This is a genomic window from Kosakonia sp. S42 (genome assembly GCF_016624785.1).
Lineage (GTDB): Bacteria > Pseudomonadota > Gammaproteobacteria > Enterobacterales > Enterobacteriaceae > Kosakonia > Kosakonia cowanii.
The window spans coordinates 115344-346029 of sequence record NZ_JACVTW010000002.1; the positions used below are offsets into that span (position 1 = coordinate 115344).

The window sequence follows — 230686 nt, forward strand, 5'->3', positions numbered from 1 at the left end:
GTATCAAAGGGTTTTAATTCACGCAGATGGGGAAAGTTGACGTGAAGCAGCTCAGTTTGGTGGTTCATGGTTTTCTCCTTAACGACGCACGCCGGACGCCGCCGCGCGTTCCAGCACCATCTGCGCATGGTTAATAATGGGGGCGTCGATCATTTTGCCGTTCAGGGAGACGACGCCAAGGCCGTTACGCTCCCCCTCCTCTGCCGCTTCAATCACAACTTTGGCGTGATCGACCTCCTGCTGCGTCGGCGCATAGGCGTTATGCAGCAGGTCAATCTGGCGCGGGTTAATCAGCGATTTGCCGTTAAAGCCCATCTTGCGCACCAGCTCCACTTCGCGCAGGAACCCGGCTTCATCATTGACGTCTGACCACACCACGTCGAAAGCGTCGATACCGGCAGCGCGGGCAGCGTGCAGCACCGCACAGCGGGCATAGAAGAGCTCGGTGCCGTCGCCGCGCTCGGTCTGCATATCCATCACGTAATCGAAGGCCGCCAGCGCAATGCCGATCAGCCGCTGCGAGCTGCGGGCAATTGCCACAGCGTTAATCACGCCAATCGCCGACTCAATCGCCGCCATCACGCGGGTTGATCCCACTTCCCGCCCGCAGGCAAGCTCAATGCGCTCCAGGTGGCGCTCAAGTTCGTAGATATCCTCCGGGCTGTCGGTTTTCGGCAGACGAACCACATCAACACCGGCGCGCACCACCGCTTCGAGATCCGGCAGGCCAAACGGGGTATTCAGCGGGTTGATGCGTACCACGGTTTCAATATCCTGATACATCGGATGTTGCAGAGCATGAAAGACCAGCAGGCGCGCGGTATCTTTCTCGCGCAGCGCCACCGCATCTTCGAGGTCAAACATGATTGAATCGGGGCGGTAGATAAAGGCGGTGGAGAGCATGGCGGCGTTAGCGCCCGGCAGAAACAGCATGCTTCGACGAAGTTTTTTCACAGCAGTGTCCCCCACGCGATCTCCTTCTCTTCTGCGGCGCGCAACACGGCGCTTTGCAGACGGGCGCGGATCACGCAATCCAGCGCGCCTTTATCTTCAATAATGATTAAGCCCTGGCGGATCTCCATCGCGCGCAGTGTCTCATTCACCACGCGGCGGATCTGATCGCCAAACTGCTTGATCACTTCACTGCGCACCACCACCTCCAGTTCACCGTCGGTAGGGGCAATTTTCACCATCAGGTCGCTGGATTCGAGGGTTCCCGCCAGCGCCTCCCGTACAATTTTCATAGTTATCAGTCCTGATTTTTAAGCGACTTCCACGCTGTAATGGGCTTCAAGATGCGCGAAAGTGGTATCTGGTACGATTTCCCGAATGCGGGAAAACTGGTGTGTTTTTAATAAACGGCGCACTTCGGACGCCGAAATTGCCGTGCCTGCGGCTTTAATACGCGGGATCTCCACCACCTCAACCGCGCCCGCCAGCATCTGGTGCATGGTGTTGTTGTACTGGCGGGTCACCGCGCAAAAGGGTTCGCTGCCGATAAAGCGGTGGGTAATGCCGAGCGCCGGGGCGATGTGGTTGCGAAAGATCAGCAGGTCGATTTCGCTCCACGCCTGCTGCACTTTGCCGGTCTCTTTCAGGAAGTAGGCCGGAAAGGTGGCGCGGGAGATGATGTACTGCGAGCCCTCATGCACCGTGACATTCGCCAGGTGCGCTACGCCCGCTTTCACCATCTTCAGCCGCGCGGCGAAGGGGAAAAACGAGGCATCTTCACGCACCACAAACAGATGCAGGGCATCGCAGGCTTTTGCCGCCTGCTCTACCAGATGGCGGTGGCCAAGGGTAAAGGGGTTGGCGTTCATGACGATGGCGCCAATGCGCTTACCCGCCAGCCGCTTTGCCCGCAGCGAGCGGCAGTAGCGCTCAATGCCCGACGGCGTGTTCTCCATCAGCACCGCGTTATTGCCGCTCTGCACGATGGGCCAGAAACCGCTGTGCTGAAAGCGCTCCCGGTTGCAGGGGCGCGTGCAGAGAAAGAGGTGGAAGTGGCCGCGCGCCAGCGCCAGGTTCTCCACTTCCGCCAGCAGCCGGGCGCTGAGGTTTTCGCCGCGAAGCTGCGCATCAACCGCCACGCATTTGATGACGTTCGCGGCAAGGCCTGCACACCCCACCAGTTGCTCTCCCGACCAGGCTTCAACGAAGGTCGTGATGTCGCTGTCCATGCCTAATCCGCTGTCGGCTAATAGCGAGCGGATGCGCTCAAGCCTTGGCGTGTTACCGTTGACTTCCGCAATGCGGAAGTCGATGGAGGGTCGTGTGTGCATCTGTTGGCCTTCGTCCTTAGTGCGCTGCTGCCAGCGCCTGCTCCGGCGCTTCCACGATCACATTGCTGAGATGCCCGATCTTCTCGATCTCTACTTCGATGCGATCGCCCGCCTTCATAAACAGCGGTGGCGTGCGTTTTTTCCCGACGCCGCCCGGTGAGCCGGTGATGATCACATCGCCCGGCGTCAGGCTGGTGAAGGTGCTGATGTATTCAATAAGCTCAGCGACTTTGTGGATCATGCTGGCGGTGGTGTCATCCTGCACCATGCGGCCATTGAGCCAGGTGCGGATGGCGAGCGTGTGCGGGTCGGGGATCTCATCGGCGGTGGTCATCCACGGGCCAAATGCCCCGGTCTGCCGCCAGTTTTTGCCGGCGGTAAACCAGCTGTGCTGCCAGTCTCGCGCCGAGCCATCCATATAGCAGCTGTAACCCGCCACATGGCTTAAGGCCGTTTCGCGGGCGATATTCTCCCCGCCTTTACCGATAATCACCGCCAGTTCGCCTTCGTAATCGAACTCGCTGGAGTGGCGCGGTTTCACCACCGGCGCGTTATGGCCGGTTTGCGAATCGGCGAAGCGGACAAACAGCGTCGGCGCCGGGTTGTGCTGGTCGAACTCTTTGCGTTTTTCGGCGTAGTTCATCCCGACACAGAGGATTTTCCCGGGGTTATCAATCACCGGCAGAAAGGCGATCTCATCAAAACGCAGATCGGCGGCTTCTTCGCTGTAGCGCGCGGCCTGCGCCAGCCCATCGTCGGCGGCGAGCAGCGCTTTTAAATCGGCGTAGCGGTCGCCCAGGCGCTGGCCGAGGTTGACGACGCCTTCCGCGCTGACGATGCCGTAGCTGCGGATACCCTGGTGAACAAAGCTTGCGAGTTTCATATCAGTTCCTGTAATTCCTGAATCAGACGAGGAAGTTGCCGAGCACCAGCAGCGAGATGGAGACGTTAATTGCCCCACCAATGCGGGTAGCGATCTGTGCGAACGGCATCAGGCTCATACGGTTACCTGCGGTAAGAATGGCGACGTCGCCGGTGCCGCCCTGCCCGCTCTGGCAGCAGGAGACGATGGCAACGTCAATCGGGTGCATGCCGATCTTTTTACCGACGAAGAAGCCGGTCGCGACCAGCGCGGAGACGGTGCTGACAATCACCAGCAGGTTATTGATGGTGAAAGCGTGAACCAGCTCTTCCCACGGCGTAATGGCCACGCCAACGGCGAAGAGGATCGGGTAGGTGACTGAGGTCTGGAAGAATTTGTAGACCACCTGCGAGCCTTCCAGCAGACGCGGCGAGACGCCGTGAGCGAGCTTAATCAGCACCGCGACAAACAGCATGCCGACCGGCGCAGGCAGGCCAATCAGTTTGTGGCCGAGCATACCGATCATATAGAGCAGCACCGCCAGCAGCGCGCCTGCGGCAATCGTCGTGACATCGGTTTTACCCGAGAAGGCCGGAGTGGCAGAGGCTGGTTCGTCGCCGTTACTGCGGTTCGGCATCAGTTGGCCTTCGCCAGTGAGGTGCGGGAAGCGTTTACCAAGCTGGTTCAGGCAGCCGGAGATAATGATCGCCGTCAGCCCGCCGAGCATCACCATCGGCAGCACGCGACCCAGCGCAACGCCCTGATCCATATGCAGCAGCGTGGCGTAACCAATTGACAGCGGGATCGCGCCTTCGCCCACGCCGCCCGCCATGATCGGCAGAATGATAAAGAAGAAGATCTGGAACGGCTCCATGCCGAGCGCCATGCCAACGCCCATGCCGACCAGCATGCCGACGATTTCACCGCACAGCATCGGGAAGAAGATACGCAAAAAGCCCTGAATCAGCGTGGTGCGATTCATGCTCATAATGCTGCCAACAATAATGCAGCAGATGTAGAGATAGAGAATGTTGGTCGATTTGTAGAACTTGGTGGTGGACTCAACCACCACATCCGGCAGCAGGCCGTAATAGACCATCGCCGAGGGGATAAAGGTGGCGCAAATCGCCGCCGCGCCCAGCTTGCCTACAATCGGCAGCCGCTTGCCAAACTCGCCGCAGGCGAAGCCAAAAAAGGCCAGCGTGGCGACCATCACCACGATATCGCTCGGCAGTTTACCGCCAAGGCAGTCGACGGCAATTAATGCCCCTGCCAAAAGAAAGAGCGGCAGGGGAATAATCCCGACTTTCCAGCTATCCATAATGTGCCACCACTTATCTTTCAGTGATGTTTTATCAAGCGTTCGCGACTTTCCGGGTACAGAGAATGAATCGTCAGTTGTGCTCATAATTAAGCCCCTTCGTTATTTTGTGCTTACAGCGTAGTGGGCTAAATACACACTTTATGTGAGGGCAGGCATATTAAAACCAGAGTTTTTAAGGCACCTATGGTTTTTATGGTTTCTTCTATTTTGCGTGAGCCGGCTCTTATTTATTGCCGTGGTTTTTATGGTTTTTTTAAAAGGAAATACATGTTCATAACAAACCGTAACAGGAGGTTGTAACAGCTTGTTTTTCCACAGCAACACGCGCTGTGTAAGGGATCACAAGTTTCCCGCAAACTGCTCGCCCGCGCAGGGAAAAGTGTTACATTGAGCCTTTCCTTATTGCTGCGCGTGTCGTTATGAAAGTCTCCTTTCAAATCAAGCTGTTTATCTCGCTGGTGCTTTTCTTCTCCGGCCTGTTCGTCCTGCTGGGCGTTTATTATTACAAGGACGTCGGACGCCAGCTCTATCAGGAGATGAGCGCCCGCGCGAAAATACAGGCGGAAGAGATTGCGATTATTCCGAATCTACGGCGCTCTGTCGCCGACAAGAATATTCCAGCTATTAATCAGTTTATGCAAAAGGTGGTTTCCCACAGCGATGCCAGCTTTATTGTGATTGGTGATAATAAAGGCCTGCACCTATTTCACTCCGTGCATGCAGATGTGGTGGGAAAAACGCTGGTCGGCGGCGATAACGCGGAAGTATTACAGGGCAAAAGCACCACTACTATTCGCAAAGGCGGGCTGGGGATTTCGCTACGCAGTAAAGCGCCAATTTTTGATGATAATGGCCGGGTGGTCGGCATTGTCTCGGTTGGGTATCTGACCAGTTATCTGGATGCCATCACCCTCGGCAAAGTGATTAATATCTTTATCGCCGCCGTACTGCTGCTCGTCGCGCTGTTTGTCTTCTCCTGGTTTTTTACCCGCAGCATTAAAAAGCAGATCTTCTCCCTTGAGCCGCGCGAGATTGGCCTGCTGGTGCGCCAGCAGAAAGCGATGATGGAGTCGATCTACGAAGGGGTGATTGCGATTGATCGCGAGTCGCGCATTGAGGTGATCAACCAGGCGGCGCGTAAGCTGCTGGGGTTGAGCCAGCCGACCCGTGCTCTGCGAGGCCATGCGATTAGCGATGTCATTGCGCCGGTGCCCTTTTTTGCCGCCGAGACGATGCTGGAGAGCGACACCCATGATGAGATTTGCCGTTTCAACCACCTGACGGTGATCGCCAGCCGGGTGCGTATTATGCTTGAAGATAGCTTACAAGGGTGGGTGATCACCTTTCGCGATCGCAATGAGATCGATAGCCTGAGCGCACAGTTAAGCCAGGTAAAGCGCTATGCTGACAACCTGCGCATTATGCGCCACGAGCAGCTTAACCGCATGACCACCCTTTCCGGGCTGCTGCATATGGAGCGTTATGACGAGGCGGTGAACTATATTCAGGCCCAGTCGGAACACGCTCAGGAGCTGCTGGACTTTATCTCCTCGCGCTTTACCTCGCCGACCATTTGCGGTCTGCTGCTGGGCAAAGCGGCGCGCGCGCGGGAGAAAGGCGTGGAGCTGAACTTCGACCCATTAAGCCGCATGGATCGCCCCTGTCGTGGGCTGGCAGAAGCGGAGCTGATCTCCATCATCGGCAACCTGCTGGATAACGCTATTGAAGCAACCCAGCGCGCCACCCTGCCGCACGATCCGGTTGATGTGCTGATCCTGCTTAACGAGCGGGAGCTGATCATTGAAGTGGCGGATTGCGGGATTGGGATCGATCCGGCGATTGCCGATCGCATTTTTGAACGCGGGGTGACCACCAAACGCCGCGGCGATCACGGCATTGGCCTCTATCTGATCGCCAGCTATGTCACTCAGGCGGGCGGCGCGATCGAGGTGTCGGCTAATGCGCCCCGCGGCACCATTTTTTCTCTGTTTATTCCTGAAACGGGCAGCGCTCCGCGCCCCGTTGCCACCCTGGATGAGATGTATGCAACATGAACCGATAGACGTGCTGATCGTCGAAGATGAAGAGACGCTGGCGCAGCTCAACGCTGAGCTGGTGAGTAAACATCCGCGCCTGCGGCTGGTGGGGATGGCGTCATCGCTGGCGGAAGCGAAAACACTCCTTAGCCAGCGACAGCCGCAGCTCATCCTGCTGGATAACTACCTGCCGGATGGCAAAGGCATCACGCTGATTAGCGACCCCGAGATTATCAACGCCAACTGTTCGGTGATCTTTATTACCGCCGCCAGCGATATGGACACCTGTAGCCAGGCGATCCGCAACGGTGCTTTCGACTACATTCTCAAACCGGTGTCGTGGAAGCGCTTGAGCCAGTCGCTGGAGCGCTTTGTGCAGTTCACCGAGCAGCAGCGGGTGTGGAAGATTGTCGACCAGCAGAACGTCGACACCCTCTATCAGCTACAGTCGAAAAATTACCGCCAGGATAACGGCAGCAAAGGGATTGAAGAGAGCACGCTGGCGCTGGTGCAGAAGCTGTTCGCCGACGACGAGGCGCGCTGTTTTTCCGTTGATGAGGTGGTAAGCGAAACGGGGCTGAGCAAAACCACCACCCGCCGCTACCTTGAACACTGTGTCGAAGCGGGCTTTCTGGCGGTGGAGATGCAGTATGGCAAGATTGGTCATCCGCGACGCATTTACCGCCGCGCGGCCGCCTGAGACGCATCCCAGACGGCGCGGTAATTACTTAAGCACGTATCCATAGAGGCGCTTGATGCCATCGGCATCGGTTTCCGAGTAGACGCCCTGAAGCTCCGGCGAAAAGCCGGGCAGCAGGTTAACCCCCTCCTCCAGCGCGAGGAAGTAGCGCTGCACCGCTCCACCCCACACTTCACCCGGCACCACGCAGAGCACGCCCGGCGGATAGGGCAGCGCGCCCTCTGCCGCAATGCGCCCTTCCGCCTCGCTGATGCGCACCAGCTCGACGTTGCCGCGAATAAATTCACTATTGGCATCCTGCGGATTCATCGCCACCGCCGGGAAGCTCTCTTTGCGGAACATCGCTTTTTGCAGATCTTTAACGTCAAAGCTGACGTAGAGATCGTGCATCTCCTGGCACAGCTCGCGCAGGGTGTAATCGCGATAGCGCACCGGGTACTTGTTAAAGATGGTCGGCAGCACGTCAGCCAGCGGAGTGTCATCTTCAATATGCTGCTCAAACTGGGCGATCATCGCCACCAGCTGCGCCATCTTCTCCGCGCTTTCGGCAGGCGTCAGCAGGAAGAGGATCGAGTTGAGATCGCACTTCTCCGGCACAATGCCGTTTTCACGCAGGTAGTGCGCCAGAATGGTCGCCGGAATGCCGAAATCGGTGTATTCACCCGTTTCCGCATCGATGCCCGGCGTGGTGAGCAGCAGTTTGCAGGGATCGACAAAATATTGATCCTGCGCGTAGCCCTCAAAGCCGTGCCACTTGTCGCCCGGTTCAAAGCTGAAGAAGCGGCGCTTGCGGGCGATAAGCTCGGTGGGATGATCCTGCCACGGGCGACCGCCGATCACCGGCGGCACAAATGGCTGGATCATTTTGCAGTTGGCGATGATCGCTTTGCGCGCCTCAATGCCCAGCTCAACGCACTCCGCCCACAGCCTGCGCCCGCTCTCGCCCTGGTGAATTTTGGCGTTGATATCCAGCGCGGCAAACAGTGGATAAAACGGGCTGGTCGAGGCGTGCAGCATAAAGGCGTTATTCAAACGCTTGTGCGGGCAAAAGCGCGCCTGGCCGCGCAGGTGGTTATCTTTTTTGTGGATCTGCGAGGTTTGCGAGAAGCCCGCCTGCTGTTTATGCACCGACTGGGTGACAAAGATCCCCGGATCGTTTTCATTCAGATCGAGCAGCAGCGGCGAGCAGTCAGCCATCATCGGGATAAACTGCTCGTAACCGACCCACGCCGAATCAAACAGGATGTAGTCGCACAGGTGGCCGATCTTATCGATCACCTGGCGGGCGTTGTAGATCGTGCCGTCGTAGGTGCCAAGCTGGATCACCGCCAGGCGGAACGGACGCGGCTGTCTGGCCTTATCAGGCGCGACATCGCTGATTAAGGTGCGCAGGTAGGCTTCATCAAAACAGTGATCGTCAATGCCGCCAATAAAGCCAAACGGGTTGCGCGCCGCTTCCAGATAGACCGGCGTCGCCCCGGCCTGAATCAGCGCGCCGTGGTGGTTGGATTTATGGTTGTTGCGATCGAAAAGCACCAGATCGCCGCGCGTCAGCAGCGCATTGGTCACCACTTTATTAGCGGCGGAGGTGCCGTTAAGCACAAAGTAGGTTTTGTCGGCGTTAAACACTTTGGCGGCAAACTTCTGCGCGTGCTTGGCGGAGCCTTCGTGGATCAGCAAATCACCGAGCTTGACGTCGGCGTTGCACATATCGGCGCGAAAGACGTTCTCACCGAAAAAGTCATAAAACTGGCGGCCTGCCGGGTGCTTTTTGAAAAATGCGCCGTGCTGGTGGCCGGGACAGGCGAAGGTGCTGTTCTTCATCTCAACATATTGACGCAGCGTATCGAAGAACGGCGGCAGCAGCGTCGCTTCATAATCACAGGCGGCGGCTTCCAGCTCCAGCCACTCCTGTTCGCGTCCGCTAATTACCGCCGTCACGCCTTCGGGCGCGGTAACCGGTTCGCCGGAGAAGAGAAAGACCGGCAGATTAAAACCAGTGCGTTTGAGCAGCGCGAGAATGCCGCTGCGGCTCTCCGCTACCGTCATGACGACTGCCGCCACATCCGTAAAATCGGTACTCTCAAGGGAGATCACCTCGCGGTGGGTTGAGAGGGTGGAGAGCAGCTCGCGGCTGACGGCAATTTTCAGTGAGTTCATAAGCACGAATACCCGTTTCAGGGGAGTAAAAAGCCCCGGACGAAGCGGTGGCTTCGCCCAACGAAAATGTCTGGCTGGGATCAGCTCCGGACGCCAGACATCAGTAAAAGCAGAAAACCGCTGATCTTACTGTTGTCCTGCGGTGAGCGTGCGCTACCCTCACCGCATGGTGAGAAAGAGTGACGATAAGCGGGGGCGAGTGGCCCTGGCACGGGCGTGAAACGCAGTGTCAACGGCTGAAATGTACAGCATCAGGCGGCCCCGTCAGATGGATGAAAATTCGCGCAATCATGTCATTTTTACCCCGCAGGCGCAACCTGGGTGGCACTTCGCCGCGCATAAAAATGCTATGGTATGCGCCTTCTTATTCATTTTTATGGCACTTCAGGAGTGTGAACGTGCTGACAGGTCCTTTTATTAACGCGGCTGCCGTGCTGATCGGCGGCACGCTCGGTGCACTGATGAGCCACCGTTTACCGGAGCGCGTGCGCTCATCAATGCCCTCCATTTTTGGCCTTGCTTCGCTTGGCATCGGCATTTTACTGGTGGTCAAATGCGTCAACCTGCCGGTGATGGTGCTGGCGACGCTGCTCGGCACACTGATTGGCGAGCTCTGTTATGTTGAGCGCGGCATCGGCGGCGGCGTTAATGCCCTGCGCAAGCTGGCGCAGAAGCGCAACGCGGTCGAGTCAGCCTCCAGCGCCCATGAGTCGTTTATTCAGAGCCTGGTGGCGATCATTATTCTCTTTTGCGCCAGCGGGACCGGAATTTTTGGCGCAATGCGCGAAGGGATGACCGGCGATCCCAGCATCCTGATCGCCAAAGCGTTTCTCGATTTCTTTACCGCGCTGATCTTCGCCACTTCCCTCGGTATCGCCGTGGCGATCATCTCGGTTCCGATGCTGATTATTCAGCTGACGCTCGCCACCTGCGCGAGGCTTATTCTGCCGCTCACCACCCCGGCGATGATGGGCGATTTTACCGCCGTCGGTGGAATTCTGCTGCTGGCGACCGGGCTGCGCATCTGCGGGATAAAGATGTTTGCCGTGGCGAATATGCTGCCGGCGCTGGTGCTGGCAATGCCGCTATCCGCCCTCTGGACGGCCTTTTTTGCCTGAGTGCGCGTGCAATGGGCAGAAAGTGGTGATAGATTGTGCACTCTGTGACGAAATGAAGAAATTTCGTTGACGGAGCGCAGTGAATCAGGTTTAATGCGCCCCGTTGCCCGGATAGCTCAGTCGGTAGAGCAGGGGATTGAAAATCCCCGTGTCCTTGGTTCGATTCCGAGTCCGGGCACCACTATTCTTTTTTTATGCTTCCTTATGAATTTTTATATTATTTAAATTCAATAGGTTGGCGTAAAAAGTCTTTCCGATACGTATTGATTTATCCCTTCGTATCTGGAAAATTTGGGGTCAGATTGCGGGTCATTCAGTTCGACAACTGGAGTGACCCTCACATGTTAACTGACAGCAAAATCCGCTCAGCAAAACCTCTCACAAAATCATACAAACTCACCGACTCGCAAGGCCTGTACCTGGTGGTATCGACCAGCGGCGCTAAGCTATGGTATTTCCGCTATCGCCTCGATGGTAAAGAAAGCCGTCTGGCCTTTGGCCCCTATCCCCAGACTACGCTGGCGGAAGCCCGCGAAAAGCGCGATGCAGCGCGCAAGCTGCTGGCGTCTGGTATCAGCCCTTTTCAACTTCGCAAGACGCATAACACCGCCGTTGATGAATCCCGTACATTCCAGCATGCAGCGACGGCATGGCACACCAGCAGTCTTAAGCTCTGGTCGGAAGCTCATGCCGAGAAAATTCTCACCTGTCTGAAACGCTACGTTTTCCCCACTATCGGCGCGATGGATATCGCTCAGGTTGAAACCCGCCATCTGGCGCAGTTGGTTAAGGCCATTGACGATAAAGGCGTGCATGACGTCGCCGGACGGGTACGCCAACATCTGACCAAAATCATGCGCCACGCCGTACAGCAGGGTACGATTAAATATAATCCGGCTTACGATTTGGAGGGTGTCGTGACCCCGGTGGTGACCCAACATCACCCCGCCCTGCCGCTGAAACGCCTGCCAGAACTGCTGGAGAAGATGAGTAATTACAAAGGCAGGGAACTGACTCGTCTGGCGCTGGAGCTGAATCTGCATGTTTTCCTACGCTCCAGCGAGCTACGGCTTGCCCGCTGGGATGAGTTCAACCTGAAAGCGCATATCTGGACCGTACCAGCCCAGCGTGAGGCCGTAAAAGGCGTAAGGTTCTCAGAGCGTGGCGCAAAAATGAAAGATGAACATCTGGTGCCACTGTCACGCCAGGCGGTCGCCCTGCTACAACAGATTAAGCTACTTACCGGAGACTCAGTATTCGTTTTCCCAAGTTTTCGCTCTCTGGATAAGCCAATGAGCGAAAACACTATCAACAAGGCGCTGCGCGTGATTGGCTATGACACCAAGACAGAAGTTTGCGGCCACGGATTCAGGACAATGGCCTGTAGCGCCCTGAATGAGTCCGGATGCTGGTCAAAAGATGCCATTGAGCGGCAGATGAGTCACAAAGAACGCAACGGCGTGCGGGCTGCTTACGTGCATAAAGCCGAGCATCTGGAAGCAAGAATCGAAATGATGCAATGGTGGTCGGATTACCTCGATGTGTGCCGAGATACATATGAACCTCCCTATGTATGGAGCAAACAGGGAAAGCTCATAGGTTGCTGCAAAGGATAATTGAAATTGAGGAATAATTGAGAAGAATTTCATCTTTAATAAACCTCATGTAATTCTGATTACGAGGGCTAAAACAGACCATTATCACAACAAGAGTAGATAATACAAATGAAAAACAAATTCATGTTAATAATGTAAAAAAATGCCAAGATGATTCATACAGTCGATTAACTTTCCGGGGTGAGAAAAATCACCCCTGAAATTTATTATGAGTGATGACATCTTTAGCTGCGAGCGGTAAAAAAAGTTAATTCTTTATGATTAGCTGGAGGCTATATGGCAAATAACGTTGTTATTGTATCAGCAGCAAGAACTGCCATAGGTTCCTTTGGAGGAAGCCTATCGCATTATCCAGCAATAGATTTAGGAGCAGAAGTTATAAAAGGATTGATTAAAAAAATCAAGATACAGAGTGAAGTCATTCAGGAAGTTGTTATGGGAAATGTTCTCACCGCCGGATTAGGACAAAATCCTGCTCGGCAAGCAGCATTAAAAGCAGGATTGCCGATCGAAACATGTGCTTATACTGTCAATGAAGTTTGTGGCTCAGGATTAAAAGCAATAGCTCTTGCATCTGATGATATCAGATGTGGTAACGCTGAAATTGTCATAGCTGGTGGGCAAGAAAACATGGATATGGCAGCCCGAATTTTATCCGATTCTCGAACAGGCAAAAGGTTAGGCGACTTAAAGCTTATCGATACTCTAATCAATGATGGATTGAGCGATGCATTTAGTAAATGCCATATGGGTATTACAGCAGAAAACATAGCTAGACATTACAATATTACAAGAGAGGAGCAAGATGAATTCTCATACCTTTCACAACTAAAATGTAAAAAGGCAGTTGATGCAGGAAAATTTTTGGAAGAAATAATCCCTTTGGAGCTGGAAAGTAAAAATATAGTATTTGGTAAAGATGAATTTCCAAAACCAGATACAACAATAGAAAAACTTCATTCATTAAAACCAGCTTTTGAAAAAACGGGTACGGTTACAGCCGGGAATTCAACAGGCATAAACAACGGAGCATCAGCAGTTGTTCTTATGGCTGAAAGTAAAGCGAAAGAATTAATGATCAGCCCTATGGCACGAGTTGTAGCATGGGCAGAAGTTGGAGTTGAACCAAGCATGATGGGAACAGGTCCAATAGAAGCATCATTAAAAGTGCTTAGAAAAGCAAATCTTAAAGTTTCTGATCTTGATTTGATAGAAGTCAACGAAGCGTTTGCCGCTCAAACCATCTGTGTTAATAGACAAATAGGTTGGGACACCAAGAGAGTAAACGTCAATGGCGGCGCGATAGCTTTAGGGCATCCTATTGGTGCCTCAGGAGCCAGAATATTGACAACATTAATTCATGAAATGATAAGAAGAAGTTCCCGTTATGGTTTAGCAACATTATGCATTGGTGGTGGCATGGGTATAGCGATGATCGTCGAAAACACCAATAGCTGAATTTTATATTTTCAGGGGGTTGTATGAAAACAAGATTAGCACTTGTTACAGGAGGAACCAGAGGTATTGGATTTTCAATAGTTAAAATGTTACATGATGAAGGGTTAAAGGTTATTGCCATATCTAAAAATGATATAGCAGGAAAAGAATGGCTTCATGACTCAATCGAAAAAGGATTAACAAATCTAGATTATTATTCGTGTGATGTCACAAGCCCAAGCTCTTGTAAAAAGGTCATTTCATCCATCATCGATGAATATGGCGTAATTGACATTCTAATCAATAATGCTGGAATTACAAGAGATAAAACATTTAGAAAAATGACACTCGATGATTGGCAATTAGTAATAAATACGAACCTGATGAGTTTGTTTAATATAACTCAACCAATAATAAACGGGATGATCGAAAAAAAATATGGCAGGATAGTTAATATCTCATCAGTTAATGCAGAAAAGGGGCAATTTGGACAAACAAATTATTGTGCTGCGAAAGCGGGAGTCATTGGATTCACAAAAGCCTTAGCGTTAGAATTGGCAAGTATGGGAATCACTGTAAATGTTATATCGCCTGGCTATACTGAAACAGATATGGTTATTGGAAAAGTTCCTGTTGATTTCTTAAAAGAATTAATAAATAAAATACCAATAAAAAGGCTTATTAAGCCAGGAGAAATTGCTGAGGTTGTACGTTTCTTAATAAGAGAAGACTCCAGCTATATAACAGGAACCAACTTTCAAATTAATGGAGGTTATTACATGTAGGTGAATTTAGTAAAAAAGGGGAAAAATAATGAGCTGTGGTATTAAAAGTATAGGGCTTTATCTTCCACCACGAGTAGTAACGGCTTCTCAAATGTCAGTTAAAACAGGAATTCCCGAAAGTATTTTGATAAATAAATATGGGATTAGTAAAAAGAGAGAGGCTCGCAAACATGAAACAAGTTACTACATGGGGGTAAAAGCGGCTGAAAATGCATTAAATAAAACCTTAGTAAAAGCAAAAGATCTTGATGTAATTATATGGGTTGGTAGTCAAAATAACGAAAAAATCATGTGGATTACGGCAATTAGTATTGCAAAAGATATTGGTGCCGATAACGCATGGGCTTTCGATATAAACGCCTTGTGTGGTTCTATGCTAGTGGGAATCACTATTGCACAATCACTGTTAGATACGCATCCTGAATATAATAATGTATTACTTGTCGGAGGTTGTAGAGATGTTGATTATTTAGATGAAAGTGATGCAAATACACACTTCTTGCTAGATTTAAGTTCAGGGGCAGCATCAGTTTTAATAAGTAAAGATAACAAAGAAAACAATATATTAGGCGCTAGTTACAAGTGTGATGGTTCACTGTCGAATGTATGTTATGCGATAAAAGATTCTGGTATTATTAATGGAAAAGTGAATGAAAGAATCAAATTCACAATGACAGAGCCGGATATATTTAAATCGGCACTCAAAGAATCATCACTAAATAATTTCGAGATGGTAATAAAGGAAGCATTAAAAAAATCAAACTTACAATTAAATGATATAGATTACCTAGCTATTCTTCATGTGAAAAAATCGGCTCATGACGAAATTTTAAATAGAATACAAGTAGATAGTTCCAAGTCATTATATTTGGCAAACTATGGTCACATGGAGCAATTTGATCCCATTTTATCATTATGCTTAGCAAAATCCCGGGGAATAATCAGAAGCGGTAGCAAAGTAGTTATGGTTAGTGCTGGTTTAGGGTTTATCTGGGGAGCAATAGTTATTGATTATAAGTAATTAATATCAATGTCGAGGTTACTATGAATAAAATTATGACGGCTAACGATGCAGTAGCACGGGGTGCATTTGAATCTGGAATAAAAGTTGCTACTGGCTATCCAGGAACACCATCTACTTCAATCATTGATAATATTCAACAAGATTACCAAAATATTTATTGTGAATGGTCGGTGAATGAAAAGGTTGCACTTGAGGTCGCTATGGGAGCCTCATTCTCAGGAGCAAGAAGTTTGGTAGTCATGAAAACGGTTGGCCTAAACGTTGCTCATGATGCTTTAATATCTGCTGCTCAGTCACAAATCAATGGCGGGCTGGTAATTGTTGTAGCCGATGACGTAGGCAGAATCACTGATGATTATAATGATTGCCGTTATTATGGGAAAAGTGCAGGAGTTCCCATCCTTGAACCAAGCGACAGTTCAGATGCTTTGAAACTAACAAAATTCGCATTTAAATTGAGCGAATTATATAGCCTTCCTGTACTGATCAGACTGACTACTGTTACGTGTAAAACTAGCTCTATAGTTGACTTTGATGAAAAATATAAATACTCAGAAGTCAGAAATCTTAAATATAAAAAGAGTTGTTACGCTGTGTTGACAACAACAACTATGATTGGTATGAAAAATAACTCCAATCCCAAAGTAACGAATTTTAATAATGATTTTATCGGTTCAATGGATAGATTAAAAGATCGGCTATCTGAGAATAGTAATATCAATCCCATTGAATTGAATGACAAGAAAATTGGTTTTATTACCTCCGGATCCTCATATTTTTATCTAAAAGAAATTTTACCACAAGCGTCGATTTTGAAGTTAGGAGCTGTTCACCCACTTCCACTAGGGCTTATTAAAAAAATATCTAATCATGTTGATAAATTATATGTTATTGAGGATGGCCAGGCAATTATTGAAAGTGAGATTAAGTCAATGGGAATAAAGATAGAAAATGATCTCAATTTAAATAAATTCCCGAATTTTACTTTTTTCACACCCGAAATAATAAAAAGTATATTTCTCCCAGGTGCAGAAATTATGCAGCCATTAGAGGGAGTTCCGTTTAGATTGCCAATGAATTGTGCAGGTTGCTCACATCTATTTGTATATCATATACTTAAGAAATATCGCTTTAAGGCAACGACAGATGTGACTTGTGGTGGATTAGGGATTTTTCCCCATATCAATGCCTTTACTAATGCTAAACATATGGGCAGTTCTATAGGGATAGCCCATGGTTACAACTGTGCAAGTAATAATCAAGAAAAATATATTGCAGTCATAGGTGATGGAGGATTTTGGGCAACCGGTATAAATGGCCTAATCAATCTCACATTTAATAAGGGAAATACTAAAGTAATCATAGTCGATAATCAGTGCATAGCGATGACTGGTGGTCAAAATGTACCATCTACCGAATCCGATCGAACATTCTCACTCAGTATAAAAGATACATGCGAATCTTTGGGTATTAGCGACGTTATAGAGGTAGACCCTTATCAAATTGAAGATTTTGAGCAAAAAGTTGTCTCGGCTATTAATAGAGATGGTAATGGGGTAATTATCGTCAAAAAAGAATGCTTAGTTAAATATAAGCCTTCTAAAACTGGTATCTGCGTGATTAATCAAGATTCTTGTCTGAAATGCAAAGCATGCCTACAGATTAGTTGCCCTGCCCTTGAAATATTAGAAGATAATCAGGGGGAAAAAATCCATATAGATGAAGATTTATGCATCGGGTGCAAACTATGCCTCTCAAATTGCCGAAATGGAGCAATCAATTATGAAACAGTTCAGTAAACTAAATATTATCTTTTGCGGCGTAGGTGGACAAGGTATCATTTCATTAGCGAAAATGGCGCAGAAGTTACTTCTTCAAGATGAATATACGATAAAATGCTTTGATGTCATGGGATTAGGACAAAGAGGAGGAAGTGTTTCATCACATCTCCGTGTATCTAAAGACAAAATCATGTCACCGCTAATTCCAGTTGGAGAAGTCGATTATTTAGTTGGTCTGGAACAAACTGAAACACTGAGAAACTTACATTATTTATCTCCTAAAGGATATGTGATTGCTTGTGATTATAAATTAACATCTCCTAGCGTAAACTCTGGTTTGGAAAAAGACCTGAGTCTGCAATTTAAAGATATATTTGAAGAAAAAAACATCAAAGAGATAATTTTACCAATGAGCTATTTCAAATCTGAAAAACTCAGCCATGTCAATTTGAATTTTTCCCTGCTATCTATTTTACTAAGCATGCTGGAATATAACCTAGAAGATGCACGCTCTGTTTTAAAATCAATATTACCTGTGAACAGAGTGCAAGAAAATCTTTTTGCCTTTGAAAAAGGTATTACATACTTGAATAATAAAAACTTGCTTTAGAAATATATCCGGAGTTGATTATGGATTCCTATAAATCACAGATTTCACCAATAAGTGCGTTTCAAATAAAAACGTTGATTTTTTCTATTCCCTTTTTAATGGGGTTGGGAGTCGACCTATACGTCCCATCACTACCTGCTATTAGTAATGCATTTAATACACAGGAATCCACGGTCCAACTGTCTATTGCAACATATATGTTTGGTTATGGTATTGGGCAGTTTTTTTTAGGTATTATTTCAGATTCATTAGGAAGACGATTAATTTTGAAATATTGTAGTATAACTTTTTTGCTATCAAGTTTGTTCTGCATAGCTTTAGTTCCTTCAATTTACTGGCTAAATCTCTGGAGATTCATTCAGGGTTTAAGTATTGCAGGGCTTGCAGTTGTTGCACGAGCCATGATAGTAGATGTTTTCTCTGGCAGTGATTTGTTTAAATTCACTAATTATTTTGGACTAAGCTGGTCACTTGGTCCGATTATTGGACCAAATATTGGCGGTTACTTACAAAATTATTTTGACTGGAAAGCTAATTTTGTTTTTTTTGCTATCTATGGGATGTTTTTAGCTCTTATATCTTTTGTGAATTTACCAGAAACCAACAAAAACCTTAAACCATTAAATAAATCATTCAATGTGCATAACATTAAAAAAGTAACTTTGGATATTCCTTTCTTAATCTACTGCTTTATTGGTGGGATAGGTTATGGCGTTATAGTTTTATTCAATGTGGTTGGCCCATTTTTATTGCAACAAAAATATTTCATGACTCCAATTCAGTATGGACATTATGCTTTGGCTCTTGGTTTTGCGTATTTTTCTGGCTCTTTAACAAATAAAAAACTAGTGAATAAAATAAAAAGCATTAACATTCTTAATATCGGTCTTATTTTTTGTTCAGCATTAAGTATTTTATTTTTTATTCTTACGAGTTACATAGACAGTACATTTCACCTAATTATTTTAGGTCTTTTCTTTATTTTCTTTTTTATTGGATTTATTGTTCCAAATACACTTGCTAATTCGATGAAACTGTTCCCCTCAAGAGCTGGGACAGCCAGCTCTGTATTTGGCACACTCACGGGCGTGATAGTATCAGTTATCTCTTCCTTCGGTTCTCTTACCGTCTCATTAGCCCCAAATTCCCTTTTTCTTAACTATATTTTTTATTTTATAGTTTCCTTTTGTTTATGTTTACTCATACAGTTCAATGTTTTTACCACAAGTGGAGATAACGATGAATAGAGATATTTTTCAACTATCCTTATATGGTGTAACTTTTGTTGGCCTTTTGGATGGTATTATGGAGTTATCACGAATAAAAGAACATGGTAATTTTGGCATTGGAGCCGTAGAGGGATTAGAAGGCGAATTAACTTTCGTTGAAGGTGAATTTTACCATGCAGACCAAAACGGTAATACTCATAAGGCATATCTGTACTCAAAAAGCCCCAAAATGACGGTCACTGAATTTATCGCCGAAGATAATATTACGATAGAAAAAAGAGTAAATTTTTCCGATCTTAAAAAGGAATTGATGAAGGGTTTTCTATGTTCAAATTATTTTTATGCCCTCAAGATTAAAGCTAATTTTGATTGGATCAAGTTGATGTCTTATCCAAAACAAATAAAACCATACCCTTCTATTGATAAAATAGCCAGAAATAAGAAAATTGATACTATTTATAAAACCGAAGGATACATGATTGGTTTCTACACTCCCGTATCACTTGAAGACCTATGTGGTCCAAGTTGGCACTTCCACTTCCTTGATATAGAAAGAAATTTAGGGGGGCATATTATTGATTGTTCTCTTTCGAATATTTCCGTCCAATACCAATATAAAAACTGCTTAAATATTCAATTACCTGACAATCAAGAATTTCACAAGTGTAATTTACATGGAGTTAAAGAGCAGTTAGAAAAAATCGTTTCTTCATTTAACGACTGAAATTTAATTTACGGAGGAGTCATGTTGAATCACGATAAAACTGATGTATATACGCAAGTGTCAACCAGCCAAATACTATGCAGTGGACTATTGGAAACTAACTTTACTGTTAAAGACTTAAAAAATTATGGTGATTTTGGTTTTGGCGCAACGGCTGGCATGCAAGAAAACATAATGATTTTGAATGGAGAAATAATTTCACCTACAGATAAAGCTATCGAACACCATGTTGCCATTTGTTTTCTATCTTATTTTATTTCTGACAGTGAATTAACATTAGAACATTCTATGGATATTAATGAGTTGAGAAAGGAGATCCAATCTTTTTTGATTTCAGAAAATATTGTTAATCTTGTAAAGATAAACGGGCATTTTGATTTTATACAGACATCATCTTTTCCTAAATTTAAAAAACCATATCCTATAATAACAGAGGAAATAGTTAACAACTCTACAAACAAGATCTTTTACGATACTTCAGGTACACTCTTAGCATTTTGGTTACCAGATTATTGCAAATGCATCAATGCTGGCGCTGGCGGGCTTCATATACATTACATAAGTGATGATCGAAACATTTGTGGGCATGTTTTAGACTGCCATATCACATCAGGGAAAGTAAAGTTGTCATCTAAACATACAATTTCATTAAAATTACCTGATTGTTCTGATTTCCATCAGTTAAATATTTGTGAAAACTCTATTGATAAGAGGATAGAAGCATGGGCAAAAGAAGGGGTTGGTGGACGAGAAGGTTCAAACACGTCTGGTTTTGATATATAAAAGCGCTATAAGGTAATAACTTGATGTTGCTAAACGTAAACGTATGCATATTGCTTGCCGTACATTAGCCACATGATTTAATTATGTTTTCTGTGCGGCATTTTTTGGTTGTTGCTTTTAAATTGGTTAATGGTATAAATGTAGGGAGGGTATGTTGAGCAATGTCAGGTATATTATGAATTATATACGTTTAAAAGATGTTTCTGTCCACAAAGAATTTCCTGATGATAAGCCCAGGATACAACTTTCAGATATAGAAACTCAGAACATACTTTCAAAAAACCATCATCTTATTCAGGGTACGAAATCATTCCTTAATCATGTTCTGGATAATATTTTAGTTAATGAGAAATTTATTATTCTAAGTGATGAGCACGGCACCATTATTAATGCTATTGGTGATACGCTCATAATGCAGCATTTTTTTGAATCAGGTTTTAAGCTTGGGACAAAAATGACTACTGATTCAGTTGGTGAAAATGCGCTTGCAGTTTCTCTAGAAAAAAAAAGCATAAACATATTCAGGCCCGAACAGCATCAAATAGGTTTTTTGCAACAATGGACTGAGATTGGAACACCCATCATCGTTTGTGATAAGGTAGTAGCTGCTATTTCTATTAACATTCATTTTGAAGATGACGTATCCCACTGTAATCTGGTCGTGGATTTAATTTCAAGATATATTTCAGCATTATTAGAAAAAGAAAGTTTATCTAAATACAAAACAGATAAAAACAGATTCTTCGGGTATTTAATATTAAATAATGAATTTAGATTAACCCCGAAGGAGATACAAGTCCTATACGAAATTTTCCGTGGCGAAAAAATCTCATCTCTTCATGAAAAATTGTTTGTCTCGACAAACACAATCAAAACTCATTTGAAAAACATTTACAGCAAACTTAATGTCAATGGCCACAAAGAATGCATAACATTAATTGATAATGTTATTATGAATAAACTAAAGAATTCATAACGGCATTAGTAATGCGCCCTGTACTTTTTTCCATAATTATATTAACTTGATGTTTTGGCTTACCTATAAATCAAAACGCCACATGCTCCACCTATTAACCCCCATTCCCCGCTAACGTCCCAAGACAATAATAGCAAATAACATTACTTTTCTTTTTATTAGCTCACTGACATCACCTCAATTTATTTGACTTATCCATCAAGGCATCAAACCTCATAAAACAGTAATGTGTTTCCATCCTGGTGCCGCCAATTTTAATTTAAGGTTCATATTGCATTCGAACACAACTCTTTTTAGTTAAATAAAAGGGGCAGTGCCATGTCAGACGTCTTAAGTATTGTAAGAGCAAAAAATAACGCACAAGAATGGGTAACAATACAGGAAGCAGTAGAAATAGTCACCCAAAAGTCCAATGTTAAAATGAGATATTGTGACATTTTAAGAAATGCTTTATATGGAAACATACTTATATCAATTTACTTTCAATCCCCAGTAATACTACGGAAGGTAAACACATCTAACTACAAAATAAAATTAACTCCTGGAGAGAGTTCATTTTATTATAAACTGTGTCATCTGGATAGTGTAAGATTCTTAAATGATACAAACCTTATTGTTAGTACTGAAGATATCTATTTCACTTCTAATCAAAGAGTAATAGACACGCCATTGATTGGATACGAATATGTGTTTGTGGAACGCTTACTCGCACAATTATTGAAATTACCTTTACCTAAATTAGATACAAGTGAGAATAATTATGGTATTTCGGTCTGTTTAGATGGCAATTTATATCAAATATTTGAAAAAACCACATGGGAAGAAAGAATTAAAAAACAAATAAATCACCTTCCAAAGAGTATCGCCCCAATCATTACCGAACAAGTTTTATACAACAAACCGATTAAAGACAACGGGAATATTTTATTCCCATTGTATCATTTGCCAAAAAATACTTGTTTTGTCATACGAAATGAACAGCTAGATAAATTATTATGCATTATTACAAAAAACAAATCATCAGTAACACCTTCATCACGTATATCAACCCCTTTATCCCGGCTATTTTGGCTTGCATGCAAACATAATGAATCTATTACCCCCTTGATTAATAAACCTTATAAACTCCTTTCTATCTTTGAGCAATGGGCATTATCAGATGGTATTACAGATCATCTAAGCGCTGAGACACTAAAAAGCGCACTACAACGCGGGTCACCTTCTGAGACATCCTCATCCCATTAATATCATCCTAAACCGCCAAAACAGTAACCCCTTAGTAAGGGTATCTGCATCCTTATTAAGGGGTTACATGCTTTTCCGTAGGATTTCCTTGTGCTTTTTTGTCTTCTCCGGGCATACCCCATATCTGCACTGGAGGAAATCATGACATCGCATCAGCTATTACGTCTGAAACAGGTTGAACAGAAAACAGGCCTGAAACGCTCGCAAATCTACCTCTATATGAAAGAAGGCATCTTTCCCCATTCAATCAAGATTGGTCCGGCCAGCGTGGCCTGGCTCGAATCTGAAATTGACGAATGGATCAACCTTAAATTAGCCAACCGCCTAATGCGTTGAAGGGAGATACAGAATCATGATCCCGTCATTAAATTTCGCCGTCTTAACCGATGCCCTGCACGCACTGAAAGAGGGAAACCTTCGCCACTGTGAAGCGCTGGGATTCACTTTCGACGAAATGAATACTCTTAATCAGCTATCGATTGATGAGCTGTTTATTGTCAGCCGGTCGTCAGCGCCGTTTGTCTCAATCAGCGTTCACCATGATGTTTTGCGCCATCTGATGGCGCTGGCTCGTCAGGAGGTCCGGCTCCAGCAGTTGATTAACCAGGCGATCCGACTGGGTGGTTCGATCGCATTGCTCAACCAGTATTTTGGTCTCACCTCCAACGAAACCTGTCTTCGCCGTCGGTTGCTGGGTGTCAGTGTGCCGTATGGCCGGACACCTGAACCGGATGAAAAGACGGATGCAGCTATCTGGCAGCAATGGCAACAATACCGGGTGGATAATCTTGAATCCTCTGACGCGCTGGCCGCCATGATGCAGATGACGGAAAAGCTGTTGCCGGACGCCGAAGGTCTGTCTCTCACCACCGTCTGGAAGCGCATCACACTCTGCGAAAAGGAAGCCGCCAACAGGAGGGCATCACATGCCGGATGAGATCGACCGCGATCAGGAGTTCAATGAACAACGACTGGAAGAGATGATTGAACAGAGCCGTTTCAAACCAGGAACAACACCATCATTATTCCACTGCCGTTTATGCGGTAAACCTATTCCTGAAAAACGACGGCAAGCACTACCGGGCGTAACAACCTGTACGGAATGTCAGGATAAACTTGAACGTCGCAGGTATTAAATGTGAGCAAAAGACATATGGGGAATAAATCCCCATATGTCTTTATCTGTACCATTAAATAAAAATAAAGCCTCATGATTTATTTTACTTTCCTTTTTCGTCCTCCCGCCTTTTTATTTATCCATCGAATTAACTCTTTCATTTTTGTTTTGATTTTATTGTTCATGGGTTGCTCCAGATCCCCCATGCTGAACACGCCATTACAGAATGGTTGCCCTGATGGACGTTAATTCGTCCGGGCCGGGTATTGCTCTTTAATAATACGGAACGGGCTGTCACAAAACCACAATTCAGGGTGCCGCTGAATGTTCTCGCTGACCCGTTAAAACCGGAATGCAGGATCGGGATGTGACCGAAAAATATTATTTTCCACCGTTTTTATTAAAAGGGGACATCATGAGAAAACCCGTTTATTACGCCTATGTTACCCAGGAAAGTCAGCCGGACTCGCAGGGCGAGAAAAATACCTGGTGGACAAAAGTCGGCGTGGCCTTTGCCCACCACGGTAAAGCCGGTCTGAATATTGTCCTGACGCCCGGTATTGCGGTTTCCGGTAAACTGGTCCTGCTTGAGCCACGTGAGGATAACAATCCGCCACAGAGTGCGGAACCCGGCGAAACCGCGCTTTAACTCTTCTTTATTACTCTTTACTCCACAGCGTGCAGGGTCCGCTGACTTGCACGCTGCCCGCAATCCCGAGGCCATCATGCTTTCCACCACTGCCTTTCTGGCGGCGGCCATGCAGTGTGCCGCCAGCATTCATCCGTCCACCGCGCTCGACGTGGCACGGGTGGAATCCAGTTTTAACCCTTATGCCATCGCCGAGATAGTCCCCAGGGCCAGAAGAGCCTCCGGTGACAATCCTGTTATCTCCCATCTGCCCGCCAGCCGGGCAGAAGCAGAGCGCATTATCCGTCGCCTTGCCGTACAGGACCGGCGTTACTCCGTCGGGCTGATGCAAATAACCAGCACCAATTTTCGTCACTACGGTGTGACGGCCACTGACCTGCTTGATCCCTGCACCAACCTGTCTGTTTTTGAACGCATCCTCAGCGATTGCTACCGGCGTGGCGGCACCCTGAAAAGGGCCCTGAGCTGCTATTACTCCGGCAATTTCCATACCGGACAACAGCCGGAAGCGGCTTTTTCCGGGACCAGCTATGTGCAGCGGATGGGTTACGTTTCGGCGTCTCCCCGTTATGCCGTACCCGGTACCCGAGAGGACACATCTCCCCCCGAAGCAGCCCTGAAAGCCATCCCTGCTGATAAGTCATCCCGTCCCCGCGTGATCTGGCCGGGGACCGTCGTTCGAGGCGTCCCCGCGAAACTCCGTCAGGACAACATCGCCATCGCACCGATCTCCGCGCCGTCAGTGCGCCGGAGTCTCTCCCAGTTAACCCGTGAGGAGGAAGAATAATGACACGTTTCCGCAAGCTAAAGGCGGCGGCCAGCCTCGTTTCTGCCAGTGTGTTGACGGCTTTTTCTGCCATCCCGGCGTTTGCCGACGGGTTTCAGCGCGCAAATACCGTGATGGAGAAAGTCTCCACCGGCCTGCATGGTCTGGCGGCCATCACCATCACGGTGGCCGTGATCTGGGTGGGTTACAAGACGCTCTGGAAAGGCGAAAGCCTGTCGCAGTGCGCCTACATCATCATCGGCGGGATCCTGATTGGCGGGGGCAGTGAGATCGGCGCGCTGCTGATGAGCTGAGAGGTCACCTATGGCAAAGCTGCTCAAGGCAATGAAACGCCCGGCGGCACTGTGGGGGGTGCCGATGGTGCCCCTGCTGGGTGTCTCTGGCGTCACCATCATCGTCGCTGTCTGGACTTCCGTCGCTTTCCTTGCCCTGCTCCCGGTTGAGTTTCTGGTGATGAAGTCGCTTACCCGGAATGAACCCATGCGGTTCAGCCTGATTGCCGTCTGGCTCAGGGCAAGAGGAAAACCGGCAGCAAACCGTCTGTTTGGCGCAACCGCCTTTATGCCCGTTGAGCATGAGGCCGTTGATATCACGGAGTTTCTCAACGCCATGAAACTGAATCAGTGTGCCACGCTCAGAAAGTACATTCCGTATTCATCGCATATTCATCAGCATGTTGTCCGCTCACCAGACAGTGACCTCTACTGCACCTGGGAACTGACGGGCACCCCGTTTGACTGCGAGTCAGAAGACACGCTCAGTACCGACCGGAACCAGTTGCACGGGCTCATCCGTTCATTCGAAGGAATGCCGGTCACCTTTTATATCCACAACGTGCGGGAGCCGTTCACGGACTCGCTGCACAAGGCGTCCGGCAACCCTTACGCCGATGAAATCAGCCGTCTCTATTATGCCTCGCTGGCGGCGGATCCGTTTCGCCGCAACCGCCTGTTCCTGACCGTCTGCTACCGTCCGTTTGTCAGTCTGGAAAAGGCCGGACGCAGGCGCATGAAAGACGGTCAGAAACTGAAAGAACTTGACGGTGCGCTGCGGGAAATGCTGGAAATCAAAGGTTTGCTCGATACCGCACTGTCACGCTACGCGGCACGTCCTCTCGGCACCTTCACCGAAGGCAACGCGGTATTCTCCTCCCAGTTAGCCTTCTATGAGTACCTGTTGACGCACCAGTGGCGCAGGGTGCGCGTCACCCGTGCCGCCGCGTATTCGGTGATGGGGTCGGCGGCGCTGTTCTTTTCGGCGGAGTCCGGGCAGATAAATCACGCCAGCGGCACGCACTATTTCCGGGGGCTGGAAGTGAAGGAGTTCCCGGAGGAGACGGCGACAGGGATGATGGACTCGCTGCTCTATGCCCCCTGCGATTACGTGATCACGCAGTCTTACACCTGCATGTCACGCGAGGAAGCCCGGAAGGCCATCAAACGCACCCGCCGTCTGTTAATGAGTTCGGATGATGATGCGGTATCCCAGCGGCTGGATCTGGATGTGGCGCTTGACCTGCTGACATCGGGGAAAATCGCCTGTGGCAAACACCATTTTTCCCTCATGGTGTTTTCCCGCACGCTGGACAGTCTGGTGGCCGATACCAGTGAAATCAGCAATGCCCTGAACAATCTCGGCATGACACCGGTTCCCGCTGAACTTTCGCTTTCAGCCGCATTTATGGCGCAACTGCCCGGCAACTATCATCTGCGGCCACGCCTGGGCGAACTGAGCAGCCTGAACTTTGTGGAGCTGGCCGCGCTGCATAATTTCTCCCCCGGCAAGCGCGATAACGCGCCCTGGGGAGATGCAATGGCCTTGCTGCGCACCCCGTCAGGGGATGGCTACTACCTGAACCTGCATAACACGCTCGCCGACAAGGACGAGTTCAACGAGAAGAACCCGGCCAGCACCTGCATTCTCGGCACCAACGGTTCGGGGAAAACCATGCTGATGACGTTCCTTGAAAACATGCAACAGAAATATGGCCGCGCGGACAGTTTTTCGCCCGATGCGAAAACGAAGCGGCTGACAACCGTTTATCTGGACAAGGACCGGGGCGCGGAAATGAATATCCGGGCACTGGGCGGCCGTTACTTCCGTATCACGCATGGCGATCCCACGGGGTGGAACCCGTTTTCCCTGTCGCCCACGAAACGCAATATCAGTTTCATCAGTCAGTTGATGAAACTGCTGTGCACGCGTAACGGCGCGACCATCACGCCCCGTGATGAGCGTCGCCTGAACGACGCCGTTAACGCCGTGATGAGCAACGAGCCGCAATACCGTGTCTGCGGTATTACGCGCCTGCTGGAGAATCTTCCTGAACCTGCCACTAAAGAAGCCCAGGAGAACGGTCTGAGCATTCGCCTGTCGCAGTGGGCGCAGGGCGGCGAGTTCGGCTGGGTATTTGATAACGCCTCAGACACCTTCGATATCAGCCAGTGCGATAACTTTGGCATTGACGGCACGGAGTTTCTGGATGACGCGAACGTCTGTGCGCCGATCTCCTTTTACCTGCTGTACCGTATCACCAGCCTGCTTGACGGACGTCGACTGGTCATCTTTATGGACGAGTTCTGGAAATGGCTTCGGGACCCGGTCTTTAAAGATTTCGCCTATAACCGACTGAAAACCATCCGTAAACTGAACGGGATGCTGGTTGTGGGCACCCAGTCACCGGCGGAGATCATCAGGGATGAAATTGCGCCCGCCGTGATTGAGCAGTGCGGCACGCAGATCCTGGCAGCCAACCCCAGCGCCGACCGGGCCCACTATGTTAACGGGATGAAGTTTGAGCCGGAAGTGTTTGATGTGGTGAAAAATCTGGATCCGCAGGCCCGCCAGTATGTGGTGGTGAAAAATCAGTTCAGGCGCGGCGACACAAAACGTTTTGCCGCCCGCGTGACGCTCGACCTCTCCGGTATCGGCAGGTACACGCGGGTCATGAGCGGCAGCGCCGACAACCTCGAAATCTTCGACTCAATTTTCCAGGAGGGGATGCCGCCGCATGAATGGCTGGCTCCTTACCTGTCTCAGGCACTCTGATAACCCGAAGGAGACCCACAATGAAAAGGCGTTTTCATGTCCTGATTTTCGCCTGCATGATGACCAGTTCGCTGGCACATGCAGGTATTCCCGTTCTGGTGGATGCTGACCCGTTGCGTGAAGCCGAATGGCTGAAAGAAACGCAGCGCTGGATGCAGACTGCGCAGCATTATCAGAGCCAGATCCAGGCGTATAGAGATCAGCTGGCGACGGCCACCGGTGTCCGTGATATTGCTGACTTTGTTGATCAGGCAAAAAGCCTGAAATCCGACCTTGAGAAACTGCGCAAACCAGGGCAGGCACTCAATGATCTGCTTCTGTCCGGCGGTTCTTCCGGACAGTTCGACGCCCTGTACGAAAAGTATAAAATTTTCGACACCTGCAACACAGAACAATCCGAAAGTTACGCCAGAGTCTGTAAGCAACAGGTCATCAATAAGGCGATTCAGTTTGAGCAGACTGACGAGATCCAGGGGCAGGTCAGCCAGACGCTGGGGGAAATTAACAGCCTCTCGAACCGTATCGCACTTTCTAAAGATTCAAAGGAGTCTCAGGACCTTGCCAACAGTATTCAGCTAAAATCAGTGATGCTGAACACGCTCACTGATCAGTGGGAAATGAGCGTGAAGGCGGCAGAAAAGCGCGAAAAAGTGCTGGAGGACGAGCGTGTTAAACAGTGGAATCAGCAACAGTTAACTGCGCCAACCCCTGATTTAAACGGCTAAAGGAGTCTCACATGCGTTTATTAACCCTTTCTTTCTTTTCCTTATTATTCGTCGTCATTAGTGGTTGCAAAGAAGAAGCCAAAACGACCCAGTGGTACAGGGATCATCCCGATGAGCTAAAAGCGGTGTATGAGAAATGCCAGAAGACCGGCGATGCCTCAGAGAACTGTAAAAACGCCAATGAAGCCCATTATCAGATTCAGCAGTTAAATGCGCCCACTCCCGATCTGAATTCATAGTGAGGTTAATATGTCCGGTGGTGTATTTATCGGTGTTGAAAAACACCTGATAGGAGGAGTCACCGACGCCACAAAGGGACTGATGATGTCATACTCCTCCATGATGATAGGGCTGGCGGCAACGTCAGCCACCCTCTATATCCTGTGGCGTGGTTACCAGACCCTGGCGGGTAAGCTGTCCACGCCGATGGAGGACGTCATGTGGGACATCATGAGGATGGCAATCATCCTGTCCTTTGTGGCAAATGTCAGCGGTTATCTTGACGGTGTTATTGATGCCATCAATGGTTTAAAGGAGGGATTTTCCGGCAGCGATAATATCTGGCAATTACTGGATAGCTTATGGGATAAAGCGAAGGTATTAGGCAAAACGTTACACGATATGGATAACTCAACCTATATAAAAGATGAGGGTATGACCGCTCAATTTTATGTCTGGCTCGGGATATTCGTATTAATGATCGTGACAGCCTTTGTTTCAATGATCGCGGAAGTGATGGTTTTACTGCTGAGTATTACCGCCCCTGTGTTTATCTTTTGTCTGCTGTATGGTTTTTTACGTCCCATGTTTAATAACTGGCTGCAAAATGTTTTCGGTGCAATATTAACGGTTCTGTTTTCTGCGTTGTCGCTACGCATTGTCGTTAATTATTTAAACTCGCGGTTAGCTATTGCAACACAGATATCTGCACAATCCAACATTGTGGAATTAGGCGCACAGGTCTGTCTGGCCGGTATCTGCGCGGCAATACTGGTTTATCTCTCCGCAAAACTGGCCGGCGCGCTGGCCGGGGCCAGTGCAACCGTATCCATGCAGGGGCTGGCGGCTGTGGGTATTGGCGCGGCGGCGTTTGGTGCCGGGAAACTGGCAGCAGGAGCCGGGAAGCAGACAACCCGCGCCATTCAGGACAATATTCAGGGCTGGAGAGATGGCAGCGCGGGTAAACCCGGCAGCGGTCCAGGATACAGCGCGGCGAAAGCGCGTCAATACGCGATTGAGCAGATGATTGCCCGCAACGAAGCCCGGCGACTGGCGCAGTCAGGAGAAGCCGCCGTTCAGAAATTCCATCGTTAAACCTGTCATCCCTGGTCGAAATATCCCCGTTAACCCTCCGGTGAAAACATAACCCTGTTTTCATTCCACTGATCTCACTGAGGAAACATCCCATGAAACGCTTGATTGCGCTGGCTTTGCTGTGCGCGCTTTCCGGCTGCGCGCAGTCTCCCCGTCCTCCTGCCTTTGGCGGTCAGGGCGTCCCCGTGAACACCCATCAGATTATGGCGGAGTTAAACAGTCATGAGTGAACAGACCCTCGTTGCGGATTCCCGCACCTTTGAGCAGCAGATGATTGAACGGGACAAACGCGCCACAAAAGCCGGGTTTGTGGTGGGCGGCGCAGGCCTGCTCACCGCCGTACTGGCGCTCATCGCCATGGTGCTGATACTGCCCCTGAAACAGACGGTCGTGGAACTGTACACCGTGGATAATCATACCGGGCGGGTGGAGCACGTCACCCGTGCGTCAAAAACCCACCTGACGGCGGAAGTCGCTTATCAGAAGGCGATGACCGCCAGCTACGTCAGACTGCGTGAGCGGTATGTCTACCCCTCCCTCCAGGACGATTACGCCACGGTACAGATTTACAACAGCCCGCAGGTCAACGATGACTATCTGGCGCTGTATGCCGGTAAAAACGCCCCGGACAAGGTGTACCAGAACGGGGCGCACACCGTGCGGATCGACATCCTGTCAAACCAGCTCACCGGGGGCACTGACCCCGATAACGTCGCCACCCTCCGTTACAAAAAGACTGTCCGCCGCCTCGCGGACAACAGCACCCACACCGAATACTGGGATGTCCGTCTGACGTTCCACTCTGACCCCGGCAGGGAGATGAACGATACCGAACGGGAGGTTAACCCGTTCGGCTTTACCGTGACCAGCTGGCAGGCAGACCGTGAAATCCGGGGAGGTGAATAATGAAAAGTCTCATCCTTTTAGCTCTGGGGCTGATGTGCGGCACGGCATGGAGTGCTGCCATCCCGCAGGCGAGCCGCTACGATGCCCGTGTTCAGCAGGTGGTTTATAACCCGCTGAACGTCACCGTCGTCAGTACACGACCCGGTTTCATGACCACGCTGGTGTTTGACAGCGACGAGGCGGTTATCAGCGCCAGACCCGGTTTTGAGGAGGCGTGGGAAGCCACGCCGGACGCCAACCGGGTCAATATCCGCCCGGTGGCGCTCGTTCAGGGCGCGCCCGGCGCTGACGGCAATACCACACAGGTGGTCATCCCGCCCAACAGCCGGGACTGGCACACCAACATGCTGGTCGTCACCACCCGGCGGCTGTACAACGTCGAGCTGAACGTCATTGATGATAAATCACCGCAGCAGCCCGCCTTTCAGGTGAGTTACCGCTATCCGGGCGAAGCACAGGAGAAGGCCCGCCGTGAGGCAACGGCCAGCGCGCTGGAGCGTGAGCAAAAACAGCAGCAGACCGATATTCAGCAGGCCCTGAATGCCGCGCAGACGCCGCGCAACTGGGACTACCTCAGCTATCCGGAGCGCGACAGCGCCCGGATTGTCCCCGATTTTGCGTATGACGATGGTCGCTTTACGTTCGTGGGTTTCTCTCCGGCCAAATCCATTCCCTCCGTGACGAAAGCGCTGAACGGCCAGGAGCATGTGGTTAACAGCAGTATCCGCAGGAAAGGCAACTTCACCGTCCTGGTGATTCAGGAGGTCACGCCCCGTCTGGTCCTGCGTTCCGGTCACGCCGTGGTCGGCCTGGAAAACCGTGGTTTCGGCAGAGTCCAGGCCGCTGATGGCGCCACCGTCTCCCCGCAGGTTGAGCGGGTGGAAAAACCTGCAACCCACTGACAACTGAGGAACCATGCAGATGAACGACGAACACGCGCATCCTGAACCTGATGAGTCCCGGCCCTCTCCGGCGCAGACGGATGACGATATTGCCGCGCTGGAGCGAGAGGCCCGTGCCAGGCGGGAAGCAGAGCTTCTCACCGCACAGGACGATGCAGAGAACGATCCGGTACAACCCGCTATCAACAAACTGAAAAAGCGCAGGCGCGGGAAAGCCACCACGTTTCTGGCGCTCGCCGCCGTTGCGCTGATTGCGCTGGCGTGGGCGGGCAACTGGGTATACCGCAATCTGCTCTGGCAACCCGGTGAGGAAAAGCGGCAGGATGCCGCGCCACAGCCGAACCGCAGCGATTACCGGCAGCGTACCGATCTGGGGACGCACGATACCGGCCCCGGAGCGCCGGAACCGTCGGACAACGGCCCGCGCAATACGGCAGTCACCGGGCCGGAGACGCCGCCGGAACTGGATAAAGCCCGTTTTCTGGTTCGTCGGGACAGCTCTGCCGCTGCGACCCGAAACCCGGTACGGACCCGGCAGCAGGAAATGACGCAGGTATCCTCTGCCGGGCAGTCGTCAGGGACGCCATCCCCTGGCACCGGTCAGCAGCCAGACACCACGCCGTCACAGCCGGAACACTCCCCGTCAGAGGTACGGCGTATTCCTTACAACCCGGATCTGTACGTGCCGGAAAATACCGCCATTCCCTGTTCGCTGGATTACCGTTTTGTCTCGGACCGGGCGGGGAAAATCCGCTGCACAGTCGCCAGCGATATCTGGAGCGCCAGCGGCAACACGAGGCTGATTGAAAAAGGGACCACCGCCACGGGCGTTTACCAGACAGGTGCGGAAACCGGGATGACGCACGGCCAGGGACGCGCCTTCCTCATCATCACCAAACTGCGTACCCGCCAGCCCCCTTATCTTGATATTCCTCTGGTTGATACCCGCGCTGCCGGGGAACTGGGCGAGGCCGGTGTTGATGGCTGGATCGACTCACATTTCAGCGAGCGATTCGGGGGCGCATTACTGGTCGGTATGATCCCCGATGTTGCGGCATGGGCTTCCGACAGCGCGGGTCAGAAAGATCGTAATACCGACTACACCGAAAACAGCCGCCAGGCGATGGCAGATATGGCACGAACCACGCTGGAAAACAGCATCAATATCCCGCCAACCGTGCACAAAAATCAGGGTGAGATCATCAACCTGATCACCGGACAGGATATTGATTTTTCCGGCATCTATACGCTGAGGATGAAAAATGACCGCTAAAAATATCTCCCTGGACCGCTATAAGCAGCGTTTTTTTGGTGATTTTCTGGCGCTTCCCGGCCTGACGGAGATCGCCGTCAATCGTCCTGGCGAACTTTTCACCAAAATTAACGGTGTCTGGGCACAGCACGCCGTTCCGCTGGATTATGAGGGCTGCTACAACTTTGCCAGATGCCTGGCGAAGCATCACGGCGACAATATCGAAGATATCAAGCCGGGGCTGTCCGCCACGCTGGAATCCGGCGAACGCTGTCAGGTCATCGTGCCCCCGGCCTGCGAGCGCGAAACGGTGTCCATCACGCTGCGTAAACCCTCACAGGTCCAGATCCCGCATCAGGACTATATCGACGCCGGGTTTTATAACCGGGTGACGGGCACGGAAAAAACGCAGACGCACGATGAGGAATTACTGGCCTTATATGACGTAAAAGACATTCCGCGCTTTATGGAGAAATGTGTGGAATACGGTAAAACCATTGCGGTGGCCGGGGAAACCAGTACCGGGAAAACCACCTATATGAAGATGCTGATGGGTTATATCCCCCTTCATCTGCGTATTACGACCATTGAAGATAACCCGGAAATCACCTTCTTTATGCATAAAAACTACGTCCACCTTTTTTATCCGTCGGAATCGGCAGATGAAAAAGGGTCAATTGTGACGCCCGCCAGCCTGCTGCGCTGGAATTACCGCATGAATCCCGACCGCATACTATTAACCGAAGTACGCGGCGGTGAGGCCTGGGATTTTCTCAAGATAACCGGTTCCGGCCATGAAGGCAGTATGACCTCTGTTCATGCCGGTTCGGCAATGGAAGCGGTAGACGGGTTTATTACCCGCTGTTATGAAAACCCGCAATGCGCCCGACTCCCTTATACCTTTATGTTACGCAAGGTACTGGACAGTCTGGACGTTATCGTCAGCATTGATTTAGACGGTAATGTGCGCCGGATGAATGATATTTATTTCCGGCCACTGCACCGCAGCGCTTTTTTTGAGGAGATGAAAGCATGATGAAGGTTATCACTATGCTGCTCTTTTCGCTGGTACTTTCCGGCTGTTCTTCACCCCCGCCACCGGTTCCTGTTGAATGGGAGAAAGCGGGTCAGTCAGTCAATACCGGTTTACCGCAGTGGCGTGACAATCCGGTTATTATTCCTTCTCCGGTGGTTAACGATAAATGGTTATTATCCCTTCACGCACGGAATTATAACGAAACACGCTGGACGCTCGCCGTATTTTACGCAGTCGCCCACTCTGCGCGTATTATTGTTGCTGCACCATCAGGCTCAGAATTCTTTACTGCAAAAAACTGGCTACGCCGATATGGCGCTAAAGGCGTTATTGCATATCAGCCTGTCTCTGGCTGCCTGACATGCAGCGACACTCGCATTTATTTTTCGCATTAAATCCTCCCCTCACATCCTGAAATTAATCTTAGGGTAAGATATCCATCATGAAATATTCCATTATTGCGGCGGCAGTGCTGTGCATTGCTGCCGGGACGCCTGTTTATTCTTTCGCGGCTGACCCGTGCGAAGTGGTGCTGTGTATGTACGGGAAAGCAACCGGAAACAGTGGAGGGAGCGAATGCCATTCTGCTGAACGGGCCTTTTTTAATATCGTCAAAAAGAACCGGCACGGATTTTTACCCAATCATACGCTCAATGCCAGAAAAGCTTTTCTGGGGGAATGCACCAGCGCTGATCCGGAAGCGGTGAATAAAATCCTGTCCAGATTTGGCAGAGTCAGAGGGTAATAAAACCCCGGCCATTATTTTAATAAACTCCCTGCATGGAGAAATAAAAGTGGATAAAGAAGACCTGTTTATTGCCAACATCCATTCAACGTATCAGGACAGAATATCGGTCATGTGTATCTATGATTCTCTGTCGAAAGAAGCCCATCAGGGATGTGGACTTTATTATGAGATATATGAAAGCCGGTTTATCGGTTTATTACGGCATCATCTTTCACTGCTTAATGAGCCGGACGCAGGGAAGCTCAGACAATATGCCGAAAGTCAGGGAACGAAGACCGATGATGAGGCATACCGTGCAGCATTAAACGCTGAACGGGAATGCCGGGCTGACATAGCCCGCGAACAGATGTGAATCACAGACACTGATAATATATCGAACGACGCCACAGACTGACAGACGGCGGGGTTCAGGCGTGCTTATTTCTGGCTTCAATTTCGGAGAAATTGTTAAGCCGTAAAATAAGCATGTGGCGCGCGGACAGAAAATTCAATTTCGCAGAAATTGTTAATTCTCAGCTACCGCGCCCACCTGCGAACATTCGCCCAAAGCGAATTGAGCAGGCCGGGGGGAGCCGAATAAATTTCGCCGCCCCGGCGAGCGAAAAGCTGTCGCCCACGACAGCGGTTTATTTGGGGGGCTTGCCCCGCACACCGTCAAGCCAGGTCATATTTCCCGCCCCAGCGGGGAATATGACCGTTCAGGCGCGACCAACCCCTTTAAAGCAGCGTTCCCGTTTTTTGGAGCTTGCGAGAAAAAACAGGCGAAACGCGCGTCTTAAAGGGGTTGGTCGCGCGTAGCGGGCGACGGTGTGCCGCCTTTGACCCTGGGGGCTTTGACGCAGCGTTCAGCGAAGACATTGCCCCCATGTTTCCGGCTGTCAGGGCGTCCAGCCAGGACAAAGGAAACACGCCGTTGCCCGTCATTCGGGCGTTTCAGGGACTGACGACCACCGGTCGGCAGACTTCTGAAAGCGAGGATAACGGGCATGAGCGCCGGAGGCGTTCAGTACTTTTCGTCCTTTTATGGGCGTCACCGCCGGGCGTCGCGCAGGGACGTGGGGTATCACGTCCATCGGTGACGCCCATGTGGTGCGCCCGTCACACCGAAATCAGACCGGAGATCACTGCAATGGGAACTCATCTGATGCAAAGGCTGAATGCTTTTTCGGATGCCTTTTCTGTTTTTCTGCTCTGGCTGCAACACAACCCGGTCATATTATCCCTGTTTGCCGGGCTGACGCTGCCCTTTATTTTTCATCTGCCACGTGAGGAAAGAAAAAATGCGCCCTTCTGGTTAAAATCGGTGGCGTGCGTGTCCCTCTTCTTTTTTATCTCCGGAACGCTGTCACCGCTGACCATTCAGGGGCTGAGTTTTTTCTTTACGGTGCTCGATAATCACATTCTGCTCAGATTATCACTCTGGATACTGACGGTCGGATTTACGCTGGCCGGTCTGGCCTTTCATATTACCGCCCGAAGAGTACTGGCCGGAGAAATTGACAGTCTGAAACACCGGATGATTAAAAAAAGCAAACTGGAAAGAAATGTCAGAACGGATGTTCGTGAAGTCAGGGACATGTTGCCTGACAGCATTGCGTATAACCCGCAGGATTATATTGACCTGAATAAAGGTATTTTCATCGGGCTGGATAAAGACAATCAGCCGCAATATATCACTGCCGACGAATTTCAGACTCAGCACGCCGACCTTATCGGCACCACCGGCTCCGGTAAAGGCGTCAGCGCCTGCGTCCTACTTTATCAGGCAATACTGTCAGGCGAAGGGGTATTTGTCGAAGATCCGAAAAATGATGAATGGGCCCCGCATGTCCTGCGGGAAGCCTGTCAGAAAGCGAATAAACAGTTTGTCCTCATTAACCTGAATGACCTTCATTTCCAGCTTGATTTACTGGCTGATATTTCTCATGAACAACTGGAAGAGCTGTTTAATGCCGGTTTCAGCCTGGGTAAAAAAGGCGAAGGCGCTGACTTTTATCGTATAGCCGATCGCCGTGCCGCCAGAAACACGGCGGCGATTTATGAAAAGGGGATGACGTTACGCAACTTATTTAACACTGACTTTGTGAAATCTCTCAGTGAAGATGTACCGGCTTTTTATGGTGAGCTGGAGGAAATCGCTTTAGTGAATTCCATTAACGCCCGCAACGGATTTTCATTAAAGACAATATTTGATGAGGGAGGCTGCTGTTACATCATCGGCTCGATGCGTAATCAGAAAATCATCTCGGCGCAACGCATGATTTTGACCCGGCTTATTCAGATAGCCGAAACGCGGGACCGGATCAAAGGGAAGCCCCGACCCGTTGCTATTTTTCTGGATGAACTTAAATATCATCTTTCCCGCCCGGTGCTTGAGGGACTTGGCGCGGCAAGGGATAAAGGTGTGCATATCATCATGGCCCACCAGTCGGTAAAAGATTTATATGACTGTCCGGCGGATCTTGAGGGTGATGCCGTTGCCGGTTCGGTGATTGAGAACTGCAAATTTATGCTGGTTTATCGTCTTCGTGATCCGGACACCGCCGACTGGGTGGCAAGGATGACCGGCTCTATTCTGGTTGATGATGAAATGAGAAAAGTGAAAACGGATATTTCCCTGACGGAGAAAATGGAAACTGACCGGATGATCCGCCAGGCCGAACGTTATTATATCGACAGCAATATGCTGCTTAATCTTCCCAAATTTGTTGGTTTTGTATTTACCCAGAATGATCTGGCGAAGGCGACAAAGCTTTTTCATATACCGGCGAAAAAGAAATATATCGACCTGCTGTCATTTGAGAATAACCCTCCGCTGCATGTCAAAACCGAAAATCAGGTTAACAAACCTTCCATTAATCTGTGAGGCTGCCCGTGCTTATTCATAACGTTGCTGAAAGAAATGAAGCTGCAAACCGGAGAATGCTGGCACTGCTGAATTTTCTTAAGGAAGAAACCTTCTCTGATTTCCATACCTTAAAAAAAGTGGTCGGCTATAAAGGAAGACATAACCATGCCATATATAACCTGCTGAATAAAGCGGTGACACTGGGATTTCTGAGCAAACATGAATATCCGGTACTGACCGGGAAAAAGGCATTGTGGGGAATAACCATGCAGGGGCTGGCAAGGGTGGTTAACGCGGATGACCCGGTTTTTCCCGCTTATTTTGAGCCGGGAAAACTCAGACACCGGACGCTGGAGCATCGTCTGTTAAACCAGCGGGTCAGGCTGGCCCTGGAGGAAAAAGGCGGTACAGGCTGGCTAAACGGCGACCGGGGGGCGTTTATGGCGCGGTATCCGGGTGTCCGGCACCGACCGGACGGCATCATTACCCTGAGCAGCGGTGCCATCGTGGCAGTGGAAACCGAGCGTTCGCTGAAAACCCGCGCCCGCTACATCAACATTATTAACAGTCATCTGGCGGCCAGCGACACCGGACGCTGGCACTACGCCATGTACGTCATGCCGGACGATAAGACCCGCGTGTCCCTTAGCAGACTGTTTGACAGTATCAGGACGGTAATAAGGAACAATGTTCCCGTTCCGTTTGATGGGAAAAACCGGGAAATGTTTCTGTTCCGCACGATCGCCGAACTGGAACAGGCATCCACCAATAGCGACTAAAACGCCAGCCCCTATTATGGATGTATACAGGATAATGAACGCCCCAAAATGGCCTGGAAGTTAGCACACAATTAAATCTTACAGCCCGCTCTGAACGAGTAGCGGAACTGGCACCGGTTTCAGACTATATATTAACGACATAACTGGCAAAGCGTTTTAACTTTACTTGTTCTGGTAAAGATCCCAACGATTGCCGTAAAGGTCTTCAAATACTACCACTGTACCGTACTCCTCTTCGCGAGGTTCCTCAGAGAATTCAACACCTTTTAATTTCATGGCGTTGTAGTCACGCCAGAAGTCATCAGTTTGGAGAAAAAGGAAAACCCTACCACCGCATTGATTACCGATAAAACTTTCCTGCCTTTCATTTGACGCACGTGCCAGAAGAAGATTGCAATCGCTTTCCACGTTAGGTGTTACGACGACCCAACGTTTCCCCGGTTGTGGTGTATCCTCTACGAGGGTAAAGCCCAGCTTTTCCGTGTAATACTCAATTGCCCGATCATAGTCATCAACTACTATGGCCACATATCCCATGCATCGCTTCTGTGTTCTCATTTCTGCTCCGTTAGGTTATTAGGAATAACTGCCAAAAAAACTTATTTTTAACACAAACGTTCCTCATTTTCCGTCTGGATTACTCGTAAGTATTGCCGTCCGCTTTTAGCACAGAACTACCCTGTTAGATTAAGCTCCGTGCTGTAATAATGTCAGCTCAAGTTTGAGCTAATACACCCTTTCTTAACCTGCCCCCCTTCAACCTGAGTCTATTGTAGGTCCTCCTGCGGGACTCACTGATTCCTGCTTAAACACGCAGCGCCCCAATAACATAATATTCATCCCGATCTAAGCTGCGCCAGTAGCGTAATTACTGGGGTTAACATTCCTTTTGCGGGGTCTGCGGGCTCTTTGCCGCCCGCCCCCGCAGCCTGCGAATTTTCCGGACACCCGATGCCCGGAAAATTCGCAGGTAAATTGCCCCCCCTGTCACTCTGCCAGCCCCGGTATCAGGTTAAAGCCGCATTCCTTTGCGGCGTCTTATTCCTCTGTTCAGACCTTCTCCATCAGATAACGATGCGCTTTTGATGCTGCGCTGGCGGCTTTGAAAATATAGCGCTTGTCGTTTTTCAGTGCTTTCAGCCAGGAAGCAATATAACTTTCGTGCTGAACCTCTCCGACAATCCCCAGATCCACCATCAGAAATGCGCTTCCCAGCTCGGCGATCAACTCCTCGAACGCGTAACCCTCACTGCCAAATTTCCCTTTCATTTCACGGTTAAGACGTGTTTTACCACCGCTCCAGTGCACCAGCTCATGCAGGCCGGTGGCGTAGAAATTAGCGGCATCAGAAAAAAGGTGACGCTCCGGCAGCCAGACCTCATCGTTTGAGGGGCTGAAAAAGGCGTTTTGTCCTTTCTCAATGATATTTGCGCCGCTCTTCCGGAACAGATTTTCAGCCTGCGGCAAAGGGTCAAAGGTTGCTTCCGGACTGACTGTTTCCGTTGTCAGAGGCAAACCGTCAATTTGCTGAACGTTAAACACGGTGAAGGTTTTCAGCATCGGGATATGCTCAGTGTCTCCGGCGTCGTTTTCCTTCTCCAGCGTAGTGTAGAAAATGGCAGTCGTACCGTGCTCACCTTTACGAACTTGTCCACCTGCCGCCTGTGCCTGTTTGTAAGTCATCCAGCGGGAATCACTGAACCCCTGTTCTGATGCACTGCACCACAGCAACATGATATTCATCCCGCTGTAAACCGCTCCGGTGGCGTAGTTGGAAGGTAATCCGGACATACCCGTTACACGCTGCCACGGACACGCCCAGGGCTTAACGCCTGCTTCCAGTGCGGCAATGATGCTGTCGGTGACGGTCTGATAAATGTCGGTTTTGGTTCTGGAAAATTTCGTTTTTGAGGAGCCTGACGGGTCCAGCGGGGATATGCTGGTCGCCGCTGCGGTGTTAGGGGCGCTGGTCTGGGTATGCAGGGAAATAGTCATGGTTTTTTCTCCGTCAGTGGTGTGATTTTCGTCTTCGTATCGCCTGACGGTTCGCTTTCCCGGCGTCGTTCCGGCCCGCAAGGGCGCAGCATGCGTGCACTTCACCCTTGCGGGACGGGTTGTGCCTGGAAACGATTAACCGGAAGCTGATACAGGGAACGGAAAACACGTGGGAGAAAAAATCTGTTCCTGCATAGCTGGACGTAGCGCCCCTTGCTCCGCAGCGGTGAAATGGGGTTGGGGTTACGGTTTGGACTAACGGAATTATGTAGTCGATGATAATATGTCTGTCAGCCGGACGAGTCATTTCTGCTAACCAGGGTGGTTTTGTTCTGTAAGGTCTCGTTCCGGCATTTCCTTTCTAGTTGATGGCTGAATTAAAATCTCGTTCAGCAAATCAATAATACATACAGCCTTACTTTTCCTGTCTGTGTTAGTCTGCTCATAGACTGAGGGGCTCCATAGCCCTGCTCTCATATACCCCGCAGCAGTAAAATTAGATTCAGATAATTGATGATTAAGGCAGAGAGTACAGTGAATTTAACTCTTTTGTTCCGATGCGCGGGCGCTTCCAGTTTACTGAATGCACCATAACTAACACTCATTTGATGAGCGCATGCCAGACAGAACCCCGCCGTGACTGGCGGGGCGCAGTAAGTGTTCGTCAGGCGGTCGGTTTGTTACGCGACCAGATTAGCTGATACTTGTTATCTTCTTCTTCGATCAGACGGGCGTAAACAGTTGCAGGGATCGTCAAGCGTCACCGACAGATAAGGCCGTTCGGCCTGACTGATTTTCTGCCAGACCACGCCGATGGTCTGAATGCGGAAGTCGGCGGCATGCTCGCTGTTGCTGTCATTGGGGACAAATTTGACCTTGACGTTGAGGGTCAGAGTGCGGACGGTGCCGATGAAGCAGTTGTTTTGTGCAATGAAGGTGCCGATGTTAGACATGATGTTGCACCTTCCGGATTTTCAAGGTCGCACCCATCGCATCCTTGTTGTGATCCGACCGGCAGGGGCCAGGCTGGCCGTACTGCCAGCAGCCGCAACATCGTGAAGGACTAGAAGAGGCAAAAAATTTGCTGCACGAGGAAGGCGCCTGCGCCAATTATGCTACGGTGAACCGCTAAAGAATTGTTGCCAGAATCACTGCAGGCGACGAATTAAGGTTACAACACCATAAATCCGCGCCTATATACAACCCACATTACAAAAAATCTACTTTTGTCAGGTGGGTTGTATTTCCTTTATCCTGAAAAGTTATCTTCATCACAAGGTGTTTATATCAAAGGCTTTTTAACTTCCACACCAGATGAAGCTTCAACAAACTGTATCATTTGATGGAGTACGTTCCAGATCTCTTCCTGCCGTGCTGAAAGAATGGTCCATCCCAGGATCTCACCTTTTTGAAGAGTGTCTCCCGGTTTCTTCATAAATTCAAAAGACTGAATATAACTGGTCAGATTTTTTGGTATCGCATTGGATATCCCATTTAGCACTGTGCCACTTTGTTCCGCTTTAAAGAAAAACGAAACTGCTTTTCGGCCCTGGAAAACCGACTCTGCTTTTGGTTCAGTGCGTTGAGCAATATCGATAAGATGTTCAAACATGTTATTTCCGGTTGCGAGCTCATACAGTATCGGAATTGTACGACCTCCGAGTCTTCCGTTGACTTCTACTATTGCAGGGCCAGAATTAGTATAAATCATTTCGATATGAAAAATACCGTTATCGAGTCCAATTTTATGCAGTGCTGACATCGCCAGTTCAAAACATGCCTGCTCCTCCGTATCATTAAGAGAAGAAGGCATAACACTACCCAACTCAATGACATTATCACTGATACAACGAATTCTGCTTGTTACCATAAATGGATAATAATCATTACCTTTGCGTCCAATCTCTACAGAAATCAGAGGTCCTGTAAGATATTTCTCTACCAGAAAACCACGGTTAAAAAAATCGGTATAGGATGTGGGTAATTCGCTGATTTCTTCCTCAATATCATTAATAAGGGAATTAATCTGTGTACGTTCCTTAATAATATATGCCAGGCGGCTTGAAGCTGATGTAACTGGTTTGACAATTACCGGCAATTCAACCGTCGCCAGAACAGAAGGAAGTTCATGATAATCATTTTCATGGATCACCCAAGGTGCATTTTTATCTGTTCCTTCAAGAATTTGGCGTGACATTAATTTATTTTTAGTAGCCTTAACAGCTTCCACACTGCTGAATGGAACTTTGATATGCTCGGCTGCACAGGCGGCAGCTTCTAATGAAAAATCGTCGATACAAATAAGTGCATCAACCGGTTGACTGGCATTTAAAACATCAACAGCATCTTTGACAATTTCTGGTGTATGTGTATTAGGCAGTTCAATAACATTATGAAGACGTCGCAGAACATCGTCTGTTCTGGGGGAGTCCCAGTCCCGGATGTAAGCGAGATTACGAAAGTAGCTGACTTTGTATTTATCTTTCAGCAATTTATCTAATAACTCAATACCACTGAATTCAGAGCTATTGATAACTACGATATGTTTCATACTTAACCCCAATAATAAAATAAAAGTACTTGGTGATGATAGACATTTGAAATTGTGAGGAAGGTATTTTTTAAAAATACCGCATCACATTCCTTGACACCAGGCGTGCGAGTGGTTAAGTCCACGATATTTTTACCACACCCTGATAAAATATATAGACACTGAAACTCATCAGTGTCAGAACTGAAAGATATCGGATAACAATTTTTACCGAATGGCCATTCGTTTCATTCTTTAATAAATTTCCTGAACAAATCCAGAAGACTGATGCGGTTAACAGTACTATGGTAAAACGTATCATTGCTTCATAGTATGAATATATATCATCAGTGATTTTTACAGGAAAAATTATCGTTGCAAAAATGAAAGCCTTTGGATTAAGAAAAGTAGTACAAAATATTGTTTTTGAATCAATGCTTAACTTTATTGCATTTTCTGTACGTCCAGAAAACCATAGTTTTAGCGAAAGAACAAAAAGATACAACGAACATATAAATCGAGAAACAACATCCATCCATGCATTGGTGCTAAAAAAAAATCCTGCAGCAACAGACCACAAAGTAATGCTCATGATATAACCAGACCATTCTGATAATACCAAAGACGGTGCTTTTTTGAAACCATTGTTATACCCGGAATTAAAAATCAATATATTTGTAGGCCCGGGTATAAATAATAACGAAGCACAGGATAAGAAAAATACGCTATGCATATTTCCTCCAGTCTTTTAATGCCACTGTCACCAGAAAAAAACCAATTACTGCGGCAAAGGCGATGACCATAAATATTGCTCCTGAACTGACATGCTTAACAAACCACCCTGTTGCAGCCGGATTTATTGCAGCTCCCATACCGGTTAGCATTTGTAATGAAAAGAGACTAGCTTTGCTCGTATTTGTCTTTAGAGAATCAAGCATCAGATACAGGACCGGATTAAGAAGGATCTCTCCCAGAGAAAAGAATATCATTCCTGCGATCCACTGAGTGAAATGCCCCCCAGCCCCAGCGAAGAGCATCACGCCAATAATTACGCCACAACTACCAATAAAAGAACTTAAACAAATATTATCTTTAGACACTCTTGAACCTAAAGGAATCTGGAATATAATAACAAAAAGTGCGTTTGTCACCATCAGCAACATAATAATTTTGTAGGTCGTTTCCCGGTCAAATATAACAGTAAGTACTTGTGTTATACTTGATGAGAATCTACCATAACAAAACGAGTAAATAAAACCAGCAAGAATAATAAGACATAAAGTGTTAATTGAGTGATTCCGATTACCTCTGACTACCGCAGCGCACTGAATATCCTCTTTTTTTTCCTTGTCCTCAATTAAACCCACTTTGTATAAAGTGAAAAACAAAGCGATCAAAATCCCTATTACTCCGGAGATCCAGAACGCCATTCGGCCATCAAGATTAGAGAAAAAACTTCCCAGTAGAGGTCCAATGACCCATCCAACATTTGTCATTGTATAATTTACCGAAAACAATCTTGATTTGTGACTTTCCTGAGCACCTGATATCGCCAGTTTAAGAACCACACTGTATAAAGAATATGCGACATTTAGCAATGCATAAAATAATATTATTAACACTGGATTCTGAAATTCAGACGTGGCGACATTGCTGGTACTGAATAACAGCATAGCCAGGATAATACTCCTTTTGTAGTTCAGAGCCTTAATCACCTTTCCACAGAGAGATGAACAAAACAACCCCAACATAATACCAGCTGTAATAATATAACCGGTTTCATCGATTCCCAACCCTCTTTGCAGATGCAAAAAGACAACAAGAAAAGGTAAGGTTATCCCCCTGGCTACAGTCAGTATTAACGACGTGAAAAACAAACAGCAGTATGGATGATTCAAACTACTGCTTCCGATAATATAGGTTAGATTTTTTTTCATTTTCTTAAGGTTCAGATATCACCAGTTTTAATGCTCAACGGGGGACGTTTCGATAACAATTTCCTTGATTCTGACTCTTTCAGGAGAGTTAACAAGCCAGATCATCAATGAGGAAATATCCTCAGGTTGAAGTATAGAATCACTGGCTCTCTGGCATCCACCGTCAATAGCCATCGAAGTGTTAATCCATCCCGGACATAATACTGTAAAACGAATTTTATTAAGCGCGGGTTCAGACGATAAGGCTGCCATATAGAGCTGTAAACCTGCTTTTGACGCACCATAAATGCCTTTATCCGCGAAGCCTATTTTCCCCGCTCTTGAGGACAGGCAAATCACCAGCGGTGCATCCGCTCTCAAAAGAAATGGCAACAAGTCATTTATGACAAAAACAGGCCCAAGGAGATTACTGTTCATCACATCATGTATTTCTTGTTCTGTTGCCCCTGTGGTTTTATTACAGGTGATCCCTGCGGCAAGTATCAGCAAATCCAAATGGCCAAACTCCGCTATTCTGTCACGGATATGCCTGACATCATCAGTAACCTGAATGTCAGCACAGATAGTATGAATCTTGTTTTCGTACTGCTCCATCCTGGCGGCAAGCGCCCCCAATTTGTGACGATCACGACCTACCACAATGACCCGGAATCCTTTCTCAAGCAAGTCATCAACACTTTTCTGCCCGACCCCCCCCGTCGCACCGATAACCAGTGCGACGCGGTCTGCGGAAGTATTCTGGGTATCAGTCGTTCTGGTGAAGAACGGCATTAACTCCTCCCCATACACTGCTGTCAGTTGTCAGCACTTCAACACTACCAGTCACGCTGTTACGTCGGAAAAGAAGATTGTTTTTGCCTGACAAATTGCGAGCATAATCGACGGAACCGTCCGGCAGCGTCACTTTCGTCCCTGACGTCACATATAACCCGGCCTCCACAATGCAGGAATCTCCCAGAGAGATCCCTATCCCTGCATTAGCCCCCAGTAATGAGCCTTTACCTATCTGGTTTTTCTGTTTACCGCCACCGGACAGGATTCCCATAATTGATGCACCTGCCCCGACATCACTTCCATCACCGACGGTTACCCCCGGGGTGATCCTTCCCTCAACCATGCATTGTCCTAATGTACCTGCATTAAAGTTGATAAATCCTTCATGCATAACAGTCGTTCCCTGAGAAATGTAGGCTCCCAGACGAACGCGGTCAGCATCAGCTATACGCACGCCTGAAGGAATAATGTAGTCAACCATCCTTGGAAATTTATCAACGCTGAATACGGTAAGTTGATGATAATCATCCGCAATAAGGTGACGTAAACGTTGTACATATTCCGGGAATACCGGGCCTGCACTCGTCCAGGCTACATTTGGAAGGTGCTGAAAAATCCCTTCCAGATTTATTTCATTCGGTTTGTATTCACGGGATGAAAGAAGATGTAAACGGAGATAAGCATCTTCTGTTGACATGATATCCTTTGATAGGTCTGTCTCAATTTCAAAGGATTCGCAATGGATAATTTTGTATTTAACGGCGAGACAGGAACGTTTATTTATGTCTCCGGTTGGATAATAAGCATCAATTGTCTTACCACTACTGATATCAACGTACCGATTACCCGTTCTCTTGATGATATACGTAATCATTTCTTTGCCTCTGATGTCGTTCTGATAACAGTTCCTTTTTGTATATCAAAGTGATTACCGTTACCAGCAATCATTTTGTTAACCAGAACTGAAACATCGCCCCCTGTTTTATCGGAATTCACCTGATTATAGCGAGAGTTTACATCAATAAATCGCATTACAAATGCTCGACGAGATAACTGAGGCCCCGGCAAAAATCGATTGCTTTTATGGAATACGTCTTTATCGAATGCAATCGCATCCCCGGGAGCAAGGCGGTAACGAACCGACTCACTGTCGAATAAGTTTCGTGCAAACCCTGAAATATAAAGAGACTCACTGAACAGGTGTGGGATCTTTTCCTGAATAAATGGATAAAGCTCTTTGAATTTTTTCTGTTCCTCAGTTCTGAATCTCGGTCCAAGAACGGTTTTAAATATTGCAGGGATTATATATTTCCCCTCAGTAAGAGATTTAGTTACTTTTGATTGTAGTTTATAAAACTCATGACCAGAGAATGCTTGCGTGGAAAGCAGACTCATCCCTCCATCCTGTTTTTCTGGATCAACATCATCAAGAGCTATCCATATAGAGAAAGCTCTGTCTTCCGGGTAGATATATTTGAAACTGGTCACACCAATATGCCAGTCGAAACCAACAGAGTTGCTGTCCGTTTCAAAAATTATCCCATCAGTAAACACACAGTCCTGGTAACCAAGTTTTTTAACAAGTTCAGAAAATTTTTCTGTGCGTATAAATGACAGGATCTTTTCATCTTCTATCGCGACATTATATGTATTTCTTTTGAAAGAATCGAAGGCACTATTGCTTTTCGTCTGATTATTAATATCACGAAGATACTCGACCATTTCTTTTGAGATTAACTCTCTAACATCAGCAAACCCATGCTGAATATAATAATCAGCATCAACACTAGTATTGTTTCCGAATGATGACTCTGTTGTGAAATCGTTATTTTTCATAATTAACTCCATGCATGTTAGTTCGAAAGGATCCCGACCAGGTCGGATTTATTTAAATTGAGAGAGTTCAGATAGTTATGATAATAATCAAGGCCATCTGTCTTCACCTTAAGTGTCTTTAGCATTTGAGTAATCTGGTTGACATAATCCCGAGTACTCATAAAGTCTTCACCAGATATTTCAGCAAACCAACTCATCGTTAATAACCCAGGATAATCCTCCTGAATCATACGACCGGTTTTAAGGGAATTGAGTGACTTTTCTGATAATGAACGATAAATACTTTTTGTGCTCTTTGCCATTTCGAGGAAAGTAGGTTGCTGAGGAAGCCCATATTGTTCAGTCAACATAGTGGTAAAAAGCCGCGTCTCAGCCCCATAAGAACGAGCGAGCGCAACTCGCTCATGATCAAGTGCATCAATCAGACTGGCATTTTCCTCATGAACACCATCGCTATAATGAAGGTATTGAGTTCCAGAAGCCGTCTTTGTGAGATTTGTCTTATCCAGAGCAACAGCAAGATGAATAATGTAACCCAGTGGATCAAACTGCAAATCCAGGGGTCTTACTCGTTCAAACTGATGTTGATTATCAGGTACAGATGGTCCGGAGAACAACTGGTTGACACAATCCATAGCTTCATCAGGTTTTTCACTAAGTGTAGCGACTCGAGTGACATTTTTCCTTTTGAACTCGATGATATTATCAATGCACCTGGTACCGTAGAAACTGTCTTCTACCATCAGTAAATGCAATTTATTCAACCGCGAGCTTTTACGCCATTTATCCATGAGGCAAAGTTGTCCGCCCTGACCTGCGCGAACAAACGTTATAATCGCCCGCGGATTTATTGGACAAGCCTCCAGATATTCAATCAGCACCTTACGTAATAATGGAATATCCGGTACCGTAACAATAACTGCAACGGCACTTTGCATCAGATATCTGATGTCGTGGTTTATCGCATGGACATTCTGAGAAGGAAATATTGTTTCATTAACTTCCCCTGTCATGATGTTCTCACATCTGAATGTTCTTTTTCCTGAGTTTTTCAGAAACAGGTGATTTCCGTAGTGTATCAATACCAGATGGGGGTCAAGGTTTGTTTCATTTCTTCTCAGGAACATATCTACGGCAAGTGTGGAACCCACATGGCCGCCACCAATAATAATTACGTTTTCCATCATACAGACCTGTATATAATATTGTCTTAGTTTCGAATGGATATCATGGTGTTGCCAGAAAATGAATCAACGACATTCTGTGACACGACATAGGAACGTAATAAAAGACGCTGAACATTGTCTGATGTGAAAACATCACGACCATGAACAGCATAGTTATTAGGAATGATTAATGCTTCTCCTTTTTGAATACTGTGTCCATTTTCGCGTCCTGCACGAAGCGCCAGTGCAGCCAGTTTCTCCAGCAGTTTTTCAGCCTGTTTGTACAAGGATTCACTGAGGACTGGTGCTGGTTTTATGTTAGAGAAGTTAAGTTTTATTTTTATTCTTCCATTTAATTCCATTTCTATGACCTTCATTTTCCTTATTTCTTCATTGGGCCACAATAATTTACCACCAGCACGCATTTCAAATATTTCACTTTGTAGAATAGATAATTCTTCTTTTGTAAAATATTCCACCAACTGTGCAGAAGTGGCCAGAAGGGTTTTAGGTATGTCGCCATTCGCTATATGAGGTACCAATACCAGATACTCGGGTCTGCACCAGTCTGATGCAAAGCATAAATCGTTATGCATCGAGAGCAATTCAGAACTGCTGCTGAGCTCTCTGGAGGTCAGGGTAGGACGAATGTCCGTTACGTAACTTTGATTATAATCAGAGTATGCAACACATCTGCCGATTGACTCACCCAATGTCAGCAGGAGAATTTTGCTTAACTCGATGTTATCAAATTTAGGCAGATTGCGGATAAGCAAGGGCTCATGAAAATCGAAGGCTTTCGCTATTCTGCTGCCAGTAATTTTATCTTTTATCTCCTTAATTCTGGAAAGATAACGACTCTGAATTTGACCGGGACATTCATTATGAATGTCTCTCACCACCAACGACAGTTCATCTTTTTCACTTTCATTTAAAGATACCGATGAATAACTAAAGACATCCATATTGAACTCACAATTGATTGTCAGGAAACACTTAAATTTAAAATGGTTATCAACATTTTTTTCAAATACCAAGTTGTAAATAAATATTAATTAAAAAAAGGAATTATCTATGCGAAAAAATAATAAACGATTAAAGTTGCATAAAAAATATTATTTCTAAGAGGGAAATTCTTTAATGTTAGTCTGAGGATTTTTTTCATCTTGCAAATTTTTATTTTCACTGTCTTTTCTCTCAATCAATCCATCTGGTAGCAGTACATAACGAAATTGTCAAAATGATTAAGTGTATGTATAAAATGTAAATTAAATGTAAACTAGGATGAGATTTTTGTAAGCCGCAGGTTTTCCGGCTGTCATTCTTGTGACGCGCGATATGGATTGTGAAGGGGAGCAGACGGAAATTTGTCAGCTATGACCCTGACCCGAAATCCTGCTCCATTCAGAAACAGAATTCCGGCATGATCTACACTCCCTGAACGGAGGTGGTGCCGATGAAAAAATCACGATTCACCGAAGAGCAGATTGTCTTTGCCCTGAATCAGGCCGAACTGGGTACGTCCGTACCGGACGTCTGTCGCAAGCTGGGCATTTCGGATGCCACGTTCTATACGTGGCGCAAGAAATACGGTGGCATTTCGCCCTCAGAACTGAAGCACATGCGCCAGCTGGAAGAGGAAAACCTGCGGCTGAAGAAACTGGTGGCCGATCTGAGCCTCGACAAGGCCATGCTGCAGGACGTGCTGGCAAAAAAGAGCTGACGCTGGCACGCCTGCGCGAATGGGTCCGGGACCTGCAGGCACGTTACGGGGCCAGCGAAAGGCAAATCTGCTTTGCTCTGCGGGTCAGCCGGAGTTCGTTCAGGTATCGTTCTGTGGCGGCAGACGACAGCGCGCTACGCCTTCGTATCAGGGAGATCACCGAAACCCGGGTTCACTATGGTTACCGAAGGGTTCACGTCATGCTCAGGCGGGAGGGCTGGCGGGATAATCATAAACGCATTTACCGGCTCTACAGCGAGCAGGGGTTGTCCCTGCGTCTCAAACGTCCGCGTCGGAATAAATCGGCCCAGCGGCGACAGCCCCAGCCTCAGGGGATGTATCCGAATCATGTCTGGGGTATGGACTTTGTCTCCGATGCGCTGTTTGACGGAAGGCGATTGCGCCTGCTGACGGTCATTGATCTGTACACGCGCGAATGCCTGGGGATCTGCGTGGGCCAGAATCTGCGCTCCACGGAGGTCGCAGAGATGCTGAACACTATTGCGCTCAGACGGCCCTTACCACAATTGCTGAAAACCGATAACGGCTCTGAATTTGCAGGGAAAATGCTGGACAAATGGGTGTATGAACGGGGGATCCATATAGACTTCTCACGCCCGGGAACACCGACGGACAATGCCACGGTTGAGTCGTTCAACGGCCGACTGCGACAGGAATGTCTGAACGAGAACTGGTTCATGTCTCTGGAGGATGCACGGTGCAAAATCGAGGCCTGGCGCATACACTATAACCAGAAGCGTCCCCACTCTGCACTGGGCTGGATGACGCCATCCGAATTTGCTGAGAAGTCTGCCGGTTGCCAGAATACGCAACCAATATGAAGCCGGTTATTCCTGATTATGACTGGAGCATATTCGGGGTCAGGATCAGCTACCGACATTACTAACAGAAGGTTATATCTAATCTTGGGGGGCATAGCCAAAGGTTGTAGCAGGCCGCCGCGCGAGCGCACTTCCAGATTGAGCCAAACGAGGCGAACCAAACAAAAAATTGACCTCGACTTTTAGGCTACTGTCGTCGAACTGGAAACGTCCCTCACGAAGCATTCACTCGAGCTTCAACGGTGCTCGTACAATTTCTATGGAATGTGGTCATAGCCAAAGGTGCATGCAGCAAGCTTGCGGGTGACTTGATACTCCTCACCAGAATATTGGCGAATGCGACCGCGTTCGGAAATCAAGTGCAAATTCTTTCTCGCACGCGATCCGATGACATAGAGCAACTTCATTGCGCTCTCTTGTCCGTTTGGATCATTAAAGTGCGGCACCATATCTTCCAATAAGGCGTAGGCAATTACTGCATCAAACTCGCTCCCTTTCACTCCATGGATCGTCGAAATAGTTATTCCGGTCCGGCTCTGAAATACCTTTCTGAATGTCTCGATGTCTCCGATAAACTCGCTACCCTCACTCTTCAACCGTTCAATTCTCGCTTGTGAGCTGTCAAAAAATGCTGTGTGATGTTCTTGAAGGAGCGAGAAAAGACGAAAGTCGATCTCCAAGTTGACAAACAAGGCGTCAAAGAATGAGCGGAGATAAGTTAGTCCATCCGCTTCATCTAACTTGATCGCATTGCATTCTCTTAAAAGGGACTTCCGCGTGAGCTTAGATACGCTCGCCCCAGACGCCTCCAGGTCATTCAGGATATCGCCCGCCCAACGGAGTCTGCGCACATACATTCCAGGCAACGCCTGGGTCAGTGCAATCTTCGAAAGCCTATACCAAAAATTCTCTGGGTCGCGCGCAAAGGGGACCATGCCGGGGCCATCAAATGGATACTCGGGCATACTCGCTACCAAGCGGCGTGTCATGCTTGCAAGATGCGTCCACTGTGGTGCCAACACACACACCTCTCGGGGAGCAATGCCCATCGACTCGATGTTGAACCGGATTAGCCGGATCAGCTCGGCTTCCAAGTCGATCTTTCTTACTGTGTCGTTGAAAGAAATAATACTCTGGTAAGCCCTTGCATCGGAGGCCGCTTCAATAAGGGTTGCATGGACATTGAAATTTCCGAAGTAATCAATGATGCGCTCCGAAGAACGGTAATTTTTTGACAGTTTGCGTTCCTTAATGTCGATGCCTGCCATTGCCTTGAAATCTTCATACGCAATCGGAAAGCCACCGAGCGACTGATAAATCGCCTGATTGGGATCACCGACAATGAAAGTCTTTGTCGCTCCTTGCCCGGCTTTCAAGATCGCAGTAATGATCGAATATTGAATTCGCTTAGTGTCCTGATACTCATCGACCAGTACGAAAGAAAACAACTGCGCCAGGAGGGTACTGATCGCAGGGTGACGAGCGATCAGTTGGTAGGCGTAAAATAAGATGAGTTCGAAGTCTATTTGTCGACTTTCCCGGAGGATATCGAAGTATCTACCCAATATTTCATGCAAGCCGTCGTGCTTCCATACCTGGGGGCAGGAAAGTACATAGCCGGTTTCTGTGAAATAGAACTCGCAATCCCAGAATGTTATTTTTGGCTTCTGGTAAGGCTTACATAAGGTTTCAAGAATCTTTTCACGCTCATGCTGGTCGATTACCCGGAAACCTCGATCCAATACTTCGTGATAAATCCCGTATGGCTTCAATATCCATTCCAGACAAAACGAATGGATCGTTCCTATCCAAAGGCGGGATGTGTCCACCCCAAGGCTCTCAATGCGCTCGTGAATTTCGTCGGCAGCACGATGCGTATAGGTGATCGCAACAACGAACTGCTTGTTGGACTCTAGCCTGGACAGCTCGTATGCAATCTTATAGGTCAGCGTTCGTGTCTTCCCGCTACCGGGACAAGCAATGAGAAATACGCTCCCAGTTTCCAAGATAGCAGCTTCCTGTTCCGTATTTAGATCGCTATTTTCCCACATAAACATGGCTAGAAGACCTTAAGGACGTCGTTGATACGATCATCGGGGAAGGTGGCCAGCATCTCGTTCCGGATGCCGACGAAATCGATTTCTCCGCTTCTAAAAGCCAGAAGTTTTTCCCTGAACTCGATGAAAACCGCCGATGCTGTAACCAGATCATTTTTGTCGATGTAATTCACACGGTAGCTTAGTACGTTGAACCAGACCTCCGTTGCTACAATCGGATGTGCAAAAGCGATGGCGTCCAAAATGTACTGTGGGATGGCTGTCTCCGGATCGACCTTTTTTCCTAACAAGATGGCGAACCACCCCTTGCCGTAGTTGTCAGCCATGGTCAGCACTCTTTGACCGTATCGCGCAATGTCGGCAGATTCAAGATCTGCTTTGGCTGTCGCAATAGTTGGGGCATCCGTGTAAATATCAGGCAGAATACCCACGACCTTGCGAGCATTCCCAGCCGTGACAAAATCCACCTCGAAGGTGTGGGGAGCAAAAAAAGGCGAGACCCATGGATTATCTTGAAACGACGCTTCTAGAAGTGCCTTTCTGGCGACGCCTTTCTCTTGGGATGCCTGGTATTTTCTCTTGCGCCGTAGCACCTGTTCAGCGTCCCCGGCGACGTGCGCTGTGTCGATGATGGACTTGTCGAGATCGGTGACAATGCTGCACCGCTTTCGGATTCGATCGTCGTGGAACAAAACCGCGACGTTCTGGAAGCCGGTGCTTCGGATGTTGATCAAACTAATGCCAAGTTCGTCAAGGCTGACACCTAGCACCTTCTTGATCAAAATCGGGATCAGAATTTCTTCGGCATCACCCTCTACAAGAACAACGCTTTTGGCGAACAGCAGGTTACTGCGTACCGCATCCAGATAACGTTGGACGTTACCGACTTCCTCAGGGGCCAACCCGGTGGCGGGTTGGTAAGCCTCGCATCGATAATTTTCTCTGCCAAGAATATTTACGTTCTGAATATTGCTGACTTCTGAGATATGCGTCGAATGGGTCGAGTAAATGATTTGGGTGTCTTCGTATTGAAGCTTATCGAAGAGCGTCTTTTGGATATGTGTATGAATATGGGCCTCTGGCTCCTCAATTAGCAAGAAATTGGCGATCGATTGCCTAGCCTTCTGATACTTGAATTCCAGCAGCTTTAATGTGAGGAAGATCAGGTTTGCACCGCCTAGGCTCAATTCGTGGATAGGCCCTTCGTGTCCCTCTCCCGACTCACCGACGAACAACTTGAGCGACTGGAAGAGCTTGTCGGCTTCGTCGGGCAAATCGGATTTAATCGAAAGCGATGAAGGTGAGTAAGCCTCGCCCGCTGCGTCCTTGATTGTGTCTCGTATGTCAGTTCGAACTATTTGGACATCGGGTAATGCCTCAATAGAGCCATTGAGTGCTTTCACTCCATCAGTAATCGCTTGGAATGCCACAGAGTCGATATCACCGCTCTTACCTTTCAAAAGAGACAGTAGCGGATTGGTTCTATTGTTGTGGAACTCAGATACAACATCTCGCAACGCCTGAACGAAGGTAAAGGAAATTTCCTTGGAAACCGACAACACGCTTGGAATCTTGGCACCGATTGCGGGAAACTCTATTTCTTCGCTGAACTTGGCGTTTTCGAAGTCACCGACCACTTCTTTATAAAAGGTTTCATCATTGAAGTCAGATTCGCTACGGCCGGTGAAAATAGTTTCGTAGTCGTTCAGGGTGACCTGATCAAGAATTGCAGCCAGGCCAGCATGATCTCCATCGTGTAACTGAGAAAGGCGAATCCTGATTTCTTTCTTGGGGCGGAAGATGAGGTTATAGGTGGCCTTGCCGATCTCCTCATCTTCGATGCCTCCCGTTCCATGCCGGAACAAAGCTTGGACGGCCTCATCCGCAGAGATATCTTCGAACTCTAGGCTGATGATGATCCAGTGCCCTTGCCACCTTCCCAATCCTCGATGAAAGTCAGTCAAATCTAACCGATAGGCTGAGCGGATCATGTTGTCATCAAGCAACAGTCGAATCGCTCTAAACAGGTTGGTTTTACCCGATCCGTTTTCGCCAATGATGGTGTTGATGCCTTTTTTAAAAAGCAGTCTAGTATTTGCAAAATTCCTGTAGTTGACCAAGCTGAGCTTAGAAATGTGCATTGAGGGCCTCGTTCTTTTTTTATTAGGGAAGCCACATCACGTGCCGGCCACCTCGTGGAGTATCTGCCATTTTACAAGGTGTCACTACTTTTCGACACCTTAACGACGTGTCTAAAACTGGTCGCTGGTCGATATTTGTCTATCGCGTATTCTGGTGAAGATGAACAGTTATCTCTTGTAGTGAAGAAAAACTGCAGCGTGCAAAGGCGCTTGGGCATCCAGTTTAATCAAAACCAGCCTGACACCGGAATGGTCATTACAGGCTGCTAAGTTGTCCGGGGGCATGGATTTGACCATATTCTGGAACTTATCGGCGGAGATAACCTGCGCAAGTCTGCAGATGCCCTTGCGCCGGGAGGCAGAATTGCTCAGATTGGTTTCCTTAAAGGCAGTGAAATGGTGCTTCCTGCCGTCCCCCTGATGCTGAAAAGAGCAGTTATTCAGGGGATTACCGTGGGCCACCGACGGGCTCTTGAAGATTTATGTCAGCCTGTTGACCGCCATCAGATTAAACCGGTGACTGATAAAATATACGATGTCTCTGGCACAGGAGCATCTTTTACCCACCTTGAGAGAGGACCATTCGGGAAAATCGTCATCCGAATCGGTTAACAATTTGGAGGGTAAAAAGAAAAAGTTTACTATCACACATCGCCTGCTGGGGGGACATTGTCCTTCTTATTTTCTCATATCCTTTTTATCAGGCCGCTTGCATAAGAGACATACTGATGACCACTGACCTTACTCAGTCTTCAATTATCACTGCTGCCAAAAAGATTAAAAGCTCAGTCATTCGGCCCCCCACGGTTTTGTCTCAGGGATTGTCGGATATGTTGGGAAGAAAGGTTTTCTCAAACTGGAGAATTTGCAGACGGGCGGCTCTTTTTAAGCCAGGGGAGTGCTGAACCTCCTTTCCGCTTTTATATACCCTTGCAGGAGAGATTGTGACGGGGAACGATTAACCGTAAGCTGATACGAAAGTAAAACACGGGGGAAATAAAAACTGACATTCACGGTAAGCACTTCTACAAGTGCTTAGGTGAAATATATTCACATCATCACGCTCCATACTTATAATCAATTATCTTTATGTCACATTTTTATTTTCATAGAACCTTGCAGATTTAAATATTCCATCACAAGAAAATAGCCCTTGTCAATATAGGCAAGTACTCCGAAAGTATTTACCTTTTTATTCAAAAATGGTAAAGTATCAATAAAGAGGTGACGCAGATGAATGAAATAGATTTTAAAATCCCGCTTACAAAATTCTTTATGGCAAAAGACTCTGTCGCTTTGAATTTTGAGTTCCCTTTTGATTTTAATAGACGCCGCTGCGATCTTTTGATTGCTTCCGATGAGGAGATTATTGGCGTAGAAATAAAAAGTGACATTGATAATTTATATAGATTAGATGAACAGTTAAAATCATATTATACTTGTTTCAACAAAGTATATGTCGCTTGCGGCGTCCGTCATTACAATGAAATTAGCAAGATAAAAGGTAATTTTGGGATCATCTACATTACAAAAGAAAATTTAACAATAAAAAGAAAAGCAAAAACGAGAAAGGATCTAAATATCATTGCAGTTCTCGATATGTGCGAAAAAACATCTTTAGAGAAAATTACTAACATGAAGTCATCCAGTAAAGCAGACCTCATCATGGGTATAATAAGTACATACAAGAAAAATGAAATATATGCTATCCATCGCAAAGCAATATATGAAAAAGTCTCTAGAATATATGATACTTTTATATCTGAAAAAGGAGATGTCATTACCAGAGAGGACATAACTCTCCTTAGCTTAAAATCAATGAATCTCGGTTCTATATAAATTTCATTGCCATCCTGGACATATGAATATTTGATCTTACCGATATCCAATATGAAGGATTCAAACCACCAGGTTTAATTAATGCAGCCTGTTTAATTTCATCCATCCCCCAGCAATTTAGATTATCCTTTTGAAACTCAGGCAACCTAATAATATTACTAGCACACTGTCCATACCCACCAACATCTCGACGAACTTTTGAAAAAAAGATTGAGGATTCTGTTGGGTAGTCAATTCTTGGGATCCAGTTATAAGATTTAACATCATTCCGGAAAGGGTGAATACAAGCATAGTCACCATATAAAAGTATATCAGGAATATTGGAATTGACTAATGCCATACTAACATTCCGGTGTAAGTCAACATTACCATAATATATCACATTGTTATATTGATCTTGATTTTTTTTCAAATAATCTGTGATATTCGCAGGGTAATGTTCAGAGCAAAAAATATAATTACCAGAATAGAATCCATTAACTTGGCTATAAAAGTAAGAGATGAAATCGATTATGTATTTAAATGGTTCTGCTCCAATTCTTTCGTAAACATAAGATGCATCAAAAATGATGCTATGTATCAGATAAGACCTGTGCTGGATTAACTGAATTAAGTTCGCAAAAAGGCTCCCTAGCCCATCCTCAAAAATTGGCAAACGAATAGCAACATGCTGTGTATGTTTGCTTAAATTCTCTACCTGTAAAAAAAGATCATTTAATTGAGAATCAGGATAAGCCAATACTACTGGAATAACACCAGGTATCTTAATTTTAACATACCCAATAAAATTACACCAGTTTTCAAAACCATTCTGGTCATCTAAAAAACTCTCAATGTCTGAATTTAAAAGAGACTCTATAGTTGTTATATCCAGTATTATTCTTTCCGATTTCACCACCTGACATATTTCATCAACTTTTTTATAGACACTTGAATCTGGGTTGTTTTTCCCTTTTCGAGATTTCGTTAGTTCCAGTACAGGTGTTAATCTTGTCCACGTAGCTGCATTAATATTTTTCAATGCTCGCATTTCAGCTATTGTAGTTTTAATTATAGGGTAATACTTAATACTCATACATATTCCTCTGTAGAGTTTCTACTCTTATTTTTGCAGCAAGAACAGAAACGTCGAAATACTCTGAAATTAACTCTGCATCAGACCCTTTAGTATTCATAAAATCGACCAGTTGCTTTCTTGGCATTAATAAAGCGCCAGCAAAATTGTTAGCCTCATATTCCATTGAATCCATATGTGTGCTGCGGTACAAGGCCTCATCAACAAATGATATGGCTCTATTTCTGTGTAAAAAATAATGGCCCAACTCATGAGCTAAAGTAAACCTTTGACGTTTCGGATGATGTAATGAGTTAACCGTGATCATCCAACGCCCTTCATTATTTTTTTGCAACATTCCAGAAAGTCCATCATCCATTATGACTCGTTTCAGGTCTATTCCAATTTTAATAATAAAATCATCAATGTCAAAAGGAATAAGCTTAACTTTCAAAATATTAACGGCGTAATCCAGAACACTTTGCGGGTTGTTCAAATTCAACATATCAACAGGCAAATTATCATTAATATTTTTAATTTTCCGTTTAAGGATTGCCATGTTTATCATCCTCATTATTACTATTTTCAGGCTGACCTTTGCCCTTCATGCTATCTAGCATGTTCTGAAAATATAGATTTTGATCCAGGGATTCATCTACTGGTAATAATTTATTTTTTAATCCCATCAATTCTTTTTTCAAAATATCCACTTCACTTCTCAGACGGAGAACTTCATCACTGCCATCTGTATTTTCGTCAGTAAGACGTTCAAACTCCTCCGTAAACACATCAGAAACTTTATTTTTGAGTTCTGTATCAAATCCCTTATCATTAGAGAAAAAATATTTAACCTTCGCGCTTATAGTAAAATCAAATTTATCATCAGCATTTATCTTTATGACTAATACTGCAAAAAAGGCAGAAAACGTACAGAAAAAAATCAATATAGTGATTGTATATGAATAAAAACTACCCGTTTGAGATAACAGATCGTTTGTACTTAAAATAAAGTTTTTACTCATTAAATGAGCTAGCATTTTCTTTTCCGAAACATTCATTCCGGAAATAGAGTCACCGGACACATACCAGTGAAATGTATTAATAAAATCTTTGACAGGATTGCTGAATAACCAAAAAAATATAAAAGCAAAAAGACCAAGCAGTAATGAAAAGAGACAGAGTTGGAGAAAAACCTTAACCACCGGAATAGCTCCCTCTAATAATATACCTCTCACTGATTTTGATCCAACATCTTTGCTCATCGTCATACCTTCATCAGTATTTTTCTATTTTCACGCAGTATATATTAAATATTGAGTAAATGTTAATCATTAATTCAATCAATGCCATACATTACCACCCCGCCATAACACCTTGATTAATATTGATATTAATAGTTGTGGATTCAGTATTTTCGATAATCCGCTCCGATTCCCCCCAAGGTAAAAGGAAAAAATAGGACATAGAATCATCGTTTAAAGCGGGGGCCACTCACGAAAAGTACTAACCAGTGCCAAAATCCATACTACACCCTCGTCTTCATCAGTTTCATATACCAAACGATAATGATGATGTGGATATAGTTCGCGAGTGCCCACAATCTGACCAAGAGCCCCCATTTCCGGTTGCGTTGCCAAATTGCTGGCTGCATCGCTAAAACGCATGTCCATCTCAACCGCAGCAACGGGGTTATCCGCTAGAATGTACTCCCAGATATCGAGACGATCCCGCTCAGCTTCAGATGTCCATATAACAATCACGATCCAGCATTACCTTTAGCAATCTGAGCACGGCGCAGTGCAAACTCCGCTTCAACGTCATCGTTTGAGCGACCATGACCAGCCCGCGCAGACTGACGGGCTATTTCAACTTTACGCTCAAGATAAGCATCATGTTCACGACTCTTTTTACGTTGCTCAATGTAACCTCGCATCAGTTCACGAATGACCTGCGCTGCAGGTCGATCCTCAGCCGCAGCCTCAGCCATGAACATGTCCCGTAGTTCAGGTTCCAGCTTCATTGTGAAAACTGCTTTTATCGCCATATGACCTCCTATTGAAGATATACTTAGTATATACCAAAGCAGTACCATTATGATCATTAAATGATGCAACTTGTGCGATTCCAGCTATCACATAGGGGAATCGAATCCGGATGAAGTTCAGAAGGTATGCAGTGTAGCTTTATGATTTACAGTATAAAAAGCGGGTCAAATAATGGGTCTTGACAACAGCTGGTGAAAAAAACTACTATTAAAAACAATTCAATAGATAACTGAATGTTCCCGAGTCCGGGCACCACTAATTTAAAGAAACCAGCCTACGGGCTGGTTTTTTGCTTTCTGGGGTATGGACTCTCCATCGAACTTCGTTCGATTATTCGCCGTAAACGGCTCACCCCTTCGGGGCCAGCGCGACAAGCGCGCTGTTCAACGCCTGCGGCGTTAGTCCGGATCCGGGCACCACTAATTTAAATAAACCAGCCTACGGGCTGGTTTTTTGCTTTCTGGCGTATGAACTCTCCATCGAACTTCGTTCGATTATTAACCACACACCGCGCTTCATATTAATTAATACCTGAGAGCATATTTTAAAAATTAATATTATTCAAAAAATAAAATTGCCATTTCTTTTATCTATACTATTTAAAGCTTAGCCGCTCGATAAAATTCTTATTTATTCACGCTATTATTAATTAGCAATAAAACGTGAGATAGATCACAACAAGAAGTTATCTCTTTTACAGCCTCCTATTACAGATTGCCTTCCAGATTTTTATTCTATAAATATTACCCTCGTTTTTATTATTACAGGGGCAAGTAAATGAGCAATCCATTCGAAAATGAAAACATTACTTTTTTAGTATTAGTAAACGCAGAGAATCAGCACTCTTTATGGCCGGAATTTATGGTTGTCCCCGAGGGTTGGGACGTGGTCTGCGGGCCCGCCAGCCGCAAAGCGTGCATTGAGTACATTGAGGAAAACTGGAAGGATATCAAGCCGAAAAGTTTACAAAATTTATAACCCCGTGTTGCCCACTCGTTATCCTATTTCGCTTTAATATTGAGGTTTTATATGTCCGCACCAGAAGACATGGATTATTTCGCTTTAACGTCCGCTCAGATGGGCATGTGGTTAGCGAATGAAGTCGCACTGAATCAAGCAAATAATAATATTAGTGAGTATTTAATTATTGATGGCGCAATTAACCCATCACTATTTAAAGACGCTATAAAAACAATGATTGCTGAAACAGATGCCATGCATGGCCGTTTTTTTCATGAAAATAACGACGTCAGGCAATCATTGACGCCGGTTAATGATTATGAAGCAGGCTTTTATGATTTCAGTATGATGGACGACCCGTGGGCAACCGCCATTGAATATATGACGGCGCAGACAAACAGAGCTTATTCACTCTCTGAAAAGCATCTGTTTACCTTTTTCCTGGTTAAGATTGCCGAAAACAAACATCTCTATTATCAGTGCAGCCATCACATTCTTACGGACGGTTTTGGCGCCGCGCTGCTCCTCAGCCGCGCCATTGAAATCTACAACGACTTAATCGCCGGCGAGCCGGTCTCCCCCTCGCCTTTCGGCAGCTTTAAAACGTTGATGGCCGATGATATTGAGTATCGCCACTCAAAACGTTTCGCGCGCGACAGAGACTACTGGGTATCGCGCTTTAGCGATCTGCCGGAGCCGGTGAGCCTCGCCGGGCGCGCCGCCCCCTGTGACCAGCTTATCCGCCAGCGCATCCCGCTGGAAAAACCGTTTCATGACGCCATCATGCAGCGGGCCAGCGACTCCGGCTTTACGCTGCCGCAGCTGCTCACCGCCCTGAGCGCGATCTATCTCTATCGCATTACCGGTAATGAAGATTTGGTGATTGGCTTTCCAATGGCGGCACGCGTTGGGCGAGCGCAGCGCAGCATTCCTGGCTTAATGTCGAATATCATGCCGCTGCGCTTAAACTTATCGCCAGCGCTGACCCTCAACGACGTGATGGCGCAGGCGATGAAGGAGATGATCTCCTCGTTGCGCCACCAGCAATACCGCCATGAAGATCTGCTTCGCGAGCTTAACGTCACGCGCCCGCTGTTTAACACGGCGATTAACGTTGAACTCTTCGGCGAAAGCCTCGCGCTGACAGGGGCGGAAACCTTTTCCGTGAATCTCTCCAACGGCCCGGTGGAAGATTTGAGCATCTTCTTCTTTGGCTATGGCGGTGAGCGCACCATCGTGCTGGGCTTCGATGCCAACAGCGCGCTCTATAGCGAGCAACAGCTGCTTACCCATTATGAAAGAATGACGGCGCTGTTCAGTGAACTGATTGCTAACCCTGAGATGGCCATCGGCGTCCCCGCGTTACTGAGCGCCAGTGAGCAGCAGCAGATTGCCCTGCTGAATGATAAAACTGCCGCGCCGATACCTTCCCTTACGCTTGCGGAGTGCTTTGAAAAACAAGTTCAGCTTACACCCGATGCTCCGGCCATCTTCTACGAGGAGAGCGTGCTGAGCTATGGGCAGCTAAATAGCCTGGTCAACCAAATAAGCCACTATTTACGTCAGCAGGGGGTACGGCCGGGCGACATTGTCGGGCTGCTGCTGCCGCGCACGGATAATCTGGTGATCGCCATGCTGGCAATCATGAAAGCCGGTGCGGTCTATATGCCATTAGATCCCGATCACCCCGCTGAGCGGATAAAACATATTCTCGCCACCGCCGCGCCGACCTGCCTGTTAACCACCGCCGGGACGTCGCATCTGGTTGCACAATTCCCGCAATATCAAATAGATGACAACGCCATTATTGCGGGCATTATCTCGCAGCCAGAAACCGACCCTGTGACAACCCTCGCCCAGCGGCAGCAGGCGGCGTATGTGCTCTTCACCTCCGGCTCGACCGGCGCGCCGAAAGGGGTGCTGATCCCCCATCATGCATTGACCAATTTTATGCTGGCGATGCAGCAACACGTTCTGCTCTCCCCAGAGCATCGTTTAATGGCCGTCACCACGGTCGGGTTTGATATTGCCGCGCTGGAGCTTTTCCTGCCGCTGCTCAACGGCGCAGCGGTGGTGATCGCTTCACGCGATGCGGCGCGCGACCCGCATCTGCTGGCAAATGAGATCCATCGCTGGAACATCACCCATCTGCAGGGTACGCCAGCCTTGTGGCAGGGCCTGGTCAGCTATCAACCGCAGGCGCTGGCAGGTCTCACCGCGCTGGTGGGCGGTGACGCGCTGGCAGCCAATCTGGCCGAACAGATGGTGACGCTGGCATCGCGAGTCATTCAGGTTTACGGGCCAACGGAAACGACGATCTGGTCAACCCTGCGCGAGCTGACCGCCGATCGCGTGGCCCCTTCCATCATTGGTCTGCCGATCAACAACACCCAGGTTTATATCCTCGACAGCGCGCTACAACCGGTTCCGGTTGGCCAGGCAGGCGAGCTCTATATCGCTGGCGACGGCCTGGCGTTTGGCTACCTGAAACGCGCCGATCTCACCAGCGAGCGCTTTGTCGCTAACCCCTTTGGCCCTGAAGGGTCGCGCATGTACCGCACCGGGGATATCGCCTTCTGGGAGCAGGATATGCAGATCGGCTTCCTCGGGCGCGCGGATAACCAGGTGAAGATCCGCGGTTACCGCATTGAGCTTGGTGATATCGAAAATGCGCTGCTGGGATCAAAGGCGATTAAGCAGGCGCTGGTGCTCGCGCATGATGAAAAAGCCTCCGGGCAAAAACGGCTGGTAGCTTACGTGGTGCCGCACGATGGCGCGCACTGTTCGCCCGACACGCTGCGCGCCGAGTTAGGCAAACAGCTGCCGGATTATATGGTGCCGTCAGTGATGATGGTGCTGGAGCAGTTCCCCCTCACGGCGAATGGCAAAATTGACCGCCGCGCGCTGCCGGTTCCGGCCTTCACCGCGCCCGCCCGCGTGCTGCCCTCCACGCCGCAGCAGGAAAAACTGTGCCAGCTCTTTGCCGAGTGCCTGGACAGCGCGTTACCGGGAATCGATGACAACTTCTTCAGCCTTGGCGGCCATTCGCTGCTGGCGCTGAAACTGCTGAGCCGCATCCGCGAAGCGTTCAACAGTGAGATCTCGCTGAAAGCGATCTTTGACGCGCCAACCGTCGCCGAGCTGAGCAGGCTGATTGAGGCCGGAAGCGGCGCGCCCGTGCGCCCTGCGCTGGTGGCGCAACCGCGCCCCGCCCTGCTGCCGATGTCGTTTGCCCAGCAGCGCCTGTGGCTACAGGAGCAGATCGCGCCGGGCAGCGCCTACAATATGCCGCTCGCCATCAGGCTTAACGGCAAACTGGATGCCGCAATGCTGACGCAGGCGCTGGCGGATGTTATCGCCCGCCATGAAAGCCTGCGTACGCGCTTAACCCAGCAGGAAGATACCCCTTGCCAGCAGGTGCTGACGCCGCAAGAGGCGGCATTTACCCTGCAACAACAGGCCATTGCGCCAGACGATCTGAACGCCCAGTTGATGCAGCACAGCGCGCATATTTTTGCCCTCGATCGCGAGCTGCCGATCAAAGGCTGGCTCTATCAACTTGCGCCCGAGCAGCATGTTCTGCTGCTGGTGATCCACCACACCGCAGGCGACGGCGGCTCCCTCTTCCCGCTGTTGCAGGATCTGAGCCTCTGCTGGCAGGCGCGCCAGGCAGGCCACGCCCCCGATCTTGTGCCGCTTGCGGTGCAGTATGCGGATTACGCCCTCTGGCAACGCGCGCTGCTCAGTGAAGAGCAGGATGAGAACGTTCTCTTAGCCAGGCAGATGGCCTACTGGCGCAATCAGCTACAGGGGCTGCCGGAAGAGATTACGCTGGCAGGCGATCGCCCCCGTCCGGCGCGCGCCAGCTATGCGGGCGATCGCGTCGCCTTTACGCTGCCGGATGATGTCTTTGCAAAGCTTGCAGCGCTGAGCGCACAAACGGGTGCCAGCCTGTTTATGCTGCTGCACGCAGGCCTGGTGGCGCTGCTGCACCGCATGGGCGCGGGCGACGACATTGCCATCGGTACGCCGATCTATGGCCGTACCGATATCGCGCAGATCCCGATGATTGGTTACTTCGCCAACACCGCGGTGCTGCGTACCCAGGCCTCCGGCAACCCGGAATTACGCACGCTCATCGAGCTGGCGCGCAGTGCAGTGCTGGAGGCCAATGAACACCAGGATCTCCCCTTCGAGCGCCTTGTCGAAGCCCTGGCACCAGACCGCTCGCTGGCGAAACATCCGCTGTTCCAGGTGATGCTGGCGGTGGATACGCCGTGGCCGCAGGCTGTCAGCTTCGAAGGGTTACAGCTTGAACAGCTGGAGCTGCCCACCAGCAGCGCGAAATTTGATCTGCTGTTTAATTTCAACATTGATGAGCAGCACGGGCGCGTAAGCGGGTATATCGAATACGCCACCGATCTCTATAACGCGCGCACCATCAAGGGCGTTGCCGAACGTTTAGTCCACGTAATTGAGACACTGGTGAGCGCGCCGACTACCCGCGTTGGCGAGCTGGCGCTATTAACCTCTGCCCAGCGCGAAACGCTGCTTAGCGGCTGGAATGCCACCCGTGTCGCGCTGCCTGAAGTGCGTTTAGCCGCGCTGTTTGAACAGCAGGTGCTGCGCACGCCGGACGCCATTGCCGTTAAGCAAGGCAGCAAAACGGTGACCTACAGCCAGCTAAACCAGGCGGCGAACCGTCTGGCGCACCGGCTGATCGCGCTGAACGGCGGGAAAACCTTCTGCGCCGGGCTGCTGATGCAGCACTCCATTGATGAAGTGATTGCCACGCTTGCGGTGATCAAAGCAGGCGGCGCTTACCTGCCGCTGCGCCCGCGCGACCCCCTTGAGCGCCAGCAGATGATGCTGGATGACGCAGGTGCCACGCTGCTTATCGCCGACGCGGGTCTGCCGTTACCGGATGCCGCGCATATCATTCACCCGGCCGACGACGCGCAGCAGGCCGGAGCAGAGACCAACCCGGCAGTAGCAAGTGCGGCGCAGAGCCTGGCTTACATCATGTACACCTCCGGTTCGACCGGTAAACCGAAAGGGATTGCCATCAACCAGCAGAGTGTGGCGGCGCTTGCCCTCGACCGCCGCTGGTCGGCGGAGGATCATCAGCGCGTCTTGCTGCACTCCCCGTCCGCCTTTGATGCCTCCACCTATGAACTGTGGGTGCCGCTGCTGTGCGGCGGCCAGCTGATTGTCGCTCCGGCCGGTGAGCTGGATATCGATGCGCTGGCGCAGATCGTCATGGCGGAAAACGTGACCGCGCTGTGGCTCACCGCCGGTCTGTTCCGCCTGATGGCCGAGGAGCATGCCAGCGCCCTGAAAGCGGTGCGGCTGCTGATTGCCGGGGGTGATGTGCTGCCGGTGGCGGCGATCAGAAAGGTCATGACGCACTGCCCTGAACTGAAGATGATGAACGGTTACGGCCCGACGGAAACCACTACCTTTACCACCACGCACCTGATGCCGGGCATCCCGACGGAGATGACGGTGCCCATCGGCGCGCCGATCGATAACATGCAAACCTACGTGCTGGATGGCTATCTCAATCCGGTGCCGGTCGGTGTTCCCGGCGAGTTGTATATCGCCGGTCTCGGCCTGGCGCGCGGCTACCAGAACCAGCCGGTACTCACGGCAACGCACTTTGTCGCTAATCCGTTTGCGCAGCCCGGCGAGCGCATGTACCGCTCCGGGGACTGGGGGCGCTGGCGTGAAGATGGCGTGCTCGAATACCTCAGCCGCGGCGATCAGCAGGTGAAAATTCGCGGCTTCCGTATTGAGCTGGCGGAAGTGGAAACCGCGCTGCAACAGCAGCCTGCCGTGGCGCAGGCGCTGGCCTGCATCGTCGAGCCAAACGCAGGCAATAAGCAGATTGTCGCCTATGTTATCCCGCGCAAAGAGGCGGACTTCGATGCGGAACAGCTGCGCGCGGCGCTGAGCGCGCAGTTGCCGGACTTTATGGTGCCGGCGATGATTATCCCGCTGGAGACCTTCCCGCTAAACGCCAACGGCAAAGTGGATATGCGCGCCCTGCCCGCGCCGCACTTTACCGCCGCGCAGCATCGTGGCGCGCGCAATGAGCGGGAGAGCACGCTCTGCGCACTCTTCGCCGAAGTGCTCGGCCTGGATGACATCGGCATTGATGACAACTTCTTTGCCCTCGGCGGCCACTCGCTGCTGGCGTCGCGTCTGGTCAGTAAGGTGCGCCGCGAGATGCGAGTTGATCCTGCGATCCGCGATCTCTTTGAAGCGCCGACGGTGGCGCAGTTTGCCGAGCGTTTGCACGCCGCCGCGCCTTCGCGTTTGCTGCTACAGGCGCGTGAAAAACCGGCCCGTCTGCCGCTTTCCGCCGCGCAGCGTCGGCTGTGGATGATCGATCGTATCGAGGGACAAACCGCCACCTACAATATGCCGCTGACGCTGGAGCTTACGGGCGAAGTAAATGTAGCGGCGCTGGCGGCGGCACTCAACGATGTGAAGCTGCGCCACGAAACGCTGCGCACGCGCTTTTTACAGCAGCCCGACGGCAGCGTTTATCAGCATGTTACCGGGGATGAGGAGGCAGCCTGCACTCTGATAACCGAACACGTTGCGTCTGACGATCTGCAAAGCCGGATGCTGAGCGCCGCGCAATACACCTTCGATTTAGCCGGGGAAGATCCCTGCCGCGCGTGGCTCTTTACCATCAATGAAGAGCGCCATCTGCTGCTGTTTTTAATGCACCATATCGCCAGCGATGGCAGTTCGCTCTCTCCGCTCCTGCATGATCTCGCTGCGGCTTATAACGCCCGCGCGCAGGGCCAGGCTCCAGCCTTCACGCCGCTTACGGTGAACTATGGCGATTATGCCCTGTGGCAGAACGACTGGCTGGGCGAGATCAACGCCACTGAAAGCCAGGCGGGCCGCCAGCTCGCCTGGTGGCGCAACACGCTCGCCGATCTTCCCGACGAACTGAAACTGCCTCTCGACCGTCCACGCCCGGCGCGCGCAAGCTACCGAGGCAAGCAGTGTCGCTTTACCATCGATGAATCGCTGCACGCGCGCCTGCTTGAGGTGGCGAAAGGGCACAACGCCAGCCTGTTTATGGTGTTGCAGGCGGCGCTGGCGGTGCTGCTGCACCGCATGGGCGCAGGTGACGACATTCCCGTCGGTACCGCCATTGCCGGGCGCAGCGATGAGGCGCTCGAACCGCTGGTCGGCTTCTTTATCAACACGCTGGTGATGCGTGCCACCATTGACGACAACCTCACCTTCAGCGCCCTGCTGGAGAAGGTTCGCGACTATGCGCTGCAAGCCTACGAACACCAGGATCTCCCCTTTGATAACCTGGTCGAAGCGCTAAATCCTGAGCGTTCGCTGGCGCGCCATCCCCTCTTCCAGGTGATGCTGGTACTGCAAAATATGGCCTACAGCGAAGCGCGCTTTGACCATCTGCAAACCAGAGTTGCCACACCGCTGCTGCCGGTGGCGAAGTTCGATCTGACCTTTAATATCGAAGAGACGCCCACGGCGCTTAACGGCATTCTCGAATACGCCACCGATCTGTTTGACGATGCCACCGCCGAAGCGCTGGCCGAGCGTTTGGTGCTGGTTCTGAACGCCGTGATGGCAGAGCCGCAGCGGCGCGTCGGCAGCGTTCCGCTGCTGCTGGCGGAGGAGTGCCAGGCTGCCGTGCCAGCTTGCACCTCTTTTAACCAGTGGGCTGACGCCACGCTGCATCAGGTTTTCGAACAGCGGGTGCGTGAAACACCGCAGGCAACGGCGCTGAGCCTCGGCGATAAGACGATGAGCTACGGCGAACTGAACCAGCGCGCCAACCAGCTGGCACGCTATCTGGTAAGCCGCGGTATCGGCACGGAAGATAGCGTCGCGCTGGCGCTGCCGCGCACCATGGAGACGCTGGTGGCACTGCTCGCCATCGTCAAAGCGGGCGCCGCCTACCTGCCGCTGGATGTGCATAACCCGGCAGATCGTCTGGCCTACATTGTTGACGACGCCAGACCGGCGTTGATTATCACCCTCGCGGAGTATGCCGGTACGCTGAGCAGCACGCTGGCGGAACTGCTGCTTGATACGCCGCAGTGCCAGCAGCAGCTTGCAGGGCTGAGCGCCGAGGATCTCAGTGACAATGAGCGCCTGCGCCCGGTCACCCCGGAGAGCCTGGCGTACATCATCTACACCTCCGGCTCCACCGGTAAACCGAAAGGGGTGATGATCCACCACAGCAATGTGCTGCGCCTCTTTGCGGCCACCGAGGGCTGGTTTGACTTTGCCCGCACCGACATCTGGACGCTGTTCCACTCCTGCTCCTTCGACTTCTCCGTCTGGGAGATCTGGGGCCCGCTGCTCTACGGCGGCGAACTGGTGGTGGTGCCGTTTATCGTCAGCCGCGATCCGCAGGCCTTTTTGCAACTGCTGAGCGACAAACGGGTCACCATCCTCAACCAGACGCCATCCGCCTTCTATCAGCTGATTGAAGCGGAAAATGCCGTTGCCCCAGCACGCTACCCATTAGCGCTGCGCAAAGTGGTGTTTGGCGGTGAAGCGCTTGATCTGAGCCAGCTTGAGCGCTGGTATCAGCGCCATGATGACGCTGCGCCGGAGCTGATTAACATGTACGGCATTACCGAAACCACCGTTCATGTGAGCTATCAGCCGCTGACGGCGGAGGGGGCGCGCAACGCCTCCGGTAGCCTGATTGGCGTGGCGATCCCGGATCTGCATATCCATCTGTTAGACGATGCGCTGCAACCTGTTCCGCCAGGCGTAGAGGGGGAGATGTATATCAGCGGCGCAGGCCTCGCGCGCGGCTACCTGAACCGCGTGGCGCTAAGCAGCGAACGCTTTGTTGCCGACCCGTATGGCGAGCCAGGCACGCGCATGTACCGCTCCGGTGATGTGGCGATCCGCACCCGCAAAGGCGAGCTGAACTACTTAGGCCGCGCCGATCAGCAGGTGAAACTGCGCGGGTTCCGCATTGAGCTGGGCGAGATTGCCGCCGCGCTGGCGAGCTATCCGCAGGTGACCCAGGCCGAGGTGATCCTGCAAAACGATAACCCCGGCAACCCGCAGCTGGTGGCCTATATCATCAGTGACGGAAATAGCCCTGTCGACATGGCGGCGTTGCGCCATCATGCGGCGGATAAACTGCCGGAATATATGGTGCCAGCAGCCATTGTGCAGATGGAGAAATTCCCGCTGACCATTAACGGCAAGCTGGATAAACGCGCACTGCCGAAACCAAGCATGATGCAGAGCGCAACCCGGCGTCAGCCGCGTAATGCGCAGGAGGAGATGTTAGCAGGCCTCTTCGCTGAGGTGTTGCAGCTGGAGGCGCCGGGCATTGATGACAACTTCTTTATGCTCGGCGGCCATTCGCTGTTAGCGATGCGTCTGATAAGCCGCATCAGCAGCGAGCTGGGCAAAAATGTGCCCATCCGTACGCTGTTTGATTACCCCACCGTGGCGCAGCTCGCCAGCCAGCTGGCGCAGGCGGATATCGCCCCGAAAGTGGCGCTGACCCCGCAGCCGCGCGGCGAGTATCTGCCGCTCTCCTTTGCCCAGCAGCGCATGTGGTTATTGAAGAACCTCGACGATAACCACGCGGCCTATAATATGCCGCTCGCCGTGCGCTTCAGCGGGCCGCTGAATGAAGAGGCGCTGGGCCAGGCACTGCGTGATGTGGTGGCGCGCCATGAAGTGTTGCGCACCCTCTACCCCCTCCATCAGGAGCAGCCTTACCAGCATATCCTTGCCGCTGATTCGGTCGAGATGACGCTGTCGGTGAAATCAGTAACTGAGGAAACGCTCGCCGGTGCGCTGGATGAGGCATCAACCTATGCCTTTGACCTGGCGCGGGAGATCCCGCTGCGCTGTACGCTGTTCCGCTTGCCGCAGACCCACGAACAGGTGTTGCTGATTGTCATTCACCATATCGCCTGCGATGGCGGCTCGCTGGCGCCGCTTTTCTACGATATCTCCTGCGCTTACAACGCGCGCTGCCAGCAGCAGGTGCCGACGTGGACGCCGCTTGCGGTGCAGTACGCTGACTATGCGCTCTGGCAGCGCAGCCTGCTCGGCGAAATCGAGGAGAACACGCCGCTCTGCGCCCAGCAGATCGCCTTCTGGCGCAGCGCGCTGGCGGACGCACCTGAAGAGATGCTGCTGCCCGTTGACCGTCCGCACCCGGCGTCACCGAGCTATGTGGGCGAGCGGGTCCATTTCCGGATCGACGAGGCGCTCTATCAGCGGATTAAAACCCTGACGCAACAGGAAGGGGTAACGCCCTTTATGCTGCTACAGGCGACCGCCGCTATCCTCTTTAGCCGCATGGGCGCGGGCGATGATATTACGCTTGGTACCGCCGCAGCGGGACGCTCGGATGAAGCCATCGGCGATCTGGTGGGCTTTTTCGTCAATACGCTGGTGCTGCGCGTCGATCTGGCGGCAAATCCCAGCTTCCGTGCCGCGCTTGCCAGCGTTCGTGAGTATATGCTCTCTGCTTATGTCAACCAGGATGTGCCGTTCGACTGGGTGGTCAAAGCGTTGAATCCGGGGCGCTCCTCCGCCAGACATCCCCTCTTCCAGGTGATGATGGTGCTGCAAAACAACGCCAATACACCGCCGCAACTGGTGGATGTGCAGGCCGCTCACCAGCTGGTCGGTCTGGTGACGACCAAGTTTGATCTGCTGTTTAACTTTGATGAGATTAGCGGCGAAAATGGCGAAGTCTGCGCGCTGGATGCGCAAATTGACTTCCCTGTGGAGCTGTTCGATCGCTCAACCGTTACCGCGCTGGCGGGTTACTTTGTGCAGTTGCTGGAGGCGGCGGTCGCCTCGCCGGATCGGCCGGTGAAAAACCTGCCGTTACTGAGCGGCGAACAGCGCGACGCGCTTATTCATATCGGCAATGACACCGTTGTGGATCTGCCGCCGGCCACATTAGCGCAGGAGTTTGCCTGCCAGGTGGCGAAAACGCCGCATCACATCGCCATCAGCTGTGGCGACGAGCAGTTGACCTACCAGGAGCTGGATGCGCGCGCCAATGCTTTAGCCCACAGCCTGCAACAGCATGGCGTGAAAGCGGAACAGGGCGTGGCGTTACTGCTGGAGCGTTCTCTCTCGCTGGTGATTGGCGTGCTCGCCGTGGTGAAAGCGGGCGGCTTCTATGTGCCGCTGCGCACCAGCGATCCGTTTGAGCGCTGGCAGCATATTACCCATACGCTGGACGTGCGCATCGCGGTGGTGGATGAGCAGCACAGCGCGACGCCTCTGCCGGAGGGTATTGCCGTCCTGACGGTCAATAATGCCCATACGCAGGAAGAGGCGCCGACCATCGCGACGCCGCTCAAGCCTGACCATATCGCTTACGTGATGTTTACCTCCGGCTCCACCGGTCAACCGAAAGGGATTGCCATTACCCAGGATAATGTCGTTGCGCTGGCGCGGGATCGCCGCTGGCAGGGGGAGCATCATCAGCGCATTCTGCTGCACTCGCCGTATGCCTTTGATGCCTCAACCTATGAGATCTGGGCGGCGCTGCTGAACGGCCACCAGGCGGTGATTGTGCCGGGAGAAGCGCTGGAGCTGGCGGTGATCACCTCGACCATTACCGATCGCAACGTCACCGCGGTGTTTTTAACCTCCGGGCTGTTCCGCCTGATTGCCGAAGAGGCGTGGCAGTGCCTGGCGGGGGTCAGCAAAGTCTATACCGGCGGGGAGAAGATCTCCCCAAGCGCGGTACAGTCCGTGCGCGAGCATTTGCCGGATCTTGAGCTGATGAACATCTACGGCCCGACAGAGACGACGACTTACGCCACGGATTACCCGATTACCCAGGCGGATGCGCCCTATCTGGATGTGCCGATCGGCTACGCAATGGATAACACCTGCTTATATGTGCTGGATGAGTACTTACAACCGCAGCCGGAGGGCGTTGCAGGCGAGCTTTACATCGCCGGGCGCGGGCTGGCGCGCGGCTACGTGAACCATCCGGGGCTTAGCGCGGCACACTTTGTCGCCGACCCTTACGGGCCTGCGGGAAGCCGTATGTACCGCACCGGCGATAGAGTTAAACGCCGCCGTGACGGCGCCATCAGCTTTGTCAGCCGTGGCGATCAGCAGGTGAAAATTCGCGGCTTCCGAATCGAGCCGGGTGAAATCGAGATCGTGCTGAAGCAGCATGAGGCCGTGCAGCAGGTGGCGGTTATTCCGCTTGAAGATGCGGCGGGCCATAAACAGCTGGTCGCCTATGTGGTGGCGAGCGATCCGCAAGAGACGCTACCTGAGGCTCTGCAACAGTTTGCCCGTGAACGTCTCCCGGACTTTATGGTGCCTGCTGCGGTGGTGCTGCTGGAGGCGCTGCCGCTCAACGCCAACGGTAAACTGGCGATTAAGTCGCTGCCGAAGCCTGACTTCAGCACCCAGGCCGGGCGTCAGCCGCAAAGCGAGCGGGAGATCTGGCTGGCGGAGAAATTCAGCACGCTGCTCAAGGTTGAGAACGTCAGCATCGACAGCAGCTTCTTCGCTATGGGCGGCCACTCTCTGCTGGCGGCGCGCCTGATTACGCAGATTGACCGCGAATTGCAGGTGAAGCTGACCATCCGCGATCTGTTTGAATCGCCAACGGTCGCGATGCTGGCGCAGCGGCTGGAGAGCAACCGCCGCAGCAGCATGCTGGATGTGATGCTGCCGCTGCAACCGCTGGGCGATAAAGCCGCGCTGTTCTGCCTGCCTCCCGGCGGTGGTCTGAGCTGGTCATACTCTGGGCTTATTGGCTATCTCGGCGAGCAGCAGCCGATCTACGGTCTGCAGGCGAGCAGGATCAGCACCGGCGAGGCAGCAGCATCGGTAGAGGCGCTGGCGAAAACCTATCTGGCGGAGATCTACAAAGTCCAGCCAGAAGGCCCTTATGCTCTCCTCGGCTGGTCTTTCGGCTGCCATCTGGCCCATGAGGTCGCCACGCTGCTACAAAAAGAGGGGCATCAGGTCAGCACGCTGGTGCTGCTGGATGGCTATCCGCTCGGGGAGCGTTATCTTGAGACGATAATGAGCGATGAAGAGGGGCTGAAGGTGCTGTTCGAAGCGCTGGTAGGTGCCGTGCCGGATGACCAGGCGCTCTTCTCTGTTGAGGGGCTGCGGCGTGAGTTGCAGGTGATGGAACACCCTCTCGCGGACGTGGAGCCGGTGATTTTCGAGCGTATCTTTGCTGAGCTTCGTGATGCGCCGCTGCTGCTGGCCGCCACGACACCGGGATGCTATCGCGGTGATATGCTCTTCTTCAAAGCGACGCAGCGTGATGCCGGGGAAGAGGATTTCGATCCTCAGCTCTGGGCAAACTATGTTGATGGCAATATCATCGTCCACCCTGTGCCGGGCACCCATAACGGTATGTTCAGCCCGGAGGCGTTGAAAAGCATCGGCCCGGTGATTCAGCGCTGGCTTGAGCGCCACTAAGCGGATTGAACGTTATGTTGATAAAACCGCCGTAATGGCGGTTTTTTTTACCTGTTGAGAGTGAGCAATATGTTAACTCCATTGACCCATCACGCACGGCCGCCTTTTATCTCCCATCTTGAGATGGGCACGATAGCGGCCATACCGGGGCTCGCCTACTGCCAGCTCTGTTTTGATCGCCACGCCTGGCAGGACGAGCTGTTTGACCACTACGCGATCCCGCTTCCCGCGCGCCTGCACGCGGCGGGCGTGAAGCGCCGGGCAGAGTATCTGGCGGCGCGCTACGGCGCAAAGCTGCTGCTTGCGCACCACGGCTGCGACGCCAGCGTTGGCTCGGCGGCGGATCGCTCCCCCATCTGGCCTGCGGGCTGGTGCGGCAGCCTTTCCCACACCCATGACCGGGCGATAGCCGTTATCGCGCCCAGCGGCGCAGGCCTGACGCCGGGCGTGGATATTGAGATGCTGGCACCAGAGACTATGCGCGAAACCGCTGATATGTTCACCTCGGCGCAGGAGCAGGCGCTGCTCGCGGGCTGCCCGCTGCCTTATGAGAGTGCGCTACTGATCGCCTTCTCCGCTAAAGAGAGCCTGTTCAAAGCCCTCTACCCCGAAGTGCGGCGCTTTTTTGACTTTGATGCCGCGCGGGTTTGCCAGATTGATACGGCATCGCAGCGCATCACCCTTGAACTGACGCAACCTCTGACGGCAGAGAGAGCGCCGGGAAGCCGACTGACGGGTTACTACACCCTTGCAGAGGATCACCTCATCACACTTATTGCCTGAGGAATAAATACCGCCGTGCCTCTGCTTCGTTAACACAGCAGAGGCGGCCACCACACGCTGTATTACCCCTCTTATTTCTTCTGTTTTCGACTGCTATTAATTCACCACCATTAAATATCCATCACCAAAATATTATTCACCGACATTTTTAAAAGCCTGACCTTTTATAAATACGCATAAATAACAATATTTATAAATAGCCTAAATTCGGCATTCAAATTCTTAAAATCGCAAAATTAAAACTATCTTCATTGCGTTAAAAGAGAAGTTTCTATAGAAAAACAAGCCTGCCCCCTATAAACAGGAAAAAAAGATGAGCAACCCCTTCGACAATGAGAACCTTATATTCATCGTATTAGTGAATCAGGAGAATCAACACTCGTTATGGCCAGAGTTTATTCCGGCACCTGATGGCTGGGAGCCGGTATGTGGGCCAGCAAGCCGGGCTGAATGCCTGCACTACATTGAGGAGAACTGGCAGGATATCAAGCCGAAAAGCCTGCAAAACATCTAGTTGTATCAATCACTCTTTTCCCCCTGCCGCTTTCTAATATTGAGGTTTTGCTTATGTCCGCGCTAATTGACACGGAGTACGTCGCTTTAACATCCGCACAAATGGGAATGTGGTTAGCGAATGAAGTCGCGCTGAACCCGGGAAATAATACAATCAGCGAATATTTAATTATTGATGGCGAAGTAAGCCCAACGTTATTTAAAGCGGCAGTCAAAAAAATGATTGCTGAAGCCGAAACAATGCACGGTCGGTTTTATCAAACAGACAACACGGTAAAGCAGCAGGTGCCCGCTCTCGATAATTACGATGCTGCCTTTTACGATTTCAGTGCGCGCCCGGATGCCTGGGAAGCCGCACTGGCCTTTATGAGCGCGCAGACAAATCAACGCTTCTCCCTCACACAAGGGAACGCATTTATCTTTTGTCTCATTAAGCTCAGCCCGAAGAGATTCCTCTATTACCACTGTTGCCACCATATCCTGCTGGACGGTTTTGGCGCTTCGCTGATCCTTCGTCGCACGGTCGATATCTACAACGCGCTGGTAACAGATAGACCCATCGCGCCGACGCCGTTCGGCAACTTTCGCGCCTTGATTGCCGAAGATACCGCCTACAGAAACTCAAACCGCTTTCTTCGCGATCGCGAATACTGGATGACGCGCTTTCAGGACCGACCAGCGCCCGCAAGCCTTGCTGGCCGCAGCGCGCCGGATGCGCCGATCGTCCGCCAGCGCAACAATATCGATTTAGCCCTGCATCAAGCCCTGAATCGCCATGCCGAAGCCGCAGGCTGCACGCTCCCGCAGCTGCTTACGGCGTTAACCGCCGTTTACCTCTACCGCATGACCGGCCAGCAGGAGGTGGTGATTGGGCTACCGATGGCGGCGCGCGTCGGTCGCGTGCAGCGCACCACGCCCGCGATGATGTCCAACATCATGCCAGTACGCCTGCCGCTTTCGCCCGCGCTGACCCTTGATGATGTGCTGGTGCTGGTGGCAAAAGAGATGATGTCCGCGTTACGTCACCAGCAGTATCCCCATGAAGCGTTGACCCGCGATCTTAAACTCGACCGCCCGCTCTACCACACCACCATCAACGTCGAGTTATTTGGCGACGATCTGGCCTTCAACGGCGCGAAAACGTTCCCGGTGAATACCAGCAACGGGCCGGTTGACGATCTGGCGATCTTCTTCTTTGGTTACGGCGACGAACATACACTGGTCGTCGGCTTTGATGCTAATAGCGCCCTCTACAGTCCAGAGAGTTTATCCGCCCATCATCAGCGCATGCTGGCGCTGTTTAGCGCCTTAATCGCCCATCCGCATGCCGCGATTGGCGCACCCTCGCTGCTGAGTGCAGAAGAGGAGCAGCTTTTTTCCCGGGCGAATGAGACCTGCGCGCCCGTGCCGCCCCTCTCCTTTGCCGCGCTGTTTGAACGCCAGGCCAGAAGCACGCCGCACGCGCCTGCGCTTGACGATCGCCACACTCAACTGAGCTACAGCCAGCTTAACCGCCAGGCGAACCGGCTTAGCCGCTTTCTACAGGATCAGGGTGTGCGTCCCGGCGACAGCGTCGCGCTGCTCCTGCCGCGCACGGTGAATATGGTCATTGCCACGCTGGCGGTCGCCAAAGCACAGGCCGTTTACCTGCCCCTTGATGCCGATCACCCGGCGGAGCGCCTGCAGCATATTCTCGCCACCGCCCAGCCGACGCTGATCCTCTCCTCGTCGCAAACGGCGGGGATCGTTACCGGGTATCGCCAGCAGCAGATCGACAGTGACGCGGCGATGGCGGCCATTGCGGCACAGCACGACGATAACCCAACCACGCTGCCGCAACCGCCGCAGCCAGCGTATGTGCTCTTTACCTCCGGCTCCACCGGCGCGCCGAAAGGGGTAGTGGTCTCTCACGGCGCGTTAACCAGCTTCCTCACCGCCATGCAGCACACCGTGCAGCTGACGGCGCAGCATCGGCTGCTCGCCGTGACCACCCTCAGTTTTGATATCGCCGCGCTGGAGCTTTTATTGCCGCTGATGACCGGCGCGTCGGTCACTATCGCCTCACGGGAGTGCGCGCGCGACCCGCGTCTGCTAGCGCAGGCGATCGCTGAACATCAGATCACGCATATGCAGGGCACCCCCGCGCTGTGGCACGGGTTAGTGGACTATCAGCCCGATGCGCTGGCTGGCCTGACGGCGCTGGTCGGCGGCGATGCGCTACCCCAAACGCTTGCGGAGCGCATGGTCGCACTCTCTGAGCGCGTCATTCAGCTCTATGGCCCCACCGAAACCACTATCTGGTCGACCTTGAGCGAGCTGACCGCCGCGCAACCCTCGCCGTCGGTTATCGGTAAACCGCTCTTTAATACCCGAATTCATATCCTTGATGACGCCCTGAAACCCGTGCCGGCTGGGCAGCCTGGCGAGCTCTATATCGCTGGCGACGGGCTGGCGCTCGGCTATCTCAACCGCGCAGATTTAACCAGCGAGCGCTTTGTTGCCAGCCCCTTTGATGAGGAGGGCAAGCGGATGTATCGCACCGGCGATATGGCCTGCTGGAGTGAAGAGCAGACAATCATTTTCCTCGGCCGGGTGGACAATCAGGTCAAGATCCGCGGCTATCGTATTGAACTCGGGGAGATTGAAAACGCGCTCAACGCCCTCCCCGAGGTTAAACAGGCGCTGGTCGTCGCCCATGAGGAGGAAAAGAGCGGGCAGAAACGGCTGGTGGCGTACGTCGTGGCGCAGGATGATGCAGCCTGTAGTCCGGATGCGCTGCGTGCGGCATCGGCGCAAAAACTGCCGGACTATATGGTACCCGCGCGGGTGATGGTGCTGGCGCACTTCCCCCTGACGGCGAATGGCAAAATCGACCGCCGGGCGCTGCCGCAACCGACCTTTACCTCTCTCGCCCCGGTACCGCCCGCTACTGCGCAGCAGCGGGAGCTGTGCCAGCTGTTTGCCGAGTGCCTGGCTATCGATCCGCCCGGTATTAATGACAGCTTTTTTAGCCTCGGCGGTCATTCGCTGTTAGCCCTGCAATTACTCAGCCGCCTGCGCCAGAGTTTTGGCGTGGAGCTGTCGCTGAAAACCCTGTTTGATGCCCCGACCGTTGCCGAACTGAGTATGCAGATAGCGGCGGCGCACGGCCAGACGGCACGCCCTGCGCTGGTCGCACAACCGCGCCCGGCGCAGTTGCCGATGTCGTTTGCCCAGCAGCGCTTGTGGTTGCAGCAGCAAATCGCCCCCAGCAGCGCCTACAATATGCCGCTGGCGCTGACCCTGAGCGGCCCGCTGGATGCGGCGGTGCTGGAGCAAGCGCTCTCTGACGTTATCGCCCGCCATGAGAGCCTGCGCACCCTGTTAACCCAGCAGGAAGAGATGCCCTGCCAGCAAATCCTTGCGGCCCACGACGTCAAGTTTGCGCTGCCGACCCTCGCCATCGCGCCCGAGCACCTTGAAGCGCAGCTGATGATGGAGTGCCAGCATCTCTTTGCGCTGGATAGCGAGCTGCCGATTAAAGCCTGGCTCTATCAACTGGCAGCGGAGCAACATGTTCTGCTGCTGCTCATTCACCATACCGCCGGGGATGGTGGCTCCCTGCTGCCGCTGCTGGAGGATTTGCGCCTCTGCTGGCAGGCGCGTGCCGCAGGCCAACACCCGCAGTTGCCGCCGCTGACCGTTCAGTACGCCGATTACGCGCTCTGGCAGCGCGCATTGCTGAGCGAAGCGCCCGGCGCGAACGCGCGCCATAGCCAGCAGCTGGACTACTGGTGTCAACAGCTGGCGGACGTGCCGGAAGAGGTGACGCTGCCCGCCGACCGGCCTCGCCCCACGCAGGCGGATTACCGTGGCGACCGCGTCGACTTCGCGCTCCCCGACGAGCTGCTATCGCGCCTGAAAAAACGGGGCGAGGAGATGGGCGTGAGCCTGTTTATGCTGCTCCATGCGGCGCTGGCAACGCTGATGCATCGTCTCGGCGCAGGTGATGACATCGTAATCGGTACGCCGCTTTACGCCCGCAGCGACGCCGCCCTGCTGCCGCTGATCGGCTATTTCGCCAATACGGCGGTGCTGCGTACGGATATGGGAGGCAACCCGACGCTGAGCGACATTGTCGCCCAGGCGAAATCGGCGGTGCTGGAAGCCAACCAGCATCAGGATCTCCCCTTTGAGCAGGTCGTCGAGGCGCTGGCACCCGGTCGCACCTTAGCCCGTCATCCGCTCTTTCAGGTGATGATGGTGGTCGATACACCGTGGCCGCAGGCGGTCACCTTCCCGCAGGTTGCGGTGGCACAACGCCAGCTCCCGACCACCACCGCCAAATTCGATCTGCTGTTTCATTTTGATGTCGATGACGCGCAGCAGCGCCTGAGCGGGCATATTGAATATGCCACCGCCCTCTATGATGGCCGCACGGTTGCGGACTTTGCCGGGCAGTTAATCCGGGTTATCGAAACCATCGCGCAGCGTCCCGAAGCCCGCCTTGCGCAGATCCCGCTGTTAAGTGACGCGCAGCGTGAAACCGTGCTAAAGCGCTGGAACGCAACGGATCTGACGTTACCGCCGCTGTCGCTGGCCGGGCTGTTTGAAACGCAGGTGCAGCGCTCGCCCGACGCCATCGCAGTGAAAGAGGGCAAAAAAAACCTTAGCTATCGTCACCTCAATGAGGCAGCAAACCGGCTTGCGCACCGCCTGATGGCGCAGACCGGGGGCGCGCCGTTTTGCGCCGGGTTACTGATGCAGCACTCGATGAACGAAGTTATCGCCGTGCTCGCCGTTATTAAGGCTGGCGGCGCTTACCTGCCGCTGCGCATCACCGATCCGCTGGAGCGCCAGCAGCTAATGGTGAATGAAGCAGGCGCCACGCTACTGCTGGCCGATGCCACCTTGCCGCTGCCCACGATCGACAATGTGGTGTTTATCAGTGAAGAACCTGCGGGCGACTGGCCGCTAAGCAACCCGCCGCGTCTCTCTGCGCCCGGCAGCCTGGCCTATATCATGTTCACCTCCGGCTCGACCGGTAAGCCGAAAGGGATTGCGGTCGAGCAGCAGAGCGTGGCGGCGCTGGCGCTGGATCGCCGCTGGCGGGCAGAGGATCACCAGCGGGTGCTGCTGCACTCGCCGTCAGCCTTTGATGCCTCAACTTATGAGCTGTGGGTGCCGTTGCTGGGCGGCGGTACGGTTATCGTCGCGCCGTCGGGCGAGCTGGATATCGATACGCTGGCGCAGAGTATCGTCGATGAAAAGATCACCGCGCTGTGGCTCACCGCCGGGCTGTTTCATCTGATGGCGGAGGTGCATCCTGAGGCGCTGAAGGGCGTGCGTTTACTGATTGCGGGCGGGGATGTGCTCTCCATACACGCGATTCGCGAGGTGATGACGCGCAACCCCGCGCTTGTGATGATGAACGGCTACGGGCCGACGGAAACCACCACCTTCGCCACCACATGGCCCATGGCGCAGATCCCGGAGGGCGTGACGGTGCCTGTCGGCACACCGCTCGACAATATGCAGCTTTATGTCCTTGATGCTTACCTCAACCCTGTAGCGGTCGGCATGCCTGGTGAACTCTATATTGCCGGGATCGGGCTGGCGCGCGGGTATCATCGCAACCCCTGCCTGACCGCGGCGCATTTTGTTGCGAACCCATTTTCAGCGCCCGGTGCGCGCATGTATCGCTCCGGCGACCAGGTGCGCTGGCGCGAGGATGGCGTGCTGGAGTACCTGAACCGTGGCGATCAGCAGGTCAAAATTCGCGGCTTCCGCATTGAGCTGGCGGAAGTGGAAGCCGCCCTGCGAAAGCAGGCAATGGTGGCTCAGGCGCTGGTGAGCGCCCGCGAGAGTAGCCCGGGGAACAGGCAGCTGATTGCGTGGGTGACGGCAAAACCTGGCGCAACCTGCGATGCCGACGCGCTGCGCCGGGCGCTGGGCGCGCAGTTGCCGGACTTTATGGTGCCGGCGATGATTATCCCTCTTGCGCACTTCCCTCTGACGGCAAACGGCAAAGTCGATCAGCGCGCCCTGCCCACGCCGCAGGTTGCCAGTGTCGCGCACCGTGCGCCGCGCAGTGACCTTGAGCGCACCCTCTGTACGCTCTTCGCCGCGGTATTAGGCGTGCCGGAGGTCGGTATTGATGATGACTTCTTTGCCCTCGGCGGCCACTCGCTGCTGGCCTCCCGTCTGGTGAGCAAAATCCGCCGGGCGTTCAATCTCAACCCGGCGATCCGCGACCTGTTTGAAGCCCCGACGGTGGCGCAGTTTGCCGGGCGGTTGCAGGGCAGCCAGCCGACGCGTCCGCGCCTGTGCCAGGGCGAGCGGCCACCGCTTCTGCCGCTCTCATCACCGCAGCGCCGTCTCTGGATGATTGACCGCATTGAGCAGGGTAAATACACCTACAACATGCCCGTCACGCTCACCTTACGGGGGGATATCGCCGTTTCTGCGCTGATGACGGCACTCGACGATATCGTGCTGCGCCATGAAAGCCTGCGCACACGGTTTCATCAGCTTGACGATGGAACGGTTTGCCAGAGGATCACTCCGGCCTCGATAGCCTGTTGCCCGCTGACCATGCTCACGGTTTCCGCCGACGACCTGCCCCACGCCGTGCAGACCGCCGCACAATACACCTTCGATCTGGCGCAGGAAGATCCCTGCCGCGCCTGGTTGTTTAAGGTGGATGATGACCACCATCTGTTACTCATTCTGATGCACCATATCGCCAGCGATGGCGGATCGATTGCCCCGATGCTGCGCGATCTGGCAGAGGCCTACAACGCCCGCGCGCAGAACCGGGTGCCCGCCTGGAGACCGCTTGCGGTGCAGTATGCCGACTACACACTATGGCAGCAGGCGCTGCTCGGCGCGCCGGACGAGAACGACAGCCTCTTCAACCGCCAGCTGGCCTGGTGGCGCAATACGCTGCATGACCTGCCCGACGAGCTTCCGTTGCCCACTGACCGGCCGCGCCCGCTGCGCGCCAGCTATGTGGGTAAACAGTGCCACTTCGCCATTGATGCCCGCACAACCCCAGCATTAGGGGCGCTGGCACGGCAGCATAACGCCAGCCTGTTTATGGTGTTACAGGCCGCGCTGGCGGTGCTGCTTTGCCGCTGCGGCGCGGGCGAGGATATCCCCATCGGCACGGCGGTTGAGGGGCGTAGCGACGAGGCGCTCGAACCGCTGGTCGGCTTTTTTATCAATACCCTGGTGATGCGGACCGATCTCAGCGGTAACCCATCATTTGTGACGCTGCTTGAGCGCGTTCGCGAGCGCGCGCTGGCGGCCTGGGAGCACCAGGATATCCCGTTCGAGAGCCTGGTCGAGGCGTTAAATCCCGCCCGCTCGCTGGCGCGGCATCCGCTCTTCCAGGTGATGCTGGTGCTGCAAAACGTCGCGCGCAGCGCCGCCCTCTTCGATGAGCTGGAAACCGTGGTCGAGATGCCGTCGTTGCCGGTGGCGAAATTTGATCTCACCTTTAACCTCGAAGAGACGCCGCAGGGGCTGCGCGGCATGGTGGAGTACGCCGTGGATCTGTTTGACGAGGCGACCGTCGGGCGCATGGCGGGCTACTTCACCCATCTGCTGGCGGGCATCGCCACCGATGCCTCGCGTCGCGTGAGCGAACTGCCGATCTTCAGCGACGCGGAGCGGCACGAAATCATGCAGACGTGGAACAACAGCGCGCGCGAGGTTCCCGCCGTGACCTTTGCGGAACAGTTTGAAGCCATCGTGCGCGCCACGCCGCAGGCAATAGCCCTGATTGGCGACGAGGAGACATTGACCTACGCGCAGTTGGATCAGCGGGCAAACCGCCTGGCAAACCTGATGCTGGCGCGGGGCATTGGCGCCGAGCAGATTGTCGCCATCGCGCTGCCGCGATCCGTTGCCCTTATCGTGTCCATCATCGCCACGATGAAAACGGGCGCCGCCTATCTGCCTCTCGATCCTGATTACCCACCCGAGCGGGTGGCGTATATGTTAAGCCACGCGCAGCCAGGGCTGGTGATAAGCCAGGCGGCATTCGCTGACCGGCTGGCACCGGAGTATGCCGCGCTGCGCCTTGACCACCCGGCCCTGCGCGGGCTGCTTGCTGACCACAGTGCCGAAGCGATTACGCTGCCGCGCAGGCTCCAGTGCGATAACGCCGCCTACCTCATCTACACCTCCGGCTCGACCGGCGCGCCAAAAGGGGTGCTGGTCAGCCATCGGGGGATTGCTCATCTGGTCGCCAGCATGGTTGAGCGCCTGCACGTCACGCCGCAAAGCCGCGTGTTGCAGTTCGCCTCGCCGAGCTTCGACGCCTCGTTCTGGGATATCAGCATGGCGCTGCTGAGCAGCGCGTCGCTGGTCGTGGCGGCGAAAGAGGCGCTAACGCCCGGCAAACCGCTCTATACCCTGATGCGCGATCGCGCGGTAACACACGCCACGCTGCCACCGGTTGGGCTGGCGGTGATGCCGCGCGAACCGCTGCCCGCACTGGCAACGCTTATCGTTGCAGGGGAGGCCTGCCCGCCGGAACTGATCGCGTTTTGGGGCACCGGGCGGCGAATGATTAACGCCTATGGCCCGAGCGAATCGACCGTCTGCGCCACCATCAGCCAGCCATTGCAGGCCGACCGCCTGCCGCCGATTGGCAGGCCGATTTTCAATATGCAGGCTTATGTGCTGGACGCGCATCTGCAACCCGTGCCACCGGGGGTAAAAGGCGAGCTCTATATTGCCGGTGAAAGCCTGGCGCGGGGCTACCTGAAACGACCGGATTTAACGGCAGAACGCTTCGTTGCTAACCCCTTTGGCGCACCGGGCAGCCGGATGTACCGCACCGGCGATATGGCAAGCTGGAGCCGTGAGGGCGAGCTGATGTTCGCCGGGCGCGTCGATCACCAGGTCAAAATCCGCGGTTTTCGTATTGAGCTGGGCGAGATTGAATCCCAGTTGCGAAAACATCCGCAAATCACGCAGGCGACGGTGATTGTCCGCGAGGATAAGCCCGGTCTGCGCCAGCTGGTGGCTTACGCCGTCGCCCGCGATGAGCAGGCGCAGGGCGGGGAGATCCGCGACTTTTTACGCGATTTTTTGCCGGACTATATGGTGCCGGTTGCCGTGGTTCTGCTACCGGCAATACCGGTCACGCCAAACGGCAAAGTCGACCGCCGGGCGCTGCCTGCGCCGCAGTTTGCCCGCGTACAGCACACCCCACCGCGTAACGCGCAGGAGCAACTGCTCAGCACCCTGTTCGCCGAGTTGCTCAACCTGGCGGAGGTCGACCGCACAACGAGCTTCTTCGAGCTGGGCGGCGACAGCATCACGGCGATCCAGCTGGTGGCGCGCGCCCGTCAGGCGGGATGGCTGTTCACCCCGCGCGATGTGTTTGAGCATAAATCGGTCGCCGGGCTGGCTGGCATCATCACCGCCGTTGCAGAGCAGGATACCGCTCCGCAGGTTGCTGCCGTCGGCGATCTGCCCGCGACACCGATCATCCACTGGTTGATGGAGAATCCCGGCGATATCAACGCTTTCTGCCAGGCAACGCTGCTGCACACGCCCGCAGAACTGGATGCACAGGCGCTGCGCGAGATGCTCGCCGAACTGATCCGGCACCATGATGCGCTGCGCTTAACTGCCCGCCGCGAGGTCAGCGGCGAGATTTATCTCGCTGTGCCGCCTGCCATGGATGAGAGTGAGATGCTGGAGATTGTCGATGGCCTGCCTCTCTCGCCGGAGCAGCGGCAACAGCAGATTCAGGAGGCGTGTCGCCGGGCGAAACAGCGGCTCGACCCGGCTCGCGGCAAGATGGTGCAGGCCGTCTGGTTCCGCGCCGCCTGTGGCGAACCGGGTCAGCTGATGCTGGTGTTACACCACCTGGCGGTGGATGGCGTCTCCTGGCGGATACTCGCCGCCGACCTGCTCGCCCTCTGGCGCGCCCGCGCTACGGGGAGAAACGCGCAGCTGAACGACGCAGGCACCTCCTTTCGCGCCTGGGCGCTGCGCCTTGAGCAGGAAGCGCAACGCCGGGGTGATGAGCTGGCGCACTGGCAGAGCGTGCTCAGCCAGCCGGATGGGCTGTTAACCACACGACGGCTGGCAGGCATGCGCGACACCCTCGCCACCAGCGCCTCTTTGCAGATGGAGCTTGGCAGCGAATTTACCCAGCCTCTGCTGACCACCCTGCCTGCGCGCTTTCACGCCGGTATTAACGATGTGCTGCTCTGTGCCCTGGCACTCGCCATCACGGCATGGCGCGAAGATGGGCAAACGGATGTGCTGCTGGATGTCGAAGGGCACGGGCGCGAAGAGCTGGCGGGCACCGCGCTGTCGCACACCGTTGGCTGGTTTACCACGCTCTATCCGGTGCGTCTTGCTCCGGGTCGCGCGCAGTTAACCCATCCCCACTCGCTGAGTAGCGCGCTGAAGAGCGTCAAAGAGCAGTTGCGCCAGGTGCCGGGCAACGGGCTCGGTTATGGCCTGCTGCGCTACCTCAACCCGCAAACGCGCCCACAGCTTGCCGCGCTGCCACAGCCGCAAATCGGCTTTAACTACCTGGGCCGCTTCAGCGTCGAAGAGGCGCGGGACTGGCAGCTTGCGGCTGAGGCTCACCTGCTTGATACCCGCGCACACGACAGCTTTGCACTACCCCATGCTCTCTCGCTCAATGCCGTGGTGGAAGCGCGCGCAAGCGGCCCGGTGCTGGTGGCGAACTGGAACTGGGCGACTGAGCTTTACGCTGAAGATCGCGTCAGCCGTCTGGCTACGGGGTGGTTTAGCTGGCTGAAAGCCCTGTCGGAGCTTACGCAGGTCGACGATATCGGCGGTTTCACCCCTTCAGATGTGCCCCTGGTGGCGCTGCAACAAGCGGGGCTGTCAAAACTTCAGGCAAAATGGACGAAGAAAAAATGAGTATGGATATCAAAGAGATACTGCCGTTACCCCCGTTACAGAAAGGGCTGCTGTTCCATATGCTGCTTGATACGCGCGGCAGCGATGCCTATCAGGTGCAACAGGTTTATCAACTTGATGGGGAGCTGGATGTCGCGAGGCTCAGGCAGGCCGTCGGGCAACTGCTGGCGCGCCATCCCCATCTCTGCGCCGGGTTTGAGTATGAAGAGGTCGACACGCCGGTTCAGCTGATCCTCTCTGGCCTGCCGCTCCCCTGGCAGGAGATCGATCTAAGTATCCTGTCAACGTTAGCGCAGGCGTCGGCTTTTCACGCGCTGCTGGAAACGGACTACAACAGCCGCTTCGCCGCCGACACGCCGCCTCTGCTGCGCTTTACCCTTGTGAAGTGTTCGCCGACGCAGCATAAGCTGATCTTTACCAATCACCACCTGCTGCTGGATGGCTGGTCGATTCCGGTGCTGCTCGATGAGCTGTTTCGTTTATACCTCGCGGAGCCGTTGCCGCCCGCCGTGCCCTATCGCGACTATTTGTATTGGCTTACCCAGCGTGACACCGGGAAGATGCGCGAGGCCTGGCGCGAGGCGTTACGCGGCCTGCAAGGCCCCACCCATCTCGCCAAAGGGCACACCACCGACAATTTGCAGCCGCACCTGCTCCACAGAACGGTGGATGCCGGGCGCACACGGCAGCTTAACCGCTGCGCCCGCGAGCTTGACGTGACGGTCAATACGCTATTGCAGTGCGCCTGGGGCATACTGCTTGGCGCGCTTACCGGGCGCTGCGACGTGGTTTTCGGCATTACCGTTTCCGGCAGACCGGCGGAGCTTAGCGGCATCGAAAGGATGGTCGGGTTATTGATCAACACGCTGCCGCTTCGCCTCAGCTGGCGCATGGAGGAGAGTTTCGCCACGCTGCTGCAACGGCTACAGGCGGAGCAGACGCGCCTGCTCGACAGCCAGTATCTCGATCTCACCACCATCCAGGCTGACGCCGGTGGCGAGGCGCTGTTTGATACGCTGATGGTGTTTGAGAACTACCCGCAGAGCGCAAGCGCCGAAATGAGCGAAAAATTAACGGTTTCGCTCGCCTCGCACCGCGGCGGCGATGCCTCCCACTACCCGCTGGGGCTTATCGCTGTTCCCGGCGAATCGCTCGCGCTGCGCTTTAGCGCGCTGGCCGATATCTTCCCCGATGAGGAGGTTGAGCGGCTGGCGGATCGCTTCCTGCATCTGCTTTACACCATGATTGACCGCCCCGACAGCCTTATCGGCCACGCTTCACTGTTACTGCCGCAGGAGGCGCAGGCGCGGCTTCCCGCACCGACATCGTTCGATAAGAGGACGCAAACCACGCTGCACGAGGTGTTTGAACAGTGCGCCGCGCACTACCCGGATGCCATTGCCCTCTCGCTTGGCGATAAGACGCTTTGCTACGCCGAGCTGAACCAGCGGGCGAACCAACTTGCCCGCTATCTGGTGAGTTGCGGCATCGGCAGCGAAGAGATTGTGGCGCTGGCGCTGCCGCGCACTTTCGAGACGCTGGTGGCTATTGTTGCGGTGCTGAAAGCGGGCGCGGCCTGGCTACCGCTGGATGTGCATAACCCGCCGGAGCGGCTGGCCTACATTCTCTCCGACGCCAGACCGGCGCTGATCGTGTCACTCCAGGCGCACGCGGAGATGTTTGATGAATCGCAGTTGCTGCTAATCGATAGCGCTGAAAGCCAGCAGCGGCTGGCGCAGCAGAGCGGCGTGGATCTTAAGCCAAGCGAGCGGCTGCGCCCGGTGCAGGCGCACAATCTCGCCTATATCATTTACACCTCTGGCTCCACCGGCAACCCGAAGGGGGTGATGATCCCGCACAGCAATGTGCTGCGTCTTTTCGCCGCAACAGAGGCGTGGTTTAACTTCTCGCGCCACGATATCTGGACGCTGTTTCACTCCTGCTCGTTTGATTTCTCGGTCTGGGAAATATGGGGCGCGCTGCTCTATGGCGGCGAGCTGGTGGTGGTGCCCTTTATGGTCAGCCGCGATGCGCAGGCCTTTTTGCGGCTGTTAAGCGAGAAAAAAGTGACCATCCTTAACCAGACGCCGTCGGCTTTTTATCAGCTGATTGAAGCCGAGCGCGACCTTAAGCATGACGAACTGCCGCTGGCGCTGCGTAAGGTGATTTTTGGTGGTGAAGCGCTGGATCTTAGTCAACTCGAACGCTGGTATCAGCGCCACCCGGAAAGTGCGCCGGAACTTATCAATATGTATGGCATCACGGAAACCACCGTGCATGTGAGCTATCAGCCGTTAACCGCGGCGCGGGCGCGCGAGGCGACAGGCAGCCTTATCGGCGTGGCGATCCCCGATCTGCATATCCATCTACTGGATGATGCGCTGCGTCCGGTGCCGCCGGGCGTTGAGGGCGAAATGTATATCAGCGGTGCCGGGCTGGCGCGCGGCTATCTGAACCGGGTCGAACTCTCCAGCCAGCGCTTTGTCGCCGACCCCTGGGGTGCGCCGGGCTCGCGCATGTATCGCTCCGGCGATATCGCCGTCAGGAGCCCAGAGGGAGATTTGCACTACCTGGGGCGCGCGGATCAGCAGGTGAAACTGCGCGGGTTTCGTATTGAGCTGGGCGAAATTGCCGCCGTCCTGCGAAGCGCCCCGCAGGTTGCCCATGCAGAAGTGGTGCTGCTTGATGCCGACACTCAACCGCAACTGGTGGCCTACGTCACCGCCGACACGCATGCGCCGCTCGATATTGCCGCGCTGCGCAGCCTGGCGGCAGCAAAACTGCCGGGCTACATGGTGCCGTGCGCGATTATGCAGATTGAACAGTTCCCGCTGACCCTCAACGGCAAGCTGGATAAACGCGCCCTGCCGCGCCCCGATCTGAGTGCCGGAAGCGCACGACGCGCACCGCGCACCGTGCAGGAGGAGATTCTGCTGGGGCTGTTTGCCGAGGTGTTGCAGTCAGATGCTCCCGGTATTGATGACGACTTCTTTGCCCTCGGCGGCCATTCGCTGCTGGCGATGCGTCTGGTGAGCCGCATCACCCGCGTGCTGGAGGTCGAGGTGCCGATCCGCACGCTGTTTGACTATCCAACGGTCGCGCAGCTTGCCGGGCAACTGGCGAAACAGGGAAACCGGCCTGCTGCACCTCTCTGCCCACAGCCGCGCAGCGCCAGGCTGCCGCTCTCTTTTGCCCAGCAGCGGATGTGGCTTTTGAAAAACCTCGATAACAACCATGCGGCTTACAATATGCCGCTCGCCATCCGCTTACAGGGGGAGCTGAACGACGCCGCGCTGCGTGAGGCCGTGCGGGATGTGGTTGAACGCCATGAGGTTCTGCGCACGCGCTACCCGCTCCACCAGGGGCAGCCGTGGCAGGAGATCCTCGCCCCCGATGCGTTTGAAGTGACGTTTGAGGTGAGCGATATTGCCGCTTCGTCGCTGACCGACGCCCTTGATCACGCCGCTGCCTACCCGTTTGAGCTGGCAGAAGAGATCCCGCTGCGCGCCAGCCTGTTCCATCTTTCGCAAACCCGGCAGCATGTGCTGCTGCTGGTTATCCACCATATCGCCTGCGATGGCGGCTCGCTGGCACCGCTGTTTCGCGATCTCGCCTGCGCGTATACCGCGCGCTGCGCCATGCAGGCCCCGCAGTGGGCGCCGCTGCCGGTGCAGTATGCCGATTACGCCCTCTGGCAGCGCGAGAGGTTGGGCGACATTGAGAGCCAGAGCGAGACTGCCACAGAGCAAGTCGCCTTCTGGCGTGAAGCCCTCTCCGGCGTGCCGGAAGCGATGACGCTGCCCGTCGACCGTTACCCGACGACCGGGACGAGTTATGTTGGCGAGCAAGTGAGGCTGCGCATTGATGAGAAGCTTTATCAACAGATCACCCAGCTGGCGCGCCATGAGGGGGCGACGCCCTTTATGATGCTGCAAACCGCCGCCGCGATCCTCCTTGGCCGTATGGGGGCCGGGGAGGATATTACGCTCGGCACCGCCGTCGCTGGACGTTCAGATGAGGCGATGCGGGAGTTAGTCGGCTTCTTCGTCAATACCTTGGTACTTCGCGTTGATCTGGCGGCAAACCCCACGGTGGCTGAGGCGCTGGCCCAGGTGCGCGAGTTTATGCTCTCCGCCTGGGTTAACCAGGAGGTCCCCTTTGACTGGGTGGTGAAAAGCCTCAACCCCGAGCGCGTCTCTGGCAGGCATCCGCTCTTCCAGGTGATGATGGTGCTGCAAAATAACGACGCCACGCCGCCGAACTTCGCCGGGCTGACGCTCTTGCCGCAGCCGGTCGGGCTGGTGACCACCAAGTTTGATTTAACCTTCAACGTTGAGCAGGTTTACGGCGAGCGCAGCGACGTCAGCGCACTGGAGGTGCAAATCGACTACCCGGTCGATCGCTTTGACGGGCAGACCATCACGGCGCTGGCGGATTACTTCACCCACCTGTTGCAGGCCATGGTGGAGGAGCCGGAGAGCGCGGTGATGACGCTGCCGCTGCTCACTGACCGCCAGCGTAACGAGCTGCTGGACGTGTGGAATGAGACCTGTTGCGACGTGCCGCCCGCCACCCTGGCCGCGCAGTTTGCCCACCAGGTCGCCGCCACGCCGCAGAGTATCGCCGTCAGCTGCGGGCAGGAGCAACTGAGCTATCAGCAACTGGACGCCTGCGCCAATGCCCTCGCGCAGCGCCTGCAACAGCAAGGCGTAAGCAGCGAACAGGGCGTGGCGGTGTTGATGACCCGCTCCCTTTCGCTGGTGATTGCCCTTCTTGCGGTGGTGAAAGCGGGCGGTTTCTATGTGCCGCTGCGGGCGAGCGATCCCGCAGAGCGCTGGCAACATTGTATTGATGAGCTGGATCTGCGCATCGTGCTGCTGGATGAAAGCCATCGCCAGGCCGCGCTGCCACCGGGCATTGCGCGGCTTATCGTCGATGAGTCGGCAACCCGGGCCACGGCGGCGGGCGTTTCAGCGGCGGTAACGCCACACCATCTGGCTTATGTGATGTTCACCTCCGGCTCGACCGGCAAACCGAAAGGCATTGCCACCACCCAGGATAACGTGCTGGCGTTGGCACGCGACCGCCGCTGGCAAGCGGAGGCGTGCCAGCGCATTCTGCTGCACTCGGCCTATGCGTTTGACGCCTCCACCTGGGAGATTTGGGCGACGCTGCTCAATGGTCACCATGCGGTGATCGTCCCCGGCGAGACGCTGGATCTGCCGCTGCTTGCCGACACGCTTGTGGCGGGTGAGGTCACGACCGCCTTTTTAACCTCCGGGCTGTTCCGCCTGATCGCCGAGGAGGCGAGCGACTGCCTTGCAGGCTTACGCCGGGTTTATACCGGCGGGGAGAAGATCTCCGCCAGCGCGGTTCAGGCCGTGCGTGAGCGCTGGCCGCATCTTGAACTGATGAATATTTATGGCCCGACGGAGATCACCACCTATGCGACGGACTACCCCATCAGCCAGGCCGACGCGCCCTATCTTGACGTGCCGATTGGCAGAGCGTTCGATAACACCCGCCTCTACGTGCTTGATTCCCATCTGCAGCCGGTGCCGCCGGGCGTGGCGGCAGAGCTCTATATCGCCGGACGCGGGGTGGCGCGCGGCTATATCAACCACCCGACGCTGAGCGCGGCATACTTTGTTGCCGATCCCTTTGGCCCGGCTGGAAGCCGCATGTACCGCACCGGCGATGTCGTCAAATGGCGGCGCGATGGCGCGCTCTGTTTTGTCAGCCGCCGCGATCAGCAGGTGAAAATTCGCGGTTTCCGCATTGAACCCGGCGAAGTGGAGATGGTGTTGAAACAGCACGCTGCGGTTCAGCAGGTGGCGGTGGTGGCGCTTGAGGATCGCAGCGGCAATAAGCAGCTTGTCGCCTATATCGTGCCCTCCGCGCAGGAGGCGGATCTCAGCGCGGCGCTGCAACAGTTCGCGCGTGAGCGGCTGCCGGACTTTATGGTGCCCGCGGCAATTGTGCCGCTGGCGGCGCTGCCGCTTAACGCCAACGGTAAGCTGGCACTTGCGGATTTACCGAAGCCCGATTTCCATACCGGGCCAGGGCGCGCGCCGCAAAACGAGCGGGAAAGCTGGCTGGCTGAGCGGTTTTGCGAACTGCTCAATCTGAAAACCGTCACCGTCGACGGCAGCTTTTTTGCCCTTGGCGGCCACTCATTACTGGCGGCGCGGCTGATTAACGCTATCGACAAAACGTGGCAGGTGAAACTGACGCTGCGCGATCTGTTTGAGTACCCGACGGTGGCGCTGCTGGCGCAGCGGCTTCAGCGCAACCACCGCAGCAACGTGCTGGATGTGATGCTGCCTCTGCAACCGCGCGGGGAGAAAACGCCCCTCTTCTGCCTGCCGCCCGGCGGCGGGTTGAGCTGGTCCTACGCCGGACTTATTCCCTGGCTTGGCGACACGCAGCCGCTGTTTGGCCTGCAATCGCAACGGCTGAGCAGCGGGGAGGCGTTGCCCTCGGTTAACGCGCTGGCAAAAAGTTACCTCGCGGAGATGGTGAAAGTGCAGCCACACGGCCCTTATGCCCTGCTCGGCTGGTCGTTTGGCTGCCATCTGGCCCATGAAATCGCCACCCTGTTGCAGCAGGCCGGGGAGGTTGTCCGCGCCCTGATCCTGCTTGATGGCTACCCGCTCGGCGAGCGCTATCGCGAAAGGGCGCGGCAGGACAGCGAGAGCCTTTCAGCGCTGTTTGAAGCCTTAACCGGCAGCGTGCCCGAGGAGAGCGAGCTCACCGTCGAGGCGCTGCGCTGCCGTTTAGTGGCGCAGGAGCATCCGCTGGCGGTGATGGAGCCGGTGGTGTTTGAGCGTATCCTTGCGGAGTTTCGCGAGGCATCGCGCCTGCTGGCTGCGTTTACGCCGTCGCGCTTTCAGGGGGATATCCTCTTCCTGCGCGCGGCAACGCGCCGCGACAGCGAAGCAGGTTTCGATGCGCAGCTGTGGGCACCCTTTGTCGAGGGGAGAATCGCTATCCACACCCTGCCCTGCACTCATGACGGTATGTTCAGCCCGCAGGCGTTGCAGCAGGCCGGGCCGCTAATCCGCGACTGGATAGCCCAAGAGAAGTAAGTTTTCGTGGAATACAAAAACCGCCTGCCGGGCGTTTTTTTTATCTCTGCATCAGAAGCGGCTCTTTTTAAGCCCGAGTGAAAAGAGCGTTAACTTGATGGCCGGCACGCTGAGGATAAAGAGCGCCAGCAGAAGCAGAATCTGGCGCATATCCAGCGCCAGCCGCCAGCCGCAGGCCAGCGCTACACCGAGGCCGGAGTCCGCCTGGTCGAGAAAGAGAAACAGCCACCTACCGCGCGCGGGCAGCGTGCCCGGCGCAATCCCCAGCGCCCTTTTCAGCGCCGAGTTCGGCAGCTCACCCAGCATATACCCCAGCCCCGTCGCCGCGCCCAGCAGCCACGGGTTTTCCATCTCATTTGCCAGACAGAGGGGTGCCGCCAGCATGCTGATAAGCGGCACAATCACCATCCCTCGCCAGGTTTTGTTGCCGCCAAACAGACGCACATTGAGCGGCACCGCAAGCCCGGGCAGCACGTTGCAGGTTACCACCGCCATATGCACGCAACCGGCAATAAACACCGGTAGCAGCAGCTGCCAGAGCGCCCACAGGGAGGGGTTATCCATGCACGCCTCCGAGATGCAGTAAGCCGAACAGTGCCGCGCCGCTCAGGCAGAGCGTTATCAACGTTATCAGTGAGGAGAACTTCGGGAAGGGGCGGTTGAGAAGCATCGCCAGGCTGAAGAGCGTTAATGCCACGCTCAGCAGCCGGGCGCAGATCAGCGGCGGTAAAACGAGGGCCAGCAGCGCCCAGCCGCTAAGGATAAAGAGGCTCCAGAAGACCGGCATGCCCAGATACGCCAGTGCGGCATGGTGGGTGATATTGCCGCTTTCATTGAACCGGGAGAGGCGAAGTGCGCCGCACACCACCATCAGGGCGAGAAAAAAGGCGTTACCGCCGCGATAGCCGCTGAGGTAAAAAATCAGCGCGGGTGCCACCAGGTAGAGCAGCAGATCGCAAAAGCCGTCAAGGTAGCGACCAAAGGGGCGCTCACAGCCGAGCCAGCGCGCCAGTTTGCCATCCAGCGCATCGGCCAGCATCGCGAGGTAAAGCAGGCTGATACTGAGCCATAGAGCGCCGGACAAGGCGGCACCGATCCCGCCGAGGGCGATAACCATGCCCGTCAGCGTCAGGCAATCCGGCAGCGAGAGACGGCAGATAAAGGGATAGTTCATCCTTGCACCTCCGGAAAAAACGCTTTCACTTTTCGCCGTGCTATCAGGCAACGCAGCCGCGCGCGGTCGATACGGCTGTGATGCCGCGCATCAACGGGCAGCTTCGCGCAGAGCCAGAAGCGGATCGTCTCGTCGGGAAAGAGGGTTGCCAGCAACGGCGCGGCGGTGCGGCACTGCGCCGCCTGTTGCAGCACCACGCCAATTTCTCCCTGCGGCCCCTGCACCACCGCGCTGGCGGCGATCCCCGGCAGGCCATTAAGCTGCTTTTCCACCGGATAGGGCGAGAGCGTTAAGCCCGACGGCGTGCGCAGTTGGTCGGCGATCCTGCCCGTCAACCAGAGGCGCTGCTGCGCGTCGAGAAAGCCGCTGTCTCCGGTGCGATGCCAGATGCGCCCCTCGGGATCGCGGATTTTCGTGCGCTGCTCGGCCTGCAGGTTATTGAGATAGCGGGTCAGCACCTGCGGCCCGCAGACCAGGATCTCCCCCTCCTCCCCCACGGGCTGAGGAACCCGCTCGCGGGCAATCAGGATCGCGGTTTGCGGCCCTGGTCGCCCGACAAGGTAGCCAGGCTGCCGATCCCAGGCGTCAAGAAGCTCGTCGACGCTAACATTGCTGATGGGATCGGCTTCCGACGCGCCATAGTTAACCGCGCAGGCGGCCTTCGGGAAATAGCTGCGGGCAGCCAGTAACAGCGCCCGCGTTACCGGCGCACCGCCAATAATCACCTCTCTTACCGACGGAAAGGTACACGGCTGGACTTCGGCATAGGCGACAAGCTCTCTTAGCCAGGCGGGCGAGACGCTCAGGCGCGTGATCTGTTGGGCATTAATCGCGTCGGCAATCATCTGCACCGGCAGGCGCCCCTGATCATCAAAACCGGGCAGCAGAGAGCAACAGCCCGCGTGAAAATGGCTGAACAGCGTCAGGATCGGAAAAGAGGTTACATCCCGCTGCTGGCGGTGTGGAAAGCAGTGGCTCATCGCCTGACACTGCGCCCGCAGCGAGTGGTGGGAGCGCACCACGCCTTTTGGTGTGCCCGTCGATCCGCTGGTAAAGGTCAGCAGCGCGGTCGCCTCGTCATCAAGATTTTCCACGCGAAAAGCGGTGTTAACGCCCTCCGGCTCTGCCTGCGCTAAAGGGGCGGTAAAGATCCGCGGCGTATCGATCGTAAAGCGGCGAATCATCCACAGCTCCGGCAGCAGACACCACCCTTTTGCGGCGCTCTGCGCCACGATCATGGCGCTCAGACGCGCCTGTTTCAGGCAACTGCGTAGCTGTTGTCGCGCCATCTCTTTTTGCACCAGTACCGGAATCAGCCCGGCTCCCAGCATCGCGTAGAGCAGCAGGTAAAACTCGATGCCCGGCGTCATCAGCAGCAGCACGCGCTGCCACGCATGCAGCCCGCTGCGCTCCAGCCTGCGTTGATACACCGCCGCACGGGAGAGAAGCTGGGCATAGGTGACTGTTTCAAGCCCGGCACAGAGCGCGGGCAGCGAAGGGGGCTGTTGCAGCAAAAAGTCACAGAAGTTCATGGCGCACATCCCTGTAGTAGAGTCCATAGTGGTGAAAAACCTTGTTCGGGCTGCAACAGGCACGGAGCGCGGTAGCGGTTGTTGGCCCTTTCCAGTTAAGCAGCGCCGCACCGAGGCGCGGCCACTGGGCATCGAAGCTGAAGAGAAAGCGGCGCACCAGCGTGGCGTAGAGCAGAGAGCGGCGGTAGCGCGGCACAATCATGATGGTTTTGAAGATCCCCGCCCGCTGGCGCTTATCTGCCAGCGTAAACAGCAGCCCGGCGACATCGCCCTGCGGACCGAAGGCGAGACAGGAGCCGGGTGCCTGGCAATAGGGTTGCAGCGTACCGGCGTTAAAGTGCCAGTCGAAGAGCGCCTCGCTGCTGATGCTCCAGCCGATATTGTTAGCAAAGTGCCGGGTGATGAGCGCATACAGCGCCTGCCGGTGCGCCTGCCAGAGTGTGGGCGTCAGCGGCTGGAGGGAAAAGTCAGCGGTGCGCCAGCGCCCGGGATCCTCTCCCGGCAGTGAGAGTTGGCGCACCACGTTTGCCTCTTCAAACAGCGAAAAGTAGCGCGCCAGCGGCTGAAAGCCCATCTGCCCAAGCAGAAGTTGATACCAGGGCGGGTTATAGGGCTCACCGGCAAACGGCGCGCAGGTCGGCGTATCCAGCCGCAGGCGAAATTTACCTAAGGTGCAGAAATTAATCGGGCCGATAAGCCGTGAGGCGCCCTGTTTTTTCGCCCAGCGCATCAGGGCGCGAAACAGGCGATGGTTGGGAATGCGGTTATTGATGGTTTCCCAGAAACCAAAGTTGACCACCGTTTCCCCGGCGGCGTTGAGGGTGGCGAAGCCCGCCAGGCGCGCGCAGTCCCGAATGTAGCCGGTCCAGACGCGCCCCTGCTGCATAAAGGGGTTGGCGGCGCTGAACTGACGAGTCATCACGGCCTCATCTTCGCCCGGCCAGAAAGGGTCATGGGCATAGATGTGCGGTGCAATCGCCAGAAAGCCCTTATCCAGCGTATCGCCCGCCTGCCACTCCTGCTCAATCAACGGTCGGTTCATTTTCCACGCTCCCTCTCTCTGTGCCGCGCGTAATCTGCCCCTTCGCGCCATCCATGCGAACTACCTCGCCCTGCTGAAGCTGGCGGGTCACGCCGGGCACGCCAACAATCGCCGGAATGCCCATCTCGCGGGCGACGATGGCGGAGTGCGATAGCGTCGATCCACGCTCGACAATCAATCCGCTAAGACCGGGAAAGAGCGGTGCCCAGCCCGGATCGGTGCGCAGAGTGCAGAGGATGGTGCCGTCCAGATTGCTCGCCTTCTCCGGCGCGAGCACCAGGCTTACAGGCGCTTCTACCGTGCCGGGGTAGCAGCCGGTGCCTTGCAGTTGCGTAACCTCCGCCTTCGGCTGCGGCGCGGCGTGTAAGGTTTGCTGCTGGAATAGCGTCTGGGTAAGAGAGAGACGGTTAGCTGGCTCCTCCTCCTGCTGATAACCCGCATATTCGGCGCGGCGCTGGGCGATAAGTGTGGTTAAGCCCGTTTGCACCGCCGTTCCCTCAAGCCCCTGGTAGATCTCCTCCCGTGTCAGCCAGAAGATATCCCGATCGCTCTCCAGCACACCTTCCAGTGCCAGCTGGTGCCCCAGCTGGAGATAGATATCGCGGTACAGGGCGAACATTTTTGTGCGGGTGAAGCGCATCGTTTCGCGGTGGTGGATCGCACGCCTCAGCCTGCTGAGATCGCGCTTAAAGCGCGCCAGCGCGCGTTTGCCCCGCGTCTGCTGTAAACGGCAGAAGACTCTCTCTTCCGCTGCGGAGCGCAGCGTGCCCGTCGGCTTTGCGTGCACGGTTTCGCTGTTCAGGTAGTTACGCAGCACGTTAAAGAGAAAACGGGGATCCTGGCGTAGCGTGATAGTTTCCAGCTTGAGTTCGCCAATGGTGCGATCGCCGTAGCGTTCGATGTAGTCGAGACACTGCTGGTAGAAGTGCTCGTCCAGCGCTTTCAGGCGAATAAGCAGATGGGCGCTGGCATCGCTCTGAATCAGCGCCGCCAGCTGCGGGCGTTGGCGGGCGTACTGGCTTAGCGCCAGCAGATGTCGGGTTGGCTCCGTGCTGACAATCTGCCCCTCGTCCGCCAGCAGATCGCCGCTCATTTGCTGATGCTCATTGGGCCAGAGTTCGCGCAGCACCGCCTGCACCTTGCCGTTGTAACGGGCCACGTAAAAGTCATTCACAATTGGCGCGGTCCAGCGCGCCAGCAGGTGTTGATCAAGGTATTTAAGCCGGGCGATAAGCTCCGCCGGAGAGAGGGTGTGGAGAGCGTCGCGATCGATATAACTCTGCGCGAGAGTGTAGTTATGCAAAAAGTCACGGATGCGCGGTTCAAGGGTGAAGAGCGCCCAGCCAACCCGCGCCCCCATCTTTAGCATCGCTGGCAGCGCGGTGAGCTTTTCACAGGTGGAGAGCTGCTTATCCCTGATGGGGTCGACCGGCTCCTCCAGCCCCATCATCGCTTCCATATCACGCTTATTCATCCTGAACGACGGCAGCAGCAGCAGGGCGCGATACCAGTTCTGGATGTTGTAGTAGACCCGCCCGCGCACCAGGCTGAGCATATTGTCGGTGATGGCCCGGCGCTGGTCGCGCTCCCTGGCAGAGCAACCCACCAGTTGCAGGGTTTGCTCATATACGGTGGCGTAAGCGGCGCGGGCAAAGGAGAAGGTGAGCGGCGTCGTCACCCCGCAGTAAGACTCCTGAATATTGGCATTGTCACAGATCAGCGTCTCGCTCGCGCAGCCGCTATCTTTCGGCAGATGGGTGATGGGGCGGGTTTGCAGCAGGTAGAGATGGTTATCTTTGAGCGTCCACTCAATGTCCTGCGGCGCGCGCAGCGCCCGGGCGATGGCGGCGCCCATATCGCGCAGGGCGAAGATCTGCGCTGCCGTCAGCGAGGATGCCGCCGCCTGGTCGGCAGCAAGCGCCACCTCGCGAGTGCCGCTGCCGCGCTTGCGGTCAAAGACCACCGCGGTGGTTTTTTCGCTGAGGGATTGCGTGAAGCTATTGCCCTCTAGCGGCACGCTAAATTCGTCGGTGCTGCACTGCCCGGAGACGATCCCCTCCCCACTGCCCCAGGCGGCGGAGATAAGCATCGTCCGGCGCGACCCGCTGACCGGGTGCGCGGTAAACAGCACGCCTGACACCTCACCTTCGACCATCTCCTGAATAATGACCGAACAGTGGATCGCGCTTAGCGCCAGCCCTTTGCGCAGGCGGTAGGCCATGGCGCGCGCGCTCCATGTCGACATCATCACCCCTTTTACCGCATCGACCAGCTGCTGCTTGCCGCGCTGAAACAGAAAGCTGTCCATCTGCCCGGCGAACGAGGCCTGGCGGGCATCCTCGTCGCTGCAAGAAGATCGCACCGCCCAGAGCATCTCACCATCAAGGGCGTCGAGCGCCTGCATCAGCGGTTCCGGCAGCGTAAGGCGGGCGAGGCGCGCGCTGATTTTCCCGGCAAGGGTTTCAATCTGATCGGCGGGCATCAGTGGTGAGAGTTGCGCTATCAACTGCGCAACTTTTGCATCACAACGCAGCATCTCATCCATCGCGCTGGCGGGGATCACCCACCAGTTCGGTACCGGATAGCCGTGGGCAGTGAGCCACAACAGGTTGGCTGCCTTGCCGCCCAGTTGCTGCTCATTGAGGGTAGCCGCCTCTGCGGCAGAGTAGAGATAGTTCACGGTAACTCCTTTTAGATCCGTTGTTGGCTCAGCCCGACCAGATGCCCCCAGGTGCGCAAAAGGGCGGGGAACCAGGGCCGTGGCTTGACGTGATGAAGCATCAGGTAAAACGACAACCGGCGCAGGCCGAAGTCGCGCAGGGCGAGGCAGAAACCGCGATACCACTCCCCGGTATCGATAGCGGTGCCCAGCCGCGTCGCCAGCTGGCTGCGGTGAAACTCCACGTGATGTAACAGCGTTGGCAGCGTGGCGCGCTCATCTAGCGTCCACGTTAATAGCTCAGCCAGATCGCGCTGCGGAACATGCAGCGTCGCCAGCTCCCAGTCCCAGCAGCAGAGCCGCGAATCCTCCCGGCGCAGCGCGATGTTGCGCGGGCTGAAGTCGTTATGCACCAGCGTTCTCGGCAGCGTCGCCAGTTCGCGCCACTGCGCCGCGCTGTTTTCGGCGCAGTCCAGCCAGTGGTGCAGCAGCGATGTGGTGAAAAGCTGTGGCGCGGTGCGATGGCTGAAGGCGGCGATGGCCTGCCACAACGGCACCATGCTGTTAATTGTGTCGGCAGAGGGAGAGTTGATATGGTGAAAGGTGGTTTGCAGGTCATCATGGCGGCGATACCAGAGCGCATGGATATCGGCGATGCCCCGCAGCGCGGCATCGATCTGTGCGGGCTGCCAGCGCACACCGCTGGAGAGGCTGTTGAGCAGCACTTCTTGCCCGAGCAGCTCCTCAATGATGACGCTCTGCTTGCCATCTTCGTAGGTGCCGTAGAGCGTCGGCACATGGCGGGTAAAGGCGGGATCGCTTTGCGTGATGAGCGCCATCTCCCTTTCGCGCGCGTGGCTGAACTCGCTGGCAGGCAGCAGGCGCGTAAGCAGTTCGGCAAGCTCGGGCGTGCAGCCTGCCGCCAGTGAGTGCAGCAGCTGGGTTATCGAATCGGTTGGCGGTTTGTGCTTCAGTAGCGCCGCCACCTGCGTGCCATCTTCACGCTCCAGCCGATAGGCAAACAGGCCGACGGGCAGCGTCGCGCTGTGCGAACTGAACGCCGTCAAAATACTGTCCTGGTTTCCCTGCCAGCGCACCGGAGTGATGTTTATAGGTGGTTGCTCGCCCCACGCGGCGGTATAGCGGGCGTGCTGAAAGCAGCGGTGCAGCGGATCGCCTCCCCTCCTGCCCGGCGGGGCGTTACGCCGCGTTCGACCAAGCCGCTCATGGGATTTGGCAAATTCGTCGCTCGCCAGCGCGCTGAGGGTTGAGATATCGAGCGCCAGGCAAAATGAGGCGATGATCTCCGCCAGCCTTTCGCTGCCGTTGGCGCCCTGGCAGCCCAGCATTTGCAGGCACTCAGCCTGGTCGGGAAGCGCGGTCCCGCCGCCGACGGTGCCAATCACCAGCGCCGGAAGCGTCATGCTGCAATAGACGTTGCCCTCTGGCGTGAGGCGCATTTGCAGCTGCGAGAGGGAGGATTCATGGCTACAGGCGATATCCTGGCCGAGCGCGGTAAACATCGCCGCGATAACGTTAGCGGTATTGATATTTACCCCGGTCATGCCGGCAGCGACGGAGCCTTCACAAAAGCCCTGAAACGCCCCGACCAGTTGCGCTGGCTCAATGCGCAGACGGCTGCGGCAGGCGGCAGCGGTGAGCGTCGCCTCGGCGATAACCTGGGTTCCCCTGCCCTGCGCAAAGCTGCTCCACGAGCTTTTCTTATCGCTGGAGAGGTTGCTTTCCAGAATGTAGCGCTGGGGAGTTAACGCCAGCGGAAGATGCGCGAGGATCCAGCGGCACGCCTGCCAGGTGCAGGTGGTGGTCATATTCTGCCCGGCGGCATCGGCGGTGTAATAGGTGAAGGTCAGATGCACGGCATTGCCGATGATGCGCGGCGTCAGGCTGGTGAGGCGCGCAAAACGCGAGTGCTGGCACACAATGTCGCTGATGTCGGTGAAATAGTCCTCGGCCCAGGCGCAAAAGGCGAGCGCGTCGCGCACTGAGGGAAATTCGAAGCGTGGCGAGCGCATCATCCGCTGGCCGATGACGCGCGCTGTCGCCCCGCCGCTGTGGGTGATGGCGCTGGCACCACGCGAAACGGAGGCCACCAGCGCCCCTTCGCTGGTCGCCAGCGGTGCGTAAAAGATCCCCTTCGCGCGCCAGCCGTTGATCAGCAGCGGACCGGCAATACCGACGGGAACTTCAACCGAGCCGATAAACCCCTCAAGATGACTTTGCAGCTTTTCCGCCTGCAGGCGGGTGGTAGCGATCTGGTTTAAAGCGTGGCCGGTGTGCTGACGCAGCCAGGCCAGCCTCATTTGCCGCGCCTTCTCGCTCCAGTCGTAGAGATGGCGGCGGGGTAAGGTGGCGGCACGTTCAGGGATGTCATCGCGCGGGCGGCACAGCTTGAGCTGCCAGTAGCACTGTTTATTCTCCTGCGGCGAGCGGCAGGTTAATGTCGCCAGCCACTGCCCGCTCTGCTGGCGCTCTTTATGCAGGATTTTTAGCGCCGGGAGCTGTACCGCCCGATCGTAGAGAGATAACGCGCGCTGCGGGTCCGTGATAAAGACATTACAGCGCTCCTCGCTTTCAAATAAGAGTGTAAACTCAGCCGGGCGTATATCGACAATTGTCGCCGCAATTAACGATTCCATCATCATTATTCCCTTCCCTTGCGCTACAAATATATTTCAACGATACACAGCAAATATCCTGTCAGCATTGCCATACCGACCATCGCTTCATTTCTTTTTCTGTTCTGTTGATTGGCATTAATCAGAAAAATCAGCAACTGGCTTATGGTGAAGAAATTAATAAAAGCACTTGCCGCATAAAACCAGATTGATACCGCACCGGTTTTGCACAAAATAAGAAAATACTGCACGATGACCATCAATATCAGCAGGCCGATAATCATCAATACCGACAGGGGGCGACCATATAATTGCGACCAGCTAGTGACCTCTTCGCGATCCTCGTCCGGCCCTTTACATTTCCGGGTAATTTCAAAACTTAATCCGCATAAGAAGGCGAGCAGCATCAGCAAAATAAGCGGCAGATTAAGCGTTGCCGCAGGCGAGGCGAGGGTTGCCAGCCAGCCGATAACAAACGGCATCACCAGCGTGTGGGAGAGCGCATAGAGGGAGAAGTGCTGTTTAAGCCACTCGTCGACGAAAAACTCTTTTGTCATCAGCAAGGTCCAGCAGAGCAGCAGCCCCCAGCTTAGCCATATCTGCGGCTCGCCATCGCTGAGCAGCGCGATGCCGCCCAGCTGGACAAGCATGCAGAGCGCGCCGAGGAACTTCAGGTGAGTGAGGCTGATAATGCCCTGCTGCAACACTCTCTGCGGGTGGTGAAGGCAGTCATCGGCATAATCTTTATGTTCATCCAGCACGCGCAGCAGCAGAAAAAAGGAGAGTGACAGCAGGCCACCGAGAGCAATTTTTACCGGGCTACTACTCTCTTGCGCGGGTAATGCGACTGAAAAGGATAAAAACCAGAGAATAAAAAAGAGCGGGGTATTGGCTAATGGAAAACGTTCATTTACCCATAACATCATTCGTGAAAACAGCGATCTATTTTCTATAGTGGCCATAGCAACTCCCTGTAAATAATTATCCGAAAACAGAAAGATCGACACCGTTAATTACGTTAATAACGAGAAAACTCCGTAAAGAAATAAAATAGCAGTACGTGCAGAGTCAATATAATTCTCCGCCATTGCAGTTTCATTTAAAAAAACCGCCTGATGTGATCGCTCTCTAATAATATTAAGAAGTTATTACTTATTCGTTATAAAAGACGAAACAATAATATTCTTCCCTTAGTGCTTTTAAGATTAAATTATTTGATTGCGTTGGGAGCTGGAAATAAGAAAGGCCACGCTGACAAGCATGGCCTTGATGAGCGGTAACGTTAGCTCAGCGAGGAGGTGGGTGTGGCAGATTTTAATGCGGGTTGCGGTACGTCGCTCCACAGGGAGTCGTAAGCGTGGCCGGTGAGATCTTCAACAATATGGCGCGCTTGTGGTGTCACGTTCTGCTTCAGGCCGCCCGCCTTCAGGCGATCCAGCTCTTCGACGAAGATGCGGTGCGTGCGCTTATTGAGATGGAAGGTCAGTGCCTGCCATAGCGCCACCAGCAGCAGGCCGACGGTGCCGACAAACAGCAGCATCACAATGGTGTTGATCGCTTCCTGCGGCTGCACCTGGCTGCCTTTCACGAAACCACCGCTTTGCAGCAGTAGCCCCACCGCAAAGGTCGCGATGGCCACCGTGGTTTTGCGTGAGAAGGTCATCACCGCAGCGAACAGCCCTTCGCGGCGCTGGCGCGTCACCATTTCGTCAATATCGGGAATAAACGGGAAGACGTTCCACGGCGTGAACTCCAGCACGCAGCGCCCCACCTGATAGACCCCGGCGAGGATCACCAGCATCAGCACTTTGTGCTCGGTCGGGAATTGATAGACCAGGAAGAAGCCCGCCAGGCAGATCATCATCAGGCTATAGGCGAAAACATAGAGGCGCGAGGGGCCAAATTTGATGATCGCCACCCCTGCCGCCAGCGTCACCGGCAGGCCAACAATGCTCATCGACAGCAGCGTCCCCGCCAGTGATGACGAGACATTCAGGCAGTAAACGCAGAAGAAAACGAACACCGTGTTGTAGACATCTTTCGCGGTAAAGGAGAAGAGGTAGATAGCCAGATGTTTACGAAAGGCGCGGATCTTGAGCGTAGAGGCATAATCTTTAAACAGCGCGCCAATGCCGGAGAGCGTCTGTGCCATGCTGCGCTTCTGCGCCGCTTTCTCCATCTCGGCCAGCATCTCCGGCGTTAACTCGCGCTCCCAGGTGACGCGCCAGGAGATAAAGACGCAGACCATAAACAGCACCGCGAAAACAATACCGTTGATGAGATACGCATCGGCATTCTTCTCGCCCAGCCAGCCAATCAGCAAGCCCGGAATAAAGGTAGCGAGAAAGGTGCCGGACGCGGAAAGAAACATGCGGCAGGTTGAGAGCTTGGTGCGATCGTTAAAATCTTTCGTCATCTCTGATGGCAGCGTCTCCCAGGGGATCAGCACCATCGCGGCGATGATCTCAAAAGCGAGATAGACGGCGAGGTAGAACCAGAAGTTCATGCCGTTGAGCCAGAGCAGGATATAGACCAGCATTAGCGGCGCGCCAATCAGCAGAAAGAAGCGGCGGCGGCCAAACTTTTTGCCTAAGGCATTTTTATAGAAGTGGTCGGTAAAGCTGCCCATAAACAGGCTGACGATGGCGTCAACGATGCGGGCAATGGCCACAATAGAGGCGGCTTCCAGCGGTGACAGGCCAACAAAGGTGGTGTAGTAGAAGAGCAGCCAGGCGCCAATGACCGTAAAGGCGCCGCCGCCCATAATATCCGTCATGCCGTAGCCAATGCTGACAGGGATGGTGACTTTACGCTGTTTACGACTCATCATCCCCTCCCGCATTTTGATTAATCATTTTAGTTATCAGAGACATAAAAACCCCATCTAAGGATTATCGCGTTAACCGCTGGCCGTTGTTTTGCGCAGCCAGATTGAGGACGCATGCTTCACGGCACCCACGTTATCTCTGCTGATGATTTCAAGTCTACTACCATACAAGATGAAGTGATGAAATTGTGAGCTTCGTTATAAGCCGGGAAAAATAACGCGTAGAGGGGATGAAAAAGTCAAAAAATGCGAGGCAGCGCTGAGTTTATTGCGCCTGACGTGCATCAGCACTGATGACCTTAAGCGGTGCGGAAAAAGAGGGGGTGTACCTGTTCATCAATCAATAAGAGAAGAGAGCCCGCCGCTGACGGGCCGTGCGTTAGCGCGCACAGTTCATTCCAGTAGCTGTAGCGCATGACGAGGTGGAAGCGCTCACTTTTCATCGTAAATCAACATTGAGGGGTGGTAGTCGAGACCGTAGAGCAGGCCAAAGGGAATAAGCAGCGCGACATGACGCCCGGCATCAAACTCCCCCTCCTCTACCGGCACACTCAGCGGTGGGGTGAGGCGTGAAAGCCATTGTTGCAGCCGTTGTTTCATCAGCACGTACTCCAGCAGAGGGTTGATGCTGTCAGTAAAACGCACTTTGCTGCGCAACCAAAACGACAATTTCTTCGCTCGTTTACCGAAAAACGCAAAAGGTGTAGATAAAAAAAAGCCCCTGCGCGAAGGCAGAGGCAAGGCCATGTCCGAGCCGTAAAACTTAGTTAAAGACCATACCGCCATCAATCAGCAGAGATTGTCCGGTCATGTAGTCAGAATCCGGGCTTGCAAGGTAAGAGACGCACGCGGCGACATCTTCCGGCTCTGACAGGCGGCCAAGCGTAATGCGTTTCGCGAACTCTTCAGTACCGTAACCGATCGGTTTACCCGCCGCTTCAGAGACCTGACGGTCAATCTCGGCCCACATCGGGGTTTTAACGATCCCCGGGCAGAAGCCGTTAACGGTAATGCCCAGCGGTGCCAGATCGCGTGCGGCGGTCTGGGTTAAGCCGCGTACCGCGAATTTACTTGAACTATAAACCGCCAGTTCCGGGTTGCCGACGTGACCGGCCTGTGAACAGGCATTGATAATTTTGCCGCCGTGTTTTTCCGCTTTGAAGGCCTGAATCGCCGCCTGCATGCCCCAAATCACGCCTTTCACGTTGATGTTATAGACCTTGTCGATCACCTCTTCGGTGATGGACTCAATCGGGGTGGAAGGCGCAACCCCGGCGTTGTTGACGATCACGTCAAAGCCGTTCAGTTTTTTGCGCGTCTCTTCGACCGCAGCAAACACCTGCTCGCGGTTGGAAACGTCAACGGTGACGGCAATCGCGCTGCCGTTGCTGGCGTTGATCTCGTCGGCCACCGCTTTTGCGGTCTCACTGTTGTAGTCGGCAACGGCGATGGCAAAACCATCTTTTGCCAGACGCAGAGCGATTGCGCGACCAATACCCTGGCCGGCACCGGTAACAAATGCCACTTTTTTCATAACGACTCCTTAGTTTTTACAGAATCTGGCTGAGGTGCAGCTGGCCCATCAACAGCGGGTTATCGCTGTAGTCCACCGGAATGGCGACCACCGCCGGGCCTTGCGTATCCATCGCTGCGCGCAGCGTCGGCTCGAGCGCGGCGGTGCTTTCAACGGCAAACCCTTTCGCGCCGAAGGATTCGGCATAGGCTTTAAAATCGACCGGACCGAAGTTGACCCCGGAGAGGCGCTGGTATTTCTTCTCTTCCTGAATCGCCACCATGTTGTAGGCGTTATCCACCCAGATGATGTGCAGGATATTGGCACCGAGACGCACCGCGGTTTCCAGCTCCATGCTGGATTGTAAAAATCCGCCGTCGCCGGAGACCGAGACCACTTTGCGCCCCGGATTCACCAGCCATGCGCCAATCGCCCACGGCAGGGCAACGCCCATCGTCTGCTGGCCGTTGGAGATCATCACCTGGCGCGCGCGGAAGCTATAGAGGTAGCGGGCAATCCAGATATGGAAGCTGCCCATATCCACCGTCAGGGTGACGTCGTTATTCACGATATCCTGCATCGCGCGGACAATGCGCAGCGGGTGAATAGCAAACTGATTAAGCTGCGCGCCTTTACGGCTGAGCAGTTCGCGCTGGTTGCGACGGTCGATAAGGATTTCCGACGCGCGCGGCGAGAGCACCAGCGGTTCGGCAATCTTATGTGCCAGCTTATCGAGCGTGCTGGCGATATCGCCAATCAGCTCAACGCTCGGCGAGTAGTTGCGCTCTTCATAGGCGGGCAGCACATCAATATGTACCAGCTTCGCATCACCGGTGTTCCACATGGCTGGCTCATACTCCACCGGGCTGTAGCCGATACAGATCACCAGGTCCGCCAGGTGCAGCAGTCGGTCGCCCGCCTGGTTATTGAACAGGCCCACACGCCCGGCAAAGCGGGTGAAGTGCTCCTGGTTGACTGCGCCCGCCGCCTGGTAGGTGCTGGTCACCGGAATATGGGTTTTCTCCAGCAGGTGATGCAGCGCGGCGATATTCTCTTCCCGGCTGGCCATCAGGCCGAGCAGGAAGACGGGATTTTTCGCCCCGGCAATCAGCTTCGCCACTTCGTCAATCATCTTGTCGGGCGCGGAGCCTAACTGCGGGACGGCGTTAGAAGGCAGAATATTGCCGCTGGCAGGCTGGTCAGAGATATCCTGCGGAATGCTGACAAACGCACTGCCCGGGCGGCCCTGTTCGGCGGCGCGGAAGGCGTTCGAAACCACTTCAGAGATGGCATCCGGGGAGGAGATCTCAACGGAATATTTGGTCACCGGCTGGAACATCGCCACCGTGTCCATGCTCTGGTGCACCAGCTTGGCTTTATCGGCGCGTTTCACCGCCCCACCGAGTGCGACCACCGGGTCACCTTCGCTGTTGGCGGTCGCCATGCCGGTAATCAGGTTGGAGCAGCCAGGACCTGAGGTCACCAGCGCTACGCCCGCTTTGCCGGTGATACGCCCGACCGCTGCCGCCATAAACGCGGCGTTCGCTTCGTGGCGTACCGGAATAAGTTCAATTGAGGAATCGAGAAGAGAATCAAACACTTTATCGATTTTCGCGCCGGGGATGCCGAAGACATGTTTGACACCCTGCGCTTCCAGTTGCCCCACCACCATGTCGGCACCGTGGGCCCACATCTGGGTATGGCGTTCGTTGCTCATACACTACTCCTTTACATCACTTAGTTCTCAACCGAACGGATGGCGGCGTCCAGATTATCCGGGTGCAGATCCGCTTTCAGGAAGGCTTCATCGGCAGGGAGATCGATCATCAGTTGATGGATTTCACCAAAGGTCAGCGTGCCGTGATCCAGCTGGTAGTCGAGGAGATGACCGCCACCGTGGCGATCGTCGGTAATAAAATGCTCGTGGTAACCCGCCACATTGATCCCCTGCATATATTGCGGGGTGCGGAAACCGACCAGCACGCCGTCGCGGCCGTTAAAGCGGAAGACCGGCTGATCGTCGAGCACATCGGTCATGGCGCGATAGGGCGGCGTCTGGCGCGGCACGGTGCGGGTGTGCGCATGGCGGAAATGGCCGTCGATGCGCAGGGCGCAAAAGAGGTTGTCGGACGGGATCTGCCGGTCAATCACTTCATGCAGCGCCTGGCGGCTGATCGGCTCTTCAAACACATGCCGGTATTGCGGCTTAAACCAGGTCATCACCGCAAAGGGGGTTTTCTGCTCCGGCTGCGCGGCGCGGGCACTGCCATCGGAACGTAATTGGTACACTTCGCTGTTAAAGGCAATTAATTCGCCATCAAGCTCATTAAATGTACCCAGACCAAAATCACCATGATTAAGTAGATCCTTAATCGTAGTATTTCCTTCATAAACTCCGCTAAGTAGCGCACTCATTAGCGATGTTTGATATATCACGCCGTTTGGCTTGCTTTCAGAAAAAGCACGAATTGTGTTTCGTAGATTTCCTTCGCAAGAACAATCAGTTGCGTTACCCATCATCTTTTCCCCCACTGTAGAGACGATTAGAAAAGCTGATTAAATATTGACTCGTTTCAGCGGGGGATTCCAATATAGAAAACATGAGGGTTTAAGATGTTTTAGATATGGAACTTCGTTATTTACGTTATTTTGTCGCCGTTGCCCAGACGCAACACTTCACGCGGGCAGCCGAAATGCTCGGTATGTCGCAGCCGCCATTAAGCCAACAGATCCGTCGACTTGAGCAGGAAGTGGGCACCCCGCTGTTCCATCGCCTGACGCGTGGCGTCACGCTCACCGAGGCTGGCGAGGCCTTCTATGAAGATGCCTGCCATATCCTCGCCATGAGCGATGCGGCGCTGGAAAAAGCGAAGGGCATTGCCCGGGGGATTAACGGTAAGCTCAACCTTGGCGTGACCAGCTCCAACGCTTTCCATACCCACTTCTTCTCGGTGCTGCGCCAGTTTCAGCGCGACTACCCGAAGGTGGCGCTCTATCAGAAAGAGGACAATATGGCGACGCTGATCCACGGCCTGGATGAGGGGTTGATTGACGTGGCGTTCGTGCGCCTGCCCTGCGAAAGCAGCAAAACCTTTAGCCTGAAGCTGGTGGATGAGGAGCCGATGCTGATTGCCCTGCACCGCACCCATCCGCTGTCGGCGAAGGCGGATATCGCGCTCAGTGAATTGCAGAACACGCCGCTGATTATCTTTCCGCAAGCGGTGTCGCCAGGATTGTATGAGCTGATCTACAACGCCTGTCTGCGTGCCGGTGTGGAGATGGATAACGCCCATCAGGCCTCGCAGTTCTCTTCATCCCTGAGCATGGTGGCGGCCGGTTTCGGCTTTGCCATCATTCCGCAGTCGATGGCCTGCTTTGGGCATCCGATGGTGACGTTTCATTCGGTGGCGGGAAACACCTTGAAAACCGATGTGGCGCTGGCGTGGCGCAAGTTCGAGCGCTCACCGGCGGTCAGGCGGTTTATCGATCACTTTTAAGCGCCCGGAAGATCGGGCGCTAAGCGGTTAACGGCGGTGGGTATTGACGACCTGACCGATGCCTTTACCATCAAGCGCGGCATCAGGATCGGCAAAAAAATCGAGGTTGAAGTAAGTGTCATCGGTCAACAGTTCAACCCGGTGCCAGTACTCCGGCGGGCTGATGCCAAACTGCCCTGCTTCGATCACCACTTCTCGCTCAGGAGTGGTGTCATGCTCACTGGCAAAACCGATGTATTTCACCGCGCCCTGCATCACCGACAGGCGGCCATAGACCCCCTTCCTGGTGTTGTGGTGCGTCAAAAGCGCCTGCGGCACCGTCTCTTTCGTCCAGAAGGGCGTCGAGCGGGTGTGGCGAAAATGGAGTGGAATAAGTTGCGTCATCGTTAGCCTCCGGTTACCAGCCGCACACGTTGGTCTCTTCATCCGATTCGTAGCCGCGGACGATATTAATCAGATCTTTTACCGCGTCGGCGGCAATAAGGGGATCGGTCAGCTCGCTGAGGCGGGTAAAATCTTTATCGACCGAGACGCCATTATTATTATTGGTGACAGTCAGCGCATATTCCCCGTCTTTATCGAGAGGGAAATTTAATTTCGCAACCAGTTCAGAAACGGCCTGGTTCGCAATATCAGGCAGGTAGAGCGACATCGGCTTTAAATAAACTTTCTGCTCTGTTTTACCGCTTTCCCGATGGGAAACCGAGAGTGAATAACCTCTGTTTTCTGTATCCATAATTGCTACCTCAACCTTCAATCAGAATTTGGGGATCAACATAGAAATCGACGCTGAATACCGTGTCGTCACTGAGCGCCTCAATGTTGTGCCATTTTTCAGGCGGGAAGACGCCGAACTCACCGGCGTGGATGGTCAGGGTTTCCACCGGCTGCGGGCTGGTCTCATCGGCATAGCCGTAATAGCGGATCGCGCCGCGCTGCACGCTTAAACGCGGGTAAACACCCTGACGCGTTCCGGCGTCAAGATGGCGTTTCCAGATGGAGGCCGGCGCGGTCTCTTTTGTCCAGAAGGGCGTGGTGCGGGTGTGGACATAATTCGCGGGTATGGTAATGCGTTGCATATTTCATCCTCTTTTATCTCAGCAACGGTTGTCGCCGGGAGGGGGAAAAGCATATGTTGCATATCATATACCCGTTTTATGAAATATCGACTATTTTTTATAAATGTTATTAAAAGTTGATAAGATAAATCTCTACAAACCTATTTCGTGCTACTTTTTATACTCCGAAAGGATCATATTAATAAAAGACAAAAGCGCGATAAAAATGAAAACTCACGGTAACAGATGAAATTATTTATTCAGCAAAGCTAAATAAAGGCCCCCAAAATGGGGGCAAGTCGCTTATTGCAGAAAGGTGCTCTCCCAGCCGTCGAAAATGGCTGCCACGTTATACTGCGCGGCGTCTGCCTCGCTGAGCTGATAGTGCTCACCGCCCTGCCCGGCGCCTGGCCCACGGTTATTGGCCTCATAAAAACGGCTGTCCTGTGGGTAAAACCAAATTTTATCGCCGTGCTTATCTTTGCCGGACATCTTGTCCCAGCCGTAGATATGGTCATCAATCTCGCTATTGATAATCGCCGCCAGGCCAATGGCGTTCGGGTCGGCATAGCGCCCGTCGCTAAACTGGGTGGTCGGGTGCCACGGGCGGCCCAGCGCAAAGCTTTTCGCCGGCACGCCCGGCTCTTTGCTCAGCTTACTGTTGATAATAAACAGGCCAAACCGCTCACCGGCCTGGGTGGCAGGCGCGGTGAGGTAACCGTATGGCGGGGCGGTGTCATCACGGTTGCGGGCAATGATTTCGCAGCGATCGAACACCGCGATACCGGGGCCAAAGATAAAATCGACGTGGCCGCTGATGGCGCAGTCGGTGAAGTAGCTGCGGCTGCCCTGCTTGCTGTAAAAAGTATCCTGGTAACCCTCAAGGCGAACGTGACGAAAGCGCGCTCTGTCTGCCCCTTCCGCCACCATCAGCGCCACCGCCTGGGTATCTTTCAGCTTCTTCGCGTCGCCTTCCGGCAGTGCGGCATTGGCAGGGAAATCAAAAGTATTACGAATAGTGAGGTTCTCCAGCGTCACGCCGCTGGCGCGGATCTCTACCATGCTGGTGCGCCCGGTGCCGAGCTTCTGCCCCTGTTCATCTAGCGCCCCTGCGGGGGTATTGGCCTCAATCACCGTGCCCGCCGTCGATTCCCCGATCAGCGTGACGGGCTTTTCAATTACCAGCCGCTCATGCCAGCGCCCCTCTTTAATCAGAATGCGCCACGGCGTGCCGCTCTGAGGCGCGGCGTTGAGCGCCTGGCCGATAGTGGAAAATTCACCAGCCTGCGGCGTCGGCGATACCACGGCGTTCCACTCGGCGGCCTGCGCGCTGGCGCTCAGGCAGATCAGCAGCAGTGCGGAGCAGTGCAGAGTTTTCATTGTTCTCTCCTTGGTCGTTTTTTGGGCAAAGGCAGTTCATGCAGCCAGGGCGCAGATCTGCCAGGTATGACGCGTTGCCAGCGCTGCGCGCCGGTTCCATCGGGATCTGCTACTGGCAAATAGCGGTCTCTGTCCAAAGTCAGTAAGGAGAGTCGGCTTAACGGGCTGTAATGCTTTTATTTTTTTACGAGAGCATAGGCCAGTAAAATGCCTTTGCGAATTTTAAAACGCTGTTTTGAGATCAAACTCAAACTTATGACGCCCATTACTCAAACGAGAATCAAAACTATTATCACGGTAAAAAAGAGAAATTATTTCCGCTGGTATAGGTTGTTTCTGAAGGCAGCTATATATGGCAGCAGGTTGATTAATTGACTAAAAACGCCTTAAATCATAAGAAGCTATTTTACCTGGCCTCAGGAGTGCTTTTCTGGCAACCTTTGCTTCCCTTTGAGTGGGTAAAAAATTAACATTGCCCGACGTGGTTTTAATATTTGAACGCGGACTCAACCTGCAACGGTAAGTAAAATAATCATGAAAAATAAAAAGATAGACACGATGGCCCGCGTCGCTATGCGCATCAGGGGCTTATCAGTAAAGGAAAAACGTCTTCGCTACCAGGATAAGATGTTTACCTTTAAATATGTTTCCGGACATTACGAAGTCTTTTTGGACGGTGAAAAAGTTGACACCTTCGCTACAGAAAACATCAACCAGGCGATTGCGGATTTTAAAGAAAAAAATAACAAAAACAGGCGCTGATAAACCTGCAAATACGCTTTTATGCCCCGCGTTTACTCCTGTAATTAAATCTTAGAGCACACATAATACCGGGCGACATTACCGTTCGCGCCGGTCTCTTCGCGCACGTCATTAATTCCACAAAGAAACAACCTCTTAAAATTGGTAGTTAAATCACAAGCTTAGGCATAATTTTTTTACACAAGTTGTTTACTTGGTAACGATAATTCATATCATCTTGATAATTACTCTCAACTTGAGAGCGGTGTTTACTCCGACCGGTTAAGGTCGTCTTCACCTGCATAATCAGGAACGTTATAAGAATGAAAAATCATTACCTTTGGGCTATTAACCCCTGTTTGTTGATGATGTTATCCGCGCAGGCCGCGGCACAAGACGCAAAAGAGGAGACGCTGGTGGTGGCCGCCAGCCGTGCCAATCACAGCGTCGCCGATATGGCGCAAACCACCTGGGTCATTGAGCAGGCTGAAATCGAACAGCAGGTTCAGGGTGGTAAAGAGTTAAAAGAGGTGCTGGCGCAGCTTATTCCGGGGATGGATGTCAGCAGCCAGGGGCGCACCAACTACGGCATGAATATGCGCGGGCGCTCAATGATGGTGATGGTCGACGGCGTGCGCCTCAACTCATCGCGCACCGACAGCCGCCAGCTCGATTCGATCGATCCCTTTAATATCGCGCGCATTGAGATTATCTCCGGCGCGACCTCGCTCTATGGCGGCGGCAGCACCGGCGGCCTGATCAATATCGTCACTAAAAAGGGGCAGCCGGAGACGGAAGTGGAGTTCCAGACCGGCACCAAAAGCGGTTTTAACAGCCGTAACGATCATGATGACAACGTTGCGGCCTCGGTGAGCGGTGGTAATGATAAAGCCTCCGGGCGGCTGTCGGTGGCTTATCAGCGCTACGGCGGCTGGTATGACGGCAAAGGCGATGAGGTGATCATCGATAACACCCAGACCGGCCTGCAATACTCTGACCGGCTGGACGTGATGGGCACCGGCACGCTCAACATTGATGAGCACCAGCAGCTGCAACTCACCACTCAGTACTATAAAAGCGAGTCTGACGGCAAACATGGCCTCTTTCTGGGCGAAAACTTCTCGGCAGTCACCGGCTCCGCCACGGCCTACAACAAAGGCAACCTGGATGCCGACCGGATTCCGGGCAGCGAGCGCCACCTGATTAATCTGCAATACTCAAACACCGATTTCTGGGGCCAGGATGTGGTGGCGCAGATCTACTACCGCGACGAGAGCCTGGCGTTTTACCCCTTCCCGACCCTCGCCAGCGGCCGGGTCACCAGCATCGGTGCTTCGCAGCAGAAGACCGACTTTTATGGCGGCAAGCTGACCATCAACAGCAAACCGGTTGATGCCCTGACGCTGACCTGGGGGATCGATGCTGAACATGAAAACTTCGACGCCAACCAGCAGTTTTTCAACCTGAACAGCGCCGCCGCCAGCGGGGGAATGCAGCTCGATAAAGCCTTCAAGGTTGAGCGCTATCCGGGCTACAGCATCACCAATATCGCGCCGTTCCTGCAAAGCAGCTACGACATTGACGCCATCACCCTGAGCGGCGGCGTGCGTTACCAGTACATGGAAAACCGCATCGACGATTTTGTCGGTTATTCCCAGCAGCAGGCGATTGCCAGCGGCAGAGCCACTTCAGCTGATGCTGTACCAGGCGGGAAAACGGATTACAACAATCTGCTGTTTAACGCCGGAATCCTCGGTCATCTGAGCGACCGCCAGCAGCTGTGGTTCAACTTCTCGCAGGGCTTTGAGATCCCTGACCCTGCTAAGTATTACGGCGCGGGCACCTATCAGTTAGTTGATGGTCACTACCGCCTGCTGAACAGCGTCAACATGAACGAGTTGAAGCTGGATGGCGTAAAAGTTAACGCCTACGAACTGGGCTGGCGCTACACCGGCGATAACCTGCGCACGCAGATTGCAGGCTACTATTCACTCTCTGATAAGACTATCAAGATCAACAAAAGCGACATGTCTATCATTGTTGATGAGGGTAAGCGCCGCATTTATGGCGTCGAAGGCCAGGTGGATTACTTCTTTACCGACAGCGAATGGAGCACCGGCGCTAACTTTAACGCCATCAAATCCGAGACGCAGGTTAACGGTAAGTGGGAGAAACTAACCATCGACAGCGCCAGCCCGTCGAAAGTGAGCGCGTGGATCAACTGGGCGCCGGGCGACTGGACGCTGCGCCTGCAGAGCACGCAGACCTTCGATCTCTCCGATGCCGACGGTAAGCGCATCGATGGCTATAACACGATTGATATGCTCGGCAGTTATGCCCTGCCGGTGGGCAAAGTGAGCTTTAGTGTGGAAAACCTGCTGGATGAGGAGTACACCACCGCCTGGGGTCAGCGTGCGCCGGGATTATATAGCCCAACCTATGGCGCGCCGGGGTTATATACCTACAAAGGACGTGGTCGGACATTCGGCGTAAATTATTCGGTTCTTTTCTGATATCTACTGCCGCCTGGAAAACAGGCGGCAGTAATTCTCAGCCGAATGCCTGCTTATAATCAATCTTGCTTGCCTTACCTTAAGCCAAATAGAATAATTTTTTTGAGTTATTTCTTAATTAACTCACTGAGAATATAAAATATATTAATTAAAACGGCGAAGCGTTATTGCATATCCGTCGGGGTAGATTCGCCGGGTGCAACCTGCTGCGCCTGTTTTATTTTGCTCTGCTGAGCCGTTTTGTTAAGTGCCTCAAGCTCCTGGGCACGCGCTAACTGCTCCTGCGTCACTTTCCTCCCGGTAAAGGCATCAACCATTTCGGTTCGCCCATCGGGATATTTTACTACGGTGACCAGTCGCCCGCCGAATTGGGGAATACCGGACATCTCAAGGGCATAATCAATCTCTTGATTTTCCGCTCTTTTCTTTTGACGTACCGGCTCTTCGGCTTTTACCTCTTTGCTCTCTTTATGGCTCTCCGCTTTGCTGGAAAGGGTCACTTTTATGCTCTCATCCTGATAGGTGTGAGCCTCTTTGACATTCTCTGTAGAGGTGGTCATCGCCGCTTTATGGGTGGCGTGCTCGTGTGTGTTGGCAAGCGGAGGGCTTGCCTGAATAGCCTGAATTTCTTGCATAATTCTCTCCGCGTGTAGTTAACAGATAATTAGCTGATGACTCCTCCAGGGTGAGTCGAAAAAAATATCCCTATAACGTTTATCGTCAGCCTGAGAAAACAAATTAATAAGAAATAATGGTAACAGTAGCTTAATTATAGACATTTTAAAAATAAGAAAAGACTTATTTAATACAATAAGAATTTAACTTAAAGAGACGAAATAATAATAAATCGATTTTAAGTCAGTGCATTTAAATAAAACTTTTGCAGACAACCAGTGAAAGATAGCGCGGCCGATAACCACAATAACGACCACTCTTTTCCGCCCGGATTGTGGTGTATCCTCGCGAAAGGCGACTGCTACACTGCAAGGCATGTAGCCCGACAACATCAAACATCACAGAGAGGGAAACGCTATGTCAGATAACTATCAACCCCCGAAGGTGTGGACATGGGATCAATCCGGCGGCGGCGCGTTTGCCAATATCAACCGCCCGGTTTCCGGTGCCACCCATGAAAAGGCGCTGCCGACGGGCAAACATCCGTTGCAGCTCTACTCCCTCGGTACGCCAAACGGCCAGAAAGTGACGATTATGCTCGAAGAGCTGCTGGCGAAAGGCGTCTCTGAAGCGGAGTATGACGCGTGGCTGATCCGCATCGGTGAAGGAGATCAATTCTCCAGCGGTTTCGTCGAGGTGAACCCGAACTCGAAAATCCCGGCGCTGCGCGACCACAGCACCACCCCGCCGACCCGCGTGTTTGAGTCGGGCAACATCCTGCTCTATCTGGCAGAGAAGTTTGGTCACTTCCTGCCGCGCGATCTCGCCGCACGCACCGAAACGCTGAACTGGCTCTTCTGGTTGCAGGGCTCCGCGCCGTTCCTCGGCGGCGGCTTTGGTCACTTCTACAGCTATGCGCCAGTGAAGATCGAATACGCTATCAACCGCTTCACCATGGAGGCCAAGCGCCAGCTCGACGTGCTGGATAAGCAGCTGGCGGAACATCAGTTTGTCGCAGGCGATGAGTACACCATTGCCGATATGGCGATCTGGCCATGGTACGGCAACGTGGTGCTGGGCAATGTCTATGATGCGGCGGAGTTCCTTGACGCGGGCAGCTACAAAAACGTCCAGCGCTGGGCGAAAGCGATCGCTGAACGTCCGGCAGTGAAGCGCGGCCGCATGGTTAACCGCACCTTCGGCCCGGCGAATGAACAACTGCATGAGCGTCACGACGCCAGCGACTTCGATACGCAAACCGAAGATAAACGCGGCGCGTAAGGGAATGATAAAGACGGCACGCCAGCAGGCGATTGTGCAGCTTCTGAAGAGCCAGCAGTCGGTCACTACCGCCGCGCTCGCCGCTGAGCTTGCCGTCAGCGTGGAGACCATTCGCCGCGATCTCAACGCCCTGCAGATGGAGGGCAAAATCATTCGCCGACACGGTCGCGCACGCACGCTGGCGGATGGCAGTGAACCCTTTCGCGCTCGCCTAAAAAGCCACTATGCGGATAAAGCCGATATCGCTCGTCATGCGCTGAACTGGGTGGAAGCCGGCATGACGCTGGCGCTGGATGCCAGCTCAACCTGCTTTCACCTGGCGCGACAACTTCCGGATATTCCGCTGACAGTGTTTACCAACAGTTTGCCGGTATGCGAAGTGATGGCCCGTCGCCAGCACAGCGAGCTTATCTGTTCCGGCGGTCGGCTGGCGCGCGGTGAGCGCTGCTACGTCAATCCGGCACTCGCCAGCCTGCTTAAATCGCTGGAGATCGATCTGTTTATCTTTTCCTGCGAGGGGATTGATGGCAACGGTGAGATGTGGGATTCCACACGCCATAACGCGGCGTTTAAATCGGCACTGCTGCGCCGGGCGCAGCAGTCACTGTTACTGATTGATAAGAGCAAGTTTTACCGTGCCAGCGAAGCCAGCATCGGTAACCTTTCGCTGGTGACGCAGATGATCACCGACGCGCCCCATCCCTGAGGCGCGCTGTTACGGGATTAGAACGCGACCCACTCATCGGACGATGCGCCGGGTTTGCGGCCAGTGCCACGGCTCATATCGGGTTTCACCAGTTTGGCAGCGGTGGGTTTATGCTCCTCTTCACTGGTCAAACGGAACTGCTGCACGGAACGCTGCAACTCTTCGGTCTGACGCTCCAGCGCAGCGGCGGCAGCCGACACCTGCTCAACCAGCGAGGCGTTCTGTTGGGTAACGTTGTCCATCTGCGTGATAGCGACGCCCACCTGTGAGATCCCTTTGCTCTGCTCGGCAGAGGCGGCGGCAATCTCTTTCATAATGGTGGTCACTTCACGCACGGCGCGCAGGATGCCTTCCATCGTGGTACCGGTGTCGTTAACCAGCTTCGCCCCTTTCTCAACGCGCGAGACGGAGTCGGCAATCAGGGTTTCAATCTCTTTTGCCGCGCCCGCGCTGCGGCTGGCGAGGTTACGCACTTCGCCGGCCACCACCGCAAAACCCCGGCCCTGTTCACCGGCACGCGCCGCTTCTACCGCCGCGTTAAGGGCGAGAATATTGGTCTGGAAAGCGATGCTGTTAATCACGGTGGTGATTTCGGCAATCTTCTTCGAACTGCCGGAGATACCATCCATCGTGGTGATCACCTCTTTCACCAGCGCGCCGCCTTTGCTGGCGGTGACCGAGGCGACTTCCGCCAGCTCGCTCGCCTGGCTGGCGTTATCGGCGTTCAGTTTCACCGTGGCGGTTAACTCTTCCATGCTAGCGGCGGTCTCTTCCAGCGCGGCGGCCTGCTCTTCGGTACGCGAGGAGAGGTCGTTATTGCCGGTGGAGATCTCGGTTGCGCCGCGCCAGATGTTTTCACTGCCGTGGCGGATACTGCTTACCGCTTCACGCAGGCTATCCTGCATCGCTAACAGCAGTGGGATCACCTGGCCTACGCAGTTGCGGCCCATATCTTCCAGCGGCTGGCTGAGATCGCCCTGCGCCATCAGTTTGAAGTGCGCGCGAATACGGTTCAGCGGTTTGACCAGCATGGTCACCAGGTAGCGATCCGTAAACAGCAGGATCAGCAGGCCCAGCACCATTGCAACGATGATCGCTGCGCGGGTGGTGCTGGTCTGGTGATCGACCATGACGCGGGTCTCATCCAGCATCACGCCAGCGGCTTTATTGAAGCTCTCGGTCGCGACGCCAAAGTTGCGGCTCAGACCAGGCGTAACGTTATTGGCCTGCGCACGGTAGGCTTCCGGTGAGCCCTGCTGCGCCAGCTGCATCTGCGGGTTGACGCCCTGCTCCAGCAGCGCCTGCCAGCCAGCGATCACCTGTTCGGATACTTTCGGATCCATCGGCCCTGGCGAAACGGCTTTGAAGTCGGCAAGGCGTTTTGCCATGTTATCCAGCGCCTGCTGCGCGGGTGCCATGTCCGGCGTTCCCCCCGCCGCTTTGGCCTCCATCACGCGGCTCAGCCGTGTCACAAAGCGAAAGTATTGATCATTGCCCTGGCTCAGAAGCGTCATTTGCGTTACCAGCTGGCGGTCGACTTCATTACCGTCGGCAACTTTTGACAAAGAAGAAACGCTATACAGACCGACGCCAGACCACAGCACGCCGAAGATCCCGAGGATCACCAGCAACACGGCGCGTATAGTGAAGTTACGAAGCATATTCATAATTTTAATCCTTGCGGTGAAGGTAGCCCCTCGCCTGCGGGCGAGAGTTATCACTTTTATCGGCACGCGTTTGGGAAGTTGTATGGTCGGTTTAAAATATTTATGTAAAAAAGAGGCCTGCTTTTTTTATGGCTATCACACATTTTGTCACCTGTTAAATGGTTATTCTGCTAAGTTTTTGTTGCGCAAACGCACTTACATAAAAAATATAACTCATTGATTAATAAGGAATAAAATGAAAAACAAGAATAAAGGGGATTACTGGCAGGTTTTGAATTTATCGGTATGGAAATAAAGCCTTGTTTGCTTTAAATATTAAAGCCCATAATTTTATAAAATTATTAATAACGAAAACCAAACAACTCCCGCCGAATTTAATTTATTTAACCCGCTTCATAAAAGCACTCAATAATTAATAACAATGCGTTTTAAGGCGCTTATTTGATAACCCTGCCCGCAAGGCTTTACGCGCCGCTCTCAACGTACAAACCTAATAACCATGCGCCCTGCCGTCACGCGGGCTCACCGCCGCGATGCTAAGAGCATTTTTATGACGCGCAATACCATCGCTTATTCTTATATTTCACCGCCTTTTGGCGATGCTGACAGGAAAAAGGGTTGCGGCTTTTTACCCTCGCTCTCTAGGAATTTTCGTAGATTTAAGCCACGCATGAAGAGAATTAAGCAGCAGTGTAAGGCTCACTCAGAACATTATTTGTGGCCTCTGTTTGCCTTCCGCTCAGCGGAGCTTTTGCTGACAGGGGATCGCACGTAATATAGAAACGTCGTTTCAAAACCATCAGGCACCGTCAGATACGAGAGGAGAGATCATGCCCGGCTTCGCCAACCCTCAGCGTTATGAAGAGATGCAGTATCGTTACTGCGGCAAGAGCGGTCTGCAACTGCCCGCCCTGTCGCTCGGTTTGTGGCACAACTTTGGTCACGTCAACGCACTGGATGCGCAGCGCGCGCTGTTGCGTAAAGCGTTCGATCTGGGAATAACCCACTTCGATTTAGCCAATAACTACGGCCCGCCCGCCGGCAGCGCGGAGGAGAATTTTGGTCGCCTGCTGCGCGACGATTTTGCTCCCTACCGTGATGAACTGATTATCTCCACCAAAGCGGGCTACGATATGTGGCCAGGCCCGTACGGCTCCGGCGGCTCGCGCAAATATCTGCTCGCCAGCCTCGATCAGAGCCTAAAACGTCTGGGCGTCGACTATGTCGATATCTTCTATTCCCACCGCGTGGATGAGAAGACACCGATGGAGGAGACCGCTGCTGCGCTCGCGCAGGCGGTGCAGAGTGGCAAAGCGCTCTACGTTGGCATCTCCTCCTATTCAACAGAGCGTACGCAGCAGATGGCCGCGTTACTGCGCGAGTGGAAAGTGCCGCTGCTTATCCATCAACCCTCCTACAACATCCTCAATCGCTGGGTCGATAACACCGGGCTTTTAGACGCGCTTGATGAGAACGGCGTCGGCTGTATCGCCTTTACGCCACTGGCGCAGGGTCTACTGACGGGCAAATATCTCAACGGTATTCCCGAAGGGTCGCGCATGCAGCGCGAAGGCAAAAAAGTGCGCGGCCTGACGGAGAAGATGCTGACCGAGAGCAATCTCGCCAGCCTGCGGCTGCTTAATGAGATGGCCGAACGCCGTGGGCAGACAATGGCGCAAATGGCGTTAAGCTGGCTGTTAAAAGATAGCCGGGTGACATCGGTATTGATTGGTGCCAGCCGCCCGGAGCAGCTGGAGGAGAATGTGCAGGCGTTAAACAACCTGAGCTTTAGCGCCGATGAGCTGGCGCAAATTGATAAGCATGTGGCCGACGGGGAGCTGAACCTGTGGCAGGCGTCATCGGATAAATAGAAGTGACGTGCCGGAGGCGCAGTTTGCCGGAGGGCGCTGCGCTTATCCGGCCCAGACTCCACTAAAAATCAATGCTTGCCGCGGGTTAAACGATCCAGATAGCCCATCACAAACGCGGAGAGCACAAACGTCAGGTGGATAATCACGTACCACATCAGTTTGTTATCCGGCACGTTCCTCGCATCCATAAAGACGCGCAGCAGGTGAATCGACGAGATGGCGACAATCGACGCCGCCACTTTGTTTTTTAACGAGGTGGCATCCATTTTCCCCAGCCAGCTCAGCTTCTCTTTGTGCGGGCCGATATCGAGCTGCGAAACAAAATTTTCATAGCCGGAGAACATCACCATCACCAGCAGGCCGCCGACCAGCGTCATATCCACCAGCGACAGCAGCGTGAGGATCAGATCCGCTTCTGCCAGCGAGAAGATGTTAGGGATAACGTGAATAATCTCCTGGAAGAATTTGATGGCCAGCGCCAGGAGAGCAAGAGAGAGGCCAAAGTAGACCGGGGCGAGCAACCAGCGCGAAGCGTACATTGCGTTTTCCAGAAAGCGTTCCATGTTCCGTAGTGTCTCGTCAGATAGCTAAACCGGCGCTCAGTATAGCCTGACACCGTCAGCCTTTTGCAACACTCCGGCTGACTTAACTACACCTCGGCAGGGTTAACCCACGGACGCTGGTTCTCCGGCCAAATCAGCACAACCAGCGCAGGGTAAGCTTCGGTGCTGAACTCATGGAAACACTGGCGCAGGTTGAGCACATCCAGATCGCTCGGCGAGACTTTTTCGCCATTGACGCAGCGTTTTTTAATGTTGTCGTAATACTTATACACGGCGGAATTGAGATCGCTGCAACGACGCTGCGCTTCAAATAAACCGGGCGTGTTATTTATCTCCGCCATCTTCATGCGCTTAATCGTTGCTTGCAAAAAATCGATATATTCATGGTTAACGCGCCAGTACCACTCCGGGGTAATCGCGTTCATTAACGTCGAAAAATGATCTTCGCCCTCTTCTTTTGACAGCGGCGTTAACTGCGGTGCTTGCTCATTAATTTCACTAAGGGGAGTCTTTTTATTGTACTCATGCATCAATAATAAAACGCCGCCCGTTAGCAGCAATAAAGTAATAACAGAATACAAAATACTGTCCATCGGTAGACTCCTTTTTTTTGATTTTAAAATTGCCTCATGATATTGTCAACGAACCTCGCCCCTTAATATTCTCTCCCCTGTTAAATAGTAAAGGATAATAGAAATGCTTCCCGAGAACCTTGTCCCGGCACGCTTTCATCTTTCTGCCGTTGAAACCGGGGCAGCACCAGAGGGAAAAGAGCCTGATTTTCCTCAGGATATTGGCCCACTTTCTGAGCATGCGCAAAATATATTAGCCAACGCCAGCCGCAGCGGCCAATCACGTAATATGCTGCTTGAAGAGCACGATCGCCATATTAAAGAGCGCTTGTTCCGCGTCGTGAAAATTGAAACCTTTGCGCGTTTACTTAATGATTTGCAAGCCGAAGGTGAGATTGATGCTCAGACTCTGAGCAAAATAATTTCCGATAAGACGCAAACTATTAACGACGCTGGTAATGAGATTTGGCTTAATCTGATTACCCGCGAAAAAGATGAGCCAATCTTTTATAAACTTGGGGATGAATAACGTGGCTGAAATTGAAAATAATAACGTCTATATCAATTACAGCGAAAGCAAAAGCGACGAATTTATCTTAAAGCAAAATATCGATGCGCTGGTGCAGAGTAAAAACGAGACGATTCAACGCATTGCCCAGGATTTAGTCTCTATTCCGGCGGCACTGGTGCGGTTGAAGTGGCAAAACCGTCGTGAAATCTATCCCCTGCAGGTGAAAGAGGAGATTTACGGTGCAGCCATTGCCGCCATTATCGAGCAGCACCCTGAGCTGCGCGAAAAGATCATGGGCCGACTGGAGGCTAACTATCAGCACCTGGTCAGCCGCGAAAGCGCGACACTGCGCTGGAGCCGCAAACTGAGCGAAGGCATATACCGCACCTCGACGGTTCAGGCGGTGGCGGTAGCGGTAGCGGTGAAAGAAAAGCCTGCCAAAGCGAGCAGCAAAAAAGGAAGTAACCCTCTGCGATAAAGAAAATCCTGAATTTGCCTGCGAAGTCAGCGTGAACTTCTATCCTTAAGGTCTAAGCAACCGATATGGAGGATACTTAATGGCAACTGACCAGACAAAAATCCAGGATCCGACCACCCAGTACTACACCGGTGAATATCCTAAGCAGAAGCAGCCCTTCCCCGGCGTGCAGGCGAAAATGGAACCGGTTCCCGATTGCGGTGAAAAGAGCTATGTCGGCAGCGGGCGGCTGAAAGATCGTAAAGCGTTAGTGACCGGTGGCGACTCCGGTATTGGTCGCGCAGCGGCGATTGCCTATGCCCGCGAAGGCGCAGATGTCGCTATCAACTATCTTCCTGCCGAAGAGGAAGATGCGCAGCAGGTGAAAGAGCAGATTGAAGCAGCCGGGCGTAAAGCCGTGCTGATCCCGGGCGATTTGAGCGATGAAGAATTTGCCCGCTCCTTACCGCACACAGCGAAAGAGCAGCTTGGCGGCCTGGATGTGCTGACGCTGGTGGCGGGTACGCAAACCGCGATTGAGGATATTGCAGACCTCAGCAGCGAGCAGTTTATCTATACCTATAAGGTCAACGTTTTCGCGCTCTTCTGGATCACCCAGGAGGCGATTCCGCTGATGCCGCGCGGGGGTAGCATTATTACTACCTCGTCAATTCAGGCTTATCAGCCAAGCACACATCTGCTTGATTACGCCTCAACCAAAGCGGCTATTCTCAACTACACCCGTGGGCTGGCGAAACAGGTCGCGGAGAAAGGCATTCGCGTGAACAGTGTTGCGCCGGGGCCAATCTGGACCGCGCTGCAGATTTCCGGCGGTCAGCCGCAGGAGAAACTGCCGGAGTTTGGCCAGCAGACGCCGCTTAAACGCGCCGGTCAGCCCGCCGAGCTGGCACCTGTTTATGTCTATCTGGCAAGCCAGGAGTCGAGCTATGTCACCGCTGAAGTGCATGGCGTGACGGGTGGTGAGCACCTGAGTTAAGCAGGCATAAAAAAAGCTGGCTCCGGCCAGCTTTTTTCTATCTTATTTGTGGGTTACTTCGCTTTCGCGACCTCTTCCCCTACCAGACCAATCTTCAGATAGCCCGCCTGGTGCAGGCTGTCCATCACTTTCATCATCGTCTCGTAATCGACGGTCTTATCAGCGCGGAAGAAGATGGTGGTATCTTTTTTGCCTTCGGTCACCGCGTTAAGCTGGTTGATCATCGTCTCTTCCGTTACCGGATCGTTGCCGATAAACATGCTGTTATCTGCCTTAACGGAGAGGTAGATCGGTTTTTCCGGGCGCGGCTGCGGCTGGCTGGAAGAGGCAGGCAGATTGACCTTAACGTCAACGGTAGCAAGCGGCGCTGCCACCATAAAGATAATCAGCAGCACCAGCATCACGTCGATAAACGGCGTGACGTTGATTTCGTGCATTTCGCCATTATCGTCGAGGTTTTCATTAAGACGCATTGCCATAGCCAATCAACCTACGCGTAATTTCTGGGTGGTACGAACCGGCTGCGCGTTGCTGGCGGCCAGATCCAGATCGCGGCTTTGCAGCAGCAGCACCTGCGCGGCAACATCGCCGAGGTTGGCTTTGTAGTTACCGATCATGCGCGCAAAGATGTTGTAGATCACGACCGCCGGGATAGCGGCGACCAGGCCAATAGCCGTTGCCAGCAGCGCTTCAGCGATGCCCGGCGCGACAACCGCGAGGTTCGTGGTTTGCGTCTGCGCGATGCCGATAAAGCTATTCATGATGCCCCAGACAGTACCAAACAGACCGATAAAGGGTGAAATCGCGCCGATGGTGGCGAGGAAACCGTTGCCGCGACCCATATGACGGCCCGTTGCCGCTACGCGTCGCTCAAGGCGGAAACCGGTGCGCTCTTTAATGCCTTCGTTATCTTCGCTGCCTGCGGAGAGCTCCAGCTCATTCTGCGCTTCGTTGATCAACATCGCGCTCAGGCTGCGGGCGTGAAATGTCGAGGCAATCTCAGTCGCCTGATCCAGCGAGCGGGCATCGGCCAACTGCTGCTGTTCACGCTTAAGACGGCGCTTTTGCCCGAGGATCTCAACGCTTTTACTGAAGAAAAGCGCCCAGGTGACGACTGACGCCAGAATCAGACCGATCATCACGATTTTCACCACGATATCGGCGTGCTGATACATACCCCATACGGAAAGATCCGTCTGCATCAAATTATTACCCACTCTGTTTCTCCGGGACGCAAATCACAAAAAACACTGCGCCATAATAGCAAAAAGTCGTCGAATTGATAGTAGTTCTCATTAGTATTTACATAGTGCACAACACAACCAGCTATTTCCTTGCGTTGACGCAGTAAACGGGCGCGTCTGCTGGTTTTATAGAAAAATTCACCGCCTCTGATGCATCATTTCGCAATCATGGTAGTCTGGACATCCAGACGTATAAAAACAGGTTGAGCAGACATGACGGCGAAACATCTTGATACCGCGCTGGTAAACGCCGGGCGGAGCAAAAAGTATACTCAGGGTTCGGTGAATACAGTGATTCAGCGCGCCTCCTCCCTGGTGTTTGAAACGGTGGAAGCGAAAAAGCACGCCACGCGCAACCGCGCCAACGGCGAGCTTTTCTATGGACGCCGTGGGACGCTGACCCACTTCTCGCTGCAAGAGGCAATGTGCGAACTGGAGGGCGGTGCCGGTTGCGCGCTCTTCCCCTGCGGCGCGGCGGCGGTGGCAAACACCATCCTGGCCTTTGTCGAACAGGGCGATCATGTATTGATGACCAATACCGCCTACGAACCGACGCAAGATTTCAGCACCAAAATCCTCGCTAAACTGGGCGTTACCACCAGTTGGTTTGATCCAATGATTGGCTCAAGCATCGTGCAACTGGCGCAACCCAATACCAGAGTGGTGTTCCTCGAATCGCCCGGCTCCATCACCATGGAAGTGCATGATGTTCCCGCTATTGTGCAGGCGGTGCGCAGCGTCGCGCCGGAGGCCATCATTATGCTCGACAACACTTGGGCGGCGGGCGTGCTGTTTAAGGCGCTGGATTTTGATATCGATATCTCCATTCAGGCGGGCACCAAATATCTGATTGGTCACTCCGATGCGATGGTTGGCACTGCCGTAGCAAACGCCCGCTGTTGGGAGCAGTTGCGGGAAAACGCCTATCTGATGGGGCAGATGCTGGATGCGGATACCGCCTATATGACCAGCCGCGGCCTGCGCACGCTGGGGGTGCGTTTACGCCAGCATCACGAAAGCAGCCTGAAGATCGCCGAGTGGCTGGCGGCGCATCCGCAGGTGGCACAGGTCAATCATCCGGCGCTGCCGGGCAGTAAAGGGCATGAGTACTGGAAGCGGGATTTTAGCGGCAGCAGCGGCCTCTTCTCCTTTGTGCTCAACAAGCGTTTAAACAATGAAGAGTTGGCCAACTATCTCGATAATTTCTCGCTCTTCAGCATGGCCTATTCATGGGGCGGCTTTGAATCGCTGATCCTCGCCAACCAGCCTGAGCACATCGCCGCTATTCGCCCGGAAGGGCGTGTCGACTTCGACGGCACGCTGATCCGATTGCACATTGGTTTAGAAAACGTTGATGATCTTATCGGTGATTTAGTGGCAGGCTTTCAGCGCATCGTGTAAACCATGATTAACGGGGCAAAAAGTAAGATTATTCTCCCTTTGTTGCGCCCCGGATCGAGGTCTTTTTGGCGAAGTGGAGTACAATAGCCTCCTCTACGCGGTTCCACAGGAAAGCCCATGGCTGTTATTCAAGATATTATTGCTGCGCTCTGGCATCACGACTTTGCTGCGCTGGCCGATCCACACGTTGTCGGCGTTGTTTATCTCGTGATGTTTGCCACGCTCTTTTTAGAGAACGGCCTGCTTCCTGCCTCGTTTTTACCGGGCGACAGCTTACTGCTGCTCGCCGGGGCGCTGATTGCGCGCGGCTGCATGGACTTTGTCTCAACGCTGCTGATCCTCACCTCCGCCGCCAGCCTCGGCTGCTGGCTGAGCTATGTTCAGGGGCGCTGGCTGGGCAATACGCGTATTGTGAAAAGCTGGCTGGCACAGCTGCCGGTGAAGTATCACGAGCGCGCCACCTGCATGTTTGACCGTCACGGCCTGCTGGCACTGCTGGCCGGGCGTTTTCTGGCCTTTATCCGCACCCTGCTGCCGACCATGGCTGGTATCTCTGGCCTGTCGAACCGCCGTTTTCAGCTCTTCAACTGGCTGAGCGCGCTGCTGTGGGTCGGCGTGGTGATCTCGCTTGGTTACGCCATTAGCATGATCCCATTTGTGAAGCGCCACGAAGATCAGGTGATGACCTTTTTAATGGTGCTGCCGCTGTTCCTGCTGGTGGTGGGCCTGATTGGCGCCGTCACCGTGGTGCTAAAGAAGAAGTTCAGCAACGCCTGAGTTACCGCCCTCTTCGCGCGAAGAGGGCCTCCGTTATGCCCCCTGCATGGTGCGAATTCGCGCCAAATCCTCCCCCGGCGTCACGCCGAAGTAACGCTTAAATTCGCGGCTGAACTGCGATGGGCTCTCATAGCCGACACGCATCGCCGCCGCGCTCGCTTTCATGCCATCGTGCACCATCAGCATCCGCGCTTTATGCAGCCGGTAGGTTTTCAGGTATTGCAGCGGCGAGGTGCTGGTCACCGATTTGAAGTTATGGTGAAACGCTGAGACGCTCATGTTTGCTTCCGCCGCTAACTGGTCGACGCTGAGGTTTTCGGTGTACTGGCTCTCAATGCGCTTTAAGACGCGGCTAATCAGGCTGAAGTGGGTCTGGCGGCTCACCAGCGCCAGCAGCGCACCGCCGCGCGGCCCGGTCAGCACGTGGTAGAGCATCTCGCGGATAATCTGTTTGCCCAGAATGCGCGCATCCAGCGGGCGCTCCATCACATCCAGCAGGCGCTCCGCCGCGCAGAGGATCTCCTCTGATAACACCGCCGAGTTAATGCCGCTGGCGGCGTTCTCCGGGCGAAAATGCTCATCTTCGCCAATATCCATCAGCAGCTCCTGCAACTGCAAAATGTCGACATTAAGACGAATACCCGCCAGCGGCACTTCCGGCGTGGCAAAGGTTTCGCACTCAAACGGCAGCGGCACCGTTAACAGCAGATATTCGTTGGTGTCATAGCGAAAGACGCGCTCGTTGATGTACCCGATTTTATGGCCGGAAAAGAGAAACACGATCCCCGGCTGGTACATCACCGGCGTCCGGGTGCCGGGCTGCGTACCGTAGAGCAGACGGATGTCCGGCAGCAGCGCGCTCAATCTATTTTCATTATTTTTCAATCTCTTAACTTTTTCAGTCAGATGCAGGCAGATCGCTTCACGGTTCATGGTTTGCCACTCCGGCGGCCAGTTTCAACGGTTCTAGTGTGCAAACTTTTGTGACATTTCTCCAGCCGGATAGAGAAACAGGCAAGACATCGGCAGGAATGTGCATTGAGCCTGCGCAGCCCCGCGCCCACAATGATCGGCATCGGGCGGCCTGCCGCCTCAGATTTTTTCACCTCATCAGAAGGGAACGAGCAATGAATAACTTTAATCTGCATACCCCAACCCGCATTCTTTTTGGCAAAGGCGCGATTGCCGAACTGCGCGCGCAACTCCCTGACAACGCCCGCGTGCTGATCACTTACGGCGGCGGCAGCGTGAAGAAAAACGGCGTGCTTGACCAGGTTTATAGCGCGCTGGATGGCATGGACGTGCGCGAGTTCAGCGGTATCGAACCGAACCCGACCTACGAAACGCTGATGAAAGCGGTGCAGCTGGTGCGCGATGAGAAGATCACCTTCCTGCTGGCGGTTGGCGGCGGTTCGGTGCTGGATGGCACCAAATTTATCGCTGCCGCTGCCCACTATGCCGAGGGCGTCGATCCGTGGCATATCCTGCAAACCCGCGGGAGCGAGATCAAAAGCGCCATTCCGATGGGCTCCGTGCTGACGCTGCCGGCCACCGGATCTGAATCCAACGCCGGGGCGGTGGTTTCCCGTAAAGCGACCGGCGATAAGCAGGCGTTCCACTCTCCGTTCGTGCAGCCGGTCTTTGCGGTGCTCGATCCGGTTTACACCTACACCCTGCCCCCGCGTCAGGTGGCGAATGGCGTAGTTGACGCCTTTGTCCATACTGTAGAGCAGTACGTCACTTATCCGGTAGATGGCAAAATTCAGGATCGCTTCGCCGAAGGCATTCTGCTGACGCTGGTTGAAGATGGCCCGAAAGCGCTGCTGGAGCCGGAAAACTACAACGTGCGTGCCAACGTCATGTGGGCGGCAACTCAGGCGCTGAATGGCCTGATTGGCGCGGGCGTGCCGCAGGATTGGGCCACCCATATGCTGGGCCATGAGTTGACGGCGATGCACGGGCTGGATCACGCACAAACGCTGGCAGTGGTACTGCCTGCGCTGTGGAATGAGAAGCGCGACACCAAACGCGAAAAACTGCTGCAATACGCCGCACGCGTATGGAATATCACCGAAGGCAGCGACGATGAGCGCATTGATGCGGCAATTACCGCCACGCGCGACTTCTTCGAGCGTATGGGCGTGCCGACGCGTCTTTCCGGCTACGGCCTCGATGGCAGCTCCATTCCGGCGCTGTTGGCTAAACTGGAAGAGCACGGCATGACGGCGCTGGGCGAGCATCAGGATATTACGCTGGATGTGAGCCGCCGCATCTACGAAGCCGCGCGCTAAGCGCTTCTCCACCCCGGCTTTCGTTTTTGGGTTTTTCGACCACACTTAATGCAAACCACCTTACCGGGCGCGTCCCGGTAAGCCTAGCGAAAGGAGAAATGCATGACACATCCAACGGTGATTAAACTCGCTGACGGCAATCTGATGCCGCAACTGGGTCTTGGCGTGTGGAAAGCGAGCAACGAGGAAGTGGTTACCGCCATCCATAAAGCTCTGGAAGTAGGTTATCGCTCTATCGATACCGCCGCGGCTTACAAGAACGAAGAGGGTGTTGGTAAAGCCTTAGCCAGCGCGGGCGTGCCGCGTGAAGAGCTGTTCATCACCACCAAACTGTGGAATGACGATCAGAAACGCCCGGCCGAGGCCTTTAAAGAGAGCCTGGAGAAGCTTCAGCTCGACTATGTCGATCTCTATCTGATGCACTGGCCGGTTCCGGCAATCGATCACTATGTCGAGGCCTGGAAAGGGATGATTGAGCTGCAACAGCAGGGGCTGATTAAGAGTATCGGCGTCTGTAACTTCCAGACCCACCATCTGCAAAAGCTGATTGATGAAACCAGCGTCATTCCGGTGATTAACCAGATTGAACTCCATCCGCTGCTGCAACAGCGCCAGCTGCATGCCTGGAACGCGACGCACAAGATCCAGACTGAATCCTGGAGCCCGCTGGCACAGGGTGGTGAAGGCGTTTTCGATCAGAAAATCATTCGCGATCTGGCGGATAAATATGGCAAAACTCCGGCGCAGATTGTTATTCGCTGGCATCTCGACAGCGGTCTGGTGGTGATCCCGAAATCGGTCACCCCTGCGCGCATCGTTGAGAACTTCGATGTCTGGGATTTCCGCCTTGATAAAGATGAACTGAGCGAAATCGCCAAACTGGATGAGGGCAAACGCCTGGGTCCGGACCCGGATCAGTTCGGCGGTTAAAAGAGTGTAGACCGGTAATTAAGTAGGCCGGATAAGCGCCAGCGCCATCCGGCACTTTCACCGCCGATGCCGGATGGCGGCTTCGCCTTATCCGGCCTACAAGGTCATCCGGCCCACCTTAGCGCGTCGCTTTTTTCCTCTGCTGCGCCATCGGCGTATGTTTGGTTAATGCCGGTCGCGCGCTGCGGCTCTGGCGGCGCGCTTCGCGCATCTCTTCCACCGTTGGCGCGGGCACCAGGCACTCGCGGCGTGAGCCAATCAGGTGCTTTTTCCCCATCGCTTCCAGCGCCTGGCGCAGCAGCGGCCAGTTGGCCGGATCGTGGTAGCGCAGCAGCGCTTTATGCAGGCGGCGCTGCTTCTCCCCTCTCGGCACCACCACCTCTTCACTTTTGTAATCGATCTTCGACAGCGGGTTTTTGCCGGTGTAATACATCGTTGTCGAGTTCGCCAGCGGCGACGGGTAGAAGTTCTGCACCTGATCGAGACGGAAACGGTGGCGCTTCAGCCACAGCGCCAGGTTCACCATATCCTCATCACGCGTGCCGGGGTGCGCAGAGATAAAGTAGGGGATCAGATACTGCTCTTTCCCTGCCTGCTTCGAGTAGGTGTCGAAAAGCTGCTTAAAGCGGTCATAGCTGCCCATGCCCGGCTTCATCATCTTCGACAGCGGCCCCGCTTCAGTATGTTCCGGCGCTATCTTCAGATAACCGCCAACGTGGTGCGTCGCCAGCTCTTTGACATAGCGCGGATCTTCCACCGCCAGATCGTACCGCACGCCGGAAGCGATCAGGATCTTCTTGATGCCGCGCAGATCGCGGGCACGCCGGTAGAGATCGATGGTCGGCTGATGGTTGGTGTCCATATGCGGGCAGATCTCCGGATAGACACAGGAGAGGCGTCGGCAGGTCTGCTCGGCGCGCGGCGAGGTGCAGCGCAGCATATACATATTGGCCGTCGGCCCACCCAGATCGGAGATCACTCCGGTAAAACCGGGCACCGTGTCGCGAATCGCTTCGATCTCATTGATGATCGAATCCTCAGAGCGGCTCTGAATAATGCGCCCTTCATGCTCGGTGATGGAGCAGAAGGAGCAGCCGCCGAAACAGCCGCGCATAATGTTAATCGAGAAGCGGATCATGTCGTAGGCTGGAATACGGCTCTCGCCATAGGCCGGGTGCGGCACGCGCTGGTAAGGCAGCGCAAAGACGCTGTCCATCTCTTCGGTGGAGAGCGGAATGGCTGGCGGGTTGATCCAGATATAGCGATCGCCATGCTTTTGCAGCAGCGCGCGGGCACAGCCGGGGTTAGTCTCGTGGTGCAAAATGCGCGAGGCATGGGCATAGAGCACTTTGTCCGCTTTCACCTTCTCGTAGGAGGGGAGCAGCACGTAGGTCTTTTCCCACGGCTTCGGGCGCGGCGGCTGCACGGTAACGCGTTTCGCGGCCTGCGGCTCAACGGGTTTGTTATCGGCGCAGGGCAGATCTTCGCCGTACGGATGGGGGATCGGATCGATCTTCCCCGGCGTATCGAGGCGGGTGGAGTCCACCCCGCTCCAGCCAGGCAGCGCCTCTTTCACCATAATCGCCGTATTGCGCACATCGCGGATTTGGCCTATCGGCTCACCGGCGGCAAGGCGGTGCGCGACTTCCACCAGCGGGCGCTCGCCGTTGCCGAACATCAGCATATCTGCCTTCGAATCGACTAACACCGAGCGGCGCACGGTATCAGACCAGTAATCATAATGGGCGGTGCGGCGCAGGCTGGTCTCAATCCCGCCGAGGATCACCGGCACCTCTCTCCACGCCTCTTTACAGCGCTGGGTATAAACCAGCGTCGCGCGATCCGGGCGCTTACCGGCCACGTTATCCGGCGTATAAGCATCGTCATGGCGCAGCTTACGATCGGCGGTGTAGCGGTTGATCATCGAATCCATATTGCCGGCGGTGACGCCGAAAAAGAGGTTCGGTTTGCCGAGGCGCATAAAGTCCGCTTTGCTGCTCCAGTCCGGCTGGGCAATGATGCCGACGCGAAAGCCCTGCGCTTCCAGCATTCTTCCGCAGATCGCCATGCCGAAGCTCGGGTGATCGACATAGGCGTCGCCGGTAACGAGGATGATGTCGCAGCTGTCCCAGCCGAGTTCATCCATCTCTTCGCGCGACATCGGCAGAAAAGGCGCGGGGCCGAAGCAGGCCGCCCAGTACTGCGGCCAGGAGAAAAGATCGCGATCCGGCTGGATCAGGGAGAGTGCGCTCATCGTGCTTCCAGAAAAGGTAAAAAGGGAGTCAAAGGGCGGCGATTATACGCCCTCTTTGTGTGGGAATAGAAGGAGGTTTTTTCAGCACCCGGCAGGCAGAGCGCCGCCGGGTTGGAGGAAATTACGGCGCGGGGTTGACCAGCAGCTGGCCGACCGAGCCGCGATCGGCCATCTCCAGCGTCTGGCTCTGGAACTGGAACGGGAAGTGCGGCCACGAAGGTTGACCAAACCACACCAGCAGTTCCACCTGGCCGTCGATCCAGACGGTATCTTTCCAGCCGCGATCTTCCGGGAACGGCAGCGCGCCGTTGACGCTGCGCAGCATAAACATTGCGCCTTCAATATGGAACGACTGTGGCATCTCTGCGCGCACCGTCCAGCGCTCCCAGGTGCCCTGCTGGGCGGTCACATCGATGCGCTGTGGATCCCACAGCTGGCCATTGATGCCCGGATCGCTACCAAGGGTCATGTCCCGGCTGCGCGACGGCGAGCCGGCCATCAGATCCGCAGGCAGCAGGCGCATCGGCAGGGTATCCGTCACCAGCGGCAGCAGGCCGGTAGGACGCAACGTCAGCACCAGCGTGGAGATAAGAATGCTCGACGGCTCAAACAGGCCGCGCAGCCGATCCATGATCCCCGCCGCTTCGCCGCAGGTAATCGAAACTTCATCACCGTTGGTCATATCGACCAGCACTTCGCGCCGCTCACCGGGCGCCAGCGACAACTGTTTGACCGACACCGGCGCGGGTAGAAAGCCCTGATCGCCGGCGATTACATGCAGGGCGCGGCCGTCGCTCATCTGTAGCAGATAGCGTCGGGAGTTGGAGGCATTGAGCAGACGCAGGCGCACCCAGCCGCGGGAGACTTCAACAAACGGGCTTTGCGCGCCGTTGACCATCAAGGTATCGCCGACAAAACCGCCGCTGCCCGGCTCGCTGTACTCCGGCGTACCGAAGTTATCCAGCCGCTTATCCTGAATGATGATCGGAAAGTCATCCACGCCGTAGTGGTTGGGGATCGGCAGCGCTTTGCTGATCTCATCTTCCACCAGCCACATCCCCGCCAGGCCGCTATAGACCTGCTCAGCGGTGCGGTTCGGTGTGTTGGCGTGATACCACAATGTCGCGGCGCTCTGGCGAATTGGCAGCACCGGTGCCCAGTCATTGCTGGCGCTCATCATGCGCGCTGCGCCGCCCATCAGCGGGCCTGGCACCTGCAGGCCGCTCACGGTCATCGCCACGCTTTCCGTCAGCCGGTTGCTGTAAATCAGCTTTACGTCATCGCCATTCCACACGCGGATGGTCGGCCCGAGATAGCGACCGTTGATGCCGGAAACCGGCGCGCGGGTGCCTTTAACAAAGGACCAGTGCGCGCGCTGGAGCGTCATAAAAAGCGGCTGTCCGCGCCGCGATTCGAGCAGCGGCGGAACGGGCAGCGGCGGTTGCTGCCCGGCAGCATTCGCCCTCAGCGGCACTGCGCTGGTACATAGCGCAAGGCCGGAAGCCTGAAGAAACTGACGCCGACTGAGTGACATATTTGCTCCGAGTAACACTGACTTAATACGCCAGAGGCTGGGTGCCTCCGGGTTTGCTCACAACTGACGTTTATACCCGACCGGCGGCTTCGCGTTCTGCCACTTCTTTATCGAGCTCTTCGATTTTTGCCGCCATCAGTTCGCGGCAGTGGGTCGCTAACTGGCGAACCTGATCTTTACCGAACTGCGTCACATCCACCGGCGGCAGCATTTCTACAATCACCAGCCCATTCTTCAGGCGGTTAAGATTCACTTTATTCGAGGTGGTGGAGACGCAGACCGGAATAATCGGCACACCGGCCGCAATCGCGGCGTGGAACGCACCGGTTTTAAATGGCAGCAGGCCGCGACCACGGCTGCGCGTCCCTTCCGGGAACATCCAGACCGAGATGTTACGTTTCTGGATCTGCTTCACCACCTGCGCGATGGTGCCGTGCGCTTTGGCGCGGTTGTCGCGGTCAATCAGCAGGTTGCCGGTCAGCCAGTAGAGTTGCCCAAAAAACGGGATCCACAGCAGGCTCTTTTTACCCACGGTAACCGTCGGCGGCAGCACGATGCTGGAAGCGGTGACCATATCGTAGTTGTTCTGGTGGTTAGCGATATAGATAGCGTTGCCGAACTTATCCGCGCCCGGCGGCAGGCGTCTTTCCACTTTCAGCCCGCACACTGGCGCAAGGCGACCAAAAAGATGGCCGAAGGTGGCAACATGTTTTGGGTTTCTTGGACTGAACAGGCAGTAAATCGAGCCGAATATCGAGACAAGAATGGAGTAGATTACGATGATGATGACACGAAAAATAAATAACATAGCGACCTCTGAAGCCCATACCCTGAGCATTATATACACGCCAGCGTAAATCCGCTGATGCTGGCTGCGCCTCGCTGACCGCCATGCGGTCCGGGCTTGTGTTATACGGCCTTTAAAAAGAACGTATTGTTAATCGCAATCTGCGAATAAACAACGTCTTTACGGGAAATTTCTAAGAAATATCTCCCCGCGCGCGGCGGGGAGAGGATGATGAAGATTACTCTTCGCTATCGCCCGCGCCCGGACGGGTCGGCGCGTCGATCTCTATGCGGTCAATTTTCTGCAAACCGCGCATCAGCGTACCGCGACGTCCGCGCTCGCCATGCACTTTTTGCAGCTCTTCCGGACGCAGTTTGATCTTGCGTTTGCCGACGTGGAGCGTCAGCGTGCTCTGCGGCGGCAGCAGGCAGAGATGCGCCAGCGCGTCGCTCCCTTTCGCCGCATCAGCGGACGGAATGCCGATGATTTTGTTGCCTTTGCCTTTCGAGAGCTGCGGCAGATCGCTGACCGGGAACATCAGCATGCGCCCGGCGGCGGTGATCGCCAGCAGCATATCGTCGTCGTGCTCGATGGCAATCGGTGCCATCACGCGCGCGTTCTCCGGCAGGTTGATCAGCGCTTTACCGGCACGGTTACGGGCAATTAAGTCATTGAAGGTACAGACGAAACCGTAACCGGCATCGGAGGCCATCAGCAGCTTCTGATCTTCATTGCTCATCATCATATGCTCGACCGTTGCGCCCGGCGGCAGCGTCAGCTTGCCGGTGATCGGCTCGCCCTGCCCGCGCGCTGACGGCAGCGAAATCGGGTCGACGGCATAGCTGCGCCCGGTGGTATCGATAAACACCACCGGCTGGTTGCTCTTGCCCTTCGCCGACGCTTTCCAGCTGTCGCCCGCTTTGTAGCTCAGACCCTGCGCGTCAATATCATGCCCTTTGGCGCTGCGCACCCAGCCCATCTGCGACAGCACGATGGTAACCGGCTCTGACGGCAGCATATCGTGCTCGCTCATCGCTTTGGCCTCTTCGCGCTCGTGCAGCGGTGAGCGGCGATCGTCGCCGAAAGCGGTGGCATCGGCCTGCAGCTCTTTTTTCAGCAGGGTGTTCATCTTGCGCTCGGATGCGAGGATCGCCTGCAGCTGATCGCGCTCTTTTTCCAGCTCGCTCTGCTCGCCGCGGATCTTCATCTCTTCCAGTTTGGCAAGGTGGCGCAGTTTTAACTCAAGAATGGCTTCCGCCTGGGTTTCGCTGATGCCGAAACGCGACATCAGTACCGGCTTCGGCTCATCTTCGCCGCGGATAATCTCAATCACTTCGTCGATATTGAGGAACGCCACCAGCAAGCCTTCAAGGATATGCAGGCGCTTGAGCACTTTCTCCAGGCGGTGATTCAGGCGGCGGCGCACCGTATCGCGGCGGAAGGTCAGCCATTCGGTGAGGATCTCCAGCAGGTTTTTCACCGCCGGGCGACCATCGAGGCCAATCATATTGAGGTTGATGCGGTAGCTCTTCTCCAGATCGGTGGTGGCGAAGAGGTGGTTCATCACCTGATCCATATCGACGCGGTTGGAGCGCGGCACCACCACCAGGCGGGTCGGGTTTTCGTGGTCCGACTCATCGCGCAGGTCATCGACCATCGGCAATTTTTTATTGCGCATCTGGCTTGCGATCTGCTCCAGCACGCGCGCGCCGGAGACCTGGTGCGGCAGCGCGGTGATCACCACGGCGCCATCCTCTTTTTTCCACACCGCGCGCATACGCACGGAGCCGCGACCGTTCTGGTAGATTTTGCGGATTTCCGCACGCGAGGTGATGATCTCTGCTTCGGTCGGATAATCCGGCCCCTGGACAATATCCAGCAGCTCATCGAGGGTGGTTTTCGGCTGGTCAATTAGCGCCATCGCCGCGTTGGCGACTTCGCGCAGGTTGTGCGGCGGAATGTCCGTCGCCATACCGACTGCAATCCCGGTGGTGCCGTTCAGCAAAATGTTCGGCAGGCGGGCAGGCAGCATTTTCGGCTCCTGCAACGTACCGTCGAAGTTCGGCACCCACTCAACGGTGCCCTGCCCCAGCTCGCTCAGCAGCAGCTCGGCATATTTCGACAGGCGGGATTCGGTATAACGCATGGCGGCGAAGGATTTCGGATCGTCCGGTGCCCCCCAGTTCCCCTGGCCGTCGACCAGCGGGTAGCGATAGGAGAAGGGCTGCGCCATCAGCACCATCGCTTCGTAGCAGGCGCTGTCGCCGTGCGGGTGGTATTTACCCAGAACGTCGCCCACGGTACGGGCGGATTTCTTGAACTTCGCGCTGGCGCTCAGCCCCAGTTCAGACATTGCGTAGACGATGCGACGCTGAACGGGTTTCAGGCCATCACCGATAAACGGCAACGCACGATCCATGATGACGTACATGGAGTAGTTCAGGTATGCGTTTTCCGTAAATTCATGCAGCGCAAGGCGCTCTGCCATATCGCTCATTAATCGTGATTCCTCAACGTATGCGCCCACCTTTTCGGCGGCAATATTGCCGCAGATACTACCCTATCTGCGGCGAGGAGTCATAGCGATGCGCGATTTTTTCACGAGCGGTCAGCGCTTACTGACCGACTTTGCGGATCTCTTTTACGTCGATCTCAACGGAGTTCCAGTCTTTGTCCACTTCACCCTGGATTTCGACCTTATCCTGCGGTCCGACGCTCAGCCCTTTCCAGCGTTTCTGGTCAATATCGACATTGATAGTGCCGGTGGCATCTTTGAAGGAGTAGGTATCATCTGAGATGCGCTCAACGATGTTCCCGCTAAGCGTAACCCACGCATCATCGCGCAGGGATTTTGCGCTCTCAACGGTCGCTTTACTGCCGTTTGGCCCGGTAAAGCCGCCGCCCTGCTGAGAGGTGGTTTGTTGTTGTGCCGCGCCCGGGCCGGTAAAACCGCCCTGATTAGCAGCAAATGCCGGTGCGGCGCAGAGTGCGAGAACAGCGGTGATAGCAGCAAATTTTTTCATCTTATCTCTCCCTTTTTGTTGGTAAGGCTCCATTAAGCCAGCCACTTCTTAACAACTTCTTAAGGCGTAAAAAGATTATTTTTCGCTGTACAACGCCCGCTGCGAGCGGGTTAACTGCCTCCAGGCCTGAGTACACGGAGAGAGTATGCGAATTCTGCTGATAGAAGATGATGCGCTGATTGGTGATGGTCTGAAGGCTGGCCTTGGCAAAAAAGGCTTCACCGTTGACTGGTTTACCGACGGCAAGCTCGGCAAAGCGGCGCTGTTTGCCGCCCCTTATGACGCGGTGATCCTCGACTTAACGCTGCCGGGACTTGATGGGTTAACCATCCTGCGCGACTGGCGCGAGCAGAAGCGCAGCGAGCCGGTGCTGATCCTAACCGCCCGCGACGCCATCGAGCAGCGGGTCGAAGGGCTGCGGCTCGGTGCTGACGATTATCTCTGCAAACCCTTTGCGTTAGTGGAAGTGGCCGCCCGGCTGGAGGCGCTGATTCGCCGCACCCACGGCCAGGCGCAAAGCCTGCTGCGCCACGGCCAGGTCACCCTCGACCCGGTAAGCCTGGTCGCCACCTTTCATAACGAGAGGCTGGTGCTGAAACCGAAAGAGTTCGCCCTGCTGGAGCTACTGCTGCGCAACGTCGGGCGCGTGCTGCCGCGAAAAGCGATTGAAGAGAAGCTCTACAGCTGGGATGGCGATGTCTCCAGCAACGCGGTGGAGGTGCATGTGCACCATCTGCGCCGCAAGCTCGGCAGCGACTTTATCCGCACCGTTCACGGCATCGGCTACACCTTAGGAGAGGCATGAAATTTACGTTTCCCCATAGCCTGCGGCTGCGTCTGACGCTGCTCTTTTTACTGCTCTCGCTGGCGGCCTGGCTCTGCGCCAGCGTCGTCGCCTGGCAGCAGACGCGCGACAAACTCGACAAGCTGTTTGATACCCAGCAGATGCTGTTCGCAAAACGCCTGAGCGTGATGAAGCTCGATCAGCTGCAAAGCGCCGCGCCGCAGGTGACTAAAAAGAAGATTAAGCATGGCCATCTTGATGATGACGTACTGGCCTTCGCCATCTACTCCACCGACGGCAAACTGCTGCTACACGATGGCGACAACGGGCGCGATATCCCCTACAACTGGCGTCGCGATGGCTTTGATGATGGGCAACTGCGCGATGATGACGATAAGTGGCGCTTTTTGTGGCTGACCGCGCCCGGCGGTGAGTACCGCATTGTGGTCGGCCAGGAGTGGGAGTATCGCCAGGAGATGGCGCTGGAGATCATCACCTCACAGCTGACCCCGTGGCTGGTGGCGCTGCCATTAATGTTGTTACTGTTAATCGCCCTGCTGACCCGTGAACTGCGGCCATTAAACAAGGTTGCGCTGGCGCTGCGTTCACGCGCCCCGGATCGCGCCGATGCGCTGGAGACCCGCGGCGTGCCCGGCGAAGTACGCCCGCTGCTGGATGCCCTCAACCAACTCTTTGCCCGCACGCACACCATGATGCTGCGCGAGCGGCGCTTTACCTCCGACGCCGCCCATGAGCTGCGCAGCCCGCTGGCGGCGCTAAAAGTGCAAACGGAAGTCGCACAGCTCTCCGATGACGATCCCACCCCCACCGCGCGCGCCAGAGCGCTTAGCCAGTTGCACCTCGGGATCGATCGCGCAACGCGGCTGGTCGATCAGCTGTTAACCCTTTCGCGCCTCGATTCGCTGGAGCATATGGAGGATGTTGAGACGCTGGAGCTGGATGCGCTGCTGCAATCGGCTGTGATGGAGACCTACCACAGCGCGCAGCAGGCGGGAATGGATATCCGCCTGCATCTGAACACCCACGGCGTGCGCCGCCAGGGCCAGCCGCTGCTGCTTAGCCTGTTAATACGCAACCTGCTGGATAACGCCATCCGCTACAGCCCGCCGGGCAGCGTGGTGGATGTCACCCTTGAAGCCAACAGCCTGAGCGTGCGGGATAATGGCCCGGGCGTCAGCGACGAGGCGCTGGCGCGGATTGGCGAGCGCTTCTATCGCCCGCCGGGGCAGAGTGAAACCGGTAGCGGGCTGGGGTTATCGATTGTCCAGCGTATTGCCGCTCTGCATCAGATGCAGGCCACCTTTGCTAATCATCCGGAGGGCGGTTTTATCGTTACTCTGCGCTGGTAGCGGGATTATTGCTTATTGCGCAAAAGTCTTTGCCATTATTGCCAATTTAATCGCCCCGTTGATGCGGATAGAATCGCCGACAAACGTATTTATCCGGGAACAAAAAATGAGCAATATTCTGATCATCAACGGTGCGAAGAAATTCGCGCACTCCAATGGCGAACTGAACGATACCCTGACCGACGTTGCGGCCAGCTTCCTGCGCGATGCCGGGCATGAGGTGAAAACCGTGCGTACCGACGGCGAGTACGACGTTAAAGCGGAAGTGGAGAACTTCCTGTGGGCCGACACGGTGATCTGGCAGATGCCGGGCTGGTGGATGGGCGCGCCGTGGACGGTGAAAAAGTATATGGATGATGTCTTTACCGAAGGCCACGGTTCACTCTATGCCAGCGATGGCCGTACCCGCTCCGATGCGGCGAAAAAGTATGGCTCCGGCGGGCTAATCCAGGGCAAAACCTACATGCTGTCGCTCACCTGGAACGCGCCAATCGACGCCTTTACCGATAAAGAGCAGTTCTTCCACGGCGTCGGCGTTGACGGTGTTTACCTGCCGTTCCATAAAGCGAACCAGTTCCTCGGTATGGACGCATTACCGACATTTATCGCCAATGACGTGATCAAAATGCCGGACGTCCCGCGTTATATTGCAGAATATCGCAAGCATCTGGCGGAGATTTTTGCTTAACTGTAGCTGGACTTAAAAGGAGTAAACCATGTTGACAGTAGTAGCAGAGATCCGCACTCGCCCTGGGCAGCACCATCGCCAGGCCGTGCTTGATGAGTTCGCGAAAATTGTACCGGTTGTGCTGCAAGAAGCAGGCTGCCACGGCTATGAGCCGCTGATCGACCACGCCGCTGGCGTCAGCTTCCAGACGACCGCACCGGATTCCATCACAATGGTTGAGCGTTGGGAAAGCGTGGCGCATCTTGAAGCGCACCTGCAAACGCCCCACATGAAAGCGTGGAGCGAAGCAGTAAAAGGCGATGTCCTTGAGACCCATATCCGTATTCTCGAATCGGGTCTGTAACAGCCTTCCCCTCACCGCCAGGCGGGGGGAGAATACTCAGGCCGGCGCTTGCCGGCCCTTTGTTTACCAGTACAACTTCCAGCTCAGCGAGAAACGCGCCAGCGCTTCAACATAGAAGTAATCCCCCCAGCTTGCACACTCATTCACCCCTTTATTGCTCGACAGATGGTAGACCGAGTGCTTGAGCAGACCGTTGGTCGCCTCCTGCTTGCCCGCCAGATAGTGCTTACTCAGCGATGACATAATGCGCATCGCCCACTGCTGGTAATGGGCGCGATCCGGATCGGTTACCGGCAACTGCTTAACCAGCTCCAGCAAGCCGCAAACCGCAATCGCCGCCGATGAGGAGTCGCGCAACGCCTCGGTGCCCACCAGCGCCAGATCCCAGTGGCAGACCGCATCTTCCGGCAGGCGGTTAAGGAAGTAGTTCGCCAGCCGTTTTGACAGCGCCACCATCTCTTTATCGCCGGTGTAGATATAGCTCAGCAGGAAGCCGTAAATGCCCCACGCCTGGCCGCGCGACCAGCAGGAATCATCGGCGTAGCCCTGCTGGGTGTTGCCATAACGCGGCGCGCCGGTCTGCACATCCATATAGTAGGTGTGAAAGGTGGAGGCATCTTCGCGGATAAGGTATTTCGCCGCCTGGCGCACGTGGGCTTCGGCGGCATCGGCAAAGCGCCGGTCGCCGGTTTGCTCCGTCGCCCAGTAGAGCAGCGGCAGGTTCATATTGCAGTCGATGATCATCCGCCCGGCCTGGGCAGGATCGGTCAGATCGCCCCACGCCTGAATGATCTGCGCTTTTTCATGAAAGCGCTCCAGCAACGCTTCGGCCGCCAGTAGCCCAAAGCCGCGCGCATCGCGATTGCCGGTTAAGCGCCAGGCCGCTACGCAGGAGAGCGTGTATAAAAAGCCGAGATCGTGCGTGTTGGTGTCTTCCCGTCCGGCGATGCGCAGGCCAAAGGAGCGCACGTGGCGCTCGGCCAGCGCGCGAAACGTCTCATCGCCGCTCATCTCCCACGCCAGCCACAGCTGCCCGGTCCAGAAGCTGGTGGTCCACTCGACGTTGCCGGTGAGCGGATAAAAGCCGTCGACGCAGGTCTCTGCCGGGAACTGCTCGCCGAACTCGGTTAAATGACGGCGAATCAGCTCAAGGGTATGGCTACGCGCAGAGTCCAGCTCATCTTTAAAGGCTTGCACATCGGGCGCAGCCGGGCATGGGCGTAACGTTTCCTCGTTGATTTTACTTAACATTGTTCGGTTCCTTCTCTGTTCGATAATCGGATAGCCATTACCCTGCCGTTTTCGCATCCAGCGTGCGGGCTTGCCGCCATTTGCTCTGGCAGGCAGACAGGGTAAACAGGGAGATAAAGGTAAAGGTCAGCGCAATCGCGCCCATGATGATGTAGGTGTGTTCAAAGCCGATGCGGTCATACAAAATCCCGGCGGGCGACGAGACCACCACATTGCCGACGTAGAGCATCGCCTGGTAGCCCAGCAGATACATGGTGGCATTAACGCGTTTATCGAAATGCTCGGCGATATATTTAAATACCGACACCAGCAGCAAACAGATTTCGAGACCGTAGAGCGGTTTGAGGATCGAAATAAGCAGATGCGATTCGCACAGCCCGGAGATAATTAACCGCGCGCCGACAATCAGGCCGACAATTAATAACCCGCGCTTGGCACCAATAAAGTTCACAAACAGCGGGATGACCATATACATGACAAATTCCATGCCCGACTGCACGGTGCCCAGATAACCAAACACCGCATTGCCTTCATGCACATCGTCAAAGAAGGTGACGAAGTAGCGTGAGAACTGCTGCTCGGCGATAAACATCATCCACGCGACACCGGCGACATAGAGGCAGAAGGCCCAGAATTTGCGGTTGCGTAGCAGCGCATAGACATCGGCAGGCGCGATCTTCTCTTTGGTCAGCACTTCACCCGCGTGGGCGGAGTGGACATTCACTTTCAGGCTCAGCAGCACCGCCAGCATGATCAGTGACGCCACAGAACCCATGATGAAGTTGTAGGCCGGAGAGAGGTTAAACAGCAGGCCGGAGAAAGAGGAAGCCACCGCCCAGCCCAGCGATCCCCACATGCGAATCTGCCCAAACTCCATGCCGTTTAAGCGGCTGTAACGGTCGGTATAGGATTCGCACGCCGCCACGCCCGCATACCACGCGAAGCTTAAATAGATAGCGCCAACAATAATCCCGACCAAGGTGTTGGACATTAACAGCGGCTGATAGACATAGATAAAGAATGGCGCCATTAAGGCTGACATCAGCACGACAAAATAGAGCAGATATTTGCTCATGCCGATTTTATCCAGGATATAGCCATAAATCGGTTTCAGAATAACGGAGAAGATACCGTTAACGGCAAAGACTGTGCCGATCACCGTCCCGCTTAAATTGGCTTTTTGTCCCAGCCAGATCGCCAGCAAACCAATGCTCGCCGACCAGGTAAAAAAGTAGAGAAAGATAAAGGTGCTGATTTTGTAATATTCAGTTTTATTATTTATGGTGATTTTTTCCATACTATCCTCGACGAAAGCATGTAGGGTTCAGCGTTATTTCCCGGCCAGCGCCGGGCATCAAAGTGCAATCTCGATACGGTTTTTCTGCCCCGGTTGATGGATCACCAGCGCGTTATTGTTGATAAGTAATTCCGGTAAGAGCGGGTTAAATGCCAGTTCGCAGGTTGCCGCCTGCACGGCACACGCCAGCCACTGCTGGCCTGCAGCAATCTCTGTGCGCAGCACCGGAATGGAGGCACAGGGCGAAAACATGATGCTGCTGTTGGGCGGTGTGACGACGCTATCCGCCTCGCGCGGAACATCGGCGAGCAGATTGAAAATGCCGCTCACACCATTGTCAGCGACCACCAGGCTGCCGTGTTGCTCAGCGCGATGGGGCGCTTTCAGCACCGCAAAGCCCCCTTCCACACTGGTGAGCGCGCGGGCGGTGTCGATGCGGTGAACGCGCAGATGCCACTCGCCGCAGGGGATGAGCCAGGTGGCGATCTGCACGTCATGCCACGGCGACCAGCGGGAGAAGATCGCCTGTTCGCTTATCACCACTTCGTCGCACTCGCGGCGGCCGCGAAAGTAGTTATCCCCTTCACTCAGCAGCAGCATTGAGTCGCAGGCGGCATGCTTGATGCCATAACGCCCGCGCTCGATGGTGAAACCAAAGCGGCTGGAGTAGGCAAATTTGGTGTATTTCGCTTCGGTATTGACGTAGTTGTTCAGCTCCAGTTGTCCGGCGGTCAGCATCCAGACGTGCTTTGACTCTTCGCTGTGCACAATAAGCTGCCCGGCAGGGGCAATTACGCGCTGCGCGTTGAGCCGTGGTAACGGCTGCTCTTCGGCATGCCAGAAGGGGTGAGAGGCGGGCAGCGCGAGGATCAAGAAGACCTTCAGCGCCCAGTAGGGCGAGCCGGGTGAGTTGTAATCCTCGCACATCGCCAGATTCGGGTAGGCAAAACCGAGCGTCAGAATGCCGTCGCGATCGAAGATAGGTTGTTTAAGCCACCAGCGCAGGTGGCGCAGGATCACGCCTTTTACCACGCCCGGCGTCAAGACCGGCAGGTCAGCAAAGGCGACGGCGCTCCAGAAGGCGACCATCGCAAAGCGATAGGTGAGGCTGCGGCCAAACGGCACTGACTCCCCTTCTGCCGCCGACATATAGATAAAGTCCTCGGCAAAGAGGCTGGCGCGCTCGCGAATGGTTGCCGCGCGCGGCGCATCCTCTTCGCCGTTTAGCGCAGCATAGATCAGGCCGTAAAAATGAAACGCCATCGAGATGTAGTAATCTTTTGGCCGGCCGGGGCCGTCGGAGTACCAACCATCGCCAAGATAGTAGGCATCCATCATTGCGAAGCGGCATTCAATCGCCTGCGCATCCCACGGCAAACCGGCGCGTTTGAAGCCCAGTTGCACCATGATGGCGAAGAAGTTCCAGTTGCTGTCGGGCATTTCCGCTTCGGTGATCTGGTTAAGCCAGCGGTAGAGGTTTTCGGTTTCCTGCGCACTGAAGTTGAGCGTGAATTTATCACCCAGCAGCGCCAGCCCGAGACCGTAGGCCGCCATCTCCACCAGCCGCTGGTCGTATGCCACGGTGTCGCCCCAGTAGCCGCTATCCTGCGGATCGGTGCCGCGCTTGATCGCCGCCAGATATTTCTCGCTGAAGGTTTGTGCATCGCCGCCCGCCATGAGCGGGAAGAGCCCCCACAGCGCGCGGGATAGCCCCTCCATTTCAGCAATCTCATCGCTGTAGTGGGCGCTGGTAGCACCGAGGGAGAATTGCGCCGCACCGGCCGGAAATTGTTTATCCAGCGCGTCGAGCATGGTAGTCAGCGCGCTGACCACCTCGTCGCGGGATGACAATGGATTTGATTTTTTCTCGTGCGCCGCCTGCATAACCTTTCCTCCCCTGATGTGTGGCAGAAGAATAGTTAATGAACAGCGCGGGGAAATGTTACCTCTGTCACACCGCCGTAACTTCTCTGAACCCCTTATTGAGAAAATTTAAAACCGTGGTTTATAAATGGCTACAGGGAAGTAAAAATTGAGATTGATTGCACCATGACTTCAGGCTTGCAGACAGAGCGGCTGGAACTCATTACCCTCAACGACGCGATAGTGTCGTTTAGCCGCCTTTACGCCAATACCGTGCGTTACCACCACTGGCATCAGTGCCTGGAAGTGCTCTATGTTGAAGAGGGTTTTGGCGTGGTGATTGTTGATAATCGCCACTACACCATGCGGCCCGGCAGGCTCTTTTTCTTCCCGCCCTTTACCCTGCACCGGGTAATGGTGGATGAGCAGGCGCAGGATTGTTATCGCCGCACCATTATCCATGTCGATCACCATGTGGTGCTCAAACACCTGCGCGATTTTCCGCATAATCACCAGCGTTTACAGCGCCTCTCCTTACGCGGCGGCGCGGCGGTGGTGATGGACGCGGCCGATATCCATCCCCATATCGATCATCTGTTTAGCTGTTATGGGAAGCTGGCGGAGAACCGCAGCCTGAATGTCGAGCAGGTCGCCTGCTTGCTGCTGAATCTGCTAAGTATGTTACCGGAGGATATTGAGAAATTACCGGAAGAGCAGAGCGGGATCGCCACGCCGGTGATGTTCTGGCTGCAGGAGAATTACCGGCAGAAGTTTAGCCTGCAACGGCTCGCCGGGGATCTTGGCAAATCACGCAGTTATGTCTCGCGCCGCTTTCATTACGAGACCGGGGAGCCGATCCATCAATATTTAAACACCCTGCGTCTGCGCAAAGCGTGCGACTCGCTGCTTCACACACCGCTCAGCATCCGCGAGATCGCCCTTGATGTCGGGTTTTCCGATGTGACCTATTTTATTAGCGCGTTTAAACGCGGCATCGGCGAAACGCCGTTGCAGTACAGGAAGAATCATCGCAACGAACAAGCCCTTAAAAAGCACCTTTAAAAGCACTTTTTAATGCACCATAATGGCCTCTCTTTGACAGGAGAACGACTATGCCATTCCAGATTCTGACGACCACCGCAGCCAGCATCACCGAACTGAAACGTGACCCGATGGGGACATTTAATGCCGGGGAAGGCGCGCCGGTTGCCATTCTTAATCGCAATGAACCCGCGTTCTACTGCGTCCCGCCCGCGCTCTATGCACGCCTGATGGAGCTGCTTGAAGACGAAGAGCTGGGGCGCATTGCGGACGAGCGTGCTGATGAACCCACCATCGAGGTCAAGCTTGATGACCTATAAGCTGGCGTTCAACGTATCGGCATTAAAGGAGTGGAAGAAGCTGGGAAGCACCGTTCGCGAGCAGTTCAAAAAGAAGCTTCAGGAGCGGCTCGAAAACCCGCGCGTCCCGGCAGCACAGCTCCATGGGCGCAAAGATCAGTACAAAATTAAGCTACGCGGTGCGGGATACCGGCTGGTCTATAAAGTCGAAGAGGAGATCATCACCGTGACGGTGATCGGTGTGGGCAAACGCGAGAACGATGAGATCTATACAGCCACACGCTTCAGGTAAGATGCACAACATGCCGGATGGCGGCTTGCGCCTTATCCGGCCTACATAAAACCCGAAGAGTTATAGCTGATTGCCGGGCCTGGTTGGGTACATTTCGGCATACATAAAACTGAAAGCGCTGACCAGGCCCGGTAAACGAAGCGCCACCGGGCATGACGGGTTTAGGCTTCGATCTCCGCCGTATCGCCCTTCTCTTGCAGCCAGTTGCGTCGATCTTCCGAGCGCTTCTTGGCCAGCAACATATCCATCATGGCGTCGGTCTGCTTGTCATCTTCATCGCTGATGATGAGCTGCACCAGGCGGCGCGTATTCGGATCGAGCGTGGTTTCACGCAGCTGCATCGGGTTCATTTCGCCCAGCCCTTTAAAGCGCTGTACGTTCGGTTTGCCCTTTTTGCGTTTCAGTTGCTCCAGCACGCCGGTTTTTTCCTCTTCCGTTAACGCGTAATAGACCTCTTTGCCGAGATCGATACGGTAGAGCGGCGGCAGCGCAACGTAGACGTGACCGTTTTTCACAAGCGTACGGAAATGTTTCACAAACAGCGCGCAGAGCAGCGTGGCGATGTGCAGGCCGTCGGAGTCCGCATCCGCCAGAATACAGATCTTGCCGTAACGCAGCTGGCTGAGATCTTCGCTGTCCGGATCGATACCGATCGCCACCGAAATATCGTGCACCTCCTGAGAGGCCAGCACTTCATCGGAGGAGACTTCCCAGGTATTAAGGATCTTCCCCTTCAGCGGCATGATCGCCTGAAACTCGCGATCGCGCGCCTGCTTCGCCGATCCGCCCGCGGAGTCCCCTTCCACCAGGAAGAGTTCGGTACGCGAGAGATCCTGCGCGGTGCAATCCGCCAGCTTGCCGGGCAGCGCCGGGCCGCTGGTGAGCTTTTTACGCACCACTTTTTTGGCGGCGCGCATGCGGCGCTGAGCGCTGGAGATCGCCATCTCCGCCAGCATTTCCGCGGTCTGAATATTCTGGTTCAGCCACAGGCTGAAGGCATCCTTCACCACGCCGGACACGAACGCCGCGCACTGACGCGAGGAGAGACGCTCTTTGGTCTGCCCGGCAAACTGCGGATCCTGCATTTTGACCGACAGCACGTAAGCGCAGCGATCCCAGATATCTTCCGCCGAGAGCTTCACGCCGCGCGGCAGGATATTGCGGTATTCGCAGAATTCGCGCATCGCATCGAGCAGGCCCTGACGCAGGCCGTTAACGTGGGTACCGCCCTGCATGGTCGGGATCAGGTTAACATAGCTTTCGGTCAGCAGCTCGCCGCCTTCCGGCAGCCAGAGCAGCGCCCAGTCCACCGCTTCCGTTTCGGCGGAGAAGTTGCCGATAAACGGTTTTTCCGGCAGCGTCGGCAGCCCATTTACCGCTTCGCTCAGGTAGTCGTTCAGACCATCCTGGTAGCACCAGCGCTGCTCGGCGTTATTCACATTGTCTTTAAAGACAATCTCAACGCCCGGGCAGAGCACCGCTTTCGCTTTCAGCAGATGCATCAGGCGGGAGACGGAGAAGCGCGGGCTGTCGAAGAAGGATTCATCCGGCCAGAAGTGCACGCTGGTGCCGGTATTGCGCTTACCGCAGGTGCCGATCACTTTCAGATCCTGCACCTTGTCGCCATTCTCGAAGGCGATGCTGTAGACCTGGCCGTCGCGTTTGACGGTCACTTCCACACGGCGTGACAGGGCGTTAACCACCGAAATGCCGACGCCGTGCAGGCCGCCTGAGAACTGGTAGTTTTTGTTGGAGAATTTACCGCCCGCGTGCAGGCGGCAGAGGATCAGTTCGACGGCAGGAACGCCCTCTTCCGGGTGGATATCCACCGGCATGCCGCGTCCGTCGTCGATAACTTCCAGCGACTGATCGGCGTGAAGAATGACCTCCACGCGCTTCGCGTGGCCCGCCAGCGCTTCATCCACGCTGTTATCAATAACTTCCTGCCCCAGATGGTTAGGGCGCGTGGTATCGGTATACATCCCCGGACGGCGGCGAACCGGCTCAAGCCCGGTGAGTACCTCTATGGCATCAGCGTTATAGGATTGCGTCATGGTGTATTCGTAGATAGTGATCGCATCGTTTCCGGCGGCTTATTCAAGCCCAAGGAAATCGATAATCTGTGTGAAATGTTTCTCAAAGCCCGTGAAGGCGTGATTTCCGCCCTCTTCAACTGTCTGGCGGCAGGCATCGTAATAGGCCACCGCCTGGCGGTAATCGAGCACTTCGTCCCCGGTTTGTTGCAGCAGCCAGATCAGATCCGGCGCCTCAAGCGGTTCAACTTGCATCACTTTGAGCTCGTAAATATGGCGAGACTCTAGCACATATTGCTGCCCTGTGTAGGGGTTCTCGTTAGGGCCAAGATAATCCGCCAGCAATTCAAACGGCCGTACAGCCGGATTGACCACCACTGCCGGTAACATAAAGCATTGCGAGAGCCAGGTCGCCAGATAACCGCCGAGCGAAGAGCCGACAATACCGAGCGTTTTTCCACCCCGTGCAAGCACCAGCGACTCCAGCATCTCTGCGGCTTCGGCCGGATAGGGCGGCAGCTGCGGCACCACCATTTCAATATGCGGATGATGCTGTGCGACCCATTGCGCCAGCTGCGTCGCTTTGCCGGAGCTGGGCGAACTGTTGAAACCATGTAGATAAAGAAGCGTTGACATCAATAGCCTTCTGAGGCGGTATCGGGTCTGAATTCGCTCCCCGCCAGACGGCACACTTCGGTGTGCAGCGTTCCGTCAGGGTAGAGATCCAGCCAGCGCCAGCCTGGCGCGATAGTATCCAGCGTGAAGCTGGCGCAGTGCGGCTTAAACTGCACGCAGGTCGACGGCGTCGCCAGCAGGCGGCGGCCATTCCAGTCGAGATCGAGTTCCTGGTGGATATGCCCGCAAAGCAGCGTGCGCACCTGCGGAAAGCGTTGCAGCACGTTATCCAGCTCCGCGGCGTTGCGCAGGCTATGCTGATCGAGCCAACTGCAGCCGGACGGCAGCGGGTGGTGGTGTAGAAGCAGTAACGTGTGGCGCTGCGGGCTGTCGGCGAGTTTTTTCTCCAGCCAGTCGAGCTGAAATTCGCTTAGCTCACCGTGCGGAACGCCGAACACCTGGCTGTCAAGCAGCAGGATTTGCCACTGCTCACCGACAAATACACGTTTCGCGGAGGAGATCCCCGCATCCTGCAGCGCGCTGTACATGGCAGGTTGAAAATCGTGATTGCCCGGCAGCCAGACGCAGGGTGCGTCGAAGCTTGCGATACCTTCAGCAAAGTGCTGATAAGCCGCAGCGGTATGATCCTGCGCCAAATCGCCGGTGGCGACGATCAGATCGCACGAACGCTGCTGAGCCCGGATCGCATTCAGTACCGCCTGATAGCTCTCCCAGGTGTTTACTCCTAACAGCGTTTCATGCTTTTTGGCGAACAGGTGAGAATCGGTTATTTGTAATACCCTGACTCTGGACTCACTCCCCAGAGAGAGGTTTAACAGGCTTTCCAAATGGTGTCCTTAGGTTTCACGACGCTAACAAACCGGAATCGCCATTGCTCCATGTGCTAAACAGTAACGCAGCCAGTCGGCCAGAAACTGATTAATTTGATGCTTTTCGTCGCGTTGATGCAACTTTTTATTGGGGTAATCATAACGCGCTTTAAATCGAAAGATCTGCTGGCTCGAACACACTTCGGCCACCATCGCATCGTGATACAGGCGCACTGTCATTGAGGGCAGGCTCCAGTAGCTGACGGCAGGCGCGGTCTGTTCAATCTCCACAAGCGTAGTGTAGCGGGTGGATTCAACAATCGTTAATCGGTACTGCGCATTGGTCACCTGATAACTTACCGCTTCGCCCGCCTCATCATTACGCGGTAGCAGGCGGCGCAGCTGGGCGAAATTGGTCTCGCACAGGCGCATCATTTCTGGGAAGTCAGGTGTGTAACGCTTCATTTTTTCCACTCGTTTTGTAAGCTCTCATAATGCAGCTGCAGCCATTGCAAGGCGATGACAGACGCTGCGTTGTCAATTGTCCCCTCTTCTACCCACTGGTAAGCCTGTTCCCGGCTCACCACATGAACACGAATATCTTCGTTTTCATCCACCAGACCATGAATACCTGAGGCCTGTGTGGCATCCACTTCACCAACCAGTACGGCAGTGCGCTCGCTGGTACCGCCCGGGCTTGCCAGGTAGCTCAGCATCCTCTTCACGCGTCCGACCGCTAAACCGGCCTCTTCATCCGCTTCACGCCGTGCGACCTCTTCGTCCGACTCGCCCACTTCGATCATGCCGGCAACCATCTCCAGCAGCCACGGCGTGTCGCTGGTATCAAAAGCTGCAATGCGAATCTGTTCGATCAGCACGACTTCGTCGCGCACAGGGTCATAGGGTAGCAAGACTGCGGCGTGACCGCGTTCAAAAATTTCACGCTGCACTTCGCCGCTCATTCCGCCATTAAAAAGACGATGGCGAAAACGATAGCGAACAAGCGAAAAAAAACCGGTGTAGAGCGTTTCCCGTGCAATAATTTCTACATCATTTTTTGTGAAAGTGACGATGGATGAGTCTGGCTTATTCATTGGCGGTATCTCATATGAAGTGATGATAAATCGGTGGATTTTCAAGCCTGTTTTACGCGTGTTTCAAGCGCTATGTGTTAGATTGATGCAAATTTATGCCGATGGCACGTTACGCCAAGCTTTCGCGGTGCGTACTTCTGGTAGAATCTGCGATTATTTTTCCAATTTAGATCAGCGCTAGTACTGCTTCACAACAAGGAATGCAAATGAAGAAATTGCTCCCCCTCTTTATCGGCCTGAGCCTGACCGGTTTCAGTGCGATGAGCCAGGCAGAAAACCTGTTACAGGTTTATCAGCAGGCGCGTTTAAGCAACCCGGATCTGCGTAAATCCGCCGCCGACCGCGATGCCGCCTTCGAAAAGATTAATGAAGCGCGTAGCCCGTTACTGCCTCAGCTTGGTTTGGGGGCAGACTACACCTATACCAACGGCTTCCGCGATAGCCAGGGCGTCGATTCCAACGTGACCAGCGGTTCACTGCAATTAACGCAGACCATTTTTGATATGTCGAAATGGCGCGCGCTGACTTTACAGGAAAAAACAGCCGGGATTCAGGATGTCACCTGGCAGACCGACCAGCAGACGCTGATGCTGAACACCGCTACCGCCTACTTCAACGTGCTGAGCGCCATCGATACGCTCTCCTACACCGAAGCGCAGAAGCAGTCTATCTATCGCCAGTTAGATCAAACCACCCAGCGCTTTAACGTTGGCCTGGTCGCCATCACCGACGTGCAGAACGCCCGCTCACAGTATGACACCGTGCTGGCGAACGAAGTTTCGGCGCGTAACGCACTGGATAACGCCGTAGAGACGCTGCGCCAGGTGACCGGTAACTACTACCCGGAGCTGGCGTCGCTGAACGTCCAGAGCTTTAAGACCGACAAACCGCAGCCGGTGAACAACCTGCTGAAAGAAGCGGAAAACCGCAACCTGACGCTGTTGCAGGCGCGTTTGAGCCAGGATCTGGCGCGCGAGCAGATTCGTCAGGCGCAGGATGGTCACTTGCCGACCCTGAATTTGACTGCCTCTTCCGGCGTGTCGAACTCCTCCTACAGCGGTTCCAGAACGCGTAACAACTCGCAGTTCAGCGACTCCGACGTTGGTCAGAACAAAGTTGGCCTGAGCTTCTCACTGCCGCTCTACCAGGGTGGTCAGGTAAACTCGCAGGTCAAACAGGCGCAATTTAACTTCGTGGGTGCCAGCGAGCAGTTGGAGAGCGCGCACCGCAGCGTAGTACAAAACGTTCGCTCCTCCTTTAATAACGTCAACGCCTCGATCAGCAGCATCAACGCCTATAAACAGGCGGTGGTCTCTGCGCAGAGCTCCCTTGATGCGATGGAAGCGGGCTACTCGGTCGGTACACGCACCATTGTTGACGTGCTGGATGCCACCACGACGCTCTACAACGCGAAGCAGCAGCTCTCAAGTGCTCGTTATAACTACCTGATTAACCAGCTTAATATTAAGCAGGCGCTCGGTACGCTGAATGAGCAGGATCTGGTTGCGCTTAACGGTGCGCTGGGCAAATCCATCTCTACTGCGCCAGAGAGCGTGGCACCGGAGAACCCGGAGCAGCAGGCTAAGGTTGAGAACTTCGGCGCGGGTGCACAACCTGCCGCCGCACGCACCGGCCTGACCCGTTAAACACCCGCAATAGATCACGGGGGCACACAGCCCCCGTTTTTACGTAAGGCAACGTAAAGGCCTTCTCGCCTCGCTTTAACTTCGCCCCCCCATCCTCTATCCTGATTGTTTTATTCATGCCTTTGGGTCCACAGGAAGATAACAATGAAACGGACAAAAAATATTAATCATGCGACGTTCCGCAAAAGCTGGAGCGCACGTCATTTAACGCCTGTCGCGCTGGCGGTCTCCGCCGTATTTATGCTGGCAGCCTGTGAACAAAATGACGAAACGGTTTCCATGTACCAGAACGCCGACGACTGCTCCTCGGCGAATCCGGGTAAAAGCGCGGAGTGTAAAGCCGCGTACAACAATGCTTTAAAAGAGGCCGAACGTACCGCGCCGAAATACGCCTCACGCGAGGATTGCGTGGCGGAGTTTGGCGAAGGCCAGTGCCAGCAGGCACCCGCGCAGGCAGGCGTAGGCGCGGCGGGCACAGAAAACCAGGCGCAGAACCAGTCCAGCGGCAGCTTCTGGATGCCGCTGATGGCCGGTTACATGATGGGCCGCTTAATGGGCGGCGGCGCGGGCTTTGCTCAGCAGCCGCTTTTCAGCTCGCGTAACCCGGCAAGCCCGGCTTACGGTCAATACACCGACGCCTCCGGTAAAGGTTACGGTGCAGCGCAGCCGGGCCGTACCGCAACGGTGCCTAAAACCGCGATGGCGCCGAAACCGGCCACCACTACCACCGTAACCCGCGGCGGCTTTGGTGAATCGGTCGCCAAACAGAACACCATGCAGCGCAGCAGCGCCTCCGGCACCTCCAGCCGTTCAATGGGTGGCTGACGTCGATGGAAAGAATCAGCATTAGCGAGCGCCCGGACTGGCGCGAAAAAGCAGCGGAGTACGGCTTTAATTTTCACACCATGTATGGCGAGCCCTACTGGTGTGAAGATGCCTACTACAAACTGACGCTCGCCCAGGTTGAGAAACTGGAGGATGTCACCGCCGAGCTGCACCAGATGTGCCTGCAGGTGGTAGAGAAGGTGGTTGCCAGCGATGAACTGATGACCAAATTCCGCATTCCAAAACACACCTGGGGCTTTGTGCGCCAGTCGTGGGCCACGCATCAGCCTTCGCTCTATTCACGTCTCGATCTCGCCTGGGATGGCATCGGGGAGCCTAAGCTGCTGGAAAACAATGCCGACACGCCGACCTCGCTGTATGAAGCGGCCTTCTTTCAGTGGATCTGGCTCGAAGATCAGCTCAACGCCGGCAACCTGCCGCAGGGCAGCGATCAGTTCAACAGCCTGCAGGAGAAGCTCATCGCACGCTTTGCAGAGCTGCGCGAGCAGCACGGCTTCCAGCTGCTGCACTTCACCTGCTGCCGCGATACGGTAGAAGATCGCGGTACCGTGCAGTATCTCCAGGATTGCGCGGCCGAAGCGGAGCTGGCCTCTGAGTTTCTCTATATCGAAGATATTGGCCTCGGTGAAAAGGGGCAGTTTTCCGATCTGCAGGATCAGGTGATTGGCAACCTCTTCAAGCTCTATCCGTGGGAATACATGCTGCGCGAAATGTTCTCCACCAAGCTGGAAGATGCCGGCGTGCGCTGGCTGGAGCCGGCCTGGAAGAGCATCATCTCCAACAAGGCGCTGCTGCCGATGCTGTGGCAGATGTTCCCGGATCACCCTAATCTGCTGCCAGCCTGGTTTGCCGATGAAGATCATCCGCCGATGGAGAAGTATGTGGTGAAACCGATCTTCTCCCGTGAAGGTGCCAACGTCTCGATCGTTGAGAACGGCAAAACCGTCGAGTCGGTGGAGGGCCCGTACGGCGAAGAGGGGATGATCGTGCAGGAGTTCTACCCGCTGCCGAAGTTTGGCGACAGCTATACGCTGATTGGCAGCTGGCTTATTAACGATCAGCCTGCCGGTATCGGCATCCGCGAAGATCGGGCGCTGATCACCCAGGATCTCTCCCGCTTCTACCCGCATATCTTTGTCGAATAAGTAAAAACCCGGCCCTCAGCGCCGGGTTTTTTATTCTCTCAGGCCCAGCTTACATCACGCCAAACAGCTTCGGCAGGAAGAGCGAGATGGCCGGAATATAGGTCACCAGCATCAACACCACGAACAGGATGGCGTAGAAAGGCAGCATCGCCTTCACCACCTGCTCGATCTTCTGTTTACTCACCGCGCTGGCGACAAACAGCACCGATCCCACCGGCGGCGTAATCAACCCAATCCCCAGGTTGACCAGCATGATCATACCGAAATGCACCGGATCGATGCCCAGCGCATTGGTCACCGGCAGCAGTACCGGCGTCAGGATCAGGATCAGCGGCGCCATATCCATCAGCGTGCCGAGCAGCAGCAGCATGATGTTAATGCACATCAGAATCACATACTTGTTGTCAGAGAGCTGGGTAAACGCCTCAGTGATGCGGCCCGGCAGCTGCATATAGGTCATTACCGCACCGAAGGCCGAGGCGAAGCCAATCAGGATCATCACGATAGTGACGGTTTTCACCGTGCGGTACATCAGCTTCGGCAGCTCGGACCATTTGTAGTCACGATAGATAAACATGGTGACGAAAAAGGCCCACAGACAGGCGATCGCCGCTGATTCGGTGGCGGTGAAGATGCCGGAGAGAATGCCGCCCATGATGATCACCACCGTCATCAGCCCCCACAGCGTATCGGCAAAGATCTTTAACGCCTGGCGAAACGGCACCCGCTCCCCTTTTGGGTAACCGCGCTTGTGGGCAAAGACCACGCACATCACCATCAGGGTAAAACTGAGCAGCAGGCCTGGCAAAATCCCGGCGATAAACAGCGCCGCGATGGAGACAGTACCGCCCGTTGCCAGCGAGTAGATCACCGAGTTGTGGCTGGGTGGCGTGAGGATCGCCTGCACCGATCCGCTGGCGGTAACGGCGGCAGCGAAATCGCGCGGGTAACCCTTTTTATCCATCTCCGGGATCATTACCGAGCCGATCGAGGCGGTATCTGCCACCGACGATCCCGAAATGGCACCGAAAAAGGTCGAAGCGACGATATTCACCAGCGACAGGCCGCCGCGGATAAAGCCGACAAAGATATAGGCAAAGTTGACCAGCCTGCGGGCAATGCCGCCCTCCGCCATAATCGCCCCGGCCAAGATAAAGAACGGGATCGCCAGCAGTGAGAATTTATTCACGCCGTTAGTCAGTTGGATCATCACCGCTTCCAGCGGAATATCGATATACCACGCGCCGAGTACCGCGCTAATGCCGACCGCATAGGCGACCGGCACGCCAATCGCCAGCATAATGGCGAGCGTAAAGACCAGAATAAATGCATCCATAAAGGTTCCTTACCGGAGTCAGCTCGACGAGCCGAGCATCACCACCGGACGGTGGTACTGCGCGCCAAAAAGCATCTTCTCGACAATAAACAGAAGGGTGATCGCAGAGCCTATCGGCAGCGGTAAATAGCTCTCTCCGGCGGTAAAGAGCGGGAACTCGGCCACCGGCTGCTCCCACAATTCGGCGCACAGCGTCGCGCTGTACCAGAGGATAAAGAGGCTGATCGCCATCAGCATCAGATCCGCCAGCAGGAAACAGACCTTACGCAGCGGTTCGCTTAAGCGGTCGGTCATCATGGTGACGGCGATATGCGATCCGGCACGGTAGCTCACGGCAGCGCCGATAAAGGTAAAGGTCACCATGCAGATGATCGCCACCGGCTCCGGCCAGGAGAGCGCGCTGTTCAACACATAGCGGGCGAAAATCCCCACGGGGATAATCGCCACCATCACCAACAGCGCCAGACCGGCCACCCACATCGAGAGGCGATAGAGAATATCCATTAACAACGAATAGCGTTCTGCCATAACGGTTTTCCCGGTAGAAGTCGCAAACGGGCAGGCAAACCTGCCCGGCCAGCTTACTGCACGTCCTGAATACGCTTAATCAAATCCTGGTGCGCATTGCCGTACTTATCGCGTACCGACTGCGTGGCATCGTAGAAAGCTTTGGTGTCGATGTCGTGGAACTGCACGCCGCCCGCTTTCATCGCCTGCAGCGACTTCTCGTTATAGGCTTTCCACAGCTCGCGCTGCTCCACCTGCGCCTCTTTCGCCAGCTTCAGGATCAGCTCCTGATCCTCTTTTTTCAGCTTATCCCACTTGGCTTTTGAGAAGAGAAACAGCTCAGGAATAATGAAGTGTTTGCTCCAGGTATAGTTCTTCACTACCGGCAAATAGTTGTGCGCCACAAAGGTCGGCGGGTTGTTCTCCGTGCCATCAATCACTCCGGTTTGCATGCCGCTGAAGACTTCACTCACCCCCATCGCCACCGAGTTCGCCCCCATCGCTTTCAGGGTATCAAGAGCAATCGGGCTGCCCTGAACGCGGATTTTCATCCCCTTCAAATCTTCCGCTTTAGTAACTGGCGCTTTGGTAATCAGGTTGCGCGTGCCGGCATCCATCCAGCCGAGGAAAATCAGCCGCGATTTGCTGCTCGCAGAGAGCCGGTTGCCAATCTCCTGGCCAATCATGCCGTCGAGCACTTTGTGCATATGATCTTCATCGCGAAAGATGTAGGGCAGCGTGAAAACGTTAATCTCTGGCAATATCGCCGCCACTGGCGTCATCGAGACGCGAATGATATCGATAGCGCCGATTTGCGCCTGCTCAATCACCTGTTTCTCATCGCCTAATACGCCGCCGGGAAAGGTTTTAATTTCCAGCCGGCCATCGGTAGCTTTACTTAATTTCTCACCCATATGTTTTACCGCCACGACATTGGGGTAATCCGCCGGATGAACATCGGCGGCGCGAAACGTTTGTGCGAGCGCGGTATGCGACATAAAGAGCAGAGCGGAACCGATCGAAAAAGTCAGAAAACGTTGTGCAGAATTCATATTGCCGGATCTCCAGAGGTTTAATTTTTGGCACAGTCAAAACTGCCGCGAGCAGAAAGCACGTGGCTGGGAGTCGAGAGTGGTTATGGGTATGAGAGCAGGACAATCAGAAGAGTAGTTACTGGTGAGAATTTGCGCGACGATGGGGTTCACAAAAAAACACCAAATTCAGCACGGCGTTTCATTTTTGCAGAACAGATCTTTTTATTTTCATAAAAACCCCGGTTCAGCGGCGTTTTTTTGCGATCTTTCTCCGGTTTCCGCGATCCTGGCGCAAAAAAATGGCGCATTGCGCGCCATCGTTTTTACCCCACCTGCACCGACAGCATGCTGATGGAAGCCATCTCCATCCCCTCAACGGGGATCGACAGCGGCTCGTTGCCATCCCATGCGCCAAGCACATAGAGCAGAGGCAGGAAGTGTTCCGGCGTTGGATTGGCGAGCGAACCGCTATCATGGTTGAGGTAGTTGACCAGCGGATGCTGCTCGACCGGCCCCTGCCACGTCAGGTTCTGCTTCACAAAATCGTTGAAAGCGACGGCCCATGGAAAAGGCGTGGTGTCACCGTGCCAGCGCGCCGTGCGCAGGTTGTGCACCACGTTGCCGCTGGCGACAATCATCACCCCTTCATCGCGCAGCGCGGCGAGTTTACGCCCCATCTCCATGTGCCACGCCGCCGGTTTGGTGCTGTCAATACTGAGCTGCACCATTGGAATATCCGCATTAGGGTACATCTTGATCAGCACGCCCCAGGAGCCATGATCGAAGCCCCAGGCTTCATGATCGAGCGTCACCGGCAGCGGTGAGAGCAGATCCACCAGCCGCTGTGCCAGCGCGGGCGAACCGGGCGCGGGGTAATGCACGTCGTGCAGCGCCTGCGGGAAACCGCCGAAATCATGGATCGTTTGCGGTGTCTCCATCGCCGTTACGCCAGTGCCGCGCGTAAACCAGTGCGCGGAGATCGCCACAATCGCTTTCGGACGCGGCAAAGCATCGCCCAGTTTCCCCCAGGCGCGGGTATAAACGTTATCCTGCAGCGCATTCATTGGGTTGCCGTGCCCCAGAAACAGCGCGGGCATACGAGGTGCAGACATGAGGATATCCTTACAGAAGATGCCAATATGATGAAAGCAGGTTACGCTTTTTCTCAGGGCGATGAACTCAGATAAGCATGATGAAGATCGTCAGTAATTTTGAATGTAAGGAATAGGTAAACGTGCCGTGGCTGCCTCGCTTTTCCGCAGGCGAAAACTTACATTAATGAGAATGATTATCATAAAGGAGCGATATATGTCAGTCCCGTTGATTCTGACCATTCTGGCGGGTGCCGCCACGTTTATTGGCGCCATTCTGGGCGTTATCGGCCAGAAACCTTCTAACCGCGTACTGGCGTTTTCGCTCGGCTTTGCCGCCGGGATCATGCTGCTTATCTCGTTAATGGAGATGCTCCCCGCCGCGCTGGCAACCGAAAGTATGCCGCCGATGCTCGGTTACGGCATGTTTGTCGTGGGTTTGCTCGGCTACTTCGCGCTGGACCGCCTGCTGCCCCATGCCCATGCGCAGGATTTAATGCAGGGCTCGCAGGAAGCGTTGCCGCGCGGCATCCGCCGTACCGCTATTCTGCTGACCCTCGGTATTAGCCTGCACAACTTCCCGGAGGGGATCGCCACTTATGTCACCGCCAGCAACGATCTGGAGCTGGGCTTCGGCATCGCTTTTGCCGTGGCTTTACACAATATTCCTGAAGGACTGGCGGTCGCAGGCCCGGTCTACGCGGCGACGGGCTCAAAGCGCAGCGCGGTGATGTGGGCCGGTATTTCCGGTTTAGCGGAGATTCTGGGCGGCGTGCTGGCGTGGCTGATTCTCGGCAGCCTGGTCTCGCCGGTGGTGATGGCGGCGATTATGGCGGCGGTCGCGGGGATTATGGTCGCGCTGTCGGTGGATGAGTTAATGCCGCTGGCAAAGGAGATCGATCCCAACAACAACCCAAGCTACGGCGTGCTGTGCGGCATGTCGGTGATGGGCTTAAGCCTGGTCGCCCTGCAGGCGATGGGCTTCGGCGGTTAACGGCTCCGCTATTTGGTCTGGCCTGCGCGCTGAAATCTTTTCAGCTCCGCCTGCGCGCGCTGATAGCCCTCGTAAACGGCATCGCGCTCGTGGCGGCAGGCCTTATAACGGCGTCTTAGGGCGTGAACATAACCAACCACCAGCACTACTACGAGCAGTAACCAATACCAGGAAATAAACACGGCGCCTCCGCAAATAAACCTTCGAAAAAATAATAGGTTAGCCGCAGCATTTCCGTGCCGCAGCGACTACCACTTTATAAGTAGGAAGGGTTAATAGCAATGCGGAAGTCCTGTAAGCACACCAAACTTTGACATGGCGCAGGCAAAAAAAAATCCGACGCCGCTGGCATCGGATTTTCTCTGCTGAGCACTCGCCGTTAGCTGGCTTTGCGCTCCAGATCCTGGCGATAAGCCACCAGATCTTCAATCGTTACGACGGCCATATTGTGCTGCTTCGCAAAGGCGATGCACTCCGGCGCGCGCGCCATTGAGCCATCATCATTGGTTAATTCGCACAGCACGCCGGCCGGTTTAAAGCCCGCCAGCGATACTAAGTCGATGGTCGCTTCGGTGTGGCCGCCGCGGGTCAGTACGCCACCCTTCTGCGCGCGCAGCGGGAAGACGTGGCCAGGACGGTGCAGGTCGGACGGTTTGGCGTCGTCAGCAATCGCAGCACGCACGGTGGTCAGGCGGTCAGCGGCGGAAACGCCGGTGGTAACGCCGTGTGCCGCTTCGATGGTGACGGTAAAACCGGTGCCGAAGGCACTGGTGTTGTTCTCTACCATCATCGGCAGGTCGAGCTGTTTACGACGCTCGTCGGTCAGGCAGAGGCAAACAATGCCGCTACCGTGACGGATGGTGAGCGCCATCTGCTCAACGGTCATGGTTTCGGCGGCGAAGATCATATCGCCTTCGTTCTCACGGCTCTCATCATCGAGAACCATCACACCACGCCCTTCGCGCAGGGCGGCAAGCGCCTGTTCAACGCGATCGAAAGCGGTGCCAAAAGAGGAAAGTAGCGTCTGATTCATGGTAAAAGACCTCAATAAGATTATGGTTACCAGAATCAGGGCAGTCTTAGGAGTGTCATTAAACGACCAAAAATAACGCGAGCGGGCACCTTTGCCCGGCAGAATCGTTACTCTCTCCCATCCGGACTTTAACCGTCGGCCCCGGAATTACACCGGATCTGCTGACCTTCAAACCGAAGTCTGAAGCGCTCGCGGGCTTTCAGCGTACGCTGATTTACCGCCGGTGGGGAATTTCGCCCCGCCCTGAGAATAAGCGCGATAACTATAACGCCAATGATAACGGCGGGCAATGCATAAGCTTCAAACAATTCTGGTTTATCACCTGCGGTTATCACACTACAATAATTAGCTGAGCCCATCCGAGCAGGGAACCGAAAATGATTGATCCGAAGAAAATTGAACAGATTGCACGACAGGTTCACGAATCCATGCCGAAAGGGATCCGTGAGCTTGGCGAAGACGTTGAGAAGAAGATTCGCCAAGCCTTGCAGGGGCAGTTAACCCGCCTTGATTTGGTCAGCCGGGAAGAGTTCGATGTGCAGACACAGGTTCTGCTGCGCACCCGCGAAAAGCTGGCGCTGCTGGAGCAGCGTCTGAACGATCTGGAAAACCGCGGTTCCACCGCTGCCAGCGCGCAACCGGCTCCTGCGCCTGTTGTGGCCTCCGAGGTGACGGAGATAAAACCGGCACCGGCGATCCCGCCTGTGGACGATACGCCGTAATAAAAAACGGGCCGCAAGGCCCGTTCTGCTTTACATCATTAACAGCCGCTTACTGGCTGTTTTTCTGGATCTTTTTGATGATATTCGTCGTCGAGCAACCATCTTCGAAGTTGAGCACCAGCACTTCACCGCCGTTCGCCCACACCTCTTCGCTGCCAGCGATTTGATCCGGTTTGTAATCCCCGCCTTTCACCAGCTTATCCGGCAGAACGCCGGCAATCAGACGCTGCGGCGTATCCTCTTCAAACGACACCACCCAGTCCACGGCTTCCAGCGCGCTCAGCACAATCATGCGCTGCTCAAGCGGGTTGACCGGACGCGTCTCGCCTTTCAGGCGTTTGGTGGAAGCATCGCTGTTGACGGCAACAATCAGGCGGTCGCCGAGCTTGCGCGCGTTCGCCAGGTAAGAGACATGCCCGGCGTGGAGGATGTCGAAGACGCCGTTGGTCATCACCACTTTTTCACCGCGTTTACGCGCGGCGGCAACGGCCACTTTCAGCTCCTCTTCGCTCATCACACCGAAGCCGGTTTCCGCACGACCGCGCACGGCGTTCTCCAGCTCGATGGGCGAAACGGTTGAGGTGCCGAGTTTACCAACCACCACACCGGCGGCAGCATTAGCAAAGAAGCAGGCTTCTTCCAGCGAATTACCCGCCGCAAGCGTTGCCGCCAGCACGCCAATCACCGTGTCGCCTGCGCCCGTCACGTCATACACTTCCTGCGCCTGGGTCGGCATATGCAGCGGCGCTTTGCCCGGCTGCAGCAGCGTCATCCCCTGCTCGGAGCGGGTCACCAGCAGCGCTGAGAGATCGTAATCGGCGATCACTTTCATACCGCGTTCGACGATCTCCTCTTCACTCTTACATTTGCCCGCCACCGCTTCGAACTCGGAGAGATTCGGCGTCAGCAGCGTTGCGCCGCGATAGCGCTCAAAATCGGTCCCTTTCGGATCGATCAGCACCGGCACACCGGCTTTCCGCGCCAGCGCAATCATCTGCTGAACGCTGTTGAGCGCGCCTTTGGCGTAATCGGAGAGCACCAGCGCGCCAATCGAGCCCAGCGCCTGGTTGATACGCTCATGCATTGGCTGCGGATCGACGCCATCAAACCCCTCTTCAAAATCGAGGCGGATCAGCTGCTGGTTGCGTGACAGCACGCGCAGCTTGGTGATGGTTGGATGAGTCGGAACAGAAACGAAGTCGCAATTGACGTTAACATCCGCCAGCGCTTTGCTCAGCGCGCGCGCCGCATCGTCAATGCCGGTCAGGCCGACCAGGCGCGCGGAGGCACCCAGCGAGGCAATGTTCATCGCCACGTTCGCCGCGCCGCCCGGACGCTCTTCAATGGTGTCAACTTTGACCACCGGCACCGGCGCTTCCGGGGAGATGCGGCTGGTTGGACCGTACCAGTAACGATCCAGCATCACATCGCCCACCACCATCACACCGGCTTGTTTAAACTCTGGCAGCGTAACTTTCATTCCTGTCTCCTGAGAGATACAAAATTTGCGCGCGATGATATCACACTTACGCCGGGGCGCACGGTTCCACCAGCCACTTCACCCAGCTGGTTTTAATCAGCTCTCGTTCCGCGACAAAGCAGGAGAGCGGCACATTTCCCGGCAGCTCCTGCAGCGCCAGGTGGTGCAGCTCATCGCGCAGCGTGGTGTAAGCATGGGTCAGCGCCAGCGCCTCCTGCTCCTCCATAATGCCGTTCTGCGCCAGCCCCTCCAGAATGCGCACATTGTCTGACCAGCGCGTCAGCTTCGGCTTGTCGTGGGCGTAACGCAGCACCAGATATTGCGCGATAAACTCGATGTCGGTAATGCCGCCCTCATCGGTTTTCAGGTCAAAGCGATCTTTCTGTTTATTGCCAAGATGGGCGCACATCTTCTCGCGCATCTCGCGCACTTCGGTTTGCAGCGTCGCGCCATCGCGCGGCGTCAGCAGAATATCGCGGCGAATAGCGTCGAACTGCACCGTCAATTGCGGGTCGCCATAGACCACGCGCGCACGGGCCAGCGCCTGATGTTCCCAGGTCCAGGCTTCGTTCTTCTGGTAATCGGCGAAGGCCTCGGCGGTCGTCACTAACATGCCTGCCGCGCCGGAAGGACGCAGGCGCGCATCCACTTCATAGAGGATGCCGGAAGAGGTGCGTGTGCTGAAGAGGTGCATAATGCGCTGCGCCAGCCGCAGGTAGAACTGGCGGCCATCAATTTCACGCTCGCCGTCAGTCATCACATCCATTGGGCAGTCGTGTAAAAAGACCAGATCGAGATCGGAGCTGTAACCCAGCTCCCAGCCGCCCAGTTTGCCGTAGCCGACCACGGCAAAGCCGCGCCCTTCACGATCGTGCAGATGCGCAGGCTGGCCGTAGCGCTTCACCATCTGCCCCCAGGCTTGCTGAACCACGGCATCGATAATCGCCTCTGCCAGCCAGGTTAAGTGATCGCTCACTTTCATCACCGGCAGCGTGCCAGCGATATCCGCCGCCGCAACGCGCAGCATCTGTGCCTGTTTGAACTGGCGCAGCGCTTCCAGTTGCTGCTCTTCATCCTCTTCCGGCACGCGCAGCAGATACTGGCGCAGCTCATCGCGATAGGCGTTCATCGCCGTTGGTTGGTAGAGCGTGGCGGGATCGAGTAGTTCATCGAGCAGGATCGGGTAGCGTGCCAGTTGGCTCGCTACCATCGGTGAAGCGGCACAGAGCGAAATAAGATGTTTCAGCGCGCCGGGAAATTCACTCAGTAACTCAAGATAGGTGGTGCGGGTCACGATACCGGTAAGCAGCGGCGTCAGGCGCGATAACGGCACCGGCGCATCCGCGCGCGAGCAGACATCGCTTAACAGGTGCGGCATCAGGTGATCGAGCACCTGGCGGCCGCGCTGGCCGATGGGGCGCTTATCAAGCTCGTGGCGGAAATCGGCAATCAGCGCCACCACGCGGCGGCGATCCTCATCGCTTAAATGCGCAATCCCCGGCGTGCTGTCCTCCTCCTGCAACGCGTCCTGCCACAGTTCGCGCCACTGTTCAGAGAGCGCCTCGTCGGCGGACTCCGCTTCATCATCGCCAATCAGCTCATTAAAGATGCGCCGCACGGCGGCCATATGCGCCTCAAGCTGGCTGCTGAGCGCATCCCAGCTCTCCACGCCCATGCCCCAGGCGAGACGCGCGCGGTTCAGCTCATCGCCCGGCAGCGTCTGCGTCTGCTCGTCATTAATGCTTTGCAGCAGGTTTTCCAGCCGCCGCAGCCAGAGATAGGCAGCGCGCAGTTTCTCCGCATCGCCCTCCGGCAGCAGATGCAGCCGATCGATAGCCGCTAAGGTCGGCAGCAGCGAGCGGGATTGCAGCGCCGGTTCGCGCCCGCCGCGAATCAACTGGAACACCTGCATGATAAATTCGATTTCGCGAATGCCGCCCGCGCCGAGCTTGATGTTGTCCTTCAAACCCCGGCGGCGCACTTCGCGGGCAATCATCCCTTTCATATTACGCAGGGACTGGATGACGCTGAAGTCGATATAGCGGCGGAAGACAAACGGGCGCAGCATGGCGCGTAGTTCGCTGGCATGCTCGCCCTCGTCATCGCCCATAATGCGCGCTTTTACCATCGCGTAGCGCTCCCAGTCGCGCCCCTGCTCCTGGTAATAATCCTCCAGCGCGGCAAAGCTCAGCACCAGCGGGCCGCTCTCACCGAACGGCCGCAGGCGCATATCGACGCGGTAGACAAACCCATCCTGCGTCGGCTGATCCAGCACTTTGATCAGCCGCTGCCCAAGGCGGGTGAAAAACTGGGCGTTATCGAGCTCGCGCCTGCCGCCCTGCGTCACGCCATTTTCCGGCCAGGCGAAGATCAGATCGATATCGGAAGAGAAGTTAAGTTCGCCGCCGCCCAGCTTGCCCATGCCGAGCACCAGCATCGGCTGCGCAACGCCCTGCGCGTTGCACGGCGTTCCCCATTCGCGGCAGCAGGCGCTGTAGAGCCACTCGCGCGCGGCGACAATCACGGTTTCCGCCAAAACGCTTAACTGCTGCAGCACCGCTTCATCGCTGATGAGTCGCAGCGCCTGCGCCCAGGCGATACGCACCATGATGCGGCGGCGAAACTGCCGCAGCGCGCGCATTAGCGACGCTTCGTCGCTGACGTTTTGCAGCAGCGCATCCAGCCACGTCGCATAGTGCTGCCACTCCTCTGCGGTGGGCGGCGCGCTCTCAAGCTCTGCCAGCCACTCGGGATAAGCGGCCAGGCTCTGCTGGACGAAATCACTGAACGTGAGCACTGACTGCGCCTGCGCGCTAAGCGGCCGCGCGGTCAGCGCCTCCGGCAAGCGGGAAAGCACCGTTTGCCACTGTTGCGATAAGAGGGATGCGTGCTGCATTCAAAACGTCCTTACGTTAGCGTTTCCCGCTGTGTAGCCAGAATGGCTCCTCGTTAATGGCGGTATTACGGAAATGCTCAATTTCGATTTTCTGACGCGTTTCAATCGCATGGTAGAGACCCTGCCAGTTCTCCAGCCACGCGTTCGCCAGCGCCCGGTCGTAATAGCCTGCCAGCAGCAGCGTGCTGTCGATATCACGCGCCAGGCGTGGCAGCTGATCGCGATAGCTGTCGCCAAGGTGATGAGCAAAGGTCTTTTTCAGTTCAGAAGCGGTGCGCGAGAGGTGGATATCGGCGAAACGCTTGAAGGAGTCGGCAAATTTCGCCTGCGCTTTTTCATCAAGAAACGCGCGCCAGCCCTGAGTCACCAGCCACTCTGTTAACAGCAATTTCGCCATCGCCGACGGCACATCCCACACCGCCGTTTCAGCGGAGACTGCGGAGGTCAGTGTCGCTTCCGCCTGGGTCAGCAGGTCACGTAAGTGAGCGCTCGCTTTACGCGGCACAATGCCGCCAAACAGCGTAAAGGTGTGGCGTAGCAGCGCAATCGCGCGCAGCACTTCAGGCCGTGCCGCGTCTTCACCACGCACCCACAGCTCTTCATGGTACTGCCACTGGGAGAGGGCCAGTTCCAGCGCGCTGGCAAACGCCTGCTCGACGGTCGCTTTCGGCGCGGGCTGCAAAAAGGGGGTCGGGCGAAGTTCGCGTGGCGCATTGCCCTGCGCGAGCTGGTACCCGCGGGCGGCTTTGCTCAGGCTGCCCTGACGCAGGCAGGAGAGCGTCGCCAGCTGGCGCGCCAGCTTGAGAATATCCGCCGCATCGCCACTCAGCAGCTCCAGCTCCAGTTCGCAAATCGGCTCGGCGAACTCACCCGCTTTCACCTCGCCTAAATCGAGGCCAATCTCAATGCGGCTGTCGCCGACGTTAACCAGCCACTTTTCGCGGTAAAAATCGGTGCTGAACAGCGGCTGCGCGCGCGATTGCAGGTCGTCCGGCAGGCCGCCTGCGGGCCACACTTCGGCGGGAAAGCGCGAAAGGTCAAGTTCGGCCTTATCAAGGGGAATATTGTATTCCGGGCGCTGATGTAAACCGCCGATCACGCGACCGGCGATTTTCATTGTCATCTCATATTGGCCGTTCACACCGCGAATACGCAGACCCATATCATGGCTGCGTAGCCAGTTGTCAGGCGTTTCGTAATAGATGTTGAGTAACTGGCTGGACGCGATATGTTCGTCGGTCAGCGTATGAAGATGGTGACGAAGCGTTTCCACGCAGTCGCTCTTCACGATAAACTTTAATTCAATTTCCTGAGCCATGGCCTTGCACTTATGGTTATGTCACATCAGTGAAAATTTTTGGCGAACTAACGCGCCCTCGGTTTGTCAGTAGATAGTATTTTTTGCCAAATTGCCATGAATGCGCAATCTGGCGGGTGCAAATGTTCGCATCAGTGCGCAGTTTGATCTGGAAGATTCCGATTGATGGTACCTGCCGGGTGTCGTCAGACTGTCGCCACTGTTTACCATTCACATTCAAAGAAAATAATGATTGCCTGATGCCAAATTTACGCCTGATTGGAATAACCCTTTTCGCGCTTAGCGTCTCTGTCGGCACCCACGCTGAAGAGAAGCGGTATGTTTCGGACGAATTGAGCACCTGGGTCCGCAGCGGCCCCGGCGATAATTACCGCCTTGTTGGCACGGTAAACGCCGGTGAAGAGGTTGCCCTGCTGCAACAAAATAATGAGTATGGCCAGGTGCGTGACAGCAGCGGCCGTACTGCCTGGATCCCGCTTAAGCAGCTTAACACCCAGCCAAGTCTGCGCACCCGCGTGCCGGAACTGGAAAACCAGGTGAAAACGTTGACCGATAAACTGACCAATATCGACAACACCTGGAACCAGCGCACCGCGGATATGCAGCAGAAAGTGGCGCGCAGCGACGGGGTGATTAACGGTCTGAAAGATGAGAACCAGAAGCTCAAAAATGAGCTAATCGTCGCGCAGAAGAAGGTCAACGCCGCTAACCTGCAGCTTGATGACAAGCAGCGCACCATCATTATGCAGTGGTTTATGTATGGCGGTGGCGTGCTGGGCGCGGGTCTGCTGCTCGGCCTGCTACTGCCGCACATGATCCCGACACGTAAACGCAAAGATCGCTGGATGAACTAAGCCGATTCGCCATCTTCTCTACACTTACGTATTATCTGACGACAAATGTGTAGAGGAGAGTGGCGGGTGAAGAGTTATCTGGTCGGTGGTGCAGTACGCGATACATTGTTGGGTCTGCCGGTCAAAGACAGAGATTGGGTAGTGGTCGGCGCCACGCCGCAAGAGATGCTCGACGCGGGCTACCAGCAGGTAGGCCGCGATTTTCCTGTGTTCCTCCATCCGCAAAGCCGCGAAGAATATGCACTGGCGCGCACCGAGCGGAAGTCCGGCTCCGGCTATACCGGTTTTACCTGCTATGCCGCCCCCGATGTCACCCTTGAGCAGGATCTGCTGCGCCGTGATTTAACCGTCAACGCACTGGCGCAGGATGAAAACGGCACGATTATCGACCCGTTTAATGGTCAGCAGGATCTGCGTCAGCGCATTCTGCGCCATGTCTCCCCCGCGTTTAATGAAGATCCGCTCCGCGTGCTGCGCGTGGCGCGTTTCGCCGCCCGTTATGCCCATCTCAGCTTCCGTATTGCCGATGAAACCATGACGCTGATGCGCGACATGACCGGGGCGGGCGAGCTGGCGCACCTGACGCCTGAGCGAGTGTGGAAAGAGACGGAGAGCGCGCTGCGCACCCGTAATCCGCAGGTCTACTTTCAGGTTTTGCGTGACTGCGGCGCGCTGAAGGTGCTCTTTCCTGAGATCGATGCGCTGTTTGGCGTTCCGGCCCCGGCGAAATGGCACCCGGAGATTGATACCGGTATTCACACGCTGATGACGGTATCAATGGCAGCGATGCTGAGCCCCGAGGTGGATGTGCGTTTCGCCACGCTGTGCCACGATCTCGGCAAGGGGCTGACCCCACCTGCGCTCTGGCCACGCCATCACGGTCACGGCCCGGCGGGTGTCCGGCTGGTTGAGGGGTTGTGCCAGCGCCTGCGCGTGCCGAATGAGCTGCGCGATTTAGCGAAGCTGGTGGCCGAGTACCACGATCTGATCCACACCTTCCCTGTTTTGCAGCCGAAAACCATCGTCAAACTGTTCGACTCTATTGATGCCTGGCGCAAACCGCAGCGGGTCGAGCAAATCGCGCTGACCAGCGAAGCGGATGTGCGCGGGCGTACCGGCTTTGAAGCCATTGATTACTCGCAGGGGCGCTTACTGCGTGCGGCCTGGGAAGTGGCACGTGCTGTGCCGACAAAAGCGGTGATTGAAGCAGGTTTTACCGGTGCGGCAGTGCGTGAAGAGTTGACCCGCCGACGTATTGCGGCGGTTGCGCAGTGGAAAGCAGAGCACTGCCCTCAGCCCGAAGCCTGAGGGCGATAACGCTTAGAAGAAGACGACGTAGACCGCTGCGGCGACGATAAAGCGGTAGATCGCGAACGGAATAAAGGAGATGTGTTTAATCAGCTCCAGGAAGGTTTTGATCGCGATCAGCGCGACAATAAACGCCGTCACAAAACCGACGGCGAACATCGGGATATCGCCAGTGGTGAGAAAACCGATGCTCTTATAGAGATCGAGCGCCGTCGCGCCCATCATCATCGGCACCGCCAGCAGGAACGAGAACTCCGAAGCCGCGTAACGGCTGACACCCACCAGCATACCGCCGGAGATGGTCGCACCGGAGCGGGAGAAGCCCGGCCACAGCGCCAGACACTGGAAGCAGCCAATCAAAAACGCCTGACGGTAGGTCATATCATCCACGCCCTGCGCACGCGGCACTTTCGGCTTCAGCAGTTCGGCGGCGATCAGCAGCACGCCGCCAACCACTAAGGCATAGGCGACATTTTTCGGGTTGAAGAGCGTTTTGATCGCATCGTGCAACACCAGGCCAATTACCACCGCCGGGATCATGCCAAGCAGAATATGGATCAGCGACAAACGCCCGCTGCCGGTGCCTTCATGGCGCGGCGGTTTGCCAAAATGGATGCCGATAAGGCCAAAGAGGCGGCGCCAGAACATTACCACCACGGCGAGGATCGAGCCGAGCTGGATCACCACTTCGAAGGTTTTTGCAGTATCGCCTTCAAAGCCCAACAGATGCCCGACGATAATCATATGACCCGTACTTGAGACGGGAAGAAACTCGGTAAGCCCCTCAACGACACCAAGAATGGCCGCCACCAGCAGGGAGTGCATATCGCTCATCAAATAAACCCCTAAAAAGATATAAAAAACGGCTCATCCAATGGAGAAGCCGCGAAAAGCCGTATCTATGACCTGAATACTAGCGTTTGGTTTAACGATGATGAATTTAAAAACTTTTTTTCGGATTTAGGCCACGCTCGATGATCACGCCGACATTTTTTGCCCGCGCTACCGCGCCAGGTTTGCTCAGTTTGATGCGCACCCAGGGGGAGCTAAAGCGCGCAAGCAGCAGATCTGCCACCTCTTCCGCGACGCGTTCGACCAGCGCAAAACGCGCACCTTCGACATGCCCGACGACGGTATCGGCAATATCCGCATAACTCAGGCAGTCCTGAACATCATCACTCTTTGCCGCCTGACGGTTATCCCACGCCATTTCGATATCGAACACCAACTGCTGTTCAATGGTCTGTTCCCAGTCGTAAACACCAATGGTGGTGATCACAGAAAGCTGTTCGATAAATACAATGTCCATTTTTCTCCGCCTGCTTATTTGCGTCTGGGCTACTGCCGCCAGGCCGCTAATTGAGTGGTTATCTTTCAGGATTTGCACGAAACCCGGATACCACTTTGCAAAATTTATGCGTATTATCCATGGATGCAGAGAATAAAACGACATTTTCAAAACGGAACAGCGTTATGAGTGCAATCGCGCCTGGGATGATCTTCCTTGCGTACCTTTGTGGCTCAATCTCCAGCGCCATCCTGGTCTGCCGCCTTGCAGGTTTCCCTGACCCGCGAGAGAGTGGCTCCGGTAATCCCGGTGCTACCAACGTATTACGTATTGGCGGCAAGGGCGCAGCCGCAGCGGTACTGATTTTTGATGTTTTAAAAGGGATGCTGCCGGTCTGGGGCGCCTATGCGCTTGGCGTTACGCCCTTCTGGCTGGGCCTTATCGCTATCGCCGCCTGTCTGGGCCATATCTGGCCGGTATTCTTTAAATTTAAAGGCGGTAAAGGCGTGGCCACCGCGTTTGGCGCGATTGCGCCGATTGGCTGGGATTTAACGGGCGTGATGGCAGGTACCTGGCTGCTGACGGTGCTGTTAAGCGGCTACTCGTCGCTGGGGGCAATTGTCAGTGCGCTGATTGCGCCATTCTATGTCTGGTGGTTTAAACCGCAGTTCACCTTTCCGGTGGCGATGCTCTCATGCCTGATCCTGCTGCGTCATCATGACAATATTCAGCGTTTATGGCGGCATCAGGAGAGCAAAATCTGGACGAAGCTGAAAAGGAAGAAGCGGCAGGATAAAGCGTAGATTTGCCCGGCGCGTGAAAACACCGGGCAACAGTAAATTACGCGGCGGGAAGTTCGGCCAGCGGCCAGCGCGGACGCACCGTTACGCCAAGCCCGACATCGTGACCTGCTTTCAGGCGCACCATGCCCGCATAAGCGATCATCGCCCCGTTATCGGTACAGAATTCCGGGCGCGCATAGAACACTTCCCCGCGACGTTTTTCCATCATCTGCCCCAGTTTCGCACGCAGCGTACGGTTAGCGCTGACGCCGCCCGCCATCACCAGCCGGGTAAAACCAGTTTGATCCAGCGCGCGCTTGCACTTGATCATCAGCGTATCAACTACCGCATCCTCAAAGGCGCGCGCGATATCTGCCCGGGTCTGATCGTCATTGCCACTATTACGAATGGTGTTGGCGGCAAAGGTCTTCAGGCCGGAGAAGCTGAAATCGAGCCCCGGTCGGTCGGTCATCGGACGCGGGAAGACAAAGCGCCCCTCTGTTCCTTGCGCCGCCATCTTCGACAGCATCGGCCCGCCCGGGTAATCAAGACCCAGCAGTTTGGCCGTTTTGTCGAACGCTTCGCCGGCAGCATCATCTATAGACTCGCCAAGCAGTTCATAATGACCGATGCCGGTCACGCTAATCAGCTGCGTGTGACCGCCGGAAACCAGCAGCGCGACAAACGGAAACGCAGGCGGATTCTCTTCCAGCATCGGTGCCAGCAGGTGCCCTTCCATATGATGTACGGCAATCGCCGGAACATCCCAGGCGAAGGCCAGCGAACGACCAATGGTTGCACCAACCAGCAGCGCGCCGACAAGGCCTGGACCCGCAGTATAGGCCACTGCATCAATCTGTTTGGCCGTTAATCCGGCCTCTTTTATGGCGGCCTGGATCAGCGGCACGGTTTTGCGCACGTGGTCACGGGAGGCGAGCTCCGGCACCACGCCGCCGTAATCGGCGTGCAGTTTTACCTGACTGTAGAGTTGGTTAGCGAGAAGACCCTTCTGGTCGTCATAGATAGCGATGCCGGTTTCATCGCAGGATGTTTCAATACCCAGTACGCGCATGGCTCTGTTTACCTCTTTGCAATAGCGCGCAGTGTAGGGCGAATGCGGGGCGATGTAAAACTTTGCTCACTTGTGCAGCTGAGTTCGTGTATACTCCTCACCCTTACAAAAGTCCCCTTTCAAAAAGGGCGGCGGTGCTTTACAAAGCAGCACCAGTTGCAGTAAAATTCCGCACCATTTTGAAATAAGCTGGCGTGAACGCCAGCGGCAAACCGATTTAATCAAAGGTGAGAGGCACATGCCGGTAATTAAAGTACGTGAAAACGAGCCGTTCGACGTAGCTCTGCGTCGCTTCAAGCGTTCCTGCGAGAAAGCAGGTGTTCTGGCGGAAGTTCGTCGTCGTGAGTTCTATGAAAAACCGACTACCGAACGTAAACGCGCTAAAGCATCCGCTGTGAAACGTCACGCGAAGAAACTGGCTCGCGAAAACGCACGCCGTACTCGTCTGTACTAATTACAGAGGGCGAGCGCCCTCTGTGTTAGACCGAGTTGTAGTTGTAAGGCCGTGCTTCCGAAAGGAATGCGCGGCTTATTTTCGTTTATAACCTGATATAATTTTCGCCTTTTCAGCAACTTACCGCTGATGAGCATAACGAAAATTATATAAGATCAAAACGGGGCCTATGGCTGGACGAATCCCACGTGTTTTTATCAATGACCTGCTGGCGCGTACCGACATCGTCGATCTTATCGACGCGCGCGTAAAGCTAAAAAAGCAGGGCAAGAACTACCACGCGTGCTGTCCATTCCATAACGAGAAAACCCCCTCTTTCACCGTGAACGGTGAAAAACAGTTTTACCACTGCTTTGGTTGTGGCGCGCACGGCAACGCCCTCGACTTTTTAATGAACTACGACAAGCTCGAGTTCGTCGAAAGCGTCGAAGAGCTGGCGGCAATGCACAACCTCGAAGTGCCGTTCGAAGCAGGCAGCGGACCGAGCCTGATAGAGCGCCATCAACGGCAAACACTCTATCAATTGATGGACGGGCTGAATGCTTTTTATCAGCAGTCGCTGACCCAATCCGCCGCAGAGCCTGCTCGTCAGTACCTCTCCAGGCGTGGTTTGAGCAGTGAAGTCATTACGCGATTCGCTATTGGTTACGCGCCGCCCGGTTGGGACAACGTTTTAAAGCGTTTCGGCAACAATAGCGAAAACCGCAAGTCGCTGATCGATGCAGGCATGCTGGTCACAAACGATCAAGGACGCAGTTACGATCGCTTCCGCGAGCGGGTGATGTTTCCGATTCGCGACAAGCGCGGCCGGGTGATTGGTTTTGGTGGACGCGTGCTGGGCAACGATACGCCCAAATACCTGAACTCCCCGGAAACGGATATTTTTCATAAGGGCCGCCAGCTATATGGCCTCTATGAAGCGCAGCAGGATAAGGATGAACCGCAGCGGCTGTTAGTGGTCGAAGGTTACATGGACGTGGTGGCGCTGGCGCAATATGGCATTAACTATGCCGTTGCATCGCTTGGCACCTCCACGACGGCGGATCATATTCAGCTGCTGTTCCGGGTGACCAAAAACGTTATCTGCTGTTACGACGGCGACCGTGCCGGCCGCGAAGCCGCATGGCGGGCGCTGGAAACCGCGCTGCCCTATATGAGCGACGGGCGGCAGCTGCGTTTTATGTTTCTGCCGGATGGCGAAGATCCGGATACGCTGGTGCGTAAAGAGGGCAAAGAGGCGTTCGAAGCGCGGATGGAGCAGGCTCAGCCTCTCTCCACGTTTCTGTTTAATAGCCTGTTGCCGAAGGCGGATCTCACCACGCCGGATGGGACAACGCAGCTTGCCGCGCTGGCACTGCCGTTGATCAACCAGGTGCCGGGCGAGACGCTGCGCATTCAGTTACGCCAGATCCTCGGCAACAAGATTGGCATTTTCGACGATGCACAGCTCGATCGATTAATGCCAAAGCAGGTAGAGAGCGCGGCGGCGCGCCCTGCCCCTCAGCTAAAACGCACAACCATGCGTATACTGATAGGGTTGTTGATTCAGAATCCGGAGCTTGCACCAAAAGTGCCTTCGCTGGCCGGTCTTGATCAATCCAGACTGCCCGGACTTGGCTTATTTGCAGAACTGGTCAACACTTGTTTGTCTCAACCTGGTCTGACAACTGGGCAGTTACTGGAACATTATCGCGGCACGAATGAGGCCGCAACCCTTGAAAAACTGTCAATGTGGGACGATATAGCAGATAAGGACATCGCTGAAAAAACCTTTACCGACGCGCTCAATCATATGTTTGATTCGATGCTTGAACGGCGACAAGAAGAGTTGATAGCTCGCGATCGCACGCACGGTCTAAGCAGCGAAGAACGCCGGGAGCTCTGGCAGTTGAACCAGGAGCTGGCTAAAAAATAAATTCAACGGCTTAAGTGCCGATAATCGTTCGGGTTGATCCCGACAGCCGCGACGAGGGCCAGCGGCAAAAATATAAATACACCCTCGCGTTAAATGTTGGCGGTTTATTTCGCTAACCGACACCAACCTCATGAATTTAAGTGTGGATACCGTCTTATGGAGCAAAACCCGCAGTCACAGCTGAAGCTTCTTGTTACCCGTGGTAAGGAGCAAGGCTATCTGACCTATGCCGAGGTCAATGACCATCTGCCGGAAGATATCGTCGACTCCGATCAGATCGAAGACATCATCCAAATGATCAACGACATGGGCATCCAGGTGATGGAAGAAGCGCCGGATGCTGATGATCTGTTGCTGGCTGAAAACTCCAACAACACAGACGAAGATGCTGAAGAAGCCGCTGCACAGGTTCTGTCCAGCGTAGAGTCTGAAATCGGACGAACTACCGACCCGGTGCGCATGTACATGCGCGAAATGGGCACCGTTGAACTGCTGACCCGTGAAGGCGAAATCGACATCGCCAAACGTATTGAAGACGGGATTAACCAGGTTCAGTGCTCCGTTGCCGAGTATCCGGAAGCTATCACCTACCTGCTGGAACAGTATGACCGTGTTGAAGCAGAGCAGGCTCGTCTCTCCGATCTGATCACCGGTTTCGTCGATCCGAACGCCGAAGAAGATATGGCGCCAACGGCGACCCACGTCGGCTCTGAGCTCTCCAGCGAAGAGATGGACGACGATGAAGATGAAGAAGAAGACGACAGCGATGACGACAGCGACGATGACAACAGCATCGACCCTGAGCTGGCGCGTGAGAAATTCGCTGAACTGCGTACGCAGTACGAGCTGGCTCGCGACACAATCAAAGCAAAAGGACGCAGCCACGCTGCCGCACAGGAAGAGATCCTTAAGCTGTCTGAAGTCTTCAAGCAGTTCCGTCTGGTGCCGAAGCAGTTCGATTACCTGGTAAACAGCATGCGCGTGATGATGGATCGCGTACGTACCCAGGAACGCATCATCATGAAGCTGTGCGTTGAACAGTGCAAAATGCCGAAGAAAAACTTCATCACCCTCTTCACCGGTAATGAAACCAGCGAAACCTGGTTCAACGCCGCGCTGGCCATGAACAAACCGTGGTCTGAGAAGCTGAAAGATGTGACTGAAGAAGTGCAACGCGGCCTGATGAAGCTGCAGCAGATTGAAGAAGAGACCGGCCTGACGATTGAGCAGGTTAAAGATATCAACCGTCGTATGTCTATCGGCGAAGCGAAAGCGCGTCGTGCGAAGAAAGAGATGGTTGAAGCGAACTTGCGTCTGGTTATCTCTATCGCCAAGAAATATACCAACCGTGGTCTGCAGTTCCTCGATCTGATTCAGGAAGGGAACATCGGCCTGATGAAAGCGGTTGATAAGTTTGAATACCGCCGTGGTTACAAATTCTCGACTTACGCAACCTGGTGGATCCGTCAGGCAATCACCCGCTCTATCGCGGATCAGGCACGTACCATCCGTATTCCGGTGCATATGATTGAGACAATCAACAAGCTCAACCGTATCTCTCGCCAGATGCTGCAGGAGATGGGCCGCGAGCCGACGCCGGAAGAGCTGGCTGAGCGTATGCTGATGCCGGAAGATAAGATCCGCAAAGTGCTGAAGATCGCCAAAGAGCCAATCTCCATGGAAACGCCGATTGGCGATGATGAAGATTCGCATCTGGGTGATTTTATCGAGGATACCACTCTCGAGCTGCCGCTGGACTCGGCGACCACCGAGAGCCTGCGCGCTGCAACGCACGATGTGCTGGCTGGCCTTACCGCTCGTGAAGCGAAGGTGCTGCGCATGCGTTTCGGTATCGACATGAATACCGACCATACGCTGGAAGAAGTGGGTAAACAGTTCGACGTTACCCGCGAACGTATCCGTCAGATCGAAGCGAAGGCACTGCGCAAACTGCGCCACCCGAGCCGCTCTGAAGTGCTGCGTAGCTTCCTCGACGATTAATCGTCACGCCAGACAAAAAAGCTCCCAGACGGGAGCTTTTTTTTCGCCTGTTATTTACAAGCCGCGCGATGCCAGCGCCTCATCCAGTTCACGGTATGCCTCTACGAGCTTCTCCAGCGAAGCGCGGTTCAGGCCGCTGGGATTCGGCAGCACCCAGATTTGCGTCACGCCAATGGTCATCTCCTGCTTACCCCACTTCGCACCGCGCACGCTAAAGGCCTGCTCAAACGCCTGTTTGCCAAGCACCGCCAGCGCAGCGGGCTGATACTCCTCTATTTTATGTACCAGATCCCTGCCGCCGGTGCGCAGCTCATGTAGCCCGACTTCCGTCGCCTGGACCGTTGGACGCTGTACCAGCATGGTAATGCCGCAGCGCGTATCCAGCAGATGGTGCTCATCCTCAGGGCGCAACTGCTGGTCGGTAAAGCCGGCCTTGTGAATCACTTTCCAGAAGCGATTCCCCGGATGTGCAAAATGAAATCCCGTATGGGCAGAGGATTTCCCCGGATTAATGCCACAAAACACGACGCGCAGACCCGGCGCCAGAATATCGTGGATCATGCTTTACTCCCGATTAGAAACGATAAACTTAAGTATAAGAGATTGAAAATGCGCTGTTTATAAAAACATCAGCCGGGCGATTCCTGCTGGATTGCGAGGGTAAGTTACTCTATAATTCACCGCCACGGCCCCTTAGCTCAGTGGTTAGAGCAGGCGACTCATAATCGCTTGGTCGTTGGTTCAAACCCAACAGGGGCCACCACTTTTCAATAAGTTAGCCTGAATCGCCGCATGCTTTCTTTTTATAGGATACCCATAGGATACTTGGTGTAAGTACAACTGAGTAATTCCCTTCGGGTTCTACCCACCCTCATGCGGTAAATGCTATATAAAAAACACTACTTTGCTCATGAGGGGACAATATGAAGGTATTCATTAGTTGGTCAGGACCTACAAGTCACAAGGTGGCAAAAGTATTTAGAGATTGGATACCGAGTGTAATTCAAGCTGTACAGCCATATGTCTCATCTGAAGATATTGACAAGGGGGCTCGTTGGTCTAGTGATATTGCTGCGGAATTAGACCATTCTGCCTATGGTTTGATCTGTCTCACAAAACAAAACATACATGCTCCATGGATCAACTTCGAAGCGGGGGCATTAGGTAAAAGTGTTGATAAAAGTAACGTTAGTCCATTTCTTTTTAGAATAAACCCATCGGATTTCAATGGTCCTCTGCTTCAATATCAATCAACAAAATATGATAAAGAAGACATTTTTAAGCTTATGACATCCATTAATCTTTGTTGTGGAGATCATGCTTTAGAAGCAGAAAGATTGAATAAAGTCTTTGAAATGTGGTGGCCTGATTTAAAAAGCTCTCTTGATCGCATTCCTGATGATGAAGTAGAAGCATCCCAGCCTAAACAACTAGTCAGCAATAAGCAGACCGATTTAACGAAGTTTTCAACGATCCTTGAAGAGCTGCTTGAGCTTACACGCGGTAATTATCAACTACTACGTTCGCCTGAAACCCTTCTTCCGCCTGATTATATAACTTATGCATTAGGTAACAAACTAAAAGCACCTGCAATTGATGATGCTGTACTCGATATGATGAAAAGATTCAGTGAGTTAGAAGAGTTCGTAGCCTCAATACAGGATAATGAAGCACATGCAATGCTGAACGAATTAGTGTTCTCCTTATCTCAACCTCTAAGATATGTATATAAGAACGCTAGAAATAATTTTAATACAGGGGTTCGTTCTCGACGCATTCTTGGATAAAAATTTAATCTGCCATAAAAACAATAGCGTTATTATAATAGCGCTATTGCCTAATACAAACCACATTAAACTTTATGAATAAAAAGACTCTTTAAACTCCATTAAATGCCTGAACACGTTTTTTATATTTATCGCTAATATCAAATATAAAATCCTCATGTTCGGCCTGATAGGTGCCAAACGCCATGAGCGCAGCTACCGCCGGGTCTATCTTATTAGAGGATTTCTTTTTGTTGGGCTTGATGTTGGCATTGGCGTCAGACTCCATCACCACGTTACCAATCGCCCAGGCCAGAACCGGATCGCAGCGATGGCGTACCACGCTGCGGTTTACGAATACCTCAAAGGACTTCGCTACCGGGCTGAACCTGAGATAAGTTTGCGGGAACGGCTCCACATCAAGGCCCGCCCCCTGTAGCTGGGTGCGCAGATGCGTGGCGTTCCACGTATCGAAGCCCACCAGCCGGATATTGAAGATTTCAGCATCATGCAGGATATCGTCACGGATGCGGTCATAGTCGATGCAGTCACCGGGGGTAGTGCGTATCCATCCCGCTTTCACCCACTGGCGGTAGATGGCGCGGTTTTTGTTGGCTACGTTAAGCAGCTGTGCTTCTGGCAGATAATGACGGGTCAGGAGCCTGATCTCCCTGTCGAACGGGAAAGCGTAGCTCACACTAGTAATATCGCTGGTAGAGGACAGGTCAAACCCGGCGTAACACTCCATTCCGGCAAGGTCTTCTTCGTTGTAATCGAGCTTACAGGCATCCCATGCACCGGCCCCCATCCACGGCGTGGAACCCTGACACCAGATATTGAAACGCTTGGTAAGCATCTCCACCCACTGCGACGGTATGCCACGCGCTTTCTGAATGGTGGATTCCAGCTTCGCCGCATCCACGGACACATGCAGGTTAGGGTTAGCCTTGATCCACATTTCCGGCTGTTCAACCTCGCTTTCGTCGTCCAGCTCGTAGATCAGGACAAACAGCGAATCATTGCTCTCTTCCCCGGCCAGAATCTGACAACAGTAGTCATAATGCTGTTTACAGGCAGATACAACGTTACTACCGGCGGTAGTGATGGCGAACAAAATCGCCTCCGGACGAGCGCCCATGCCCAGCTCAAGGGCGGAATAAACGCCGTTATCCGGGTGAAGGTGGTACTCATCGACAATTGCCAAGCTGGGGTTAGTTCCTTCAATGGTGGCCGCTTTCGCCGCCAGCGGCTTTAAAAGGCTGTTGCTCTTCGGGAAAATAACCTTATGCGCCTGAATATTGACGCGTTTTTTCAGCGGCTTTGACAGCAAACACATCTGACGGGCATCGTCGAACACGATTCGGGCCTGATCCCGGCTAACCGCCGCCGTGTAGATATCCTGCTGGCCTTTCTCCATCACCAGAAACCAGTTAGCCAGCATAGCGGCCACGGTGGATTTGGCATTCTTGCGCGGCACCTCGATAAAGGCGCTGCTGTACTTACGGCGACCTGACTCCCTGACTTTAAAGCCCAACAGGTTAGCAAAGGCAAACTGCTGCCACGGCTCCAGCTCGATAGCCTGTCCGCGCAACGGGCCTTTGACGTGAGGGCAGAGCCGGGAGAACGCAATAAACCGCTCCACGGTCGCCACATCGAACACATAACAAGGGTCATTCAGGTCTGAAAAGTATCGCTCCACGGCCTGTTTCACCCGCTTACAGGCGGGAATTTCGCCCGTTTTTATCGCGCTTGCGTACTCATCCCAGACGGTCAAGATCATCTTCCTCTTCCGTTTCCACCGGGTTACGGCGGCGGCTTACCGGATCAAAGCCCAGCAGCGACGACATTTTAATCATGATTTTTTCAGCATCGGATTTCGCTTTCAGCGCCGGATTGCTGGTGGTTGCACCGCGCGAACCTTCGACAGAAAACCCACGCAGGCCAATATCTTCAACGGCTTTCCGGTACATCGAGTAGTTAACGCAATAAAGCTCCAAGCTGTTCCAGTCGGCGGGAGTCAGATCCCCGCGTTCGGCCAGTTGCTTCGCTTTCGTCTTCCACTGCTGCCCTGCAATTTCATCAAGGTAAGCGGGTGGTTTGGGTGGTCTTGCCATAACTTCCTGTTTCCTTAAGGCTTACTGCTATCAAAAAAATCACCGTGCGTAAAAATTTGAGGGGGCGGGTGGTGCCGGGCAATCCGGGTTTTGTCCTGAAATACCCCCCCACCCCGGCGGTGCGGCCTGTCAGCGGTTGCGGAAGCACTCCATCACCTCCCGCTCACGTTCACTCCTGCGCTGGACAGGCTGTCGCTCATTGCGTCTGGTGCGTGCCTGCATGAAGTCATTACGGCACCGGGCCAGTGACTGATACAGATTCGCCACGTCTTTCTCATTCATGGCTAGCCTCATACATCCAGTCAGTACGCTGTGCTGCCCGCACTTCCTCCTCGCAGTACATACCCGCTTTGCGGTTGGCTTTGGTGATAGGGTCTCGCTGTGTGGTCTTCTGGCTATGATGTGTCTGGCATAACGGCTGATGATTCCACTCAGGCCAGAACAGAACGTCATCGCCACCATCGACAGGAATGATGTGATCGACAATCTTTGCAGGGACGTATAGGCCCAGCCTCTGGCACTCAACACACAGGGGATAACGTTTCAGAAACTGCGCGCGATATTTCTCCCATGAGGCTGAGTAACCACGGGCACGGCGGTGGCCGCGTCTGGCATCTTCAGCCCGCCACGCTTCCCGCTGATGCTCATCACACTTCCCCGACTTCACCCGCTTATTGCACCCCGGCGCAGTGCACCGGCGCAGTGGTTGCCATGGCATCAGTACACTCCCACATCACGGTAGGCAGACCACAACGCAGAGACAGCCATCGGTATCTCCTTGGCGTCGGTGTCACCAATCATCGTGCGATACTCGTATAGCTGAGAGACGTACATCAGACAGCCAATCTTGATAGCTGGCGTAAACTCCAGCCCGTTATCGAACCGCTTGCCGATATGCTTCTGGCAGACCTCCAGCGCCGCATCGATGTATGCCTGTATCAACGTATCTTCGTAATCATCATCAATACGGCAATGCAGTTTTGCTTCATCAACTGTGATTTCTGCTCTCATTTTTCCGTTCCTGTCTTGCAGAGAATTTCCAGCCGGGTACCTTCCGCATCAGGTACAGGAGGCCCGATAATATTGAGAGTGCTGCCGGCAAACGGGCCAGTGAGTACTTTCAGACGACTGGCGGCCGTGATATCGCGGCGAAAACGCACCCACACGCGGATAGTCGCTTCGGCAAGCTCAGCACCTGACGCCATTAATTCACGACCGCTCATCCCCTTTACCTCCGCCCAGATGGTTTCCCCGTCTTCCCACTTCTGGATAACCTGCCCGGAAGGTGATCTTGATGAAGTAAAAGTACGGATAGTGATGCGGTTTCTCAGGCCACCAGCTCTCATTCTTCGCCTTCCTTGCTGTCTTTGCTGATCTTCACTTCCTGTTTCCATGCCTGACTGAACTCATCACCACCATCACGCGGCGGCATCCCCTCGCGCTCCCGGGCTTCATTGGGGTTCATGATCCCGTTCTTGATGCCACGCTCATAGGTTGCATAGCGTTCGGTAGGGGTGGCGCGGAGAAGATCGGCAGAATCGAACTCCACCTGATATCGGATACCCGGCACAGGTGAAGCCACCAGCAGCGCAGATTTGATCTGCTGCTCAAAGTTAGCCAGCCAGGGGCGCATCGTCATGGTGAGAAAAGCGCGGCTTGCCTCGCTGAAGTTGCTGTAGGTACTGTTGCTGTATTCCTGCAGGAAGATGGGCGACACGTTGAACATGCGGGCAATGTCTTCGATGGTGAAGCGCCGGGAGGCCAGCCACTCAGCATCCTGATTGCTCATGCCAAGCTGCTTATAGTCCATGCCCCCTTCAAGGATCGGCGTTTTACCGGCGTTTCTGGCACCTTTGTAGCGTTCCAGCGCATCCATTGCCTGCTTGCCTTTAACACTGTCCAGCCATTCTTTAGCCGTGATAACGCCCGATGCCATCATGCCGTCTTTCATGATGCTGGCACCGTGACGCTGCTGGGCCAGACCTAACCCCAGCGCCTCACGGCAGATGGTGATCGGCGAACGCCCCAGAAAAGCATCGTCGGTGGAGTAACGCAGGTGAAGGACTTCCTCCTGCAGGCAGGTGCGCACCGCTCCGGTAAAAGGCTCAGTGATGCTGTACCTGTATTTATGCTCGCCGATACGCTCGGGCACCACCGCACCGGGCGCATACGGATGCAGTGATTGTGGCTGACCGTCGCGGCCCCACTGGATCACCGCGTAGGCGTTACCGTTCAGCAGGCAATGGCGCATCATCGTGCGTTTGAACTGGTAGGGTGTCTGGCAGTCGTTAGGCTGCTCATTCAGCAAAAAAATCGACCGGATGATTGCTCAGCCATTCCCGCGCCTCGCGTCCGTTATCGTTGCGTACCCGGTACAGATAGCAGGGCATGGTTGCCACCGCCTCGCTGATAACCGCCACGGCATTCATGACTGCCGGCAGGGATTCCGCAGTGCCGGCAGACACATATTCACCGGATCCGGTATTCGGGATCCCTGCCATGGCCATAAATTCGTCGATGGTCATGCTGCGCTGCTCTGCCTTGCTGCTAAAAGGCCAGATATTCCACATATCACAGCCCCGCCAGGTCAGCCCAGTGTCGGCGGTTATCACCGGCATAGCGCAGTTCAGGATGCTGGGAGAAAAGAGAGCGGTGTGCGATTTCAGCACCTGATTCTGGGTACGCGGGCATTGATGTTACTGTAATTTCCCGCAGTTCAGCGGCAGTGACGGTTCGCAGGTAAGGCGACTGCGCAATATCCCAGGATTCCTTTAGCGCGCGGAAACCGAAGCTCATGCCGGAAATGTCCCCTCGCTCCACCAGCGCCAGCACATCATTGCCAAGCTGGGTATCCGGTGGTGCCAGCTCGAAGCGCAGCCCGGTAACATCTTCTGATAACACCAGCGTGCCGGATTTGGTACGGCCCAGCAGCTGGGTATAGTTATGTTCGTATAACGCGCGCACATAAATACCGGATGCCAGGCTGTCTTTGAACGCCCCGGGCGCGAACTGCTCGCGGAACTCATCCCAGATAATTTCTGACAGGCTGTTCCAGCGCACGGCATAGCCCACCAGCTTTTTGTTGCTGGCGCTCAGATTGGTCGTGCGGATTTCAAAATCGATTGTTTTCATTACTGGACTCCACAGAGGGCAAAAAGGGGCCAGAGCCCCTTCAACGTGAGATCAGGAACCAGAGCCGGAAAGTTCAAGCACTTTAATTGCACTGGAGTCCACCACGCCGCCGCCCAGGTATTTATCGGTATGCACTTTGTAGAAGCCGGGCTCGGTGATGTTATCGGGGCGGGTACGAACACCAGTGGTGTGATCCACAATGAAGTAACCGCGTTTGAAGTCGCCCACGGCCAGGAATGCATTTCCAGGCAACGCATCAGGCATGGTTTCGAGATACTGAACCGGGCGGCCCAGCAACGTGTCAGGGGAGCCAGCAACGAGACGATCACGCCAGATATAATCCCCGTTGCCGTTTTTCAGTTTTTGCAGCGTGGCGGCGGTGCCGGAATTCATCACCCATACAGCATTTTTACGGTATCTGGCTTTCAGCTTGTAAAGCAGGTCGATTAGGCCATCAGAGGAAACGGCCGGGGTTTCCACCTTTTCCAGCGTGCCGAACGGGCGTGTTTTGTCGCTGGTAGCTGCGCGTGGATAAGCTAGGAAACCTCTGGATTTTTTATCGCCATCGCCATTCACCAGATCGTTTTCTTCGGTAGTGGTGAACGTGTCGGCCACTTCCGAGGCCAGCCATCCCAGAATATCCACTTCAGAGAAGTCGAGGATCTCCTGAGTGGTTTTCGGGTAGGCGTAGATCGGATTCAACTTGATATCAACACGTTCAAGCTTCGGCGTTGCGGTTTCGGTGCGCTCTTCACCTTCTGTACCACGTTTAACCGTCGCGCCCCCCACGGATACCAGCTTCTGGTATTCGTTGGTTTTGGTGGTTTTCACCGTGGCGATGGAGCGCATAACGCTTTCATCCTGCAGTTGGCGCATGATCTCTTTGTCCAGCTCGGGGATAACGGTATAACCGCCCTCAGCCGGAACCAGCGTACTGAGAGAGCGGGTATCACCCGTCATGATGTAATGACGCAGTTCATCGTTGCTCACGCTTTTACCTTCAACAGACTTTCCTGGCAGATTACGCTGATCATCGGCAACGGCTTCAAGGCGGGTAAGTTCTACTTCAAGCGCATCAGCCCGGGAGCGGAGTTCGTCGAACTGCTTACCCTCTTCATCATTCAGGCTGCGCTTTTCGCTGTCGGCTTTTTCCAGCATGGATCGCATCTGGCTTTTAAGTGAGGCTTTCTGCTGGCGTAATTCGAGTAATTTCTTCATGGAGTGGTTTCCGTAACAATTAACGTTGAGACGTGAAACCAGCAACTGGAGGGATGTCCACCTGGAAAGGAGACCGTCGCAGAACGGAAGAAACCAGGTGGACAGTGGCGGCTCACGTCTGAGTGCCACTTATCAAGATATATAGGAAAAATATAATGAAAACCCCTGCCAAACACAGGGGTAAAAATAGGTAAGATTGAGTACAAATAATTTACAAATCTTTTTTCTTTTCTACCAAGCTTAATAGCGCCGGAACTGAATTAAGCATCATCATAAGAAGGCAAATAACGAAAGAAGCAAATTCTGCAAAAGGCCCCAACTTTTCACCAAAAACTTTAGATATAAAGAATATATTTGGAATGAATATAATCATCGAAATTAAAAAAATAATTTTACTAAACAACTTATCAAATCTTGTCTTAATATTATTCCTTTCGAGCATTGCAAGCGAAACATAAGCGGTTATAAGAGAATAAAAAGACCATGTTAGGAAATTCGCAGATTCATTGAATGCTTCACGTATCATCAAGACATAATCTGGCATCATTTTCCCTCGCTTAACCATTCTGGTGGGATAGGCATCTTGTCCCGGTACTCGGTTAAATGTTCAATCATCGCATCAAGTTGTTCCCTGTTAGTTGCAAACATTTCCCCCGATAGCGTACTACGCACAAAATCGTGATGATCCGACCAAAATAGTGCTCCATCTGCGAGGGCTCGTCGGTATTCCCCAGCAGACATTAGGCTCATATCATGAATGCCGTACTGGTCATAGTGCTCTTTAATTTCCTGGATGCTCATTGGCATATTTAACCTCTTCGTTTTTCATTGTTCGCAAGTCGATGTGTTTTTATCTACCATTTTAAACTTACAGTGGTTGATACCATAAGTATAATAATCAATCAGTAAAAATTGTAGGTCAACCTTATTTCAATCAAGATATTAGATTTACAACTTCCTGATAACTTTGATTTAACCCAACTATTGCTCAGAAAAAAAACAGTAGATTTAGATGCGGTCTAAAAAACACTCTAAAATCGGGAGCTCGAAATGGCATTAAATTTACTGGATTTAGATAATGAAACTCGTCGCTTCATGTTTGATGAAATTCAGTTGGATAAGGAGAGCGATAATTTTTACCTAAGCTCTTTCTTAACTGCTCATGGTAAACAGATTTGGGCACAATTACTCGAACAATCAATTAACTATGATGACGTTTGGTTTGAGAGAGAAATCCAAAACCGTAGATTATTAGAACAGTTTTACACAAAAAGGAAACCTAATAGCCAAGCTTTAATGCAAGCACGCGTCCCTGTAACCGCCGCGCAGACATTAGCAGAGGGCGAATTTAATCGTCTCTATGTAAGAGGATTATGCGCACGGGTCCTAGCGGAAGGAGGCAGAGAAATCGAAGCATACAGAGCCAGGCATTCAGAAAACCCAAGAACCGCATCAATAGCTATTATTGGTCAAAGGTTTTCGGCAGAAAACATTCTCAATGACCTAAGGTCCAGCCAAGGCGTTGATAGTGCCTTTGGTTTGCCAGCAGGACCAAATTCTGGCATCAGTGCTAAAAGGATCTAGCTCGCGGGCAAATGGCTAAATACACCTCCTTACTTTTGGCATTCCGGAGGAGGTGTTTCCCACTTTCGGCCCACTTAGCATACTCCCCACTTACTTCCCACTGGTATTTGTAAAGATACCCGATTTGACCAGTAATGACGCGGGTTTCACGACTTTTACCCATTTCGTCCCTGTATATGGGCGCTATGTGGGGAAACGTTAGAGACATTCCCCACCTTCCCCACCAGCACCCCACTTAGTTGCCCACTTCCCTTAGCGACTGCACTGCCAACAAATCACCATCCTGTATAACCAGGCCGTTATCGATAAGCTTCTGCACCCAGCGAGTGAAATGCTTGGTGTTAATTCCCAGCGCCTTTAGGTCATCACGAATGACTGACCGATTACAGGGTTCATTGCGGGCAATACGGCTTCGGATGGCCTGCCACAGTGCCATGTGGTTATCACTGAGCTTTTCCACGCCCACCAGTTCAGGATCAATTTCTCTGGCATCTCTGGCCACATCACGAACCACCAGCGAGCAGACTATTTCCCCATCTTCATCGGTATACAGTTCAGCAGCGCGCAAGTCATACGCCCTGCGTTCCGGCTCCTCGGCATCCTTCATCTTTGTACAGGAAAGGATCAGCGCCGTGCCTTCCCCCTCGCGCTTAACGTTATACTCGGCATCAAGCGCGGCGCGGAAAGAACTGGAGCCACGCGCGCCTTTAGCTTCATCCTTGCCGGAGTGATGCACCACCAACACCGTAGCACCGGTTCTCTGCTTGATAACATCGCAGCCCTCGATAAACGCCCCCATATCGCGGGCATCATTTTCATCATTGCCACCAAAGCAGCGGGCCAGCGTGTCGATCACCACCAGGCGAACTGGTATACCGCATTCCGCAGTGATCTGCCTTGCGGCAAGAATCACCTCTGATACCTCGGATTCACGCACCGGGAAGACCGGGCGATTCACCAGCCAGAGATTGTTCACCTGCTGCCCGTGTATCTGCTCCCATGCTCTGATCCGGCGAGGCACACCCACACCACCCTCACCTACTACATACAGCACCGCGCCCTGTTCAACTTTCCGGCCAGACCAGGCAGCACCGGCGGCAATGTGACAAGCCCACGACACAGCGAGGAAGCTCTTATACGAGCCGCTGGGGCCGTATATGCTGCACAGGGACTGAGCTGGAAGCATATGTTTGATTACATAGTCCTGCCTGACGTTGTAGCCCTCAGAGCCACGGGTAAGAGGTAGCTTTGAAAGCCGCCCACCAGTATTGGCATCAGGAAAAGCACGCTGAATACGCTGCGTGTCTGCCAGCAAGGTATTCATTTCAACCTCGCCTATTTCCTCCACCAGCACAGAACGGCGGGCAATAATCATCTGCTTACGGTCGGTATCGAGAAAACCGGCGTCACACAGATCCTCATACGACATTTCGACTATCTGCTTTAACCGCACCGCCAGCTTGCCGTAGCGGGTGGTCGGGTCTTTGTGCTGGTGGAGCGCTTTATCAGCATCCGTGCGGCTGTAGTTCCGGCCATGTGCCCACAGATACGAACAGGTAAACAGGGCATCAGATACTGTCTCTACTGCTGCGAGTTGAGCCGTCATTGCGGGATACCTCCGCTCATCTGGAACTTGCCAAGCAGTGGATGGAACCAGTAGGCCGAACCGTATTTACGTTTGGCGCTGCGTAGCACCAGCCGTGCCGCCTCCCTGAATTTTTCATCAGGTGCAATGAATCCACCGGCTCTCATTTTGACCAGCATAACGCCGGTGTTTTTCGCCAGTTCTTCGGCCTTTTTAGTCGATATGCCGAACTCGGCCGCCAGCGTGGCAACAGGTGTCATCCCCGGCGGGATCTCACCGCCCTGGCTATCAGTCAGTGAGCGGACATGCCGCTCCAGCTCAAGAACGCGGTTCACCAGCAGATCAACGCGCTTTTCCAGTTCGTTAAATTTGACGTTGCTGATCATGACTTTTTCCCCTTGCCGCGTTGGGTGCGCACATAGTCCGCTGCATCACTGTTTTGATTCAGAGCCTGAGCCATCCTCGGAAGGTGACGTAGTGCATGGCTGACAAGTACCAAATCCCGGCGAGCATCCTCATCGGAGTAGTCTTCCGCATTAGTTGCATCGAACGCCAGATTGCCAATCAGAGTGAGCGCACTGTTGATGGCAAATGCGCCAGCAGCATAGAGATCACTGGATTCAGCTAAATCCTGATCAGAGAAGTGCTTAAAATCAGGGGTACTCTTTACAAGCTGATGGTAAATATCACGCATTTTTACGCCCTCCTTCATCACGGAAGGCCTGGTCAATTTCACGAACACGAAACAGTGCTTTATCCAAGAGCTCGAAGGAGAGCTCATTTTCATCAGGGTCTGCACCATGCAGCTCTGCGCTGGCAGTCAAAAGTGCGCTCAGCCGGCGGAATTCATCTTCAAAATCGAGGTCCTCAATTTTCCTGATCATGAAAACACCTCCGGCGCTGGCAAGCGGGCAGCCAGAGAAAGAATAAAATGTGGCACTAGAATGCTGCGGGCTTCACTTTCGGTTGCAGCTTCGACGGACAGGCGACAGGGTTTGGCCTTTTTGTCGTGGCGGTTGATGGCAAGAAAACGCCATGTATATTTGGAGCGAGTTTGGGTAGACTGATGGTCAGCCATAACTGTTACCTCGAATAACGGTTTGTGGTAAGAGGCCCGGTTAGTGTTGGCGCACTGCCGGGCTTCGCCTTTCCCAAGGTGTATTTCACCTTTCCTTTCAAAACTATCCCAAAGTGAAATACACCTCAAGGCTTTTTTTCTCATTTTTTTTGCGTATACTGAAATACACCTAACACAAGGACTCTCAGTAATGGCAACTGGTGCGAAAAACGCAAAATCACAAATGACCACCGTAAGAATCCCCCATGAGGTAATGGAGGATATCGAACGATTGCGGGAAGATGGTGAAAGCACCGCTGGATTCCTAGTGGCTGCCGCCAAAGGCGAGATAAAACGTCGCCAGCGAAAAAGAACAAAAGATAAATTGGAGGAGTAAAAAATGCATATCCTTAAATGGATTATTGCGGTCTTGATTGTGTGTGCTCTTGCCATTGGGTATAACTGGCTAAAAGAAGATAAAAAACTTTGCCCTGCACCTAACTCGCCAGATGCAGCCAAAGTAGTGGAATGCGCAACTATACCTCCTAAGAACTGACTTAAATTAACCGGCTCAAAACTGAGTTCGTAAAGATACTCATTTTCCAATCTTTGGCGGACTTTTCCTCCACGAACGTAGAAGCTACATAAGGCGGAATTCCGCCCTCGGTTAAAAATCGGTCGCCCCAAATCTGGGGAGATTGCAGAGGTTACAAATTTTTTGTAGGTCTGCGCCGATGGCGTATACCCCTGCTGGGTGCAAATAGCGAGTTGCAGATTTGCAACACGGTTACTCACTAACTTCCACCAGCGGTGTAAGTCAATAAACTCTGAGATTTCGGCGGCGGCTAACTCCCTCAAATGGAGGACGTTAGAATCGGCTGAAATTTCAATGCCCAATAACTCACCCCATTGGGGGAAGTTACGTGCTCCTGTATTTGCAGGAACGGTCAGGCTTTGACCACTAGCTTCAGGCCTGGTATGCTGGATTTGATTAAGTTCTTTGTAGTGACATTGGCAGCTCGGCAAAGCTGCCTTTGTTTTATTCAGCGTCAGCATTCGGCACCTCCGGCAATACACCACCAGCGATCAGTTTTTGCGTTAGCCATTGCTCCCCTTTTCCCGTGAGCATCGTTGTGAATGAGGCTCTTATCTCACCATTCGTTTCATATGTCCCTTGGCGAACGGCAAAGTAACCGCTGTCGATATAGCGCTGCATAGGCAGGTTGTGGCGCTGACCGCCATTGATGAGTATCCCCTTCTGTCGCATCCACTCGAAGAGTTTGATCGGGCCAAGCCCTACAGCTTTAGCATAGTTAGGAATGGAAATACCCTTCCTGATATCAGCCACGCGATCGGCGAAATCAACTTTTGGTGCGACGGCCACCAGTCGGCTTTCAAGTTCGCTTGCCTTTTCTGCCAGATCAGCAGCAAGGCGCAGGGCTTCCGGTAACGTCTCGGGAATATTCGCGGCGTTTTTTGACTGGCGTTCACAGTTGATAAAGTAGCGTCGCACCTCCCGCCCTTTTTCATTACGCTCTACCATTGCCAGCTCTTTACCCATATCAATAGTGATCAGGTAATCATGTTCCATTTGCTGCCGAGATTTTGAGCTCGCCCGTTTTGGCGAGGTCAAATTTTCAACAATCACATAATCGAGCCCCTCGACAAAACCATATTGCTGAATACGTCCTTTAATCCAATTGGTGAAGTCACGACCAATAGCCAAAAACGTATGCAGCTTACGCCCGCTTACAGACTGAATTTCTTTCCCGCCGATATTGCTCATGGCTACAGGGATTCGCACAGCAAAGTTATTGACGGAAATTTCTTTCTGGCTGATTTCGGGGTGAGTCTGGCTACTGCCAGTTAAAGCAGTAATTTTTTTCGATACCATTTCAGTGCTCCAAATTCGCTATATTGAGAGCCGCCGCGACAGCATGAGCAATCCTGCATCATTACTACCTCAACGGCACGCAACAAATGAACCAGATGTTTTTATGAGTTCTGGACACGGCGTGTTGAAGCCAAGTAGCCATCGAGATCGGCCTTCATATAGATGACCTTGCGCCCTACCTTATGATGTGGAATACCCACTTTTCCGGTATGAGCCCAATTAGCCAACGTTTGGGAGTTAACACCAAGATAAGCAGCGGCCTCTGCGCGGGTCAGACGTTCTAATGAGAAAGGAGAATTGACTAATTTCATATTTATCACCGTGTATTAATGGTTAACAACAGTGATAAATATCTATGATTGTGTAATGCCTTATTAGCCCTGTAACTGGTTAAAGGTGCTCAACTGCCGGATGCGAGGACACTCTAACCAGCAATACTCCCCCAATAGCCGGCTAATGGGGGAATACTAATTCAAGCCTTGTATATTTTTCTGGTTTTGGGGGCCTCAGACCAGAGAGAGTTATCCAGTTATCCAATGCATTACGGCTTACCTTGCCGTGATAATGAGCAGCTAAGGCATCAAGAAGTGCCGTTTTAGCACCACAAGGGTATTTTTCCCAGGTAAGTCTAATAACTTCAATAACCTCTGAGTAATATGGGCTGCGAGGTTTTTTAGCTTTTTCTCTTTGGGCTTCTGAAATAGCCTTTTGCGCTATATTATTAAATTCCCTGAGAGATATTTCGTCTCTAAAAACCTCCTCCATCACCAGTTTAATACCAATTCTGACAAGGTCATTTGCATTATTTTTCATACCAACAAAATATAACCCTAGCGCAGCATTCAAAATTGTTACTCCGTCTCCTGACAATGGAATATCGCTTAAAAACGGAGTTTTATTTTTATCCATATAAAGCAAGGTGTTAATTGACTAACTATCATTTACAGCTTCGTTTTTTTCCACCCCAATGAAATCAAGAAATTCCTCAAGAGGTTCATCAGAAGTTTCGAAATAACTGATTATAGTATTAACCATACTGCGAGCGGAGCTTTCTGAATCACCTGCTTTTAATGCCTCCCGCAAAATGGAAATAGAAAAAGAATCAGTACCATCAACAAATAATTCGTTTATGTACGCACCAACTATCATTGCTCTAAAATTAACTTCTGAGTTGGTCATGATTTGTACCCTTTATTATCATTTGAAATCTCGAAAATTAGTTTTCTTTTTTGATCTTCATTTAAAATTCCCAAAACAGCCATTAGCTGAGTATTAATATCTTTTGTTTTCCCAGCCATTTCAGCATATTCAAGAATTGCTCTCTCTATTCTTGAGGCTGGCTCCATCAGCTCATCAGCGCTGAAATGTAGATAGCCCTGCGTAACATCAGCGCTTCTCATCGTTCGGTGATTCAGCAGGCGTTTCAGAATGTAGTTGCCCACGCCCACCAGCTCAGCAATGGTCCCGAACGTTCGGCGGCCGTCATGCCATTTGAAAGGGATAGGCTGGAGCAAATCAGGATTTGGGTCAGGGACGGTAGCTGCGCTTATGCGATCAATGATATGTCTGTATTCTTTAATGACGCCCTTATCGCCAGGAAAAACTAATACGCCATCACTGGCTTTCATCTTGGCGCGACGACGGAAGAGTTTTAAAAGAGTTTCAGTGACAGGCAATTCAAGCGGATCACCATTCTTGGTGGTATCAATCCAAAAATAGCGACCACCGAGATTAACCCGCTCCCAGCTAAGTTCTAAAATTTCTGACTTACGTAGCCCGGTAAAAATAGCCATTTCCACAGCGTCGCACACTGCTGCGGCTATATCATCTCGCGCCAACTCAGCAATAGCACGCACGGAAGATAAGGCATTAAACCACCGGCTGAGTTCATTGGTGCGGATACGCTCAGTTTTCCTGACGGTTCCATGCCATTTTCGCTTCGTGCTGAGCACCATCGTGGGAGGGTCAGGGAGAAGGGTTTTACCATGTTCGTCGCGGTAATGATCATGAGAGAAACGGTATATAGCCCGCAGCACTCGCGCCCATAGATCAGCTTGCGCTTTACTACCTATTCCAACTCCAGCACGTAGCGTTGATTTGTCAGCACCAAACCACACGGTACCATCGGTGATTGCTTTATGTCTGCTTTCTACACGCTCGCGGCTTATTGAGGAAAGTGGCTGCTTAATCCAGTCACCAGAGAAATTTTGCAGAATGGAACGATATTGTTTTGCTGTATCGGCACTTAGCCTCTCGTCGCGGTTCTCAATGTAGGTAGCCAGTGCATCGGCAAGCGTAACGGTCGCTTTTTCGTTGACACGCTTAACCACATTGGGATTCCTCCCGGTTGTCGCAACGTCTCCAAGGAGTTCAAGTGCCTTTGCCCTGGCATTATCAATAGTAAGATCTGGAAAACGGCCGAGCGTAGCACGTATGAACTTGCCATTACGCTTACGCGAAATACAGAAGCTCTTAGCTCCACTGATCCCTACCCGAAGCCGCAGACCATTAACAACGGTATCAGCATACTCGACCTGCCCACGATCAGCGGGTGGTAGGCTTTCGAGTTTGGCTTTTGTAAATTTGAATGTTTCCACAAATACTCCGCACCAAGCGATTAGGGTATCCTGCGAATCGCTTGCAGGCTCTAGGATACCTATAGGATACCGCAAGGGAGTATTTTAGAGTATTTCTGGTTATTTATACAGTAAACTGATATCACTTAACTAACTGAAAATTATATATAATTATTTTTAGGTAAGAATTTGCATCCTAACTAATAATCGCTTGGTCGTTGGTTCAAACCCAACAGGGGCCACCAAATTTTAGCTTTAAAATCATACGATTAAGCCACTTCTAACAAGGTGGCTTTTTTGTTCTCTATGCTTGCTGTCCCCGTTTTGTCCCCTCAAGTCCCGCCTGCGGAATCACAGCCTGCCATGGTTTGCCCTTTTACTTCTCTGGAAAGTAAAAGGGGTCACGTTAGAACGTAACCCCCTGATATCAATGATGAGTTGTGCATTGAAAAACCCGCTTAAGCGAATTCATCTCCATCAATAATCGCCAGCACCCTGTCCAGATAGGTTTTACTCATCTTGCTTTCCGTTGCCTCACGCAGGTATTTCGGAATACGTTCAACAAACTCAGAGCGAGAAAGCGGTTGATGCTCGACCAACGCTTCAATCATTGCAGGACGCAGCAACTTGCTCTCATCGGCAATATAGGGGCACTCTACGTCAATGACCTCACGGGCAAATCTTTCAAGACGTAATCTGAGTGGCTCACTGTGGTCGCTAAAATCCGCAATATTATTACTTGCGGTTTGCCCTTCAACAACCAGCTGTGCGATAGCTTGCTCTTCAGAGTACTCCTCTTCCGCAACCGTGGTTTTCAACCGATTTAACTCGCGAACGATGGGCTCCAGGATCTCATCGGGATTACTGAACCAGTCTGTGGACCAGATACGACGAATTCTCCACCCCAAGCCCTCCAGCACATCCTGACGCAGGCGATCTCTGTCACGCGCTGACTTAGCAGAGTGATAGGTCGCACCATCACACTCAATACCCATCAAATAGCGCCCCTGCTTACCGGGATCGCGCACCGCAATATCAATAAAGAATCCGGCGACGCCAACCTGGGGTTCACAGCGGAAACCGGCATTTTCCAGCGCTGTAATAACAGAGACTTCGAAATCACTGTCCGGTGCTTTACCCGTGTGGTGTGCAAGCCCGTCCATATTGCCCTTTTCTGCAAAGTGCAAAAAGCCACGCAGAGCCTGCACACCGCGCTTAGATGTCTCTGTTACCTGGATATCCTCCGAGCGCATTGAGCTGAACACATGCATCCGTTTTTTGGAACGCGTGAAGAGTACGTTCAGGCGACGCCAGCCAACATCGGAGTTGATCGGGCCAAAGCGTTGGTACACTTTGCCATCGACCTCGCCCGGCCCATAGGTGAAGGAGATAAAAATAACGTCGCGTTCATCACCCTGAACGTTCTCCAGGTTTTTAATAAACAGCGCATCGCTTTTCGTTCTTAACCGATCAATCGCGGCCTCAGCTTGCGTATCTTCACGGCATATTTCATCAATTGAGCGTTCAATCTGTTCACGCTGCTTTGAGTTCATCGCCACGATGCCTAAGGATTCGTCAGGCGAATTGGTCGCATGTAAGGCTACAGCCCTGGCGATAACGCGCGCTTCTTCAATATTGTGCTGGTTAATGAAGCGGCCATTTTTAACGAAGCTGAACTTAACGCCATACTCCGGAGCATGAGCATTCGGGGAAGGGAAAACCACCAAATCGCTGTTATAAAAATGGCGATTCGAGTAAGCAATCAGGCTCTCATGTTGAGAGCGATAGTGCCATCTCAAACGGCGCATTTTGAACAGAGGTAACGAGGCATCAAGAATACTGTCCGTTTGACTGACTGCGGCCGTGTCATCGTCGTCATCATCAATGCCCGCGCGATCAAAGAAGCTCGTTGGCGGCAGCTGTTTCGGGTCACCCACCACGATAATTTGCTTACCGCGCGCGATAACGCCCAACGCATCTTCCGGCTTAACCTGTGAGGCTTCATCCATCACCACAAGATCAAACTCGATATAGCCAGGCTGAAGATAATTAGCCGCCGACATAGGCCCCATCATAAAGCAAGGCTTCAGCTGAAGCAGAGCACGACCGGCGCGATTAATCAGTTGGCGAATCGGAATATGACGCATCTTCTTACCCGTCTCATTCAGGATAAGCGCCATTTCGGTATAGTCGGCTTTTCGTCCTCCTGACGCGCCCGGGGGAACGGGATTGCTCGCAATAACCGCCGCAATGCGCTCACGCTGCAAGCGCTGTAGCGCCCGGTCATAGTCACGAAATGTTTTTTGCATCGCGCTGCGGCTATTACCTGACACCCGCAGGAGATGCGGACGTTCGGTCGCGATTTCGCGGGCAAGCTGATCGAAAATAGCGACCTCCAGACCGGTGTCGATATCCTCAATAGTCAGCGTATGGCTCATGATTGCGTCACGAATACGCTGCAGCCCGCTATTTTCAATATCCTGAGAGATACGAATAAAGTTAAGCCAGCCATTCAGCCAGCGGGGCTTAGCGATCGCCTCTTCGTTGCAGGCGATTAATGCAGAGAGAAGATTTTCACACCGTTGATGCCACTGCTCGCTATTAAGCTGCGTTTCCTGCGCAAAGTGACTCTGACGGTCGGTTTGCAGCTGCCACTTCTGCTGAAGAGCACCAAGGTAGTGTTGCAGTTCGCGGTACTCATCTGCGCCGGGTAACCGTTGGATGGCCGCAACCAAATCAGCATCCTGAACGTTTTCCCCCATCTGTTCTGCAAAAGTAAGGGTATTGCCCATGACCTTGAGCGTGTGCGCATTATCTTTATCTGCGCCAAACAGGAGTGAATCCGCCGCTGAAAAAATGGTGTCGGGCAACCGATCAACAGATAAGCGAGCCTGCCGGTTATGTATCTGATGTAACACGGCGATCTTTTCATTTACCGTATTCAGCGCAAGCTGCTCAGTGCTGAACCACTGCTGAATGGGCGTCAGTGCAGCGGTCAGTTTCTCAATAAGCGGCAGTAAGATACTCTTTTCGCCCGCAAGGCTTTGCTCACCTTCAGAGGCAAAGTGCGCTGAAGCGAAGGTTTCCTCGTAGCTTTTTAACTTATCAAGATGTTGAGAAATCTGCGCATCGACGCCCTGCTGCTTAAGTTGCTGTATTCCTTTGAGTATCTGGCTATCCAGCGTCAATAGAGCGCCACCAATGGCAACATTAGCACCGAAGCCGATTCCCCAGACGCTGCGCACTTCGCTGTACCACTCCCGAATCTGCCGGAGCTGGCTCGAATCGGTCTCCAGCCCTCGATAGAGCTCGCCAAAGATCTGCTCAAAATTGCGCGCCTCAAACTCATCGCGTTCCTGCACATACTGGCGGAGGATCGGCAATTCGTCATACAGCGTTTTCCATTTTGCATTAGGCTCGCTGGATAAACCGATCAGCGTATTTTTCGCTTCACGCCATGAGCCGCTTAACCAGCTAAACAGGCCCGAGTTGTGCAGGATGTTTTCGATCGTTTTTAGCTGCTCACCATCTGCCACTTTATTCAGCGTAAAGCGCGCCTTGAGTTGATCGCGCAGTGCATGCAATGAGACCAGCCGCTGATTGAGATCTTCTATGTGTGGCTCGATATCTTCATCATCAAACCTGTCATGTCTGTATCTCACCAACTCGCTCGGCAATTTGGAGGCGACATGAATGAACGTGGCTATTTGCTGCAGGCCCGCAGGTGTTATTGAGAATCTATCAGCAACAGCAGAAGGCAAAGATTCCAGTAATGGGGAGAGATGCTCTTTGTCAGCAGCAAAGGCAGTTTGCAGTTGCGCTAAACCACGAATCAGGAGAACCACATCCGCAAGCGTTGTTGCCCCATCCAGACCAAAGATTTTGGTGATATCCGGGAAGTCCGGGACTGGATTTCCCTCTTCGAGGAAACGCAGTTTTTCAGGCATTAAATCGCCTGCTACCTGATGGTAATCCGCCTGAACGGCACTGAAATCGTTCAGCCAGCTTTTCAAAGTCTCAATGTTGTTGCTATCAAGCCGGGTATAAGCCTGGAAATCGGCTTCTGCAGGAAGTTCCGGGAGTTGGTCGCACAGCGCCACCAGCTGCGTTTGCCAGCTTAATTCGTCACAATGTGAAGCAGTAATCGAATACCTGGTGAGAAAACCTGTAAGTGCCTGCTGCCATGCAATTAGCGCCTCATTCCACTCCTTAAGCAGTGAAACGACTCTTTCACTGTCGAAAAGCTGGATATCAGTGTTGTTAACGCCATACCAGGGATGCTCCCACAGCTCCGCTTGCTGACCGACCTGCTGACGAAACTCCACGACAACGTCTTTAAACTCTTTGATCTGGTCACGTAGCCTTAACTGCGCCACGCGATCCAATTTTTGACCAGACAGGTTTTCTATATGTAGCAGTGTGGGATCGATGCCCAGCTCGCGTCGATAACGCGTCGCGCCGGTCAAAATTTGGTGAATAGTCAGCCCGGTAAGCTTCCAGCTCTCATTAATTTCCTGAGCGTAGCTGTTTAACTGGTTCTTTAAATCTTCATAGCGAGAAATCTCGGCATCAATTTGCGCCGGCATTTTTTGCAATGCCGGGTTATGCAGCCGTTTTTGGATGTCTTCTAATACCTTACGCTTGTGCGACTTATGGCTGTGCAGCTCAAGGCAAAAATCACCCAGCCCTGCTTTATCGAGTCGGTGTTTAACGACCTCTAATGCCGCAAGCTTTTCCGCAACGAAAAGCACCTTCTTGCCATTCAGCATTGCCGCGGCAATCAGGTTGGTAATAGTTTGCGATTTGCCCGTGCCTGGAGGACCTTCGATAACCAGATTTTCGCCATTTACCGCATCAATCAGTGCGCTATGTTGTGAGCTATCCGCATCAAAAATAAGCGGAAACTGTTGATGAATATTATCGAGAGTATCGATGTGATATTCGCTGGATAAACTTTCTGAACCGGAATGTTCTCCCGTCTGCGAAGTAAAAAGACGTTTGATCACCTCATGATTCAGTAAATTTTTACCGCCCTGTGGCCAGCGCTCTGGATCAAGGTCGAGATACATCAGCATCTTGCTGAAGTTTAATAAGCTCAATGCTCCATAGCGGCGCACTTTCCAGCGCGGCTTGTTCGTTTCGGTAATCGCCTCTATTTGCTGGAAATAGGTTTCCGGCAACGTCTCGTCATCGAGCCCAGGTAGTGCAAAACCAAAATCAGCCTGCAATTTCTCCTGCAACGACAGGTTAGGGATAATATCTTCCCCGGTATAACGCAGGTGGTAGCGATAGAGGCCCGCTTGTGGATCGAGTTTACCTTTCTCCAGCGTTACGGGAACGGTAAAGAGCGGAGCAAGGCGGGGCTTATCTGAATCATCACTTTCATACCATTCAAGAAAGCCAAGGGACAGATAGAGAATACCCGCCCCGGTCTCTTCAATCGCGACCTGCGCTTTACCGTGGATAGAGCGCAGTACGGCTTCCAGATCGGCCGGGTAATAAAGCGTCTGTATTTCATTATTCGCTTCAGTCTCCTGCACTAATGGCTTACGCAACGGCTTGCCCGCTTTCGTATCGCGCTCAAACTCACCAATATCTTTGTAGCCAAGCTGGATAAGTAGCGAATCCAGACGCTCAGCAGGAAGGCTGGATTTAGCCTCCGTATTCCTGACGCCGGCCAAAGAGCCGCCGTTTTCCTTCAAGTGGATGAGAATAAGATCGCGCGCTTTAACAACCAGTTCATAATCTTCCTGGGAAATAGCACTTTGCGCACCGCTTGGTAATTCATAGTCGGTATTGATGGCCAGCTTACCCGCCCACGTTTTCGCATCGGGCATAGGTTTTGTCGCTTTTTCCTCGGCCGAAGGCGCGTTTTTATCCAGATAACCAAACTGCTGCAACTGCGCTTTGGTTGGATCCGGAACAGGAGCAAACTGCATAACCTGTTCTGATTTGAGGGTTTGAAAAAGCTGATCGGGTAGCGCGTTGATGATACGCAGCGAAGAGTGTTTTTGATTAATTGGAAAATTTAATAACCTGTTTCGCGAGGTCAAATCCAACAATTTGCGCCGCATATCCTCAAGCGACTTGAGAATATATTCTTTGGATTCACCATCGAATGAAGAAGAGTATTCCGCCATATCAAACCCTGTAGATCATCAGCAAAAGGATAACCAGAACTTACCAAAACCTTCTGGTTCCAACACCTGACAGGAATAAAAGTTATGCCGCTTGCGATCGTTCTGTATGTATCGACAAGCCATGTTTATTACTGACGATGCTAAATTCAAAAAGAGACCTCACCGCGAAAAGGCTCATTCAAGCAGAAAGCCCCATCCGATAAGCGTCGGGATAGCAAAATCATACCTTGGGCGACGCTGAATACAAGAAAATCCTTAACAATAAAGGGCTAACAAAGAGCACAAGCTTCAGATTTAACTTAATCATATAAAACATATAACAAAGCGGTTTGAGTGAATTAGAGATATTGACCAGGCATGAAGCTGAACAAAAAATAACCACAATAGCGCTTATCTTCTGCTTCGAAAGAGATATGTCTGATGTGAAAAACCTCAATGGCATTCATCTAAAATCATACTTAGCGCTATTCTCAATATGATAATTAAGTCCGGGGGGAATAATAGGCCGCTGCTAAATCAAGAGATAAAGTTACAAAGCAATGAGACATATATTCTTCGTTACGTGAAGCGCACGATTGTCGTTGCTCAGGCGAGCACGTTAAATGGATGCAACTCTTTTGGCAGAGCACAGAAAAAAGCGGAAATCAGGGTGGGGATTCAGGCCATATAGATGGTTTCGCCCGGCGTTTTAGTCATCATCAGTACAACAACCTTCCACTCTAACCCGCCAGGGCGACATTCAGGAGGCGGTATTGAGATTGAGCGAATACCGCGGCTGATAATTTCTTCGTTAAGCTGTGATCGCCTTTTACTTAGATCTGACTTGTCTCTTATGGCTGGTGCGTGGCAGCATCGGGACAAAATCATTCCCTCGCGGGGTCATAACCGATTGCTTGCGGGTAATAAAAATCGTGTCCGATGGAATATCTTTATTCACGAACGACATGGCGCCAATCACCACGTTATCGCCAATGGTGATTGAACCCACCAGGCATGAGTTTGCGCCGATATCGACGTTATCACCGATGCGAATAAAGTCGTTGTCCGTCATTCCCTGCACAACGCCAATGGTGGTGTTTTGCCGGATAGTGAAGTTAGCGCCAATACGGGCGCTGTAGGTGATAACGACGCCGGTATGGTGGGGTATATGCAGTCCGGGCCCTATTCTGGCCTCAAGATCGATATCCGCCGCGAATTTGCTTTTAATCATATTAGAGAGTGATTCAGCGACCCGCTTCTGGCGCTTGTTGCCATGCTCATTCATTTCACTGGCGAGGCGCCACCAGAATAAAAAATTCCTGCGGCGGTTCTTTTTCTCTCTGAGAAGGCGGCGAAACGAGAATTTATCTTTGCGAATCACCTCAATGCGCCAGAACTCGCGCAGATCGTGTGCCTTAGACGAGAAAATAAAAAAGAGGCATGTTAACAGTTTGATAGTGATTCTCCTGCCCCTCTCGCGAACGCTAACGGGGGATTCATAATTTCCTCACAATCATAACATTTGAAACAATTACCGACAAAGCGCTGTTCGGTACATCCTCTGTATGCCGCTGTTTGATATCCTGCCGCTGCGAGGAACTCTCACCCTTCGGAGCATCTCTACACCCGCCTGACTTCCCATTTTTAGCCGCTTATCGCGCAATTAAAATGCCATAAGCGCAATTTTCATAGAAAGACTAACGCATTGAAATGTGCCCATGTAATATGAGGCCGGGCTATTGCGACTTTCGCCTTCGTGGTCCAGATTTGATGAATAACGACTCCCCTTAACAGACTCATTAAGCGCTTTGACGAAACGCCATGAACAAACCAATAAAACGGCTTGAAATCATCAAATACGCCATTGAACTGGAGGATGACAGCATCATCCTCAGCCAGCTTCCTTTGCTGAAAACGGAAGTGACCGACCCGGAGTTAGCGTTTATTGTTCACGCGCTCGAAGAGAAGAACTACAGCGATGCGATGCGCGCCATTACGGCGTGGCTACAGAGCCAGCGCTCGGTCGTCAGTTGGCAAGATCCTCAGGTTTCCGCCAGCAAGCTGGAACTCAAAGCGCTGGAGGAGCAGCTCCGCGAGCTTATCGATAAGCGCAATGCGCGCATTCAGCAACTGGATGAATTTAACGATCTCTACTTAACTCGCCTTGGGCCGCTGATGTCGCAGATCCTGCGCCTGCGTAAAATGCTGGCTGAAGCCGCTGTGCGTCGCCAGGAAGCGGAAGCACGTCGCCGCGAAGCTGATTATCTGCGCTGCCAGAAATACCTCTCGCAGGCGGTGAATGTGCTGGTGACGCTCACGCAGCGCTGGCAGAGCATGCCGCCGCACTCGATGCAGGCGGCTGAAGCGCGTAAACATCTCCAGCAGCAAAGCGAACTGATCGCCTCTCTGCTGGCAGAAGCGCAGGAGCTGGAGCGTGGTCTGACGCGCGAAGAGGAGCCGACGCGCCAGGCGCGCGACGAAGCGCGTCAGGAATACGAAAGCTATCAAGAGCAGCAGCACGACGCGGAAAAACGCTTCAGCTTCGAGCAGAAGATGTCAGAAGAGGAGCGCCATGAGCTGAAGCGCCTCTGGCGACAGGCGAGTAAACTCTGTCACCCCGATCTGGTCGACAGCGAGATGAAAAACGATGCCAATAGCATGATGGTGCAGCTCAATCAGGCCCGTCAACGCGGCGATCTGAGCGCGATTCGCTCCATGCTCAGCCGCCTGCAAAAAGGGCTGGAGCCGCTAATGGCCAGCGACAGGCTGAACGATGTCCAGCGTCTGCGTCAGCGCATTGTGGAAGTGAAGCAGCACATCGCCACGCTGATTGAAGAGTTAATGACGCTGGATAAAGAGGAGACCTGGCAGTTGGTCTCTTCCCTCGGCGATCGGGAAACCTATTTCCGCCAGCAGGAGAAAGCGCTGGCAGAGATCCGTGAATCCCTTGAACAGCAGGTTAACGAAGCCGAATACGACGAAGTTGCCTGATATGCGCCCGGCGCTCTGCCGGGCCGCAATTACTTTTTATGCCAGTAAGCCTGCGCGCGAACGCACTGCTGATCGATAGCGTCCGTTTCAAACCGCGCCTTCAGCGATTTCACCACCTCCCCCTCCCCGGTCAGCCAGATAAAATAGTCCTCACCCGGTATAGTCAGCGCCGCCAGCTTTTCCGCCACTTTCTGCGGCTGATGCCCAATCACATACTCAATATCAAAACCTTCCAGGTGTGCGAGGTAATCCTGATAAGCGGCATTATCGATGGTTACCAGCGCCTTCACCTGCGGGCGCCGCGCAAGCTGGCTTATCGCCTCCAGCCGACGGCGCAATGCCGGCATACCGGACTCGTCGCACACGTAGAGTTGCCAGGCGTAATCTTCCGGCACCACCAGCGAACCGCGTGGCCCGCCGATAGTCAGCAGATCTCCGGCCTGCGCGTGAAGCGCCCAGTTGCTCGCCACACCGCCGTCGTGAATGTAAAAATCGAGAGTCAGTTCATTGCGGCTGGCATCAAAGAGCGGCGTATAGTCGCGCGACAGCGGACGTGGCCCATCGCCCCAGTTAATGCCCTCATCGGTTACCTCTGGCGGAACAAAAGGAGCGCCCTCCTGCGGGAAGAAAACTTTGGTGTGGTCATCGAAACCGCGTGAGCTAAAGCCATCGAGCTGCTCGCCGCCAAGCACAATGCGCTGAAAGCCCTCGCTTGCCCGCTCAACGCGCAAAACGGTTAACTGGCGAAAACGCAGCTCATTACGCACGCGCTGCGGATAACGTGAAGAAGTTGTGGTCATAATCAGCCCTACTGAATGTGAAATAGATATATCTAAATTTTGTGCAAATGATAATGATTGTTGTTTATGGGGAAGGCAAGATCTTTTTAAGATATAGCGACAACCAAGAGCACGCGCTGACAAAATCACTATTTAAAATCATTATTATCAATAAGATATAAATAAGACGTTAAACCAGCCTGTTATCAGACAGAGTTTAGATATAGATTAGATATATCGAATTAACACGGAGAGTAGGATGCGCCATTTACACGACAGTCACGATAACGAACACCACGGCGGCCGTCGGCAGCGCTTTTTTGGCCACGGCGAGTTACGCCTGGTGCTGCTGCATCTGCTGCGCGACAGCGCCAGCCACGGCTATGAGCTTATCAAAGCCATCGAAACGCTGACCGAGGGAAACTACACGCCCAGCCCCGGCGTGATCTACCCGACTCTCGATCTGTTGCGCGATCAGCATTTGATTACTATCAGCGATGAGGAGAATGGGCGCAGGGTGATTGCGATAACCCGCCACGGCCAGCAGTGGCTGGATGAGAGCCAGCAGCAGCTGGCGCAGATTCTGGAGCGGGTTAAAGCACGGAATGTCGGCTATCAGTTACGCAGAGATCCACAGATGAAGCGGGCGCTGGCGAACTTTAAAGCCGTGCTCGATTTGCGCGTGAATCAGCAGGCGCTTAGCGCCGCGCAGCTTAAACAGATAATTGGCATTATCGACCGCGCGGCGCTGGAGATATCCCAGCTGGATTAAGCCGGCATTGGCGCTTCACGCAGGCGGAAGACCTTCACCAGTTCGCGCAGATGCAGCGCCTGGTCGTTCAGTGCCGCGGCTGCCGCAACAGACTCTTCCACCAGGCTTGAGTTCTGCTGGGTGGTGGAGTCAATCAGGCCGATAGCGCTGTTAATCTGCGAAATGCCGTCGGTCTGCTCGCGGCTCGCCTGGCCGATTTCACGCAGGATCACATCCATCTCTTCGACGTTGGTCACCATACCGTTAATCAGCGCGCTGGCTTTCTCCACCAGCGCCATCCCTTCACGGGTCTGGCTGGCCGAGCTCTCGATCAGATGGCGAATATCATTCGCCGACGAGGCGCTTTTCTGCGCCAGTTGACGCACTTCACCGGCCACCACGGCAAAACCACGGCCATGCTCACCGGCACGCGCCGCTTCAACCGCGGCGTTCAACGCCAGAATGTTGGTCTGGAAGGCAATCGCATCAATCAGGTTGATGATGTCGGACATGCGGTTAGAGGTGTCGTTGATAACCCGCATCTTCTCGGTGACCTGCATCATCATCTCGCCGTTGCTCTTCACCACCGTCGCGGCATCCGCCGACAGCGTGGTGGCTTCAGAGGTGTGATCGGCTGTGTTCTTCACGGTTGCCGTGATCTGCTCCATGGATGCCGCCGTCTGCTCAACGGAACTTGCCTGCTCTTCCGTACGCGCCGCCAGATCCTGGTTGCCGGCAACAATCTGCGCCGCCGCGCTGGAGATATTTTCAGAGCCGTTCTGTACCTGATGCACAATCTCCACCAGGCGGTTTTTCATCTCCATCAGCGCACGCAACAGCGTTCCGGTCTCATCATGATGACGAGAGTCAATGGAGCGGGTTAAGTCGCCATCGGCGATCGCTTCCGCAAAAGTGACTGCTTCACGAAGCGGACGAGTGATCATTCGCGCGATCACCACGCCAATCAGGCTACCGAGGGCAATACTGATCGCCGCCAGCGCAATCAGCAACAGGCGGTTGGAGCCGAAGTCATTCTGCACCTGTTCACCCGCGTCACGCATCTGCTGATCCTGGATGGCAATCAGTTCCTGCACTTTCGCTTTATAGGCGTTCTGGACGTTGATGGTATTGGTCATCATCTCCTGAATGGCAGCCGGGCGATCGTTGCGCTTTACCGCATCGAGGATGCGAAAACGGGAGTCGAGGTACTGTTGGCGCACGGTGCGGATCTCAGCAAGGATTTGCTGCGACTGCTCGTCGCGCAAGTTTTTCGAGAGATCGGTCAGTAAGGCAGAGATACGCGAGCTAATCGCCGCCAGCTGTTTCTGGGAATCAGCCGACCATTTACCGTCCGTATCCAGCAGCATTAATTGTTGCGTACTGACGAACGTCTGGAAATTATCAATCAGCTCGTTTGCTTTTACGGTCGTGGGATAATCCTCATGCACAATTTCTTGCATACCGTTGTTGGCACGATTAAGGCTGAAAAGCGAGAAACAGGAACTCACCACCATCAATACAATAAAGAATCCGAATGCCAGAAATAATTTCGTACCGATTTTTACATCATGTAAAAACATATCTTCTCCGTGGATTTGAATGTCTTGCTGACAAAAGCTTTGAACCCTAATTCAGAAGGCACGCTTAAGTCCCCGGCGCGAATGGAAACCCTGTCGCCACCAGACGTTATCGGTAACGTAAATGCTAACTTTATGAGTTTGATCGTTTTTTTATTAAATTAATTGACCATTGGATAGCCATGAGCTATCAATTTAGCGTCATTGATCGTTATTTGTTTCGTTTTCTTATTATTTCATGAATATATTAATGGGAGTTAACTAGAGTTAATGGGAAATTAAATTTCAAGCTAACTAATTTATTCAATCCAGCCCTAACAAAATATCATTTAATAAAAAAGTAACAATTAAGAATAAATTATTAACATCAAACCGCATTACCAGAAATAAAAAAACCGCCAGCAGATGCGGCGGTTTTTTTAATTAAATATCTTTTAATGTAATACGGAAACTGCGTCCTGCAGCCGACCTGCGCGCTGTTTTACCATTGACGACACTTCCGCGCTCTGCTCAACCAGCCCGGCGTTTTTCTGCGTAATCGCATCCAGCTCCGCCACGGCGCGCGTCAGATCCGCAAGCCCCGTCGCCTGCTCAGAGGTGGACTGGCTAATCTGGGCAATCAGGGCGGTGACATCTTTAACCTGGGCCACAATATCGTCCATCGTGCGGCCTGCTGCGTGAACCTGGTCGGAGCCGGATTGCACTTTACTGGCGCTGGCATCAATCAGTTTACGGATATCATTCGCGGCGTTTGCGCTGCGGCTTGCCAGGTGACGAACTTCCCCGGCAACCACCGCGAAGCCTTTGCCCTGCTCCCCTGCCCGCGCAGCCTCAACCGCGGCGTTCAGCGCAAGAATATTGGTCTGGAAAGCGATATCGTTAATCAGCGCGGTGATGGAGCCGATACGCTGCGTGCTGTCGGCAATCTCATCCATGGTTTTCACCACCGTTTCCATCGCTTTACCGCCGTGAGCGGCGGCGTTGCTGGCGGAACTGGAGAGCTTATCTGCCGCAGACGCCGTTTCCGAGTTGCTCTGTACCGACGCGGCCATCTGGCCCATCGTCGCCACAGTCTGCTGCACGTTAACCACCGTCTGGCGTGTACGCTCATTCAAATCGTCGTTGCCCTTCGCCAGCGTTTCGCTGCCGTTAAGCACGCTGCTCACCTGACCAGAGACATCGTTTATCAGCCAGCGGCACATCAGCCCCAACTGACCGACCGAGCGCAGGATCAGCCCCACTTCATCGCTGCGGTTGAGGAAATCGACGCTGTTACGATCGCCCGTCGCCACACTTAGCGCCTGCTTTGCCACATTCTCGACCGGGCGAACAATCTGCCACTCAAACGCCAGCGCGCCCAACAGCGTTACCAGCGTACTGACCAGCATCGACACAGGATGCGCGCCAGTGAACCACAGCGCCGCCAGCTGTGCGCCCCACAGCAGCGTCATGACGCCGCGCGCCCGCCAGCGCAGCGGAAGTGTGGCTACGTTCCCAAATAAGCCTTTACCCAGTACAAGACCTTTATGCAGGCGCTTTTTGCTGCGCCCCTCATTTAATGCGCTGTAGAGCGGCTCAACTGCCGCGATCTCCTGCTCCGTCGCGCGGGTGCGGATCGACATATAGCCGGTCACTTCGCCGTTACGCACCATCGGAATGGCATTGGCACGCACCCAGTAGTGATCGCCATTTTTACGGCGGTTTTTCACAATACCGCTCCACGGCTCGCCCTGTTTCAGGGTGAACCACATATCGGCAAATGCCGCTTTCGGCATATCTGGATGGCGCACAACATTGTGCGGCTGGCCGTTTAACTCATTGAGGTGATAGCCGCTGGCATGAATAAACGCATCGTTAGCGTGAGTGATGTAGCTCTGCGTATCAGTGGTGGACATCAGCGTGGTGTCATCGTCCAGCGGGAAGTTGCGCTGGCTGACATAAAGAGGAGAAGACATGGTTGCGTCCTGTGCAGGTTATATTGCCGTGAAAAAATTATTGCGAATGTTATTTCGGCGATAATGAATTTATCTTTAGTTGTTAAATTTGATTTAGATCGCAAATCCGCAGAAAACCCTGATTTTGATAGGTTTGTTAAGATATTGATTTTAATAGTTACAGCCTGAAAACACTTAGTTGCGCTAACGGGTTATGCCCCATTTTCATGCATTCGACGCACTTTTTTGGCGCAAAGGGCTTTTTCACCTCCTCGCCTCGCGCTTTTTAACAATGCTGTAACCTATTTTTAGCCCAGACGGCATGATTAAATCTTGTACGATTTGGCTTTCACCTGGCGTTTATCCCGATTTCTCTGCCCGCCGCCGAAGTGGCGTAATCCCTGCAATACTTTAATCAGTATCACGTGATACGCGACTCCTGGAGCTTATTTTGAACAGGTTACCTTCCAGCGCATCCGCTTTAGCGTGCAGCGCTCACGCCCTGAATCTCATTGAGAAGCGAACGCTTGATCATGAGGAGATGAAAGCTTTAAACCGAGAGGTGGTGGATTACTTTAAAGAGCATGTTAACCCGGGGTTTTTAGAGTATCGAAAATCTGTAACTGCCGGCGGGGATTACGGAGCCGTAGAGTGGCAAGCAGGCAGTCTGAATACGCTTGTCGACACCCAGGGAGTGGAGTTTTTAGATTGCCTGGGTGGATTTGGTATTTTCAATGTGGGGCACCGTAATCCAGTTGTCGTTTCCGCCGTACAGAACCAACTCGCCAAACAACCTCTGCACAGCCAGGAGCTTCTCGACCCGCTACGGGCGATGCTGGCAAAAACGCTGGCGGCGCTCGCGCCCGGCAAACTCAAATACAGCTTCTTTAGCAACAGCGGCACGGAGTCCGTTGAAGCGGCGCTGAAACTGGCGAAAGCCTATCAATCTCCGCGCGGGAAATTCTCCTTTATCGCCACCAGCGGCGCGTTCCACGGTAAATCTCTTGGCTCGCTCTCGGCGACGGCGAAGTCGACCTTCCGTAAACCCTTTATGCCGCTGCTACCGGGCTTTCACCATGTGCCGTTTGGCGATATTGATGCCATGCGCACGGCTCTAAGCGAAGGGCAAAAAACCGGGGATGACGTTGCGGCAGTGATCCTCGAGCCGATTCAGGGTGAAGGGGGCGTGATCCTGCCTCCGCCGGGCTATCTGCCTGCAGTGCGTAAGCTGTGCGATGAGTTTGGCGCGCTGCTTATTTTTGACGAAGTGCAAACCGGTATGGGGCGCACCGGCAAGATGTTCGCCTGCGAGCATGAAAATGTGCAGCCGGACATTATGTGTCTAGCCAAAGCTCTCGGCGGCGGCGTGATGCCGATTGGCGCGACCATCGCGACCGAAGAGGTCTTCTCGGTGCTGTTTGATAACCCGTTCCTGCACACCACGACTTTCGGCGGTAATCCGCTGGCCTGTGCGGCGGCGCTGGCCACCATTAATGTGCTGCTGGAAGAGAACCTGCCGGCGCAGGCGGAGCAGAAAGGCGACATGCTGCTGGATGGCTTCCGTGCGCTGGCGCGTGAGTATCCCGATCTGGTACAGGATGTGCGTGGGCGAGGGATGCTAATGGCGCTGGAGTTTGTGAATAACGGGACGGGGTACAATTTTGCCAGCCAGATGTTCCGCCAGCACGTGCTGGTGGCCGGTACGCTCAACAATGCGAAAACCATTCGTATTGAGCCGCCGCTCACGCTCACCATTGAGCAGTGCGAACAGGTGCTGCGCGCCGCAGGCGAAGCGTTGTCCGCGCTGCGCGTTTCAGTAGAGCCGGTATAGCACTCTGCCCGATGGCGCTTCGCTTATCGGGCCTACAACTGCACTCACCGTAGGCCGGATAAGGCGTAGCCGCCATCCGGCATTCTTGCCCGATGGCGCTTCGCTTATCGGGCCTAAAAACCGCACTCACCGCAGGCCGGATAAGGCGCCAGCCGCCATCCGGCATTCTTGCCCGATGGCGCTTCGCTTATCGGGCCTAAAAACCGCACTCACCGTAGGCCGGATAAGGCGCCAGCCGCCATCCGGCATTCTGCCCGATGGCGCTTCGCTTATCGGGCCTACAAACCGCACTCACCGTAGGCCGGATAAGGCGTAGCTGCCATCCGGCATTTCCTCTGCCCGCACTTTTTTGAATTCCATCACAATCATTCGCTCCCGCTTTTCCCTTCTGTTGTCGCGGCGGCTACAGTAGAACTCATCCGACCACATAACAATAATTTTACATTGGAAGAGAGCATGAGCCACTACCCGTCACTGTTCGCCCCGCTGGATCTGGGTTTTACCCAGCTTAAAAACCGTGTGCTGATGGGGTCGATGCACACCGGTCTGGAGGAGCGCCCGGACGGCGCCGAGCGGCTGGCGGCCTTCTATGCCGAGCGCGCCCGCCATGGCGTGGCACTGATTGTCACGGGCGGCATCTCCCCCGCCCTTTCCGGCGTGACAATGGAGGGTGCCGCGGTGCTGAACGATATCAGCCAGCTGCCGCACCATCGGCACATTACCGATGCGGTGCATCGGGAGGGAGGCAAAATTGCGCTGCAAATCCTGCATACCGGTCGCTACAGTTTTCAACCTAACCTGGTCGCCCCTTCCGCCATTCAGGCACCGATCAATCGCTTCAAACCTCACGAACTGAGCCATGATGAAATTCTTAGCCTGATTGAGGATTTCGCCCGCTGCGCGTATCTGGCACAACAGGCTGGTTACGACGGTGTCGAGGTGATGGGCTCGGAAGGTTATCTGATTAACCAGTTTCTCGCCGCACGCACCAACCAGCGGGAAGATGAGTGGGGCGGTGATTATGCTCGCCGGATGCGTTTTCCCCTCGAGGTGGTGCGGGCGATCCGTGAGCGCGTCGGGGAGAACTTCATCCTGATTTATCGCCTGTCGATGCTCGATCTGGTGGAGGGCGGCGGCACGCTGGATGAGACCATCGCGCTGGCGCAGGCTGTTGAAGCGGCAGGCGTCACGCTTATCAATACCGGGATCGGCTGGCATGAAGCGCGGATCCCAACCATTGCCACACCGGTGCCGCGCGGGGCGTTTAGCTGGGTGACGCGCAAGCTGAAAGGCAAAGTCAACGTCCCGCTGATCACCACCAACCGCATTAACGATCCGCAGGTGGCTGAGGCGATCCTTGCGCGTGACGATGCGGATATGGTGTCGATGGCGCGCCCTTTCCTCGCCGACGCGGAGCTGTTAAGCAAAGCGCAGAGCGGCCGGGAAGAGGAGATCAACACCTGCATTGGCTGCAACCAGGCGTGTCTGGATCAGATCTTTTACGGCAAAGTCACCTCCTGCCTGGTCAACCCGCGCGCCTGCCATGAAACGCTGATGCCGATCTTCCCGGCAGAGCAGAAGAAAAACCTCGCGGTGGTTGGCGCAGGCCCTGCCGGGCTGGCTTTTGCGGTGAATGCCGCCGCGCGCGGGCACAGCGTAACGCTGTTTGATGCGCAGGCTGAGATCGGTGGACAGTTTAACGTCGCCAAGCAGATCCCTGGTAAAGAGGAGTTTTATGAAACCCTGCGTTACTACCGGCGGATGATCGACAAAACCGGCGTCGCACTCTGCCTTAATCAGCGTGTCGATTCCGGTATGCTGACGCTGTTTGATGAGGTGATCCTCGCCTGCGGCATTGAGCCGCGCATGCCGCTTATCGACGGCATCGATCACCCGAAGGTGCTGAACTATCTCGACGTGCTGCGCGATAAAGCGCCGGTCGGTGAACGCGTGGCGATCGTCGGCTGCGGCGGGATCGGCTTTGATACCGCGGTCTATTTAAGCCAGCCGGGGGAGTCGACCAGCCAGAATATCGCTGAATTCTGTGTTGAGTGGGGAATTGATACCAGCCTGAATGAGGTCGGCGGCCTGCGTCCGGAAGGGCCGCAATTGCCGAAAAGCCCGCGGCAGATTGTGATGCTGCAACGCAAAGCCAGCAAGCCGGGCGACGGGCTGGGAAAAACCACCGGCTGGATCCACCGCGCCACGCTGCTGTCGCGCGGGGTGAAGATGATCCCGGCGGTGAGTTACCAGAAGATCGACGATGAGGGTTTACATATTCTGGTCGGCGGCGAGCCGCAGGTGCTGGCGGTGGATAATGTGGTGATTTGTGCAGGCCAGGAGTCGCGACGCGAGCTGGCCGAACCGCTGCGCGAAGCCGGTAAACCGGTGCATTTGATTGGCGGCTGCGATGTGGCGATGGAGCTGGATGCCCGCCGGGCGATAGCCCAGGGCACGCAACTGGCGTTAACCATTTAAAAAAATGCCTGATGGCGCTGCGCTTATCAGGCCTACGGGGTTTGAGACGTTGTAGGCCGGATAAGGCGTGAGCCGCCATCCGGCAAAGGCCTGATGGCGCTGCGCTTATCAGGCCTACGGAGTTTGAGACGTTGTTGGCCGGATAAGGCGTAAGCCGCCATCCGGCAGAGCGCCTGATGGCGCTGCGCTTATCAGGCCTGTGGGGTTTGAGATGTTGTAGGCCGGATAAGGCGTGAGCCGCCATCCGGCAGAGCGCCTGATGGCGCTGCGCTTATCAGGCCTACAGATTCTGAGACGTTGTAGGCCGGATAAGGCGTAAGCCGCCATCCGGCAAGGCGCCTGATGGCGCTGCGGTTAGCGCTTTTTGCGCACTTTAACCGATTTGAGGATCACGAATTTATTGTTGGTCGCCACGGTTTCGCAGTTGCCAAACACGCGTTTGAGCTTGCGGAAATAGTCGAGATGGCGATTGCCGACAATACGTAATTCACCGCCATACTTCAGGCAGCGGCGCGCATCGTTAAACATCTGCCAGGCAATGTGATCGGTGATGGCACTCTGCTGATGAAATGGCGGATTACAGAGCACCGCCGCAAAGCGATCCGGCTCAATGCCGGAGAGCGCGTTGTTAATCATAAACTCACAGCGCTCCATATCCTCCGGCAGGTTGCTCTCCACGTTCAGACGCGAAGAGGCGACCGCCATGGCTGACTCATCAACAAACAGCACCTGCGCCTGCGGGTTGCTGGCCAGCAGTTGCAGGCCAATCACGCCATTGCCGCAGCCGAGATCGACCATCTCGCCCTCGACATTTTCCGGCAGATGTTGCAGGAAAAAGCGTGCGCCGATATCCAGCCCGCTGCGGGAAAAAACATTCGCGTGGTTGTGAATGGTCCATGGCGTACCATCCAGCTTCCAGCTTGCCAGCAGCGAGGTTTCAACAGGCGCCGGAGCGTTAAAGGTGCAGTTGATCAGGCGCGCTTTGCGCCATGCCAGCGTCGTGGTGGTCGGGCCGAGGATCTTTTCAAACAGCGCCATCGTCGAATTGTGAATATCACGGGTTTTCGCACCGGCGATAATCCGCGTCTGCGGCGTAACCACCTCGCGCAGAGCGCGCAGCTGCTGTTCAAGCAGCGCCAGCTGTTTCGGTATTTTGATCAGCACTAAAGCCGGATTGGCCGGCAGCGGGCTGAGGCAATCCTGAAAAGTGACCGCCTCTTCATCCAGATCGTTAATGCGCAGGTTGTGCTGCGTTGCCAGCTCGGCAATAAAGGAGTCATTAATCGACACCGGATGATGGGCCGCCAGCGCACAGGCCAGCGCGCCGAAGCTGTCGTTGAAGATCAGAACCGGGCCATCGACCGCATCCACCTGTTGCAGAAGATACTCATCCGCTGCATCCCACGCCTGTAGCGACGCCTCTTCCACGCCGACAGGGAATCTGTCTAAAGTGAATGACTGTCCGTTTAACTCAACCTGGCTCATCGACCCTCCGCAATGCTAAAATTCGCGCGTTTTATCGCTCAATTACGTAAGGATGTAAACACATTTCACCATGAAGACCCTAACCTATCTTCAGGGCTATCCTGAATCCCTGCTGGCGCAGGTACATACGCTGATTGAGCAGAACCGTCTGGGCGAGGTGCTGGCAAAACGCTACCCCGACAGCCACGGCGTCACCACCGATAAAGCGCTCTATCACTACACGCAAGAGATGAAAAATCAGTTTCTGCGTAACGCCGCGCCGGTGAATAAAGTGATGTATGACAGCAAAATTCATGTGCTCAATAATGCCCTTGGCCTGCACACCGCCATTTCCCGCGTGCAGGGCGGCAAGCTGAAAGCGAAAGCGGAGATTCGCGTCGCCACCGTTTTCCGCGATGCGCCGGAAGCCTTTCTGCGCATGATCGTGGTCCATGAACTGGCGCACCTGCGCGAGAAAGAGCATAACAAAGCCTTTTACCAGCTCTGCTGTCATATGGAGCCGCAGTACCACCAGCTTGAGTTCGATACCAGGCTGTGGTTGACCCATCTCGCCTTGCGCTAAGCATGCGCGCCAGCGCACTGGTTTTGTCATGTTGACGTGCTAGAGTGACAGCGGAACCCTTTAACGGAGAAGTAGCGCCTTTATGATACGTTTCGCTGTCATAGGGACAAACTGGATCTCGCGCCAGTTTGTCGATGCCGCCCATGAAACGGGCAAATACAGACTTACCGCCGTCTATTCCCGCAGCCTTGAACAGGCGCAAACCTTCGCCACCGACTACCCTGTCGAGCATCTCTTTACCTCACTTGAGGAGATGGCGCAGAGCGATGCGATTGACGCGGTCTATATTGCCAGCCCCAACTCCCTCCACTTTTCCCAGACGCAGCTGTTTCTCAGCCATAAAAAGCATGTGATCTGCGAAAAACCGCTGGCCTCAAACCTGCGCGAAGTGGAAGCCGCCATCGCCTGCGCCCGTGAAAATCAGGTGGTGCTGTTTGAAGCTTTCAAAACCGCCAGCCTGCCGAACTTCCTGGTGCTGAAACAGTCGCTGGCGAAAGCGGGCAAGCTGCGTAAAGCCTTTATTAACTACTGCCAGTACTCGTCGCGCTATCAGCGTTTTCTCGACGGCGAAAACCCCAACACCTTCAACCCGGCGTTCTCAAACGGGTCGATTATGGATATCGGGTTTTACTGCCTCGCCTCGGCGGTGGCGCTGTGGGGCGAACCGCACAGCGTGCAGGCCTCGGCGAGCCTGCTCTCAAGCGGCGTCGACGCGCACGGCGTGGTGGTGATGAATTACGGCGATTTCAGCGTCACGCTGCAACACTCGAAAGTGAGCGATTCGGTGCTGGCGAGTGAGATTCAGGGTGAAGCGGGCTCACTGGTGATTGAAAAGATTTCCGAATGCCAGAAGCTCGCCTTTATCCCGCGCGGCGGCAAAGCGCAGGAGCTGACCCAGCCGCAGCATATCAACACCATGCTGTATGAAGCCGAAACCTTCGCGCGGCTGGTGGAGGAGAGTGAGGTGAATCACCCGGGACTCGCCGTCAGCCGCATTACGGCGAAACTGCAAACGGAGATCCGCCGCCAGACCGGTGTCGTCTTCCCGGCCGATGATGTCAGCGCCCAGCTCCCTGCGTAAAGCTTCGTAAGAAGCGCTGGCGACACATTGACCAGCTCAATGTGTTGACATAATTTGTTACCAGCAAAGGGGAGTAACTTCTTCGCCGGTGGGTCGTCATTACGGTGCGTTAAGCACCCGGTCGCCGGGCGTCGTTATCGACGTAAGTGAGACCTTGCCGGAAGGCGAGATCCCCCTGCACCAGGCAAGCGGCTAACGTCTTCTGACGTTGGCCGTTTTTGTTTGCGTGAGGATCTGGTGATGAATAGTGTTGGCACACCGATGTTATGGGGCGTTTTCGCCGTTGCCGTGGTAATGATGCTGGCGATCGACCTTCTGCTTCAGGGGCGTCGCGGCGCACATACGATGACCATGAAGCAGGCGGCCGTGTGGTCAGTGGTGTGGGTTAGCCTGTCGCTGCTGTTTAATGCCGCCTTCTGGTGGTATCTGACGCAAACCGAAGGGCGCGCGGTCGCAGATACCCAGGCGCTGGCGTTCTTAACCGGTTATCTGATTGAAAAAGCCCTGGCGGTGGATAACGTATTTGTCTGGCTGATGCTGTTTAGCTACTTTGCCGTCCCTGCGGCGTTGCAACGCCGGGTACTGATCTACGGCGTGCTTGGGGCGATCGTGCTGCGTACCATCATGATCTTCGCCGGTAGCTGGCTGATTACCCAGTTCTCATGGCTGCTCTACGTTTTTGGTGCTTTCCTGCTCTTTACCGGCGTGAAGATGGCGTTGGCGAAAGAGGATGAGAAGGGCATTGGCGATAAACCGGTGGTGCGCTGGCTGCGTAGCCATCTGCGCATGACCGACAGCATCGAAAGTGAACACTTTTTTGTGCGCAAAAACGGTCTGCTGTATGCCACGCCGCTGCTGCTGGTGCTGATTCTGGTGGAGCTGAGCGATGTGATCTTTGCCGTCGACAGCATCCCGGCGATCTTCGCCGTTACTACCGATCCCTTTATCGTCCTCACCTCTAACCTGTTTGCTATTTTGGGACTGCGCGCGATGTACTTCCTGCTGGCGGGCGTGGCGGAGCGCTTCTCGATGCTCAAATATGGTCTGTCAGTGATTCTGGTGTTTATCGGTATCAAGATGCTGATCGTCGATTTCTTCCATATCCCGATTGCCATCTCCCTTGGTGTGGTGGGCGGCATTCTGGTGCTGACGCTGCTGATTAATAGCTGGGTTAACTACCAGAACGACAAGAAAAACCGCGCGTAAGCCGTAAATCGCCGCTCTGCCACCCCGGCGAGCGGCGATTTACCACTCCCTGTCGTGCTGGTCACAAAATGCCGACGGCAAAAATGAAAAAGACGCGCCAGAGCGTAAAAGTAGAAATCTCTCTCTTCCCTGTTCTCACAGAGTTCATATACTCCTTTCAGCAAACAATTGTTACATCCTGACAAAGCTCTGTTTAAAAGAGCAGCGGGGTGTGATTCCACAACACGAAAGGAAAATGGCATGACAACACACCGCTCCGCGGGGTTGCTACAACGTTTCGTTGATGGCAGCCTGGTGAAACAGATTCTTATTGGCCTCGTTCTGGGGATTTTACTGGCGTGGATCTCAACGCCCGCCGCTATCGCCACCGGTATACTCGGTACGCTGTTTGTCAGCGCCTTAAAAGCCGTTGCGCCGGTGCTGGTATTGATGCTGGTGATGGCGTCCATTGCCGGGCACCAGCAGGGCCAGCGCACACACCTTCGTCCGGTACTGTTTCTTTATCTTCTCGGCACCTTCTCTGCCGCGCTTACCGCGGTGGTGGTCAGTTTTCTCTTCCCTTCCACGCTTCAGCTCGCGCCCGGTGCCAGCGATATTACGCCGCCCTCCGGCATTATTGAGGTTCTGCGCGGCTTGCTGACCAGCATGATTGCCAACCCGGTGACGGCAATGATGGAAGCAAACTATATCGGTATCCTGGTGTGGGCCGTCGGGCTGGGTTTTGCCCTGCGTCACAGCAGTGAGACGACGAAAAAGATGGTGCAGGATATGTCGGGCGCCGTCACCTTTATGGTGCGGATCGTGATTCGTTTTGCGCCGATTGGCATTTTCGGTCTCGTCTCCTCGACCCTTGCCACGTCGGGTTTCGGCGCGCTGTTAGGCTATGCGCAACTGCTGCTGGTGCTGGTGGGCTGCATGGCATTTGTCGCACTGGTCATTAACCCGCTGCTGGTCTACTGGAAGATCCGCCGTAACCCCTACCCGCTGGTCTTGACTTGCCTGCGCGAAAGCGGCGTAACGGCCTTTTTCACCCGCAGCTCGGCGGCGAATATCCCGGTCAATATGACGCTGTGTGAAAAGCTCAATCTCGATCGCGACACCTACTCCGTCTCCATCCCGCTGGGAGCAACCATTAATATGGCGGGCGCGGCGATCACCATTACCGTGCTGGCGCTGGCGGCGGTACATACGCTGGGCATTACGGTCGATCTGCCGACGGCGCTGCTGCTGAGCGTGGTGGCGTCGCTCTGTGCTTGCGGTGCATCGGGTGTGGCGGGCGGCTCGCTGCTGCTCATCCCGCTGGCCTGCAACATGTTCGGTATCTCCAACGATGTCGCCATGCAGGTGGTGGCTGTCGGCTTTATCATCGGCGTGTTGCAGGACTCCTGCGAAACCGCGCTCAACTCCTCAACCGATGTGCTGTTTACCGCTGCGGTGTGTCAGGCGGAAGATGAGCGGCTGGTAAAGAACGCGCTGCGTAGCTAACCGGCGGAGAGGCAAAAAAAAGCGGCGCTGTCAGGGTAGCGCCGCTTTGCTTAGTGCACCTCAGTGCGATTTATAAAGTTACGCCACTTTTGAAGATGGCTAACTCACGGAAATCATTTTTCTCATTGCAGGTTTGCTTGCCGTTAGCAATATCAACAATCACATCGACAAACTCCTCCAGAAGCTGCGGCATTGCTTTGCCGTGGATCAACTGACCTGCATCAAAATCGATCCAGTGTTTCTTTTTCGCCGCCAGCTCACTGTTGGTGGCGATTTTCACCGTCGGCACAAAACCGCCGTAGGGCGTCCCGCGACCGGTGCTGAACAACACCATATGGCAGCCGGCACCGGCTAACGCGCTGGTCGCCACCGCATCGTTGCCCGGTGCGCTCAGCAGATTAAGGCCGTGGGTTTGCAGACGCTCGCCGTAGCGCAGCACATCAACCACCTGGCTGGCACCCGCTTTCTGCGTACAGCCCAGCGACTTCTCTTCCAGCGTGGTGATGCCGCCCGCTTTGTTGCCCGGCGACGGGTTCTCATAGATCGGCTGATTGTGAGCAATAAAGTACTGTTTGAAGTCGTTAACCATGGTCACGGTCTTCTCAAAGGTACTTTCGTCACGACAGTGGCTCATCAGAATGCGCTCAGCGCCGAACATCTCCGGCACTTCGGTCAGCACCGTGGTGCCGCCGTTGCCAATCACATAATCAGAGAAGCGGCCGAGCATCGGGTTGGCGGTAATACCGGAAAGCCCGTCAGAGCCGCCACACTCCAGCCCAAATTTCAGCTCGCTCAGTTTACCCGGCTCGCGCTTATCGTGACGCATCGCCTCATAGAGCGCATGCAGATGCTCAAGCCCCGCTTCCACTTCGTCATCCTGGTGTTGGCAGACCATAAAGTGGACGCGGTCAGCATCAAATTCACCCAGCGTCTGGCGGAAAGCGTCAACCTGGTTGTTTTCACATCCAAGGCCAATCACCAGCACCGCGCCCGCATTCGGATGACGCACCATGTTTTGCAGCATGGTGCGCGTATTGATGTGGTCGTCGCCCAGCTGTGAGCAGCCGTAGGTATGGCTGAAGAGGTAAACGCCGTCGATATCTTCGGCGTCATGGGTCTCTTTCAGGAAGCGGTTCTGGATCTGACGGGCGATGCCATTCACGCAGCCGACCGTCGGCAGGATCCACAACTCATTACGGATCCCCACTTCCCCATTCGCCCGGCGGTAGATCTGCACGTCACGATCGCCCGCCTGGCTGCCCTCATCCTGAAAATCAGGTTGATAGCTATACTCGTCCAGATCGCTGAGGTTCGTTCGCGCATTGTGGGAATGGATATACTCGCCCGACGCGATATCTGACGTCGCATGACCAATCGGCAGACCATATTTAACAATGTTTTCGCCCTGCTTAATGGTGTGCAGCGCAAACTTGTGCCCGCGCGATACGGCCTGGCGCAGCTGTACGGTCTGGTTGTCGATAATGACTTCCGCGCCTTCAGCAAGATCGGCCAGCGCTACTGCGACGTTATCCAGCGAATGGATCTTGATGTATTGCATATCAACCTCAAACGGCCCTAGTTCAGTTCAATCGCGAAGTAATCACGCGCATTGTTAAAGCAGATGTTTTTCACCATTTCACCCAGCAGCTGAATGTCAGCCGGGGCTTCGCCCGCTTCCACCCAGCGGCCAATCATCTGGCAGAGGATGCGGCGGAAATATTCATGACGGGTATAGGAGAGGAAGCTGCGGCTGTCGGTCAGCATGCCGACAAAGCGGCTCAGCAGGCCAAGCTGCGCAAGCTGGGTCATCTGACGCTCCATGCCATCTTTCTGATCGTTAAACCACCAGCCGGAGCCGAACTGCATTTTGCCCGGCATGCCTTCACCCTGGAAGTTACCGATCATCGTACCCAGCACTTCGTTATCGCGCGGGTTCAGGCAGTAAAGGATGGTTTTCGGCAGCAGGTTATCTTCATTCTGCTTACTCAGCAGTTTAGATAGCTCTTCCGCCAGCGGACGGTCGTTAATGGAGTCGAAGCCGACATCCGGGCCGAGCAGCTTGAACTGACGCTGGTTGTTATTACGCAGCGCGCCAATGTGATACTGCTGCACCCATTCGCGACGGGCATACTCCGCGCCGAGCCATACCAGCACCGCAGTTTTAAACTGCGCCACCTCTTTTTCGCTCAGCGTTTCACCCGCCAGGCGACGCGCCAGAATGGCGTCCAGCTCTGATTCAGATGCTTCGGCAAACAGCACCACGTCCAGCGCGTGGTCAGAGACTTTACAGCCGTGCGCGGCAAAGTGATCGAGGCGTTTGGTCAGCGCGGTTTGCAGATCGGTAAAGCGGCGGATCTCGGTACCAGAGACTTCACCCAGTTTCGCCATATAGTCGTTAAAGGTCGCCTGTTCAATGTTGAAGGCTTTGTCCGGACGCCAGCTCGGCAGAACTTTGGTGCTGAAAGTCGTCTCTTTGGCGATTGCCGCGTGGTGCTCCAGGGAGTCAATCGGGTCATCGGTGGTGCCGACCATTTTGACGTTCATCTGCTGCATGATGCCGCGCGCGGAGAAGCTATCCTGCGCCAGCAGTGCGTTACCACGCTCCCAGATCTCATCAGCCGTTGCAGGCGACAACAGCTTACCTGTAATACCAAACGGGCGGCGCAGCTCAAGATGTGTCCAGTGGTATAACGGGTTGCCGATAGTGTGCGGTACGGTCGCCGCCCAGGCGTCAAACTTCTCACGATCCGACGCATCGCCGGTACAGAGACGCTCCGGCACGCCGTTAGTGCGCATCGCACGCCACTTGTAGTGGTCACCTTTCAACCAGATGTCATACAAGTTTTTGAAACGGTAATCTTCCGCGATCTGCTGCGGCGGCAGGTGGCAGTGGTAGTCGAAAATCGGCTGGTCTTTGGCGTAGTCGTGGTACAGACGGCGGGCAAATTCGGTATCTAGCAGGAAATCTTCGGTCATAAACGGGGTCATTATCGTCTTCCTCTCAACGAGTGCGTCTGATGTCTACCTTAATGCTGTCAAAGTTATCACACCAATTTCTATAGACCGAAGGTATTTTCGTGAGTTGGATCAATAAAAGCAGACAAAAACTGACACGCTAATTGGTTAAACCACCCGCCAGGCCGCGCCAAATCTGGCTCTCCGCGCCTAAGTTAAAGACCACACAAAGAAAAACACTTTTGTGATGTCACTCACCTTTTCAAGTTGTATGACAAGTTATCTTGCTGCCGTCGAATTGATAACCCGACGGAATGCATTCCCGATAAGACGTTAATCGGAATTAACGGTACGGACGCCGACTTACAAACAGAACGTTTACTGATGGCAGGCTTGGGCCGTAGCGGAACCTCTTTCCGGTTACGCCCTCCCGTTTCCACCCTCCGATGCGAGCGAAGGGTGTCCGCGCAAGCGGTAATAACATAACGATGAGGTTTACATGCGTAAAATCAAAGGATTACGTTGGTACATGATAGCGCTGGTGACGGTCGGCACCGTGCTTGGCTACCTGACACGTAACACCATAGCGGCAGCCGCTCCGACGTTGATGGAAGAGTTGCACATCTCGACTCAGCAATATTCGTATATCATCGCGGCCTATTCCGCGGCCTACACCATCATGCAGCCGGTTGCGGGCTACGTCCTCGACATTCTGGGCACCAAAATTGGTTACGCCTTCTTCGCAATTACCTGGGCTATCTTCTGCGGCGCGACCGCACTGGCAGGCAGTTGGGGCGGTCTGGCACTGGCACGCGGCGCCGTGGGCGCAGCTGAAGCGGCGATGATCCCGGCAGGCCTGAAAGCGGCTTCCGAATGGTTCCCGGCAAAAGAGCGCTCCATCGCCGTCGGCTACTTCAACGTCGGTTCATCGATTGGCGCGATGATTGCGCCGCCGCTGGTGGTATGGGCAATCGTTATGCACAGCTGGGAGATGGCGTTCGTTATCTCTGGCGTACTGAGCTTTATCTGGGCGATGGCCTGGCTCATCTTCTATAAGCACCCGCGCGATCAGAAAAAATTGAGCGAAGAGGAGCGTGAATACATCATTGGCGGTCAGGAAGCACAGCACCAGACCAACAACGGCAAGAAAATGTCCGTTCGCCAGATCCTTGGCACCCGCCAGTTCTGGGGTATCGCGCTGCCGCGTTTTCTGGCTGAACCAGCCTGGGGTACTTTTAACGCCTGGATCCCGCTGTTCATGTTCAAAGTGTATGGCTTTAACCTGAAAGAGATTGCGATGTTCGCCTGGATGCCGATGCTGTTCGCGGATCTCGGTTGTATCGTGGGCGGTTATCTGCCGCCGCTGTTCCAGCGCATCTTCGGCGTGAACCTGATTGTCTCGCGTAAAATGGTGGTCACCATGGGCGCGCTGCTGATGATTGGCCCAGGCATGATTGGTCTCTTCACCAGCCCGTATGTGGCGATTGGCCTGCTCTGTATCGGCGGCTTTGCGCACCAATCTCTCTCCGGCGCGCTGATTACGCTCTCTTCTGACGTATTTGGTCGTAACGAAGTAGCAACTGCCAACGGCCTGACCGGGATGGCAGCATGGATGGCAAGCACCATGTTTGCCCTGGTCGTGGGTGCGCTGGCAGATACCATCGGCTTTAGCCCGCTGTTTGCGGTACTGGCGCTGTTTGACCTGATGGGCGCGGTGCTCATCTGGACGGTGCTGAAAAACAAATCTGCCGAAGAGGTAGCAAAAGAGCAGGCTGTCGGCTCGCCCGCCGCACAAAGTTAGCCCCGCTTTTTTTAAAACTATTTAAAGCCGCCTGAGGGCGGCTTTTTCGTTATTGACAATGGTGAGAAGGCGCTAAAAGTGGTATAACAAATCCCATTATTGCCCTCTCCTCTGGAGCCTGTATGGAAATCTCCGAACCACGACGTCTCTACCAGCAACTTGCCGCCGAGCTTAAAAGCCGGATTGAGCAAGGCGTTTATCTTGTGGGAGAGAAGCTGCCCGCCGAACGCTTTATCGCCGATGAGAAAAGCGTCAGCCGGACCGTGGTGCGTGAAGCGATCATCATGCTCGAAGTGGAGGGGTATGTCGAAGTGCGTAAAGGCTCCGGCATTCACGTCATCTCCAACCAGGCGCGCCATACACAAGCGCCGGATGAGAATCTTGAGTTCGCCAGCTACGGTCCTTTTGAGCTGCTGCAGGCGCGCCAGCTGATTGAGAGCAATATCGCGGAGTTTGCTGCTACGCAGGTGACGAAGCAGGACATCATGAAGCTGATGGAGATCCAGGACAAAGCGCGCAAAGAGAAGTGCTTTCGTGACTCCGAATGGGATTTGCAGTTCCACGTACAGGTGGCGCTGGCAACGCAGAATACGGCCCTGGCCGCTATCGTTGAAAAGATGTGGACGCAGCGCGTGCACAACCCCTACTGGAAGAAACTGCACGACCATATCGACCTGCGCACCGTTGATAACTGGTGCGACGATCATGACCAGATTCTGAAAGCGCTGATCCGTAAAGATCCCCACGGCGCGAAGCTGGCGATGTGGCAGCACCTGGAGAACACCAAACAGATGCTTTTTAACGAAACCAGCGACGACTTTGAGTTCAATGCCGACCGCTACCTCTTCGCCGACAACCCGGTCGTTCATCTCGATACGGCGGCTAACGGCACGAAATAAAAAATCCTCTGCAGGCGCGCACTTACACCGCGCCTGTAAGAATTTTGGGTAAGTGAAAAGTATAGAGTGTCAGCGTGTGTAAATACCCTCGCCTCTTTCCGCCTTCCCCCGGCAAAATCACTTCTGAGCGCTTTTCTGACTGACGCATTACCTCAGCCTTTGTTACAATTGGATGCATTTCGCTTCTGTGTGAGTCAGCGCTTGCTCACAGCGCCTCACCAGGATGACCCCTGCACCGGATGTGCCACGAGCGACCATAATGTATGAGAACGTATCGCCGTGCTGTTTCGTACGTAGCAGACGTGACGTAAACCGATGTACCAGGAACACCGAATGGAACTTTTAAGCCAGTTACTTCACGCCCTTTGGAGCCAGGATTTTGAGACGCTGTCGCAGCCTGGCATGATCGGCATGCTCTATTTCGTTTTATTTGTCATTTTATTTCTGGAAAACGGTTTGCTGCCGGCGGCGTTTCTGCCCGGTGATAGCCTGCTGGTGCTGGTTGGCGTATTGATTGCCAAAGGTGCGCTGGGCTTTCCGCAAACTCTGTTACTGCTTACCGTCGCTGCGAGTACCGGCTGCTGGCTGAGCTACATTCAGGGGCGCTGGCTTGGCAATACGCGGCTGGTGCAGAAATGGCTCTCTCATCTTCCAGCCCACTACCACCAGCGCGCGCACCATCTGTTCCATAAACATGGGCTGTCGGCGCTGTTAGTTGGGCGCTTTATCGCATTTGTTCGCACGTTGCTGCCAACTATTGCCGGACTCTCTGGTCTGAGCAATACGCGTTTTCAATTTTTCAACTGGATGAGCGGCCTGCTGTGGGTGCTGATCCTGACAACGCTGGGTTACCTGTTGGGCATCACGCCGGTGTTTAAAAAGTATGAAGATGCGTTGATGTCCTGTTTGATGCTGCTTCCGGTGGTGCTGCTGGTGATTGGCCTGGTTGGCTCACTGGTGGTGTTGTGGAAGAAAAAACATAGCAATCGGAGCTAAAAGACAATGGAACTGCGTGCGCCTTTTCTGCGCTGGGTATTTACAAGCCTCACTGCTGCGGCGCTCTTTTGCGTGCTGTTTCTCGCCTGGACGGCGGTGCAAAATCGCGAGTCGACGCTTGCGATCCGCCCGCTGACGCAAAACATTACCGTGCCGGATGGTTTCTCCATCTGGCATCATCTCGACGCCAACGGCATTCACTTTAAAAGCATCACCCCGCAGGATGACACCCTGCTGATTAAATTCGACTCCAGCGAGCAGAGCGCCGCCGCCAAGGCCGTGCTGGATCGCACTCTCCCCCAGGGGTATGTCATTGCCGCTCAGGATGATGCCGACACCCAAACTTCTGCGTGGCTTAACCGCCTGCGCAACAGCACACTCAGATTCGGCTAACCTCTCCAGGATTCTGAATCTTTTCACTAACTTTGGTGTTTAGCCGTTACTTAACTATGCTTGAGTAACGGGACCAGGGTTCACATTACGTAACTGGATGCTGGCGTACCCTGTTTCGCCAGCTAACAACGGAAGGTTATCGATTATGAAAAACCGCATCGCTATGGCGCTGGCTCTTTTTTCCGTTAGCGCTCTTTCCCATGCTGCTTCACCGTGTCAGGAAAAAGAGCATGAGATCCAACGCGAAATCAGCTATGCCGAAAAGCATAACAATCAGAGCCGTATTGACGGGTTGAACAAAGCCCTGCGCGAAGTTCGCGCCAGCTGTTCTGATGAGAAGCTGCGCGCTGCGCATCAAAAGAAAATCGCTGAACAGAAAGAAGAGATTGCCGAGCGCCGTCGTGACCTGAGCGAAGCGAAAGAGAAAGGCGATGCGGACAAGATTCACAAGCGAGAGCACAAGCTGAAAGAGGCTCAGCAGGAGCTGAAATCTCTTGAAGCGCGTGACTACTGATTAAATGGAAATGACCACACACTCACCTGGAGAGAATTATGTCGAAAGATAATGCTGACCATCTGCGCGCTGAGTTGAAATCGCTGGCGGACACCCTGGAAGAAGTGCTGGGTAATTCTGGTGAAAAATCGAAAGAAGAGCTGAGCAAGCTGCGTACCAAAGCGGAAAAAGCGCTGCGTAACAGCCGCGACCGCCTGGGCGATACCGGCGATGTTATTGCTCGTCAGACCCGCGAAGCCGCTGCCCGTACCGATGAGTACGTGCGTGACAATCCGTGGGCCAGCGTTGGCATCGGCGCCGCAATCGGCGTGGTGTTAGGCGTTCTGATGTCGCGTCGCTGATATGGCGGATTCACGATACGCGCAAGGGCCTGGCAAAAGCGCGCTCGGGATTGGTCAGCGTATGCTGACCATTCTGGTTGAAATGGTTGAGACCCGCCTGCGGCTGGCGGTTGTTGAGCTTGAAGAAGAGAAAGCCAACTTATTCCAGCTGCTCCTGATGGTGGGGCTGACCATGCTTTTCGCCGCATTTGGCCTGATGAGTCTGATGGTGCTAATTATTTGGGCCGTCGATCCGCAATATCGCTTGAATGTGATGATTGCAACCACCGTAGTGTTACTGGTGCTGGCGCTGATAGGCGGCATTTCGACACTGCGTAAAGCGCGGGCCTCGACACTGCTGCGTCACACACGCCAGGAGTTGTCGAACGATCGCGCCTTGCTGGAGGACGATAAATCGTGAGCAGCAAAGCCGAACGTCTGAAGCGTAAAGCGCAATTGCTCAGCATGATCCAGCAGCAACGTCTGGATCTCACCGCCGGGCGCCGGGACTGGCTTGAAGCCACCGGTGCTTACGATCGCGGCTGGAACACGCTGTTAAGCCTGCGCTCATGGGCGCTGGTAGGCAGTAGCGCAATGGCTATCTGGAGCGTTCGCCATCCTAATATGCTGGTGCGCTGGGCCAGACGCGGTTTCGGTGCCTGGAGCATGTGGCGGCTGGTGAAATCCACCGTTAATGCGCAGCGCTAAAGCGTCACTTGCTTGCTAACACGGGCGATCCTGGGATCGCCCGTTTGCTTTTGTGCTTAGGCAATTTTTTTGAAAGATTTCGACAGTTTTCCTAGCTAACAATATTTTCTCTCCGCGATTAATATCCTCTCCATCAACTGCAAGCCCACGGCATACGCCGTTTCTTACACAATTTTTACTGCATAGCGCCTATGCGGTTCCTGGAGAGAAAGATGAAAAAATTAGAAGATGTTGGTTTCCTGGTTGCTCGTATCCTGATGCCGATCCTGTTTATCGTTGCAGGCTGGGGCAAAATCACCGGTTATGCAGGTACTCAGCAATATATGGAATCGATGGGCGTACCGGGCTTCTTTCTGCCGCTGACCATCCTGCTTGAGTTTGGCGGCGGTCTGGCCATTCTGTTCGGCTTCCTGACCCGCACCACCGCGCTGTTCACCGCCGGCTTTACGCTGCTGACGGCGTTTATCTTCCACAACAACTTTGCGGAAGGCGCGAACTCCATTATGTTCATGAAAAACCTGACCATCGCTGGCGGCTACCTGCTGCTGGGCATCACCGGTCCGGGCGCGTTCAGCATCGACCGCGTACTGAATAAAAAGTGGTAAGCGCTCTATACTGACTGAATACACCAAAGCGAGGAGTTCACTCCTCGCTTTTTGCTATCAGAAGGAGAAGCAGCAATGGGACAACTGATTGACGGCGTCTGGCACGACACCTGGTATGACACCAAATCCACCGGCGGGCGCTTTAAACGTTCAGAATCGGCGTTTCGCAACTGGCTGACCGCCGATGGCGCTGCCGGCCCCTCTGGCGAAGGCGGGTTTGCCGCTGAAAAAGATCGCTACCATCTCTATGTTTCGCT

At 53.8% G+C, this 230686-nt stretch carries 197 protein-coding genes, 2 tRNA genes, 2 pseudogenes and 1 riboswitch (2 of these 202 only partly in view); of the genes and pseudogenes, 98 read left to right on the forward strand and 103 right to left on the reverse strand.

What is annotated here, in order from left to right; all coding sequences use genetic code 11:
• The 6 genes in view from citF to IAE50_RS04040 are tightly spaced (at most 22 nt apart) and all read right to left on the reverse strand, a layout consistent with a single transcriptional unit that may run on beyond the window.
• Positions 1 to 68: the 5' portion of a citrate lyase subunit alpha gene (gene citF, locus IAE50_RS04015; RefSeq protein ID WP_200579625.1), read on the reverse strand. The gene continues 1462 nt to the left of window position 1, outside the view; the window shows 68 of its 1530 coding nt (coding positions 1-68); the start codon lies at positions 66 to 68; its stop codon lies beyond the left edge, outside the window.
• Positions 69 to 78: 10 nt separating this feature from the next.
• Positions 79 to 954, reverse strand: coding sequence for a citrate (pro-3S)-lyase subunit beta (citE, locus tag IAE50_RS04020; RefSeq protein ID WP_023481022.1), 876 nt, complete (start codon positions 952 to 954; stop codon positions 79 to 81).
• Entirely contained in the window at positions 951 to 1244 is a 294-nt protein-coding gene (gene citD, locus IAE50_RS04025; RefSeq protein ID WP_042716827.1) for a citrate lyase acyl carrier protein, read from the reverse strand. The genes citE and citD overlap by 4 nt, the downstream gene beginning before the upstream one ends.
• 18 nt (positions 1245 to 1262) lie before the next feature.
• Positions 1263 to 2282, reverse strand: a complete 1020-nt coding sequence (gene citC / locus IAE50_RS04030; protein ID WP_042716828.1) for a [citrate (pro-3S)-lyase] ligase — start codon at positions 2280 to 2282, stop codon at positions 1263 to 1265.
• 16 nt (positions 2283 to 2298) lie between these two features.
• On the reverse strand, positions 2299 to 3165 hold the full coding sequence (locus IAE50_RS04035; protein WP_076769195.1) for a fumarylacetoacetate hydrolase family protein: 867 nt from the start codon (positions 3163 to 3165) through the stop codon (positions 2299 to 2301).
• A gap of 22 nt (positions 3166 to 3187) precedes the next feature.
• Positions 3188 to 4552 carry a 2-hydroxycarboxylate transporter family protein gene (locus tag IAE50_RS04040; protein WP_023480841.1) on the reverse strand — a complete coding sequence of 455 codons (1365 nt, stop codon included), beginning with the start codon at positions 4550 to 4552 and terminating at the stop codon, positions 3188 to 3190.
• A gap of 335 nt (positions 4553 to 4887) precedes the next feature.
• On the opposite strand from IAE50_RS04040, the gene IAE50_RS04045 reads away from it, so the two are divergent.
• Together IAE50_RS04045 and IAE50_RS04050 are read left to right on the forward strand one after the other, a co-directional pair.
• Positions 4888 to 6522 (forward strand): sensor histidine kinase, encoded by a 1635-nt coding sequence (locus IAE50_RS04045; RefSeq protein WP_200579626.1) that lies wholly within the window; start codon positions 4888 to 4890, stop codon positions 6520 to 6522.
• Positions 6512 to 7204, forward strand: a complete 693-nt coding sequence (locus IAE50_RS04050) for a response regulator (protein WP_042716834.1) — start codon at positions 6512 to 6514, stop codon at positions 7202 to 7204. The genes IAE50_RS04045 and IAE50_RS04050 overlap by 11 nt, the downstream gene beginning before the upstream one ends.
• A gap of 24 nt (positions 7205 to 7228) precedes the next feature.
• Here IAE50_RS04050 and IAE50_RS04055 read toward each other — a convergent pair whose 3' ends face one another.
• Complete coding sequence (locus IAE50_RS04055; RefSeq protein WP_200579627.1) at positions 7229 to 9364, reverse strand: ornithine decarboxylase; 2136 nt, start codon at positions 9362 to 9364, stop codon at positions 7229 to 7231.
• Between the two features lie 398 nt (positions 9365 to 9762).
• On the opposite strand from IAE50_RS04055, the gene IAE50_RS04060 reads away from it, so the two are divergent.
• The 33 genes from IAE50_RS04060 to mobC all read left to right on the forward strand — a co-directional run bounded on the left by IAE50_RS04060 (position 9763) and on the right by mobC (position 38803).
• A complete protein-coding gene (locus IAE50_RS04060; RefSeq protein WP_200579628.1) occupies positions 9763 to 10482 on the forward strand; it encodes a DUF554 domain-containing protein in 720 nt (239 codons plus the stop codon).
• A gap of 105 nt (positions 10483 to 10587) precedes the next feature.
• A tRNA-Phe gene (locus IAE50_RS04065) sits at positions 10588 to 10663 on the forward strand.
• Between the two features lie 160 nt (positions 10664 to 10823).
• A complete protein-coding gene (locus IAE50_RS04070) occupies positions 10824 to 12098 on the forward strand; it encodes an integrase arm-type DNA-binding domain-containing protein (protein WP_200579629.1) in 1275 nt (424 codons plus the stop codon).
• 276 nt (positions 12099 to 12374) lie between these two features.
• Positions 12375 to 13556: an acetyl-CoA C-acetyltransferase gene (locus tag IAE50_RS04075; RefSeq protein WP_200579630.1), complete on the forward strand. Its 1182-nt coding sequence runs from the start codon at positions 12375 to 12377 to the stop codon at positions 13554 to 13556.
• A gap of 23 nt (positions 13557 to 13579) precedes the next feature.
• Positions 13580 to 14320 (forward strand): acetoacetyl-CoA reductase, encoded by a 741-nt coding sequence (gene phbB / locus IAE50_RS04080; protein ID WP_200579631.1) that lies wholly within the window; start codon positions 13580 to 13582, stop codon positions 14318 to 14320.
• Positions 14321 to 14348: 28 nt separating this feature from the next.
• A complete protein-coding gene (locus IAE50_RS04085) occupies positions 14349 to 15341 on the forward strand; it encodes a 3-oxoacyl-ACP synthase (RefSeq protein ID WP_200579632.1) in 993 nt (330 codons plus the stop codon).
• A 23-nt stretch (positions 15342 to 15364) separates the two neighbouring features.
• A complete protein-coding gene (locus IAE50_RS04090) occupies positions 15365 to 17143 on the forward strand; it encodes an indolepyruvate ferredoxin oxidoreductase subunit alpha (protein ID WP_200579633.1) in 1779 nt (592 codons plus the stop codon).
• On the forward strand, positions 17127 to 17735 hold the full coding sequence (locus tag IAE50_RS04095; RefSeq protein WP_200579634.1) for a 2-oxoacid:acceptor oxidoreductase family protein: 609 nt from the start codon (positions 17127 to 17129) through the stop codon (positions 17733 to 17735). Before IAE50_RS04090 ends, IAE50_RS04095 begins: the two co-directional genes overlap by 17 nt.
• A gap of 20 nt (positions 17736 to 17755) precedes the next feature.
• Complete coding sequence (locus IAE50_RS04100; protein ID WP_200579635.1) at positions 17756 to 18982, forward strand: multidrug effflux MFS transporter; 1227 nt, start codon at positions 17756 to 17758, stop codon at positions 18980 to 18982.
• Positions 18975 to 19688, forward strand: coding sequence for an acetolactate decarboxylase (locus tag IAE50_RS04105; RefSeq protein ID WP_200579636.1), 714 nt, complete (start codon positions 18975 to 18977; stop codon positions 19686 to 19688). Before IAE50_RS04100 ends, IAE50_RS04105 begins: the two co-directional genes overlap by 8 nt.
• Positions 19689 to 19709: 21 nt before the next feature.
• Complete coding sequence (locus IAE50_RS04110; RefSeq protein WP_200579637.1) at positions 19710 to 20471, forward strand: acetolactate decarboxylase; 762 nt, start codon at positions 19710 to 19712, stop codon at positions 20469 to 20471.
• 175 nt (positions 20472 to 20646) lie between these two features.
• Positions 20647 to 21447 (forward strand): helix-turn-helix transcriptional regulator, encoded by an 801-nt coding sequence (locus IAE50_RS04115; RefSeq protein WP_200579638.1) that lies wholly within the window; start codon positions 20647 to 20649, stop codon positions 21445 to 21447.
• A 318-nt stretch (positions 21448 to 21765) separates the two neighbouring features.
• A complete protein-coding gene (locus IAE50_RS04120) occupies positions 21766 to 22692 on the forward strand; it encodes a hypothetical protein (protein WP_200579639.1) in 927 nt (308 codons plus the stop codon).
• Positions 22693 to 22833: 141 nt separating this feature from the next.
• Positions 22834 to 23028, forward strand: coding sequence for an AlpA family transcriptional regulator (locus IAE50_RS04125; RefSeq protein ID WP_200579640.1), 195 nt, complete (start codon positions 22834 to 22836; stop codon positions 23026 to 23028).
• Positions 23029 to 23044: 16 nt separating this feature from the next.
• Positions 23045 to 23629 (forward strand): DUF2857 domain-containing protein, encoded by a 585-nt coding sequence (locus IAE50_RS04130; RefSeq protein ID WP_200579641.1) that lies wholly within the window; start codon positions 23045 to 23047, stop codon positions 23627 to 23629.
• Positions 23619 to 23828 (forward strand): TraR/DksA family transcriptional regulator, encoded by a 210-nt coding sequence (locus IAE50_RS04135; protein WP_200579642.1) that lies wholly within the window; start codon positions 23619 to 23621, stop codon positions 23826 to 23828. Before IAE50_RS04130 ends, IAE50_RS04135 begins: the two co-directional genes overlap by 11 nt.
• A 396-nt stretch (positions 23829 to 24224) precedes the next feature.
• A complete protein-coding gene (locus IAE50_RS04140; RefSeq protein WP_200579768.1) occupies positions 24225 to 24458 on the forward strand; it encodes a hypothetical protein in 234 nt (77 codons plus the stop codon).
• A 76-nt stretch (positions 24459 to 24534) separates the two neighbouring features.
• A complete protein-coding gene (locus IAE50_RS04145; RefSeq protein WP_200579643.1) occupies positions 24535 to 25245 on the forward strand; it encodes a lytic transglycosylase domain-containing protein in 711 nt (236 codons plus the stop codon).
• Positions 25245 to 25538, forward strand: coding sequence for a TrbC/VirB2 family protein (locus IAE50_RS04150; protein WP_200579644.1), 294 nt, complete (start codon positions 25245 to 25247; stop codon positions 25536 to 25538). The genes IAE50_RS04145 and IAE50_RS04150 overlap by 1 nt, the downstream gene beginning before the upstream one ends.
• A gap of 10 nt (positions 25539 to 25548) precedes the next feature.
• The gene (locus tag IAE50_RS04155) at positions 25549 to 28293 is read left to right on the forward strand and encodes a VirB3 family type IV secretion system protein (RefSeq protein ID WP_200579645.1); all 2745 of its coding nucleotides are present in this window, start codon (positions 25549 to 25551) and stop codon (positions 28291 to 28293) included.
• A 20-nt stretch (positions 28294 to 28313) separates the two neighbouring features.
• On the forward strand, positions 28314 to 29018 hold the full coding sequence (locus IAE50_RS04160) for a type IV secretion system protein (protein WP_200579646.1): 705 nt from the start codon (positions 28314 to 28316) through the stop codon (positions 29016 to 29018).
• 11 nt (positions 29019 to 29029) lie between these two features.
• On the forward strand, positions 29030 to 29257 hold the full coding sequence (locus tag IAE50_RS04165; RefSeq protein WP_196551879.1) for an EexN family lipoprotein: 228 nt from the start codon (positions 29030 to 29032) through the stop codon (positions 29255 to 29257).
• Between the two features lie 10 nt (positions 29258 to 29267).
• The gene (locus IAE50_RS04170; protein WP_200579647.1) at positions 29268 to 30332 is read left to right on the forward strand and encodes a type IV secretion system protein; all 1065 of its coding nucleotides are present in this window, start codon (positions 29268 to 29270) and stop codon (positions 30330 to 30332) included.
• Positions 30333 to 30424: 92 nt separating this feature from the next.
• Positions 30425 to 30562 carry a hypothetical protein gene (locus IAE50_RS04175; RefSeq protein ID WP_200579648.1) on the forward strand — a complete coding sequence of 46 codons (138 nt, stop codon included), beginning with the start codon at positions 30425 to 30427 and terminating at the stop codon, positions 30560 to 30562.
• On the forward strand, positions 30555 to 31238 hold the full coding sequence (locus IAE50_RS04180) for a virB8 family protein (protein WP_200579649.1): 684 nt from the start codon (positions 30555 to 30557) through the stop codon (positions 31236 to 31238). The genes IAE50_RS04175 and IAE50_RS04180 overlap by 8 nt, the downstream gene beginning before the upstream one ends.
• Complete coding sequence (gene virB9 / locus IAE50_RS04185) at positions 31235 to 32140, forward strand: P-type conjugative transfer protein VirB9 (RefSeq protein WP_375286489.1); 906 nt, start codon at positions 31235 to 31237, stop codon at positions 32138 to 32140. Before IAE50_RS04180 ends, virB9 begins: the two co-directional genes overlap by 4 nt.
• A gap of 19 nt (positions 32141 to 32159) precedes the next feature.
• Positions 32160 to 33413 carry a TrbI/VirB10 family protein gene (locus tag IAE50_RS04190; RefSeq protein ID WP_200579651.1) on the forward strand — a complete coding sequence of 418 codons (1254 nt, stop codon included), beginning with the start codon at positions 32160 to 32162 and terminating at the stop codon, positions 33411 to 33413.
• On the forward strand, positions 33403 to 34428 hold the full coding sequence (virB11, locus tag IAE50_RS04195) for a P-type DNA transfer ATPase VirB11 (protein WP_200579652.1): 1026 nt from the start codon (positions 33403 to 33405) through the stop codon (positions 34426 to 34428). The genes IAE50_RS04190 and virB11 overlap by 11 nt, the downstream gene beginning before the upstream one ends.
• A complete protein-coding gene (locus tag IAE50_RS04200) occupies positions 34425 to 34823 on the forward strand; it encodes a cag pathogenicity island Cag12 family protein (protein ID WP_200579653.1) in 399 nt (132 codons plus the stop codon). Before virB11 ends, IAE50_RS04200 begins: the two co-directional genes overlap by 4 nt.
• A gap of 47 nt (positions 34824 to 34870) precedes the next feature.
• Entirely contained in the window at positions 34871 to 35173 is a 303-nt protein-coding gene (locus IAE50_RS04205) for a TrbM/KikA/MpfK family conjugal transfer protein (protein WP_200579654.1), read from the forward strand.
• Between the two features lie 49 nt (positions 35174 to 35222).
• A complete protein-coding gene (locus IAE50_RS04210; protein WP_200579655.1) occupies positions 35223 to 35528 on the forward strand; it encodes a dpoa decarboxylase in 306 nt (101 codons plus the stop codon).
• A gap of 777 nt (positions 35529 to 36305) precedes the next feature.
• Positions 36306 to 38042: a type IV secretory system conjugative DNA transfer family protein gene (locus IAE50_RS04215; RefSeq protein ID WP_200579656.1), complete on the forward strand. Its 1737-nt coding sequence runs from the start codon at positions 36306 to 36308 to the stop codon at positions 38040 to 38042.
• A gap of 8 nt (positions 38043 to 38050) precedes the next feature.
• On the forward strand, positions 38051 to 38803 hold the full coding sequence (gene mobC, locus IAE50_RS04220) for a MobC family replication-relaxation protein (RefSeq protein ID WP_200579657.1): 753 nt from the start codon (positions 38051 to 38053) through the stop codon (positions 38801 to 38803).
• 162 nt (positions 38804 to 38965) lie between these two features.
• Here the strand turns inward: mobC and IAE50_RS04225 are convergent, their stop codons facing one another.
• The 11 genes and pseudogenes from IAE50_RS04225 to IAE50_RS04275 all read right to left on the reverse strand — a co-directional run bounded on the left by IAE50_RS04225 (position 38966) and on the right by IAE50_RS04275 (position 50006).
• Complete coding sequence (locus IAE50_RS04225; protein WP_200579658.1) at positions 38966 to 39361, reverse strand: VOC family protein; 396 nt, start codon at positions 39359 to 39361, stop codon at positions 38966 to 38968.
• A gap of 492 nt (positions 39362 to 39853) precedes the next feature.
• Positions 39854 to 40798 carry an ArdC family protein gene (locus tag IAE50_RS04230; RefSeq protein ID WP_200579769.1) on the reverse strand — a complete coding sequence of 315 codons (945 nt, stop codon included), beginning with the start codon at positions 40796 to 40798 and terminating at the stop codon, positions 39854 to 39856.
• A 664-nt stretch (positions 40799 to 41462) separates the two neighbouring features.
• Positions 41463 to 41751, reverse strand: a pseudogene (locus IAE50_RS04235) (DUF736 domain-containing protein).
• A 329-nt stretch (positions 41752 to 42080) separates the two neighbouring features.
• Positions 42081 to 43349, reverse strand: a complete 1269-nt coding sequence (locus IAE50_RS04240; RefSeq protein WP_200579659.1) for an acetyl-CoA carboxylase biotin carboxylase subunit family protein — start codon at positions 43347 to 43349, stop codon at positions 42081 to 42083.
• A gap of 115 nt (positions 43350 to 43464) precedes the next feature.
• The gene (locus IAE50_RS04245; RefSeq protein WP_200579660.1) at positions 43465 to 44061 is read right to left on the reverse strand and encodes a LysE family translocator; all 597 of its coding nucleotides are present in this window, start codon (positions 44059 to 44061) and stop codon (positions 43465 to 43467) included.
• Positions 44054 to 45265, reverse strand: coding sequence for an MFS transporter (locus IAE50_RS04250; protein WP_200579661.1), 1212 nt, complete (start codon positions 45263 to 45265; stop codon positions 44054 to 44056). Before IAE50_RS04250 ends, IAE50_RS04245 begins: the two co-directional genes overlap by 8 nt.
• A 27-nt stretch (positions 45266 to 45292) precedes the next feature.
• Positions 45293 to 46036, reverse strand: coding sequence for an SDR family oxidoreductase (locus tag IAE50_RS04255; RefSeq protein WP_200579662.1), 744 nt, complete (start codon positions 46034 to 46036; stop codon positions 45293 to 45295).
• Positions 46011 to 46913, reverse strand: coding sequence for a DapH/DapD/GlmU-related protein (locus tag IAE50_RS04260; protein ID WP_200579663.1), 903 nt, complete (start codon positions 46911 to 46913; stop codon positions 46011 to 46013). Before IAE50_RS04260 ends, IAE50_RS04255 begins: the two co-directional genes overlap by 26 nt.
• On the reverse strand, positions 46910 to 47875 hold the full coding sequence (locus IAE50_RS04265) for a hypothetical protein (protein ID WP_200579664.1): 966 nt from the start codon (positions 47873 to 47875) through the stop codon (positions 46910 to 46912). Before IAE50_RS04265 ends, IAE50_RS04260 begins: the two co-directional genes overlap by 4 nt.
• Positions 47876 to 47892: 17 nt before the next feature.
• Positions 47893 to 49062 carry an NAD/NADP octopine/nopaline dehydrogenase family protein gene (locus IAE50_RS04270; protein ID WP_200579665.1) on the reverse strand — a complete coding sequence of 390 codons (1170 nt, stop codon included), beginning with the start codon at positions 49060 to 49062 and terminating at the stop codon, positions 47893 to 47895.
• Between the two features lie 23 nt (positions 49063 to 49085).
• A complete protein-coding gene (locus tag IAE50_RS04275; RefSeq protein WP_200579666.1) occupies positions 49086 to 50006 on the reverse strand; it encodes a hypothetical protein in 921 nt (306 codons plus the stop codon).
• 491 nt (positions 50007 to 50497) lie between these two features.
• On the opposite strand from IAE50_RS04275, the gene IAE50_RS04280 reads away from it, so the two are divergent.
• A protein-coding gene (locus IAE50_RS04280) for an IS3 family transposase (RefSeq protein WP_375286387.1) occupies positions 50498 to 51606 on the forward strand; the annotation gives its coding sequence in 2 pieces (ribosomal slippage) (positions 50498 to 50759 and positions 50759 to 51606; 1110 coding nt in all).
• Between the two features lie 257 nt (positions 51607 to 51863).
• Here the strand turns inward: IAE50_RS04280 and IAE50_RS04285 are convergent.
• Both IAE50_RS04285 and IAE50_RS04290 read right to left on the reverse strand, forming a co-directional pair.
• Complete coding sequence (locus tag IAE50_RS04285) at positions 51864 to 53663, reverse strand: UvrD-helicase domain-containing protein (protein ID WP_200579667.1); 1800 nt, start codon at positions 53661 to 53663, stop codon at positions 51864 to 51866.
• Positions 53664 to 53665: 2 nt separating this feature from the next.
• Entirely contained in the window at positions 53666 to 55804 is a 2139-nt protein-coding gene (locus IAE50_RS04290) for an ATP-dependent endonuclease (protein WP_200579668.1), read from the reverse strand.
• A gap of 324 nt (positions 55805 to 56128) precedes the next feature.
• Here IAE50_RS04290 and IAE50_RS26710 point away from each other — a divergent pair, with 324 nt between their 5' ends.
• Positions 56129 to 56416: a hypothetical protein gene (locus tag IAE50_RS26710; protein WP_375286492.1), complete on the forward strand. Its 288-nt coding sequence runs from the start codon at positions 56129 to 56131 to the stop codon at positions 56414 to 56416.
• Between the two features lie 621 nt (positions 56417 to 57037).
• Positions 57038 to 57643, forward strand: coding sequence for a sce7726 family protein (locus IAE50_RS04300; protein WP_200579669.1), 606 nt, complete (start codon positions 57038 to 57040; stop codon positions 57641 to 57643).
• On the opposite strand, the gene IAE50_RS04305 is transcribed toward IAE50_RS04300, so the two are convergent.
• From IAE50_RS04305 to IAE50_RS04325, 5 genes are all read right to left on the reverse strand, one after another.
• Complete coding sequence (locus tag IAE50_RS04305) at positions 57636 to 58718, reverse strand: hypothetical protein (RefSeq protein WP_200579670.1); 1083 nt, start codon at positions 58716 to 58718, stop codon at positions 57636 to 57638. The genes IAE50_RS04300 and IAE50_RS04305 overlap by 8 nt on opposite strands.
• Entirely contained in the window at positions 58708 to 59256 is a 549-nt protein-coding gene (locus IAE50_RS04310; protein ID WP_200579671.1) for an ImmA/IrrE family metallo-endopeptidase, read from the reverse strand. Before IAE50_RS04310 ends, IAE50_RS04305 begins: the two co-directional genes overlap by 11 nt.
• On the reverse strand, positions 59243 to 59959 hold the full coding sequence (locus IAE50_RS04315) for a hypothetical protein (protein WP_200579672.1): 717 nt from the start codon (positions 59957 to 59959) through the stop codon (positions 59243 to 59245). The genes IAE50_RS04310 and IAE50_RS04315 overlap by 14 nt, the downstream gene beginning before the upstream one ends.
• A gap of 213 nt (positions 59960 to 60172) precedes the next feature.
• On the reverse strand, positions 60173 to 60457 hold the full coding sequence (locus tag IAE50_RS04320; protein WP_200579673.1) for a type II toxin-antitoxin system RelE/ParE family toxin: 285 nt from the start codon (positions 60455 to 60457) through the stop codon (positions 60173 to 60175).
• A complete protein-coding gene (locus IAE50_RS04325) occupies positions 60454 to 60741 on the reverse strand; it encodes an antitoxin of toxin-antitoxin stability system (protein ID WP_200579674.1) in 288 nt (95 codons plus the stop codon). Before IAE50_RS04325 ends, IAE50_RS04320 begins: the two co-directional genes overlap by 4 nt.
• Positions 60742 to 61519: 778 nt before the next feature.
• Here IAE50_RS04325 and IAE50_RS04330 point away from each other — a divergent pair.
• The 6 genes from IAE50_RS04330 (at position 61520) to IAE50_RS04355 (ending at position 94458) form a co-directional block, all read left to right on the forward strand.
• Positions 61520 to 61720 (forward strand): MbtH family protein, encoded by a 201-nt coding sequence (locus IAE50_RS04330; RefSeq protein ID WP_200134796.1) that lies wholly within the window; start codon positions 61520 to 61522, stop codon positions 61718 to 61720.
• 69 nt (positions 61721 to 61789) lie between these two features.
• Positions 61790 to 75172, forward strand: coding sequence for an amino acid adenylation domain-containing protein (locus tag IAE50_RS04335; protein WP_255563238.1), 13383 nt, complete (start codon positions 61790 to 61792; stop codon positions 75170 to 75172).
• A 69-nt stretch (positions 75173 to 75241) separates the two neighbouring features.
• The gene (locus IAE50_RS04340; RefSeq protein WP_200579676.1) at positions 75242 to 75955 is read left to right on the forward strand and encodes a 4'-phosphopantetheinyl transferase; all 714 of its coding nucleotides are present in this window, start codon (positions 75242 to 75244) and stop codon (positions 75953 to 75955) included.
• Between the two features lie 313 nt (positions 75956 to 76268).
• Positions 76269 to 76469 carry an MbtH family protein gene (locus IAE50_RS04345; RefSeq protein ID WP_200579677.1) on the forward strand — a complete coding sequence of 67 codons (201 nt, stop codon included), beginning with the start codon at positions 76269 to 76271 and terminating at the stop codon, positions 76467 to 76469.
• A gap of 53 nt (positions 76470 to 76522) precedes the next feature.
• A complete protein-coding gene (locus tag IAE50_RS04350; protein ID WP_200579678.1) occupies positions 76523 to 87370 on the forward strand; it encodes a non-ribosomal peptide synthetase in 10848 nt (3615 codons plus the stop codon).
• On the forward strand, positions 87367 to 94458 hold the full coding sequence (locus tag IAE50_RS04355; RefSeq protein WP_200579679.1) for an amino acid adenylation domain-containing protein: 7092 nt from the start codon (positions 87367 to 87369) through the stop codon (positions 94456 to 94458). Before IAE50_RS04350 ends, IAE50_RS04355 begins: the two co-directional genes overlap by 4 nt.
• A 51-nt stretch (positions 94459 to 94509) precedes the next feature.
• Here IAE50_RS04355 and IAE50_RS04360 read toward each other — a convergent pair whose 3' ends face one another.
• The 12 genes from IAE50_RS04360 to budA all read right to left on the reverse strand — a co-directional run bounded on the left by IAE50_RS04360 (position 94510) and on the right by budA (position 110358).
• Complete coding sequence (locus IAE50_RS04360) at positions 94510 to 95022, reverse strand: hypothetical protein (RefSeq protein ID WP_200579680.1); 513 nt, start codon at positions 95020 to 95022, stop codon at positions 94510 to 94512.
• Entirely contained in the window at positions 95015 to 95632 is a 618-nt protein-coding gene (locus IAE50_RS04365) for a phosphatidylcholine/phosphatidylserine synthase (RefSeq protein WP_200579681.1), read from the reverse strand. The genes IAE50_RS04360 and IAE50_RS04365 overlap by 8 nt, the downstream gene beginning before the upstream one ends.
• Positions 95629 to 97164, reverse strand: a complete 1536-nt coding sequence (locus IAE50_RS04370; protein WP_200579682.1) for an AMP-binding protein — start codon at positions 97162 to 97164, stop codon at positions 95629 to 95631. Before IAE50_RS04370 ends, IAE50_RS04365 begins: the two co-directional genes overlap by 4 nt.
• Entirely contained in the window at positions 97151 to 98206 is a 1056-nt protein-coding gene (locus IAE50_RS04375; protein WP_200579683.1) for a hypothetical protein, read from the reverse strand. Before IAE50_RS04375 ends, IAE50_RS04370 begins: the two co-directional genes overlap by 14 nt.
• Positions 98187 to 100886 carry a phosphoenolpyruvate synthase gene (locus tag IAE50_RS04380; RefSeq protein ID WP_200579684.1) on the reverse strand — a complete coding sequence of 900 codons (2700 nt, stop codon included), beginning with the start codon at positions 100884 to 100886 and terminating at the stop codon, positions 98187 to 98189. The genes IAE50_RS04375 and IAE50_RS04380 overlap by 20 nt, the downstream gene beginning before the upstream one ends.
• Before the next feature lie 11 nt (positions 100887 to 100897).
• A complete protein-coding gene (locus IAE50_RS04385) occupies positions 100898 to 103528 on the reverse strand; it encodes a phosphotransferase (protein ID WP_200579685.1) in 2631 nt (876 codons plus the stop codon).
• A gap of 17 nt (positions 103529 to 103545) precedes the next feature.
• Positions 103546 to 104463, reverse strand: a complete 918-nt coding sequence (locus tag IAE50_RS04390; RefSeq protein WP_200579686.1) for a UbiA family prenyltransferase — start codon at positions 104461 to 104463, stop codon at positions 103546 to 103548.
• 320 nt (positions 104464 to 104783) lie between these two features.
• Positions 104784 to 106328, reverse strand: a complete 1545-nt coding sequence (locus IAE50_RS04395; RefSeq protein WP_200579771.1) for an MFS transporter — start codon at positions 106326 to 106328, stop codon at positions 104784 to 104786.
• A gap of 432 nt (positions 106329 to 106760) precedes the next feature.
• Entirely contained in the window at positions 106761 to 106997 is a 237-nt protein-coding gene (locus IAE50_RS04400) for a hypothetical protein (protein ID WP_200579777.1), read from the reverse strand.
• 94 nt (positions 106998 to 107091) lie between these two features.
• A complete protein-coding gene (locus IAE50_RS04405; RefSeq protein ID WP_042718043.1) occupies positions 107092 to 107862 on the reverse strand; it encodes a (S)-acetoin forming diacetyl reductase in 771 nt (256 codons plus the stop codon).
• Positions 107863 to 107878: 16 nt separating this feature from the next.
• Entirely contained in the window at positions 107879 to 109558 is a 1680-nt protein-coding gene (gene alsS / locus IAE50_RS04410) for an acetolactate synthase AlsS (RefSeq protein ID WP_200134782.1), read from the reverse strand.
• Positions 109559 to 109578: 20 nt separating this feature from the next.
• Complete coding sequence (gene budA / locus IAE50_RS04415; protein WP_200579772.1) at positions 109579 to 110358, reverse strand: acetolactate decarboxylase; 780 nt, start codon at positions 110356 to 110358, stop codon at positions 109579 to 109581.
• A gap of 107 nt (positions 110359 to 110465) precedes the next feature.
• Here budA and IAE50_RS04420 point away from each other — a divergent pair, with 107 nt between their 5' ends.
• On the forward strand, positions 110466 to 111338 hold the full coding sequence (locus IAE50_RS04420; RefSeq protein ID WP_023480780.1) for a LysR family transcriptional regulator: 873 nt from the start codon (positions 110466 to 110468) through the stop codon (positions 111336 to 111338).
• 27 nt (positions 111339 to 111365) lie between these two features.
• On the opposite strand, the gene IAE50_RS04425 is transcribed toward IAE50_RS04420, so the two are convergent.
• The 4 genes from IAE50_RS04425 to IAE50_RS04440 all read right to left on the reverse strand — a co-directional run bounded on the left by IAE50_RS04425 (position 111366) and on the right by IAE50_RS04440 (position 113776).
• Entirely contained in the window at positions 111366 to 111722 is a 357-nt protein-coding gene (locus IAE50_RS04425; protein WP_200579687.1) for a DUF1971 domain-containing protein, read from the reverse strand.
• A gap of 13 nt (positions 111723 to 111735) precedes the next feature.
• Positions 111736 to 112074 carry a DUF1869 domain-containing protein gene (locus IAE50_RS04430; protein WP_200579688.1) on the reverse strand — a complete coding sequence of 113 codons (339 nt, stop codon included), beginning with the start codon at positions 112072 to 112074 and terminating at the stop codon, positions 111736 to 111738.
• A gap of 10 nt (positions 112075 to 112084) precedes the next feature.
• Positions 112085 to 112417 carry a DUF1971 domain-containing protein gene (locus tag IAE50_RS04435; RefSeq protein ID WP_094422095.1) on the reverse strand — a complete coding sequence of 111 codons (333 nt, stop codon included), beginning with the start codon at positions 112415 to 112417 and terminating at the stop codon, positions 112085 to 112087.
• A gap of 282 nt (positions 112418 to 112699) precedes the next feature.
• The gene (locus tag IAE50_RS04440) at positions 112700 to 113776 is read right to left on the reverse strand and encodes a pectinesterase family protein (RefSeq protein WP_200579689.1); all 1077 of its coding nucleotides are present in this window, start codon (positions 113774 to 113776) and stop codon (positions 112700 to 112702) included.
• Between the two features lie 534 nt (positions 113777 to 114310).
• Here IAE50_RS04440 and IAE50_RS04445 point away from each other — a divergent pair.
• Entirely contained in the window at positions 114311 to 114538 is a 228-nt protein-coding gene (locus tag IAE50_RS04445) for a hypothetical protein (RefSeq protein WP_042718032.1), read from the forward strand.
• A gap of 302 nt (positions 114539 to 114840) precedes the next feature.
• Positions 114841 to 117030 (forward strand): TonB-dependent siderophore receptor, encoded by a 2190-nt coding sequence (locus IAE50_RS04450; protein ID WP_200579690.1) that lies wholly within the window; start codon positions 114841 to 114843, stop codon positions 117028 to 117030.
• Between the two features lie 164 nt (positions 117031 to 117194).
• On the opposite strand, the gene IAE50_RS04455 is transcribed toward IAE50_RS04450, so the two are convergent.
• Positions 117195 to 117665, reverse strand: coding sequence for a hypothetical protein (locus tag IAE50_RS04455; RefSeq protein WP_200579691.1), 471 nt, complete (start codon positions 117663 to 117665; stop codon positions 117195 to 117197).
• A gap of 397 nt (positions 117666 to 118062) precedes the next feature.
• On the opposite strand from IAE50_RS04455, the gene yghU reads away from it, so the two are divergent.
• Together yghU and fucR are read left to right on the forward strand one after the other, a co-directional pair.
• Positions 118063 to 118926 carry a glutathione-dependent disulfide-bond oxidoreductase gene (gene yghU / locus IAE50_RS04460; RefSeq protein ID WP_054803388.1) on the forward strand — a complete coding sequence of 288 codons (864 nt, stop codon included), beginning with the start codon at positions 118063 to 118065 and terminating at the stop codon, positions 118924 to 118926.
• Between the two features lie 7 nt (positions 118927 to 118933).
• Positions 118934 to 119632, forward strand: a complete 699-nt coding sequence (gene fucR, locus IAE50_RS04465; protein ID WP_200579773.1) for an L-fucose operon activator — start codon at positions 118934 to 118936, stop codon at positions 119630 to 119632.
• A gap of 17 nt (positions 119633 to 119649) precedes the next feature.
• Here fucR and IAE50_RS04470 read toward each other — a convergent pair whose 3' ends face one another.
• Positions 119650 to 121299: a methyl-accepting chemotaxis protein gene (locus IAE50_RS04470; RefSeq protein ID WP_200579692.1), complete on the reverse strand. Its 1650-nt coding sequence runs from the start codon at positions 121297 to 121299 to the stop codon at positions 119650 to 119652.
• Between the two features lie 830 nt (positions 121300 to 122129).
• On the opposite strand from IAE50_RS04470, the gene IAE50_RS04475 reads away from it, so the two are divergent.
• Positions 122130 to 123170, forward strand: coding sequence for an aldo/keto reductase (locus tag IAE50_RS04475; protein ID WP_200579693.1), 1041 nt, complete (start codon positions 122130 to 122132; stop codon positions 123168 to 123170).
• Between the two features lie 68 nt (positions 123171 to 123238).
• Here IAE50_RS04475 and IAE50_RS04480 read toward each other — a convergent pair whose 3' ends face one another.
• On the reverse strand, positions 123239 to 123733 hold the full coding sequence (locus IAE50_RS04480; protein ID WP_023480998.1) for a TIGR00645 family protein: 495 nt from the start codon (positions 123731 to 123733) through the stop codon (positions 123239 to 123241).
• Positions 123734 to 123819: 86 nt separating this feature from the next.
• Entirely contained in the window at positions 123820 to 124326 is a 507-nt protein-coding gene (locus tag IAE50_RS04485; RefSeq protein WP_042718021.1) for an ESA_00282 family adhesion-associated protein, read from the reverse strand.
• A gap of 103 nt (positions 124327 to 124429) precedes the next feature.
• On the opposite strand from IAE50_RS04485, the gene IAE50_RS04490 reads away from it, so the two are divergent.
• From IAE50_RS04490 to IAE50_RS04500, 3 genes are all read left to right on the forward strand, one after another.
• A complete protein-coding gene (locus IAE50_RS04490; RefSeq protein ID WP_094422107.1) occupies positions 124430 to 124834 on the forward strand; it encodes a hypothetical protein in 405 nt (134 codons plus the stop codon).
• Entirely contained in the window at positions 124827 to 125294 is a 468-nt protein-coding gene (locus tag IAE50_RS04495) for a cytoplasmic protein (protein WP_234467101.1), read from the forward strand. The genes IAE50_RS04490 and IAE50_RS04495 overlap by 8 nt, the downstream gene beginning before the upstream one ends.
• Positions 125295 to 125373: 79 nt before the next feature.
• Entirely contained in the window at positions 125374 to 126270 is an 897-nt protein-coding gene (locus tag IAE50_RS04500; RefSeq protein ID WP_200579695.1) for an SDR family oxidoreductase, read from the forward strand.
• A 53-nt stretch (positions 126271 to 126323) separates the two neighbouring features.
• Here the strand turns inward: IAE50_RS04500 and exbD are convergent, their stop codons facing one another.
• Both exbD and exbB read right to left on the reverse strand, forming a co-directional pair.
• Positions 126324 to 126749: a TonB system transport protein ExbD gene (exbD, locus tag IAE50_RS04505; RefSeq protein ID WP_042718016.1), complete on the reverse strand. Its 426-nt coding sequence runs from the start codon at positions 126747 to 126749 to the stop codon at positions 126324 to 126326.
• A 6-nt stretch (positions 126750 to 126755) separates the two neighbouring features.
• The gene (gene exbB, locus IAE50_RS04510) at positions 126756 to 127487 is read right to left on the reverse strand and encodes a tol-pal system-associated acyl-CoA thioesterase (RefSeq protein ID WP_023480942.1); all 732 of its coding nucleotides are present in this window, start codon (positions 127485 to 127487) and stop codon (positions 126756 to 126758) included.
• A 240-nt stretch (positions 127488 to 127727) separates the two neighbouring features.
• On the opposite strand from exbB, the gene metC reads away from it, so the two are divergent.
• Both metC and IAE50_RS04520 read left to right on the forward strand, forming a co-directional pair.
• Positions 127728 to 128915, forward strand: coding sequence for a cystathionine beta-lyase (metC, locus tag IAE50_RS04515; protein ID WP_200579696.1), 1188 nt, complete (start codon positions 127728 to 127730; stop codon positions 128913 to 128915).
• 117 nt (positions 128916 to 129032) lie between these two features.
• On the forward strand, positions 129033 to 129692 hold the full coding sequence (locus tag IAE50_RS04520; RefSeq protein ID WP_042718012.1) for a DedA family protein: 660 nt from the start codon (positions 129033 to 129035) through the stop codon (positions 129690 to 129692).
• A gap of 33 nt (positions 129693 to 129725) precedes the next feature.
• On the opposite strand, the gene IAE50_RS04525 is transcribed toward IAE50_RS04520, so the two are convergent.
• Entirely contained in the window at positions 129726 to 130625 is a 900-nt protein-coding gene (locus tag IAE50_RS04525; protein ID WP_023480896.1) for an AraC family transcriptional regulator, read from the reverse strand.
• Positions 130626 to 130819: 194 nt separating this feature from the next.
• Here IAE50_RS04525 and yqhD point away from each other — a divergent pair, with 194 nt between their 5' ends.
• Together yqhD and dkgA are read left to right on the forward strand one after the other, a co-directional pair.
• Positions 130820 to 131983: an alcohol dehydrogenase gene (yqhD, locus tag IAE50_RS04530; RefSeq protein WP_200579697.1), complete on the forward strand. Its 1164-nt coding sequence runs from the start codon at positions 130820 to 130822 to the stop codon at positions 131981 to 131983.
• A gap of 102 nt (positions 131984 to 132085) precedes the next feature.
• On the forward strand, positions 132086 to 132913 hold the full coding sequence (gene dkgA / locus IAE50_RS04535) for a 2,5-didehydrogluconate reductase DkgA (protein WP_042718007.1): 828 nt from the start codon (positions 132086 to 132088) through the stop codon (positions 132911 to 132913).
• Positions 132914 to 133031: 118 nt separating this feature from the next.
• Here the strand turns inward: dkgA and IAE50_RS04540 are convergent, their stop codons facing one another.
• The 5 genes from IAE50_RS04540 to IAE50_RS04560 form a co-directional block, all read right to left on the reverse strand.
• Positions 133032 to 135167: a YgiQ family radical SAM protein gene (locus IAE50_RS04540; protein WP_200579698.1), complete on the reverse strand. Its 2136-nt coding sequence runs from the start codon at positions 135165 to 135167 to the stop codon at positions 133032 to 133034.
• A gap of 121 nt (positions 135168 to 135288) precedes the next feature.
• Positions 135289 to 136701, reverse strand: coding sequence for a cell division protein FtsP (gene ftsP / locus IAE50_RS04545; RefSeq protein ID WP_042718004.1), 1413 nt, complete (start codon positions 136699 to 136701; stop codon positions 135289 to 135291).
• Between the two features lie 70 nt (positions 136702 to 136771).
• Positions 136772 to 137509, reverse strand: coding sequence for a 1-acylglycerol-3-phosphate O-acyltransferase (locus IAE50_RS04550; protein ID WP_128482093.1), 738 nt, complete (start codon positions 137507 to 137509; stop codon positions 136772 to 136774).
• A gap of 217 nt (positions 137510 to 137726) precedes the next feature.
• The gene (gene parC, locus IAE50_RS04555) at positions 137727 to 139985 is read right to left on the reverse strand and encodes a DNA topoisomerase IV subunit A (protein ID WP_200579699.1); all 2259 of its coding nucleotides are present in this window, start codon (positions 139983 to 139985) and stop codon (positions 137727 to 137729) included.
• A gap of 118 nt (positions 139986 to 140103) precedes the next feature.
• On the reverse strand, positions 140104 to 140511 hold the full coding sequence (locus IAE50_RS04560) for a YgiW/YdeI family stress tolerance OB fold protein (protein ID WP_054803380.1): 408 nt from the start codon (positions 140509 to 140511) through the stop codon (positions 140104 to 140106).
• 145 nt (positions 140512 to 140656) lie between these two features.
• Here IAE50_RS04560 and qseB point away from each other — a divergent pair, with 145 nt between their 5' ends.
• From qseB to IAE50_RS04580, 4 genes are all read left to right on the forward strand, one after another.
• Entirely contained in the window at positions 140657 to 141316 is a 660-nt protein-coding gene (qseB, locus tag IAE50_RS04565) for a quorum sensing response regulator transcription factor QseB (RefSeq protein WP_200579700.1), read from the forward strand.
• Positions 141313 to 142665 (forward strand): quorum sensing histidine kinase QseC, encoded by a 1353-nt coding sequence (gene qseC, locus IAE50_RS04570; RefSeq protein WP_200579701.1) that lies wholly within the window; start codon positions 141313 to 141315, stop codon positions 142663 to 142665. The genes qseB and qseC overlap by 4 nt, the downstream gene beginning before the upstream one ends.
• A 106-nt stretch (positions 142666 to 142771) precedes the next feature.
• Positions 142772 to 143353, forward strand: a complete 582-nt coding sequence (locus IAE50_RS04575; protein WP_023480904.1) for an NAD(P)H-dependent oxidoreductase — start codon at positions 142772 to 142774, stop codon at positions 143351 to 143353.
• A gap of 28 nt (positions 143354 to 143381) precedes the next feature.
• Positions 143382 to 143696 carry a putative quinol monooxygenase gene (locus tag IAE50_RS04580; protein ID WP_023480887.1) on the forward strand — a complete coding sequence of 105 codons (315 nt, stop codon included), beginning with the start codon at positions 143382 to 143384 and terminating at the stop codon, positions 143694 to 143696.
• Between the two features lie 63 nt (positions 143697 to 143759).
• Here IAE50_RS04580 and IAE50_RS04585 read toward each other — a convergent pair whose 3' ends face one another.
• Genes IAE50_RS04585 through IAE50_RS04595 form a run of 3 tightly spaced genes read right to left on the reverse strand, consistent with a single transcriptional unit; the run spans position 143760 to position 148128 of the window.
• Positions 143760 to 144947, reverse strand: coding sequence for a glycoside hydrolase family 88 protein (locus IAE50_RS04585; protein ID WP_200579702.1), 1188 nt, complete (start codon positions 144945 to 144947; stop codon positions 143760 to 143762).
• A 37-nt stretch (positions 144948 to 144984) separates the two neighbouring features.
• Complete coding sequence (locus IAE50_RS04590) at positions 144985 to 146244, reverse strand: oligosaccharide MFS transporter (protein WP_023480794.1); 1260 nt, start codon at positions 146242 to 146244, stop codon at positions 144985 to 144987.
• Between the two features lie 57 nt (positions 146245 to 146301).
• Positions 146302 to 148128 (reverse strand): DUF2264 domain-containing protein, encoded by a 1827-nt coding sequence (locus IAE50_RS04595; protein ID WP_200579703.1) that lies wholly within the window; start codon positions 148126 to 148128, stop codon positions 146302 to 146304.
• A 165-nt stretch (positions 148129 to 148293) separates the two neighbouring features.
• Here IAE50_RS04595 and IAE50_RS04600 point away from each other — a divergent pair, with 165 nt between their 5' ends.
• Genes IAE50_RS04600 through IAE50_RS04610 form a run of 3 tightly spaced genes read left to right on the forward strand, consistent with a single transcriptional unit; the run spans position 148294 to position 149739 of the window.
• Entirely contained in the window at positions 148294 to 149169 is an 876-nt protein-coding gene (locus tag IAE50_RS04600; protein WP_200579704.1) for an AraC family transcriptional regulator, read from the forward strand.
• A 50-nt stretch (positions 149170 to 149219) separates the two neighbouring features.
• The gene (locus IAE50_RS04605; protein WP_200579705.1) at positions 149220 to 149468 is read left to right on the forward strand and encodes a type II toxin-antitoxin system Phd/YefM family antitoxin; all 249 of its coding nucleotides are present in this window, start codon (positions 149220 to 149222) and stop codon (positions 149466 to 149468) included.
• Entirely contained in the window at positions 149458 to 149739 is a 282-nt protein-coding gene (locus IAE50_RS04610) for a type II toxin-antitoxin system RelE/ParE family toxin (RefSeq protein WP_054803376.1), read from the forward strand. The genes IAE50_RS04605 and IAE50_RS04610 overlap by 11 nt, the downstream gene beginning before the upstream one ends.
• 161 nt (positions 149740 to 149900) lie before the next feature.
• Here IAE50_RS04610 and parE read toward each other — a convergent pair whose 3' ends face one another.
• Genes parE through nudF form a run of 5 tightly spaced genes read right to left on the reverse strand, consistent with a single transcriptional unit; the run spans position 149901 to position 154311 of the window.
• Positions 149901 to 151793 carry a DNA topoisomerase IV subunit B gene (gene parE / locus IAE50_RS04615; RefSeq protein WP_042717986.1) on the reverse strand — a complete coding sequence of 631 codons (1893 nt, stop codon included), beginning with the start codon at positions 151791 to 151793 and terminating at the stop codon, positions 149901 to 149903.
• 39 nt (positions 151794 to 151832) lie between these two features.
• Positions 151833 to 152408: an esterase YqiA gene (gene yqiA / locus IAE50_RS04620; RefSeq protein WP_200579706.1), complete on the reverse strand. Its 576-nt coding sequence runs from the start codon at positions 152406 to 152408 to the stop codon at positions 151833 to 151835.
• The gene (gene cpdA / locus IAE50_RS04625) at positions 152408 to 153235 is read right to left on the reverse strand and encodes a 3',5'-cyclic-AMP phosphodiesterase (RefSeq protein WP_076769222.1); all 828 of its coding nucleotides are present in this window, start codon (positions 153233 to 153235) and stop codon (positions 152408 to 152410) included. The genes yqiA and cpdA overlap by 1 nt, the downstream gene beginning before the upstream one ends.
• A 24-nt stretch (positions 153236 to 153259) precedes the next feature.
• Positions 153260 to 153682: a DUF1249 family protein gene (locus tag IAE50_RS04630; RefSeq protein ID WP_023480711.1), complete on the reverse strand. Its 423-nt coding sequence runs from the start codon at positions 153680 to 153682 to the stop codon at positions 153260 to 153262.
• On the reverse strand, positions 153679 to 154311 hold the full coding sequence (gene nudF / locus IAE50_RS04635) for an ADP-ribose diphosphatase (RefSeq protein WP_023480789.1): 633 nt from the start codon (positions 154309 to 154311) through the stop codon (positions 153679 to 153681). The genes IAE50_RS04630 and nudF overlap by 4 nt, the downstream gene beginning before the upstream one ends.
• Positions 154312 to 154517: 206 nt before the next feature.
• On the opposite strand from nudF, the gene tolC reads away from it, so the two are divergent.
• The 3 genes from tolC to IAE50_RS04650 all read left to right on the forward strand — a co-directional run bounded on the left by tolC (position 154518) and on the right by IAE50_RS04650 (position 157948).
• Positions 154518 to 155957, forward strand: coding sequence for an outer membrane channel protein TolC (gene tolC, locus IAE50_RS04640; protein ID WP_094422134.1), 1440 nt, complete (start codon positions 154518 to 154520; stop codon positions 155955 to 155957).
• 144 nt (positions 155958 to 156101) lie between these two features.
• Positions 156102 to 156782 (forward strand): DUF1190 family protein, encoded by a 681-nt coding sequence (locus IAE50_RS04645; protein ID WP_054803016.1) that lies wholly within the window; start codon positions 156102 to 156104, stop codon positions 156780 to 156782.
• Positions 156783 to 156787: 5 nt separating this feature from the next.
• Positions 156788 to 157948 (forward strand): glutathionylspermidine synthase family protein, encoded by a 1161-nt coding sequence (locus IAE50_RS04650; protein WP_200579707.1) that lies wholly within the window; start codon positions 156788 to 156790, stop codon positions 157946 to 157948.
• A 49-nt stretch (positions 157949 to 157997) separates the two neighbouring features.
• On the opposite strand, the gene IAE50_RS04655 is transcribed toward IAE50_RS04650, so the two are convergent.
• The 4 genes from IAE50_RS04655 to ygiD form a co-directional block, all read right to left on the reverse strand.
• Positions 157998 to 159284, reverse strand: coding sequence for a TRAP transporter large permease (locus tag IAE50_RS04655; RefSeq protein WP_042717980.1), 1287 nt, complete (start codon positions 159282 to 159284; stop codon positions 157998 to 158000).
• A gap of 18 nt (positions 159285 to 159302) precedes the next feature.
• Positions 159303 to 159812 carry a TRAP transporter small permease gene (locus IAE50_RS04660; protein ID WP_094422138.1) on the reverse strand — a complete coding sequence of 170 codons (510 nt, stop codon included), beginning with the start codon at positions 159810 to 159812 and terminating at the stop codon, positions 159303 to 159305.
• Positions 159813 to 159865: 53 nt separating this feature from the next.
• Positions 159866 to 160843, reverse strand: coding sequence for a TRAP transporter substrate-binding protein (locus IAE50_RS04665; RefSeq protein ID WP_200579708.1), 978 nt, complete (start codon positions 160841 to 160843; stop codon positions 159866 to 159868).
• A gap of 305 nt (positions 160844 to 161148) precedes the next feature.
• A complete protein-coding gene (ygiD, locus tag IAE50_RS04670) occupies positions 161149 to 161937 on the reverse strand; it encodes a 4,5-DOPA dioxygenase extradiol (protein ID WP_200579709.1) in 789 nt (262 codons plus the stop codon).
• A gap of 196 nt (positions 161938 to 162133) precedes the next feature.
• Here ygiD and zupT point away from each other — a divergent pair, with 196 nt between their 5' ends.
• Complete coding sequence (gene zupT, locus IAE50_RS04675) at positions 162134 to 162910, forward strand: zinc transporter ZupT (RefSeq protein ID WP_023481018.1); 777 nt, start codon at positions 162134 to 162136, stop codon at positions 162908 to 162910.
• Between the two features lie 8 nt (positions 162911 to 162918).
• Here the strand turns inward: zupT and IAE50_RS04680 are convergent, their stop codons facing one another.
• Positions 162919 to 163092, reverse strand: coding sequence for a hypothetical protein (locus tag IAE50_RS04680; RefSeq protein ID WP_042717974.1), 174 nt, complete (start codon positions 163090 to 163092; stop codon positions 162919 to 162921).
• A 197-nt stretch (positions 163093 to 163289) separates the two neighbouring features.
• Entirely contained in the window at positions 163290 to 163943 is a 654-nt protein-coding gene (ribB, locus tag IAE50_RS04685; protein WP_023480747.1) for a 3,4-dihydroxy-2-butanone-4-phosphate synthase, read from the reverse strand.
• Between the two features lie 105 nt (positions 163944 to 164048).
• A riboswitch (FMN riboswitch) is annotated at positions 164049 to 164198 on the reverse strand.
• A gap of 122 nt (positions 164199 to 164320) precedes the next feature.
• Here ribB and IAE50_RS04690 point away from each other — a divergent pair.
• Complete coding sequence (locus IAE50_RS04690; RefSeq protein ID WP_054803012.1) at positions 164321 to 164665, forward strand: accessory factor UbiK family protein; 345 nt, start codon at positions 164321 to 164323, stop codon at positions 164663 to 164665.
• A 49-nt stretch (positions 164666 to 164714) separates the two neighbouring features.
• Here IAE50_RS04690 and hldE read toward each other — a convergent pair whose 3' ends face one another.
• The 3 genes from hldE to IAE50_RS04705 are packed head-to-tail and all read right to left on the reverse strand — an operon-like array spanning position 164715 to position 170359.
• Entirely contained in the window at positions 164715 to 166145 is a 1431-nt protein-coding gene (gene hldE / locus IAE50_RS04695; RefSeq protein WP_023480735.1) for a bifunctional D-glycero-beta-D-manno-heptose-7-phosphate kinase/D-glycero-beta-D-manno-heptose 1-phosphate adenylyltransferase HldE, read from the reverse strand.
• A gap of 46 nt (positions 166146 to 166191) precedes the next feature.
• Positions 166192 to 169041 (reverse strand): bifunctional [glutamate--ammonia ligase]-adenylyl-L-tyrosine phosphorylase/[glutamate--ammonia-ligase] adenylyltransferase, encoded by a 2850-nt coding sequence (gene glnE, locus IAE50_RS04700; RefSeq protein ID WP_200579710.1) that lies wholly within the window; start codon positions 169039 to 169041, stop codon positions 166192 to 166194.
• A gap of 16 nt (positions 169042 to 169057) precedes the next feature.
• Positions 169058 to 170359: an inorganic triphosphatase gene (locus IAE50_RS04705; RefSeq protein ID WP_200579711.1), complete on the reverse strand. Its 1302-nt coding sequence runs from the start codon at positions 170357 to 170359 to the stop codon at positions 169058 to 169060.
• 239 nt (positions 170360 to 170598) lie between these two features.
• On the opposite strand from IAE50_RS04705, the gene IAE50_RS04710 reads away from it, so the two are divergent.
• Together IAE50_RS04710 and IAE50_RS04715 are read left to right on the forward strand one after the other, a co-directional pair.
• Complete coding sequence (locus tag IAE50_RS04710) at positions 170599 to 171213, forward strand: TIGR04211 family SH3 domain-containing protein (protein WP_023480821.1); 615 nt, start codon at positions 170599 to 170601, stop codon at positions 171211 to 171213.
• 66 nt (positions 171214 to 171279) lie between these two features.
• The gene (locus tag IAE50_RS04715; RefSeq protein WP_139965639.1) at positions 171280 to 172521 is read left to right on the forward strand and encodes a multifunctional CCA addition/repair protein; all 1242 of its coding nucleotides are present in this window, start codon (positions 171280 to 171282) and stop codon (positions 172519 to 172521) included.
• Positions 172522 to 172533: 12 nt separating this feature from the next.
• Here the strand turns inward: IAE50_RS04715 and bacA are convergent, their stop codons facing one another.
• Both bacA and folB read right to left on the reverse strand, forming a co-directional pair.
• Positions 172534 to 173355 carry an undecaprenyl-diphosphate phosphatase gene (bacA, locus tag IAE50_RS04720; protein ID WP_094422157.1) on the reverse strand — a complete coding sequence of 274 codons (822 nt, stop codon included), beginning with the start codon at positions 173353 to 173355 and terminating at the stop codon, positions 172534 to 172536.
• Between the two features lie 106 nt (positions 173356 to 173461).
• On the reverse strand, positions 173462 to 173830 hold the full coding sequence (gene folB / locus IAE50_RS04725) for a bifunctional dihydroneopterin aldolase/7,8-dihydroneopterin epimerase (protein WP_200134757.1): 369 nt from the start codon (positions 173828 to 173830) through the stop codon (positions 173462 to 173464).
• Positions 173831 to 173994: 164 nt separating this feature from the next.
• Between folB and plsY the strand changes: the two genes are divergently transcribed.
• Entirely contained in the window at positions 173995 to 174612 is a 618-nt protein-coding gene (gene plsY, locus IAE50_RS04730) for a glycerol-3-phosphate 1-O-acyltransferase PlsY (RefSeq protein WP_023480785.1), read from the forward strand.
• Between the two features lie 37 nt (positions 174613 to 174649).
• Here the strand turns inward: plsY and tsaD are convergent, their stop codons facing one another.
• On the reverse strand, positions 174650 to 175663 hold the full coding sequence (gene tsaD, locus IAE50_RS04735; RefSeq protein ID WP_042717958.1) for a tRNA (adenosine(37)-N6)-threonylcarbamoyltransferase complex transferase subunit TsaD: 1014 nt from the start codon (positions 175661 to 175663) through the stop codon (positions 174650 to 174652).
• 238 nt (positions 175664 to 175901) lie between these two features.
• Between tsaD and rpsU the strand changes: the two genes are divergently transcribed.
• The 3 genes from rpsU (at position 175902) to rpoD (ending at position 180033) form a co-directional block, all read left to right on the forward strand.
• Positions 175902 to 176117, forward strand: a complete 216-nt coding sequence (rpsU, locus tag IAE50_RS04740; protein WP_001144069.1) for a 30S ribosomal protein S21 — start codon at positions 175902 to 175904, stop codon at positions 176115 to 176117.
• Between the two features lie 169 nt (positions 176118 to 176286).
• Positions 176287 to 178032: a DNA primase gene (gene dnaG, locus IAE50_RS04745; RefSeq protein ID WP_023481053.1), complete on the forward strand. Its 1746-nt coding sequence runs from the start codon at positions 176287 to 176289 to the stop codon at positions 178030 to 178032.
• 156 nt (positions 178033 to 178188) lie between these two features.
• A complete protein-coding gene (gene rpoD, locus IAE50_RS04750) occupies positions 178189 to 180033 on the forward strand; it encodes an RNA polymerase sigma factor RpoD (RefSeq protein WP_042715572.1) in 1845 nt (614 codons plus the stop codon).
• Positions 180034 to 180087: 54 nt separating this feature from the next.
• Here rpoD and mug read toward each other — a convergent pair whose 3' ends face one another.
• A complete protein-coding gene (mug, locus tag IAE50_RS04755; RefSeq protein WP_200579712.1) occupies positions 180088 to 180594 on the reverse strand; it encodes a G/U mismatch-specific DNA glycosylase in 507 nt (168 codons plus the stop codon).
• Between the two features lie 126 nt (positions 180595 to 180720).
• On the opposite strand from mug, the gene IAE50_RS04760 reads away from it, so the two are divergent.
• Both IAE50_RS04760 and IAE50_RS04765 read left to right on the forward strand, forming a co-directional pair.
• Positions 180721 to 180796: transfer RNA gene (locus IAE50_RS04760), tRNA-Ile, on the forward strand.
• A 160-nt stretch (positions 180797 to 180956) separates the two neighbouring features.
• Entirely contained in the window at positions 180957 to 181820 is an 864-nt protein-coding gene (locus IAE50_RS04765; protein WP_200579713.1) for a TIR domain-containing protein, read from the forward strand.
• A gap of 91 nt (positions 181821 to 181911) precedes the next feature.
• Here the strand turns inward: IAE50_RS04765 and IAE50_RS04770 are convergent, their stop codons facing one another.
• The 11 genes and pseudogenes from IAE50_RS04770 to IAE50_RS04820 all read right to left on the reverse strand — a co-directional run bounded on the left by IAE50_RS04770 (position 181912) and on the right by IAE50_RS04820 (position 189070).
• Complete coding sequence (locus IAE50_RS04770) at positions 181912 to 183573, reverse strand: terminase large subunit (RefSeq protein WP_200134800.1); 1662 nt, start codon at positions 183571 to 183573, stop codon at positions 181912 to 181914.
• Positions 183557 to 183913, reverse strand: a complete 357-nt coding sequence (locus tag IAE50_RS04775) for a phage terminase small subunit P27 family (protein WP_200134752.1) — start codon at positions 183911 to 183913, stop codon at positions 183557 to 183559. The genes IAE50_RS04770 and IAE50_RS04775 overlap by 17 nt, the downstream gene beginning before the upstream one ends.
• Positions 183914 to 184042: 129 nt before the next feature.
• Positions 184043 to 184195, reverse strand: coding sequence for a hypothetical protein (locus IAE50_RS04780; RefSeq protein ID WP_200134751.1), 153 nt, complete (start codon positions 184193 to 184195; stop codon positions 184043 to 184045).
• A complete protein-coding gene (locus tag IAE50_RS04785; protein ID WP_200134750.1) occupies positions 184188 to 184631 on the reverse strand; it encodes an HNH endonuclease signature motif containing protein in 444 nt (147 codons plus the stop codon). The genes IAE50_RS04780 and IAE50_RS04785 overlap by 8 nt, the downstream gene beginning before the upstream one ends.
• Positions 184631 to 184924, reverse strand: coding sequence for a head-tail connector protein (locus tag IAE50_RS04790; RefSeq protein WP_200134749.1), 294 nt, complete (start codon positions 184922 to 184924; stop codon positions 184631 to 184633). The genes IAE50_RS04785 and IAE50_RS04790 overlap by 1 nt, the downstream gene beginning before the upstream one ends.
• Positions 184921 to 185259, reverse strand: coding sequence for a phage head closure protein (locus tag IAE50_RS04795; protein WP_200134748.1), 339 nt, complete (start codon positions 185257 to 185259; stop codon positions 184921 to 184923). Before IAE50_RS04795 ends, IAE50_RS04790 begins: the two co-directional genes overlap by 4 nt.
• Positions 185256 to 186483: pseudogene (locus IAE50_RS04800) on the reverse strand (phage portal protein). The gene IAE50_RS04795 and the pseudogene IAE50_RS04800 overlap by 4 nt, the downstream one beginning before the upstream one ends.
• Position 186484: 1 nt before the next feature.
• Complete coding sequence (locus IAE50_RS04805; protein WP_200579714.1) at positions 186485 to 187045, reverse strand: HK97 family phage prohead protease; 561 nt, start codon at positions 187043 to 187045, stop codon at positions 186485 to 186487.
• Between the two features lie 51 nt (positions 187046 to 187096).
• Entirely contained in the window at positions 187097 to 188263 is a 1167-nt protein-coding gene (locus tag IAE50_RS04810; RefSeq protein WP_200134745.1) for a phage major capsid protein, read from the reverse strand.
• 211 nt (positions 188264 to 188474) lie between these two features.
• Positions 188475 to 188810, reverse strand: coding sequence for a hypothetical protein (locus IAE50_RS04815; protein ID WP_232045170.1), 336 nt, complete (start codon positions 188808 to 188810; stop codon positions 188475 to 188477).
• Positions 188807 to 189070: a hypothetical protein gene (locus IAE50_RS04820; protein ID WP_200134744.1), complete on the reverse strand. Its 264-nt coding sequence runs from the start codon at positions 189068 to 189070 to the stop codon at positions 188807 to 188809. The genes IAE50_RS04815 and IAE50_RS04820 overlap by 4 nt, the downstream gene beginning before the upstream one ends.
• 243 nt (positions 189071 to 189313) lie before the next feature.
• On the opposite strand from IAE50_RS04820, the gene IAE50_RS04825 reads away from it, so the two are divergent.
• On the forward strand, positions 189314 to 189847 hold the full coding sequence (locus IAE50_RS04825) for a hypothetical protein (protein WP_200134743.1): 534 nt from the start codon (positions 189314 to 189316) through the stop codon (positions 189845 to 189847).
• A gap of 235 nt (positions 189848 to 190082) precedes the next feature.
• Here IAE50_RS04825 and IAE50_RS04830 read toward each other — a convergent pair whose 3' ends face one another.
• Genes IAE50_RS04830 through IAE50_RS26630 form a run of 5 tightly spaced genes read right to left on the reverse strand, consistent with a single transcriptional unit; the run spans position 190083 to position 192654 of the window.
• Positions 190083 to 191453: a helicase RepA family protein gene (locus IAE50_RS04830; protein ID WP_200579715.1), complete on the reverse strand. Its 1371-nt coding sequence runs from the start codon at positions 191451 to 191453 to the stop codon at positions 190083 to 190085.
• On the reverse strand, positions 191450 to 191818 hold the full coding sequence (locus IAE50_RS04835; RefSeq protein ID WP_200134740.1) for a hypothetical protein: 369 nt from the start codon (positions 191816 to 191818) through the stop codon (positions 191450 to 191452). The genes IAE50_RS04830 and IAE50_RS04835 overlap by 4 nt, the downstream gene beginning before the upstream one ends.
• Positions 191815 to 192126, reverse strand: a complete 312-nt coding sequence (locus tag IAE50_RS04840; protein ID WP_200134739.1) for a hypothetical protein — start codon at positions 192124 to 192126, stop codon at positions 191815 to 191817. Before IAE50_RS04840 ends, IAE50_RS04835 begins: the two co-directional genes overlap by 4 nt.
• Positions 192119 to 192316: a hypothetical protein gene (locus IAE50_RS04845; protein WP_200134738.1), complete on the reverse strand. Its 198-nt coding sequence runs from the start codon at positions 192314 to 192316 to the stop codon at positions 192119 to 192121. The genes IAE50_RS04840 and IAE50_RS04845 overlap by 8 nt, the downstream gene beginning before the upstream one ends.
• Positions 192313 to 192654 (reverse strand): host cell division inhibitor Icd-like protein, encoded by a 342-nt coding sequence (locus IAE50_RS26630; RefSeq protein WP_309228083.1) that lies wholly within the window; start codon positions 192652 to 192654, stop codon positions 192313 to 192315. The genes IAE50_RS04845 and IAE50_RS26630 overlap by 4 nt, the downstream gene beginning before the upstream one ends.
• A 46-nt stretch (positions 192655 to 192700) precedes the next feature.
• Between IAE50_RS26630 and IAE50_RS25930 the strand changes: the two genes are divergently transcribed.
• Both IAE50_RS25930 and IAE50_RS25935 read left to right on the forward strand, forming a co-directional pair.
• Entirely contained in the window at positions 192701 to 192886 is a 186-nt protein-coding gene (locus tag IAE50_RS25930; RefSeq protein ID WP_232045168.1) for a YlcI/YnfO family protein, read from the forward strand.
• Positions 192887 to 192889: 3 nt separating this feature from the next.
• Entirely contained in the window at positions 192890 to 193045 is a 156-nt protein-coding gene (locus IAE50_RS25935; RefSeq protein ID WP_232045167.1) for a hypothetical protein, read from the forward strand.
• Positions 193046 to 193528: 483 nt separating this feature from the next.
• Here IAE50_RS25935 and IAE50_RS04855 read toward each other — a convergent pair whose 3' ends face one another.
• From IAE50_RS04855 to IAE50_RS04885, 7 genes are all read right to left on the reverse strand, one after another.
• Entirely contained in the window at positions 193529 to 194383 is an 855-nt protein-coding gene (locus IAE50_RS04855) for a phage antirepressor KilAC domain-containing protein (protein WP_200134737.1), read from the reverse strand.
• Positions 194384 to 194484: 101 nt separating this feature from the next.
• Positions 194485 to 194694, reverse strand: a complete 210-nt coding sequence (locus IAE50_RS04860) for a helix-turn-helix domain-containing protein (RefSeq protein ID WP_200134736.1) — start codon at positions 194692 to 194694, stop codon at positions 194485 to 194487.
• Positions 194695 to 194836: 142 nt separating this feature from the next.
• On the reverse strand, positions 194837 to 195292 hold the full coding sequence (locus IAE50_RS04865) for a hypothetical protein (RefSeq protein ID WP_234467103.1): 456 nt from the start codon (positions 195290 to 195292) through the stop codon (positions 194837 to 194839).
• A 21-nt stretch (positions 195293 to 195313) separates the two neighbouring features.
• The gene (locus IAE50_RS04870) at positions 195314 to 195562 is read right to left on the reverse strand and encodes a hypothetical protein (protein ID WP_200579716.1); all 249 of its coding nucleotides are present in this window, start codon (positions 195560 to 195562) and stop codon (positions 195314 to 195316) included.
• A complete protein-coding gene (locus IAE50_RS04875; protein WP_200134735.1) occupies positions 195559 to 196980 on the reverse strand; it encodes an integrase family protein in 1422 nt (473 codons plus the stop codon). Before IAE50_RS04875 ends, IAE50_RS04870 begins: the two co-directional genes overlap by 4 nt.
• A gap of 437 nt (positions 196981 to 197417) precedes the next feature.
• Positions 197418 to 203099, reverse strand: coding sequence for a DUF4011 domain-containing anti-phage protein Hhe (hhe, locus tag IAE50_RS04880; protein ID WP_200579717.1), 5682 nt, complete (start codon positions 203097 to 203099; stop codon positions 197418 to 197420).
• 808 nt (positions 203100 to 203907) lie between these two features.
• The gene (locus IAE50_RS04885) at positions 203908 to 204459 is read right to left on the reverse strand and encodes a serine acetyltransferase (protein ID WP_232045162.1); all 552 of its coding nucleotides are present in this window, start codon (positions 204457 to 204459) and stop codon (positions 203908 to 203910) included.
• A 440-nt stretch (positions 204460 to 204899) separates the two neighbouring features.
• Here IAE50_RS04885 and IAE50_RS04890 point away from each other — a divergent pair, with 440 nt between their 5' ends.
• Positions 204900 to 206069, forward strand: coding sequence for a DNA repair protein (locus tag IAE50_RS04890; protein ID WP_042715491.1), 1170 nt, complete (start codon positions 204900 to 204902; stop codon positions 206067 to 206069).
• 29 nt (positions 206070 to 206098) lie between these two features.
• Here the strand turns inward: IAE50_RS04890 and IAE50_RS04895 are convergent, their stop codons facing one another.
• Positions 206099 to 206869, reverse strand: a complete 771-nt coding sequence (locus tag IAE50_RS04895) for a siderophore-interacting protein (RefSeq protein ID WP_200579718.1) — start codon at positions 206867 to 206869, stop codon at positions 206099 to 206101.
• A 238-nt stretch (positions 206870 to 207107) separates the two neighbouring features.
• Here IAE50_RS04895 and IAE50_RS04900 point away from each other — a divergent pair, with 238 nt between their 5' ends.
• Positions 207108 to 207620: a PadR family transcriptional regulator gene (locus IAE50_RS04900; RefSeq protein WP_200579719.1), complete on the forward strand. Its 513-nt coding sequence runs from the start codon at positions 207108 to 207110 to the stop codon at positions 207618 to 207620.
• Here IAE50_RS04900 and IAE50_RS04905 read toward each other — a convergent pair.
• Positions 207617 to 209179 (reverse strand): methyl-accepting chemotaxis protein, encoded by a 1563-nt coding sequence (locus IAE50_RS04905; RefSeq protein ID WP_200134731.1) that lies wholly within the window; start codon positions 209177 to 209179, stop codon positions 207617 to 207619. The genes IAE50_RS04900 and IAE50_RS04905 overlap by 4 nt on opposite strands.
• 431 nt (positions 209180 to 209610) lie before the next feature.
• On the reverse strand, positions 209611 to 211131 hold the full coding sequence (locus IAE50_RS04910) for a PAS domain-containing methyl-accepting chemotaxis protein (protein WP_200579720.1): 1521 nt from the start codon (positions 211129 to 211131) through the stop codon (positions 209611 to 209613).
• Positions 211132 to 211561: 430 nt separating this feature from the next.
• Here IAE50_RS04910 and ygjG point away from each other — a divergent pair, with 430 nt between their 5' ends.
• Both ygjG and IAE50_RS04920 read left to right on the forward strand, forming a co-directional pair.
• Positions 211562 to 212941 carry a putrescine aminotransferase gene (gene ygjG / locus IAE50_RS04915; RefSeq protein ID WP_200579721.1) on the forward strand — a complete coding sequence of 460 codons (1380 nt, stop codon included), beginning with the start codon at positions 211562 to 211564 and terminating at the stop codon, positions 212939 to 212941.
• Between the two features lie 456 nt (positions 212942 to 213397).
• On the forward strand, positions 213398 to 215419 hold the full coding sequence (locus IAE50_RS04920; RefSeq protein WP_200579722.1) for an NADPH-dependent 2,4-dienoyl-CoA reductase: 2022 nt from the start codon (positions 213398 to 213400) through the stop codon (positions 215417 to 215419).
• Between the two features lie 354 nt (positions 215420 to 215773).
• Here the strand turns inward: IAE50_RS04920 and rlmG are convergent, their stop codons facing one another.
• Entirely contained in the window at positions 215774 to 216904 is a 1131-nt protein-coding gene (rlmG, locus tag IAE50_RS04925) for a 23S rRNA (guanine(1835)-N(2))-methyltransferase RlmG (RefSeq protein ID WP_042715479.1), read from the reverse strand.
• A 70-nt stretch (positions 216905 to 216974) separates the two neighbouring features.
• On the opposite strand from rlmG, the gene IAE50_RS04930 reads away from it, so the two are divergent.
• The 4 genes from IAE50_RS04930 (at position 216975) to sstT (ending at position 221238) form a co-directional block, all read left to right on the forward strand.
• Positions 216975 to 217466, forward strand: a complete 492-nt coding sequence (locus IAE50_RS04930; protein ID WP_023480715.1) for a M48 family metallopeptidase — start codon at positions 216975 to 216977, stop codon at positions 217464 to 217466.
• A gap of 82 nt (positions 217467 to 217548) precedes the next feature.
• Positions 217549 to 218547: a Gfo/Idh/MocA family protein gene (locus tag IAE50_RS04935; RefSeq protein WP_094422181.1), complete on the forward strand. Its 999-nt coding sequence runs from the start codon at positions 217549 to 217551 to the stop codon at positions 218545 to 218547.
• A gap of 240 nt (positions 218548 to 218787) precedes the next feature.
• Positions 218788 to 219753, forward strand: a complete 966-nt coding sequence (locus IAE50_RS04940; protein WP_094422183.1) for a TerC family protein — start codon at positions 218788 to 218790, stop codon at positions 219751 to 219753.
• 240 nt (positions 219754 to 219993) lie between these two features.
• Positions 219994 to 221238, forward strand: a complete 1245-nt coding sequence (gene sstT / locus IAE50_RS04945; RefSeq protein ID WP_200579723.1) for a serine/threonine transporter SstT — start codon at positions 219994 to 219996, stop codon at positions 221236 to 221238.
• A 70-nt stretch (positions 221239 to 221308) separates the two neighbouring features.
• Here the strand turns inward: sstT and IAE50_RS04950 are convergent, their stop codons facing one another.
• Positions 221309 to 222796: a UxaA family hydrolase gene (locus IAE50_RS04950; protein WP_200579724.1), complete on the reverse strand. Its 1488-nt coding sequence runs from the start codon at positions 222794 to 222796 to the stop codon at positions 221309 to 221311.
• 17 nt (positions 222797 to 222813) lie between these two features.
• Positions 222814 to 224226, reverse strand: a complete 1413-nt coding sequence (gene uxaC / locus IAE50_RS04955) for a glucuronate isomerase (RefSeq protein WP_200579725.1) — start codon at positions 224224 to 224226, stop codon at positions 222814 to 222816.
• 466 nt (positions 224227 to 224692) lie between these two features.
• On the opposite strand from uxaC, the gene IAE50_RS04960 reads away from it, so the two are divergent.
• The 10 genes from IAE50_RS04960 to IAE50_RS05005 form a co-directional block, all read left to right on the forward strand.
• Positions 224693 to 225994 (forward strand): MFS transporter, encoded by a 1302-nt coding sequence (locus tag IAE50_RS04960; protein ID WP_042715470.1) that lies wholly within the window; start codon positions 224693 to 224695, stop codon positions 225992 to 225994.
• Positions 225995 to 226116: 122 nt separating this feature from the next.
• On the forward strand, positions 226117 to 226893 hold the full coding sequence (gene exuR / locus IAE50_RS04965; protein WP_042715469.1) for a transcriptional regulator ExuR: 777 nt from the start codon (positions 226117 to 226119) through the stop codon (positions 226891 to 226893).
• A 333-nt stretch (positions 226894 to 227226) separates the two neighbouring features.
• Positions 227227 to 227889: a DedA family general envelope maintenance protein YqjA gene (gene yqjA, locus IAE50_RS04970; protein ID WP_042715467.1), complete on the forward strand. Its 663-nt coding sequence runs from the start codon at positions 227227 to 227229 to the stop codon at positions 227887 to 227889.
• Between the two features lie 6 nt (positions 227890 to 227895).
• The gene (gene mzrA / locus IAE50_RS04975; protein ID WP_200579726.1) at positions 227896 to 228282 is read left to right on the forward strand and encodes an EnvZ/OmpR regulon moderator MzrA; all 387 of its coding nucleotides are present in this window, start codon (positions 227896 to 227898) and stop codon (positions 228280 to 228282) included.
• A gap of 145 nt (positions 228283 to 228427) precedes the next feature.
• A complete protein-coding gene (locus IAE50_RS04980) occupies positions 228428 to 228796 on the forward strand; it encodes a DUF1090 domain-containing protein (RefSeq protein WP_042715465.1) in 369 nt (122 codons plus the stop codon).
• 38 nt (positions 228797 to 228834) lie between these two features.
• Positions 228835 to 229137 (forward strand): YqjD family protein, encoded by a 303-nt coding sequence (locus IAE50_RS04985; RefSeq protein WP_023480772.1) that lies wholly within the window; start codon positions 228835 to 228837, stop codon positions 229135 to 229137.
• Position 229138: 1 nt separating this feature from the next.
• On the forward strand, positions 229139 to 229537 hold the full coding sequence (locus tag IAE50_RS04990; RefSeq protein WP_034813644.1) for a phage holin family protein: 399 nt from the start codon (positions 229139 to 229141) through the stop codon (positions 229535 to 229537).
• The gene (locus IAE50_RS04995) at positions 229534 to 229824 is read left to right on the forward strand and encodes a YqjK-like family protein (protein WP_042715463.1); all 291 of its coding nucleotides are present in this window, start codon (positions 229534 to 229536) and stop codon (positions 229822 to 229824) included. Before IAE50_RS04990 ends, IAE50_RS04995 begins: the two co-directional genes overlap by 4 nt.
• A 212-nt stretch (positions 229825 to 230036) precedes the next feature.
• Positions 230037 to 230429, forward strand: a complete 393-nt coding sequence (locus tag IAE50_RS05000; RefSeq protein ID WP_023480714.1) for a DoxX family protein — start codon at positions 230037 to 230039, stop codon at positions 230427 to 230429.
• Between the two features lie 75 nt (positions 230430 to 230504).
• Positions 230505 to 230686 carry the 5' portion of a glutathione S-transferase family protein gene (locus tag IAE50_RS05005; RefSeq protein WP_054802993.1) on the forward strand. 805 nt of this gene lie beyond the right edge of the window, so the window shows 182 of its 987 coding nt (coding positions 1-182); its start codon is at positions 230505 to 230507; the stop codon falls past the right edge of the window.

What these genes read in the sequence shown, in the direction of transcription:
- citD (WP_042716827.1), bottom strand. Translation starts at nt 1,244, where the DNA reads ATGAAAATTGTACGGGAGGCGCTGGCGGGAACCCTCGAATCCAGCGAC.
- citC (WP_042716828.1), bottom strand. Translation starts at nt 2,282, where the DNA reads ATGCACACACGACCCTCCATCGACTTCCGCATTGCGGAAGTCAACGGT.
- IAE50_RS04035 (WP_076769195.1), bottom strand. Translation starts at nt 3,165, where the DNA reads ATGAAACTCGCAAGCTTTGTTCACCAGGGTATCCGCAGCTACGGCATC.
- IAE50_RS04040 (WP_023480841.1), bottom strand. Translation starts at nt 4,552, where the DNA reads ATGAGCACAACTGACGATTCATTCTCTGTACCCGGAAAGTCGCGAACG.
- IAE50_RS04045 (WP_200579626.1), top strand. Translation starts at nt 4,888, where the DNA reads ATGAAAGTCTCCTTTCAAATCAAGCTGTTTATCTCGCTGGTGCTTTTC.
- IAE50_RS04050 (WP_042716834.1), top strand. Translation starts at nt 6,512, where the DNA reads ATGCAACATGAACCGATAGACGTGCTGATCGTCGAAGATGAAGAGACG.
- IAE50_RS04055 (WP_200579627.1), bottom strand. Translation starts at nt 9,364, where the DNA reads ATGAACTCACTGAAAATTGCCGTCAGCCGCGAGCTGCTCTCCACCCTC.
- IAE50_RS04070 (WP_200579629.1), top strand. Translation starts at nt 10,824, where the DNA reads ATGTTAACTGACAGCAAAATCCGCTCAGCAAAACCTCTCACAAAATCA.
- IAE50_RS04075 (WP_200579630.1), top strand. Translation starts at nt 12,375, where the DNA reads ATGGCAAATAACGTTGTTATTGTATCAGCAGCAAGAACTGCCATAGGT.
- phbB (WP_200579631.1), top strand. Translation starts at nt 13,580, where the DNA reads ATGAAAACAAGATTAGCACTTGTTACAGGAGGAACCAGAGGTATTGGA.
- IAE50_RS04085 (WP_200579632.1), top strand. Translation starts at nt 14,349, where the DNA reads ATGAGCTGTGGTATTAAAAGTATAGGGCTTTATCTTCCACCACGAGTA.
- IAE50_RS04090 (WP_200579633.1), top strand. Translation starts at nt 15,365, where the DNA reads ATGAATAAAATTATGACGGCTAACGATGCAGTAGCACGGGGTGCATTT.
- IAE50_RS04095 (WP_200579634.1), top strand. Translation starts at nt 17,127, where the DNA reads ATGAAACAGTTCAGTAAACTAAATATTATCTTTTGCGGCGTAGGTGGA.
- IAE50_RS04100 (WP_200579635.1), top strand. Translation starts at nt 17,756, where the DNA reads ATGGATTCCTATAAATCACAGATTTCACCAATAAGTGCGTTTCAAATA.
- IAE50_RS04105 (WP_200579636.1), top strand. Translation starts at nt 18,975, where the DNA reads ATGAATAGAGATATTTTTCAACTATCCTTATATGGTGTAACTTTTGTT.
- IAE50_RS04110 (WP_200579637.1), top strand. Translation starts at nt 19,710, where the DNA reads ATGTTGAATCACGATAAAACTGATGTATATACGCAAGTGTCAACCAGC.
- IAE50_RS04115 (WP_200579638.1), top strand. Translation starts at nt 20,647, where the DNA reads ATGAATTATATACGTTTAAAAGATGTTTCTGTCCACAAAGAATTTCCT.
- IAE50_RS04120 (WP_200579639.1), top strand. Translation starts at nt 21,766, where the DNA reads ATGTCAGACGTCTTAAGTATTGTAAGAGCAAAAAATAACGCACAAGAA.
- IAE50_RS04125 (WP_200579640.1), top strand. Translation starts at nt 22,834, where the DNA reads ATGACATCGCATCAGCTATTACGTCTGAAACAGGTTGAACAGAAAACA.
- IAE50_RS04130 (WP_200579641.1), top strand. Translation starts at nt 23,045, where the DNA reads ATGATCCCGTCATTAAATTTCGCCGTCTTAACCGATGCCCTGCACGCA.
- IAE50_RS04135 (WP_200579642.1), top strand. Translation starts at nt 23,619, where the DNA reads ATGCCGGATGAGATCGACCGCGATCAGGAGTTCAATGAACAACGACTG.
- IAE50_RS04140 (WP_200579768.1), top strand. Translation starts at nt 24,225, where the DNA reads ATGAGAAAACCCGTTTATTACGCCTATGTTACCCAGGAAAGTCAGCCG.
- IAE50_RS04145 (WP_200579643.1), top strand. Translation starts at nt 24,535, where the DNA reads ATGCTTTCCACCACTGCCTTTCTGGCGGCGGCCATGCAGTGTGCCGCC.
- IAE50_RS04150 (WP_200579644.1), top strand. Translation starts at nt 25,245, where the DNA reads ATGACACGTTTCCGCAAGCTAAAGGCGGCGGCCAGCCTCGTTTCTGCC.
- IAE50_RS04155 (WP_200579645.1), top strand. Translation starts at nt 25,549, where the DNA reads ATGGCAAAGCTGCTCAAGGCAATGAAACGCCCGGCGGCACTGTGGGGG.
- IAE50_RS04160 (WP_200579646.1), top strand. Translation starts at nt 28,314, where the DNA reads ATGAAAAGGCGTTTTCATGTCCTGATTTTCGCCTGCATGATGACCAGT.
- IAE50_RS04165 (WP_196551879.1), top strand. Translation starts at nt 29,030, where the DNA reads ATGCGTTTATTAACCCTTTCTTTCTTTTCCTTATTATTCGTCGTCATT.
- IAE50_RS04170 (WP_200579647.1), top strand. Translation starts at nt 29,268, where the DNA reads ATGTCCGGTGGTGTATTTATCGGTGTTGAAAAACACCTGATAGGAGGA.
- IAE50_RS04175 (WP_200579648.1), top strand. Translation starts at nt 30,425, where the DNA reads ATGAAACGCTTGATTGCGCTGGCTTTGCTGTGCGCGCTTTCCGGCTGC.
- IAE50_RS04180 (WP_200579649.1), top strand. Translation starts at nt 30,555, where the DNA reads ATGAGTGAACAGACCCTCGTTGCGGATTCCCGCACCTTTGAGCAGCAG.
- IAE50_RS04190 (WP_200579651.1), top strand. Translation starts at nt 32,160, where the DNA reads ATGAACGACGAACACGCGCATCCTGAACCTGATGAGTCCCGGCCCTCT.
- virB11 (WP_200579652.1), top strand. Translation starts at nt 33,403, where the DNA reads ATGACCGCTAAAAATATCTCCCTGGACCGCTATAAGCAGCGTTTTTTT.
- IAE50_RS04200 (WP_200579653.1), top strand. Translation starts at nt 34,425, where the DNA reads ATGATGAAGGTTATCACTATGCTGCTCTTTTCGCTGGTACTTTCCGGC.
- IAE50_RS04205 (WP_200579654.1), top strand. Translation starts at nt 34,871, where the DNA reads ATGAAATATTCCATTATTGCGGCGGCAGTGCTGTGCATTGCTGCCGGG.
- IAE50_RS04215 (WP_200579656.1), top strand. Translation starts at nt 36,306, where the DNA reads ATGGGAACTCATCTGATGCAAAGGCTGAATGCTTTTTCGGATGCCTTT.
- IAE50_RS04225 (WP_200579658.1), bottom strand. Translation starts at nt 39,361, where the DNA reads ATGAGAACACAGAAGCGATGCATGGGATATGTGGCCATAGTAGTTGAT.
- IAE50_RS04230 (WP_200579769.1), bottom strand. Translation starts at nt 40,798, where the DNA reads ATGACTATTTCCCTGCATACCCAGACCAGCGCCCCTAACACCGCAGCG.
- IAE50_RS04240 (WP_200579659.1), bottom strand. Translation starts at nt 43,349, where the DNA reads ATGAAACATATCGTAGTTATCAATAGCTCTGAATTCAGTGGTATTGAG.
- IAE50_RS04245 (WP_200579660.1), bottom strand. Translation starts at nt 44,061, where the DNA reads ATGCATAGCGTATTTTTCTTATCCTGTGCTTCGTTATTATTTATACCC.
- IAE50_RS04250 (WP_200579661.1), bottom strand. Translation starts at nt 45,265, where the DNA reads ATGAAAAAAAATCTAACCTATATTATCGGAAGCAGTAGTTTGAATCAT.
- IAE50_RS04255 (WP_200579662.1), bottom strand. Translation starts at nt 46,036, where the DNA reads ATGCCGTTCTTCACCAGAACGACTGATACCCAGAATACTTCCGCAGAC.
- IAE50_RS04260 (WP_200579663.1), bottom strand. Translation starts at nt 46,913, where the DNA reads ATGATTACGTATATCATCAAGAGAACGGGTAATCGGTACGTTGATATC.
- IAE50_RS04265 (WP_200579664.1), bottom strand. Translation starts at nt 47,875, where the DNA reads ATGAAAAATAACGATTTCACAACAGAGTCATCATTCGGAAACAATACT.
- IAE50_RS04270 (WP_200579665.1), bottom strand. Translation starts at nt 49,062, where the DNA reads ATGATGGAAAACGTAATTATTATTGGTGGCGGCCATGTGGGTTCCACA.
- IAE50_RS04275 (WP_200579666.1), bottom strand. Translation starts at nt 50,006, where the DNA reads ATGGATGTCTTTAGTTATTCATCGGTATCTTTAAATGAAAGTGAAAAA.
- IAE50_RS04285 (WP_200579667.1), bottom strand. Translation starts at nt 53,663, where the DNA reads ATGTTTATGTGGGAAAATAGCGATCTAAATACGGAACAGGAAGCTGCT.
- IAE50_RS04290 (WP_200579668.1), bottom strand. Translation starts at nt 55,804, where the DNA reads ATGCACATTTCTAAGCTCAGCTTGGTCAACTACAGGAATTTTGCAAAT.
- IAE50_RS04300 (WP_200579669.1), top strand. Translation starts at nt 57,038, where the DNA reads ATGAATGAAATAGATTTTAAAATCCCGCTTACAAAATTCTTTATGGCA.
- IAE50_RS04305 (WP_200579670.1), bottom strand. Translation starts at nt 58,718, where the DNA reads ATGAGTATTAAGTATTACCCTATAATTAAAACTACAATAGCTGAAATG.
- IAE50_RS04310 (WP_200579671.1), bottom strand. Translation starts at nt 59,256, where the DNA reads ATGGCAATCCTTAAACGGAAAATTAAAAATATTAATGATAATTTGCCT.
- IAE50_RS04315 (WP_200579672.1), bottom strand. Translation starts at nt 59,959, where the DNA reads ATGAGCAAAGATGTTGGATCAAAATCAGTGAGAGGTATATTATTAGAG.
- IAE50_RS04325 (WP_200579674.1), bottom strand. Translation starts at nt 60,741, where the DNA reads ATGGCGATAAAAGCAGTTTTCACAATGAAGCTGGAACCTGAACTACGG.
- IAE50_RS04330 (WP_200134796.1), top strand. Translation starts at nt 61,520, where the DNA reads ATGAGCAATCCATTCGAAAATGAAAACATTACTTTTTTAGTATTAGTA.
- IAE50_RS04335 (WP_255563238.1), top strand. Translation starts at nt 61,790, where the DNA reads ATGGATTATTTCGCTTTAACGTCCGCTCAGATGGGCATGTGGTTAGCG.
- IAE50_RS04340 (WP_200579676.1), top strand. Translation starts at nt 75,242, where the DNA reads ATGTTAACTCCATTGACCCATCACGCACGGCCGCCTTTTATCTCCCAT.
- IAE50_RS04345 (WP_200579677.1), top strand. Translation starts at nt 76,269, where the DNA reads ATGAGCAACCCCTTCGACAATGAGAACCTTATATTCATCGTATTAGTG.
- IAE50_RS04350 (WP_200579678.1), top strand. Translation starts at nt 76,523, where the DNA reads ATGTCCGCGCTAATTGACACGGAGTACGTCGCTTTAACATCCGCACAA.
- IAE50_RS04355 (WP_200579679.1), top strand. Translation starts at nt 87,367, where the DNA reads ATGAGTATGGATATCAAAGAGATACTGCCGTTACCCCCGTTACAGAAA.
- IAE50_RS04360 (WP_200579680.1), bottom strand. Translation starts at nt 95,022, where the DNA reads ATGGATAACCCCTCCCTGTGGGCGCTCTGGCAGCTGCTGCTACCGGTG.
- IAE50_RS04365 (WP_200579681.1), bottom strand. Translation starts at nt 95,632, where the DNA reads ATGAACTATCCCTTTATCTGCCGTCTCTCGCTGCCGGATTGCCTGACG.
- IAE50_RS04370 (WP_200579682.1), bottom strand. Translation starts at nt 97,164, where the DNA reads ATGAACTTCTGTGACTTTTTGCTGCAACAGCCCCCTTCGCTGCCCGCG.
- IAE50_RS04375 (WP_200579683.1), bottom strand. Translation starts at nt 98,206, where the DNA reads ATGAACCGACCGTTGATTGAGCAGGAGTGGCAGGCGGGCGATACGCTG.
- IAE50_RS04385 (WP_200579685.1), bottom strand. Translation starts at nt 103,528, where the DNA reads ATGATGATGGAATCGTTAATTGCGGCGACAATTGTCGATATACGCCCG.
- IAE50_RS04390 (WP_200579686.1), bottom strand. Translation starts at nt 104,463, where the DNA reads ATGGCCACTATAGAAAATAGATCGCTGTTTTCACGAATGATGTTATGG.
- IAE50_RS04395 (WP_200579771.1), bottom strand. Translation starts at nt 106,328, where the DNA reads ATGAGTCGTAAACAGCGTAAAGTCACCATCCCTGTCAGCATTGGCTAC.
- IAE50_RS04405 (WP_042718043.1), bottom strand. Translation starts at nt 107,862, where the DNA reads ATGAAAAAAGTGGCATTTGTTACCGGTGCCGGCCAGGGTATTGGTCGC.
- alsS (WP_200134782.1), bottom strand. Translation starts at nt 109,558, where the DNA reads ATGAGCAACGAACGCCATACCCAGATGTGGGCCCACGGTGCCGACATG.
- budA (WP_200579772.1), bottom strand. Translation starts at nt 110,358, where the DNA reads ATGGGTAACGCAACTGATTGTTCTTGCGAAGGAAATCTACGAAACACA.
- IAE50_RS04420 (WP_023480780.1), top strand. Translation starts at nt 110,466, where the DNA reads ATGGAACTTCGTTATTTACGTTATTTTGTCGCCGTTGCCCAGACGCAA.
- IAE50_RS04425 (WP_200579687.1), bottom strand. Translation starts at nt 111,722, where the DNA reads ATGACGCAACTTATTCCACTCCATTTTCGCCACACCCGCTCGACGCCC.
- IAE50_RS04430 (WP_200579688.1), bottom strand. Translation starts at nt 112,074, where the DNA reads ATGGATACAGAAAACAGAGGTTATTCACTCTCGGTTTCCCATCGGGAA.
- IAE50_RS04435 (WP_094422095.1), bottom strand. Translation starts at nt 112,417, where the DNA reads ATGCAACGCATTACCATACCCGCGAATTATGTCCACACCCGCACCACG.
- IAE50_RS04440 (WP_200579689.1), bottom strand. Translation starts at nt 113,776, where the DNA reads ATGAAAACTCTGCACTGCTCCGCACTGCTGCTGATCTGCCTGAGCGCC.
- IAE50_RS04445 (WP_042718032.1), top strand. Translation starts at nt 114,311, where the DNA reads ATGAAAAATAAAAAGATAGACACGATGGCCCGCGTCGCTATGCGCATC.
- IAE50_RS04450 (WP_200579690.1), top strand. Translation starts at nt 114,841, where the DNA reads ATGAAAAATCATTACCTTTGGGCTATTAACCCCTGTTTGTTGATGATG.
- IAE50_RS04455 (WP_200579691.1), bottom strand. Translation starts at nt 117,665, where the DNA reads ATGCAAGAAATTCAGGCTATTCAGGCAAGCCCTCCGCTTGCCAACACA.
- yghU (WP_054803388.1), top strand. Translation starts at nt 118,063, where the DNA reads ATGTCAGATAACTATCAACCCCCGAAGGTGTGGACATGGGATCAATCC.
- IAE50_RS04470 (WP_200579692.1), bottom strand. Translation starts at nt 121,299, where the DNA reads ATGAATATGCTTCGTAACTTCACTATACGCGCCGTGTTGCTGGTGATC.
- IAE50_RS04475 (WP_200579693.1), top strand. Translation starts at nt 122,130, where the DNA reads ATGCCCGGCTTCGCCAACCCTCAGCGTTATGAAGAGATGCAGTATCGT.
- IAE50_RS04480 (WP_023480998.1), bottom strand. Translation starts at nt 123,733, where the DNA reads ATGGAACGCTTTCTGGAAAACGCAATGTACGCTTCGCGCTGGTTGCTC.
- IAE50_RS04485 (WP_042718021.1), bottom strand. Translation starts at nt 124,326, where the DNA reads ATGGACAGTATTTTGTATTCTGTTATTACTTTATTGCTGCTAACGGGC.
- IAE50_RS04490 (WP_094422107.1), top strand. Translation starts at nt 124,430, where the DNA reads ATGCTTCCCGAGAACCTTGTCCCGGCACGCTTTCATCTTTCTGCCGTT.
- IAE50_RS04495 (WP_234467101.1), top strand. Translation starts at nt 124,827, where the DNA reads ATGAATAACGTGGCTGAAATTGAAAATAATAACGTCTATATCAATTAC.
- IAE50_RS04500 (WP_200579695.1), top strand. Translation starts at nt 125,374, where the DNA reads ATGGCAACTGACCAGACAAAAATCCAGGATCCGACCACCCAGTACTAC.
- exbD (WP_042718016.1), bottom strand. Translation starts at nt 126,749, where the DNA reads ATGGCAATGCGTCTTAATGAAAACCTCGACGATAATGGCGAAATGCAC.
- metC (WP_200579696.1), top strand. Translation starts at nt 127,728, where the DNA reads ATGACGGCGAAACATCTTGATACCGCGCTGGTAAACGCCGGGCGGAGC.
- IAE50_RS04520 (WP_042718012.1), top strand. Translation starts at nt 129,033, where the DNA reads ATGGCTGTTATTCAAGATATTATTGCTGCGCTCTGGCATCACGACTTT.
- IAE50_RS04525 (WP_023480896.1), bottom strand. Translation starts at nt 130,625, where the DNA reads ATGAACCGTGAAGCGATCTGCCTGCATCTGACTGAAAAAGTTAAGAGA.
- yqhD (WP_200579697.1), top strand. Translation starts at nt 130,820, where the DNA reads ATGAATAACTTTAATCTGCATACCCCAACCCGCATTCTTTTTGGCAAA.
- dkgA (WP_042718007.1), top strand. Translation starts at nt 132,086, where the DNA reads ATGACACATCCAACGGTGATTAAACTCGCTGACGGCAATCTGATGCCG.
- IAE50_RS04540 (WP_200579698.1), bottom strand. Translation starts at nt 135,167, where the DNA reads ATGAGCGCACTCTCCCTGATCCAGCCGGATCGCGATCTTTTCTCCTGG.
- ftsP (WP_042718004.1), bottom strand. Translation starts at nt 136,701, where the DNA reads ATGTCACTCAGTCGGCGTCAGTTTCTTCAGGCTTCCGGCCTTGCGCTA.
- IAE50_RS04550 (WP_128482093.1), bottom strand. Translation starts at nt 137,509, where the DNA reads ATGTTATTTATTTTTCGTGTCATCATCATCGTAATCTACTCCATTCTT.
- parC (WP_200579699.1), bottom strand. Translation starts at nt 139,985, where the DNA reads ATGAGCGATATGGCAGAGCGCCTTGCGCTGCATGAATTTACGGAAAAC.
- IAE50_RS04560 (WP_054803380.1), bottom strand. Translation starts at nt 140,511, where the DNA reads ATGAAAAAATTTGCTGCTATCACCGCTGTTCTCGCACTCTGCGCCGCA.
- qseB (WP_200579700.1), top strand. Translation starts at nt 140,657, where the DNA reads ATGCGAATTCTGCTGATAGAAGATGATGCGCTGATTGGTGATGGTCTG.
- qseC (WP_200579701.1), top strand. Translation starts at nt 141,313, where the DNA reads ATGAAATTTACGTTTCCCCATAGCCTGCGGCTGCGTCTGACGCTGCTC.
- IAE50_RS04575 (WP_023480904.1), top strand. Translation starts at nt 142,772, where the DNA reads ATGAGCAATATTCTGATCATCAACGGTGCGAAGAAATTCGCGCACTCC.
- IAE50_RS04580 (WP_023480887.1), top strand. Translation starts at nt 143,382, where the DNA reads ATGTTGACAGTAGTAGCAGAGATCCGCACTCGCCCTGGGCAGCACCAT.
- IAE50_RS04585 (WP_200579702.1), bottom strand. Translation starts at nt 144,947, where the DNA reads ATGTTAAGTAAAATCAACGAGGAAACGTTACGCCCATGCCCGGCTGCG.
- IAE50_RS04590 (WP_023480794.1), bottom strand. Translation starts at nt 146,244, where the DNA reads ATGGAAAAAATCACCATAAATAATAAAACTGAATATTACAAAATCAGC.
- IAE50_RS04595 (WP_200579703.1), bottom strand. Translation starts at nt 148,128, where the DNA reads ATGCAGGCGGCGCACGAGAAAAAATCAAATCCATTGTCATCCCGCGAC.
- IAE50_RS04600 (WP_200579704.1), top strand. Translation starts at nt 148,294, where the DNA reads ATGACTTCAGGCTTGCAGACAGAGCGGCTGGAACTCATTACCCTCAAC.
- IAE50_RS04605 (WP_200579705.1), top strand. Translation starts at nt 149,220, where the DNA reads ATGCCATTCCAGATTCTGACGACCACCGCAGCCAGCATCACCGAACTG.
- IAE50_RS04610 (WP_054803376.1), top strand. Translation starts at nt 149,458, where the DNA reads ATGACCTATAAGCTGGCGTTCAACGTATCGGCATTAAAGGAGTGGAAG.
- parE (WP_042717986.1), bottom strand. Translation starts at nt 151,793, where the DNA reads ATGACGCAATCCTATAACGCTGATGCCATAGAGGTACTCACCGGGCTT.
- yqiA (WP_200579706.1), bottom strand. Translation starts at nt 152,408, where the DNA reads ATGTCAACGCTTCTTTATCTACATGGTTTCAACAGTTCGCCCAGCTCC.
- IAE50_RS04630 (WP_023480711.1), bottom strand. Translation starts at nt 153,682, where the DNA reads ATGAAGCGTTACACACCTGACTTCCCAGAAATGATGCGCCTGTGCGAG.
- nudF (WP_023480789.1), bottom strand. Translation starts at nt 154,311, where the DNA reads ATGAATAAGCCAGACTCATCCATCGTCACTTTCACAAAAAATGATGTA.
- tolC (WP_094422134.1), top strand. Translation starts at nt 154,518, where the DNA reads ATGAAGAAATTGCTCCCCCTCTTTATCGGCCTGAGCCTGACCGGTTTC.
- IAE50_RS04645 (WP_054803016.1), top strand. Translation starts at nt 156,102, where the DNA reads ATGAAACGGACAAAAAATATTAATCATGCGACGTTCCGCAAAAGCTGG.
- IAE50_RS04650 (WP_200579707.1), top strand. Translation starts at nt 156,788, where the DNA reads ATGGAAAGAATCAGCATTAGCGAGCGCCCGGACTGGCGCGAAAAAGCA.
- IAE50_RS04655 (WP_042717980.1), bottom strand. Translation starts at nt 159,284, where the DNA reads ATGGATGCATTTATTCTGGTCTTTACGCTCGCCATTATGCTGGCGATT.
- IAE50_RS04660 (WP_094422138.1), bottom strand. Translation starts at nt 159,812, where the DNA reads ATGGCAGAACGCTATTCGTTGTTAATGGATATTCTCTATCGCCTCTCG.
- IAE50_RS04665 (WP_200579708.1), bottom strand. Translation starts at nt 160,843, where the DNA reads ATGAATTCTGCACAACGTTTTCTGACTTTTTCGATCGGTTCCGCTCTG.
- ygiD (WP_200579709.1), bottom strand. Translation starts at nt 161,937, where the DNA reads ATGTCTGCACCTCGTATGCCCGCGCTGTTTCTGGGGCACGGCAACCCA.
- zupT (WP_023481018.1), top strand. Translation starts at nt 162,134, where the DNA reads ATGTCAGTCCCGTTGATTCTGACCATTCTGGCGGGTGCCGCCACGTTT.
- ribB (WP_023480747.1), bottom strand. Translation starts at nt 163,943, where the DNA reads ATGAATCAGACGCTACTTTCCTCTTTTGGCACCGCTTTCGATCGCGTT.
- IAE50_RS04690 (WP_054803012.1), top strand. Translation starts at nt 164,321, where the DNA reads ATGATTGATCCGAAGAAAATTGAACAGATTGCACGACAGGTTCACGAA.
- hldE (WP_023480735.1), bottom strand. Translation starts at nt 166,145, where the DNA reads ATGAAAGTTACGCTGCCAGAGTTTAAACAAGCCGGTGTGATGGTGGTG.
- glnE (WP_200579710.1), bottom strand. Translation starts at nt 169,041, where the DNA reads ATGCAGCACGCATCCCTCTTATCGCAACAGTGGCAAACGGTGCTTTCC.
- IAE50_RS04705 (WP_200579711.1), bottom strand. Translation starts at nt 170,359, where the DNA reads ATGGCTCAGGAAATTGAATTAAAGTTTATCGTGAAGAGCGACTGCGTG.
- IAE50_RS04710 (WP_023480821.1), top strand. Translation starts at nt 170,599, where the DNA reads ATGCCAAATTTACGCCTGATTGGAATAACCCTTTTCGCGCTTAGCGTC.
- bacA (WP_094422157.1), bottom strand. Translation starts at nt 173,355, where the DNA reads ATGAGCGATATGCACTCCCTGCTGGTGGCGGCCATTCTTGGTGTCGTT.
- folB (WP_200134757.1), bottom strand. Translation starts at nt 173,830, where the DNA reads ATGGACATTGTATTTATCGAACAGCTTTCTGTGATCACCACCATTGGT.
- plsY (WP_023480785.1), top strand. Translation starts at nt 173,995, where the DNA reads ATGAGTGCAATCGCGCCTGGGATGATCTTCCTTGCGTACCTTTGTGGC.
- tsaD (WP_042717958.1), bottom strand. Translation starts at nt 175,663, where the DNA reads ATGCGCGTACTGGGTATTGAAACATCCTGCGATGAAACCGGCATCGCT.
- rpsU (WP_001144069.1), top strand. Translation starts at nt 175,902, where the DNA reads ATGCCGGTAATTAAAGTACGTGAAAACGAGCCGTTCGACGTAGCTCTG.
- dnaG (WP_023481053.1), top strand. Translation starts at nt 176,287, where the DNA reads ATGGCTGGACGAATCCCACGTGTTTTTATCAATGACCTGCTGGCGCGT.
- rpoD (WP_042715572.1), top strand. Translation starts at nt 178,189, where the DNA reads ATGGAGCAAAACCCGCAGTCACAGCTGAAGCTTCTTGTTACCCGTGGT.
- mug (WP_200579712.1), bottom strand. Translation starts at nt 180,594, where the DNA reads ATGATCCACGATATTCTGGCGCCGGGTCTGCGCGTCGTGTTTTGTGGC.
- IAE50_RS04765 (WP_200579713.1), top strand. Translation starts at nt 180,957, where the DNA reads ATGAAGGTATTCATTAGTTGGTCAGGACCTACAAGTCACAAGGTGGCA.
- IAE50_RS04775 (WP_200134752.1), bottom strand. Translation starts at nt 183,913, where the DNA reads ATGGCAAGACCACCCAAACCACCCGCTTACCTTGATGAAATTGCAGGG.
- IAE50_RS04780 (WP_200134751.1), bottom strand. Translation starts at nt 184,195, where the DNA reads ATGAATGAGAAAGACGTGGCGAATCTGTATCAGTCACTGGCCCGGTGC.
- IAE50_RS04785 (WP_200134750.1), bottom strand. Translation starts at nt 184,631, where the DNA reads ATGCCATGGCAACCACTGCGCCGGTGCACTGCGCCGGGGTGCAATAAG.
- IAE50_RS04790 (WP_200134749.1), bottom strand. Translation starts at nt 184,924, where the DNA reads ATGAGAGCAGAAATCACAGTTGATGAAGCAAAACTGCATTGCCGTATT.
- IAE50_RS04795 (WP_200134748.1), bottom strand. Translation starts at nt 185,259, where the DNA reads ATGAGAGCTGGTGGCCTGAGAAACCGCATCACTATCCGTACTTTTACT.
- IAE50_RS04805 (WP_200579714.1), bottom strand. Translation starts at nt 187,045, where the DNA reads ATGAAAACAATCGATTTTGAAATCCGCACGACCAATCTGAGCGCCAGC.
- IAE50_RS04810 (WP_200134745.1), bottom strand. Translation starts at nt 188,263, where the DNA reads ATGAAGAAATTACTCGAATTACGCCAGCAGAAAGCCTCACTTAAAAGC.
- IAE50_RS04815 (WP_232045170.1), bottom strand. Translation starts at nt 188,810, where the DNA reads ATGATGCCAGATTATGTCTTGATGATACGTGAAGCATTCAATGAATCT.
- IAE50_RS04820 (WP_200134744.1), bottom strand. Translation starts at nt 189,070, where the DNA reads ATGCCAATGAGCATCCAGGAAATTAAAGAGCACTATGACCAGTACGGC.
- IAE50_RS04825 (WP_200134743.1), top strand. Translation starts at nt 189,314, where the DNA reads ATGGCATTAAATTTACTGGATTTAGATAATGAAACTCGTCGCTTCATG.
- IAE50_RS04830 (WP_200579715.1), bottom strand. Translation starts at nt 191,453, where the DNA reads ATGACGGCTCAACTCGCAGCAGTAGAGACAGTATCTGATGCCCTGTTT.
- IAE50_RS04835 (WP_200134740.1), bottom strand. Translation starts at nt 191,818, where the DNA reads ATGATCAGCAACGTCAAATTTAACGAACTGGAAAAGCGCGTTGATCTG.
- IAE50_RS04840 (WP_200134739.1), bottom strand. Translation starts at nt 192,126, where the DNA reads ATGCGTGATATTTACCATCAGCTTGTAAAGAGTACCCCTGATTTTAAG.
- IAE50_RS04845 (WP_200134738.1), bottom strand. Translation starts at nt 192,316, where the DNA reads ATGATCAGGAAAATTGAGGACCTCGATTTTGAAGATGAATTCCGCCGG.
- IAE50_RS26630 (WP_309228083.1), bottom strand. Translation starts at nt 192,654, where the DNA reads ATGAGAAAAAAAGCCTTGAGGTGTATTTCACTTTGGGATAGTTTTGAA.
- IAE50_RS25930 (WP_232045168.1), top strand. Translation starts at nt 192,701, where the DNA reads ATGGCAACTGGTGCGAAAAACGCAAAATCACAAATGACCACCGTAAGA.
- IAE50_RS25935 (WP_232045167.1), top strand. Translation starts at nt 192,890, where the DNA reads ATGCATATCCTTAAATGGATTATTGCGGTCTTGATTGTGTGTGCTCTT.
- IAE50_RS04855 (WP_200134737.1), bottom strand. Translation starts at nt 194,383, where the DNA reads ATGGTATCGAAAAAAATTACTGCTTTAACTGGCAGTAGCCAGACTCAC.
- IAE50_RS04860 (WP_200134736.1), bottom strand. Translation starts at nt 194,694, where the DNA reads ATGAAATTAGTCAATTCTCCTTTCTCATTAGAACGTCTGACCCGCGCA.
- IAE50_RS04865 (WP_234467103.1), bottom strand. Translation starts at nt 195,292, where the DNA reads ATGGATAAAAATAAAACTCCGTTTTTAAGCGATATTCCATTGTCAGGA.
- IAE50_RS04870 (WP_200579716.1), bottom strand. Translation starts at nt 195,562, where the DNA reads ATGACCAACTCAGAAGTTAATTTTAGAGCAATGATAGTTGGTGCGTAC.
- hhe (WP_200579717.1), bottom strand. Translation starts at nt 203,099, where the DNA reads ATGGCGGAATACTCTTCTTCATTCGATGGTGAATCCAAAGAATATATT.
- IAE50_RS04890 (WP_042715491.1), top strand. Translation starts at nt 204,900, where the DNA reads ATGAACAAACCAATAAAACGGCTTGAAATCATCAAATACGCCATTGAA.
- IAE50_RS04895 (WP_200579718.1), bottom strand. Translation starts at nt 206,869, where the DNA reads ATGACCACAACTTCTTCACGTTATCCGCAGCGCGTGCGTAATGAGCTG.
- IAE50_RS04900 (WP_200579719.1), top strand. Translation starts at nt 207,108, where the DNA reads ATGCGCCATTTACACGACAGTCACGATAACGAACACCACGGCGGCCGT.
- IAE50_RS04905 (WP_200134731.1), bottom strand. Translation starts at nt 209,179, where the DNA reads ATGTTTTTACATGATGTAAAAATCGGTACGAAATTATTTCTGGCATTC.
- IAE50_RS04910 (WP_200579720.1), bottom strand. Translation starts at nt 211,131, where the DNA reads ATGTCTTCTCCTCTTTATGTCAGCCAGCGCAACTTCCCGCTGGACGAT.
- IAE50_RS04920 (WP_200579722.1), top strand. Translation starts at nt 213,398, where the DNA reads ATGAGCCACTACCCGTCACTGTTCGCCCCGCTGGATCTGGGTTTTACC.
- rlmG (WP_042715479.1), bottom strand. Translation starts at nt 216,904, where the DNA reads ATGAGCCAGGTTGAGTTAAACGGACAGTCATTCACTTTAGACAGATTC.
- IAE50_RS04930 (WP_023480715.1), top strand. Translation starts at nt 216,975, where the DNA reads ATGAAGACCCTAACCTATCTTCAGGGCTATCCTGAATCCCTGCTGGCG.
- IAE50_RS04935 (WP_094422181.1), top strand. Translation starts at nt 217,549, where the DNA reads ATGATACGTTTCGCTGTCATAGGGACAAACTGGATCTCGCGCCAGTTT.
- IAE50_RS04940 (WP_094422183.1), top strand. Translation starts at nt 218,788, where the DNA reads ATGAATAGTGTTGGCACACCGATGTTATGGGGCGTTTTCGCCGTTGCC.
- sstT (WP_200579723.1), top strand. Translation starts at nt 219,994, where the DNA reads ATGACAACACACCGCTCCGCGGGGTTGCTACAACGTTTCGTTGATGGC.
- IAE50_RS04950 (WP_200579724.1), bottom strand. Translation starts at nt 222,796, where the DNA reads ATGCAATACATCAAGATCCATTCGCTGGATAACGTCGCAGTAGCGCTG.
- uxaC (WP_200579725.1), bottom strand. Translation starts at nt 224,226, where the DNA reads ATGACCCCGTTTATGACCGAAGATTTCCTGCTAGATACCGAATTTGCC.
- IAE50_RS04960 (WP_042715470.1), top strand. Translation starts at nt 224,693, where the DNA reads ATGCGTAAAATCAAAGGATTACGTTGGTACATGATAGCGCTGGTGACG.
- exuR (WP_042715469.1), top strand. Translation starts at nt 226,117, where the DNA reads ATGGAAATCTCCGAACCACGACGTCTCTACCAGCAACTTGCCGCCGAG.
- yqjA (WP_042715467.1), top strand. Translation starts at nt 227,227, where the DNA reads ATGGAACTTTTAAGCCAGTTACTTCACGCCCTTTGGAGCCAGGATTTT.
- mzrA (WP_200579726.1), top strand. Translation starts at nt 227,896, where the DNA reads ATGGAACTGCGTGCGCCTTTTCTGCGCTGGGTATTTACAAGCCTCACT.
- IAE50_RS04980 (WP_042715465.1), top strand. Translation starts at nt 228,428, where the DNA reads ATGAAAAACCGCATCGCTATGGCGCTGGCTCTTTTTTCCGTTAGCGCT.
- IAE50_RS04985 (WP_023480772.1), top strand. Translation starts at nt 228,835, where the DNA reads ATGTCGAAAGATAATGCTGACCATCTGCGCGCTGAGTTGAAATCGCTG.
- IAE50_RS04990 (WP_034813644.1), top strand. Translation starts at nt 229,139, where the DNA reads ATGGCGGATTCACGATACGCGCAAGGGCCTGGCAAAAGCGCGCTCGGG.
- IAE50_RS05000 (WP_023480714.1), top strand. Translation starts at nt 230,037, where the DNA reads ATGAAAAAATTAGAAGATGTTGGTTTCCTGGTTGCTCGTATCCTGATG.